The following is a 221228-nucleotide window of genomic DNA, read 5'->3' as shown; positions in this document are numbered from 1 at the left end:
CGCCGGCCGGGCGGCGGGGTCCGGGGCGCGGCACTGGTCGACCAGAGCGCGCAACACGGGCGGCAACCGGTCGAGGCCGGTTCCGCCCTCCATGTGCCCGGCGGCGGCGAAGACGATCACGTCGGCCCACTCGCGCACGTCGGCCGGCGGCAGCTCGCTGCTCCTCGGGCCGGGTGCGAACGACGCCTCGCCGAGCGGTCCGACCAGCACGTTGTGCGGCCCGAGCCGCAGCCCCGCGATCCCGGTCAGATGCAGCCTGGCCATGGTCGCGGCCGTGCCGAGGGCGAGCCGGTGCAGCTCCTCGCCCTCGTACGGCCCCGCCGCCGCGACCACGTCGGCCAGCGGCTCACCCATCCCCAGGTAGTCGCGCGGCCGGAGGGCCAGCCCGCCGCCCCATCCCTGACTGTCCATCGCCGTCCTCTGGCTCGGTTCTCGTCGTCAGGGTGTACGCCGGTCCGCGCGGACAGGGTTCAACGGCTCCCATGCGGAAAACTCATGGGACGACGACCGCCGCCGGGCCGCGCCCCGGATCATCGCCTGCCTCCGCCACCTGGCCGCCTGGCATTTCGGTCGCGAATTTAGATGAGATCAGCTCATGTTCGGTCTTGCCGGGGGCCCTCCGGCGGTGGATGCTTGCGGCGACCCCGGTACCGCAGCCTGGGAGGTGGTCCCGTGTTCCACCGTCTCACCCGCCGGGCGGCCGCAGCCGTCCTTCTCCTGACCGGCGCGCTGGTCGCGCCGTCCGTCCCCACCGCCGCCGCGCACGCCGCCGCCGCTGTAAGCGGCTTCGTGGACGGCCACAGCCACCTGTTCTCGTACGAGGCGTTCGGCGGCAAGCTCATGTGCGGCGAGCCGTTCGACCCCGACGGCATCGAGCAGGCGCTGACCGACTGCTCCGACCACTACCCGAACGGCGAGCTGGCCTGGTACGAGAACTTCACCAGGACCGGCAAGCCCACCGGCACCCACGACCCGGTGGGCTATCCCACCTTCCGCGACTGGCCGGCCAACGACTCGCTGACCCACCAGCAGGCGTACTACACCTGGGTCGAGCGCGCCTGGCGGGGCGGGCTCCGGGTGCTGGTCAACGACCTGGTGGCCAACCGGCAGCTGTGCGCGATCTACCCGCTGAAGAAGTACTCCTGCGACGAGATGTCCTCCATCCGCCTCCAGGCCCAGCGGGCCCGCGAGCTGCAGGACCACATCGACGCCGAGTCGGGCGGCCCCGGACGGGGCTGGTTCCGCATCGTGAACGACCCCGCCGAGGCCAGGACCGTGGCCGCGGCCGGCAAGCTGGCCGTCGTCCTCGGGATCGAGACGTCGGAGCCGTTCGGCTGCCGGCAGATCTTCGGCATCCCCCAGTGCACGAAGGCCCAGATCGACCGGGGCCTGGACGAGATGTACGCGCTCGGCGTGCGCAGCATGTTCGTCTGCCACAAGTACGACAACGCGCTGTGCGGCGTGCGCTTCGACTCCGGCACCCAGGGCGCGATCGTCAACGTCGGCAACCTGCTGGCCACCGGCTCGTTCTGGCAGGCCCGCACCTGCACGGGGCCCGAGCACGACAACACCATCGACCCGGCCGGCGTGCTGCCCGACCAGATCGCGCGGCTGCTGCCGCCGGGCGTCTCGCTGCCGCTGTATCCGCCGGCGCCGCACTGCAACACCCGGGGGCTGACCTCGCTCGGGACGTACATGGTGCAGGGGCTGATCCGGCGCGGCATGCTGGTGGAGATCGACCACATGAGCGTCAAGGCCGCGGCCCAGACGCTCGGCCTGCTGGAGGCGGCCCGCTACCCGGGCGTGATCTCCTCGCACAGTTGGGCCGACCCGAACTTCTTCGCCCGCATCTACGCACTCGGCGGCATGATCACCCAGTACGGCCACAACTCCCAGGACTTCGTCGCGGAGTGGCGGCGTACGGCGCCACTGCGGCAGCAGTACAACGTGCCCGGCTACGGCTACGGCCTGGACGTCAACGGCATGGGCCGGCTGCCCGCCCCGCGCGCGGGCAACGCCGCGAACCCGGTGACCTACCCGTTCGCGTCCTACGACGGGAGCGTGCGGCTCGACCGGCTGCGCACCGGGCAACGGGTCTGGGACGTCAACGTGGACGGCGTGGCCAACTACGGCCTGGTCCCCGACTGGATCGAGGACATGCGTCTGCTCGCCGGTCAGGACATCGTCCGTGACCTGGCGAGCGGCGCGGAATCGTACCTGCGGACGTGGGAGGCGACCGCCGCGCGGCGACTGCCGTGAGGCAGGCGTCCCCGTCCTTCACGCGACCGGCTGGGCGGACCGCGAGGTCCGCCGGCCGGTGGCCAGGTTGAGCAGCAGCGACGCCGCCGTCAGCGCCACGCCGAACCAGACGACGCTGGTGACCCCGAGGTGGTCGGCGAACAGCCCGCCGAAGAGCGCGCCGAGCGCGATGGAGGTGTTGTAGGCCATCGTGTTGAGCGACATGGCGGCCTCGAAGGTCTCCGGCGCGGCGGCGAGCGTCATGTTGACCTGGGCGAGCTGCACGACCCCGAACGACAGCCCCCAGACCACCAGCGCCACGATCGCCCCGGTGGCGCCGTCGCCGAAGGCGAGCAGCAGCAGCATGGCCACCACGAGCCCCGCGGCGCCGGTGACGAAGCTGCCCCGCAGGCTGCGGGTCACGGTGTGCCCGGCGATGAAGTTGCCGATCGCGCCGGCGACGCCGAACACCATCAGCACCCCCATGACGAGCAGCGGGGACGCGCCCGTGCCGGCCTCCAGGAAGGGCCGGACGAAGGTGTAGGCCCCGAAGTGGCCGAGCACGAACAGCACCACCGTGAACAGCACCGTGCGCAGCGGCACGTTCCGCAGCGGGAGCCCGAACACCTCGCGGACGGAGACCGCGTTCGCCGACGGCAGCGACGGGATCAGGGCGGCGACCGTCAGGAACACCAGCGCGCTCAGCCCGCTCCAGATGAGGAACGTGGTGCGCCAGTCGGTGAGGCTCTCCAGGAAGGTGCCGAGCGGGATGCCGACCACGGTGGCGATCGAGATGCCCGACATCACGACCGCGGCGGCCCGGTTGGCCTGCCGTTCCGGGACGAGCCGCATCGCCATGCTCACGCCGATGGCCCAGAACACGCCGCTGGCGAAGCCCAGCAGGAGCCGTGCCGTCAGGATCACCGTGTAGTTCGGCGCGATGCCCGTCACCAGGTTCCCCAGGGCCAGCACCACCAGCAGGACGGACAGCAGCACCCGCCGGTTGACCCGCCTCGACCAGGCCACGATGAACGGCACGCCCAGCCCGGCCGACACGCCCTGCAACGTCACCATCAACCCGGCGACGCCCACGGAGATGCCCAGATCCTCACTGAGCGGGGTCAGCAGGCCCACCGGCATCAACTCGGTCGTGAGAAAGACGAAAAGGCTGGCGGTGATCGCGGCGACCCCCGCCCATGCCCTGAAGGCCGGGCGGGTCGCCTGCGTCGTAAGAGTTTGCGTCATGGCGTCAAGCCTGCCGACAACCGATCGATGAGTCCAACACATAGTTTTGATCGGGATCTATCGCGTGGCACGATTGATGGATGGAGCTTCAACAGCTGAGGTACGTCCTCGCCGTCGCGGAGACCAGCAACTTCACCCGGGCCGCCGAGCGTTGCCGGGTCGTGCAGTCGGCGCTCAGCCACCAGATCGCCGCCCTGGAACGGGAGCTGGGCGCCCGGCTGTTCGAGCGCACCAGCCGCCGCGTACGGCTGACGACGGCCGGAGAGGCGTTCCTGCCCGCGGCCCGCGCCTGCCTGGAGGCCGCCGAGCGGGCGCGGACGGAGGTGGCCGCGGCCAGCGGGGAGATCCGCGGCCGGCTCGCCGTCGGCGCGATCCCCACGGTCACCGCCGTGGACCTGCCGGTCGTGCTGAAGGAGTTCCGCCGCCTGCACCCGCGGGTGCGCATCACGCTCATCTCCGCCGGCAGCGAGGACCTGATCGAACGTGTCCGGCGCGGCGAGACGGACGTCGCCTTCCTGGGCCTGCCGCCCCGCGCGGAGCCGAAGGCCGTCCAGAGCCGCCCGCTGGCCAGGGGCGAGCTGGTCGCGATCGTCGCGCCGGACCACCCGCTGGCCGGTGGCCGGACGGACCTGCGCGGCCTGGCCGACGAGCCGTTCATCGACTTCCGCGCCGGTCACGCCGGGCGCATCCAGTCGGACGTGGCGTTCGCGGCGGCCGGCGTCCACCGCGAGGTCGCCTTCGAGGTCACCTCCGGCGACTTCATGGTCGACCTCGTCCGGCACGGCCTCGGCGTCGGCCTGCTCCCGGCCGCCTACGCCCCCCGCTTCCCGAACCTCGGCCTCGTCCGGCTCGGCGACGCCCCGGCCCGGGTGGAGCACCTGATCTGGGGCGCCCACCCGTCCGCGGCGGCCACGGCCTTCCTCGACCTGATCGGCCCGCCGGCCGGCGCCGGCGAGAACGGGGTCAGCCGCGCAGCAGCGGCTGGCCGGGAAGCTTGACCTTGGTCTTCATCAGGCTGGGCGCGCCGTTGCCGCCGATGTTGACGAAGTAGAGCGCCTTGCCGTCGAAGGCCAGGCTGGCCGGGCTGTCCAGCTTGTCGGCCAGGACCTCCACACCGCCGCCCGTGCGGACGATGCTGAGGGTGTTGCCCGTGTAGCTCGGCACGTAGAGCTGCCCGCGCACGTCGAAGGCCAGGCCGTCGGCGCCGGCCAGCTTGGCGTCCTTGACGTACACGGTCGGCACGCCGGCCTTGCCGCCCTTGCCGTACGGGATGCGGACGATCTGCGCCTCGTCGGACACGGCCACGTAGAACGCGCCCGAACGCCAGGCGATGCCGTTCGCCCCGGTGCCGTCCGAGCCGACGAGCAGGGACGACTTCGCCCAGACCGCGGCCTTGCCGTCGGCCACGCGGTAGACCACGCTGTTCGAGGTGTCGGTGACGTAGAGCGCGTCGTCCGGGCCGAAGGCGAGGCCGTTGGCGAAGCCGATCGGCAGCGCGGCGTAGAGCTCGGCCTCGCCGTACGAGGTGATCCGCCAGATGCCGTTGGTGGCGGCCTGGCCGGAGTTGAGCGCGGCGTAGACGTTGCCGCGCCGGTCGGTGGCCAGGCCGTTCAGCTTGCCTTCGCCGATGGGCAGGGCGGCCAGCAGGCTGTCGGTGCCCGTGCTGTCGACCTTCCTGATCTCGCCCTTGGTCAGCAGCCCGACGTAGATCGTGCCGTCCGGCGCGACGGTGACGCCCTCGGTGAGGTCGGCATAGGGCTGCACGACGATCGGGCGGAGCGCGGCGGCCTGGGCCGGCGTGGCGACCAGCGTCAACAGCGCGACGGTGGACAGAAAGAGGGGGATGCGCTTCATGGTGTGATCCTGTCGCCGCAAGATCGCCATGACGTCACCGCCACTTCCGCGAATCATCATGTGATCGGCACACCACGCGAGCCGACGGCCTCCTCGCTCCACTCGAAGTCGGTGAGGTCGCGCAGGCGCCGGACCGGCGACGCCAGCAGGACCAGCGGCACGCAGACGGCCGCGACGACGAAGATCAACAGGGTGGCCCGGGCGCCGAGCAACCCGGCGACCACTCCGGCGACCAGCCCGCCGACCGGGATCGCGCCCCAGGAGACGAAGCGGACCGTGGCCATCACCCGGGCCAGCAGCTCGGGCGGGCTGGCGAGCTGCCGGTACGTCCGGGTCACCACGCTGAGCACCACGACCCCGGCGGCGAACACCACGTTGCCGACGGCGAACGCGGCGAAGCCCTGCCAGCCGCCGCCCAGAGGGATGACGAGCGCCCCGGCCACCGACACGAAGCCCGCGGCGACCAGCGTGCGGGCGGTGCCGAACCTGGACGTGAACCGGCTCGTCAACGCCGCGCCGATCAGCGTGCCGACGCCCTCCACCGCCAGCAGCAGGCCGACGAGGCCGGGCTCGGCGTGCAGCTCGCGGACCAGGTAGAGCGCGTAGAGCGCGTGCTGCGCCCCGCAGACCGTGTTCACCGCGGTGGCGGCCCACATGCACGGGCCCATGACCGGGTGGCGGACGACGAACCGCCAACCTTCGCGGATCATCTCGCGCATCGGCGGCCGGCGGTCGGCGGTCTCGGGGCGGCGTTCGGGCAGGGTCCGCAGCAGCAGGGCCGAGACGAGGTAGCTGGCCGCGTCCACGAGGAGGGTGGGCACCGCACCGAGCACCTGGACGACGAGACCCCCGACCGACGGCCCGCCGAGCTGCGTGGTGGCGTGCGTGCCGGACGTCAGGCTGTTGCGCGACTGCAGTTGCTCCTTGCTCACGATCGACGGCAGGAAGGTCGAGTTGGCGACGTCGAAGAGCACGTTCGCGAAGCTGGTCACCAGCGCCACGATCACGAGCTGGACGACCGTCAGCCGGTCCAGCCACCAGGCCAGCGGGACGGAGGCGACCGCCGCCGCGCGGGCCAGGTCGGCGGCGACCTGCACCGTTCGCATGGGGAGCCGCTGCACCAGCACCCCGGCGGGCAGGCCGATCACGATCCAGGCGACGTACCCGGCGGCGGCGATCAGGCCCATCTCGAACGCGGAGGCGTCGAGCACCGTCAGGGCCGTCAGCGGCAGCGCCACCGCGCTGACCGCCGAGCCGACCGCGCTGGTCGTGCCGGCCGTCCACCACCGCCAGAAGACGGCCGCGCCACCTCCGCTGTCGATCCCCATCCTGGCGCTCCTCACCGAGTAAGTTCCAAACTGGAACGCACTATACTGGAGCCTGTGAAGCGCGCCGATCTCCACGACTCCGACTGCGGCATCGCGCAGGCCCTCGGCGTCATCGGCGACTGGTGGACTTTCCTGGTCGTCCGTGACATCGCCGGCGGCACCACCCGCTTCGACGGCCTGCAGCGCGAGCTCGGCGTCAGCCGCCGGGCCCTGGCCGAACGCCTGGCCAAGCTCGTCGAACACGGCGTGCTCGAACGGCGGCCCTACTCCACCCGCCCGCCGCGCCACGACTACGTCCTGACGGCGAAGGGCGAGGGTCTGCTGCCCACGCTGATCGCCCTGCAGGATTGGGGCACCCGGCACGTGATGGGCGACGGCGCCCTCACCGCGACCAGCGAGGACGGCTCCGCCGAAAGCCGCCGCGTGCACGACCTGGTCGACCGGAGGCTGCCGGACGTCGTGCTGGAACGCCACGACGGCGAGCCGGTCGCGCCCAACGCGCCGGGCGGCGTCTGGACCGTGCTCTACTTCTTCCCCGGCGCCTTCGCCCCCGACGCCCACGACTACCCGCCCGGCTGGGCCGACATCCCGGGCACGAAGGGCTGCACCCTGGAAGCCCTCACCTACGCGTCACGGTTCGCCGACTTCGAGGCGGCGGGCGCCGCGATCCGGGGCGTGAGCACCCAGCGCCCCGACCAGTTGGCGGCCTTCGTCACGCATGCCCGCTTGCCCTATCCCCTCCTGTCCGACCAGGACGACAGGCTCGCCGCCGGGCTGCTGCTGCCCACCTTCCGCGCGGCCGGCGTCGACCGCTTCAAGCGCCTCACCCTGCTGGTCGACCCCGACGCGGTCATCCGGGCGGTGCAGTTCCCGATCAGCGATCCGGCCGGGTCGGTGGACGAGATGCTCGCCCTCGTCCGCAGCCGCTGACGGCCGTCAGCCGAGGGAGCCGTCTCCCAGGAGGGCGTCCACCCGACGTCGGACGCGTGCGCGCGTGCGGCCGCCCCGTACACCGCCGCCGGGAAGACCGCTTCCTGCCGTCCGAGCAGCATCTACGCCAGGCCCCCCTACTGGATGTTGTACGTCTCCTGAACCGGCCGCGTCACCGGGCCTGGCGGGCGTACAACGTGGTGAGCTGGGCGGCGAGCTTCGCCAGCTCGTCCTGGACGGTCTGCGGGCCCTCCACGACGACGAGGTCGCCCCAGCCCGCGAGCTGGCGGGCGATGTCCAGCGCGGTCGGCGCCGTGAGCGCGACCCGGACCCGCTCGCCCTGGCCCCCGTCGGGGAGCACCTCGCAGTGGCGGCCGAAGCGGTCGCGCAGAACGCGCAGGTAGCGGGCCTCGATGGTGGCGGTGGCGGTGGTCGTCGCGCGCCGCGCCTCCATCGCGGTGACGACGTCGTCCCAGGCCGCCGCGAGGTCGAAGTTCGCCGGACGGTCGGCCGGTTCCTCCGTGACCTCGGCGTCGGTGACCCGGTCGACGCGGAAGGTCCGCCGCCCGTCGGGGGTTCCGGCGATCAGGTACCAGGTGTCGTCCTTGTCGACGAGGCCGTACGGGGCGACGACACGCTCCCGTCCCGAGTAGGTGAGCCGGACCGCCCGGCGCCGGACCACCGCGTCCTCCAGCAGATTGACGAGCGCGGGACGCGTGCGGCGATGCTCGCCCCAGCGGGCCGGATCGACCACGACCGCGTCCGCCGCCGCCTCGGCCTCCTGCCGGAACGTCGACGGCAGCGCGCGCACGAGCTTGCGCAGCGCCGCCTTGGCCTCCGGCGCGATCGCGGCGGCCGGGCCGAGCAGCAGGAACAGCGCCCTGGCCTCGGAGGCCTTGAGCCCGGACAGGTCGGTACGGGCGCCGCCGAGCAGGGCCCAGCCGCCGCCCCGCCCGGCCTGCGGGTAGACGGGGATGCCCGCGGCCGACAGAGCCTCCAGGTCACGGCGGGCCGTCGCGACCGACACCTCCATCTCGGCGGCGATGTCCGCCGCCGTCACCCGCCCGCGCGCCTGCATCAGCAGCAGGACGGCCACCAGTCGATCCGCTCTCATGTTTCCCACGATGCCAGAAAAAGTGCTCATTCGATGAGCACTTTGGCTGGCAGCATGGTTCTCACAAGCCACCGACCGGAAGGCGCAGAGAACATGCTCCGCGGACTCACCACCATCAGCTTCTACGCCCAGAACGTCGCCGCCGCCCGCGACTGGTACGCCGACCTCCTCGGCATGCGGGCCTACTTCCAGCGTCCCGAGCAGGGCGACCCGGTCTACGTGGAGTTCCGCGTCGGCGACTACCAGCACGAGCTCGGCATCATCGACGCCCGGTTCGCTCCGGAGGGCTGGAGCACCGAGGACGGCGGCGCGATCGTCTACTGGGCCGTCGACGACCTTGAGGCGACCTGGGAGCGGCTGCTGGAGATGGGCGCCACCCCGTTCGACAAGCCGACCGAGCGCGGCCCCGGGTTCGTCACCGCCTCGGTGCGCGACCCGTTCGGCAACATCCTCGGCATCATGATCAACCACCACTACATGGACGTCCTCGCGGGCCGGAAGGGCTGACCACGATGACCGACGACGCCCTGCTCCTGGACGACGCCACCGCCTGGAAGGCCTGGCTCGCCGAGCATCACGAGACGGCCCCCGACGTCTGGCTGCTGATCGCCAAGAAGAACAGCGACGCCACCAGCGTCACCCTCGACGAGGCCCTCGACGAGGCGCTGTGCCACGGCTGGATCGACAGCCACCGCAGGGCGTTCGACGGCGACTACTACCTGCAGCGCTACTCGCCCCGCACCCGCCGCAGCCCCTGGTCCCGCATCAACGTCGCCAGGGCCGAGGCGCTCACGGCCGCCGGGCGCATGCGCCCGGCGGGCCACGCCGCGATCGAGGCCGCCAAGACCACCGGCCGCTGGCCCGCGAGCCTGCCCGCCTGAACCATCTTCGGCTCCGACGACTCCCACAACGTATGGAGAAGCGGTTACGAACCCAGACCATGGTGCGGCGGTTGGCCCCATTGGCCGGTGTCCTCTTGCTCGCGGCCTGCGCGACGGTCAGGCCCGCGCCACCGGCGTCCACGGCCACCCCGTCCCCGTCCGCGTCCCCCAAGCTGGACGTGCTGACCGACCGGCTGGGACCGCCGATGACCAACCTCACCGGCACCTGCCCGTCCCCCGGCAGAACGGTCGACCAGCTGAACCCCGCCACCCTCCCCCGCTCGACCTGGCGACTGGCCTCGGCGGGAACGGAAGAGGGCGAACTCGACCAGGCGACGGTCACCCCGGACGGCACGCTCTGGGCTCTTCGAGGGAGGGGCCCCACCCAGAGGCCGGTGCGGTGGACCGGCTCGTCCTGGCAGGACCTCCCCGCGTTCCCGGCCGGAGAGGATCCCCTGGTCAGGCTGGGGGCCGCGGCGGCCGACAGGGCCTGGGTGATCGTCCAGAGCGGGTCCCCCGACGACTCGCCGGCGAACTACGTCGTGTCCACCTGGGACGGCCGGGCGTGGCAAAGCCGGCCGGTGGACCTGGGCGTGCCGCCCGTCAGCGGCGAGGAGCTGGCGGCGCAGGGAGCCTGGGTGCTGCTCGGCGACCGCGCGATGCGCTGGAGCGGCACGGCCTGGCAGACCGCGCCCCTGCACTCCTACAGCGACAAGCTGTCGGGCAGCACCGAGGATCCATGGGTGATCGCCTCCCCCGACCCGGACGAGGAGGTGGAGATCCAGCTGTCGAGATGGACGGACCAGGGCTGGCAGGCCGTCCCCCTTCCCGACGGGATGACCCTGCCTCCGGGCACCGAGGCCATCCACCCGGACAAACCCTCCACGCGGATCGCGGGTGTGGCGCAAACCGGGCCGGAGGAGTTCTGGGTCGTGGGCACGTACAGCTGGGGCGAGCACGAACCCGTGGACCAGGAGGACGTCATGATCTCCAGGAGCGTGCTGATGCGCAACGTCGCCGGCCGGTGGAGCTGCCGGTGGGGGCCGGCGGGCGGCCGGCCGGACCCGTTCGTGGACGCGGTGGCCGACGGCCGGGGCGGGCTGTGGGCGGCCACCGAGCTCGGCCTGTTGTGGCACCTGTCGGACGGACGCTGGACCCGCGAGCGGGCGCCCGTCGACAAGGGGGTGCCGGTGATCAGGGATCTGGCCGGCTCACCGGGCGGCGCCCTCTACGCGCTCGGCGGCATCGGCTCCGGGCCATGGGACGAGGACATCAGACCCGCACTGTGGCGGCTCGAACCGTGAGCGCCTCCTCCGCCACCCCCTTGTGACCTGCGCCTTTCACGGCGCCCGAAGCCGTGTCAGAACGATGTCAGGGCCGTGTCGGGCCGCCCGGCCACGATTGCCGGCATGGACACAGCAACGCGGCCCCCGGCCGGCGCACACCCGACAGGCTTCGTCGCGAAGCTCCTCGCGGACCGTCACTCCGTCCCGCTCTCCATCGCACTGCACCTGGTGCCCGGCGCGGCCATCGTCGCCGTGTACGCGTTCGTCGCCGCCCCGCTGGTGCGGGCGATGGGGGCGCCGATCTTCGCGGCCTGGGCCATGGCCCTCGCGATCGTGCTCTTCCCGATCCAGCTGTTCCTGCTGTGGCTGGGCAAGAAGCAGACCGGCCGCTTCACGATGAAGGGCGTCGTCCGCTACCGCGACAAGCCGCTCTCGCGTGGCAAGGTCATGTGGCTCGGGGGCGCGTGCCTCGTGTGGATGACCGTCGTCTCGCTCTCGCTGACCCCGCTGGACAACCTCGTCTACGACTGGTTCTTCACCTGGGTGGACTACCAGGGCGCCGGCCCCGGCGGCACCACCTACCTCCAGGGCTACCCGCAGGCGGTCGTGCTCACCACGCTGCTCGTCTGCGGGCCGTTCACCGGCTTCACCCTGCCGCTGATCGAGGAGTACTACTTCCGCGGCTTCCTGCTGCCCCGCCTGCCGCAGCTCGGCAAGTGGGCCCCGATCTTCAACACCCTCCTCTTCTCCGTGTACCACTTCTGGGCCCCCTGGACCGTCCTGTCGAAGCTCGTCTTCCTCTACCCGGGCGTCTGGCTCGCCTGGAAGAAGCAGGACATCCGCATCTCGATCACCATGCACCCCGGCACGACGCTCCTGATGACCGTCGTCGGCATCGTCGCCCTCGCCTCCGGCGCCGCCTCGATGTGAGACGCACCCCTCCCTGGAACGACCACGGCCACGACCCCGCCCAACACCGCGGGGCCGTGGCCGGACGATTTCCCCTCGCCGGCCAGCGACGAACGGCCCCAACCACACGTTCCTCGGACCGTTCACCCTCGCGATCCGGAACCCCACCGGCTTGACCTTGACGCGACGGCAGGGGAACAGGGTCTGACATGGTCTGAAGGAGTCGAACGGGGAGCCTTCCACCTGCCCCATCGTCACTGCCCGTCTCGTGATGTCGGTCTTGGTCGGCGGGCGTTGGCTCCCTTCTCTGGCTCCCCGAACCGCTGTCCGTTGCCCGTCCCAGCGCGTCCGAGAATCGACGAGCAGGAGATTCGTCCGCTACCGATCTGCGGGCCCAATCGCTGGGTGAGGCATGCGAAGGGCAGCCATCATGCGAGCACCTCAGAACTTCCTTGCGTGCCGCCCGCGCGTCGGGACCATCCCCCTGCGCGCGGGGAGCACTGACCAGCGGGCAGGCGGCCAACGCCCGCGCTGGGACCATCCCCGCGCGCACGGGGAGCACTCGGCCAGCGCGAACGTGTCCGCCGTGGCGGAGGAACCATCCCCGCGTGCGCGGGGAGCACCAGCAGGAAGGCGTGAACAAGTCCGAGGACCTGGGACCATCCCCGCGTGCGCGGGGGCACCCCTTGGTCACCCAGGCGGTATCGGCGTCGTTGGGACCATCCTCGCGTGCGCGGGGAGCGCACCTGGTGATCTGCCCCATGGGGCCTCCGGCGGGGACCATCCCCGCGTGCGCGGGGAGCACAGCGACACGTTCTTATGTTCTTAGATTCTTACGGGACCATCCCCGCGTGCGCGGGGAGCACGATCTGTCAGGGTGCTGTTACGTTGCTTGATTGGGACCATCCCCGCATGTGCGGGGAGCACCCGCTCCGCGTACGGCTGGAGGCTGGCCAGCAGGGACCATCCCCGCGTGCGCGGGGAGCACATCTCGATGCGGTTGTACGGCGGCCCGTACGCGGGACCATCCCCGCGTGCGCGGGGAGCACCATCCCCAAGTTGGGGTGACAGGTCTGTGGCGGGGACCATCCCCGCGTGCGCGGGGAGCACTCTCGCTCGGTGGCAAGGGCCTGGAGGCGGGTGGGACCCGCGTGCGCGGGGAGCACCGAGCCTTCGGCTCTCTCGGCCGCTCAAGATCGGGACCATCCCCGCGTGCGCGGGGAGCACAGTGATCGTCTAGGGGGCGGGTGTGGCTGTCTCGGGACCATCCCCGCGTGCGCGGGGAGCACCACCGGCCGGCGCCGTCCTTGAAGACGGCCTGGGGACCATCCCCGCGTGCGCAGGGAGCACATGTGGCCGTTGTAGCCGCACACGGACCGCATGGGACCATCCCCGCGTGCGCAGGGAGCACGTCCCTCCGCAGGTTTGAGCGTGGCCGCTGACGGGACCATCCCCGCGTGCGCGGGGAGCACATAGACCGAAGAGACGGCATGGCGTTTGGCTGGGGACCATCCCCGCGTGCGCGGGGAGCACGCCCTGTCCCCGTTCGGGCAGACCGCGTCGTAGGGACCATCCCCGCGTGCGCGGGGAGCACTCGCTCACCCCGCGCTGCCAGTTGGGGTGCTGGGGACCATCCCCGCGTGCGCGGGGAGCACGCCCTGTCCCCGTTCGGGCAGACCGCGTCGTAGGGACCATCCCCGCGTGCGCGGGGAGCACTCGCTCACCCCGCGCTGCCAGTTGGGGTGCTGGGGACCATCCCCGCGTGCGCGGGGAGCACTCTCGCTCGGTGGCAAGGGCCTGGAGGCGGGTGGGACCATCCCCGCGTGCGCGGGGAGCACAGCTTGACCAGCAGCGATCCGGCGTACGGGCTGGGACCATCCCCGCGTGCGCGGGGAGCACCTGACGACCGTTGCCCAGTACCTGGCCATCGCGGGACCATCCCCGCGTGCGCGGGGAGCACGCCAACGCGAGCAAGGTAGGGGACGACGGAAAGGGACCATCCCCGCGTGCGCGGGGAGCACTTGATCTCGCGCGCTTTGGTCTTCACTCGCTCGGGACCATCCCCGCGTGCGCGGGGAGCACCTGCTGTTCCTGCTCAACGGGACAGCGATCTCGGGACCATCCCCGCGTGCGCGGGGAGCACATGATCAGCTCGCGGCCGGCCTCGCGCTTCTTGGGACCATCCCCGCGTGCGCGGGGAGCACGTTGGTCTCTGTCTGCTCGGCCGCCGCCGGCGGGGACCATCCCCGCGTGCGCGGGGAGCACACCGGCGGACGCCTCCTGGCGTTCCCCCGCGTGGGACCATCCCCGCGTGCGCGGGGAGCACTCCAGGCGGTCAGCCAGGTAGATCTCGTCCTGGGGACCATCCCCGCGTGCGCGGGGAGCACCAAGATCAGCCGGATGGAGAACGGGCTCGTCCCGGGACCATCCCCGCGTGCGCGGGGAGCACTGTGTTCCTTTGCTCAGACGGGCGCGCCCTGGGGGACCATCCCCGCGTGCGCGGGGAGCACAGCGTCATTGCCTCGTAGTAGGCCGCCTTGGCGGGACCATCCCCGCGTGCGCGGGGAGCACGTGTCATCGAAGCAGACCGCACCGTGACAGGCGGGACCATCCCCGCGTGCGCGGGGAGCACCAGCACGCCGAAGTCTGCGCGCGCGTGCTTCCGGGACCATCCCCGCGTGCGCGGGGAGCACCCGGAACTCCCGCCCTGGAATTTGAGGCCGATGGGACCATCCCCGCGTGCGCGGGGAGCACGCGGTGGCGGCGCACGCCTACCTCGGCGTGTGGGGACCATCCCCGCGTGCGCGGGGAGCACGGCCCGCCCTTCGGACCGCCAGTGCGCGGGATGGGACCATCCCCGCGTGCGCGGGGAGCACGTGCCCTGTCGGTGCTAGCCCCGCCCAACGGTGGGACCATCCCCGCGTGTGCGGGGAGCACTAACGCTGCCCTGTCGCCACAGGACTCCATTCGGGACCATCCCCGCGTGCGCGGGGAGCACCCTGGTCTTCTGTGATGGCGATCCCCAGGCCGGGGACCATCCCCGCGTGCGCGGGGAGCACGTAGGGCGCGGGGTCATGAGTCCCGCCGGGCGGGGACCATCCCCGCGTGCGCGGGGAGCACAGCTGACGTAGGGTCTCGCCGTCCGCCTTGCCGGGACCATCCCCGCGTGCGCGGGGAGCACCGGCTCCACGTCACCCGAATGGGCCGACGGTTGGGACCATCCCCGCGTGCGCGGGGAGCACCGGTAGAAGCCGCGGTGGTCGAGCACCGTGCCGGGACCATCCCCGCGTGCGCGGGGAGCACAGACCCGTACCGGCAACATGGACGCGAGCATTGGGACCATCCCCGCGTGCGCGGGGAGCACAGCCGCCACCTCGCCGCGTTACCCGCTGCTCCGGGACCATCCCCGCGTGCGCGGGGAGCACAGCCGCCACCTCGCCGCGTTACCCGCTGCTCCGGGACCATCCCCGCGTGCGCGGGGAGCACCCAGACTTCGAGAACAAGGTTCCAAGGATCTCGGGACCATCCCCGCGTGCGCGGGGAGCACACGATTCCGATGGGGTTCGCGCGCATGGCCGCGGGACCATCCCCGCGTGCGCGGGGAGCACTCGGCGGGACGGGAAACTCCTGACCCTGGCCGCGGGACCATCCCCGCGTGCGCGGGGAGCACCCCGGAGGCGTTCGCGGAGGCGTACCCGGACGGGGACCATCCCCGCGTGCGCGGGGAGCACCCCGTGGTCATGGGGATACCATGGCGACGCAGGGGACCATCCCCGCGTGCGCGGGGAGCACACTCGATGACCTGCATCGTTAGCCGTCACTAACACCCAAATTGAGCACTTCCGAGAACTCGGACATTTGAGACACCCGGCGGGCTGGCGTGCGGAGAACAAGAACACTGCTAGGACGCTGCATGAAGCCGCCAGACGGAATGCCGTCGATCAACGCTGCCCATAGCGTCGTCGTTTTGATGCGTTGCTCCATCCGGCCGGAGGTGCAGCTGCTGAGGTGGTGGGACGATCCTTCGGCCGACGTATCAGGACAAGGCCATCGTGATCGATGGGATGCCACTTGTGGTCGTGGGTCTCGAAGGCGAACCCCTGCTCGTTGTTGGTGCTGTAGGCCAGTAGTGCCCGGCCGGTATCCGCGTACTGCTGAACCTCCAGCCACAACGCTTCCCGGATGCGCGCAGTCGGACCGCCGATGAACACCCCAGGCGAGATTTCCATCAGCCAACGCGTCAGGAAGCCGCGCAGCCCAGCGGGACAACGCGTGAGCACGATGACCATCACCAGGGCACCTCGTCGACGAAGTCGTTGGCGAAGTTGTGCCCCGATTCCAATTCGACCCCGTGGTCACTCTGCAAGGTGACGCGATCCTGATCCTCCGGCACGGCATCAGTGACACCATCGCTCAGCAGCAGGTGCTTGATGTCCTCAACGCATCGCTTCAACAGGCCGACTTTGTTGACGTGATCGCGGATTGACCTGCGAGTACGAGACCCGACATCCTCCGGATCTTCGGCGGCCACGTCGAAGGCGATGGGGATGGCGATTTCCGTCTTGTAGAGGTCCGCGATATCGAGCACGAAGGCCAGTTCATGTCCAGAATGAATGAACCCGAGGCCAGGGGCACACCCCAAGGCAGTGACCGTAGTCTGCGCGATGCCGTACATGCACTGAGCAGCCGCAGTGATTGCTTGGTTGAGCGGGTCCGTGGCGCTGAAATCTCCAGGCGCGTAGACCCTGCCGTTCCAGGGGAGATCCACCCTGGCTGCGTGTCTGCGGTAGCACTCCTTGACCCTGTGCCCTTCCCGGCCAAGGAGCTCGTGCCGCGTGAAGCGATCCGGATCTTCACCTGGGAAGCGCATGCGGTACATCTCCCGCGCCACCTCAAGTCGAGCGCGGCGGTTCGCCCACTTGGTCGCCTGCGCCTCGACCATGGAGGAAGAGCGGTTGAGGGACCGACCACCGGAGTAGAAGCGGACGCCCTGCTCCCCCACCCACACCACTCCCGCGCCGCATTCGCCCAGCACGCTCATCGCCTGATGGGTCACGCGTGTGCCGGGGCCTAGCAGCAGCGTGCCGATCGTGGCGGACGGTATGTGTGTGATGCCCTGAGCGTCTTCGGCGGTGATCGCGTTGTCTTCCCGGTGCAGAATGCAGCGCTCCAAGTAGATGAACGAGATCCGGTCCCCCATGCGGGTGAGTTCGCGGGGTGAGGAGGCGCCGCGCTGCCCCACGGTGGCCATGGCTATGCCTCCGCCAGCGTCATGAGGCCACACCCATACGCCTTCGCTCTACCGAGCCCCATGGTGAGGGTCCGTCGTAGCGCGTCCGGATCAGTGACCTCCAGGCGCCCGTCAAAGGTCACGGTGACCAGCGTGACGGGTTTCTGTTGCCCACTCTTCTTGAAGGTGAGTTGCCGGCGATCATGGACGATCACCTCATGCTGATCCTGGCCGGGGACGAGTTGCCGTTCGACGGGCTTTTCCAGCACCTTGAATCCCGCGCTGTCCTGGCGCTTGAGGAGCCAGCCCAATTGGTGCCGAAGCCCGACGTGAGCCGTGACCTTGGTGGGCTCCTCATCATTACGACGGGCAGTGTGGACCGGGTTGGCGGTGAGCCGAAATGCCCACCGATCCCCCGCTGCCAGACGTGCCAGGAAGGGCTCGTAGTCGTAGGTCTGCCACCGTCCGGTCTCTGGCCAACCCGCCTGCTCGACCAGGTGAGTGAGATCAGGTTTGTCGGGCCCGACCATGTAGAGGCAGGTCTCGGCTTTGCTGTTACGGTCGACCCTCCACAGCACCCGAGGTGCGTGCTCCCCCGCCGGAGGCAATTCGGCGAACGAGGACAACACCCCTGCGTGCAACATCTGCGGGGAGGACAACAGGCGACGAGCGCCTAGACGTGCCGTGTTCAGACGAAAACGGGTCAGGTACATCAGGCACCTCCCAGCACGGAGGTTGGGTCATGGTCAGGGCGCGTGGCAGCCGGGTTGGCCACCCTCTCACTGGTACGACGGACTCCGCGTAGTGCATACCTGCGGTGCAGCGGGTCGAAGCTGATCGGTTGGTCGCGCAGGCTGTCGACCGGACCGTCCTCGGGCGTCGCCTCAAGGAAAATCTCCAGCTCGATCTGCTGTTCCTTGCGTCTGCGACGCTGATACCAACCAGCTGCCTGCCATTCCTGCCGCCGAAGGACCTGCTCCAGCGCGTGGTCATGGTCGACGCCTATCGCTATCGAGCGAGCCGGTGGACATGAACGTCGCCCCAGGTAGGGCAGGAAGACAGGGGCGAGCAGCGCGTGGTGCAGTTGGTCGATCAGGTCTCCGTCGCCTTCCACTCCGGCCACGAAGACTGCATCAGCCAGGTAGAACCGCTCCGAGACCGGCATCGCCTCTCCCCCCACGAAGTGATGTGCCGTCTGAAAGTCGCGCAGCACCGTGCCGGGCTGATCTATGCGGACCCCGAAGCGCAACGCACCGAGGTCGGCGAGATCGTCGGTCCGCTCGCGTCCCTGCGCCGCGGCGAGCAGCCCCACCACGGCGCTCTTGGTGGGCGCAGCCTCGGTGGAGCGGCGCGCGAAACGAGAGGAGGCCCCCCAAGACTGCAGAGGGCCGGCCAACTGCATCAGCAGGACGCTCATGCCCCATCCTGCCGGCGCATGATCTCCTCGCCGATCGCCGGAACGAGTTCGGGTAGCGACACCTCGACGCCGAGGGCCGACAGCGCCTCGGTGTTCTTACCGACACGCAGCACCCAGCTCGGGGCGTCGGAGTGGAGGCCGTACGCCTGCTCGACCTCGGGAATGTAGGCAGCCAATGCTTGCGATGCCTGCAACAGGTGCCCGCCGGTCTCCGGCTCGGCCCGGCACGGTTCCTCGAAGGCGCCGACGAAATTGATGGGGCGGGCTGAACGCACCTTGACCACTACTGCGTCGGGGAGGGTGTGGTTACCGAAGGTGTTGATCTTCCCGGTCGGCAGGGAGGTGAGGAAGCTCTGCACGAACGCCTCCACGGCCCGGCGGACGGGCTGTGTGAGAGGTTCGTCATCGCGAAGTCCCTTGCCAAGGTTCCTGCGAAGCAGATCGACATCGACGGCGGCGTAGCGGTAGAGAGTGGCGGAGTTGAACTCCACTGTGCCGATCATTCCGGCGCCCAGGTCGTCGGTCTCTCTGCTCTTGTAGTCGTCGACCGCCGTGTAGTAGTCGGACTCGTTCTCCACCTGATGGACGCTGATGGCGTGCGCGACCTGCGCCGCGGCGTCGACGTTGATGTCTGCGCCATCGGCGACCATGCGGCCGAACAGCGCGATGTCGACCGAGTGTCGACCGTTGGCAATCTGCTTGGCCTGCTCCTTGACCGCCCTGTCCTTGAAGAAGTCCTTGCCCGCACCGCGCGCCTTGACCGCGAGCTCAGCCAGACCGTCCAGCTGGTGGGCGCTGAGGAACATCAAGTACTTCGACTCCGGCGCAGGCTCGGCCTCCGACTTGCTCTTGGCGTTGCGCTTGGGCGTCTCGATCTTGGAGCCGGTCGCGACCTGGATGGTCTCGGCGGCCAGCGTCCACGCCTCTGCCTGCTCGATCGTTCCGTCCAACCGGTTAATCCGCTCCGCGAGCAGCTCGGCCACCTTGCGCGTGCGTACCCCAAGCTCGCTGGGGTCGAGCAGGTCGTGAAAGCTGCGCCGGGTGGCGCGCTTCCACGCCTGGCTCGAGACTCGGGCGCGACGTACGCCGCCGTAGACGGCGGTCTTCGGTGTCCCGGTGTCGTCGCGGTTGAGGCAGCTCGGCGGAACGGTCTGCAGGACATGAAGCTCGAGGACGGTTCGGGTCATCAGCTGTCCTTCTCGGGGGATGCAGGGTGAACTGGGCTGGTGTCGGAGGGCTGGTCGGCGGGACGGTAGGCGTGGAAGCTACGGCCCCATCTCTGACGTACCTGGCGCATTCCATCTGGAAGCTGCGCGCGGTAGAGCTGCTGGGCGAGGAGCGCGTAATCAAGAGGGATCGACTGCCCGCGAAGCAGGGTGATGACCTCGCGCAGCCGATAGGCGAGTGCCTGACGGGTGCCAGCGGTTCCGACTCGAACGAAACGGCGCCTGATCGGCTCGTCCAGAGCACCACCGGGCATGAGCCGGCGCACGGCGGCGCCCAGTTCGACACCGCTGCGGTGCATGCCCTGCTTGGGACGCGACTGCTGGTGCAAGGCGTAAAGGGTGACTGCTAGAAACAGCCCGGCCTCGGCCATCTCGGACTCTCTTGATGACAGCTCCTGCTCGGCATACAGGCGCTCCGTACCAGCCATGCCCCACAGCTCGGGCACTTCCTCCGGCAGCTTGCCCGCACCGCGTCTGAGCTGCGCCAGAGTGGCGACAGCTTGGCTGCGCTCGGCGAGATATCCCCGCTGCAGCTCACTGATGTACTCCTCGGCGATCTCTGCGACAAGATCGGCCACTGCACGCCGGTTGGAGGAAGGAGCTGAAATCATGAGTGCGCCTCCACGTCTTCGAGCTGATCGCCATGGGAGAGATCGGGCACTGGTTCTCGCACTCCGGCCAACGGCAACGCCGAACGCAGCCGACCGCGGAAAACCAGACGAGCTTGGGAATCGGTCAGCCAGAACTCCTGACCTTTCCTCGTTTCGATCACACGCCCTTGCCAGGCCGCATCTCCGGCCTCACGCAGGAGGTCGTCCCCCAGCTGGCTGATGATCTGATGGGCTTGTCGCTGCCACGCTGACCGCTGCCCTTCGGCATCATCACCGTCCCGGAGGCGCCCCAGCCACGTGCGGAACGGTCCGTCGAGGGAGCTGAAGCCGAGATGGCGGGCCTCGGCCTTTGCTGACTCGGTTTCCGCGCCGGAGGCCCGCGTCAGGTCGAACGCCAGATCCCCCAGTGCGGCCACCGCGCCCTCGGCATCACTGGCTGCATCGATCGCACACTGGCCAAGACCATGGTGTCGGTCGTACAACAGGACGACCGGCATGGTCACAGCGTCATCAGTGAGCTCGTCAATGACGGACTGCTGCGTGCCGTAAACCGCGCCGAACAGCCGAGCGCGGATCAGGAAGTCCGGTGGCAACTCGCTTTCCACTGTCAGACGGGCCACCCAGTCGAGAATGCGTGGCCGTACGAACTCCGCCGCCTCCCCCCGCTGATCGGCTCCAGCAGCGCGGCCGGCGATCAATGCACCGAGCCCTCGCCAGGCGCTCCGACTGGGATCGTGTTCCCGAGGCATATATGCCTGGGCCAGGCCGAGCTTCTTCTCTTGTGCAGGGCTACGGCGCCAGCCGGTCATCGGCTCATGCTGGTGCCTGTTGACGGGGGAGAGCGGATCGCCGTAAGTGAGCACCACCCCAAGGACACTGTCGCCGTCGTGGACGAGCCGGGCACGCCGTGATTGCCAGGTGTAGAGGTCGCGTATCCCGGCCGGTCGCGTGCTCAGTTTCAGTGCGTCCATCTGCCCGGGTCCATCCGGCTGCCGCCGCCATGCGGGCACATCCTTCTCAGGGACAGTACGCAAGTTGTGGGTGTCGAAGGCGATCAGGTTGAGCAGTAGGGTCTCTCGCAGGTTGTGCCCCTCCACCAGGACGCCTCCCAGTGTTCCTGCCCATGCCACTCCTTGCGGATATGCCCGGCCCCCCTTGACTCGCGGATCGCCGACCACGCCCGTCTTGATGCCGGAGGTGTCGAAGGCGTGGGCGTGCACCAGCCAACGGGCCGCCTCGGCGAAGCTGAGCCTCTCAGCGCCACGTGCACGCATCGTGAAGTACGGTGCTCCGTTCGGCACATCTGCTACCAGCCGATCCAGGCTGGCGATCTCGCCTGAGGTCGCGCGCAGGCCGGGAGTCTGGAAGAAGGGCTGCTCGGGGTGCAGCAGATCCAACCGTTCACGGTGCTGATTCAGATAGTCGGTGATGCGATCGAGCGGCAGCCCCCCGTCCCACATCTCCTGCCACTCTTCAATGTCCTGTGGTCCGTCGATGGCATCGTGAACGATCGCCAGCAGCAGGCGTATGAGCACGAACTCCTGCGTCGGAACGTCTCCCACCAATCGCCGGAGGTCAGCGGCCTGGGTAAACACTTCGCGCAGGGACAGCTCCTCCTCGCTACCGTCGACATGCTGCACCGGCAGCCACTGCCGGCAGGTCAGATCGAACGACGGAATCGCGGAGTCACTCGGCACGTGCTACCTCCAGGCCATCTTCCGGCGTGTAGTGCAGGTCGTAGCCTGCCAACCGGGTACGACAATTCTCGTCCAGCACCAAGATCAGCTCCCCCGCCAGCCAGTGGCAGTCTTTGTTCTGCCAGGCAGCGACATACTCCTTCTCCAACTCATCGATCGCCCGGTCCAGAACCCTGGGGAAGGAGAAGTGGAAGGGCAGGCGCAAACTGCAGGAAGCGACGATGCGCGCGAGGTTGGGCTCCGGCGTCGAATCTGTCGGCAACTCCAATCCACCGCGCCCATTGCTCAGATGACGCAGTGTCGCCAGGGTGCCGTCTGCGAGTCGCTGAACGACCAGTACCTCCAGCGTCTCGGGACTGTCCCGGACCTGAGCATGACCGCGGCGTGAGTCATCGGCGTCCCCAACCCCGGCGTCGATCCACCCGACCAAGGCGCGCCCCGCCTTCCCGACAGCATTGATCTGGAAGTCGTGTGCCTTGCCATCCTGTGTCGCCTGATACAGGTCGTGTTCCCTTCCGGCTCTCTGCAGTGCCTCCTGCCACTGCGGCGGTCCGACCGGACCGCCCCCGTATGCGGCTTGCACCAACGGGTTGATGTCCTGAGGCAACCGCACCACATGCCCTGTGCCAGCAGTTCCAGATAGGTACGGCTCCAAAACGGCGGCCGATCGCAGCAGGGGATACATCCGGTAGACCCGCTTGGAGCCTTTCACTGGCTCAACTGGAGTGGAGTCCCAGTCGGCGCCCATCAAAAGACATTGAGGTGTCCGCAACCGGGATGGGCGATCCCCCTGTCCTTCGCCTCGCACATGTCGATGCAGGCGCCCCATCCGCTGAAGCAGCAGGTCGATCGGACACAGGTCTGAGACCAGGAGATCGAAATCAATATCAAGCGACTGCTCAGCGACCTGACTTGCCACCACGATGTGCATGTCCCTGGGGCGGTGAGCCGCACTCGTCTCGGGCGGGCCGAAGCGTGCCAGCAGATCAGCGTCCTTATCCGCACGATCGAGGTCGACGAAACGAGCGTGGGCTACGCTGACCTTGCCCTCGCCGAACCGCTGTCGTAAATACGCTGCGGTTTCCATGACGCGATCAACGGTGTTGCGGACGATCAGGGCACATCCACCCTCTACAAGCTTTTCTTCCAGCGTGTCACTGAGTTCGTTCAGGTCATCGTTCAGCCGCTCAAGATGCACTCTGGTCTCACGGCCGGATGGGGCAACCACTTCGGTCAGGACCTGCCGACCAGGTTCGACCGCTGTCAGCAGCGGATACCCCTGAGCGTTCTCGACCGAGGCGAGCTCTTCACTGCTACCCACCGCTCCCGCATACGCCTCGACAAGCTCACGGCGGCGTCCGGCGGGCAGCGTCGCCGACAACACCACAACGGGAACGCGGTAGGCGCCCAGCCACGACAACGCCCTGTCCAGGTAGGAGTTCATGTAGGTGTCATATGCGTGGGCCTCGTCAATGACGACGACCTTTCCTGCCAGAGCGAGATGACGCAACGCCAAGTGGCGGCTCTTCAACCCCATGAATAGCAGCTGATCGATCGTCCCCACAACGAACGACGACAACATGCCTTTTTTGCGCCCACGCAGCCATCGATGGGCGACCAGCTCAGCTGATGCAGCTCTATGGTCGCCTCGATGACAGTATTCGTCCCTGTTGCCGTCCACCTCGATCGCACGCACTCCGTGCCGGCCCGCACGGATCAACTGGGCGTAGTCCTCGTTCAGCGCCGCTTTGGAGTGCGCAAGCAGCACAGAGCGTCGATGCGACCGCTTGCGAGCATCAGGAAGTCGGCCAAGCCATTTCAACAAGCGCGGAAACATAGCGTTGCCTGTCGCCATTGTCGGCAACGCCACGAAGCAGCCGCCCGCCCCAGAAAGAGCAGCGAAAATCTCCGCAACGGCCAAGGCCGCCTCAGTCTTGCCCTCACCCATGGGCGCCTCGATTATCATCAATCCAGCCGATGACATGCGCTGCGCCACCTGAACTGCATACTTCTGCACCGGCCGGATGCGGCTGCCGATCGGCAGCCGGAAACGCGAAGCGAACAGCTCTTGAGGGGGACCGTCGACAGCACACGCTTCCCACGGCTCCGGAAGGTCAAGACCTTGCCAGGCCGCTTCAACCCGCTCGTTGTCGCTCTGACGGGGCGCTTGAGGGAAGTACGGGAACAGGTCGGGATTGCTCGCGATCCAGTCTGCAACGATGACCAATCCCGTGAGTAGGGCCTGTGCGGGCTGCGAAAGCTTGGCCTCTCGCCAACTTTGCAGGGTCACCACGACGTCGCAAGCTTGCGCGCAACGATCCAAGAGTTCCCACTGCACGCTCCGCCACAGCGCTGCACATCCTGGCGTACGCAACAGCCGCCCATGAACAGCCAACGCCTGGATATCAGAATGGGTCGGCGGCACTCCATGATGACCACCCACGATGATGCCAAATTGCACCGTGGCCGATCGCGGCCATCCATACCTATCCGACAGCCACTCCTGCAATAACATCTGCCCCGCTAGTCCGTGAGGGGCGAGTTTGCGGTCGGGGAATTGATTGTATGACGGCATATCCAGCCCAGCTGCTCGCATGAGGTCAGCAAGTGACTCCACCTGGCACGCGAAGGCCGGTGTTGCCTTGCCGACGTCGTGGGCTGCTGCTAACCACACCGCAAGCCGACGTCCGTCATCCAGCCCGCCCGGCAGCGCGTCGGCGATCACCCTCTTCACCTGCAGGGGCAGCCATCTGTCCCACAGCAAGCCAGCCACCGCGCTGCTGTCCGCGAGGTGTCGCCACAACGGCAGCCATCCACCAGTTGCTTGATCATGCTTGGCCCAAACACTGCAAGCAGCAGCAGTCAACCCCGTCCCCCACAGGCTGACGGATGGCTCTTCATCGAGCATGAAGCCATTAAAGAGCATCACCTCGGACAACAGCTCAATAACTGGGGATTTCTTCCGCCTACCTCGAGGTGAACGTCCCTTCGATCATTTGTCCGCTACATCCGCTTTGCCCCATATCCCCGCTTACGCGGGAGCATTTGACCATTGGCGCGGTTGTCCCGCCTCCCGTGGGGCCATCCCCACCTGCGTGGGGAGCACTTGGCGGCGTCGGCGGTGAGTTCAGGCATGGCGGGGACCATCCCCGCGTGCGCGGGGAGCACTCGGCCGCAGCCCTGGACAAGAGCTGGAGTCGGGGACCATCCTCGCGTGCGCGGGGAGCACCTTGTCGGCTGTCGCCTGCGGGACGGAAAGCTGGGACCATCCCGGCGTGCGCGGGGAGCACTCTGCCGGCGGCGAGCCCGCAGGTTGTTCGTCGGGACCATCCCCGCGTGCGCGGGGAGCACCCGAGGTGCGGGTTGTGGTCGGTCTCGACCTCGGGACCATCCCCGCGTGCGCGGGGAGCACATGGCGCTCGAAGACAAGAGTGCGCGGACGTGGGACCATCCCCGCGTGCGCGGGGAGCACCGTCAGACTCATCTCGTACTCGCGTGAAGTCTCGGGACCATCCCCGCGTGCGCGGGGAGCACGTAGCCGAGCGCCCTCGACTTCGGGTCCCGCAGGGACCATCCCCGCGTGCACGGGGAGCACTGACCTGGGGTTTCGTGCCACATCCGAAGATCGGGACCATCCCCGCGTGCGCGGGGAGCACGATCTCGGTGAGCGTCATGTCGGTCTCCCCTGGGGACCATCCCCGCGTGCGCGGCGAGCACACGAGCTCCAGCATCCCGGCCATGAAGAACGCGGGACCATCCCCGCGTGCGCGGGGAGCACCTTCCTTCTTTCTACTTCGAGGGCGTCGGATCGGGACCATCCCCGCGTGCGCGGGGAGCACCCCGTCCATGGCCTGCGCGAACGCGGTATGAAGGGACCATCCCCGCGTGCGCGGGGAGCACTCGTACGCGGCGGTGTTGGGGTTGCGGGTGGCGGGACCATCCCCGCGTGCGCGGGGAGCACGCCAGGACCGGCCCGGCCGTGGTCGTGATGTTGGGACCATCCCCGCGTGCGCGGGGAGCACAGCTCACTGAGCGGGGGCGGGGTTGCCGGGTCGGGACCATCCCCGCGTGCGCGGGGAGCACTTCTGCACCTGCTGGTCGACGAAGGCGGCCTGGGGACCATCCCCGTGTGCGCGGGGAGCACTCGACGGTCTCGGTCAGCCGCTCGACGGTGCGGGGACCATCCCCGCGTGCGCGGGGAGCACTTCACCGCTTCGGGTACCAGCGGCACGGCCGTGGGACCATCCCCGCGTGCGCGGGGAGCACCACATTCGGTTCGTGTTCGACAGCAACCCTTCGGGACCATCCCCGCGTGCGCGGGGAGCACAGGGATCGGTCAACGCGCACGCCGGGATGATCGGGACCATCCCCGCGTGCGCGGGGAGCACGCCAGCCGGACGAGGACCCCACGCTGGAGGGGGGGACCATCCCCGCGTGCGCGGGGAGCACTTGCTGCGACATCGTCCGCGTTGGACAAGCGCGGGACCATCCCCGCGTGCGCGGGGAGCACGACGGGTGCCAGTAGTTGCCGTCGTGGTAGTCGGGACCATCCCCGCGTGCGCGGGGAGCACGGCTTTCGCCTGAGGACGAGCAAGACGCATACGGGACCATCCCCGCGTGCGCGGGGAGCACGCAGTGGTCGTGGACACCGAGTGGGTGACCGAGGGACCATCCCCGCGTGCGCGGGGAGCACGGTCGGGATGGCGGTCGGTGCCCGATCGCTGGGGGACCATCCCCGCGTGCGCGGGGAGCACAGGGCTGGTCGCTGGTTTGGTGGTAACCGCAGGGGACCATCCCCGCGTGCGCGGGGAGCACCAGACGCCTTGGTCGCGGGAGTCGTGGGCTCCGGGACCATCCCCGCGTGCGCGGGGAGCACGCAAACGGCGAGGTCGAGCTGAACGGCACCCTGGGACCATCCCCGCGTGCGCGGGGAGCACACTCGATGACCTGCATCGTTAGCGCCCACGGATGCCAGAATCGAGCACTTTCAAGAATTGAGACATTTGCGACACAGGCAAGGGCCAATACCGGCGCGGCGAACTTAGCTAGAGGCCGGCGGCGTGGACCGTAGGCCGAGTTCGGTTACAAAGCTTCCCATGCCAGGTTCTGTCCTGATGAATCCGTCCTTGCGCAACGCTCTGTGGACCTTCTGGCCAGTCGCCGTGGCGATCCCGTAGAGCTGCTGGAGTCTCAGGACAGACGGCACCTGGTCTCCAGGCGCAAGCTCGCCACTCTCGATCTTGCCTTTGAGGTCGTCGTACACCTGAACCCAGCGGGGAATGCCGGGCTTCCACTCCAACTCGTGATCAGCCACAAGCACACGCTAGGCAGGGCATAGCGTGGCAAGCGAGATACACCATGCCTGGTGAGCTATAGCATGGTGTAGTACAGTGACGGTCATGAACGGTCCGCAGACTCGACCGCACATGCCCTCCATACTCAGCCGAGCGCAAGTCCTGGCCACACGCCTCACCGGCCGTGTCAACCACTGCGCCGCTGGCGGTCACTTCTGGGCGGGACGCCAGCCATGAAGCACATCTCACGAGTGCTGCTGAATGACATTGCCGGCCTGCGCGCCAAGGGACTGAGTCCGGGCCAAATAGCCAGGGAAATTGGCGCAAATATCGACACCATCACCGAAGCCATCAAACGCATCGACCGAAGGGGCTCGCTGAGGCGTGCAAAGCCTACGGCATTGCCGCAGCAACCGCCGGGGCGCGACGTGGCGGATCGCTTGGGAAAGCACGATGCAGCCCAGCCGGCGTTGTCGCGAGTCGAGTTCCTCGACCGCTTCGACCTGAATGTTGATGACATACGTGACGGACACAACGCTACCGCGCTGTGGCACGTCTATTTGGATTCTCGTGCTCGGGCGCGCGGATATTGATCACAGAAGTAGAGGAGATTAGACCAATTGAACGACAAAGACGATTCTTCCAGAGAGCGGCACCCGGAGCTTGTTGCAGTGAGACGTGCCTACGAGAAGGCTGATGCGGCGCTCCAAGATATAGGAGACGCCGAGCAGGCATACCAGATGGCAACGCAACTAGCAGAGTGCCTACGAGAACTGGCCGATGCTGCCGCTTTAGCACGCGCCAAGTCGGCCGCACGACTGCGCCACTCGGGCAATCTGTCGATTGCTGGACTGGCAACCAGGCTTGGCCTATCCAAGTCCCGTGCCGGCCAGCTTCTTCGGGCAGCACGTGAATGCATGGAGGGGAAGACAAATGGGAATCACTGCTAGGCGCGAATACATCACCAGCAACACGTCACCAGTAATCGCGTATCACCTGGGCTGCGATGTCTGGGCTGTCTCCGATATCCCTCATACCACACTCGACGGGATATCAGCTTTGCGATATATGCTGCTCTACGAGTCGCAGAAGAGCCTGTACCGCGAGGACCGCCTACTTGCTGACGCGCACAAAAATATGTTCGAGCTGCGAGCGACTCTCATGCAGGCGGCACAGAAGACCAGCAACCGCGAGCTTGCCACGCACGTCAAACAAGTAGAATTCCTTCTCGCCATGGCACATCTGATATTGAATGACGCACCGCACAAAGACCTTCCCAGCAGCCATACCTGTGCGCAACAAGAAGGCAGCAACTCGGTTTTTACATGTGCGAAGTGTCTACGCTACTTGCTGCAGGGATTGGGAGCGGCAGCCTTCAAGCAGCAAGATGCCCACCAGCAATTTGAGGGGCGTCCCCACGGCCAGCATTCTGCGGACATCATCCTGCCGTGGGCGCTTGATTGCCCGATCTTTGGCGCAGAGAGTACTCTTCGCCCGATCCAGCGTCTTCCTGCTGGTCCGACGTCAGACCTGAGGACCTCACCTGTCTGTCGACAAGCCTTCCCACCTGCCGAGACTCAGATGTCAGCGACAAGGGAAATGTGAAGCTCCAGGTAATTGTCTGTAACTGCTGCACGTACCGTTGTGACACCCTGGCTCGTTGTTTCGGCCGGAAGCGGTGTGGCGTTGAGAGCCTCACTCCACGCCTCGAAGTCCCTGCGCCGCTGGTCGCGGTTTTCAGCGTCACAAGTGCCGGTGAGGGCTTCGCTTGCGGGGTCGCTGTGGATCGCCCAGCTGATCACCGGCAGATCTTCATTCAGTGTTCGCGCCAGCAGCCCTTTCAGAGCTTCTATGGCTCGCTGCTGCAAATGCAGATGATCCTTACGCACTTTCTCGGCTTGCGCCTGCAGGCCAAGATATTCCAGCCTCTCCTCATCTTGCACTCCTCTCACCTCCGTTTCTGCCTAGTTCGTTAGCGAGCGTTTTGCCCTTCGGGGAGCGTTATTGGCTCCTGTCCATGCTCATGGTCATACATCCCGGCGAGTGCCGGCCGGAACGCCGATAGATGGTCCGGCCACCTTCCACACAGCGCCGACCGGGCGGCAGAGTCCGTTTGCAGCAGGAACTGCAAGTGTCGAAGCCCATGCATGAGTACATCGATGTACCGCGGGATAGGCGCTTCCGTCGCCTCAACCGGGATCGGCTTGCCTACTGCGTCCGGCAAGGCCGGACTGATAGGCGCTGCACTCTTCCATCTATCCCGGACGAACGCACTGCACCCGATAACGGCGACATAGGTGAGGACTACTGCGGTATCTTCCGCTCGCCATGAAGTCGAATGCAACAGCTTGACTCCATCTGCAGCGTCGTTCGCGGACAGAAGGTCTGTGACGGCAGTATGCGGATCGCTGTCCTGTCGAACGGCGCCGGAACGCCATGCGTCCTTTCCGCTTACCAGCCACAGCCCGATGTCGTCTGCCGATACCGGCCAGACTTCAACGATTACCTCTGTCCGCTCGCTCACCCTAGTTTCCCTTCGTTGTTCCGTCTTGGGTGTCGGAGTCTTCGGCCTTTTTTGCGGCGAGTCGGGATGCATGCGCCGCTGATATCGCAACCTTTGTTAGACCGAGCGAGACACGTTCATCCCGTTCGTTTCGAGCCCTGGTGTCCTTGGCTGTTTTGATCAGCTGAGCTGCACGTGCTTTCGATACCCCGATGCGGTCGGCAAGTCCAGCCAACGACATCTCCTCTTGCTCGAAGATGCGGGCCGCCGAAAGTGCTCTTTGGTTTCCAGAGGTCTCAAAGAGACGTCTCAGCGTTTCAACCAGCTCCGTTGCGCCGTTGTACGCCCGGTTGTGGTCGGTATCCGCATCAATCGCCATAAGCGCTGCATCGAAAGCGCGTTCGAGGTCAGCCAGCGCGGACAGTACCGCCTCGCTCACGCCTTCCTTAGCCATGCGCGCCAGCGTACGCGGTCCGGACAGGGGGGACTATACCCAACTCGTACAGGCCCCCCTTGACGACCGTGTAGGGGGGCCTGTACGGTACCTCGTGTAGGTCCCCCTACACGGCATCTCCGCCAGGGGGTCAGCAGATGAAGCCCCGATGACGGACAGGAGGTGATCAACAGTGATCGGTCCGGAAGAGGCACGACTCTCCCGCTTGATCACCCTTCTCCGCACCGTGGCGGAACTGCTGGACAACGCCACGGACGGGCTGAACTCCGGTGTTCTCATCGCCACGGTGCTGCTGCTGGTGGTCATCGCGCTTCACGCCATGGCCGACGCGCTGGAGACCTGCCCGGACGCGCTCACCGTCTGCCGCGCACGATTCGAAAGGAGCTGATCTCCGATGATGTACGGCACGTTTCCCGACGGTCACCGGGCTCGCCTCATCGAAGGGCTTCACGCTCTGGCGAGCTATCTGGAAGCTCGACCGGAGCTGCCCGTCCCGCACGCGTCCAAAGTCGCCGTCAGTGTCCTGTTCGGCACCGACGAGGAGAAGAAGGCCGAGATCCAGCGCATCGCGCGCTTGATCGGTTCGGACCTCTACCTCAGCGACCCGGACCAGGGTCACTACAGCGCCGCGACGTGCTTCGGCCCGGTCGAGTACAGCGTCACCGCAATCACGGACGCCGGCATCGCGCGGTGGGACGCCTGGTGGTCCTACCGCAACTCCATCACCCCCGATCCGCCTCCACCGGGGGCCTGAGTGGACATCCCACTCTTGATCGTCACCCTCGCACTGGCATCCGCGCTGGTCGTGCTCATGGTGTTCGTGGTCCTGGCGTGCGGTATCCGCCGCGCCGACCGCCGGCAGGACCCGTTCAGCGATCCCCGTTCGGAAGTCGAGCACGTGACTCGGTCCGTGCTCATCTACGCCCGCCGCAAGGAGGGCCCTCAGAGGGCCACGCCCCTCCCCCACCAGGACAGATCTGGAAGGAGGTGATCACTGCTGCGCACTATCCCGCTGACCCGTGGGTGCCCCTGTGGTGCCGTGCTGGAGTCCGGTAGCAAGCGTTGCGTCAAGTGCCGTGCCCGTTCCCGCTGGCGCCGCCGCAAGGCCCGTCACGACGGCATCTGATCCGGTGTTCGTCCACATCCAACGCCTTGGCCTGGAAGGGGGTGATGACACTTTGACCGTCTCGATTCCCCTGGTGGTGCTGCTCGGTGTGGCCGTGGTGCTGGCCGTGCGTTACCTGAAGCTGCGCCTGTGGATGGCCCTCATCTGCGCCGTGTTCGGCTATCTGCTGGCCGCAACCACGCTGGCACCTGAGATCGACCGCGCCCTACGCGCGTTCCTGGGCTGGATCACATCCGGTTCCTGACCTGTTCATCGACCGAAGAAGGTGATGCCTCAGTGACCTACCGACTTCCCTACCCTGACTCCGATCTTCAGGAGGTCCTGGACCGCAACGACACCGCCCGCGAACTTCTCGCCAACTTCGCCCGTTCCACCTCCACCCTCGCCGACCTCTGGCAGCTCATCACCGCTGCCCTTCAGGACACGCCCGTTCTGGTCGCGGAGATCTCTCGGCTCCGAACCGACATCAGCAGGAGGCGACTGCACCGCGCGAACCTGATCGCAGCCATACGAGCAGCCCTCAGCGCCGCCGCGGACGGCGAGCCCGACCCCCTGTCCTACCTGCGTGACGAGCTTGCCGAGCAGGCCGGCCCTCTCGCGCCAACCAGGAAGGACGGCGGCTCATGACACAGCCGCAGTCCGGCGTCGACCACACGCCCGATCACCTCTTCACTGCCCCGCTCTCGGGGTTCATCTGGTCAGGTCTGCCCGACCAGGACTCAGCTGACAGTGCCGGCGCTCCTCCCAGACGGGACGACGACCAAGGCGCGGAAGAGGACGCCTTCTTCGATCGAGAGTCGGTTCCTGAAGATCGATCAGCAACCGGGCCGCCGGTTGATCCGCCCGACGATGGCACGCCCCCTGACCGGTCACAGACCGGTCAGGGGCGCGCCCCCATCGTCCCGCCATGGATGCGCACGAGCGCCGGTCGACGCGCGATGCTCGCCTGGTGGGCAAGGGATGCCGCCTACGTGCTCGGGTACCACTCGATTCGCCTGCCCAAGTACGCAATCAAGGCTGGGGTGTATGCACCGGCCGGGTTCGTTTCCGGAATTGCCCGCGTACTGCGGTGGGCGAGCGCTGAAGAGGGCAACCACGCGCTGCGGCAGGCCGCCGCAGACCGCAACGACCCTGCGACGTGGCTGAAGCTGGACAAGCAACGAGAGCGGCAATCGCGCTGGCGCTGGTCGATCCTGCTGCTTGTGTGCCTGCTGACGGGGGCATCGGTGGCGACCCTGCTCGCACTGGACGTGACGGTGCCGGACTGGGCATGGCCGGCGGTGCTGGCCACACTGATGCCCATCCTGGCGCGTGCCGGACGTCCGGCCGACAAGCCGATCACTGACCACGTCAGACATGGGCCGCGCTATCGCAAACTCACCGCCGATCTGGTCAGGCGTGGCCTGCTCAGCACCGGCATATCTGCGATCAATCAGGCCGTCGCTAAGGACCAGCACGCGATCAGCTTCCCGGAGGAGATCCACCGGGACGGACCCGGGCATCTGGCCATCGTGGATCTGCCCTTCGGCGTGGAGGCCGCCGACGTCGTGGCCCGCCGAGGCAAGCTGGCGTCTGGGATGCGGCTGGCGCTGGACCAAGTGTGGCCCGAGCCTGCCCAGGGCCATCCTGGACGGCTGGCGCTGTGGGTCGGCTACCAACCCGTCGGCCAGATGCAGACGCCGTCCTGGCCGCTGCTGAGGGGCGGCAACGTGGACGTGTTCAAGTCGTTCCCGCTGTTCATCACGCCGCGTATGGAGATCGTCAACGCCGTACTGATCTTCCGGAACTGGCTGGTCGGCGGGCAGCCCGGTTCGGGAAAGACGAACCTTCTGCGACTGCTGGTGCTGGCCGCCTCTCTCGACCCTCGCGCCGAGCTGCGCGGCTATGAGTTCAAGGGGGTCGGCGACTTCAGCGCCGTCGAACCCGTCTGCGCCGAATACGGGAACGGCCAGGACGACGAGACCATCGGCAGGGCCGCCGCCCTGATCAAGTGGCTGTATCACACCGAGTGCCAGCAGCGAGCAGCGAAGATCGCCCACTACCACGCGCTCGGCATGGCCCCGGAGAACAAGGTCACCCCAGAGCTGGCCACCCGCAAGGACAGCGGCCTGCATCCGCTGGTGGTGTTCCTGAACGAGGCGCAAGAGCTGTTCCAGCACAAGGACCACGGCGCAGAGGCGGGGGAACTGTGCGAAAAGGTGATCAAGCTAGGGCGTGCGCTCGGTGTGATCCTGCTCCTGGACACCCAGATCCCGGACAAGGACAGCTTGCCCACGGGGATCACTCGCAACATCAACACTCGTGTGTGCATGTCGGTACGCGATCAAGTCGCCAACGACATGATCCTCGGCACCGGCATGTACAAGGCGGGATACCGAGCAACTGTGTTCGAGCCGGGAGACGATGCCGATCCGCGCGATGCCGGCTGGGGCGTGGTCGTCGGCGTGGGCAAGCCCGGTGCCCGTCGAAGCTTCGAGGTCAACGGCGACCAGGCCAAACAGGTGATCGCTCGCGCGATCGAGATGCGGGTGAAGGCGGGCACCATGTCCGAACCCGACACCCGGCCCCGGCCCGAACCGCCCGCCTATGACCTGCTGGCAGATCTCGCGCGGGTCTGGCCGGCCGGGGACGACGCTGCGTGGAACGCCATCCTGTCTGAGCGGTTGGCCGAGTTGAGGCCAGAGGTCTACGGCGGGTGGCGCTCCGAACAGCTCACCAGCGCCCTGAAGCCCCACAAGGTCAAGGTCGGCCCCATCGGCCGCCGCATCGACGGCAAGAAGCACACCAGACGCGGCATCTACCGCGCCGACCTCGCTCAAGCCATTGCGGACCGTAACCAAAGCCGCTCCGCCGAGTAGGCCGAATGGTGCTTCCGGAAGCAGGTGCGCCTGCTTCCGGAAGCACCCTCGCTAGCACCCCGAAAGAACATCCGACCAGGCGTGTAGCAGGTAGCAGCCTGCCCACCGGCTATCTCCAAAGCCCCCACAGGAGGTGGTTTCTTGCCCACAGACATGCTGATCGCTTCCGCAGCAATCGCCCTCCCGATCCTGCTCACTCTCCGTTATGCCGTCCTCTGCTACATCCGCCCATTCCGTGAACACCGCCGCTGCCGCGGCACCGGCCGTATCCCTTACCCCTTCGGGCTGTCTGGCTGGCGTTTCTGCCCTCGCTGCAACGGCACCGGCCTACGCCTCAGGCTTGGCCGCCGCCTGTGGAATCACGCTCGCCGACTCCACCGCGACGGCACCCAGTCGCATTGAGATGAACTCCCACCGAAGAAGTCAGAACCGACAAAGGGAGGTGAAGCACCTGAATGCATACAAAGTCGAGGAGGTAGCCGAACTACTAGGTGTAGGCCGAGACAAGATCTATCAGCTCATCAGAACCCGCCAACTTCACAGCATAAAGATCGGGCGGGCTAGAAGGATCACCGATCAGCATCTGGCCGACTTCATCACATCGCTTGAACAGATCGATCAAGACTGATTACGGAAATTGCATTGCACTGCAATGCAGCCCGGCTCACACTCTCGGACAGGATCGAGACGTGGCCCATGTCATCCGTAAGGCCATCGATGAATACTTGGAACACCACAAGAAGAGTCCCGGTCACCACGAAACGGGTGGTACGCCTCGATAGCCGGCCGGGACACGCCCCGCTAAGTAGCCCCTTGAAAGGAGAGCGGATGGCAACAGTCTACATAGGCAAATATCAAGCGAGTATCTATCGAGAAGGGAACGGGTACACGGGAGCCCTGTCGCTCGGATTCGACGCGAAGGGCAAGCGTCAACGGCCCAAGCGGAAGGGCAGGACCAAGGCTGAGGTCAAAGACGAGCTCATCGAACTGGTCCAGGAGCTAGAGGCAGGCATCAAGACAGAGCAGGGCTACACCGTGGAGGACTGCATCAACGACTGGCTGGAGAAGGGCCTGAAGGGAAGAGCCGAGTCCACGGTCAAGAGCTACCGCTCACTGGTTGTGCACCAGATAACTCCCTACATCGGCCGCATCAAGCTCAAGAAGCTCACCGCCGATGAACTTGATGACTGGCTGGACGAAAGAGCGGAAGAGCTCTCGACCCGCACGCTACGTCTCATCCATCAGATCGTTAAATGGGCGATACGTCACGCCCAGAAAAGAGAGAAGGTTCAGCGAAACGTCGCGAGCCTCGTCGATGTTCCGGAAGGGCAACAAGGCCGCCCGTCGAAAGCCTTGAACCTCGCACAGGCACGGGCCGTCATTCACGCAGCACTCACAAGCCCGATCAAGGCTTATGTAATCCTGTGCCTGCTCTGTGGGATACGCACCGAGGAAGCCCGCGCGCTCAGGTGGACGGAGGTAGACATAAAAGCAGGAACCGTTGCGGTTTACCGCGCCGAACGAGTCAACGGAGACACGAAGACACCGAAATCCCGTCGCGTCCTCAAAGTCCCCAAGTGGGGTGTCCAAGTGCTGACCGAGCTGCACAAGGCCAGGTCAGCAGAACGCCTCGCATCGGGAGAGCGGGGAGAAGACACCGCACACGTGTTCCGTCGAGAAGACGGAACGCTGATGAACCGCTACTACATCTGGCGGGAGTTCCGACTCATCGCAGATGCGGCGGGGATCGGCACCAACTGGTGCCCGCGTGAGCTTCGGCACAGTTTCGTGTCCTTGCTCTCCGCTCACGACGTGGCGATCGAGGAGATCGCCCGCATCGTCGGTCACTCGTCAACGCACGTGACCGAGACCGTCTACCGGCAAGAGATCAGGCCGGCCCTGACCAGGGGCGCGGTCGTGATGGACAAGATCTTCAAGCCACAAGCCGGGTAGAGCAGTGGCTCCCCGTCTGGCTCCCAGAGATCAACACAGACCCCCGAAGCCCCTTCCGAGCAGCCAGAGAGCCGGAACCTCACCGGCTTGACCTTGACGCGACGTCAAACTGTTCAATGAGGGCATGCGGATCGGCGAATTGGCCGCGCTGGTCGGGGTTTCGACCCGTACCGTGCGCTACTACCACCACCTGGGAATCCTGCCCGAGCCTGAACGGCTTCCCAACGGCTATCGCGAGTACCGGCTGCGCGACGCCGTACGGCTGGCGCGGGTGCGGCATCTGGCCGGGCTCGGGCTGTCGCTGGAGGAGCTGCGGGACGCGCTGGCCGACGAGCGGGGCGTGGACTTCCGGGAGGCGTTGCAGGAGCTGGACGCCGACCTGGCCAGGCAGCAGGAGGCCATCGCGGCGCGGCGGGCCCGGCTGGCGGCACTGCTGGCCCAGCCCGACCTGAGCCCGGAGTCGATGATGTCCCCCGACGCGGCGGCCGTGCTGCGTGACCTGGGCGGCGACGGGTCGGCCTTCGGGACGTTCGACCACGAGCTGCTGACCCTGGCCACCATGTTGTCCGACGAGCAGGGCCAGACAGGGCTGGCCGAGCTGATGCGCCCGATGACCGAGCCGGGCGCGCTCGCCGCCGGGCGCGAGCTGTACCGGCGGCTCGACGAGCTGGCCGACGCGGAGGCCGGGGACGAGCGGGTCGGGCCGCTCGCCGAGGACATGGCCGCCCACATCCCCGACGAGCTGGCCGCGATGGTGCCGTCCGGGCCCGGGGCCGACCTGTCCTGGATGGAGGCGATGACCGAGGAGCTGTCGCCGGCTCAGGCGGAGGTGCTCCGGCTGCTGTTCACCGAACTGACGGGGATCGGGTCCAAGGAGGGGGCGGGATGATGGGCGTGGTGCGCGCGGTCCTCAGGTTCGAGCTGGTGGGGCTGACGAGCGTGGCCCTGTGGCTGGCCAGGCGGCGGCATGGCGTCCCGGCGGGGGCGACCCCCGTGTCGTACGCCAAGGAGCAGGCGTTCACCCTGGGCCTGTTCATGTTCGCGATGGTCGTCGAGACGGCGGTCGTGGACCTGCTGCTGGTGGTGAACGACGTACCGGCGGCGATCCGCGTGCCGGTGCTGGTCGGCGACCTGTACAGCCTGCTGTTCGTCGTCTTCATGGCCGCCGCCTCCGTCACCAGGCCCCACGTGGTCACCGAGGACGAGCTGCGCGTCCGGTACGCCGCCTACTTCGACCTCCGCGTGCCCCGCGACCTCATCGCCTCCGTCCGGACCGCGCAGAGCTACAACGAGACCGGCCTGATCAGCGTGGACGGCGGGCGGCTGGGCGTCGCGGTCGCGTCCAGGACGAACGTGACAGTGGAGCTGAGCGAGCCGGTCGTCGCGGTGCGGCCGCTGGGGAAGCGGGCCGAGGTCACCTCGATCCGGTTCTTCGCCGACGACCCCGCCGCCCTGCTGGCCGCCCTGCGCTCCCCCACGCACACCACCACGTGAGCGATCCCGGGCGGGCGGCCCAGGCCGCCCGGGATCGCCGGATCAGCTTGCCGACTGCGAGGTGACAGCGGCCTTGCTCTTCGCGGCGGCGGTACGCGGCGGGATGCCGCTCAGGTTGAAGGCGAACCTGGCCGTGGAGTCGGCCACCGCGTCGGCGTCCACGTCGAGCGCGGTCGTGTTGATGTTGGTGAGCGTGTCGCAGGCCTGGTGGTAGCAGGCGTCGTAGGGCTGTCCGGCGACGCCGCCGAACAGCGCGGCCTCCTCCGCCGTCTTGATGCCCTCGGCGCCGGTGAAGATCCCGCCCGCGGGGATGCCGACCGCGATGAACGGCCCGTAGTCGGAGCGTCCGTCGAAGTCGGTGCCCACGGTGGGCAGGTGGCGGGAGGTGTAGAAGTCGGCGAGCTGCCGCTCGATCTGCGCCGATCCGGGCGGGCCGGCCGGCGAGCCCTGGCCGTCGGAGTCGTCGCCGTCGTACAGCTTGTACGCGTAGTTGGGCGAGGCGACCATGTCGAAGTTCAGGTAGACCCTGATCTTGTCGCGCTGGGCCTGGGACAGCGACTCGACGTACTGGTCGGAGCCGAGCAGGCCGATCTCCTCGGCCGCCCAGAACGCGAAGCGCACCTTGTTCTTGACCGGGAACAGCGCCATCTCCTCGGCCACCTCAAGGATGGTCGCGCTGCCCGAGCCGTTGTCGTTGATGCCCGGCCCGACGGTCACACTGTCGAGGTGCCCGCCGATCATGACGACGTTGCGCGGGTCGCCGAACCGGGACTCGGCGATCACGTTGTCGTTGGTGCCCAGGACGAGGTTGGCGTCGACCTTGAGCCGTACGGTCGGCGTGCCGGTGGCCAGCTCGTTGCCGACGGCGAAGTCGGCGAAGACCATGGGCACGTTCGCCCGCCACTCGCCGATGTCCAGCGGGAAGGCGTCGGTCCGGCCCGGCTGGCCCTCGTTGAACACGATGATCCCGGACGCGCCGGCCCGCCCCGCGTTACGGATCTTCTGGGCGAACGCGCAGGTGCCGCGCTGGATGAGCGCGATGCGCCCGGCGACGAACCCGGCGAAGTCCGACTCCTCGCAGCCGCTGGTCGAGGTGGGCGTCGGGGTCGGGGGCAGGATCAGGTCCACGCCCTGCACCTGCGCGGTCACGTCACCGGCGGGTGAGGGCTGGAAGGAGTAGAAGTCCTCGTTGGGCGCGTACGACTTGGCGTCCGGCGCGGTCCGGTTCAGCGTGGGCGGGCTGGTCTCGGTCCAGCTCTGGACGAAGTTGATCGGCTGGAGCGTGACCTTGTATCCGGCCTTGCGCAGCTTGCCCGCCACGTAGTCGCGGGAGGCGTTGTAGCCGGGCGTGCCGGCGGCGCGGGTGCCGCCGTTGGCGTTGGCGATGGATTGGAGCGCTTCCAGGTGTTTCCGCACGTTCTCGCCCTTGACCTGCTTCACCAGCAGTTTGGCGAAGACGTCGTCGAGCGGGCCCGCGCTCGCCGGTACCGCCATGGCGACGGGTAAGGCGAGAGCGGTGACCAACGCGATGATGATTCTGCGCATGCAGGCTCCCCTAGGAGTGAGATGCGGAGAAATCCCCCGAGCCGCAATGATTCGGAAAGTAACCCGCCGACGCACCCCTGAGAAGGTCTATCGGCCTACGCCAATGCGTCAATATCCGGACACTACGGTGACTCTGCTCGCCGGGCGCGGGCGCGACGCTTGCCCTCGTGCATCGCCTGGACGCGGGCCACCGGGATCGTGTGCCCCTCCGCGACCAGGTCGGCGGGCAGCTCACGCGGCTCCGGCATGAGCTCGGCCCACGGATCGCGGTCGCCGAGCAGCCCGGCCGCGTTGTGGATGGTGAAGTCGGCGGGCGCGACCCGGTCGAGCTCGTCCCACGCGACCGGGAACGACACCGGCACGCCCGGCCGCACCCGCGGGCTGTAGGCCGACACGACCGTCGCGCCACCGGCCCTGGTGGAGTCGACGAACACCTTGCCCGCGCGGTCCTCCCTGATGAACGCCGTCGTGGCCAGCGCCGGGTCGAGCCGCTCGGCGCGGGCGGCCAGGGCCCGGGTGGCGGCGGCCAGGTCGTCCACGGCCGTGCCCGGCGGGACGGGGACGAACACGTGCACCCCCTTGGCCCCGCTGGTCTTGACCGCGCCCGCCAGCCCGGCGTCGTCGAGCGCCTGGCGGACCAGGTGGGCGGCCCGTACGGCGAGCGGGAAGGAGTCGCTGCCCTCGGGCGGGTCGAGGTCGAGGATCATGTGGGTGGGACGGCCGTCCAGGAACAGCGCCGGGTGGTACTCGACGGCTCGCTGGTTGGCGAACCAGAGCAGGGTGCGCCGGTCGTCGCAGAGCGCGTAGGAGATCTGCCTGCGGGACGCCTCGGCCCAGACGGTGACCGTCCTGATCCAGGAAGGGGCGTATTTGGGCAGGTTCTTCTGCATGAACGGTTCCTGGCCGGGCCGCACCCGCAGCACCGACAGCGCCCGCCCGCGCAGCGCGGGGACGATGCGGCCGGCGACCGCGTCGAGGTAGTCGACCAGGTCGCGCTTGGTGGCGCCCGATCCGTCGAACAGCGGCTGGTCGAGGTTGGTCAGAGCGACGTCATCGGCGGTCACCCGCCCCACGATGCCCACTGGCCCGCGCCCGAGTCAACCACGGCCGGACCGGGCGAGTTCCCGTGAGGAGCCGATCTCCTTGCGCAGTCGGGCGACCGTGCGGCCGGTCTCCGACTCCGGGTCGGCGGTGTACATGACGATCACCAGGTCGGGCTGGCCGGGCACGGCCAGGGTCTCGTACTCGAAGTCCAGCTCGCCCAGCTCGGGGTGGCGCAGGCGTTTGGTCCCGTACGTCTTCTCGGCGACCCCGTGCGCGGCCCACAGGCGGACGAAGTCGGGGGCGGCCGACAGCTCCGCGACCAGCCCGGCCAGCAGCGGGTCCTCGGGGTGACGGCCGGCGTACAGCCGCAGGTAGGCGACCGTCTCGGCGGCCACCTCGGGCCAGTCGCGGTAGAGGGTGCGCGTGTGCGGCGCCAGGAACACCTGGAGGAGCTGGTTGCGCCGGCCGTCCGGGACGCCGGCGAAGCCGCTGACGCGGTCGGCCAGCGCGTTCCAGGCCAGCACGTCCATCCGGGGCCCGAGGACGAAGGCGGGCATGCCGTCGGCCAGGTCCAGCAGCCTGTTCAGTCCGGGCCGCAGGACCGGCCGGCCGACGTGCCTGGCGGGGCGGAGCAGGTCGCGCAGGTGGGCGCGTTCGGTGTCGTCCATGCGCAGGACGCGGGCGACGGCGTCGAGCACGGAGTCGGAGACGTTCTGGACCCGTTCCTGCTCCAGGCGGATGTAGTAGTCGACGCTCACGCCCGCGAGCAGCGCGACCTCCTCGCGCCGCAGGCCGCTGACCCGCCGCCGACCCGACGCGGGCAGCCCGGCGTCCTCCGGCTGGATCCGGGCCCGACGAGAACGGAGAAACTGCCCCAAATCACCTTCCACCGCTTCAGGGTAGTACTGGCTTTACCAGGAAAAGCCGTGCGCTGGGTAAGTCCGTCCGGCTCGGCCAGGGTGAGAGCCATGACGAACTACGAGAACCTCTCTGGCCGCATCGCCGTCGTGACCGGGGCCGCCAGCGGCATGGGCGAGGCCACGGCCCGCCTCCTGGCCGCCAACGGCGTCAAGGTGGCCCTGCTCGCCCGCCGCGCCGACCGGCTGGCCGAGCTGGCGGCCAAGATCGACGCTGACGGCGGCACCGCGCTGCCCGTCACCGTGGACGTCACCGACGACGCGAGCGTGGCCGCCGCCGTGGAGGTCGTCCACACCGGGCTGGGCCGTCCCGATCTGGTCGTCAACGCCGCCGGCGTGATGCTGCCGAACCCCGTCGAGGACGGCCGCCTCGACGAGTGGACGCGCATGCTGGAGACCAACGTCACCGGCGTGCTCCGCGTCACCGGCGCGTTCACGGCCGACCTGCTGGCCGCCGCCGACGCGGGCCGTACGGCCGACCTGGTGAACATCTCCTCGATCGGCGCGCACGTCACGTTCCCGAACTACGCCGTCTACGGCGCGACCAAGGCCGCGCTGACCCACCTGTCGGCCTCGCTGCGCCCGGAGTTCGGGCCGAGGGGCGTACGCGTGACCAACCTCGAACCCGGCCTGACCGCGACCGAGCTCGGCGACCACATCGACAACGCCGAGCTGGGCGCGCAGCTGGCCGGGATGTTCGAGGCGTTCACCCCGCTGACCGCCGAGGAGATCGCCGACCTGATCGGCTACACGGTCAGCCGGGCCCGGCACGTCAACCTGCGCCAGATGGTCGTGCTGCCGACCGCCCAGGCATAACCGGGAAGCCCGCACGCGCCCGGCGTGTTGACACCGGCATGGACGATCGTTTCGCGGATCAGCGCGTGATCAGGCACCTGCTGCACGATGCGGGGACGTGGGTGTTCGTGGGGCTGAGCGACGCCCCGGGGCGCACGGCCTACGACCAGGCCCAGCGCATCCAGGCGCGCGGCAAGAAGATCATCCCGGTGCACCCCGGGGGCAGGCCGGTCCTGGGCGAGCCGGGCTACACGTCGCTGGCCGAGGTGCCGGTCAAGCCCGACGTGGTGGCGATCTACCGGCGTTCGGAGTTCGCCGGCCAGGTCGTGGACGAGGCCATCGCGGCCGGCGCGGGCGCGGTCTGGCTGCCCCTCGGCGTGATCGACGAGGCGGCCGCGCAGCGCGCCCTCGACGCCGGGCTCGACGTCGTGATGGACCGCTGCCCCGCGGTCGAGTGGGCGTTGCGCCGCAACCCCTGACCGCGAGGTACGGTGCGGTGAAAGGAGGGCGGATTCATGGAAGACGACCACATCACCACGATCGGCACCTGCTTCGCATGCAAGCGCACGTTCCCCTACACCGCGGCGAACGTCACCATGATGACCATCGACCCGGAGACCGGCCTGCCTCCGGACCGGACGGTGCTGGGCACCCGGCGCGAGCCGACGCCGGAGGCGCTGGCCCGGTCGGTGCCCGAGCCCGTCTGCCCCGACTGCCTGACCAGAGCCCGGGAGTTCAAGGACCGCATGAACTCCCCCGCGCCGTTCGAGACCTGGCGCCGGCCCGACCCGAACTGACCTCGCACCGGCCTCATCCGGCCGGCGACCGGATGCTCTCGGCGGACAGCGCCTGGTAGGCCAGGGCCAGCAGCGTGACCATCGCCGTGCCCGCGGCGGGCCCCACGACGAGCGCCGCCGACAGCTCGGCCGCGTGCCATTCCGCCGCCGTGATCGCCGCCGACGTCAGCACCGTGACACCGAACGTGCCCGCCCACAGCGGCAGCAGCCGCAGGTAGGCGAACACCAGCGGGAACGCCGTCCACACGAACGGCACCGCCGCCACCGCCAGGACGGCCCAGCACGCGGTCACCAGCCCCAGCCACACCCGCCCGAGCACCGGCCGCGCCGGGCCGGCGAAGTGCGGCGGGGCGCCTTCGAGCAGCTGGCCGACGCCGTAGAGCACGCCGAGCAGCACGCCGCCGGCGGCCTCGGCCGACCGCCCCTCGCCCAGCACGTCCGTCAGGGCGGTCGCCAGCAGCGCCCAGAAAGTGCCGTGGACGGACCATCTGAGCAACCGCAATACGGAAGACAACCACGGAAAGTCCATAACTGCTCACCAACAGTAATGGAAGCTTCCCTGTCCTGAGAAGGTCAGCGGCGGCGCAGGGTGAGGACGAAGTAGAGCGCCCCCGCCACGACCAGCGCGATCACCACGCCGATGTTGGCCGCCCCGAACGTGCTGCTCCTCAGCTCGTCGCTCATCAGGAACCCGACGACCGCCGCGATGTGCTCGTCCGCGGACGTGATCAGGCCGACGCCCACGACCGAGGCCACCACCAGGGAGACCAGCCCGGCCGGGTTGAGCGCGGGCGCGCCCGGACGCAGCAGCCGTTCGTCGTAGGCCCGGCCGCCGTCCCGCAGCCGCCACATGTCCACCAGGAAGATCGCCACCCAGGCGGCCATCACGACGCCGATGATCGCCAGGAACGCCTGGAAGGTGCCGAAGAAGTTGTCCGAGACGAACAGCAGGTAGTAGCCGCCGAGCACCATGAGGGCGCCGTCGATCAGCACCGCCAGATGCCGCCTGACCGGCACGCCGAGCGCCAGCATCGACAGCCCGGACGAGTAGATGTCCATGATCGCCCCGGCCAGGAAGCCGCCGATGGCGGTCAGCAGGTACGGCAGCAGGAACCAGGTCGGCAGCGCCGCGGCCAGCGCGCCCACCGGGTCGCCGCCCGCCGCTTCTGCCAGCTTCGGGTCGCCGCCGGCCAGCAGCACGCCGAACACCAGCAGCACCATCGGCGGCAGCGCGCCGCCGAGCGTCGTCCACAGGGCCACGGACCTGGGCCGGGAACCGGCGGGCAGGTAGCGGGAGTAGTCGGCGCCGCAGTTGACCCAGCCCAGGCCGAGCAGCGTCATGGCCAGGATGACGCCGCCCAGCCAGCCGCCGGGGCCCGCCGTCGTCTCCAGCGAGGCGCCCAGCTTGGGGGCCATGAGGATCATGTAGACGACGGTCAGTACGACGAACGCGTACGTCAGGTAACGCTGGACGACCATGATCATGGCGTGGCCGTACACGCCGACGGCGATCACGACCAGCGCGGAGACGGCGAAGCAGCCGGCGGTGGCGGTCGTCTCGGGGATGCCGGGCGCCACGCGCCGCAGGATGGCCGCGCCGCTCTGCGCCGAGAGCGTGACGAGCACGATCTCCCAGCCCACGTTCGAGACGTACGACAGCAGCGCGGGCAGCTTGTTGCCCTGGTACCCGAAGGGCGCCCGGCCCAGCGTCATCGTCGGCACGCCGGACCGGCTGCCCGCGACGGCGACCAGGCCGACCAGCAGGAACGATAAGGCGTACCCGATGGCGCCGGTCACGACGGCGGGGATGACGCCGAGGCCCAGCCCGACCACGTACACCCCGAACGCCACCCCGAACAGGGACAGGTTCGCCCCCGCCCAGGGCCAGAAGAGATCGGACGGCTTACCGTGCCGCTCACCGTCGGGGACGGCGTTGATGCCGTTGCGCTCCACGGCCATCGTGTCCATGATCACTTGCTCCTTCACGTGGACCCGGCAAAGAAATCATTGTCCGCCATGGACGATATTTCCCACCCTGGGGGGAATCCTGATCGCGGCCGCTTTCCCGCAGAGAGGTCGCGATGCAGGCATCCGGTTCCGACACGCGCCGGCGGGCGCTGGGCGTGTGCCTGGTGGCGGCGTTCATGTCGGGCCTGGACGTGAGCATCGTCAACGTGGCCCTGCCCTCGATCCGCTCGGGCCTGCACGCCTCCGACGACGGGCTGCAGTGGACGCTGTCGGGCTACGCGCTCACGTTCGGCCTGCTGCTGGTCCCGGCCGGGCGGATGGGCGACGCCAGAAGCCGCAGGGCGCTGTTCATGTGGGGCGTGGTGCTGTTCACGGCGGCCAGCGCGGCCTGCGGGTTCGCCTGGAGCATGCCGGTGCTGATCGCGGCCAGGCTCGTGCAGGGCATGGCCGCCGGGACGCTGAACCCGCAGGTGTCCGGGCTGATCCAGCAGATGTTCCTGGGCCACGAACGCGGACGGGCCTTCGGCGCGCTCGGCGCGACCATCGGCGTGTCCACCGCCGCCGGGCCGCTGATCGGCGGCGCGCTGGTCACCGGGTTCGGGGCCGAGCAGGGCTGGCGGTGGGTGTTCCTGGTCAACCTGCCCATCGGGATCGCGCTGCTGCCGCTGGCCTGGAAGTGGCTGCCCGCGCCCGCCTCCGGGCCGGTGCGGACCGGGCGGCGGGAGAGCATGGACCCGGTCGGCGTGCTGCTGCTCGGCGTGGGCGTGGCGACCCTGCTGCTGCCGTTCATCCAGCAGCATCAGTGGAAGGGCGAGGCCAAGTGGCTGCTCGTGCCGGCCGCGCTGCTGGTGCTGGCCGGGTTCGTGCTCTGGGAACGGCTGTATCCCAGAGAGCCGCTGGTGAACCTGGCGCTGTTCTCCCGGCGCTCCTACAGCCTCGGGTCGGCCATCGCCCTGTTCTACTTCGCCGGGTTCACCGGGATCTTCTTCGCCTTCACCCTGTACCTGCAGAGCGGCGAGGGCTACAGCGCGCTGCTGGCCGGCCTGTCGATCACGCCGTTCGCGCTCGGGTCCGCCGGGTCGTCGGTGGTCGGCGGCAGGCTCGTCGGGCGGGCGGGCAGGAAGCTGGTCGCGGTGGGGCTCGGGACGGTGATCGCGGGCCTGCTGGGGACCATGGTGGCCACCCTGCTGGTGCCGGGGACCGGCGTGGGGGCGGCGACCGCGCTGCCGCTGCTGGTCGCGGGCATCGGCAGCGGCCTGGTGATCTCGCCCAACCAGGCGATCACGCTGTCGGAGGTGCCGCCCGAGGGCGGCGGCAGCGCCGCCGGGGTGCTGCAGACCGGCCAGCGGCTCGGCTCGGCGATCGGCATCGCGGCGGCGGGCTCGGCGTTCTTCGGCTCGCTGCCGCAGGGCTGGCCGACGGCCTTCCGGCACGGCCTGCTGGTGGTGCTGGGGTTCGTGCTCATGGCCCTGGCCGCCGCGCTCTACGACCTCCTCCGTTCCCGCGCCGCCCGCTGACCGGACGGCTACAGGTCGGCGGGGTCGGGTTCGTCCAGGTCGTCGCCGTACTCGGAGGGGGTGAGCGGGCCGCGCGCCCTCGCGGGCTCGCGGTCGGGGACGGCCCGCCGGACGGGCTCTGGCGTCCCCGGCACCCGGACGGTGAGCCCGGTGGCCGGCGACTCGACCTCGACGTTCTCGGGAGCGCGCCGTCGCAGCCAGGACGTCGCCAGGGCCAGGGCGAGCAGCATACCCGCCGCGTCGCCGCCGTGGTGAAGGATCTCCGCCGCGCCCCTGAGCTGGTCCGACGGCACCGGCAGACTCAGCCGGCCGGCGTCCATGATCCGGGACAGGGCCACGGGCACGGCGATCGACATCGCGAGCGCGGCCAGCCGTACGGGCATCGGCGGGCGGCGCGGCGCGGGGTCCGGCCCGGCGACGACCCAGGCGAACAGGCAACCGGCCGGCAGGAAGTACGCGTGCGCCAGCGGGGCGGGGACGAGCCCGTACAGGGGCGTGCAGTACAGGGCCGCCATGCCGCCGGCGCTGAGGGCCAGCGCCGTCCCCGGGTTGGCCAGCAGGTGCGCGGCGGGCCCGCGCAGCGCCCAGGTCACCCGGCGGGCTCGCGCGGCCGTCAGCGAACGCAGCAGCAGCGTCACCGGCGCCCCCATGACCAGGACCGGGGGCGCGAGCAGGCCGATCAGCACGTGTTGCAGCACGCGGCCGCGGAAGTCGGCCGCGGCCAGCGAGGCCACGGGATCGGTGAGCGCCACGGTCACCAGCGCGCAGCCGGTGACGAAGCTCGCGGTACGCCGGCGGCTCCACGTCGTCCGCCCGGCCAGCACCACGTACGTGACCAGCACGACGAGCGCCGGAGCGGCCCAGGCCGCGCTCAGATGGTGGTGGTGCGGCACAGATCGATCACCTTGCCCATGCGTCCACTATTCGATCGGGACGCCGGGCCGGGCCGGCGGGACACCCCTCTTTGCGGGCCGCTTACCGAATCTCGATCCGCCGTTTTCCCCGTCCGGGTCCCTATGGGTAGGTCTAAGGGGATGGCGACAAGGCTCTTTCCCCGCTCGATCCGGGGACGCCTGACCACACTCGCGACATTGGTGGCGGCGGTGGTCCTGGCCGTCATGGGCACGCTCGCCCTCACCCTCGGGCCGGACAACCTGCACGGGCTCGTGGAGACCCGGGTGGAGCTGGCCGTCCGCAGGGTCGCCAGCGAGGCGCGCGCCGGGCAACTCCCCCCGACACTGGAGGCCCCGGCCCGCGTGCAGCTCCTGCAGGTGATCGACGCCAACGGACACGTCCTCGCCACCAGCCCCGGGCTGCACCACGGCCAGCGGCTGTCGGGCATGCGGGTGGAGAAGCCGGAGACCCTCTACAGCGCCGAGAGCACGCTCACCGGCCTCAGGGACGAGAAGGAGGCCCAATACCTGATCATGGCGCTCCAGGTGCGCACCCCCGAAGGCGCACCGGTCACCGTGTACGGCGCCTCCTCGCTCAGCGACGTCAACCGGGCGCTGTCCTGGCTGAACGCCATGGTGTTCCTCGGCACGCCCCTGGCCCTGGTGATCGTCGCCGGCATCACCTGGGTCGTGGTCGCCTCCGCGCTGCGCCCGGTGGAACGCATCCGCGCCGAGCTCGCCGAGATCACCGGGCGCGACCTCAGCAGGCGCGTCCCCGTCCCCGACACCGGCGACGAGATCACCGACCTGGCCGCCACCACCAACCACACCCTCGACCGCCTCGAACGCTCCGCCGAGACCCAGCGCCGCTTCGTCGCCGACGCCTCCCACGAGCTGCGCAGCCCCATCTCCGCCCTGCGCACCCAGCTGGAGGTCGCCAACTCCTACCCCGACGAGACCGACTGGCCCGCCACCGGCGCCCGTGCCCTGGCCGCCGCCGAACGCCTCACCGGGATCATCGACGAGCTGCTCCTGCTGGCCCGCCTGGACGCCGGCGCCATCCCCGACCGCCGCGTCGTCGACATGTGCCGCCTGGCCGAGGAGCAGGTACGCCGCCGCGAGGGCGGCCGGATCCCCATCGTCGTGGACATGTGCGCCCAGGCCCCCGTGCTCGGCTCCCCCGTCCAGCTCGACCGGCTGCTGACCAACCTGCTGGACAACGCCACCCGGCACGCGGCCTCGCGGATCGACCTCAAGGTCTGGGTGGAGGGGGACGACGTCTGCATCTCGGTCACCGACGACGGCGACGGCATCCCGCCGGCCGACCGCGAGCGCGTCTTCGAACGGTTCACCCGGCTTGAGGCCGCCCGCCGGAAGGAGAAGGGCGGCAGCGGGCTGGGCCTGCCGCTGTCGCGCGAGATCTGCGCCTCGCACGGCGGCACCCTCAAGGTCGCCGACCACGGGCCGGGCGCCCGTCTCATCGCCTGCCTGCCGCTGTACCGCGGCTGAGACCACCCCTCGGCGGAGGCGTCCGCCTAGACTCGGCGGATGGATCTGCGGCGGCTGGGCCGTGACGTCGAACGCGTCTCCGACCGCTACGCCGCGCTGCTCGGGATCGTCCGCGACGACGCCTGGTACCTGCTCAAGCTCCAGGAGGAGGTCGGCGAGCTGACCCAGGCGTACCTCATGCGCGCCGGTCAGGCGCGCACCAGGGGGATGACTCCGGAGGAGATCGACGCCGGCTTCCGCGCGGAGCTGGCCGACGTGCTGTGTCACGTGCTGCTCATGGCCCGCCACCACGGCGTGGACCTGGCGGCGGAGGTCGAGCGCAAGTGGCTGGTGCGGTTGGAGCCGGAGGCCCCGCGCGGCGGGACCCCCGGCCCGGGGATCACTTGACGAGCGTGATGCGGTCGGCCGCCGACGGGGAGATCGGCGAGTGCGCGGTCAGGTACGCCGTGAACGCGTCCAGGTCGATCGGCCCGCTCCAGGTGTCCGTGCTCTGCGTGAACACCGAGAAGCCGTCGCCGCCGCCCATCAGGAAGTTGTTCGCGGCGATCTTGATCGACTGGGTGTCGGTGACGGGCGTGCCGTTGAGCTTGACGTCCGACACGCGCGAGCCCACCGGCTTGGTGGTGTCGAAGGTGTAGGTCAGCGACGACGACACCTGCAACATCCGGTGGTTGATCGCGCCCGTCGTCGGGTTGGGCGTCCAGACCTGCTGCTCCAGCAGGGCCTTGAGCTGCGCGCCGGTGTACGTCCGCACCTGCACGAGGTTGCTGAACGGCTGGACGGCGAACGCCTCCCCGTAGGTGACGACGCCGTCGCCCTCCGACCCCGACTGCGCGTACGTCAGCGAGGTGCGGATGCCGCCCGGGTTCATCAGCGCGATCTCGGCGCCGCCCGCCTTGGCCGCCTCCAGCTGGGAGTCGGCGATGAGGTCGCCGAGAGGCGTCTCCGGCCGGGTGGTCGCGGCCGAGCTGTTGTTGACGACGTTGGTGACGTCACCGGTGATCGTGCCGATCTTGCGGTTGGCCACCTCGGCGCTGCGCGTCCGCCATGCCTGGACCTGCGCCTCGACCTGCGGGTCCGGTGTGACCGTACGGGCGACGACCTTGTTGTCCGCGGTGACCGAGGAGCGGATCACGTCCTTGGTGCGCTTGTCGACGCGCAGGTCGATCTGGGTCAGCACGCGGCCGAACGACGAGCCCTGCGTGTAGAAGCGGTCCTGGCCGGCCGGGTCCTTGGTCTTGCAGACGTACGCCTGGTGGGAGTGGCCGCTGATGACCAGGTCGATCTGCGGGTTCAGCTCCCTGGCGATGCGCGAGCCGGCGTTGGCGGTGTTCACCGAGCAGGCGTCCGGGCTCTGGTTCGGGGTGATCGAGTCGCCCTCGTGCATGAGGATGACCTGCGCCTTGACGCCCCTGCTCGCCAGGTAGGCCGAGGCCCGGTTCGCCGCGGCGACCTCCTCGGTGAACCGCAGGCCCTTGATGCCCTCGGCGGTGACGATGGTCGGTGTGGTCGCCGTCACCAGGCCGATGAAGCCCACCTGCACGCCGTTGATCTTCTTGACGTAGAACGGCGGCAGGGCGTACCGGTCGCTGCCCTCCTTGAGGACGTTGGCGGCGAGGAAGTCGAAGTCCGTGCCCTTCCACTGGCCGGCGGGCGAGCAGCCGTCCACCGGGTGGCAGCCGCCGTTCATGAGACGCTGCAGCTCGGCGTACCCCTCGTCGAACTCGTGGTTGCCGGCCGCGGTCGCGCTGAGGCCGAGCGAGCCGAGCACCTCCAGGGTGGGCTCGTCGTGGTAGGCGGCCGAGATCAGCGGGGACGCGCCGATCAGGTCGCCCGCCGCCACGACCAGCGTGTTCTCGGTGCGCGCCTGCTTGACGTACGTCGCCAGGTACGACGCGCCGCCGGCGATCGAGTACTTGCCGCCCGCGAGCCCGGTCAGCGAGCCGTCGGCGTCGACCAGCGGCCCGTCCGGGTCGAGGACGCGGCTGGAGGAGCCGGACGGAGGTTCCAGGTTGCCGTGCAGGTCGTTGATGCTCAGCAGGCGGACCGGGACGGTCGGCCCGCCGTGGCCGTTTCCGGCCGAGCCGCTGGTCGCGGCGACCGCGGGCGCCATGGCCAGGGCGATCCCGGCCGCGGTCGCGACACCGGCCGTGCACAGCCGGAGGAGGGTGCGTGACGTCATGACAGGGACGTTACGACGTCTCCCTATGCAACGAATGTCGCAAAGGTAACGATTGACCGGGACAGCCAATGGCATTGTTCGCCATTGGTACGCCTAGAGTTCCTTGTGTGGGTGCGGACGTGAAGATCTGTGAACGACTCGACGACGAAGAGGTCTCCCAGGTTCTCGGCATCGTCGAGGCGGCGACCGAGGCGGACGGTGTCCGTCCGCTCAACGAGCACGTGATGCTCCATCTCCGCTACGGCGGCGACCCCCGTGCCCGCTCGCTGCTGCTGCACAGCGGCGACGGCACGCCCGTGGCCTACGCGCACGTCGACCCGACCGACGAGGTCGAGGGACCGAGCGCGGAACTGGTCGTCCATCCCGCCCACCGGCGTCAGGGACACGGCACGCGGCTGCTGCGGGCCGTACTGGAGCTGGCCGGCGGCACGGTGCGGCTGTGGGCGCACGGCGACCACGCGGGCGCCGGGGCGCTGGCCGCGTCGTTCGGCTTCGAGCGCGTGCGCTCGCTGTGGCAGATGCGCCGCTCGCTGTTCGCCCCGCTGTCGCCCTACACGCTTCCTGAAGGCGTGGAACTGCGCACGTTCGTCCCTGGACAGGACGAGCAGGCGTGGCTCACGGTGAACGCCGCCGCCTTCGCCCACCACCCCGAGCAGGGCGCCTGGACGCTCGACGACCTGCTCCGGCGCGAGCACGAGCCCTGGTTCGACCCCGAGGGCTTCTTCCTGGCCATGCGCGGCGACCGGCTCGCCGGCTTCCACTGGACCAAGATCCACGGCTCGTCCGAGCACGGGCACGAGCCGCTCGGCGAGGTCTACGTCGTGGGCGTCGACCCCTCCCAGCAGGGCACCGGCCTGGGCCGGGCACTCACCCTGGCCGGCCTGACCCACCTGCGCTCGCGCGGCCTCGCCCAGGCGATGCTCTACGTGGACGAGGCCAACACGGCGGCGATCAGGCTGTACGAGTCCCTGGGCTTCGCCCGCTGGGACGTGGACGTGATGTACGCGGGCGGATAGCCCCGCCCGCGCGGGCGGGCCGCCCCTACTCCACCATCAGGTGGAGCACCGCGTAGGCCAGCGACGCCACGAGGGCCGCCGCCGGGATGGTGAGCACCCAGGCGGTCACGATGTTGCCGGCCACGCCCCACCGCACGGCGCTCAGCCGCTTGGTCGCGCCGACGCCCATGATCGCCGTGGTGATGGTGTGGGTGGTGGAGATCGGCGCGCCGAACCCGATCGCGGCACCGTACAGGACGGTGGCCGCGGCCGACTCGGCGGCGAACCCCTGGGGCGGGTCGAGCGCGATGATCCGCCGGCCGAGCGTGCGCATGATGCGCCAGCCACCGGCGTACGTGCCGAGCGAGATCGCACCGGCGGCGCTCAGGATGACCCACTGCGGGATCCCCTCGCCGGGGCTGGCGTACCCGCCGACCGTCAGCGCGAGGAAGATGACGCCCATCGTCTTCTGCGCGTCCTGCAGGCCGTGCCCGAGCGCCATGGCGGCGGCCGAGACGGTCTGCGCGTAGCGGAAGCCGCGGTTGGTCCTGCCCGGCTGGCTGTTGCGGAAGATCCAATAAATTGCGATCATGATCAACGCGGCGAGGCTGAACCCGATCAGCGGCGACAGGATCATCGGGATGACGACCTTCTCGACGACGCCGTCCCAGTGCACCACACTGGCCGAGGCCAGTGCGGAGCCCACCAGACCGCCGATCAGCGCGTGGCTGGAGGAGGAGGGCAGCCCGAAGTACCAGGTGATCAGGTTCCAGGCGATCGCGCCGATGAGCGCCGCGGCCACGACGACCAGACCGTGCGGACCGTTGGGAGCGTCGATGATCCCTTTTCCGACTGTCTGGGCGACCTGAGTGCCCAGGTGCGCGCCGATGAAGTTCATCGCCGCGGCCATGAACAGTGCGGCCCTGGGAGTGAGCGCCCGGGTCGAGACGGAGGTCGCGATGGCGTTCGCCGCGTCGTGGAACCCGTTGGTGTAGTCGAAGGCCAGGGAGATGACGACCACGCCGATGACGAGGGCGAGCGTGAGGTCCACTGGGCCTAGCTTTCCTTGACCGCGATCGACTCGACGGTGTTGGCCACGTGCTCGAAGGCGTCGGCGGCCTCCTCCAGGGCGTCGACGACCTCCTTCATCTTCATGACGGTGAGGGCGTCGTACTCGCCGCTGAACAGCTTGGCCAGCAGCCTGCGGTAGACCTGGTCACCCTGGTTCTCCAGGCGGTTGACCTCGATCCAGTACTCGTTGAGGTTCTTCATGGAACGCAGCCGGGGCATCGCCTCGGCGGTCAGCTCGGCGGCACGTTCCAGGACCTCGACCTGCCGGACCACGTCTTTGGGGAGGTGGTCGATCTGGTAGAGGACGATGAGGTCGGAGGCGGCCTCCATGGCGTCCATCACGTCGTCGAGGTTGGAGGCGAGGCGGTAGATGTCCTCACGGTCGAACGGAGTGATGAAGCTCTCGTTGAGCCGGTTCATGATCGCATGGGTGCGTTCGTCACCGGCGTGCTCGCAGGCGCGCATCTTCTCGGCCAGGGCTTCCCTGTCCGATCCGTCACTGATGATCTCGACCAGCAGACGGGATGCCGTGACCAGGTTGTTCGCCGAGTCGGCGAACAGGTCGTAGTAGCTGTCCTCACGTGGCGTGAGACGCAGGCGCACGTCGTTCTCCAGATGTGCGGGGATGGTCCGTGGAAGAGGGTACGGGTTACCAGGCGAAATGCGAACTTCATGTTCTCTTCGCCTTCTGGCTACCCTGCGTATGTTGTGCGACACCGGGGTCCGGAGTAGTTTGGCCGCTTTTTGCAGGGAAATCTGGCCGCTGACATGGCCTGTTGGCGGGTGCACGAAGGGCTGATCCCGCCACGGCGTTTCCTAAATGTTCACCTGTTGTTCACTCAAATCTTCGTCCGATGGAAGTTCCGGAACGACCGGGACGGCGTGGGGCCCCGCTGACCCTGATAGCGGGACTCGTACTTGGCCGACCCGTACGGGTGCTCGGCGGGCGAGCTGAGCCGGAACACGCACAACTGCCCGATCTTCATCCCGGGCCACAGCTTGATGGGCAACGTCGCCACGTTGGACAGCTCCAGGGTGACGTGCCCGCTGAACCCCGGATCGATGAAGCCGGCGGTCGAGTGCGTCAGCAGGCCGAGCCGTCCGAGCGAACTCTTCCCCTCCAGCCGTGAGGCCAGATCGTCGGGAAGCGAGATCACTTCGTAGGTGGAGGCCAGGACGAACTCCCCCGGATGCAGGATGAACGGCTCGTCACCGGACGGCTCGACCATCCGCGTGAGATCCGGCTGTTCGATGGAGGGGTCGATATGAGGGTACTTGTGGTTTTCGAAGACACGGAAGTAGCGGTCGAGCCGTACGTCGATGCTGGACGGCTGGATCATGTCCTGCTGGAAGGGGTCCAGGGCGAGCCGGCCGGAGTCGATCTCAGCAAGGATGTCACGGTCAGATAGCAACACGGTGAGCCAACTTACCGTCCCTGCCGGAAAAGGTGGGGCGTTGGGTTTGCTGTTGGGGGGCAAGTTTCCGCTACAGTGGGGGACGCGCACTTCGGTTCGTGCGGGTGTAGTTCAATGGCAGAACATCAGCTTCCCAAGCTGACAGCGCGGGTTCGATTCCCGTCACCCGCTCCACCTCCTCAGCACCCCGCCTCTTCGAGGGCTCCCCCGGCAGACGCCACCCACCCGTTGCCCGGTTACCGGGTGGGCCTGCCGATGCCCACCCCTGACCGGCCTCGCGTTCGAGGACTGGCGCGCGGAGAGCGGCCGCGGGATCGCCCATCTACCGGGCCCACCGACCCCGAAGACCATCATCCAGACCGCCGCCGGTGACATGGGCTTCCCCGTACGAGATCTGGGCGACGGCTGGTGGTGGGTGGAGTAGGTCAGACGCGGCAGCACGCCGCGAAGCGGTGCTTGCGGCTGCGACTTCTACGTACCGGCCTGCGTCCTCGTCGGCCTTGCCCGGGGTTTGGCGATGGCCCGTCACGGTCCATCGCGACGCCTGGCCGATCAATGCTCGAAATCACTTCGCAGGTAGCCGTGGAAGAGCGAGAAGGAGCTGTATTTGATCGTTCTTCCTGGCCGAGGAACAGGTATCCGGCGCGCACGTGGCCGGAGAAGTGGTCGTTTCCAAGGAGGAAGGTCACGCCGTCCGGATCGTCGTCGTTCGTGCGCTCGATGTCCACCACGAGCCCGTCCGGCATCAGCGCGGGCAGGTTGATCTGGCGCACGTCCTGGAACAGCAGCTCGATGTGCGGCGTATTCGGCTCGAACTCCGTCCGTAGAACGAGCCCGCTGTGCGTGGGCACGTAGCTCCAGATCCGGAACCGGCGGTTCGGGAAGCGCAGGGGGAAGGAGAGCCGGCCCGGATAGCGTTCGTGACTCACAACGGAAGCGCACCACGACCGGGAAAGCCGAAGCAAGAGTCACCGCGTGATCGTCGCGATTCCAGGCTGACGGCGCGGGTTCGGTTCCTGTCACTCGCTTCGAGAACGAGAAGCCAGGTCAAGGGGTGGTCCTCGACCTGGCTTCGATCGTTTCCACTGGCTCTCGTGGACGCCGACTCAGGTCAGCTCTTGTTGCCGCTCTTCCAACTCGGGTCATCGATCGCGACGCACGGTCCGACCTGGCCCTTGATCATCGATCCCGTCAGTCGCCACAACGTGTTCTGCTTACGCGTCTCGTTGGTTTCCTTGTCGTTGCCGGCGAACTCCAGCACCAGCGTCTGGTCCTTGCCGATGTTCCGGGGATCGATGTCGAGGCCGCCGTCGCGCATGCGGGCGGCCGCGTCGGCGCCCGGCCCCAGGGCCGTCACCGCGCCCACCGTCTTCCCTCTGCCGGTCTTGCACTCCTTGCCGGGCGGGAGGTAGGTGATGTCGGCCGTGACGCCTGCCGCGCCCAGGTCCTGCTCCAGCTGGTCGGCGTCCTTGAACTCCTTGATCTCCACTCGCACTGTGCCGTCGGCGTTCGTGCTCACGGCGTACGCGGAGGTCTCCGTCCCCGTCAGCATGGGGACGGCGAACGCGGCCGCCGCGGCGAGGATGCCCACCACGCCTCCTGCGTACAGTCGTCGGGTGACGCGGCGGTGTCGCTCGGTGCGGTCCGCGATCTCGGCCTTCAGTTCCATCAGCAGGTGCTCCTCGAATGTCATCCTGATGCTCCACTCATGACGAAGGGCAGGTTCCGCAATGTCCGGCGAGCGCGGTGCAGGCGTACCTTGGCGGCGCTCTGCCGAATACCGAGGGCGAGCGCTGCCTCCGTGACCGTGAGCTGGTCGATCACGACCAGCTCCAGTACCGCGCGCTCCCCCTGCGGCAACTCGGCCATGGCCTCGAACACCTGCCTGGCGTTCCGCTCCGCGTCTATGCGCTCCTCAAGCCTGGTGACGTCGTCGGTGGCCAGCGTGCGCCGCCCGCTCACCCGATCCGTCAGCTGGTACTGCTTGTACGCCCTCCGCCGCTCGGCGGAGATCGTCTTGCGTGCCACGCCATAAAGCCAGGCGATCTCGGAGCCCAGCTCGCCTCGGTAGGTGTGGGCCGAGTCGAGCACTGCCACGAACACCTCGGCCACCAGGTCGGCGACAGTGTGCGGGTCGTCTACGCGGCGGGCGAGGAATCGGGTGACCGCATCGACATTCCGCCGGTAGAAGGCCTCGAAGGCCACAGGATCTGTGGCGATCTTCGCCTGTTTACGACGCACCGGTCATGCTCCCTTCATCGATTCGCCCCTGCTTGGTGAGAACCGACAAAAGGGTTACATCCGCAGGTCAGACGTCCTCATGACCCACCGGCCTTCTCGTGGACAGCCTGAGTGCCACGAGACGACCCTTCACGAGGGGCCTGCCCTCCGGATACTCAGTGAAGGTCCAGCACGCCGACCTTCTCGCCGCCGCTCTCCTCGCCGGTGAGCTGGAATCCGAGCTTCCGGTAGAAGTCTTCGGGGCCGCCTTCTCCCGGCTCCCACGTGACGAACATCTGGCCGCCACCGCGACGCCTGACCTCGGCGGCCACGGCTCTGACGGCGAATCGTCCGACGCCCTGTCCCTGCGCCTCGGCGGACACGTTGAGGCGCCACAGGCCTGACCGGAAGTCGACCCCCTTGCCGTTCCAGTCGATGTCGATGAAGGCCATGAGGAACCCGACGGGACGATCACCGTCCAGGATGAGGCGAGGCCAGGCCACCTGTGGCTGCACGTAGGCCTCTGCGAGGGAGTTCGCCACCGGCGAGACGAAACGCTCCTGGTCGGGCCGGACCTTCACAGCGATGGCCAGCTCAACGTTCGCCGGGGTGATCGGCGCCAGCCGTAGCGACTCGTTCATGGGAGAACCATAGGGGCGAGACCGTCATATCGGACGTCCCGGACACCGAGGGGCTCGGCGCGCGGGGTCAGCCGTGCAGCAGCTCCGTGAGCGGCCCGCGCACCTCGGCGGGGTACAGGTTCAGCTGCTCGAACTCGGCGGCGCTCGCCCATCTGAGCTCGAAGGTGTTGTCCGGCCCGTGTTCCAGCGCCTCCTCGCCGGAGAGCGAGGGAACGCCGTTGACGTCCCGCATGAGGAAGTAGAAGGCGGGCCGGTCGGCGTGGAGGCCGGTGAGGAGCAGCCGGTCGATCTCTCCGGTGAGGGTCGTCTCCTCGTGGAGTTCACGCACGGCCGCGCTCTCCGGCGACTCGCCGTCCTCCACGTGGCCCCCTGGAAGAAGCGCGTAGTGGTGCCCTGGACACTGCGCCTCCCGACGGCCGCGGGCCTCGCAGATGCCACAGGTGACGCCTGGTTCGCGCCGGAAGAACCGCTTGATGACCAGGACTCGTGTGCCGTCGACGACCACGGCGACCGCTCTGGGGATCGGCATGAGACGGATCATACGATTCGGGCCAGCGGAGACGGGCGCGTTCAGGTGGGCAAGGTCGCGGCCAGGGGTGCGCCGATCTGGATGTCGAAGTACCCCACCAGATCGCCTCTGCCGAAGAAGTTCGTTCGCGCGTCGATGATCACGACGGTTCCGGCCACGATGCCGACGAAGCCCATGCCGGACCTCCGGGACTGTTCGATGCGCTCCGTGACCGGACGGCGGACCGCCTCGGCCAGGAAGGTGAGGCCGTGCGGGAACTCCTCGGTGAGGCGGTGTCGTTGCCGCCCGGACTTCAGCCGGCTGCCGATGCCGAACCGCGCCATGACGATCTGGTCGCCACGGAGGTTGACACGGAAGTCCCCGTTCGACTGAGGGCGGTTGCAGCTCGTCTGAGGGGGATAGAAGCAGTCGTAACCACCGGCCAGAAGATCGTCTACGGCCGAGCTCATCGTGGTCGCGTAGTGCTCGGACCCGAACGGCCAGCGGCGCAGTGAGGCGTCCCGGGAGGTGACGACGAGTCCGTCGAGCGGGTCGTAGCTGTAGTCCGCGTACGTGTCCCGCCACCCTGTCCGGGGATGGTCGTCGTCCGGTCGCGGTATGGCTGTGCGGAGATCGCTGTCGAAGTCGTCGATCTCCTCCCGCACCTCGGTGCCGGGCCAGATCGCGGTCAGCGCCAGCGCGGCGGTGACGGCGATCGGGTTCCCCTCGTAGTCCGCCTGGGTGGTCGGGAACCACGCCCAGGCAAGCCGGTCATTGCGGTCGAGCAGGAAGTGCGCCGTCTGCGGGTGGACCGTGCCCTCCTCGTTACGACGCCCGATCCGGCACCACACGGCACGCCCGTCCGCATTGGCCCGGACCTGTGCGCAGAACCAGCCGACCTCCCTCAACGGCCTGGTGAGAGCCCAGGCCGTACCGCTGGCCCGGACCGGCTCGGCCCGCGAGTTCTCACTCGCCGCGTCGTGCTCGTAGACACCGGCGGGCGGCAGCGACGGCGACTCGTCCGATCCGGTGCAGCCCGTCAGCGCGAGCGGTCCGAGGCACGTGATCAGGAGAACGAGGACGAGCGCTCGATGTCGGCCTACGGACGCGGAGAACGGTCGGAACACGGAGTTCATCGAAGCCCCTGATCCCGAAGTACGCAATTCGACCATCACGCACGGCGGTCCTGGTCTCAGGTGAAGTCCGCACAGCGGGCCGGCCCCGGCGCGGGGCTACGCTGGGCGCATGGGTCATGCGAAGACGTCGTTCGTCTGCCTGCCGTGCCGTGCCTCGTACAAGCAGCCTTATCCGCTTCCTGGCGACAAGGGCCGGTCGTGCCCGCGGTGCGGCGAATCGCTGATCCATGTGGGTTCCGCCTTCGCGGCGCCGCGAAGGCGCGACACCGCGGCCTGGCGGGTGCTCTCGCTGTTGCTGCACGCGGGCGTCGGGTTCCACAAGAGTTGTTGCGGCGGGCCCGGCTACCGGCCGCGCACGCTCGGCGAGGCTCGCGCGCGGATGGCACACGCACGGGCCGCCGGGGAGCCGTTCGCCACGGCCCTGGTACGCCGCGAGCTGCCTTGACGACGGCGTCCGGACACCTGCGTGAGAGCGGAGACAGCTGAATGAGCATCGACGTCCGGGCGCTGCTGCCCTTCGCCGAGCGGGCCGCGACGATCGCCGGCGAGATCATCACGACCAGGGCCCCCGGCGTCGTCACCGCCAAGGGCGACCGCGACATGGCCACCGAGGTCGACTTCGCCGTCGAGCACGCCGTACGGGAGTTCCTGTCGCGCGAGACGCCCGAGGTGGGCTTCCTCGGCGAGGAGGAGGGCGCCGGCCGGGCGGGCGAGGGCCTGACGTGGGTGCTGGACCCTGTGGACGGCACGGCGAACTTCCTCCACGGCATCCCCCTGTGCGGCGTCTCCCTGGGCCTGATCGACGGGGACCTTCCCGTGCTTGGCGTCATCGGGCTGCCGTTCCTGAACGTCCGCTACTCGGCCGCCGAAGGCGTCGGGGCGACGGCCGACGGATCGCCCATCCAGGTCAGCGGCGCCCGGAACCTGCGGGACGCCATCGTCGCCATGGGCGACTACGCGGTGGGCGAGGACGCACCGGAACGGAACCGGCCCCGATTCGCGTTCACCGAGGAACTGGCCGCTCGCGTCCAGCGCGTCAGGATGCTCGGCTCAGCCGCGATCGACCTCGCCTGGGTGGCCGACGGCAAGGTCGACGCCAACGTCATGCTCAGCAACAACCCGTGGGACACCGCGGCGGGCGTCGTCATCGCCCGCGAGGCCGGAGCCCTGGTGGTCGACCTGGACGGCAGCCCCCACACCATGAGCTCCCAGGCGACGATCGCGGTGAGCCCCGCCCTCGCCGCCGACCTCCTGAAGCTGCTCAGCACCGCCCTTCCCCACGGCGGGACTTCCGAATAGGTCCAGCTTCAGCCGCCTGCACGGGCCCCGTGTTGCGCGTACAGCGCGCCGAGTCGCCGGCCGATCTCCTCACGCACCGGGTCGTGTCGCGGGCCGAGGGCGAACCGCTGGTCGGTCCAGCTGTCGGGCGGATACAGCCAGACCGGCCGGCCGACCAGGTGGGCCGGTTCCCATGCGTAGCGCGGCCAGACGTGAGCGTGCAGGAAAGGGTCGGTGTTGCCGAGGATCTCCAGGTTCACCCGCCGGAACGCCGGGTCCAGCGCGCCGCAGGCCCGCTCGACCGCCTCGCCGAGCAGCTCCATGTCCGACAGGAACGCCATCCGCCTGGCCCGGGGCAGGTCGGACAGTCGTTGCACGCCGGGCTCGTCCGTCAGGAGAACCGAGTATCCCGGCAGGAACTGGGTGTCGCCGATCACGGCGAAACCGGCGTCCAGCCGCCTGAGCACCGTGGGATTCCCGCCCGCCAAGGCGCTGCCGATCCTGTCCTGCCGCCATTCACCACTCATGCCGCCCGACCCTACAAGTGAACGATCAAGAGCCGCTCGGGCGGAAGCGGGCCCCGGGTCTCCTACGGCACGACGATGGAGCCGCTCCACTGCGTTCCGGCGTCCGAGTAGACCGAGGCCAGTTCGCCGTCGAAGTACGGCGAGAAGCTCCTGTCGTAGCGCAGGTTGCGGTCGGTGTCGGCGACGCTGATGGTGATCGTGTTGAGGAGGCCCGCGCGGCTGCTCTTGTCGTAGCGCAACAGCCAGGAGGAGCCGAGGGAGCCTTCACCCGCGAACGTGGAGTCCACGGTGTTGAGCTCCTCGGCGTTCAGGGCGGGTGCGCGTGCGACGGACATGCGTCCCTTGTAGCTTTCGAGCGTGTCGCCCGTTCGCGGGTGTGTGCCGTCGGGATGGGCGCCGGCCGGGAAGCCGAAGATGTCGACCGAGGAGTCGCGTGGCTGGTTCCAGGCCAGGCCCTGTGCGCCCACCTTGTCGACCAGCCTTCCGGTGTCGACCAGCCCGCCCGAAGAGGAGGGGACGACGCCGTTGTACACGGTGACGAAGGTGTAATCGCGGTCGTAGTCGTTGTACGACGAGAAATCGTAGTGAGTGAAGGCCGTCTTTCCGACGTAGAGGCCCGAGGGGGCCGTGCCGGCGGAGTATCCGGGGATGAAGACCCACTTGTCGAGACCGCCGCCGGGTCCTTGTGTGTCGTACGCGCAGTGCCCGGCGGTGGCCACGAGGTTGCGGTACTGCGACTGTACGGCCGTGCCGGTGCACCAGTGCGGCTGGCCGTCGGCGCCGACGAAGAAGACCTTGCCCGTGCCGGCGGGCCCGTCGCCGGTGCCTCCGCCGTCGTCGGGTGGGAGTACCGGCGGGACGACGCCGGCTTTGCCGTCGGCGCTGTGCGGCCCGCCGAGAATGACCATGTCGATGACGGTCTGGACACTGTAGGGGGTGGCGTTCGTCAGGTTGGCCCCGCTGTCGCCCAGCCAGAACTCCGCCACTTCGACGGCGGACGTCTGCGTGGTGGCCAGGAGATAGAAGTCCGTGCTGGCCGACGCGGCAACCGGCGCGGCCATGAGGCCGGAGGTCAGGAGGCCGACGGCTAACACGCCCAGTGTTGTCTTCATCTTGCCCTCTCCACTACTTAGGGGGCGACTTTTCGAACATACGATCGCCACCGAGGGCTGACGTTACCTGCCGGACCCATGATGATCAACACTTTTAACAGCGGGCTGTCAAAACTCCGCCGGAAGTAAGGACGCTCGTCAGGGTGTGTCCTGGAGGTGGGAGAGCATCGTGCGGGCCGGGTGGCCGAGGATGTGCTCCAGGTCGGGGGTCTGTCGTTCCAGGGAGCCGGCGCGGATCCGGGCGTTCAGCCAGGCCATCGGGCCGGGGGCGGTATCGGGGACCTCGCGGTAGGGCACGCCCAGCGCCTCGGCGACCTCCGGATGGGTCCACAGCGGTCCGGTGAAGTCGTAGGCGCGGCCCTCGTGGCCTTCGCCGGTCAGCACGTTGGCCGCCGCCTCGGCCAGGTCGGACCGGAACGCGGTGTTCAGTCCGCGCCCTCCGGCGCTGCCCGTCAGCTCGCCGTCCGAGACCCTGGGGACGAACGCGTCGCCGTAGAACGGGTGACGCAGGATCGTGTACGGCAGTCCGCTGCGCAGGAGGGCCTGCTCGGTGGCGTGGTGTGCCTCGGTCATGCCGGTGGCGACGGTGTCGGCGTCCAGGAAGCTGGTGTAGACGACGGCGCCGACGCCCACGTCCACGGCGGCGGCGAGGGCGGCCAGGTGGTGGCCGATCCTGCGTCCGGGGTCGAGCTCCGGCGAGGAGATCAGCAGCAGCCGGTCGGCCCCCTCGAACGCCGTACGCAGGCCCGCCGGGTCGTCGTAGTCCCCGCGCCGCGCCGGTACGCCCTCGGGCGCGCGGGCGGGGTCGCGGACGGCGGCGACGACGTCCGCCCTGGTACGCAGCCGGTCGACGACCAGCCGGCCGAGCGCGCCCGATGCGGCCGAGATCACGATCATGGAGCTCCCTCCGAGCAGGACAAGTGATCAAAGTGAACTGCCGGCACGCGACATGACGCCACTGCTTTTCGACGGCTCCGCGGACGACAGGCTCCAGCAAGGCATTCCTGGAGAAGGCTGACGGCCCGGCACGGGTTAGCGTGATCGTGGACCCCTGGAGAGAACATGGACGAGCTCATCACGTACGGCAAATGGGCGTCGGTACGCGGCTCGCTCAAGACGACCGCCGACCGGTTCGCGAAGCTGATCTCCATCGTCGATCCCCAGGCCATGGCGACGAGGGAGTGGACGGTCGCCGAGACCGCGGCCCACGTCACCGCGATCGCCTCGCTCTACACCTCCGTGGTGCGCGGCGACGTGGCCTCCCCGTTCCCGGAGCTGGCGGAGGCGATACTCCAGGCCAACGTCGACACGGTCAGCGCGTTGAACGAGCAGGCGTTCGGGCATTTCGCCGAGCGTGACCCGCTCGTCCTGGCCGAGCGGCTGCGCGCCGACGTCCGGGAGATCCTGAGCGCCGGCGCGGAGGTCGATCCGGCGACGCCGGTCCCGTGGCTGGGCGACGCGCGGGTGCCCGTCGCGGGCGTGCTGGCCCACCTGCTGAACGAGCTGCTGCTGCACGGCTGGGACGTCGCCCGCGCGACCCGTACCCCCTGGTCGGTGCCCGCGCGGGACGCCGGCCTGTTCTTCGACCTGTTCCTCATCGGGATGATCAGGAACGACTACGGACGCCTGATGGACACCGGCTCGCCCGCCCCGCCCCGCCGGATCACCGTCGGGTTCCACTCCGCGCACACCGCGCCGGCGGCGCTGGTGCTCGACCGCGGGCGGGTGTCGGTGGCGGAGGCGGGGGCGCGGGTGGACGCGCACGTGGGGTTCGACCCGGCGGCGCTGAACCTTTTACTGTTCGGCCGGATGTCCAGGACGCGGGCCGCGCTCACGGGCAAAGTGGCGGTCTGGGGGCGGCGTCCGTGGCTGCTGCCGGCCTTTCTGCGGTTCGTACGCCTGCCCACGACGACCGCGCCACGCGCACGTGCCGAGTCCATACAGGTGTGAACGCCACAAAGTATTCACGCAGTGGGCGCATACTGGAAGAGATGAAGCGAGCCAGCGGCGATTCTCGTCGTCACCTGCCCACAAGTCCCTTCAAACCGCCGCCTCCGGCGCCACCCGCCGAGCAGTTCGACATGAACGACCGGGTGAGCCATGACCGATACGGCCTCGGTGTCGTCATCGGGGTGGAGGACGATGTCGCCGTTCTGGTCGACTTCGGATCCCGGCAGGAGAGGATCACTACGCCGTTCAACAAGCTGTACAAACTCTGACAACCGGTCCGGACGCCCGTGTGCCATGACGGCCGCATGGGCGGGACCCGTCGTCGTGACATCCACCACACCAAGCAGGGCCGCGGTCTCGCGGCCGTGCTCGTCATGATGCCCGTCGTCATGAGCACGATCGGGCTCATGGCTCATGGGGTCACGATGGCGAAGTCGCGGCCCGGTGAGTCGAGCACGGCGACCAGCCGCTGCAGCGCCGTGATGTCACCCTCACGCTCCACCCCCTCCACGCCCTTCCCCGCCAGCAGGCCGAGAAGCTGCGCCCGGGTCAGGCGGAGCGTCAGGTCCACGGGCTCCTCGGGCGGGTTCAGCCGCTGGACGAGCACGCCGTTCGACAGGGTGGTGCGGTGCAGCTCCCCCAGGTCCGTCAGGTGCCAGTCGATCGACAGGCTCTCGTGCCAGGCCTTGGGGCCGTCCACGCGGATGGCGAGCGAGTCGAAGATCTGTTCCACGGTCAGGGCCGCGAGCAGGTCGGGCGCGGTGGTGGTGACCGGGGTGGGCACGATGCCGTCGGTCAGTTCCATGGCCCCCGTCAGGTACGAGTTCCGCCAGGTCCCGTTCTCCGCGCCCTGGCCGAGCCGGGTGTAGACCTCGGCCAGCAGGTCCCTGGCCGCCTTGTTGCCCTCGTCGGCGAAGACGGCGTGGTTCAGGAGCTGGACCGCGAAGCGCAGGTCGTTCTCCTCGACGTACCTGCGGGCGAAGGCGACGACGGCCGCGCCGCCGCCCATGCACTCGACGTACCGGATCGCGCTCTCCCTGGGCGGGTGCTCCCAGAGGTGGGCGGGGTTGCCGTCGTACCAGCCGAGGTAGCGCTGGTAGACGGCCTTGACGTTGTGGCTGACCGAGCCGTAGTAGCCGTGGGTGTGCCAGACCTGCTCCAGCGCGGGCGGCACGCGCATCTGCTCGGCGATCTCGGCGCCGGTCAGGCCCTTGTTGAGCAGGCGGAGGGTCTGGTCGTGCAGGTAGGCGTACAGGTCTCGCTGTTCCTGGAGGAACCGGACGATGTTGGCCTTTCCCCAGGTGGGCCAGTGATGGGAGGCGAAGGCGACCTCGGCCCGGTCGGCGAGCAGCGTGAGGGTCTCCGACAGGTAGCGGGCCCATATGCGGGCGTCGCGCACCTGGGCGCCGCGCAGCGTGAGGATGTTGTGCAGGTTGTGGGTGGCGTTCTCGGCCAGGCAGAGGGCACCGCGGTCGGGGAACAGGAAGTTCATCTCGGCGGGGGCCTCGGTGCCGGGGGTGAGCTGGAAGACGAACCGCACGCCGTCGACGATCTCCTCCTGGCCGGTGCGGCTGACGTCCAGGGTGGGCGGGATGAGGGACGTGGTGCCGGTGGAGGAGGTCATGCCGAGGCCGCAGCCGATCTGGCCGTCCGGGGCGTGGGGCAGGGTGAGGCCGAACATGTAGCCGGCGCGGCGGTTCATGGCGGGGCCGGCGTAGACGTTCTCGGAGACCGCGTGGTCCATGAAACCGGCGGGGGCCAGGATCGGCACGTTCCCGTCGGTGACGCCGCGTACGCCGCCGAAGTGGTCGATGTGGCTGTGGGTGTAGACGATCCCGGTGACCGGGCGGTCGCCGCGGTGGCGGCGGTAGAGAGCGAGCGCGACGGCGGCGCACTCGGTGGAGACCAGCGGATCGATCACGATGACGCCGGTGTCGCCCTCGACCAGGGTCATGTTCGACAGGTCCAGGCCGCGTACCTGGTAGATGCCGTCGGCGACCTCGTACAGGCCCTGCTTGGCGCAGAGCTGGCTCTGCCGCCACAGGCTGGGGTGAGCCGTCTCGGGGCATTCGGCGTTGAGGAAGGCATAGGAGTCGTTGTCCCAGACGACCTGGCCGTTCCTCGACTTGACCACGGCGGGGGTCAGCTTCGCGATGAAGCCGCGATCCGCATCCTCGAAGTCGCCCGTGTCATGAAATGGAAGGTCTGCCATGTCTGCTCGCATGCCCCTGAATGGACGCTCGTAGCTCAATAACCAGCCCCAATAGCATGAAACTCGGGCAATAAGGGCAGGAGACGTCGGCGCAGCGGCTCGGGCGGTGTGATTGGGTGGATCCAGTCTGATCTCTTGGGGGTGGCCATGGAAGCGTGCGTGTTCGACCTCGACGGCGTGCTCGTCGACTCCGAGCCCGTCTGGGAGCAGGTGCGGCGCGCCTTCGTCGCCGACCACGGCGGCACCTGGCAGCCCGACACGCAGTCCAGGCTGATGGGCATGAGCACCGGCGAGTGGGCGGCCTACCTGCACGAGCTGGGGGTGCGCCTGACGCCCGACGAGATCGCCGAGGGCGTGGTCGACCAGATGGCCGAGCGCTACCAGGACGGCGTGCCGCTGCTGCCGGGCGCCCGCGAGGCCGTTCGCCGGCTGGCCGCACGGTTCACGCTCGGCCTGGCCAGCTCGTCGCCGCGGCGGCTGATCGACGTGGTGCTGGACGCGTCCGAGCTGCGCGAGTACTTCGTCACCACGGTCTCCACCGAGGAGGTCGCGCGTGGCAAGCCCGCCCCCGACGGCTACCTGGAGGCGGCCAGGCGGCTGGAGATCTACCCGAAGGACTGCGTGGCGGTCGAGGACTCCAGCAACGGGCTGCGTTCGGCGCACGCGGCCGGCATGCGGGTGATCGCCGTGCCGCATCCCGGCTACCCGCCCGACGACGACGCCCTCGCCCTCGCCTGGCAGGTCCTCCCCGACCTCGACGCACTCACGGTGGAGGCGCTGGCGTGACGACCGACGGCATGAGCGTCCGCCTCCGGACGCCGGCCGATCTGGACGCCTGCGCCGCGGCCCTGAGACTGGTCCACAACGCCGACCGCTACCCCGTCGACTGGCCGGCCGACCCCCTCGGCTGGCTGACCCCGCAGGGCCTCCTGAGCGCCTGGGTGGCGGTCACGGAGGACCAGGTGCTCGGCCACGTCGGCCTGGCCGGCACCCCCGAGGGCCCGGAGGTCACCCGGCTCTTCGTCGCGCCCGCCGCCCGGGGCCGCGGGCTGGCCCCCCTCCTGCTGGACACCGTGCGGAAGGCCGCCGACGGGCCCGTGCTGCTGGAGGTCTCCGACGAGGGCCGGGCGGCCGTCGCGCTCTACGAGCGGCTGGGCTGGCGCCGCGTCGGCAGCACCCGCGCGCGATGGCTCAACGCCGCGGGCGAACCCGCCCTGCTCCACCACTACGTCAGCCCGTGAAGCTATCCTTTGGAAATCGTGCGAGACATCACGGTTTTCAGTGGCAGCGCCCACCCCGAGTTGGCCGAGGAGATCTGCTCCCACCTCGGCACCCCGCTCCACCCCGTCAAGGTCGCCCGCTTCGCCAACGACGCGCTTGAGGTGCAGCTCCAGGCCAACTGCCGCGAGCGCGACGTGTTCCTCATCCAGCCGCTCGTGCCGCCGACCCAGGAGAACCTGGTCGAGCTGCTGCTCATGATCGACGCGGCTCGCGGCGCGTCCGCGGCCAGGACGACCGTCGTCCTGCCGCACTACGCCTACGCCCGGTCGGACAAGAAGGACGCGCCACGCATCTCCATCGGCGGCCGGCTGGTCGCCGACCTGATGGTGGCCGCGGGCGCGAACCGGGTGCTGGCCATGACGCTGCACTCGCCGCAGGTCCACGGCTTCTTCAGCGTGCCCGTCGACCACCTGCACGCGCTGCGCGAGCTGGCCGCGCACTTCCGCCGCTACGACCTGTCGAACACCGTCGTCGTCTCCCCCGACCTGGGCAACGCCAAGGAGGCCGCGCACTTCGCCCGGCTGCTCGGCACCGGCGTCGCGATGGGCGCCAAGCAACGTTTCCCCGACGACCGCGTGGTGATCAGCTCGGTCATCGGCGAGGTCGCGGGCAAGGACGTGATCATCCTGGACGACGAGATCGCCAAGGGCAGCACGGTCATCGAGCTGCTGGGACGGCTGCGCGAGCAGGGCGTCAACTCCGTCCGCCTGGCGTGCACGCACGGGCTGTTCGCGGGCGGGGCGATCGAGCGGCTGAGCGCGTTCCCCGAGGTCATGGAGATCGTCTGCACGAACACCGTGCCGCCGCCCAAGCCGAGTGACAAGCTGACCGTGCTGTCGATCGCCCCCGCGCTGGCCGAGGCCATGCGCCGGATCCACGACGGCGAGTCGGTGAGCGCTCTGTTCAGCACGTCCTGACGGCTCGCCCGGTGATCTTCCGGGACGGCCGGGAATGGATCATAGTGGACATCATGCATGCGGCCACAGACGTCCTGATCCGGCGGTTCCGTGACGGCGTGGGGGAGGTCGTGCCCTTGGTGTCGCTGTGGGCGCACGGCTCGCTGGGCGCCGGCGACTACCAGCCGGGGCGCAGCGACCTCGACCTGATCGCGGTCGTCGAGACGCCGGTCACGATGGAGCAGTGGCGCCGGATCAAGGCGCTGCACCGGGGGCTCGACCTGCCGCTCGCCGACCTGCTCCACTGTTCCTACCTGCCGGTGGAGGAGCTGGCGGACCCGCGGGTCGAGCACGTGACGTGGGCCCACGAGCAGATCTTCCGCCGCCCGGTGACGGCGGTGACCCGCCGCGAGCTGCACACGGCTCCCCTGGTGCTGCACGGGCCGCCGCCCGCCGAGCTGCTGCCGTCCGTCTCCGACGCCGTCCTGGCCGACTTCGTCCGTACGGACCTGCGCGAGTTCTGGCTGGACAAGACCAGAGGGCGCCGGCGCTGGCTGCGGGAGGTCTGGGTGGACCTCGGCCTGCTGACCGTCGCCAGGGCGTCGGTCACCCTGCGGGAGGGCCGGTTGATCACCAAGCGGGAGGCCCTCGACGTGCTGGCCGGGATGGGCGCGCCGGAGGTCGTGCTGGCCGACGTGCGCGCGCGCCGCTACGACACCCCGCGTCCCGTGCTGAGCCGCTTCAGAAGGGGCACGCTGACCAGGGCCTTCGTCAGGTCCGCCATCGGGAAGGTGCTGGCGGAAGGCCACGAAGGGACCTGAGCGCACCCCCGTCTCAGTGGGCAGGACGGCGGCCCCCGGCGGATCGGCGAGGGATAGTCTTGGCCGCGAGCTACCACCTGAACCGGGGAAAGGGCGGCATATGGGGGAGATCAGGCAGTCCTATCTGGTGGCCGCGGCATCGGCGATGTCGCTGCTGCGCGACCCGGCCGTACGGGCGGCGTGGGAGAAGCCGAGCGCGCTGACCGAGTTCAGCGTCGCGGGCCTGGCCGGGCACCTGGCCCACCAGATCGTCAGGGTCGTCGACGTGCTCGACACCGGCGAGGAGCCCGGGGAGCCGATCCCGCTCATCGAGCACTACACGAGGTCGCCGTGGGTGCAGGCCGGCCTCGACCACGAGAGCAACGTCAGCATCCGGCGGGGCGGCCAGGCGGCCGCCGCGGACGGGCACGCCACGCTGGTCGACCACACGCAGGCGCTGCTGGACCGCCTCCTCGTCGAGCTGCCCGCCGAGCCGGCGGACCGGGTCGTGCGGCTGCCGTGGGCGGGCTGGTCGCTGCTGCTCGACGACTTCCTGCTCACCAGGGTGATGGAGCTGGTCGTGCACTCCGACGACCTGGCCGCCAGCGTGGGCATCGAGACGCCGGAGCTGCCGCCGGCGATCATCGAGCCCGTCGTGGAGCTGCTGGCCCGCCTGGCGGTGCACCGGCACGGCGCGACGGCGGTCATCCGCACCCTCAGCAGGGCCGAACGCGCGCCTGCCACGATAAGCGCCTTCTGACCTTCCCCCACGGGCCGTCCTACGATCCGCCGCCCACCATGCGCAGCGCCTCGGCCACCTCGCGCCCCGACAACGCGCTGTCCGGGTCGAGCAGCCACTGCGCCAGGAACCCCGTCAGCATGGCCTGGTAGAGCGAGCCCACCAGCCGGGCCCGCTCCGGGTCGGTATCGGCCCGCACGTCCTGGAACAGCTCGGCGAGCCCCACGCGCGCGTCCGTGATCGCCGAGACGAGCTGCTCCCGCACCTCGGGCAGGTGATCGATCTGCCCGAGCAGCTCAAGCTGGGTGATCCAGAGCGGCCGCAGCCGGTCGAACGACTCCACCACCCGGTCCCACGCCGCCGCGAACCGCTCCAGCGGTGACGTGCCCTCCTTGACGTCGGCGGTGAGCGTCAGCGCCAGGTCGTCGCCCCATTCCTTCATCACCTCGAACAGCGCCTCGTTCATCAGCGCGTCCTTGGACCTGAAGTGGTAGCCGATGCCCGCGAGGCTCACGCCCGACGCGTTGGCGATGTCGCGCGCGGTGGTACGCGAGTAGCCCTTCTCGATCAGGCAGCGCTTCGCCCCGGCCATCAGGTCTTCCCTGTTTCCCATGCCCAGACCGTAGCACAGGCGTCTGAAAATTCTGTCCTAGACAAGCGTCTGAGACAGGTGTACCGTTCACGGCATGAAGAACGTCCTCATCTCCGGCGCGAGCATCGCCGGCACCTCGCTGGCCTACTGGCTGCGCCGCCACGGCTTCACCGTCACCGTCGTCGAGCGCGCCTCCGCCATCCGTACGGGCGGCTACAAGGTCGACATCCGCGGCGCCGCCCTCGACGTGATCCGGCGCATGGGCCTGCTGGACGCGGTCACCGCCCGCGCCACCGGCATGCGCGTCGCCACCCACTACGACGGCAAGGGCAGGCCGGTGGCCACCATGGACGCCGGCCTGTTCGGCGGCCGCGAGGGCGAAGACGCCGAGATCATGCGCGGCGACCTCAACGAGCTCCTGTACGACCTCACCCGCGACGACGCCGAATACCTCTTCGGCGACTCCGTCACCGCCGTCGCCGACGACGGCCTGGTCACCTTCGAGCACGCCGAGCCGCGCCGGTTCGACCTGGTCGTGGGCGCGGACGGCATGCGCTCCAACATCCGCAAGATCGCCTTCGGGGCGGACGACCAGTACGTCCGCGACCTGGGCTACTACGTCTCGATCTGCACCGTCCCCAACACGCTCGGCCTGGACCGCGAGGAGGCCGTGCACGCCGCCCCCGGCCGGACCGCCAACGTCTACAGCACCCGCCGGGACGGCGCCGCCAAGGCCCTGTTCATGTGGGCGTCGCAGCCGCTGTCCTACGGCCACCGCGACGTCGGCCGCCAGAAGGACCTGCTGGCCGAGGCCATGACGGGCGTCGAGTGGGAGGTGCCCGCGCTGCTCGGCGCGGTGCGCGAGGCCGACGACTTCTACTTCGACTCGGTGAGCCAGGTGCACATGGACCAGTGGTCGAAGGGCCGGGTCGTGCTGCTCGGGGACGCCGCGTACTGCGCCTCGCCGGCCTCGGGACAGGGCACGAGCCTGGCGATCGTGGGGGCGTACGTGCTGGCCGGCGAGCTGGCCCGGGGTGGCGGCGCGGCGGGCTACGAGCGGGAGATGCGCGAGTTCGTCCGGGTCAACCAGGAGCTCGGTCCGGCGAACGTGCGGGGCATGGTGATCGGCTCACGCCTGGCGCTGTGGTTCCAGCTCAGGATGCTCAAGCTGATGCCGCACCTGCCGGGCAAGGACAAGGTCATCGAGCGCGTCGCCGGGGCGATCCACCGGGCGGCCACGGCGATCCGGCTCAAGAGCTATATGGAATGAAGTGTTCCGTTCTGCTATAGTAAGAGCAGAACGTTCCGTTCCGAAGAAGTGGGGTTCAACATGACCATCCTCGTCACCGGTGCCACCGGAACCGTCGGCCGCCTCGTCGTCGAGGAGCTCCTCCTGGCCGGGCAGCAGGTCCGCGCCCTGACCAGGAACCCCGCCAAGGCCGCCCTCCCCGAGGGCGTCGAGGTCGTCGGCGGGGACCTCGCCGAGCCCGCCTCCCTGGCCGCCGCCTTCGAGGGCGTCACCGCGGCGCATTTCATCAACTTCGCCGGCGACGACTACGCGCCGCTCCCCGACGGCGCCGGGCTCGCCGAGCTGGCCGTCAAGGCGGGCGTGCGCCGGGTCACCGTGCTCGGCGGGCGCGAGGACGGCGAGCTGGAGCAGGCGCTCGCCGCCACCGACCTGGAGTGGACGCTGCTCCACCCGGTCGAGTTCATGTCCAACACGCTCCAGTGGTGGGCGCACACCATCAAGACCGAGGGCGTCATCAAGGAGCCGTTCGGCGACCGGCTGAGCGCGCTGGTGCACGAGCGCGACATCGCCGCGGTGGCCGCCAAGGTCCTGACCGAGGGCGGGCACGGCGGCCGGACGTACGTGCTGACCGGCCCGCGCGCGATCACCCTCAAGGAGAAGGTCGCCGTCCTGGGCGAGGCCATCGGCAAGGACGTCGACTTCGTCGAGCTCACCGTGGACGAGGCGCGGGCCAAGTGGCGCGCCGACGGCATGGGCGAGCAGACCATCGAGTTCCTCGTCGGCGCGCTCGGCAACACGCCGGAGGTCGGCTACACGGTCGTCCCGACCGTCCGGGAGGTCACCGGCCGGGACGCGCGTGACTTCGCCGAGTGGGCGCGCGAGCACGCCGACGCGTTCCGCGGGTGACCTACCCGGAGACCGCCGCGTAGTGGCAGGCGGCCTGGGCGTCCGGCACGGCGGGGAGGATCTTCAGCGCCTCCGACCGGCAGGCCGCGTCCACGCCCGCCTCCGCCGCCCTGCCCGAGGCGAGCACGTGGCAACGGGGGTGGAACCGGCAGCCACCCGGCACCCTGGTCGGGTCCGGCGGCTCACCGGTCAGCACGATCCGCTCGGGCGACTCCGGCAGCACCGACATCAGCGCCTGCGTGTACGGATGCCGCGGCGCCGTCAGCACCTGTTCGACCGGCCCGGACTCGACGATCCGTCCGAGATACATGACCGCGACCCGGTCGGCGATGTTCCAGGCCAGGCCGAGGTCGTGGGTGACGACCAGGGCCGACAGGCCGAGATCGGCCCTGAGCTTGAGCATCAGCGCCAGGATCTCGCCGCGTACGGAGGCGTCGAGCGAGGCCACGGGCTCGTCGGCGATCAGCACCTTGGGGTTCAGGGCGAGCGCGCCGGCGATCACGACCCGCTGCCGCTGCCCGCCGGACAGCTCGTGCGGGTAGCGCAGGAAGAAGCGCTCGGGCGGCCGCAGCCCGGCCCTGGACAGGGCGGAGGCGACCAGCTCCTCCTCGTCGGGCAGGCCGTGGATGCGCGGCCCCTCGGCGACCGCCTCGTAGACGGTCTGGCGGGGGTTGAGCGAGCCCATCGGGTCCTGGAGGACGAGCTGGACCTGACGGCGGTAGGCCTTGAGCGCCTTGGAGCCGTAGTTCAGCGGGGAGCCGTCGAAGCGGACCTCGCCGGACGTGGGGCGTTCGAGGCCGAGCAGCGTGCGGGCCAGGGTGGTCTTGCCGCAGCCCGACTCGCCGACCAGGGCCACGATCTCGCCCTGGCCGATCGCCAGGTTGACGCCGTCGACGGCGCGGGCGCTGCGGCCCCTTGAGGAGAACGCGACGTGCAGGTCACGGGCCTCCAGCAGCGCGCCCTTGCCCGTCGAGACGGTCTCGGTGGCGGTCTGCGTCTCGGTCATGAAGCCTCGACCTCCTCCTTGGAGCGTACGTGCACGCAGGCGGCGGCGTGGCGGGGGCCGGCGGGCCACAGCTCGACGTCGAGAAGCGCGCATTCCTCCAGCGCGACCGGGCAGCGCGGGTGGAACGCGCAGCCGGTCGGGAGCTGCATCGGGTCCGGCGGGTCGCCGCCGAGCCCCTTGGGGGCCAGCCGCGAGACCGGGTCGCCCACGGTCGGGAACGCGGCGGCCAGGGCCCGGCTGTAGGGGTGCCGGGCGTCGTGGAACACCTCGCGGGAGGGGCCGTGCTCGACCACGCGGCCGGCGTACATGACCGCGAGCTGGTCGCAGACGTCGGCCAGGACCGACAGGTCGTGCGAGATCATGATCAGGGAGATGCCGTGCTCGGCGATCAGCTCCTTGATCAACGTGAGGACCTGCGCCTGGACCATCACGTCGAGCGCGGTGGTCGGCTCGTCGGCGATGATCAGGCGCGGCGAGCAGGCCAGCGCCATCGCGATCATCACGCGCTGCCGCTGGCCGCCGGACAGCTCGTGCGGGTAGCTGCGGGCCCGCCAGGCGGGCAGGCCGACCTGTTCGAGCAGCTCGCCGACGCGCTTGCGGGCGCCGTCCGGCTTGGCCAGGCCGTGGACGAGCAGCGGCTCGGCGATCTGCTCGCCGATCCTGCGCACGGGGTTGAGCCCGTGCTGCGCGCCCTGGAACACGATCGAGGCCTCGGCCCAGCGCACGGCCCGCATGCGTCCCCACTTCATGGTGAGGACGTCGTCGCCGTCGAGCAGGATCCGGCCGCCGACACGCGTGCTCTTGGGCAGGAGCCTGAGCAGCGCCATGGCCAGCGTCGACTTGCCGGACCCCGACTCGCCGGCGACTCCGAGCGCCGCTCCGGAGTCGAGGGTCAGCGACACACCGCGCACCGCGGGCACCTCGCCCGACGCGATGCGGTAGGTCACCGACAGGTCGTCCAGTTCGAGGAGACTCATGCCGCCCTCCTGAGCCTTGGGTTCAGCACGGCCTCCAGCGCCCGTCCCACCAGGGTGAACGCCATGACGACCACGAGGATGGCCAGACCGGGGAGGATGATGTACCACCACGCGCCCTCGTTGGCCGCGCCGTAGTCGTAGGAGCCGCGCAGCATGGTGCCCCACGACGTCTTGTTCGCGCTGGCGCCGAGGAAGGCCAGCGTGGACTCGGTGACGATCGCGCTGGCCACCTCCAGGGTGGTGCTGGCCAGCAGCAGCGGCGCCACGTTGGGCAGCACGTGCCGGGTGGTGATGTGCCAGTGGCCGCCGCCGAGCGCCTTGGAACGTTCGATGTAGGGCCTGGCCTCGACGGCGAAGGTCTGCGCCCTGATCAGCCGGGCCGTGGACGGCCAGGTGGTGACGCCGATCGCCATGATGATGGTGAACGTGCTGCCGCCGAGGATGGCCGCCAGCACCAGGGCGGTCACCAGCGAGGGCAGCACCAGGAACCAGTCGGTGACCCGCATCAGCGTGCCGCCGACCCAGCCGCCGAAGTGCCCGGCGGCGATGCCGATGACCATGCCGATCACGATGCTGAGCAGCGCGGCCAGGAAGCCGATGAGCAGCGAGGCACGCGACCCCCACCAGATCATCAGCAGGATCGACCGGCCCGACTCGTCGGTGCCGAAGGGGAAGTCCAGGCCGGGGGCCTGGAACTTCTCGCCCGGCGCGTCGATGACGCTGGTCACGCCCTCGTCGATGAACAGCGGGGCGATCAGCGCGAGCACCACGGCGACCAGCAGGACGACCGTCCCGATCACGCCCGCGCGATGCCGGCGGAAGTCGGTCCAGAAGTTGCCCAGCGCCTGCCGCCTGCGCGTGGCAGCGACACTCGTCATGCCGACCTCACCCTCGGGTCGAGAACGTGGTAGAGCACGTCGGCCAGCGTGTTCATGAGGATGACGGCCACGGTGATGAGCATGAACGTGCCCTGCATGAGCGTGAAGTCCGGCACCCGGACCGCCCGGTAGAACAGCTGCCCGAGTCCCGGCCAGGTGTAGATCGTCTCCACGGTGACCGCGCCGCCGACCACGAAGCCGATGCGCATGAAGACCAGCGTCACCGTGGGCAGCAGGGCGTTGGGCACCGCGTGGCGGCGGCGTACCTCGTCGTCGCGCAGGCCCTTGGCGCGGGCCACGGTGATGTAGTCCTGGCTGACCTCCTCCAGCAGCGACGACCGCATGACCAGGAGGTACTGGGCGTAGATCACGGCCACGAGGGTCAGGCACGGCAGCACCATGTGCGAGGCCACGTCGAGCAGGTACGCGAACCCGTCGGGCGCGTCGACGCTCTCGATGCCCCGGAACGGGAAGATGCCGGGGATCGGGCCGATGCCGACGCCGAACACCATCATCAGCAGCAGGCCGAGCCAGAACGTCGGCACCGACCACAGCACCAGCGACAGACCGGTGGAGAAGCGGTCGAACCGGCTCCCCCGCTGCCAGCCCGCCCTGGTGCCCTGCCAGATGCCGAGGCTGACCGCGATGACCAGACCGGTCCCGGCCAGCAGCAGCGTCGGGCCGATGCGCTCGCCGATGAGGTCGAGCACAGGCCGCTTGTACTCGTACGACGTGCCCAGGTCGAGCCTGAGCGTCTTGCCGACGAAGTCGATGAACTGGTCGAGCACCGGCTTGTCGAGACCGAGCCTGTGACGTTCCATGTCGAGCTGCGCCGGGGTCATGTTGCGGCCCTGCGCCAGGTTCCGCACCGGGTCGCCGGGCAGCAGGCGGAAGACGAAGAACGTCCCGGCGATCACCGCGGCGATGCTGAACAGCGCCCCGCCCGCCTTCGACAACGCGTACTTCAGCGTGCCGCGGCGAGCGGGGCGGTCCTCAGCAGGGCCCGCCGCCTGGACGGCGGCGGGCTCTGCCGCTTCGAGCGGTGTTGTCATTCGCGCTCGTCCGCGACGCTCTTACGCCGCCTGGTCAGGAAGAAGGCCGCCAGACCGATGACGACCACGCCGCCGACCACGCCGACGATGAGACCGGTGTTGGAGCCGGAGTCGCCGCCCGCGCCGGAGCCGCCGGCCGCGGACGCCTTGACGTCGGCCGTGTAGAACGGCCAGTAGCCGCTGCCGCCGTACAGCAGGCCCTTGTCCTCGGGGATCGGGGTGATGCTGGTGATCCGGTCCTTGCGGTAACCCTCAAGGTCGTTGGTGTAGTAGATCGCGATGACGGGGGCGTCGGTGTAGAGCCGCTCCTCCATCTGCTTGATGATCTCGGCGCGCTTGGGCCGGTCGAGCTCCTTGAGCTGCTCCTGGTAGAGCTTCTCGAAGGTCGGGTCGCAGTAGAACGACTCGGTGCCGCCGCCCTCGCCGCCCGGCGCCGGCCGGCGGCTGCACAGGTGGGTGGCCAGGATCTCCTCGGGGTCGGGGTTGACCGACCAGCCGCTGATCGCGATGTCGAACAGCGCCGTGACGCCGGTCTCCTCGGTGAACTTGCTGGAGTCGAGCTTCTGGGTGGTCAGCGTGATGCCGACCTCCTTGAAGAAGCCGGTCAGGTACTCGGCGAGCTTGTCCTCGATCGGCGTGTCGGTGTGGATGCTGAAGCGGAACTCCAGCTTGCGCTTGCCGTCGGGCATCGTGCGGACGCCGTCGGCGCCCTTCTTGTAGCCGGCGTCGTCGAGGATCTTGTTCGCCTTGGCCACGTCATAGGTGACCTTCTCCTCGCCCGTGGCCTCCCAGAAGAAGTCCTTGTACATGGGCGGGATGATCGAGCCGTCAGCGGGCTTGGCCAGGCCGCCCTGCACCTCGTCGACCAGCTTCTGCTTGTCGATGGCGAAGTGCAGCGCCTGGCGCACCTTCGGGTCCTTCAGCGCCGGGTGGCCGTCGCCGATGGGCTTGTTGTCGGTGGTGGTGGCGCCGTGGTTGATCTGCAGGTACGCGGCCCGGCGGCCCTGGGTGTTCCACGCCTCGATGTTCGGGTCGTTCTGGATGGCCTGGAACTCCGGCGGGTTGAGCCGGCCGATCAGGTCGATGTCGCCCTTCTTCAGCCCGGCGACGGCCGCCTGCGGGTTGTCGTAGAAGATGAACTGGAGCTCGTCGACCTTCGGCTTGCCCCGCCAGTAGTTGGGGTTGGCCTCCAGCTTGACGTACTGGTCCTTCTTCTGCTCGACCGCGATGTACGGGCCGCTGCCGACCGTCGGGTACGTCTCCGCGTCGTAGTTGGCCATGTCGGTGACCTTCTCCCACACATGCTTGGGCATGATCGGGATCGGGTTCTCCAGCATGGACGCCTGCGGGGCCTTGGTCTTGATGACCAGGTCCTGGCCGTTGGCGGTGACGCTCTCGAAGTTCTCCACGGCGGGGCCGTTGGCCGTCTTGGCCGCCTCGTCCGTCATGATCTTGTTGAACGTCCAGGCGGCGTCCTCGGCCGTGACCGGCTGGCCGTCGGACCACTTGGTGCTACGGATCTTGAACGTCCACGTGAGCCCGTCGTCGGACGTCGTCCAGGACTCGGCCAGGTCGGGGCTGGGCTGGAGCGTCTTGGAGTCGGGGACCGTGAGGTAGCCGTACATCGTGCGGTGGATCGCGGTGGAGACCAGCCGGACCGCCAGGAACGGGTTCATCGAATCCATCGCCTGGGTGGCGCCGACGCGTAGGACCTTCTTCCCCGCCGCAGGTTCCTGGGCTTGGGCCGCCGTGGCGCCTTGGCCGGCCACCAACATCGCGACGCCTAGCACAGCCAGGCGTGCGAACCATTTCCTCATGATGCCTCACCTTCAGGCGGGGGATTCCTGTGTAGATGAAGGCACACCATAGAGAGACCGCGTGTCAACGCAGCACGGAGAATTGTTTCATTCTCGTTTCATTTTGCGGTGTAAATTTTCAGCAGCCCTGGCGCTACCGTGATCTGGTGCCTCGCCTGCCCGTTCTCCTCGCTGCCGTCGTGACCGTGGTGGCGGGGCTCGGCGTCCGGCTGCTGTGGGACGGGCCCGTGCCCAAGTTCGCAGGCGACGCGCTCTACACCGTGCTGATCTACGCGCTCGTCGTCCTGGCCCTGCCGCGTGTGCGGCCCTGGGTCGCCGCGGCGGGGTCGGGCGGGCTGAGCTGGGCGATCGAGTTCGCCCAGCTCGGTGAGATCCCGGCAGTCCTGCGGCCACTGCTGGGCAGCACCTTCAACCCGCCCGACCTGCTCTGGTACGCCGTCGGCGCGGCCACCGCATGCGCCGCGCACACCCTGTGGAGCTCCCGGCGCCGATCCCCCTGAGGGGTCAGTGGCAGCCGCCCGAGCCGCAGCACGACCCGGCCTGCGGCAGCAGCTCCCGGCCCCCGCCCAGCTCGTAGCCGGCCTCGACCACGGCCGACTCGATGACGGCGGCGTCGATCGGGGCGCTGCTGGTCACGACCATCTCCTTGGCCGCGAGGTCGACCTCGACGGCCTGGACCCCGTCGACCTTGCCGACCTCGGCCCGCACCGAGCTGACGCAGTGGCCACAGGTCATGCCCTCGACCTGGTACGCGGTGATCACCATGTCCGAACTCCTCACTGTCCCGGCTTCCCGGCCACTATATACCCCTGGGGGGTAAGAACGCATACTTCCTGATCGCCCGGATAGAGGGAAGGGAAAACACGAAGGGGACCGTCATGTTGAACGGCAAGACCATCGCGTTCCTGGTCGCTCCGGAAGGGGTCGAGCAGGTGGAGCTCACCGAGCCGTGGAAGGCGGTCAAGCAGGCGGGCGGCACGCCCCGGCTGGTCTCCACGTCCTCGGGGAAGATCCAGGCGTTCAACCATCTGGACAAGGCCGACACCTTCACCGTGGACGCCACGGTGGACGACGCCGCCCCCGGCGACTTCGACGCCCTGCTGCTCCCCGGCGGTGTCGCCAACCCCGACTTCCTGCGTACGGCGCCGCCGGCCGTGGAGTTCGCGCGGGCCTTCTTCGACGCCGGCAAACCGGTGGCCGCCATCTGTCACGCCCCCTGGACGCTGATCGAGGCGGACGTCGTCCGCGGGCGTACGCTCACGTCCTGGCCGAGCCTTCGGACCGACCTGCGCAACGCGGGCGCGACCTGGAAGGACCAGGAGGTCGTCGTCTGCACGGACGGCCCGAACACCCTGGTCACCAGCCGCAAACCGGACGACCTCAAAGCCTTCTGCCAGGCCGCGACGGACGCCTTCTCGGCCTGACCACGCGAGCCCGCGCGAGCCCGCGCCGATCCCGCCCGGGCCGCGCGAGCCCGCCTGAGACCGCCTCAGCCGCGCAGCAGGGCTTCGGCGACGCCGCGCACAGAGGCCCTGAGCCGGTCGGCCCCGCCCTCGGCCATCACGTGCCGGGCGAGGTCGGCGTCGAAGGAGGCCAGGAGGGTGTGGGCGGCGAACGCGGCGTCGAGCCCCGGCGCCGCCGCCGCGACCAGCGCCGTCACGTGGGCGTGCCAGCGCAGGTAGGTGGGATCGCGGTATTTGTCGGCCGCGCAGGCCCGTTCGTGCGCGGCGAACAGCGCCAGGTTGCGTTCGGCCAGCCCGGCCAGCTCGTCCAGGAACGCGAGCAGCCGATCCCGTGGCGGCGCCCCCGGGCCGAGCGGCGAGCCGGGCGACTCGATGGCCTCGGCCAGGGCGGCGGCCCGCTCGGCCAGCAGCTCCTGGAACAGGCCGGTCCTGCTGCCGAAGCGCCGGAACAGCGTGCCCTTGCCCACCCCCGCCGCCGCGGCCACCCGGTCGAGCGAGATGTGCTCGGCGCCGTAGGCGGCCAGGAGCTCTTCGGTGGCCCGCAGGATCGCCTCCCTGTTGCGGGTCGCGTCTGATCGCACCAACGCCCCTCCCTTGCAAACGGACTGTCGGTCCCCATAGTATCCCGGCAACGAAGCGGACCGCCGGTCCGCATGGTTGCAGGAGGACTTCCCATGCACGCATTGGTGGTCGGCCCCGGGGCCGCAGGACGGCTCGCCGACGTTCCCGAACCCGTTCCGGAAGCCGGGCAGGCGCTCGTCGAGGTGCACAGGACGTCGGTCAACTTCAGCGAGCTGCGGCACATGGGCCGACTGCCGGAGGGCACGGTGCTCGGCTACGACGCCGCCGGGGTGGTGCTGCGGCCCGCCGCGGACGGCACGGGCCCGGCCGAGGGCGCGCGGGTGGCGGCGTTCGGGGCGGGAGCGTGGGCGGAGCGGGCGGCGTTCGACACCGGCGCGCTCGCCGTGGTGCCCGACGGGGTGGATTTGTCGACGGCCGCGGCCCTGCCGATGCCCGGCCTGACCGCCCTCCGCTCACTACGCGCCGCCGGCGTCTCCCCCGGGCCACGTGGACTCCCCACCGACGTCCCGCCGGAACCGCACGGACTCACCGTCAGCCCGCCGTCGGGGCCGCGCGGACTCGTGACCGGGGCGTCGGGATCGCGGGTGCTCGTGACCGGGGCATCGGGGGCGGTGGGGAGGCTGGCGGTGCAGCTCGCCGGGCTGGCCGGGGCGCACGTCGTCGCCTCGGTGAGCACGCCGGACCGCGCCCGCGCTCTGGCCCTCGGCACGGACGTGGAGGTCGTGACCGGCCTGGACGGCGTGACCCCCGTGGACGTCGTCATCGAGGTGGTCGGCGGCCCGACCCTGGTGGCGGCGTGGGGCCTGCTCGCACCGGGCGGCAACCTCCAGAGCATCGGCTGGGCCTCCGGGCAGCCGGCCGTCTTCCCGCCCGGCTCGACCTTCTCCCTCGGCCCCGCGCGTTCGATGAACTCGTTCGGCGACGTCGACTCCCCCGGCCCCGACCTGGCCTTCCTGCTCGGCCTCGTGGCGGCGGGCGACCTGTCCGTCGAGATCGGCCGGCGCCTGCCGTGGGAACGCCTGGAGGAGGCCGCCGCGGCCCAGCTCGACCGCACGGTCACCGGCAAGGTCGTGCTGGACGTCGTCCCGGCGGGCCACGTTCTTTCCTGACCACATCGAAACTCATCTGTCACGCCTTGTCCCTCGGGGAGAAATGGTCTAGACCTAGACCAAACAGAGCGTCCTCCGCGCCCCCCAGGGAGACCTCATGTCACTCGAAGAGGATTCCAGGCGACTCGCCGAGCTCGGCTACAAGCAGGAGCTGGCCCGGACCTGGAGCGGCTTCTCCAACTTCGCGATCTCCTTCTCCATCATCTCGATCCTCGCCGGCTGCTTCACGACCTTCGGGCAGGCGTGGAACAACGGCGGCCCCATCGCCATCTCGTGGGGCTGGCCGCTGATCTCCGTGTTCATCCTCATCATCGGTTTCTGCATGTCGGAGCTGGTCTCGGCGTTCCCGACGGCGGGCGGCATCTACTGGTGGGCCGCCACCATGGGCAAGCCGATCCACGGCTGGTTCACCGGCTGGCTCAACCTGATCGGCCTCATCGCGGTCACCGCGTCGGTCGACTACGGCTGCGCCACGTTCCTCAACATCACGATCAGCCGCCTGACCGGCGGCGCGTGGGAGGGCACGCTCCCCCAGGCGTTCCTGCTGTTCGTGATCATCCTCATCCTGCACGCGCTCATCAACATCTTCAGCCACCGGCTCATCTCGCTGCTGCAGAACATCAGCGTGTGGTGGCACGTCGCGGGCGCGGTCGTCATCGTCGCGATCCTGGTCTTCGCGCCGTCCGAGCACCAGTCGCTCGGCTTCGTGTTCGGCGGCACGATCAACAACTCCGGATTCGGCGACGGCGACGGCGGCCTGCCCTTCTGGCTGTACGTGCTCCCGCTCGGCTTCCTGCTCACCCAGTACACGATCACCGGCTTCGACGCCTGTGCCCACGTGTCGGAGGAGACGCAGGGCGCCGCCAGGACGGCCGCCCGCGGCCTGTGGCAGTCGATCTTCTACTCGGCGATCGGCGGCTGGGTCCTGCTGCTGGCCTTCCTGTTCGCCGCGACGAACGTGGACGAGATCAACAAGCAGTCCGGCTTCGTCGGCGCCATCTTCGAGACCGCGCTCTCCTCCCCGCTGGCCACCGCGATCTTCGCGATCTCCACGATCGGCCAGTTCTTCTGCGGGATGAGCTGCGTGACCTCGATGTCGCGCATGACGTACGCGTTCTCGCGCGACGGCGCGGTGCCCGGCTGGCGGCTGTGGTCGAAGGTGGACCGCAACCGCACCCCGGTCAACGCGATCCTCGCCGGCTGCCTCATCGCCGCCCTGATCACCCTCCCCGCCCTGTACGCCCCGGCCGGCTCGACGACCCCGGTCGCCTTCTACGCCGTCGTGTCGATCGCGGTCATCGGCCTCTACCTGGCGTTCCTCATCCCGATCTGGCTGCGCCTGCGCATGGGCGACGCCTTCAGGCCCGGCCCGTGGACGCTGGGCCGCAAGTACCGGGTGCTGGGCTGGATCGCCTGCGTCGAGATCGTCATCGTGTCGATCTACTTCATCATGCCGTTCTCCCCGGCCGGCGTGCCGGGCAACAAGGACTTCGCCTGGACGTCGGTCAACTACGCGCCGATCGCGGTCGGGGTCGTGCTGATCGGCATCTGGTTGTGGTGGAGCCTGTCGGCCAGGCACTGGTTCACCGGCCCGCGCCGCACGATCGACGAGGTCCCGATCTCCTGAACTCCCCCTGTCGGCGGGCACGGCTGATCCAGCCGTGCCCGCCCTTTTTCGACGCTTGACACTCATCGGCTAAAGGCATTAGCTTTGAGGCTATAAGGGTTAGCCGAGAGGGGTTGGACATGACGGAGTTCCTGACGGTCGAGGGCGGGCAGCTCGCTTACGACGTGACCGGCGAAGGGCCTCTGATGGTGCTGGCGCACGGCATGGGCGTCGGGCGGCAGTCGTTCAGGTTCCTGGTGCCCGAGCTGGTGGCGGCGGGCTTCCGGGTGGCGACCACCGATCTGCGCGGCCATGGCGAGTCCAGCCTCGACTGGCCCTCCTACACCCGCGCCGACGTCGCGGACGACCTCCTCTCGCTGGTCCGCCACCTGGGCGGCCCGGCGGTCCTGGTGGGCCACTCGTTCGCGGGCGGGGCCGTCACGATCGCCGCCGCGCAGGCGCCCGAGCTGGTCAGCGCCGTGGTGGAGATCGGCCCGTTCACCCGGGCGCAGAAGATCGACGGCGGTGGCCTGCTGCGCAACGCCCACCATCGCAAGGGCGCCCTGCTGCTGCTCGGCGCGGCGATCCTGCGCAACATCGGGCTGTGGAAGAAGTACCTCGACCACGCCATGCCCGGCGCCAAGCCCGCCGACCACGCGGAGCACATCGCGGCGCTCGAAGCCGACCTGCGCCGGCCCGGCCGGATGGCCGTGGTCTCCAAGATGGGCCAGTCCGCCCCCACCGACGCCGGCGACAGGCTTCCCGACCTGACGCGTGACGTGCTGGTCGTGATGGGCACGCTCGACCCCGACTGGGCCGACCCGCGCGCCGAGGCGGAGGGCGTCGTGGCCGCCATGCCCGCCGGGCGCGGCCGGGTCGCCATGATCGAGGGCGCGGGCCACTACCCGCACACCCAGTTCCCGGCTCAGGTGGCCGCCGAGGTGCTGTCGTTCGTCAAGGGGCGCGTCCATGCCTAGGGCGGCGCTGTCCCCGGACGCGGTGGTCGACCTGGCGGTGTGCATCGTGGACGAGAGCGGCCCCGAGGCCCTGACGCTCTCGGCGCTGGCGGCTCGCGCCGGGGTCGCGACGCCGTCGCTGTACAAGCACGTGCGCAACCTGGCCGAGCTGCGCGAGCTGCTGTCGGTGCGGATCGCCGACGAGATCGCCGGCGAGCTGGGCCAGGCGGTGCTGGGCCGTTCGCGCGACGAGGCCGTCGGCGCGCTCATGGACGCCTGGCGCGCCTACGTCACCCGCCACCCGCACCGCTACGCGATGGTCATCCAGCAGCCGCACCCGGCCATGCGGGCGTCGGGCGAGCGCCTGGTGGACATCATGCTCGCGGCGCTGCGCGGCTACGGGCTGGCCGGCTCCGACGCGATCCACGCGGCCCGCTGCCTGCGCGCGGCGGCGCACGGGTTCGCGGTGCTGGAGGCGTCGGGCGCGTTCGGCCTGCCGGAGCTGCTCGACGAGAGCTACGGCCTGCTCAAGCACATGGTCGTGGCCGGGCTGACCACCCCCCGCTGACGGGTCAGGACGCCTCGAAGGCGGCCGCCACGGCGGCCCGCACGTCGTGCATGGTGATGTCGCCCAGCTCGCGCTTGAGCGAGGTCATGTCCACGTCGGGCATGCCGCAGGCCACCGCCCAGTTCCAGGGCGTGAGGTCGCCGTCGACGTTGAGCGCGAACCCGTGGCTGGTGACGCCCCTGCTCTGGCGCATGCCGATCGAGATGATCTTGCGGCCGGTCGCGGACGTCCAGACGCCGGTCAGCAGCTCCGAGCCCGGCGGGGTGTCGCGCCGCTCGGCGGCCAGGCCGAGCTTGCCCAGCGCCTCCACCAGGCGCAGCTCCACCTCGCGCACGTAGTCGACGATGCCCTGGTCGTCGCCGAGCTTGACGATGAGATAGCCGACGAGCTGGCCGGGGCCGTGGTAGGTGAGCTGCCCGCCGCGCCCGGTCTCCAGCACGGGGATGCCGCGCGAGGGGTCGGGCAGGTGTTCGGCGGGCGTGCGCCGGCCGACGGTGTAGACCGGCGGGTGGCTGAGCAGCCAGAGCGTGTCCGGCCGTTCGTCCTGCTGGCGCTGCCCGACGAGGTCGGTCATGCGCTCCATCGCCGTGTCGTAGTCGACGAGATCGTCCTGGACGAGTGTCAGCGGCCTTGCCCTCATCCTTCGAGGATAAGACGCATCCCGGACACCAGCGCACGCAGCCCGAACTCGAAGTCGCCGTCGGGATCCTCCTCCGGCCGCGCGTCGAGCGGCACGGCGGCGCCGCGCTCGTCGATCGCCGAGCCGAGCGCGAACCTGCCGACCGAGATCAGGGCCCTGATCGCCTGCTCCCCGGTGAAGCCCGCCTCGGTGAGCGGCCTGATGAGCTCCGGGACCTCCGCCAGCCGGCGCGGCGTGGGCCGGGAGCCCGCGTGCACGAGCGCGCCGTCCCGGTACGACAGCAGCGTGCGGCGGATCACCCGCCCGCGGGACATGAGCCAGTTGTCCCATTCCTGGCCCGGCTCGGGCACGTCGAGACGCTCCAGGGTGTCGGCGAGCATCTCCTCGGCCATCTCGTCGAGCAGCTCCTGCTTGTTCTTGAAGTGCCAGTAGAGGGCCGGCTGCTTCACGCCCAGCTCCTCGGCCAGCCTGCGGGTGGTCAGCCCGTCGATGCCCACCTCGTTGAGCAGCCGCAGGGCCGCGCGTACCGCCGTCCGCCGTTCCACGCTTGACAACTTATCAAAGATAAGGCTTTATCAGTGATAAGCATTTATCGTTGATAAGGAGACGTGGATGGACGTCGTCATCGCCGGGGCCGGCCCGGTCGGGCTGATGCTGGCCTGCGAGCTGCGCCTGCACGGTGTGCGCACGCTCGTGCTCGAACGGCTCGCCGCGCCCACGGGGCTGTCCAGGGCGCTCAACCTGCACCCCCGCTCGGTCGACACCTTCGCCATGCGCGGGCTGCTCGACCGGCTCGAAGACGCGCCCCAGCTGGCGTTACAACACTTCGCCGGCATGCGGGTGCTCGACCTCACGGCCACACGGACCCCGCACCCGTACGGGCTGCTGGTCCCGCAGTCGCGGGTGGAGGAGATCCTGGAGGCGCGGGCACTGGAGCTGGGCGCGGAGATCGTCCGGGGCCGGGCGGTGACCGGGCTGGCCCAGGACGGGTCGGGCGTGACGGTCGAGACCGGCGACGGCACGACGTACCGGGCGAGCTGGCTCGTCGGCTGCGACGGCGGCCGGAGCGCGGTGCGCAAGCTGGCCGGGATCGCCTTCCCCGGCACCCCCGCCACCGTGGCCGCCTACGTCGGGGACGTCACGGTCGTCGGCGGCACGCCGACCGGCTGGCTCCGCACCGGCCACGGCCTGTTCCAGTGGCCGTTCGTCCGGCCCGACGGCTCGACCAGGATGCTGACCGTCGACTACGGCCGGGTGCACGAGGACAGGGACGCGCCCGTGACGATCGAGGAGTTCGCGGCAGGCGTACGCCGGCACCTCGGGGACGCCGCACCCGAGATCACCGGCGCGACCTGGTTGTCCCGCTTCTCCGACGCGGCCAGGCAGGCCGAGCGCTACCGGGCCGGCCGGGTGTTCCTGGCCGGGGACGCGGCCCACGTGCACATGCCGTTCGGCGGCCAGGGGATGAACACCGGCCTCCAGGACGCCGTCAACCTGGGCTGGAAACTGGCCCTGGCGGTGCGCGGGACGGCCCCCGCCGGGCTGCTCGACAGCTATCACGCCGAACGCCACCCGGTCGCCGCCGACGTGCTGGCGAACACGCTCCAGCAGGTCGAGCTGGCCGCGCCGGACGCCGGGACGACCCGGCTGCGCGACCTGTTCGCCCAGCTCATGACCGTGCCGGAGGCCAACAGGAAGCTGGCCGAGGACGTGAGCGCGGTGTCGGTCCGGTACGCGCCGGGCCCGAACCCGCTCGTCGGCGCCTTCATGCCCGAGGGGCTGCGGCTGGACGACGGGCGCGGGCTGCTCGTCACCTCCGACCCGGCCCTGCTCGCCGCCGGGGCGCGCTGGGCCGATCGGGTGGACGTCGTACGCGGTGACCGCGGGCTGCTGGTGCGCCCCGACGGTTACGTGGCCTGGGCCGAACCCCGCGCGGAGCCCGCCGAGGCGGCGCTCACGCGGTGGTTCGGCGGCCCGGCCGAGGCGTCAGTGGGCGGAGTAGCCCCTCGGCTCCTCCGGGATGAGGATCCACATGGCGACGTAGACCACCCACAGCGGCCCGGGGATGAGCGACAGCAGCAGCCAGAGGATCCGGACGAGGGTGGGGGGCAGGCCCATCTTGTCGGCGAGCCCGCCGCAGACGCCGGCCAGAATCCTGTGCTCCCTTGAGCGGTACATGCTGTTCCTCCGTGTCGTGATGACCTACCGGTGAAACGGACAGCAGTGCCGCCGATATCCCGCTAGGGACCCTGAGAAAACCCTGTAAGGGTCAGCCACTCATGTGCCATTCCCAGATGTTCCCTGGTCAGTCCATGTCTGGGGTCGACGTGGATCAGGAGGAAATTCTCCAGACCCTGATGCACCCTGAGGTACTCCTCGTCCTGGGCCCACACCTGGTCGTCGAACCACACGAACGGCCGCCGCCCGGCGTACGCGGCGACGTACGGCGTCTTGAACATCTCGCCGTGCTCGGTCCGGGGCTGGTCGGGGTTCATGGTGATGACCGGGAGCGCGGGCAGGCCGATCCTGGGGGCGATCCACTCGTTGGCGTGGTGCTCCCAGGTGGTGGCCCAGACCAGCTCGGCGCCCGTGGTCAGGGCCAGGTCGAGGAGCCTGCGGCCGTGGCGGGGGTTGAGGTGCACGGTGTAGACGTCGGTGCCGATCGTGCAGCGGTAGCGCCGGAAGTCGGGCGTGGGGCGGCCCATCGGGTTGAGCACGCCGTCGACGTCGAGCAGCAGCAGGGGCTTCATCTCGCCGCTCCGGTGCGATGCTCCTGGGGGCTGACGCCGCGTACGCGCTTGAAGGCCGCGCTGAGCGCGAACGGGCTGCCGTAACCGACCTTCCTGGCCACCGAGCCGATCGTGGCGTCGGGCTCGCGCAGCAGGTCGGCGGCCAGCGCCAGACGCCAGTCGGTGAGGAAGGACATCGGCGGCTCCCCCACCAGGTCGGTGAACCGCCTGGCCAGCGCCGCCCTGGAGACCCCCACCTCGGCGGCGAGCGCGGCGACCGTCCAGGGGTGGGCGGGGTTGTTGTGCAACATCCGCATGGCCCTGCCCACGATCGGGTCGCCCATCGCGCGGTACCAGGCGGGCGCCTCGTGCGTGGCGAACCACGACCGCAGCACCGCGATCAGCAGCAGGTCGAGCAGCCGGTCGAGCACCGCCGACTGGCCCGGGTCGTCCTTGACGATCTCGGCGCCGAGCAGCGCGATGATCGGCCCGCCGGGCTGCACGAGCAGCTGGGGCAGCGCGTCGAGCAGCCGCCTGCTGACCTCGCCCTCCATCGTGTACGTGCCGGTGATCAGCACGGTGCCGCCCTCGGCGTCGTTGCCCCAGGTGCGCACGCCGAGGTCCATCGACTGGTACAGCGACTCCCCGTCGACGGTGGCGCAGCGCTGGCCGGGGTGGATGACGATCTGCGGCGCGGTGCCGGGGTCGTCGGCCACCACGTACGGCTCGGACCCCCGCAGGATGGCCACCTGCCCGGGGTCGAGGCGGGTAGGCCTGCCCTTGTCCGGCAGCACCCACGCCTCGCCCGACACCAGCGCCACGAGCGTGAGCGGGGCCTCGTCCTGGATGCGCATCGACCACGGCGGGTCGAGGACCGACCGGAGCAGGAAGGCGCTCCGCGCTCTCGGTCCGTCGAGCAATGCCGCGAGCTGATCCATGGGCTAGACGATCGCATATGGCAACGCGCTTCTCAACCATGGAGAGTCTTATGGGTATGACGGCTTACTAGATGCATGACGATTTTGGTTCTGGGCGGAACCGGCAAGACCGGCCGCCGCATCGCTGACCGGCTCACCTCTCTCGGCCTTCCCGTGCGGATCGGCTCCCGCTCGGCCACCCCGTCCTTCGACTGGGCCGACCGCTCCACCTGGGCCGCCGCGCTCGACGGCGTCGAGGCCGTGTACGTCGCCTACTACCCCGACCTGGCCCTGCCCGGCGCGTACGAGGACGTCCGGGAGCTCACCCGGCTCGCCGCGGAGGCCGGAGTGCGGCGGCTGGTGCTGCTGTCGGGCCGGGGCGAGCCGGGCGCCGAGGCGAGCGAGCAGACCGTGCGGGACTCCGGCCTGGACTGGACGATCGTGCGCTGCGGCTGGTTCATGCAGAACTTCAGCGAGGGCTTCCTCTTCGGCCAGGTCCTCGACGGCGTGCTGGCGATCCCGGTGGCCGACGTGGCCGAGCCGTTCGTGGACGCCGACGACATCGCCGACGTGGCCGTGGCCGCCCTCACCCAGGACGGGCACGCGGGCCGCCTGTACGAGCTGACCGGCCCGAGGCTGCTGACGTTCGCCGACGCGGCGGCCGAGCTGTCGCGGGCCACGGGCCGCACGATCATCTCGATCCAGGTCACGCCGGAGGAGTACGTGGCCGGGGCGGTGGCGGCGGGCGTGCCGAAGGAGGAGGCCGAGGGCCTGACCGGGCTGTTCACCGAGGTGCTCGACGGCCGCAACGCCCACCTGACGGACGGCGTCCGGGAGGCGCTGGGGCGTCCCGCCCGCGACTTCGCCGACTACGCCGGGGCCAACGCCGCGGCGTGGGCCGGACGCTGAGGGCGGGCCGGCTCCGGCCGACCCTGCTCAACGTTCCGGGCGGGCAACTGCGCGGCCTCCGTTTCCGCTAACCTCACCCTGGTCACTCCCGTAACCGGAAGGTGTAGTCGTGATCGGCTGGCTCGAAGCGGTGGTGCTGGGGCTCGTCCAGGGGCTCACGGAGTTCCTGCCGATCTCCTCCAGCGCCCACATCCGTGTGGTCTCGGCCTTCTTCGGCTGGCAGGACCCGGGGGCGGCCTTCACGGCGGTCATCCAGCTCGGCACCGAGGCCGCGGTGCTCATCTACTTCCGCAAGGAGCTGTGGGAGATCGTCTCCACCTGGGTCCGCTCCCTGTGGGACAGAGAGCTGCGCGGCCACTGGGCCGCGCGCATGGGCTGGTACGTCATCGTCGGCACGCTCCCGATCGGCGTGCTCGGCCTGGCGTTCAAGGACCAGATCGAGACCGTCTTCCGCGACCTGCGCGTGGTCGGCACGACGCTGATCGTCTTCGGCTGCATCCTGTGGTTCGCCGACCGCACCGCGCGCAACAAGCTCACCCTGGAGAAGCACCTCAGCTTCACCCACGCCGTCGTCTACGGCTTCGCGCAGGCGCTGGCCCTCATCCCGGGCGTCTCCCGCTCGGGCGGCACGATCACGGCGGGCCTGCTGCTCGACTACCGCCGCGAGGACGCCGCCAAATACTCGTTCCTGCTGGCCGTCCCCGCCGTGCTGGCCTCAGGAGCGTTCGAGCTCAAGGACATCGGCGAGCACCAGGCCCCCGCCTGGGGGCCCACCATCCTGGCGACGCTGATCTCGTTCGCCGTCGGCTACGCGGCGGTGGCGTGGTTCCTGAAGTACATCAGCACCCACCGCTTCACCGCGTTCGTGATCTACCGCATCCTCCTGGGCTTCTTCGTCATCCTGGCGGTCACCCTGAACTGGATCCCGGCCTAGTCGATCTAGGCCGACTGGGCCGGGACCGCCGTCCGGTCGAGGGCGGGCGAAGGGTAGTAGGACGCCCAGGCCTCGTCGCCCATGCGCAGCACCTTCAGGCCGGTCCAGCCGAGGCCGACGACGGGCAGGGCCCAGAACAGCACGGTCAGGGGGCCGTACTCGATGGGGAAGGAGACGACGTACCCGACGAGGACGAGCAGCGGCACCCACCAGCCGACGAACCCGGTCCGCCACACGGCGGCCACCAGCAGCGGCAGGCCGAGCAGCCCGAAGAACATCCACGGGATCTGGAAGCCGAAGATGACGCCGGGCAGGTTCAGCATCTCGTCGAGGATCTTCTGCGCCTGGTCCGGCGGGTTGTGGCGGCCCAGCCACCACTCGACGGGGTCCATCATCAGCAGGGCGGACATCGAGATGTAGCCGACGACCGTGGCCGCGCCCGCGATGTGCCCGAGCACCGTGACCCGGCGCCTGGTGAGGTGCACCAGGCCGAGGGCCGCCAGGGCCATGAGCAGCCAGCTCCAGTGGTAGAGCGCGGACTCGGCCTGGGCGAGGGCGGGGTTGTCGCCGTAGCTGACCGCCTCCCGGGAGTCGCCCCACGTGCCGGGGTCGAGGACGACGGCCACGGTCTGGAGGAGCGGGGCCACGATGAGCAGCGTGCCCGCCGCGACGCGGCGGAAGGTCACCTGATTCCTGAACATGCCGGCGACGGTACGTGCCGCCGCCGCCACCCGTCGTCCGCCTGCTGGGCGACCGGAGGTCAGCTCCGAGGCGGAGAAGATCAGGCCGCCACCGGCGTGCGCGGGACGGCGGGAGCCGCCTGCGCCCGGCGTCCCGGCAGGGCGAGCAGGACCAGGCCGAGCAGCGCCCACAGGGCCAGCACCCCGATCGGCGTCCACAGGGCGGCCCCGCCGAAGAACACCGTGTTGCGCACCGCCTCGGCGGCCGGGCCGACGGGCAGGACGCGGCCGACGGCGGCGTACCACTCGGGGATGTAGCGGGCGCCGAGCGGCCCGCCGCTCGCCGGCAGCCCGATGGGGACGAACAGCAGCGCCGCCACCCCGACGCCCGGCGTGCCGATGACCTTGACCAGCCCGGCGACCACCAGGCCGACCGCGAGCGCGATGCCCGCCGAGACCGCCACCAGCGGGCCGAAGCTGCCCGGCAGCGCGCCGAACACGACGTCGGCCAGCCACGCGTTCGCCGTGCCCGCCACCAGCGAGCCCGCCAGCAGGACGCCGGCCCGTGCCGCCAGGCCCAGCCCTGGCGCGACCCTGGCGAGCAGGACGGACAGCGCGATCCCCGGCAGGATCACGCTGAGCACGTAGAACATGCCGGAGATGCCGCCGGCGTCTCCGGGCGGCAGCGGCACGGCGTCCTCGACCTTCAGGGTGCGGCCCTGCGCCTGCGCGGCCGCCTGGAAGGCCGCGGTGATCACCGTCGCCCCGGTGCGGCCGCCCGCGCTCGCCACCACCAGCCGGCCCTCCGCCGGGACCAGCACGGCGTCGACCTCCCTGTCCAGCAGCGCGGCCCGCGCGGCCGCGGCCGAGCCGTACGCCCTCAATGTGAACGCCCCGGCCCGCCGCCCGTCGATGCCGCCCTGGAGCTGCCCGACCTGCTCGGCGGGCGCGACGACGGCGACGGGGACGCCGTGCGGTTCGGGCGCGTGGAAGGCCCCGAGGAACGACCCGGCGAAGAGCATCCCGAGCAGGGCGACCCCGATGACGAGGCCAATGATCCTGCGCATTTTTCACCACCTGATGAGTTCATCGATGTTGAATTTGAGGGTAGATGAATTCCACGTGGTTGAATAGACCCATGGCCGAGGAACGCGGAAGACGACCGGGAAACCCGCAGACCAGGCACGAGATCCTGGAAGCGGCCATGGAGTCCTTCGCCGCCCACGGCTACGGCGGCACCACGATCAGGGCCGTGGCGCGGGCCGCGGGCGTCGATCCGGCCCTGGTGATGCACTTTTTCGGCAGCAAGGACGGCCTGTTCGAGGCCGCGATCAAGGCCAGCATGCCGGTCGCGCTGATGGTCGGCGCCCTCGACGGCGACGTGCCGGGCATGGGCGAGCGGCTGGTGACCCGCTACCTGGAGCTGTGGGAGCACCCGGAGCACGGCCCCCGGCTCTCGGCCCTGCTGCACGCGGCCGCCGCCACCCCGGCCACGGCCGCGCTGCTGAAGGAGCTGCTGGGCAGGGAACTGCTCGCCCCGATCGCCCGCCGGCTGCCCGGCGGGCAGCCCGAGGTCCGCGCGCTGCTGGCGGCCTCGCAACTGCTCGGCCTGGCCATGATCCGCTACATGCTCAAGCTCGACCCGCTGGCCTCGCTGCCTGCCCGCCAGGTGGCGGCCCTGACCGCGCCCAACGTCCAGCACTACTTGACGGGCACGCTCCCGCTCGACGAGACCGCCGCCACCCGGGGGTAGGTGACCAGGGTGAACAGCAGCGCCACCAGGCCCAGCCCGGTGGCCAGCACGACCACCCCGGTCCTGCCGTAGGCGTCCAGGGCCACGCCGCCCGCGATGCCGGCCGCGAACAGGCCCACGTACTGGGCGGAGGCCAGCAGGCCGAGCCCGATCGAGACGTTGCCCGGCACCGCGGCCACCGTCCTGAACTGCTGGGCCGGCGCGATCAGCCAGCCGAGAGCGCCCCACAGGAGCGCCCAGACCAGGGCGATCGGCAGGGCCAGGTTGGCGACGGGGATCAGGGCCAGGAACACCGTGGAGGCGGCCAGGCCGATCAGCACCATCCTGCGCGGCCCGTACGCGTCGGTGAGACGCCCGCCGAGCTGGTTGCCCACGATGCCGCCGAGCCCCCACGCCCACAGCACGGCCGGCAGCGGCAGGTCGAACAGCGACCCGATGTAGGTGTAGGCGGTGAACCCGGCGCCGAACATCAGCAGCTGCGTGACCAGCACCACCAGCACCCGCCGGTCGGCCAGCGGCGCGAACCGCTCGCCGAGCCGTCCCGACACAGCGATCCGGACGTCGGGCACGAGGGCCGCCACCCCGGCGAACCCGACCACGCCCAGGCCGACGACCAGCCACAACGTCGCCCGCCAGCCCGAGACCGAGCCCAGCCAGGTGCCCAGTGGCACACCGACGGCCGAGGAGACGGACAGCCCGCCCATCACCAGCGCCAGCGCCCGCCCGCGCCGGTCGGGCGAGGTCAGCGCGTTGGCCACGCCGGAGGCGGTCGGCGTGAACATCGCCGCGCCGGCCGCGGCCACCACCCGCGTGGCCATGACCAGCGGGTACGTCGGAGCCAGCGCGGTCAACACGTTGCCCGCGACGAACACGGCCAGCGCCGTCAGCAGCAGCCGCTTGCGCGACAGCCGGGCGGTGAGCGCGGCCAACAAGGGCGACAACACCGCGTACGCCAGGGCGAACACGGTCATGAGCTGCCCGGCGGCGGACGTGGAGATCCCGAGGTCTCGGGAGATGGGGGTGAGCAGCCCAGCGGTGACGAACATGCCAGTACCGATGGCGAAATTTCCGGCAGCAAGGGGATAGAGCCGGGAACTCATGGAACCTCCAGTCAAACAGTTGGACGCCCGTCAAACTGTCATTATTGTTGGATAGTTGTCAAACAATGAGAGGGAGGTAGGGTGCCACCATGCGCCTGCTACCGCACCCCGCGAAGGAGGACATCCAGCTCACCGAGGTCCTGCGTGCGCTCGCCGACCCCGTCCGGCTGGAGATCGTGGTCCGCCTGGCCACCCTGGGCGAGATGACGTGCACCGCCGCGGGCGACCATCTCGGCGTCCACAAGTCGACGGCCTCCCACCACTACCGCGCGCTGCGCGAGGCGGGCGTGATCGTCTCCAAGCAGGAGGGCCGGCTCAAGTACATCAGCCTGCGCCGCGGCGACCTCGACGCACGTTTCCCCGGCCTGCTCGACTCCGTGTTGTCGGCCTCGCATGCCACGACCTGACCGGCTGCCGATCCACGACGCGCTGCCCGAGCTGCTCGCCACGCTGGACCGGCACGGCACGGCGGTGCTCACCGCGCCGCCCGGCACGGGCAAGACCACGGTCGTGCCCCTGGCGCTGGCCGAGACCGGGCTGCGGGTGCTGGTCGCCGAGCCCCGGCGGCTGGCCGTACGCGCGGCGGCCCGACGCATGGGCGTCAGCTACACGATCCGCGGCGAGCGGCACACCGGGGCGAACCCCATGGTCGAGGTCGTCACCACCGGCGTGCTGCTCCAGCGGCTCCAGCGCGACCAGGAGCTCGCCGGGGTCGACGCGGTCGTGCTCGACGAGTGCCACGAACGCCACCTCGACGCCGACACCGCCCTCGCGTTCCTGCTCGACGTGCGCGAGACCCTCCGCCCCGATCTGCGGCTGCTGGCCACGTCGGCCACCGCGGACGCGGCCCCCTGGTCGCTGCTGCTCGGCGGGCCGGTGGTGGCCGCCACGGGGTCGGCCCATCCGGTGGAGACCGTGTGGGCGCCGCCGGAGCGTCCGGTCGCGCCGCCCCACGGCCTGCGCGTCGATCCCGCGCTGCTGGCGCACGTGGCCTCGGTCGTCCGGCGGGCGTACGCCGAGCGCGACGGCGACGTCCTGTGCTTCCTGCCGGGGGTGGGCGAGATCGGCAGGGTCGCGGGCATGCTGGGCGACCTCGACGTGCTCCAGGTGCACGGCCAGGCGCCCGCCCGCGTGCAGGACGCCGTCCTGTCCCCCGGGGCCGGACGCCGGGTCGTGCTGGCCACGTCGGTGGCCGAGTCGAGCCTGACGGTGCCGGGGGTGCGCGTGGTGGTGGACTCGGGGCTGGCCCGCGAGCCCCGTACCGACCACGCCCGGGGGCTCGGGTCGCTCACCACGGTCAGGGTCTCGAAGGCGTCCGCCGACCAGCGGGCCGGCCGCGCCGGGCGGGAGGCCCCGGGCGCCGTGTACCGCTGCTGGTCGGCGGCCGAGCACGAGCGCCTGGCCGACCACGCGCGGCCGGAGATCGCACTCGCCGACCTGACCGGGTTCGCGCTCCAGGCGGCCTGCTGGGGCGACGCCGACGCGGTCGGCCTGGCCCTGCTCGACCGGCCGCCGCCCGCCGCGATGGCGGCCGCCGTCCGCACCCTGGAGGCTCTGGGCGCGCTGGAGGGCGGGCGGGTGACCGGTCGCGGGCGGCGCATGGCGCTGGCGGGCGTGCATCCCCGCCTGGCCAGGGCCCTGATCGACCTCGGCCCTCGGGCCGCCGAGGTGGTGGCGCTGCTGTCGGAGCAACTGCCCAAGGACGCGGGCGACGACCTCGCCGAGGTCTGGCGTACGGCCCGGAGGGGCGGCACGGGCTTCGCCGCCCGCTGGCGCCAGGAAACCGCCCGCCTCACCCGAGCCGCCACGCAGCCCCCGGCCGCCCCGACCCCCTCAGGCCCCCGCTCCTCCGGTGAGGGGGCCGGCGGCCGGGAGGTGAGTGACGACGTGCTGGCCGGGATGGCGGTGGCGTTGGCGTTCCCGGAGCGGGTGGCGCGGCGGCGCGGCGGCGGGTACCTCATGGCGTCGGGCACGCAGGCCCAGCTCGCCGAGGGCTCCAGGCTGTCCACCGCGCCGTGGCTGGCGATCGCCGTCGCCGACAGGCCCACGGGTTCGGCCTCGGCCCGCGTGCGCCAGGCCGTGGTGATCGACGAGGAGATCGCCAGGCTGGCCCTGCCCACGACGGTCGAGGAGGAGGTCACCTGGCGGGTCCCGCCGGGCGAGCGGCGCGGCGACGTGTCGGCCCGCGTGGTCGAACGCCTGGGCGCGATCGAGCTGTCGTCCACCCCGCTCAAGGACGCCGACGTACGCCCCGCCATCCTGCACGGCCTCCGCACCGAAGACCTGCTGACCTGGACGAGACCCGCCAGAGAACTCAAGGACCGCCTGACCTTCGCCCACCGCGCGATCGGCCCCCCGTGGCCCGCCACCGACGACCTGATCGCCCTGGCCGACCAGTGGCTGGAGCCGGAGCTGTCCAGGGCCCGCCGCCGGGCCGACGTCGAGCGCATCGACGTGGCCGCCGCCCTGCGCCGCCTGATCCCGTGGAGCGAACGCCTGGAGAACGTGGCCCCCGAACACGTCGAGGTCCCCAGCGGCTCGCGGATCAGGGTCGACTACTCCGGCGAGCAGCCGGTGCTGGCGGTGAAGTTGCAGGAACTGTTCGGCTGGGAGGAGACGCCGCGGATCGCCGGGGTGCCCCTGCTGGTCCATCTGCTGTCCCCGGCCGGCCGTCCGGTGGCGGTGACCGCCGATCTGGCGTCGTTCTGGCGGGACGCCTACCGGTCCGTACGGGCCGAAATGAGGGGGCGTTACCCTAAGCACCCATGGCCGGAGGATCCACTCACCGCGCCGCCCACCCGCCGCGTCAACCGGAGCCGACCTTGATCGACGAAGCCGTCCGCAACAACGCCGCCTGGTGCGACACGATGTGCCGGGCGCACGGCCGTCCCGGCGTCTTCGGCCCGCTCGCCTGGACCAACCCGGCCAGGACCCCCGTTCTCTTTCCCGACGCCGTCACGCTCTCCCCCGGCGCCGGGGCGGCCGACGTGCTCGACGGCATCGACGCGGGCTCGGGCGCCTCGGTCAAGGACAGCTTCGGCACGCTCGACCTGCCCGGCTTCGACGTGCTGTTCTCCGCCCAGTGGATCGGCCGGCCCGCTCCGGACGCGCCGCGGCGTCCCCTCCGGGCGGCCACCGGCGACCCGGTCGTGTGGGAGGTGGCCGGCGACCCGCGAACGCTGGAGGAGTGGGCGGCGGCCTGCTTCTCCGGCGGCGCGCCCGGCCTGTTCCCGCCCGCGCTGCTCGACGATCCCGACGTGCGGCTGGTGTGCGGCCGGATCGGGGGCGACGTGGTCTGCGGCGCGGCGCTCAACGCGAGCGGCACGGTGACGGGCGTCTCGAACGTCTTCGCGGCCGGCTGCGACGAGTCCGCCGCCTGGGAGGGCACGGTGGCGATGGCGGCCGAGCTGTTCCCCGGCCGCCCGCTGGTCGGCTACGAGAGCGACCCGTCGGCCGCCCTCGCCCACGGCTTCACCACCCTCGGCCCTCTCCGCATCCTGCTCAAGCCCTGAGGGGGTAGGGCCGGGCGCAAGAGGGCCGAGGGCCGAGGGCCGGGGGCCGGGGGCCGAAGGCCGAGGGGCGGCGGGCAGGAGGCGTCAGTCCGTCAGGTCGGCCAGGGTCAAACCCGTGCGGGCCGGGTGGGTCTCCTCGCCCACCCCCAGGTCCTTGAACCCGCTCGACGTGCCCACGCACACCACCGGCCCGTCGAAGTCCCGGCGCAGCTTCCGGCAGGCCGCCAGGCCCGCCGCCCCCGACAGCTCCTGCCACACCCCCTGCCGCGCCAGGTCCCGCTGGGCCGCGCGCATCTCGTCGTCCGTCACGAGCACCGCCTCGCCACCGCTGTCGCGCACCGCCAGCACGCCCCGGTGCCCGCCGACCGACCCCGCGATCCCGTACGCCGCGCTGGCCCCCAGCTCGACGATCGCCGCGGGCGCCCCGTCGGCCAGGGCCCGCGCGTTGGGGCCGCCCGCGGCCGGCTCGCAGGAGAACATCCGCGGCACACCCCCGGCCAGCCCGAGCAGCCGCAGTTCGGTGAAGCCCTTCCACACCCCGAACAGCAACTCGGCGTAGCCCGTGGGCGCGAAGACCGCCGCGGGCACCCGTCCGAGCTGGAGGAACAGCTCGTACGCGATCGTCTTGTACCCCTCGGGCCCGTACGGATGGCCGGTGTGGGTCACGGTCTGGTTGCTGACCGGGTGGTATCCGAGCCGGTCCACGATCTCCCGCAGCAGCGGCCACCGCTCGTCGGCCGGCATGGAGAACACCTTGGCCCCGTACGCCCGCACGAACGCCTGCACAGCGGCCGGCGACTCCGCCGAGGCCAGCACGATGGCGGGCAGCCCGGCGCGGGCGGCGTACGCGGCGGCCGAGGCGCCGTGGTTGCCCGACGAGGCCACCACCACCCCGGCCGCCCCCTCCGCCACGGCCGCGCTGACCGCAACGCGGTTCAGCCGGTCCTTGTGCGACCAGGTCGGGTTCTGGGACTCGTCCTTGAGGTGGATCCCGTCGAACTCCAGCAGCGGGGTGCCGCCCTCGCCCAGCGTGGGCGCCTCCAGGGACGGCAGCAGCGGCGACCAGCGCGCGATGTCCGGCCCCGGCTCCTGGTCGAACAGGCCCTTGTCGACGCGGCCGTAGTCGTAGACGACCTCGACCGGATAGGCGATCTCGTCGGTGCTGGTACGCGGACAGCCCTTCGTGAGCGGCGGGGACAACGGGAACTCGATCGAGGGGTCGCCCAGCGAGCGCTGGCCGACGGCAAGTGAAGATCCGTTCACGCGCATGGAGTTTATATGGCTATCATGGTGATATCACTTCGATAGCAAGGAGTCGCGATGGAACGTCGTGCTTTCCGGATCAACGGATTCCTGGTCCTGCTCGTCCTCCTCCTGCTGGCGGGCGGCGCGGCGCTGGTCTCGTTCGAGACGCTCGGCATAGCCTGGATCGTGCTCTTCGCGCTCACGGCCTCCGGCTTCACCGTGGTCAACCCCAACGAGGCTAAGGTCGTGCAGTTCCTCGGCCGCTACGTCGGCACGGTCGACGTGGCGGGGCTCCAGTGGGTGGCGCCGTTCACCACCAAGCGCCGGATCAGCCGCCGGGTCCGCAACTTCGAGACCGCCAAGCTCAAGGTCAACGACGCCGACGGCAACCCGGTCGAGATCGCCTCGGTGGTGGTCTACAAGGTCACCGACACGGCCAAGGCCGCCTTCTCCGTCGACGACTACGAGCAGTACATCGCGATCCAGTCCGAGGCCGCCGTGCGGCACCTCGCGACCACCCACCCGTACGACTCGCACGAGCCCGAGCGCACCAGCCTGCGCGACGGCGCCGAGGTCGCCGGCGAGCTGACCGCCGAGCTGCGCGAGCGCACCGAGCTGGCCGGGATCGAGATCCTGGAGGCCCGCATCACCCACCTGGCCTACGCGCCGGAGATCGCCCAGGCGATGCTCGTGCGCCAGCAGGCCGGCCAGGTGGTCGCCGCCCGCACCAGGATCGTCGAGGGCGCGGTCGGCATGGTCCAGCTCGCGCTCGACCGGCTGGCCGCGGAGGGGGTTGTGGAGCTCGACGAGGAGCGCAAGGCCCAGATGGTCTCCAACCTCCTGGTCGTCCTGTGCGGCGACCGGGCGACCCAGCCGGTGGTGAACGCCGGCAGTCTGTATGCCTGAGCGCAAGAAGCTCCTGCTCCGCCTCGATCCGGCCGTCTACGACGCCATCGCCAAGTGGGCGGCCGACGACCTGCGCAGCATCAACGCGCAGATCGAGTTCGCGCTGCGGCTGGCGTTGAAGGAGGCCGGGCGGGAGCCGGGCAGGAGCTCTCGCAAGGAAGAGTGAAAACCTGCACACTCTAGACATGTTGTGGGCAGGCAGGACCGCCATCGAGATCGCGACGGCCGTCCGGCGCGGCGAGGTGACGGCCACGACCGTGGTGGCGGAGCACCTTCGCCGCATCTCCGAACGGGATTCCCAGGTGGGCGCGTTCCGGCTGGTCAGGCAGCGGGCGGTGGACGAGGCGCGGGCGCTGGACGACCGCCGCGACCTGGCCGACCTGCCGCTCGCCGGGGTGCCGGTGGCCGTCAAGGACAACCTGGAGGTGGCCGGCGAGCCCACCCGCGGCGGCTCGGCCGCCACCCCCGGCGCGCCCGCCCCGGAGGACCATCCGGCCGTGGCCCGGCTGCGCGCGGCGGGCGCGGTGGTCGTCGGGCTGACGAACCTGCCGGAGCTGGGGCTGGTCGGCTTCGGCGACGGCCCGTACGGCGTCGTCCGCAACCCCTGGAACCTCGGCCGCACCGCCGGCGGCTCCTCCTCGGGCAGCGCGGCGGCGGTGGCGGCCGGGATGGTCCCGATCGCCCTCGGCAACGACGGCATGGGGTCGCTGCGCATCCCGGGCGCCTGCTGCGGCGTGCTGGCCGTCAAGCCGGGGACCGGCCTGGTCCCCCCGCCCGCCGACGACTGGGACGGGCTCACCGAGAACGGCCCCCTGGCCACGACCGCGGCCGACCTGTCGCTCGCGCTGTCCGTGCTGGCCGCCGACCCGGCGCTGGCCGAGGCGTGGCGTACCGGCCACCGGGTCGAGCCGAAGCCGCGCATGCTCCGCTCGGTGTGGGCCGACGACGACGAGGTGTGGGAGCCGCAGCCGCCCCAGGACAGCCCGGAGCCGTTCGACCTGCGGGTGGCCTACGCCCCACAGCCGCTGCCGCCGGGCCTGCCCGTCGACCGGGAGTTCCAGGGGGCGGTGCGAGCGGCGGCCGAGACGTTGCGGCAGGCCGGGCACACCGTGGTCGAGCACCCGCATCGCCTGCCCGCCTGGCTCGGCCCCGCCGCGGTGGCCACCTGGCTGGGCCGGGCCGCCGCCGCGGCGGACGGCCTCGACCCGCGCGGTCTTGAACGCCGCACCCGCGCACTCGCCCGCGCCGGACGCGTGCTCACCAGGATCGGCCTGGACGGCCGGCGCGGCCGCGAGCGCTGGAGCGGCTACGGCGCCGACACCTGGTTCGGCGACGCCGACGTGATGATCACGCCGGCGCTCGCCGCGCTCCCGCCGCGCGCCGACCGCTGGGCCGGGCGCGGCCTCCTGCCCAACCTGCTGGTCAACGTCAGGTACGCGCCCACCACCGGCCCCTGGAACCTGTGCGGCTGGCCGGCGATGACCGTGCCGGTCGCCACGCACTCCAGCGCGTTGCCGATCGGCGTGCAGCTCGTGGCGCCGCCGGGCGGCGAGCCGCACCTGCTGGCCCTGGCAGCCCAGCTCCAGGCGGCCCACCCGCCGCTGCGCCCGCCCGGTTTCTCCTAGACGCCGGCCGGATGCCAGACGGTCTTGGTCTCCAGGAACCGCGTCATGCGCCCGAGCCCCGGATCGGCCGTCCAGTCCTCGCGCACGGGACGCAGCACGCGCTTGAGGTTCTCGGCCGCCTCCTGCTCGCAGCGCAGCGCCAGGTCGGCGTCCTCGACGCCGGTGAGGTCGAGGCCGTTGACGTCCATGTGCGCGGCCAGCCAGGGCGCCAGCTCGGCCTGCCGTCCGGTCAGGATGTTGACCACCCCGCCCGGCAGGTCGGATGTGGCCAGCACCTCGGCCAGCGTGATCGAGGCGAGCGGTGAGGGCTCGGAGGCGACCACGACGCACGTGTTCCCGGTGACGATCACCGGCGCGACCACGGACACCAGCCCGAGCAGCGGATCGGCGGGCGCCACCACGGCCACGACCCCGGTCGGCTCCGGCGAGGACAGGTTGAGGTACGGCCCCGCCACCGGGTTCGCCGACCCGCGCACCGACGTGATCTTGTCCGACCAGCCCGCGTACCAGACCAGCCGGTCGACCGCCGCGTCCACCGACTCAAGGGCGGCCTTCTTGCCCGTGCCCAGCTCCTCGGCGAACTGCCCGCGCCGCCCCTCCAGCATCTCGGCGACGCGGTAGAGGATCTGCCCCCTGTTGTAGGGGGTCGCGCCGGACCAGCCGGGGAACGCCTTGCGCGCGGCCACCACGGCGTCGCGCGCGTCCTTGCGCGAGGCGCGCGAGGCGTTGGCGAGGAAGTCGCCCTTGGGCGAGGTCACGGGATAGGACCTCCCACTCTCCGAGCGCGGGAAGGCCCCGCCGATGTACAGCTTGTAGGTCTTTCTGACGGACAACCTACTCATCGCCCCGACCTCTCCACGTGGACTCCTGCGTCGTCTGAACCGGGGCGAACACCTGGCCGCACCTGCTGACGCCGCAGCGGTGGGCGAACCAGCCGACGCGTACGGGCCGGCCGGCACGGGCGAAGGCGTGGCCGCCGGTGGCCTGGGCACGCCGCCCGGACCGCCGGGCACGGCGATGATCACACGTCAAGGTAGGCCTCCAGCCCCGCGAGACCGCCTTCACGGCCGTACCCCGACTCCTTGTAGCCGCCGAACGGCGAGGTGGGGTCGAACTTGTTGAACGTGTTGGCCCAGACGACCCCGGCCCGCAGCCGGTCGGCCATCCACAGGATGCGCGAGCCCTTCTCCGTCCAGATCCCGGCGGACAGCCCGTACGGGGTGTTGTTGGCCTTCTCCACGGCCTCCGCGGGGGTACGGAAGGTCAGCACGGACAACACCGGCCCGAAGATCTCCTCCCGGGCGATCCGGTGGGACTGGGCGACCCCGGTGAACAGGGTGGGCGGGAACCAGTAGCCCCGGTCGGGCAGCTCGCACGCGGGCGACCAGCGCTCGGCGCCCTCGTCGGCCCCGGCCTCGGACAGCTCGCGGATCTTGGCGAGCTGCTCGGCCGAGTTGATCGCGCCGATGTCGGTGTTCTTGTCGAGCGGGTCGCCGAGCCGCAGCGTGCCGAGCCGCCGCTTCAGCGACTCCAGCAGCTCGTCGTGGACGGACTCCTGCACCAGCAGCCGGGAGCCCGCGCAGCAGACGTGGCCCTGGTTGAAGAAGATGCCGTTGACGATGCCCTCGACCGCCTGGTCGATGGCGGCGTCCTCGAAGACGATGTTCGCGGCCTTGCCGCCGAGCTCCAGCGTGAGCTTCTTGCCGGTGCCCGCGACCGTGCGGGCGATGATCCGGCCGACCTCGGTGGAGCCGGTGAAGGCCACCTTGTTGACGTCGGGATGGGCCACCAGCGCGGCGCCGGTGTCGCCCGCGCCGGTCACGATGTTGACCACGCCCGGCGGCAGCTCGGCCTGCTGGCAGATCTCCGCGAACAGCAGCGCGGTCAGCGGCGTGGTCTCGGCCGGCTTGAGCACGACCGTGTTGCCGCAGGCCAGCGCGGGAGCGATCTTCCAGGCCAGCATGAGCAGCGGGAAGTTCCACGGGATGACCTGACCGGCCACACCGAGCGGCTTGGTGCCGAACCCGGCGTAGGCCAGCTTGTCGGCCCAGCCCGCGTAGTAGAAGAAGTGGGCCGCTACCAGCGGCAGGTCGACGTCGCGCGACTCGCGGATCGGCTTGCCGTTGTCGAGCGACTCCAGGACGGCCAGCTCGCGGGCCCGCTCCTGGATCAGGCGCGCGATGCGGAACAGGTACTTGGCCCGCTCGGCGCCCGGCAGGGCGCTCCACACGCCGAACGCCTTGCGCGCCGCCTGCACGGCCCGGTCGACGTCGTCGGAGGAGGCGGAGGCGACTTCCGCCAGCTTCTCCTCCGTCGCCGGGTTGACCGTCTTGAAGGGAGAGCCGGAGCCGTCCACGAACTCACCGTTGATGAACAACCCGTACGACGGCTTGAGGTCGACAATGTCGCGCGACTCTGGCGCGGGTGCGTAGTCGAACATCGCCGTCAGCCCAGGGTGAGGTATAGGGACATCACCTTGCCAGCGTAGACGGTCGGTCCGAGTGCTCCGAGGGGCCTGGAGCTCCTACGCGAGGAGGGACAGGCGATGCGCCGCCGCGGCGGCCTCTCCGCGCGTGGTGACACCCAGCTTGGCCAGGATGTTCGACACGTGCACGCTGACCGTCTTCGCCGAGATGAACAGTTGGGCGGCGATGTCCCTGTTGGTGCGGCCCTGGGTCACCAGGCGCAGAACCTCCAGCTCACGCGGCGTCAGCAGCTCCGACGCCGTCTCCTGGGCCTGCTGGCCGCCGCCCACGCGGCGCGACAACGCCTCGATCTCCTCGACCAGCGGGGTGGCGCGCAGCTCGACGGCGAGCGGGCGCGCCTGCCGGAGCCGGGTCGCCGCGCCCTCCCTGTCGCCGCTCCTGGCCGCGGCGCCGGCCGCGCGCAGCAGGGCCTTGGCCTGGTTGTGCGGGCGCATCAGCCGCTCCCACGCCGCCGCCGAGGCGTCGAAGTCACCGCTGTAGGACAGCCGGTACGCATCCGCCACCGGCCCGCTGATCGTCAGCTCGGCCGCCAGCTCGGCGGCGTGCGCCCGGACCGCGGCGGTCCGGTCGGGTTCGAGGTCTTCCGCCGCGTCGCAGACCGTGCGCAGCAGGGAGAGCAGCCGCCAGCCCAGCATGGCCTTGCTCGGCAGCCGCGGATGCGACAGCGCCCGCTCGGCCACGTCCAGCGCCGCCCACGGCTCGCCCTTGAGCAGGTGCCAGCCGATGTGCAGGCGCGCGTTGCTGATGACGTCCTGGACGAAGTCCTCAGGGCGGTCCTTGAGCACGCCGATCTCCGACAGGATGCCCTCGACGAGCTGCACCTCGCCCCTGGCCAGCCCGATGTCGGCCCGGACGCGCAGCACGGCGTACCGGGTGCGCAGGACCGGCCCGTAGTTGAGCGTGCTCTCCACGCGGTCGAGCGCCTCGTCCCAGCGGCCGAGGGACTCCAGCGCCTCGGCCCAGTTGTTGAGGATGAACAGCCCGCTGCCGCGCAGCCGGCCGTACTTCTTGGCGTAGCGCCAGGCCTCCTCCGACAGGCGCAGGGCCTCCTCGGCGCGGCCCATGTCGATCAGGGAGTCGATGTTGTTGCCGAGCGCCCTGATGATGATCCGGCCCGAACCCTCGTCCTTGCCGAGGCCGATCGCCTGCTCGTTGACGGCGATGACCCGCTCCAGCTCACCCCGCAGCGAGTGGCCGAGCGCCATGTTCATCAGCAGGTCGGCTTCGAGGCACCGGTCGCCGGACCGCCTGACCAGGTCGAGGCCCTCGACGATCAGCTCGTCGGCCTCGGCGACGTGGCCGCGCAGCATGAGCTGCCTGCTCAGCGTCATGACGACCTCCGCGCGCACCGGGCACGGCTCGGGCACCAGTCGCAGGGCGTGCCGGAGCAGCTCGATGACGCCCATCTGGCCCTTGGACACCTTGAACGACGCCTGGCGCACGATGAGCTGGGCCACCCGGTCCGGTTCCTCGTTCTCGTCCAGCTCGGCGAGGGCGGCCTTGACGAACTTCACGCCCTTGTCCACCTCGCCACCGGCGTTCGCGGCTTCGGAGGCGCGTTCGAGCACGGCGGTGTGGTCCACGCCGATGCGCCGGGCGGCGTCGGGGACCCGGTCCCAGAGCATGAGCACACGTTCCAGCAGCGGCACGGCCTCGGTGTAGGCGTACGCCTTGAACGACTTCTGCGCGGCCTCCCAGGCCGACACCAGGGCCCAGAGGTCGTTGCGGGCCCCGTACCAGTGGTGGGCCAGCTCGACGGCGGCGCGACCGGGCGGGACGAGCGAGCGGTCCTTGGAGATCTCCTCGGCGTACCTGGAGTGCAGGCGCTGGTGCTCGCCCGGCAGCAGCTCCTCGTGCACGGCCTCCCGGATCAGCGCGTGCCGGAAGACGTAGGCGCGGTTGTCGGCGATCTGCAGCACGTTCCCGGCGATGGCGGGGCGCAGGGCCGCCTCCAGCTCGATCTCCGACAGCCCGCTGACGGCGGCCAGCAGCGCGTGACCGACCCGGTTGCCGCCCGCCGCGGCCATGCGCAGGACGCGCTGGGTCTCCTCGGGCAGCCGTTCGACGGCGTTGAGGATGAGGTCCTGCATCGACTCGGGGAACGTGCAGTCCTCGCCGCTGTCGAGCAGGGCCTCCACGAACAGCGGAATGCCCTCGCTGCGTTCGTAGACCTTCTGGACCTTCACGTATTCGGGGGCGGCGCCGAGGATGCCGGCCATCTGGGCGGCCACCTCGTCGCGCGACAGGCGGGGCAGGTCCAGGCGGTGGACGCCGTTGACGCGTCCGAGCTCGGCCAGCACCGGGCGCAGCGGATGCTGCCGGTGCAGGTCGTCGGAGCGGTAGGTCATGACGATGAGCACCTGCGGGGCGTGCAGGTTGCGGCTGAGGAAGGCGATCAGGTCGCGGCTGGACCGGTCGGCCCAGTGGATGTCCTCGATGACGAGGATCGTGGGGCGGCTGTCCGCGAGGCGTTCGAGGAGGGTGAGGAACTGCTCGAAGAGCCGGGCGCGGCCCGTGTCGGTCTCGCCGTCGCCGCTGGGCTCGCCGAACTCCGGCAGCAGCCTGGCCAGATCGCGCTGGCCCCCTTCGGGCAGCAGCGCGGCCACCGCGGCGGGGCCCTGCTCTCTGACGAGCTGCCTGAGCGCGGCGGTGAAAGGCGCGTACGCCAGACCCTCGGCCGACAACTCCACGCAGCCACCGACCAGCACCTGCGCGCCATCGGCCACGCAGGTCTCGGCGAAGCGCTGCACGAGCCGGCTCTTGCCGACCCCAGCCTCTCCGCCCATGAGCACGGACGTCACCGTGCCCTTACGCGCCTCGTCGAAGCTCTCTCCGAGTGCGACGAGCTCCTCCGCCCGCCCGACGAAGACGGGACTCACCGAACGTCCCAGCATGTCGTTCAGCATGCCATGCCCTATCAATCGCATTCGACGGGTTTAGGGGGGTGCAGAGGCCCGGCCGCCACATGCGATGACGCGGCCGGGCACTCTTGGGGCGGTCATGACGAACGGCGCTTGCCGAAGACCGAGCGCCGCTCGGTCTTGTTTCCCTTCATGGCCTCGCGTACTCGGCGGTGCTCGGCGGCGGCCTGCCGGAGCTCGCTGGCGTAGGACTTCATGAGCTCGTACTCGAGTTCGGGGTTCATCTTGTTCTCCTGAACATGTGCTGCTTTTCCCTGACATCTTCAATGTTCGGCCTAAGGCCCGGCCCGGCACATCGGGTGGATGCCCTATCTGCGGGCGCACCCAGGGCGGGACATACCTAGATCGGGGCCCGCCCCGCCTTAGGCGGCGTTCCCGTCCGTCCGGTTTGGAGGTAGTGGCCCTGGTCGGCGATGCTGTGAAGGTGTCAACTGTGACTACCTCGCTCGCGGACGTCGCCTCGTCCCACGCGACGCTGCGCGCCTTCCTGCACGGCCTTCCCGGAGTCGACCGGGTGGGCGCCGACCAGCGGGCGGCCATGCTCGGCACCCGTTCCATCAAGACCACGGCCAAGGCCCAGGCCATCGACCTGGCCATCTCCATGGTCGACCTGACGACGCTCGAAGGCGCCGACACGGCGGGCAAGGTCCGGGCCATGTGCACCAAGGCCGTGCACCCGGGCGGCGGCGCCCCCAGGGTGGCGGCGGTGTGCGTCTATCCCGACATGGTGCCGGTGGCCGTCCAGGCGGTGGCCGGGTCGGGGGTCAAGGTGGCCTCGGTCGCCACCGCGTTCCCCAGCGGGCGCTCCTCGCTGGAGGTCAAGGTGAGCGACACGGCGCTGGCCGTGGGCGCGGGCGCCGACGAGATCGACATGGTGATCGACCGCGGCGCGTTCCTGTCCGGCGACTACATGAAGGTCTACGACGAGATCGTCGCGATCAAGGCCGCCTGCGGTGCCGCGCACCTGAAGGTGATCCTGGAGACGGGCGAGCTGGCGACGTACGACAACGTGCGCCGGGCGTCCTGGCTGGCCATGATCGCGGGCGCCGACTTCATCAAGACCTCGACCGGCAAGGTGTCCCCGGCGGCCACGCTGCCGGTGACGCTGATCATGCTGGAGGCGGTGCGCGACTTCCGCGACGCGACCGGCCGCCAGGTGGGCGTCAAGCCGGCCGGCGGCATCCGCACGACCAAGGACGCCATCAAGAACCTGGTGCTGGTCAACGAGACGGCGGGCGACGACTGGCTCTCCCCCGACTGGTTCAGGCTGGGCGCGTCCTCGCTGCTCAACGACCTGCTCATGCAGCGCGAGAAGCTCGCCACCGGCCGCTACGCGGGCCCCGACTACTTCACCCTCGACTGAGGGTGACGGCCCTCGGGCGGCTCTACGAGGTGTTCGGAGCCGTCGGCCGGCCCGCGAGCGTGTCCGGCTGTCCCCATTGCGTGGAACCGGGCGAGGAGGCGTGCCTGCTGTCCGGGCCGGTCTCGGCGATCGAGGCCGGCTCGCTGGCCCGTTACGCGGCCAAGGCGCTCACCACGTGGGGTGACGTCCCCGGGTTCCGCTACTTCCTCCCGCGCCTGCTCGAATGCGCGGCGGCCGACGCCTTCTCCTATCCCGACCCGGAGATCGTCCTCGGCAAGCTCGCCGTCGCGGGCTGGCACGACTGGCCGGCCGCCGAACGCACGGCCGTCACCGCGTTCCTGCACGAGTGGTGGCACGACACGCTGCACCGCCATCCGTCCCGCCCGCCGGCCGACACCGTGCTGTGCGCCGTCGCCGCCACCGGCGTGGACCTCGCGCCCTTCCTCGACGCCTGGGCCGGGCTGGAGAGCGACGCGGCGATCGCCCACCTGCACGACTTCGTCACCGGCGGCCTGTCCGGGCGACGGCTGACCAACGCCTTCTGGGACCGCGACGCCCCCGCCCACGCCCAGGTCCTCGTCTGGCTCGCCGGCGGGCCCGTGGCGCGCGCGGTGGAGGCCGCCTTCGCCCGGGAGAGCAGGGAGCCCGTGCTCGGCCTGCTCGCCGACGTCCACCAGGCGCTGCCGCCGCACTCCTAGAGGATCGCGTCGACGAGCAGCACGATGCCGAAGACCGCGAACGCGGCGGCGGCGCCGTACCGGATGACCTTCTCGGGGAGGTGCTTGCCGAGCAGGCGGCCCACGAGGATGGCCAGGGCGTCGGCGGCGACCATGCCGACGGTCGAGCCGATCCACGTGCCGAACCAGCCGTGCTGCGTGGCCAGGGTGATCGTGGCGAGCATCGTCTTGTCGCCCAGCTCGCTCAGGAAGAACGCCACGGTCACCGCGACCAGGACGTTCCTGGTCGTACGGCGGGCCTTGTCCTCCTCCTCCTTGGTCAGCTCGTCGCCCCGCAACGTCCACAGGGCGAACCCGAGGAAGGCGATGCCGGCCACGATCGAGATGGCCGTCGTCGGCAGCGCCTTCCCGACCAGCTCGCCCACACCCACGCTCAGCAGGTGCACGACCGTGGTGGCGATGGTGATGCCCGCGAGCACGGGCCAAGGCTTGAAACGGGTGGCGAACGTCATCGCCATGAGCTGGCTCTTGTCACCGAGCTCGGCCACGAAAATGACCGCGAGACTGATCCAGAACGCGTCCAACCGGTCCTCTTCCGCGCGACCAGACCGGAAGCAGGCACCCGGGGGATCTTCGGGCACGACTTTCGGCCCGGCAGCGTCTTTGTGTCATGACTGCCAGGCCGAAGGTCTCGTCCGCCCGTTCAGGCCCGTGTGACCGGGCGCGATCACGCGCCAGTATGTCGATCACACGATTGGGACTACTCCCCTTCGGAATTACCAACACACCATAACAGCCCACGCAGAGCCGTCATTCCCCCAGGTCGTCCGCCAGCGTGCAGCCGACCAGCACCGGCTCGTTGACTAGCGTGACGCCGAACTTCTCCCGCACCCCGTCGCGCACCTCCGCGGCCAGCGCCAGCAGGTCGGCCGTGGTGGCGGCGCCCACCGGGTTGGTGAGGGCCAGCGTGTGCTTGGTGGAGATGCGCACCGGGCCGCGCTCGTAGCCCTTGGGGAAGCCCGCCTGCTCGATCAGCCAGGCGGCCGGCACCTTGACGCGGCCGTCGGGCATGTCCCAGCGCGGGTGGCCGGGCGCGCGTCCGGCCAGCTCGTCGGCGTGCTCTGCGGTCAGGATCGGGTTGGTGAAGAACGAGCCCGCGCTGCGGCTGTCGGGGTCGGACGCCGGGTCGAAGACCATGCCCTTGCCCCGCCGCAGCCCCAGGACGCCCTCACGGGCCAGACCGAGGGGCACGCGGCCGCCGAGCTCCACCCCGAGCCGCCCGGCCAGCTCCTGGTAGGCCACCGGCCCGGACAGGTCCGACACGTCCAGCGCGTACGTCACCGCGAGCACCACGTGCCGCGACAGGTCCCGCTTGAAGGCGCTGTCGCGGTAGGAGAACCCGCACTGGCGCGCCTCCAGGTCGACCACCTGCCGGGTGAGCCGGTCGTAGGCCCGTACGCACCTGATGGTCTGCGCCACCTCCTGGCCGTACGCGCCGACGTTCTGGATCGGGGTCGAGCCCACCAGGCCCGGAATGCCGGACATGCACTCGATGCCGGACCATCCCTCGGCCACGGCCCGCTCGACCAGCACATCCCAGTCCTGGCCCGCCTCGACCGTGAGCAGCACCTGCTCGCCGTCCCTGGAGACCGTCACGCCCTCGGTGGCCACCTTGACGACCAGCCCGTCGAAGCCGTCGTCACCGATCACCACGTTGCTGCCGCCGCCGAGCACCAGGGTCGGCACCCCGTTCATGTCGGCCTCGGCGACGAGGGACACGAGCTGCTCCGCCGTGACTGCCTCGGCGAAGTCGCGGGCGGGGCCGCCCAGGCCCAGGGTGGTGTGCGGCGCGAGCATCTCCATGAGCCCCAAGCTTATGAGCCCCCCAGCCCACCCAGCACCCCCTCCACCGCCCCCTCCACCCGAACAGCACCCCGTCCGGGTGGCACTCCCACCCGAACAGCACCCCGTCCAGGCAGCACTCCCACCCGGGCAGCACCCCGTCCGGGTGGCATTCCCAGCCGGGCAGCACCCGGGTGGCATTCCCAGCCGGGCAGCACCCCACCCGAGCCGCACCCCCATCCGGAAGGCTCCCCTTCCTGTGGGTGCGTCCGCCCGTTCGGGGGGCTTTCGCAGGTTGGGGGGGCTTGGGGTGGGCTCAGCCGTGGAGGGCCTGCTCGCCGTGGTGCTCGGAGTCGAGCCGGAGGACCGGGAGCGGACCTTCGGGCACCACGAGGCTGCCCTCAAGCGCGTGGGAGAACTCCAGGTCGGCGTCCTCGCCGCGCTCCGCGTCCTCGGGGAACGCGCCCAGCGCCGCCGCCCTGCGCACCGCCATCAGGTCGCAGCGCAACGCCTGGACCCTGCCGGGCTCCTCGGCCTCGGCCGCCCGCCAGCCCGCCGCCACCGCCCCTTCCACGATGGCCGCCACCAGCGGCGTCACCGCGTCGCCGGTCAGCGCGAGCGAGGTCTCCATCAGCACGTGCACCTCGGACTCGTCCAGCCGCAACAGCTTGGTACGCCCCTCACCCCACCCCGCCGTGCCCCCGTCCGCCCGCGAGGTCTCGGCGACGTGCCACACCGCGATCCGCTCCGGGTACCGCGCGGCCAGCTCGTCCAGGACGTCTCCCGCGCCGTCGACGTTCCCCAGGTCGAGGGCCAGGATCCGGGTGTGCGTGTGGTCGATCACCGACTGGACGCACGCCAGCACGTCCTCAGGCCGGCCGTCCACGAGCAGCCCGACGGAGACCGTCACGTCCCTGGTCTCGACGCGCTGGCGCTCGGTGTTGACGCCCAGGTCGTCCATGCGGTTCGTGGCGAGGGTGGCGTCCCAGACGCGCTGGGCGTGCAGCATCGTGTCGTCGGGGTCGCCGTGCTGGCCGGGGTCGCCCGAGAAGCCCAGCGCGGCGGCGGGGTTCCCGTGCGCGCCCACGCCTCTGGGCCGGGCCCGTCCGGTGCCGACCCCGGTGGCGGAGCCGCCGGTGGTGTCCCGTCCGCTGCCGCTGCTGCCCCCCACCTGCTCAGGGGACGCGGGACGCAGGTGAGCGGGCGGCTTGGTGTCGGTCACGGACGACACGGGGATGGAACGGACGGTGGGCCAGACCTGTCGCGCAACTTCACTCATAACAACACGGGCTACCCGCGACCTGCCCGACATATCACGGCATCAGGAGAGCTGTATCACCGCGCGCGCCTTCGACAGGACCTCCGCGTCGCCCGCCTTGGCCGTCAGCCCGACGACCACCCGCTTGTCCTCAAGCTTCTCCTCCACGACCCCGCCGACCGAGATCGTCGCCCCGTGGTCGTCGTCCGGCACGATCACCATCGACGAGAACCGCACGCCGAAGTCCACCACGGCGCCCGGATCGCCCGCCCAGTCCGTGACGTACCGGCCCGCCTGCGCCATCGTGAACATGCCGTGCGCGATCACGTCGGGCAGCCCGACCGTCCTGGCGAAGCGCTCGTTCCAGTGGATCTGGTTGAAGTCGCCGGAGGCGCCGGCGTACATGACCAGGTTCAGCCGCCGGACGTTGTAGTCCACGACGGGGAGCTCCTGCCCGACCTCGACCTCGTCGTACCTCACCGTGGCCGCCATCTCAGCCCGCCCCTCCGCGCTCGACGATCGTGTTGTAGGTGGTGCAGACCGGCTCTCCGGCGGCCGTCGTCACGTCGCTCCTGATCGTCAGCAGCTCGTTGCGTCCCGCGCTCCGGATGTCGGTGATCGTCGCGGTGGTGACCAGCTCGTCGCCCGCGCAGATGGGCCTGACGTACTCGAACCGCTGCTCGCCGTGGACCACCATCGCCAGGTTCAGACCCAGCTCGGGATCGACCAGCGCCTCGCCGCCCGCCTGCAGGCTGAACACGATGGGGAACGTGGGCGGCGCGATCACGTCGGGGTATCCGGCGGCCCTGGCGGCCTCCCTGTCGCGGTAGACCGGGTTGTGGTCGCCGATCGCGGCCGCGAACTCCTTGATCTTCCCCCGGCTGACCTCGTACGGGGCGGCGGATGGGTAGGTCCTGCCCACGAAGTCACGGTTCAAGGCCATCAGTGCTCCCTCGTATGTCTTCAACGAGCGCTGCTGAGGCAGACGGTAACAGAACAAGGTTCGGCTGTCGCCGCTCATGGCGTGCTTTTTGCCGGGGCCTGGGTCAGTGCCCAGGATGGGCGCCCATACCAGGGCGAAAGCGCCCAGTCAGGACGCTCAAGGCAGTGAGAACGCGACAAACCGGCGCCCCAGACGGGACGCCGGTTGTGCGATGTGGAGGCAGAAGTACCGCTAGCGGGTCTCGCGGTGCGCGCGGTGGCAGCGGCAGTTCGGGCAGTACTTCTTCAGCTCAAGCCGATCCGGGTCGTTGCGCCGGTTCTTCCGCGTGATGTAGTTGCGGTGCTTGCACTCCTGGCAGGCCAGCGTGATCTTCGGCCTAACGTCGGTGGCAGCCACTTGGGAGTGCCTTTCTACGTTCGGGACATGGACACACCCGTACCCAGGCCGACTGACCTGGGATTGGGTAGTAGCGGAGGCCGGACTTGAACCGGCGACACAACGATTATGAGCCGTTTGCTCTGCCTGACTGAGCTACTCCGCCTTGGCCGGAAACTCCCGGCCCGTAGAGGATACCCGAAGCTGGGAGCACATTAGTAACTCACCTGATCGGGCGGGTGCCACCAGTATGCCCCAGGTACCTCCGACAATCGAAATCCGATCATGCCACCTAGGTCTCGCCTGGGGAATCACCTGCGGAGGCCCTCGCCACAGTAGCAGCCGTCCTTTGCCCACGCGAACGCCTGGACCAGGCACGCAACGAGGGAAAGGCCGCCCGGCCTCGGGCATTCGCGCAGTCGACGGAGGGGTGTCCGCGGCGGACGCCGGCGCAGCGGCAGAGGGGGTCCGTCGCGGACGTCTGCGCACCACCAGAGGGGGCGTCGCGCAGTCGGCGCCAGCGCAGTGACGAAAGGGACAGAGCGGGTAGCTCTGGGGCAGACAAAGGGAGCGCGGCGGACACCCGTCCACCGCACGAGGAGAACGCGGACACCCTTTGCGCCACGCAAGAAACGCGGTGACCCGCGCGCCACGCGAAGGAACGCGGTGACCCGCGAAGGAACGCGGTGCGCACCCGTGCGCGGCGCAAGGGGGAACGCGGTGGACACCCGCGCGCCGCGCAAGGGGGGGCGCTTCGCGCGGATGTCCGCGAGGTGCCGCCCACCTCGACCGCGTCCCGGCTCTTGCACGACGAAACCGATCCCCCGCCCGTCGCGCTTCATCCCGGCCGCGTCAGACCGAGCCGGGCGGGCCTGGCGAAGGGTGCTGGTTCGTCGGGGTTATGCCTGGCGTTCGTCGACGCCGACAGCGCCGACGCCGCTGCCCCAGCTTGCGCATTTGCCCTCGGACCTGCCCGAGCCGCCGGGGCCGAGAGTGACCCACGGGCCGACGACGTCCGGGCTCCAGCCGCAGGTGATCACGGCGCGGTACACCCAGGTCTGTCCGGTGGGGTTGTGGCAGTCGGCCCGGCCGACGTAGCCGTCCTCCGGGGCCCGGCCGCTGTTGCACTGGAGGCTGCCGGCCGAGGCGGGGGCGGACGGGATGACAAGGCCGGAAAGGGCGGCGGCAATACCGGCGACGAGGGCCAGTTTCCTGTTCATGTCGTCTTCCTCTTCTGCTCGTACTGCTCGGGGTTTCGGCGCTGTTCTGCGCTCGAATGCCAGGAAAGCCATCGGGCGCCGGTGTCCAACAGCAGGGCGGACAGGCTCGTCCGGAGTCGTCCACATGCGAGCCTGACTCGGACGCCACTGAAATCCCCCCGGACACGTACGGTCATCGTTCGTACACTGTCGGACAGGACACGGCCGGTCGGGGAGAGGGGCGATGGGCGAGGACCAGGAAGGCGCGGAACCCGGCGTGGAGTCGGTGAACTGTCATGAGGGCCTCGTGAGGCTCCTGGCCGAGCAGTTCGCGCGAGCCGACGTGTCGCTGCGGGAGCTCCAGGCGCGGGCGGACAGGGCGGGCGGGCCCCGGCTTCCCCGGGCGACCTGCGCGGACATGCTGGCCGGGCGACGGTTTCCGAAGAAGGCGGTGATGGTGACGTTCCTGCGGGCTTGCGGGGTGCCCGATCATCGGGTCCCGGAGTGGGAACGGGCCTGGGAACGCGTACGGATCGCCCGCATGCCCCCGACCGGCTTCCAACTCGCCGCAACAACCTTCTCCCCCGAAAACCCCACTCTCCCGGCCCCCGCCGCCTCTCTCACCGCCTCCACCCAGCCGACCCCCGGCCCCCTGGTGGACACGTACCCGCCGCACATGCCGCCTCTTGAGGGGATGGGCCACCCGGGCACCACAACCCTCACGGCACTGGGCCAGCCAGGCACCGCGGGACTGGGCCAGCCAGGCACCCCAGCCCACACGGGGCCGGGCCAACCGGGTGCCGTGCTCGTCGGGAACTTCACCGAGCCTGGCGCGCCTCCCGGGGGGCCCGTCCAAGGCGCCACGTCTCTCGGTGGGCCCAGTGGTAGCACCGCAGCTCTCGGGGGACCGGGCCAAGGCGCCACGCCCCTTGGAGAGCCTGGTCAGGGCCCTGCGCTCCCCGGCAGGCTCGGCGAGGTCGTCGTGCCTTCTGGAGGGACGTCTCTGCCGGATACTGAGCCTCCTGGAGGCTTCGCCCAAGCCGGCTCCCAGCATGTCGGAAGTGCTACACCGCCTGGGGCCGTTGCCCCACCTTTCGGAGCCGCCATTTCGTCAGAAGGAGTTTCACCCCCGCCTGGCGGAGCCGCTGACGCGCCGCTTGGAGGCGCTGCCCTGTCTACTGAGGGGCTCTCCGCCCACCCCGCCGGAGGCTTCACCGAGCCGCATGACGGGACAGGCCGCTCGACAGATGCTCTGGCGTGGAGTGGGCTGCCTCCGGCCGGTGTCCCTTCTGTCGGCGCGCCCGTCAGCGGCGGTCAACCATCAGCCACCCCCCCGACCGGCAGTCTCCCAGTCGAGAGCCTGTCGAGCGGGGGGCTTACGGTGGGCGGCCTCCCCGGCGGTGCACTCCCGGTTGTTTCCGGCGGCGGGTTGGGGGGCGACAGGCGTCCGTGCAGTTTGGCTTTCGGCGGGCTTTCTGGTGGTTCGGCGGTCGGTGGCCTTCCTTGCGCCGCATCCCCGATAGACGCTCTGCCCGTCGGCGGGCAGAGCGCCGCCAAACCTCCTGGTGAGGAAGCTCTTGGTGGCGAGCCATCGGCCGGTGAGCACACGCCGAAGGCGTCCGCGGAGGGTGTTCCCGCCGTCGGCAGGGCCCACGCCGCCGCTCCTCTGCCTCTTGTTCTCCCTGCCAACGCTTCTCTGCCCGATGCTCTCCCCGCCGACGCTTCCCCGGTCGGCGGGGGGCCGGGCGGTCCGGCGGCGGGTGGGGTGGCGACCGCTCCAGGTGGGGTGGGGGCTTCGGCGGGTGGGGCGCGGGGGTCGGGGCGGTGGAGGGTGGTCGGGGTGGCGGCGGTGGTGGTGGCCGGGGCCGTCGGGGTCGGGGTGGCGGTCGGATTGTGGATGGCGCCGCGGCACGTGGAGCCACTCACCCTGGGCCGGCGGGTCTCGGACGACGGGCGCGCGTTCGGCCCCGGAGGTTCGAGCCGGTTCACGGTGACCGTGGACCCCGCCAACACCGGCGTACGCCTGATCCGCCGCCTGGACGCCGGCATCTCCATGCAGCAGGCCGCCATCACCGTGAACGGCGCCCCCGCCGGCATGTGGCACCCGTTGCCCGTCGAGAACACCTACCGCTGGCGGGACCAGGCCGTCGACCTGCCGCTGGCGCTGACCGCGGGCCGTCGTTCGCTCACCGTGGTCAACACCTTCGTCTCCTCCTCCCTCGACTTCAACGAGTTCCTCTACGTCGTCAGGCAGCAGGTGAAGGGCGTCTGGTCGATCGCGGACACCGTGGACGTGGGGCCGTACCACACCACCAGCGAGGCGGCCCACGGCTACCGGCTCACCGGCCCCCAGACGTTCGCCGACACCCGCCACTTCGCCTACCCGCCCCTGGACGAGACCGCCTAGCGACGGAACCCCGGACACGCGAAAGCTCCGGACGCTTCCCCACGTCCGGAGCTTTCGTGGATGGGCAACCAACCCTCACCGGCCTACTGCCCACCAGTCCACCTTCTATGCTTTTGTCCGTTTTGCGCAGAGTTGTGGCGTGACACGCCGGCACGGCCCCCGCGGCCTCCTCGGGGCGAGACAACACCCGGACCGCCAACAGCCGCCCCCTCGGCCACTACGGCACCATCGGCCAGATCGTGCAGCACGTCGACCTGGCAGTGAGTCCCGCTCACCGAAATCCCGGCCACAGAGAGCCAGGACCACCAGTCACGAAGGGTCCGCAGGGTAGCGGTAGCGTAGATTCCACTGATACGTCGGCATCACATAGGTGGTGACCTTGATGGCCCGACCGTTCGCCGTCCACCCGATATGGAAGATCTCGTACACCCACTGATCAGGGATCATCCGCAAAAAGCGCGCCTCATCGGGCGTAGGCGGCCGGACCCGGACGTTCTCCTCAAGCTCGACCTGCGCATGCCCCAATTCGGCCAGGCGGCTGCTGATTCCGCCGACTCCCGGGTCGACTTCGGCGATCGGCGTCCCAACGGCGATGTCCCGCGGGATGTAGCTGATGGCGATCTGAATGGGGACGTCGTCGGCCTTCATGCGTCGCGCGCGGATGATGACGCTGTCGGTGCCGGCATCGACGCCCAGGACATCGGCTACGTCCAGTGGGGGGCGGCCGGGGCCGACCGTGTTGGCAGAGTTCAACTCGTGGCCGAGCTGGGCAAGCTCGCTCGCCAAGGAGCCCCGAACACCTCCACGTTCACGGTGATCACGGCTATGCCGTACAGCGGCGTCACGCAACAGTGGCGGCAGAGCATGAACATAGGTGCCCACGCCCATGTGCACGTAGACCAGCCCCTCCCCCTTCAAGATGCGCAGAGCCTTGTTGACGGTGGCCCGGTTCACGTGGAGTTCTTCGGCAAGCCGATCTTCATTGGGAAGCAGAGAGCCACGCGGATAGACGCCGTCATGGATGGCCCGACGGATTGTGGCCGCCACGTCGCGATAGCCGCCTGATGTGATCACCACCTCACCTTAGCGGAAGTATGTACTACATACTCGTTGACCATGTCTCGGTCGAGATCTATGAAGTATGTAGTACACACTTCGCTGAACAGCAAGAACAGCCAGAGGCCGCAGCCGCACAAAGTGCGGACGGCCGAAAGTGTGTGCTGCCGAAGCCGCCCCGGCCCGGGGCGCATCCCAAATCCCTGTGGGAGGACGACATGACCATCACCATCGAACGCCCCACCCTGGCCGACGCCACGATGCTGGTCACGCCGCAGCTCTTCGACCGGCTCACCGCGCGCATCCGCGCCGACCACCCCGAGCACGCCCACCAGGCCCGAGAACATCATGGCGGAGGCGCTCGCGTACCTCGCCGCCTGCGCCGCCAACCCCGGCGCCGGCCTCGGTCCGTCCGAGCTGGTCGACATCGGCTGGCACACCTTCCTGACGTACACGGAGGAGTACGCTCGGTTCAGCGCCCGGGTCGCGGGCAGGTTCATCCACCACCAGCCGGACGACGTCCCCGGCCAGACCGGTAGCGGGGCCGGCCTCGCCGCCACCGTCAAGGCGATCAAGGCCACGGGTTACCGGGTCAACCCGGCGCTGTGGCCGACGGCCGCTGACTGCAGCGGCGACAAGTGCCATCAGTGTCACGAGGGGTGTTATGACTCGCCGAAGAAGGTGGGCTGATCTGCCGGAGCAGGCTGCCTGGGTCGAGTACCGCACCGAGCTGTAGCCGTACAACAACCCGCCGCTGTACCGCTTACGCGGGTGCCACGGTCTCCCGTGGCGGAGACGGGATCACGCCTGACGCTTACCAGCCAGCATTGCCATGGCAACCCCTCCCATCATCGTCCCCGCCCCGGCCAACTCCAGAAACAAGGGCTTCGCCAACGCATGTAACGCCATCGCCACCTGGAACGGGCCGCCTTCGGAGACGATGTAGCCCTGCACTTGGAAGAGAGCTACATACAGGCCCCAGGCGATAAGCGAAGTTCCTGCGGCCACGAACAGAAAAGTAATCAGTCGCATTCGCCGAATGGTAGGCCGGAAGGGGCGGGTCGCCCATCGGCGACCCCGGCGCCGTACAGCGATGGCTCACGCCGTCTTAGGCACGCTGATCTGCCGCACGAGCACCGCCACGGCGGCGCCCGCCTGCGACATCAAGACCGCGGTTTGCTCAGACGAGGCTTCCCCTGCGAAGGGGACCGCCGCGGACATTGCCGCCTGGACGAAGCCCAGGACGGCCGCCTTGACGCTGTCGCCGCGGTCCGCGCTTCTTGGCAGTGAACGCCACCCGCACGCAAGCCGCAGCGATCACAGCCGCGTTCACGCCCGCCGCCATGGCATCCGTCCCGGCAGCCAGAACGAGTGTCCGGATGCGGACAAGGTCAGGGGCAACCAAACGGAGAGCGGCGACGTCTCATAGGGGCCGATGTCTCAGGAGTCGCCTCATGACCTATCCGCCCCAGCCGCCCCAGGACCCGTACGGGCAGCCCTATGGGCCGTCAGGGCCGCAGGACCCGCAGGTGTACGGGCAGCAGGGGCCACACCACTACCTGCCTCAGCCGTACAGCCAGCCCTACCAGGCGCAGCCCTACGTGCAGCCGTACCAGCAGGCGTGGCAGGCACCCCAGGTCGGGCCGGTGCAGTGGGTCACGGTGCGCGAGCGCGGGTTCAACCCGACCGCGTTCATCGTGCACCTCTGCCTGTGGCTGTTCGTGCACTGGTGGCTGGCAGGGTGCAGCATGGGGATCTGGTTGCTCGCCGCGATCCCGCTCACGTTCATCGGCTGGAATGTCACCAGGACGTATCCGGTCCAGAACGTCTACCAGCCGCCTTATCCGCCGATGTATCCGAGATGACAGTGTTGCCGGCTCCGTTCGTGGCGGAGAGCGGGAGCCGAGCGCCCCGATTGGGGTTCGCGGGGAGGCGAATTCCCGACTTCGCGTGCGGATTAATGGGCTCTCATTGCGAATGGCTCTGGACAACGAGAAACGCCCGGCCCCAAGTCACCTTGGTCCGGGCGTCGCGCCTGCTCATTACAAGAGCCCCCAAACGGAATCGAACCGTTGACCTTCTCCTTACCATGGAGACGCTCTGCCGACTGAGCTATAGGGGCCTGTCCGCTCGCTGCGGACAGGTGTAACCATACACGGCACTCAGCCATGATGCGAACTCGTACGGACCGCCGTCGCGGTGGCGGATCGGCGGCGCGCGGCAAGATCGACGACCTCGCACAGATCGGCCAGGTCGACGTGTCCGGCCACCTCCTCGACCGAACGACAGTCGGCGACCAGCCACCCGTTCCTGAGCACCCGCAGCACCTGCCGGCCCGCTCGCACCGCCGGCACGATCTCGACGCCGTCGAGGCCGACCCATCGCCTGTCCATAGCGGCACACCTTAGCCCGCGGGTCTCTCAATTTCCGTCCGGCCACACGTGTTACAGCCATGCCAAGTCAGCACAAGTCGGCACCAAGAAGTGTCTAAGAGCGGTCGCCCACGCTGGTGCCCACACGACAAGAGGAGCACCGAAATGGCACCCAACATGCTCGGCTTCCGCATCACGCACCGGGCCATGCGCGGGGACACCCGCCGTCTGGCCGAGGTGATGAGCGCGATCGCCGCCGGCGAACAGCGGGCCGGTCAGGAACGGCTGCGGGCGATCGCGACGTTCACCGCGAAGCTCTGCGCGGGCATCCACCACCATCACCAGGCGGAGGACAACGTGCTCTGGCCGGTCATCGTCCGCTCGGCGGGCGCCGAGGTGGACCTGAGCGACCTGACCGACGACCACGCGGCGCTCGACCCGCTGCTGGAGGAGATCACGACGGCCGCGGCGCAGCTCGGCGCAGACGGGCAGGCGGCCCGGCGCATGGCCAAGTCCCTGGCCGCGCTGGCCGACCTCCTGGACGAGCACATCGAGGAGGAGGAACGGCTGATCTTCCCGGTCGTCGCCAAGTACGTCTCGGAGGCCGACTGGCAGAAGGTCGAGACCGAGGTGCGGAAGGGCGGGGACGCCCGGTTCGACCTGCCCAGGATCGCCCAGTACGCCCAGCCGGCGGAGCTGGCCGAACTGCGGCGTCTGGCCGGGCCGGTGCTCGTGGTGCTGCTCGCGCTCATGCGGCGCGGTCACCAGCGCCGCCAGGCACTCATCTTCGGCACACCATGAGCCTTCCCGGCCGGCCAGAAGGCCGCCCGGAGGCAAGCCCTCCAGACCGGTCAGGAGATCGCCCGGCGGAAGCCCGCCAGACCGGTCAGGGGGTCGCCCGGCGGCGGGCCGTCTCCGCCCAGTGGGGTGAGCCGACGCGTTCGGCCACCTTCAGGGCCTGTGCGTAGTGACCGTCGGCGGGCAGCCCGAGCAGCTCGGCCAGGTCACCGAGCACCAGCGCGACCGGCCCGAGCGTGATCGACCCGCTGCTCATCCCGGCCAGCTCGTCCGCCCACGGCAGCAGGACGCGGTAGGAGCGTCCGGCCACCTCGCGGTCCCGCAGGGCGACGGCGGTCTGGCCGCGCAGCGTCTGCCACATCAGCCAGTAGTAGTTGCGCGGCAACCACGACTCGGGCCGCCACACCCGCCGGGCCGCGTCGAGCTCGCCCGCGGCCGCCAGCGCCCCGGCGTAGATCTCGTGCACGGTGTCGCTGTTCACGCGTTCCCGGATGGCGGCCAGCTCGTCGAGCGAGTCGCGGACGTTCCCGCGGGCCATCCGGACGGCGAACCTGCACAGCGCACCCATGGCCCGCGCGTTGACGCCGCCGCGCTCGGCCATCTGCTCGGTGAGCCCGGTGTAGACGGCCTCCGCCTCGTCGAACTCGCCCTCGACGAGCTTCCGCAGCGCGCCGAACAGCGTCAGGATGGCCAGCGACATGCCGAGCTGACCGCTGGTGGACACCGCCACGCCGCTGTCGGCGTGCCGCCTGGCCGCGTCCAGGTCGGTGCGTCCGAGCGCGGCCATGAGCAGCGCGCAGTGGCCCAGCGTGAGGTAGCCGACGAGGCGGTGGGTGCGGCCCAGCTCCAGCAGTTCGGCGCCGACGGCCTCCAGCTCGTCCCGCCGTTCGGGGCTGAGCAGCGCGAAGTAGCGGGCGTTGAGCGCCAGGCAGAGCAGGTCGGGACGGCCGAGGCGGCGGGCCAGGGCCACGGCTTCGGCGCCGGCGGCGTCCACGCGGTCGTCGTCGTGCCCCTCCAGCTCGAACACGAGGGCGGCCAGCAGCCGGCAGCGGGTCTCGTCGTCGGGTCCGGCGGCCAGCTCGCGTTCCACGGCCTCCATGAACTCCCGGTTGTAGCGGGAGTCCACCTGGATCGTCCAGACCACGGGGGCTTCGTAGGAGGTCAGCGCGCGGGCGAGCGCGCCGCGGGCGGCGGCGAGCTCGACGGCCCGCGCCCTGGCGGCCAGCGCGCCCAGGACGTCGCCCGCGTGTCCCAGCGCCGACACCAGTCCGCACAGCAGGTCGAGCCTGGTCCCGTCGTCGGTGGCGAACTCCAGCGCGGCGCGCCACAGCGCCGCCGCCTCGCGGTGCGCGTGCAGGCCCGACGCCTGTACGGCCGCCGCCCTGGCGTACCGCACCGCGCTCGGCGCGGCCGCCTCCAGCGCGTGGTGCGCCAGGGCCGCCACGTCGTTCGGCCGCAGCCGCTCCAGCACCGACACCACGCGCCCGTGCAGCCTGGTACGCCGGATCCGCGCGGTGTCCTCGTACAGGGCCTGCCTGACCAGGACGTGCGTGAACCTGACGCGGCCGGGTCCCGGCTCGGCCAGCAGGCCCGTCATGACGCCCGCCTCCAGGCCGTCGAAGACGGTGTCCTCGTCGCCGTCGTGCAGCGCGATCAGCACGTCCACGTCGGCGTCCCTGCCGACGACGGCGGCGTTGCGCAGCACGGTCTGGGCGGTCGCGGGCAGGCGGGTGATGCGGCGGCGGATGAGGTCGCGCACGCCGGGCGGCAGCGCCTCGGCGGCCTGCGGCCCCTCCGAGGCCAGGAGGCGGGCGATCTCGCAGACGAACAGCGGGTTGCCGAGCGATCGCTCCAGGACCGTGCGGACGGTGGCGGGGTCGAGGCCCGTGTGCTGGGAGTGGCGTTCGAGCAGCGTGGCGACGGCGTCCTCGTCGAGCCCGGCGAGCTCGACGTGCCTGCTGCCGGTGGCGAGCGCGGCCAGGGTGGCGGTCAGGTCCTCGGTGGTCTCAGCCGGGCGGTAGGTGGCGACGACCATGATCCGCGCGGCGGGGTCCAGGTGCCGCAGCAGGTGCAGGGTCTCGCCGTCGGCCCGGTGGACGTCTTCGAGCACCACGAGCAGGGGCGCGCAGCCCGCCAGGTAGCCGGCCACGGCCCTGGCGAGCTGGAACTGGTTCTGGATGGCGACGCCGTCGTTCAGGAGGGGCGCCAGGCGGGCCGCGTCGGCGGCGGACGGCGGCCGGACGGCGGCGAGCTGCCGGACGATCTCGCTCCACGCCCAGGCGGGCGGCGCGTCGCCGTCGATCTCCGGGCAGCGTCCGAACGCGACCCGCCACCCGCGCTCGGTCAGCTCGGCAGCGAACGCCTCGGCCAGCGCGCTCTTGCCCGCGCCCGGCTCGCCGCCCAGCCAGACCGTGCGCCGGGCCGGTCGCGCGGCCTCCTCCCGCAGCACGGCCAGCTCGCGCATCCGGCCCACGATGGAGGGCTCCTGCGTGACCACGTGCCGTTCCTGGACGCTTTCGACGACCTCGGGCGCGTGCAGGGACTCGGATTGGCGGAGGATGTCCTGTTCGAGCGCGCGCAGGGCCGGGCCGGGATCGACGCCGAGCTCCTCGGCCAGGCTCTCGCGGGCCTGGCGCAGCACGGCCAGCGCCTCGGCCTGGCTGCCCGCGCGGTAATGGGCCAGGGCCAGCAGGCGGACGGCGTTCTCGCGCAGCGGATGGGCGTCGGCGTGGACGCGCAGCTCCGGCACGGCCTCGGCGTGGCGGCCCATCAGCAGCGCGGCCTCGGCGCGGTACTCGACGGCGACGAGCCTGAGCTCGGCCAGCCTGGCCGCCTCGGGCGCGGCCCACTCCTCGGCGAACTCGGCGTAGGCGGGGCCCGTCCACAGGTCGAGCGCCTGGTCGAGCAGGTCGTGCGCGACGGCTCCCGCGCCCCGCTTCAGGGCGGCGCCGGCCGCGTCGATGAGTCCGGGCAGCCGCCAGGCGTCCACGGCCTCGTCGGGCAGGCAGAGCCGGTAACCGGGCGGGGCGCTGACGATGACGCGGGCGGGGGCGCGCGGCGGCCGGTCGGGTTCGAGGGCGCGGCGCAGGTTCGAGACGTAGACCTGGAGGGCGGCCAGTGCCTTGGGCGGGGGCTGTCCCTGCCACAGATCTTCGATGAACCGGTCGGTCGAGACGACCTGGCCGTTGGCGGCGACCAGGCGGGCGAGCACGGCGCGCTGTCTGGCGGATCCGAGGTCGAGGCGGCGGCCGTCCAGGGTGGCGTGGAGCGGTCCAAGGAGGTGTAACTGGATCATGGCACCCTTTTTCAGTACCGGTAGAAGCCCGCGAAGTCCGATCTTCGCCCGATATCGTCAATACGCACCAGAGCCCCCGTCTCAGGTGCGTTCATCATCTTCCCACGGCCCAGATAGATGCCCACATGATGCGTCTTGATCTTATTTTTCGTGATTTTTCCGAAGAAGACTAAGTCGCCGGGCAGTGCCCGCTCGACCCGCCGCATCCTGCGCACGTGGTCGTCGGTGTTGCCGGGGCCGAGCACGTCCGTGCCGTTGGCCAGGGCGTACACCCATCGGGCCAGGCCGGAGCAGTCGAGGCCGCGGGTCCGGGCGGCCGGGCAGGGCTTGATCCGGCCGCTGTAACCTTGGCAGGTGCCCTTCGTGGGGCCGGGCCGCTCGCCGTGGCCGCCGCCCCACGAGTACGTGATGTCGTACCGCTCGATCTCGTACGCGATGCGGACGATCCTGGACGGCACGAACGTCGACAACGGCATGGACGCCGTACCGGCCAGCAGGACGACGAGCAGCACGACCAGCGGGACGACCGGGCCGGTCACCAACACGCTCAACCGCCGCCGCGCCACCCGTTTCCCCTTTAAGCCGAGATCCCGGGATTTATCCTACCTATCGCGATTTATCAGCTTTTGAGGTTAAGCGTGACCGTTCCTACCTTGACGACCACCCCGACCTGGCCCGTCGGCTTCGGCTTGGTGGTGAACGTGAAGGCGGCCTTCTGACCGCGTTCCAGCTTCTCGATCGTGCAGCGCACCGCCGTGCCGCTGAACTTGCAGCCCGGGGCCTTGACCACCTTCTGCCCGCCGTACGCGCGCCCGGAGATCACGATGTTCTCGACGGGGTGCGGGCCGGTGTTCGTGACGGTGACCCGGTAGAGCTTCCTGCCCTTGACCAGGCCGGAGACCGACACCCGGGCGGGCGGGTTGGCCAGCGACCTGAGCTGGGACTCCGTGCCGTTGAAGGAGTTCTGGCCGCCGGCCAGCGAGCCCTTCTCCGCCGACTGCCAGAACGTGTGCCTCTTCCAGCCCTTCGGCAGCTCACCGGGGTCGCCGCCCCAGCGGGCGAGCCAGAGGGGGTTGGCCTTGAACGCCGCGGAGTTGCCGGTGCAGGTCTGCCACCAGCTCGTGGTGGTGTAGATGATCGCGTCCCGGCCGGTCTGCTGCCGGTACTTCTTGGTGAAGTCCTTGATCCAGGTGACCATGTCCTCGGCGGACAGGTCGTAACAGTTGTTCTTGCCGTTCTTGTCCTTGTACGGGTTGTCCTCGATATCGAGGACGCCGGGCAGCGTTTGACCGTCGCTGGTCCAGTTTCCGCCGTTCTGCAGGAAATACTCGGCCTGCGCTGTCCCGTCGGATTCATGCGGTTGCGCAAAGTGATAAGCGCCGCGCAGAAGACCGGCCGTCGCGGCTCCGGCGAACTGCGCGTCGAACCGTGGATTGCGGTAGTTCGTGCCCTCGGTGGCCTGCACGAACGCGAACTTGCCGCCGCCGGAGGCCACGCCCGCCCAGTCCACGTCGCCCGTCCAGTTGCTGACGTCGACGCCGGGAACACCGTCGGCCGCCTCCGCGCCCCCTGTCATGCCGACTGCGGCAATTACCGCAATTAACCACAGACTTTTCACGCCGGAGATCATGACGGAGCCACCACATACACCGCAAGACCTGAAATATTGCGTCTCTTCGCGAAAAATCGCAAAACCCCATGTCGCGGCCCGGAAATCAGCCTCCCGCACCCACCTCCCAGGACGGCGTTTCCGCAGGTCAGAGCCGTACATGAACGTCACATTCGCGTTTGCCAAATCGATATCACCCGGCTCAAACTGAACCGATCCCCGAAAGGGCCCCTGACCAGGGGTTTCTTCGCCATGCCCAGGAGGCGACCACCCATGATCCACACCCGGGGTCTCACCCGAGTGTTCACGCTGAAGAAGGAGACCGTCGAAGCCGTACGCGGCATCGACCTCGACGTCGAACCCGGCCGGCTCGTCGCCTTCCTAGGCCCCAACGGCGCCGGTAAGTCCACCACCCTGCGCCTGCTCACGACCCTGCTCCCGCCCACCTCCGGCACCGCCGTCGTCGCCGGCCACGACGTGACCCGCGACCCGGCCGGTGTGCGCTCCCGCATCGGCTACGTCGGCCAGAAGAACAGCGCGGGCGAGAACTTCCGCGTCCGGGACGAGCTCGTCACGCAGGGCCGCTGCTACGGCCTCAACGTCTCCGACGCCGTCGCCCGGGCCGGCGAGCTGATGCGCCTGCTCGACCTCGAAGACCTGGCCGGCCGCAGGCCGGGCACGCTCTCCGGCGGCCAGCGCCGCCGCCTGGACATCGCGCTCGGCCTCATCCACCGCCCCGACCTGCTCTTCCTCGACGAACCCTCGACCGGCCTCGACCCGAAGAGCCGCGCCGACATCTGGCGGCACATCCTGCGCCTGCGCGAGGCGTACGGGACCACGCTCTTCCTCACCACCCACTACCTGGAGGAGGCCGACGACATGGCCGAACGGGTGGTGATCATCGACAACGGCACGATCATCGCCGACGGCACGGCCGAGCAGCTCAAGAACGACCTGGCCGGCGACACCGTCACGGTCACCGCCGAAACCGCCCAGGACGCCGCCAGGGCCGCCGAGCTGACCGGTGGCCACGCCGAGGGCCTCACCATGCGCCTGCGGGTGGCGAACGCGCCCGCCGCGCTCCCCGGCTGCCTGCGGGCGCTGGACGCCGCCGGGATCAAGGTGACCGCCGCCGAGACCGCCCGCCCCACCCTCGACGACGTGTTCCTCACTCTCACCGGGAGAAGCCTGACCGATGACGACCTTCCTGCGTGACACCGCCACCGTCTTCACCCGCGAGTTCCGGCCGGTCCTGCGCGAGCCGGTGGCGCTGCTGTTCGAGATGGGCCAGCCGCTGCTGTTCCTGTTCCTGTTCGGCGCGCTGCTGGACGGCGCGGTGGGCTCGTCGTGGCAGTGGTTCGTGCCGGGCATTTTGGTCATGATGTGCCTGACCGGGCCGATGTCGGCCGGTTACACGCTGCTGGTGGAGCTGATCGGCGGCTCACTGGAGCGCATGCTGGTCACCCCGCTGAACCGGACGGCGATGCTGGTGGGCCGGGCGCTGAAGGCGATGGTCGTCCTGCTGGCGCAGGCCGTGCTGATCATCGTGCTGGCCGTGCCGCTGGGGTTCGAGCTGTATCCGGCGGGCGTGCTGGCGGGGCTGGCGCAGCTCACCGTCTTCGGGGTGGGGCTGGGGGCGTTCTCGTTCGTCCTGGCCATCCGGTCGGCGCCCGGCGGGACGCTGTTCTACATCGTCAGCCAGTCGATCCTGTTCCCCCTGCTCCTGCTGTCGGGCGTGCTGCTCCCGCTGGACACCGCGCCGGGCTGGCTGCGGGCGGTCGGCACGGCGAACCCGGTCACGTACATCGTCGAGGCCCAGCGCGCGCTGTTCTCCGGCGACCTCGCGAACCCCTCCGTCCTGTACGGCACCGCGTCGGCCTGCCTGGTCGCCGCGATCGGGCTGTACCTGGGCAACCGGGCCATGCGCAAAGGCGTGTGAAATAGGGGCATGACACATGTGGTGGCCTCCTGCGTCGTGCCGTGGATCCCCGTCGACCACCGCCTCGACGTGATCCTCTCCTCGGCCCTCCCGCCCGCCGGCAGCACGACCTCGGCGTTCGCGTTCGTCTCCGACAGCACCGGCAGGACGCTGCTGACGTGCGTCGACCGGGTCGGGCGCGGCTGGGACATCCCGGGCGGCCACCTGGAGGCCGGTGAGAGCGCCACCGAGGCCGTGGTCCGTGAGCTCCAGGAGGAGACCGGTCTTCTCCTGGAGCCGTCGGCCCTGTCGGTCTTCGCGTGGCAGCGCGTCGAGCTTCTGGCCCCGGCCCCCGCCGGCTACCGGTACGCGGCGCTGACGCACATGGTGATGTTCCGGGCCCGGCTGGCCACGCCCGGCGCCGCGACCGCGCCGCCGGCGGGGTCGGAGAGCACGGGCGCGGAGTGGCTGCCCCCGGCGCGGATCAAGGAGCTGTGCGCCGGGCGCACCTGGCTGCCGCTGCTGGAGAGCCTCTAGAGGGTGCGTGCCCGTTCGAGGTCGGCGCTGCGGTAGTGCCGCTCCGGGATGCTGGCCAGCGTGGACGGGTGCACCTGCGGGCCCAGCCCGTACAGCTTCTGGAAGCTCATCATGAGCGGACGCCAGGCGTCGGGGTCGATGTGGTCGTCGGTGCCCTTCAGGCGGATGTCCTCGTGCACCCAGACCCGCTGCACCCGCACCTCGAACGTGAGCACCCCGCCGTCGCCCATCGGATGCGTCTCCTCCACCACGACCTCCATGGCGACCGGGCACTCGGCCACCCTGGGCGCGGCCACCGTCTCCGACGGGACGGCGGTCAGCCCGGCCCGGCCGAACTTGTCCGGCACGAACCGGTAACCGCGCTGGTGCTTGCGCTCGGGCACCGGGTCGCTCCCGGTGGTCAGCGCCAGCCGGTCCACCTGCGGGGCGAGGGCGTCGGAAGGCAGGTTGAGCACGCCTTCGCCGGTCCGCAACAGGTTCTGGGACGTCTTCGACCTGGCCCCGAGCCCCAGCATGCCGCGCCAGCCCAGCCAGAAGACCGACGACATGGGGGCGAGGTTCGGGGTGCCGTCCTCGTTCAGGGTGGAGATCAGGACGACGGGGGTGCCGAAGTAGAGAATGTTGGGCTCAATCCGGACGTGCTCATCCACGACAGTGTTCATGCCTTCCACTGTCGCGGCCGGTGGCGGCCGGGCGCTGGCGGCCTTCGGACCTCTCGTTGCCGGGCGGGGTCAGGAGCGCGGCACGAGCCTGATCGTGGCGGCGCGGGCCTGCCCGCTGACCACCGAGTCCACGATGCTCTCCGAGTAGTGGCGGTACTTGTCCCGGTACGCGGCGTCGATCCGGTCGTTGAGCTCCTGGTCGGCGTCGGCGAACGTGACGCCCTTGTCGACGCCCCCGGCCTGGATCCGGCCCCTGCCCCGCTCCTGGGCGCCGCGGAACCAGGTGCCGTCGCGCCCGTTCACGGCCCGGACGTACAGGTCGTCGTCGAGGCGGACGACCCAGATCGTCACCGGGCGGCGCAGCTCGCCGTCGCCGCGCAGGGACGCGATCTGCAGTTCCTCGGCGGCGGCGATCCGGTCGAGTTCGTCGTTCGTCCAAGCAGTCATGGTGGGGGCCTACCCGGAACCGGTCGACGGCGCTGATGGGCATCGTCCGTTGTTGGTAAATCCGCCGGGGGCTCAGGGGAGGTAGCCGGCGCGCCTGGCCGAGACCACGCTCTCCATCCGGGTGTGGGTGCCGAGCTTGCGCATCGCGCTGCGCAGGTAGCTCTTGACCGTCTCCGGCTTCAGGTCGAGCCGCCGGCCGACCTCGGCGTTGCCGCAGCCGACCGCGACGAGGGAGAGCACGTCGAGCTCCCGGGGCGACAGCGGGTTGGCCGGGACGGGCCCGACGTTCGGCGAGCTCAGCCGGTCGCAGACGCCCTGCAACCGCTCGCGCAGGACCGGGTCGGCGACCTCCTGGGCGATCGAGCGCAGCTCGGCGTGCGCCTCGCGCAGTTGCTCCCATTCGGGGCCGGCGGGCCGTTCGCGGGCGGCGCCGGTGATCGCGGCCGTCTCCAGCGCGGCCACCCGCCGCTCCACCTCGGCGCGTACGGCCAGCTCGACGCCGAGCCGGGCGGCGATCTGGTTCATGCCGTCGAGGACGCGGGTGCCGAGCGGAAGCGGCTCACGGACGCCGCCGTAGAGCAGGCCGTAGACCGTCTCCCCCACCACGACGGGGACGGCCGCGATCGCGCGCAGCCCCTCCACCGCCACCGGCTTGTCGTATTCGTGGCTGATGCGGGAGTCGGTGACGTAGTCCTCGACGCTGCCCGGCCGGGCGGTGACCAGCACCCGGCCGCCCAGGCCGGTGCCGGTGTGGATGGCCAGCCCGCGCAGCACGTCCGTGCGGGCGCCCGTCACCTCGGTGAGCCGCACGGACCCGCCCGGGGTCGACACCGCGCCGCCGAACAGGACGGGCAGCCCGACGACGTGCCGCATCCGGGTGAGGGCGGCCCGCAGGAGCACGGCGGCCTGCGGGGCCAGGGCACTCGACGGAAGGTGTGTCACCGCCATGTCACCAGCATGGCACGCGGCCGGCCTCCCGCGGCTACCCCTGAACGGGGGTAGCGTGCCTCACCGCCCTGGCGGATGCTTCCGGCATGGGTGACTCACTGCTCTCCTACGCGTCCGGCGTATCCGCGCTCCCCCTGCTGGGCGAGACGATCGGGGAGAACCTGGAACGCGCCGCGGCCCGGTACGCCGACCGCGAGGCGCTGGTCGAGATGGCGAGCGGGCGGCGCTGGACGTACGCGGAGTTCGACGCCGCCGTGGACGAGGTGGCGCTCGGCCTGCTGGCCAGGGGCATCGCCAAGGGCGACCGGGTCGGCATCTGGGCTCCCAACTGCGCCGAATGGGTGCTGACGCAGTACGCCACCGCCAAGATCGGCGCGATCCTGGTCAACATCAACCCGGCCTACCGCGCCCACGAGCTGGACTACGTGGTCCGCCAGTCGGGCATGCGGCTGCTGGTCAGCGCCGTCGAGCACAAGACGAGCGACTACCGCGCGATGCTCGCCGAGATCGGCTTCACGCAGGTGGTGTTCATCGGCGAGCCCGGCTGGGACGAACTGGTCGAGACCGGTCGCCGCGCCGACCCCGACGCGCTGCGCGTACGGGCGGCCACGCTGTCCTTCGACGACCCGATCAACATCCAGTACACCTCGGGCACGACCGGCTTCCCCAAGGGCGCGACGCTGTCGCACCACAACATCCTCAACAACGGCTACTTCGTCGGCGAGGGCGTCGGCTACACCGAGACCGACCGTGTCTGCCTGCCGGTGCCGCTCTACCACTGCTTCGGCATGGTCATGGGCAACCTGGGCGCGACCTCGCACGGCGCCTGCGTGGTGCTGCCCGCGCCCGGCTTCGACGCCGAGGCCACGCTGCGGGCCGTGGAGGCCGAGCGGTGCACGTCCCTGTACGGCGTGCCGACCATGTTCATCGCCGAGCTGGGCCATCCGCGTTTCGCCGAGTTCGACCTGTCGTCGCTGCGCACCGGCATCATGGCGGGCTCGCCGTGCCCGGTCGAGGTGATGAAGCGGGTGATCGGGGAGATGCACATGAGCGAGGTGGCGATCTGTTATGGCATGACCGAGACGTCGCCCGTGTCCACGATGACCCGCCGCGACGACGGCCTGGTACGGCGCACCGAGACGGTCGGCCAGGTGATGCCGCACCTGGAGGTGAAGATCGTGCACCCGGAGACCGGGCTCGCGGTGCCCCGGGGCGAGCCGGGCGAGCTGTGCACCCGCGGCTACTCGGTGATGCTCGGCTACTGGAACGAGCCGGACAAGACGGCCGAGTCGATCGACGAGGCCCGCTGGATGCACACCGGCGACCTGGCCACCATGGACGCCGAGGGCTATGTCAACATCGTGGGCCGGATCAAGGACATGGTGATCCGCGGCGGCGAGAACGTCTATCCGCGCGAGGTCGAGGAGTACCTGTACACGCATCCCGACATCGCCGACGTCCAGGTGATCGGCGTGCCGGACGAGAAGTACGGCGAGGAGCTGATGGCCTGGATCGTCATGCGCCCGGACACCGAGCCGCTGACCGCCGAGGCGGTCAGGCGCTTCTGCTCCGGCCGCCTGGCCCACTACAAGGTCCCCCGCTACGTCCACCTGGTCAACGGGTTCCCGATGACGGTCACGGGCAAGATCCGCAAGGTCGAGATGCGCGAACAGGCCGTCACCCTCCTGGGCCTGCACGACTGACCCGCGCCCCGGACGGCTGAACCGGGGCCGGTCGGGCTGCGTACCTTCGCTTGTGCGCCGGAACTAGACGATCACCGCGCCTGGCCCGGGCACGGCCCCTGTGGGAGCATGTGGGGACCGCGCCCGCCCCGGCCGGCGCGGCCGGGTTTCTGGCCTCGGACGACGTGGCGGGTGGCCTATGAGAGCTTCCGCACGGACGTACGCCGTGTTCGCGGTCGGCGTGGGCGTCTTGGTGCTGGTCGCGGTGCTGCGCTTCGGCGGCGGCGCCGGCACGGTGGAGGTCTTCGGGCTGCCCACCGCCGGGCCGGTCACCGACTGGGGCCTGCCGCTGGCCCGCCTCGCCCTCGACCTGTGCGCGGTGGCCTGCGTGGGGACGTTGCTGGCGGCGTCCGTGCTGGCCCCTGGCGGCTCGCCGGAGTCGGAGCGGTGCCTGCGCGCGGCGGGCTGGTGGGCGCTGGGATGGGCGGTCGCCGCCCTGGCCGGTTACGTGTTCACCCTGTCCAGCTTCATCCCGATGCCGGTGGCGAACCTGCTCGAAGAGCCCGGCATGCTCGACTTCGGCACGTCACTGCCGCAGACGCAGGCGCTGCTGGTGGTGCTGGTCACGACGTTCGCGGTGGCGCTGACCACGCTCGTACGGCGGCTGCCCGCCTGGGTCCCACTGGCCGTGGCGGCGTTCGGGCTGCTGCCGCCCGCCTACGTGGGCCATGCCGCCTCGGCGGCCGACCACGACATCGCCGTGTCCGCGCTGATGGCCCACCTGCTGGGGGTGTCGGTGTGGGTGGGCGGCCTGGGCGCGGTGCTGCTGCACTTCCGGCGCTCGGCGGACCTGCGGGTCGTCCTTCCCCGGTTCAGCACGATCGCGTTGTGCTGCTTCGCCGCGGTCGCCTTCTCCGGCCTGGTCAGCGCCTGGGTGCGGCTCGACAGCCTCTCCGACCTGTGGCTGAGCCGGTACGGCCTGCTCCTGCTGGCCAAGGTCGCGGCCCTGGCGGTGCTGGCCTGGTTCGGCCGGCGGCATCGTCTGCGTACCGTCGCCGGGGTGGCCGATCGCGGGGTGCGCCGCACGTTCGTCCGCCTGGCCGTGGGCGAGGTGACGGTGATGGTGGCGGCGACCGGGCTGGCCGTCGGCCTGTCCCGTACCCCGCCGCCGCCCGGCGCGGGTGGCGGGCACGACCATCCCGTCCTGGAGTACGCCCTCGCGCCCTTCTCGCCCGGCGCCCTCCTCAGCGAGGTGCGGCTCGACCCGCTCGTCCTGCTGCTGCTGGCGCTGCCCGCCGCCGGCTACCTGGCCGGCCTGCGCCGGGTGCCCGGCTGGCCGGTCCTCCGCACGCTCTCCTGGCACGCCGGGCTGGCCCTGGCCGCGGTCGCGCTGCTCGGCGGGGTGGGTGGCTACGCGCGGGCGATGGCGTCGGCCCAGGCCGTGCAGCACGTCGTCCTCGCCGTCGTCGCGCCGCTGCTGCTGTGCGCGGGCGCGCCGCTCACCCTCGCCGCGCGGGCCACCGGCCCCGGCTCCCAGTACGGCCCGCTCGGCGACCGCGCCTTCGGGCGGCGTCTCACCCGTCCCGCCCTCCTGACGGCCGCCGTCCCGCTGCTGCTCCTGCTGCTGTACGGGACGGCGTGGCTGCCCTGGTCGCTCGCCGGGTACGCGCCCCACCTGGTCACCATGGCCGGGTCCGCCGGGGTCGGCCTGCTGGTCGCCTGGGCGGTGCTCGACCTCGACCCGTTGCCCAGGCCGTTCCCGTGGGCCGCGCGGGTCCGGCTGCTGGCGGTGGCCGCCGTCGCGTACCTGGGGCTCGGGACGTACCTGCTGGTGGGACCGGCGGTCGCGGCGGACTGGTTCTCCCTGGCGGCCCCGCTCGGGGTGCCCGACCCGCTGGCCGACCAGCGCGTGGCCGGGGCGGTGTTCCTGCTGGTGCCGCTGGCCGCCTTCGCGTTCCCGGCCGTGCGCCTGGCCCTGCGGCGGCAGGCCGCCCGCGCGCGGCGCCCCCGGCCCGTCCTAGACTCCTCCCTTATGGGCGATCTCCCGGTCTACGACGTTGTCCTGCTGCCTCCGCACGACGTCAACGCTCAGTCCGTACGCCTGAGCCGGCGCTGCGCGGAGGCCACCGCGACCGAGTTCGTCCTGCGAGAGGACGGCCTCTACCCGCACATCTCGCTCTACATGGCCAACTTCACCCCCGACGGGCTCGACGAGGCCGTCGCGCTGCTGCACGAGCTCAGCCGGCGCACCTCCGCGATGCACCTGGAAGGCGAGTCCTTCGCCGCCAACGAGCACGGCATGGTCGAGCTGTTCTTCCGGAAGACGGACGCGATCACCCGGCTCCAGGAGGACGTCGTCACCGCGCTCGGCCCGTTGCGCACGGGCCTGCGCCACCTCGACCCGGTCGGCCGCGTCCTGGCCGACCACCGGCTCACCGCGCCGCCCACGGCCCGCGCCAACCTCGACCTGCACGGCTACGACGAGATCGGCGACCTGTTCCGCCCGCACATCACCCTCACCCGGCTCCAGCGGCCGGACCACCCGCTCGACCTGGGTCTCCTGGCCGAGCCCGCGGCCTTCACCGCCACCTACCAGACCCTGGCGCTGTGCGTGATGGGCGAGCACGGCACCTGCACCGAGATCGTCGAGACCTTCACCCTGGACACCGCCCCCGTCACCCCGTACTGAACGGTCCGCCTCCTCGGCCTGCGCGCCTGCGTCAGTCCGTGGGGAGCAGGGTACCCAGGGGGCCGAGGTCGAGGTTGAGGTCGGCGGGGGACAGGCCGAAGCGTTCGCAGAGCTCGGCCATGGCCTCCTCCAGCCGCATCAGGGTCAGCCCCACCGCCTCAAGCTGCTCCTCCGACAGGTCGCCGTTGTCCATCCGCCGCACGCACTGACGTTCGACGAGTTGGCGGATCAGCTCGACCAGCGTCAGCACCAGCCGGCTCAGGTCGCGCTCCACCGAGTCGGCGTCCGTCTCCAGCCGCCATTCGCCGCGTCTCGCCGTCCGCCCGTCACTCCTGCCCGTCACGTCGCATCCCTCCTTCGACCGCGTCGCCCTCCCTGACGCTCACCAGCAGGGCCCTCAGGGAGATCCGTACGAGGTCGATGCCGGAGATGGACAGCACGACGTCGCCGATCACCACCGCCCCGCCCGCCAGCAGGCGGTCCAGCAGGTCGACGAGCGCCACCCGCTGCTCGGGAAGGCGGCCCTCGGCGGCGAGCCGGCCTCCTCTCGGCTCAGGAAGCGTCACCGTGGGCCGCCTCACCCTCCTGGTCGAGCGCGGCGAAGGAGTAGGGCGCCCAGGGGCCGACGAGTTCCACGGCGACGCCCTGCCCGACGACGTCCTCGATCACCCGGGTGAACTCGGCGGCGCGTTCCTCGTCCACCAGGTAGGCGCCGTTGAGGACCATCTGCTCCCGGCGTCCGGACAGCTGCGGGTCCTGGGCACGGTGGCGACGGCCGACGACGGCGACGTGCATCAGCGCCTCGTGCACGGCCTGGGCGTGCTCGGCGGCCCGGCGCCAGTCGGCCTCCCGCCCGCGCAGGGCCGCCCGGCGGCGGTTCAGGTACGCCGCCCCCGGCGACGCGCCCCGCGGACCGTCCACCGGCTCGGCCGCCGGCTCGGCGGGGACCGGGACGGCGTACGCCTTGACGCCCCACTCCTGCCGGCCCGTCACCCGCGACAACACCGCGTCGAACTGCTCGTGCCGCTCGTCGAGAAGCTCCCGTACCTGCGCCTCTCCCGTGTAGACGGTGACCAGCCGCACCGGGGCCGTGGACCGCAGGCCGGCGATGGCCTCCACCACCCGGTGATGGGTGCGCGCGGTCTCCTCCAGCCAGGCCAGGTCCTCCATCGAGCGCCGCAGCGCCTCCTCGCCGAACTCCTCCAGCGAGACCGTACTGAGGAAGGCGGCCAGGCCCGCGTGCACGAGACGGCGCACGGGCGCGCCCGCCACGCCGGTCAGGCCGTCGGGCCCCTCGCCCTCCGCACGCGTGACCGCGTACAGGTAGACGCCCTCATCAGTGGCCACGCTCGACCGCCTCAGGCCCGTGACCGGACACGTGCCCGGCGTCGCCGCTCGGCACCACCCGCGCGGACACCATCTCCTCCAGCGCCGCGAGACGGCGGCGCAGCTTGCGGTTCTCCTTCGCCAGCTCCTGGGTGCCGCCGGTGAGCCACGGATCGTGCTCCCACCAGTCGATGCCCATCTCGCGGGCGGTGTCCACCGAGGCGATGAGCAGCCGCAGCTTGATCGTCAGCAGTTCGATGTCGAGCAGGTTCACCTGGATGTCGCCGGCGATCACCACGCCCCGGTCGAGCACGCGCTCCAGGATGTCGCCGAGGTTGGCCGACTCCCTGCCGCCATGGCCGGACTGCATCGAGGACCCGGGAAGGTACGGACTCGGCCGCACGTTGGCGCTCACCGCGCCCCCTCGGCCAGGTCACCGCTGCCCCGCTTGTAGCGGCGCACCCGGCGGTAGGACAGAAGGTCGCCCGCCATGTCGAGCTCGATCTCGTACAGGGCCAGGGTGTCCCCGGACGACGGGATGCGCCGGTCCTCCACGATCTCCACGCCGACCAGCCACCCGTCCTCCGCCGGCTCGACCAGCGTGACGGACTCGGCCTCCTTGCCGGTCAGCTCGGTCATCATGCGCAGCCCCACCCCGGCCACCGCGGCGGCCGGGAGGTCCGCCGAGCGCGTACGAGGCGGCCCCTCGCCGCTGATGTCCGCGCTTCCCGTTCCTGGCGCGTGCTTGCTCCCGGTTCCCTGCCTGGCAGGCACGAAATCACCCCCGTACTCCCCCGATGCGGCGCGGGCGCCTCACCAGCCGACCATCCCCTGCAAGATCTCCTCGACCGCCCGCTCCTCCTCCTCCTCGGAGATCCGGCCGGCGGCCCTGGCCTGCTCCACCTCCTCCAGGCGGCGCCGGACCACGGCCGGATCGTGCAGCTCCCGCTCGACCTGGTCGCGCAGGAGCTCTCCGAGTTTGACGACCGCATAAACCGGCATAAGTGGCCAGCCAAAAAGCAACGTCCCCAGTCCCAAGGATGTTCACTCCTCTCTGACGTCGCTGTCCGCGCCGAACCGTCAGCTTCGTGCCGTCAGCTCGTGCCGACGAAGTCGTACGGCGCCATCGGCCCCAGCAGGCGTACCTCGACCCGGCCCGACCAGCGGCGGGTCAGCTCGTCCACCGCCTGCTCGAACTCGGCCGTCTTGCCCCGCTCCACCAGCGCGGCCACGTGCGCGGCGTCTCGTTCGTGGGCGGGCTCGCGCACGACCAGTTGCTCGCAGACGTCGGAGAGCTCGTCCACGACGGCCGCCGTGTCCACCTCGCGTTTGTCCGCGATCGTGCCTTCGATGATCTCTCCCAGGCGCATGCGCTCGTTGCGCGTCGCGTCCTCGGGCAGGCCGGCGATCTGCTGCCGGAGGTCCGCGGCCTCGCCGTTCTCCCGCAGGATCTCGCGCAGGATCGCCTGCTCGTCGTACCGGCCGTTGACGACGTACTGCGTCCGGCCCTCCACCTCCTGCAGGGCGTCGGCGAACTGGTCGTGGTACGGCTTCAGCAGCTCCTCCACCACGGCGTCGGAGTCGGTCAGCACCGCCCCGAACCGGAACGGCAGCACCGGCACCTCCGCCGCGGTCTGGTCGAGCAGCCGCTGGTGCGCCTGGAGATCCTTCGGCCGGCCCAGCGGGCGGTCCACCTCGACGTCGCTCACCAGAGCGGCGATCTGGCCGAACGGCACCAGCCGCACCTCCCCGGCCGGCTGCCCGACCCCCTCGGTCCCGGGCTCCACCTCGACATCCGTCGGCACGATCCCGTACACGTAGGACGCGCTGCCGTTCACGCTCGCCGGCGAGGTCTCCTCGGCCTCGGCGGCCCTGTCACGTGGCGACATCTCAGCCATCCTCTCTACGACGTGCCCGGCGCGGTTCTTCCTCGCGTTCCACGACGTCACCCGCGATCTCCTGGATCTCGTCCGTCTCCTCGGACGGGGCTTCCAGCGCTCCGCCGGCAGGCTCGTTCGCCTGGCTGACGGCCCTCGCCTGTGTCACTCCCTCGACGACCTCCGGCAGTCCCTTCTCCGTGGCCGACAGGTCGAGCCGGTTGGCCGCCTCCGCGAAGCGCAGGTACGTGTCCACGCTGGCCACGACGATCCGGCTGTCGATCGTCAGCACCTCGATGCCGACGAGCGAGACGCGGACGAAGGCGTCGATGACGAGGCCCTTGTCGAGGATGGTGTCGATGACGTCCGCCAGGCTTGTCCCCGCGGTGCCGCTGCTGGCCGGCGTGCCGCGACCGGCAGGCTGAACGGTCATGTCGTTCCCCCTGTTACTGGCTGGCCGGGCCTTCGGCGACAGGCCCTGACGAGTGGCTACTCGGCTCGGATCCGACGCCGGCGTACCGGCCGGTCCTGCTCGGCGGCCCGGCGGGTGGGCGCTCCGGCCCGACGCCGCGCAACCGGAGCCGCGGGACGCTCCTCCTCGGGCTCCTCTTCCTCTTCCTCTTCCTCTTCGGGCTCCTCCTCCTCGTACTCCTCCTCTTCGGGTTCTTCTTCCTCTTCCTCTTCCTCCGGCTCGCCCTCGCTCAGCTCGTCCTCGTCCTCGAACTCTTCCTCTTCGGCCCTCTCGCCCTCCTCGGGCTCCTCGCCCTCCTCGGGCTCCTCTTCCTCGGCGCCCAGCCGGTCCTGTTCCTCCTGGACGGCGGTCTGGTGATCCTTGACGACCTCGCTGTCGTGGATCTCACCGCGCCAGCCCTCCAGCTCGTCGGGCTTCAGCAGCAGGTGCGCCATCACGTGCCGTCTGAAGTGCTTGAGCTCCAGCCGTACGCGTCGCCCCTGCGCGCGCCACAGGTTGCCGGTCCGCTCGAACAGGCCCTGCGGGTGGTACTCCAGGACGACCAGGACCCGGGTCAGGTCGGGAGTGACCTCGTGGAAGGTCACGGCTCCGTCGACATACCCCTTCTGTCCCTCTGACCGCCAGATGATCCGCTGATCCGGGATCTGCTCGACGATGTGCGCCTTCCAGCTCCTGTGCGACCAGAAGATCTGGGCCTTCCAGGAAAGCTCCTCGTCGCTGTCCTGCTTGACGGTCTCGACCTTCTTCATGAACGTCGGGAAGTCCTGGAACTGGGTCCACTGGTCGTACACCAGACGCCGTGGCGCGCCGACGTCGATCGACTCCACGATGTTGGTGATCTTCTCGTGGCCCGCCTTCCCGCCGCCACCGCCGGTGAGCTTCTGGAAGATGCCCTTCAGACCTCCCTTGAGGCCACCCTTCAGGCCGCCGGTCAGGCCGCCCTTCAGGGCTCCGCTGACGAACCCGCCCGGCTTGTCCGAGCCCGTGACCGCGCTCATCAGGCCCTTCCCGCCGTGTTCCACGTAGTCGGAGAGACGGCCGGTCAGGCCTTCGAGCTTGTCCCCCGCGGAGGACAGCACCCGCGAGCCCGCGGCCTGCAGCAGCCCCTGCGCGGACTGGACGAGCCGGTCCATCGGCAGGCTGTCGGCGATCCCGTGACCGGCCTCCCCTGCCTTCCCCGCGGCCTCACCGGCCTTTCCCACGGCTTCCCCGGCCTGGTCCTCGACCTTGCCCTTCGCGGCCTGGCCGGCGCGACGGGCCGTGCCGGTGGCTTTGCCCAAGGCTCTCCCGCCGGCTCCTGTCGCCTTCTTCGCTGCCTCTGCCTCAGTCACCGCACTCACCTCCGCGACTGGCTGACCCGCCGGACAGGACGCGTTCGCCGCTGTCCTCGATGACCCTCGGGTTGCTGCCCGGCCTGCTCCGGTTCCTCGGTCGCCTCTTCGTCCTCGTCCTCGTCGTAACGATCGCTTTCGTCGTAGTCCTCTTCGTCGTAGTCCGCTTCCTCGCCTCTGGGCGCCTGCCGCTTCGCGGGCTTGGCCTCGTCCTGCTCGGCGTGGGACTTCCCGCCGTGCTCCTGGAGCTTGTGGGTCAGGGAGTCGATCTGCCTGCTGGCCGCCGACACGGCCGCCGCCTTGCCGACCTCCATGAGCTCGCCCCGGAGGCGGCCGGTCATCCGCTGCAGCTCCGGATTGGAGCTGAGGGCCTTGACGCCCTGCGCCAGCAGGCCGCCCTCGCCACAGCTGGCACGTCCGGCCAGCCCCGCCGCCGCCAGTGCCGCCGCCATGCGCAACTTGTGGCGCCGTCCGAGGTAGTACCCGGCGAGTACGGCAAAGGCCACCTGCAACCTGTTCGACATGATCAGCACTCCTTCCCGCTCACTCACCACCTCGGCCCGCCCTGGGCCCGGTACGCGCGTACAGACCCCGGACGTGCCGGCGCCTGCTCGCCGCGGCATGACCTACCCGCAAATCCGACAAAGGACCACATTGGCGGAAAAAAGGGACGCGGAGTTGGCGCGGAGCCGCGAATCCGACCCACCCCATCAGCACCCGTTTAGCCCCAACTGGCCCCGACCGAGACCCCACACCTACCCGCAGCCATCGCAGGACTCCGGGCCTCGGTATGGAAGTCGTTGACGGACAGTAAAAACTTGCCTACTGTGAGTGCTCGACATCACTCAACTCATCGAGAGGTGAAGCTCATGCTCAGACGAGTCGAATCCGACCGGTGGCAGGAAGCGCTCGATGTCAATCCCCTCTACAACGGGCTGGTCCCCGAAGGGGGCGTCCCCCGCTTCAAGATGCCGACCAACCCGATGAACCCCAGCGCGGCCCAGGCGCTCATCCGCGACGAGCTCCTCCTCGACGGCAATGCCCGGCTCAACCTGGCCACGTTCTGCACCACCTGGATGGAGCCCCAGGCCCGCGAGCTCATCGCCGAGACCCTCGACCGCAACATCGTCGACCACGACCAGTACCCGCAGACGGCCGACATCGAGTCGCGCTGCGTCAACATGCTCGACCACCTGTGGAGCGACCCCAACGGCGCCAGCGTCGGCTGCTCCACCGGCGGCTCCAGCGAGGCGGCCATGCTCGGCGCGCTGGCGATGAAGTTCCAGTGGCGCGCGCGGCGCCGGGCGGCCGGGCTCCCCGTCGACAGGCCCAACCTGGTGATGGGCACGGCCGTCCACACCTGCTGGCCCAAGTTCTGCCAGTACTGGGACGTCGAGCCGCGCTGGATCCCGATCGAGGAGCCCGCCTACTCCCTGTCCCCCGCCCGGCTCAGGGAGTTCTGCGACGAGAACACCATCGGCGTCGTCGGTGTGCTCGGCTCCACGCAATGCGGCAAGTACGACCCGATCGAGCAGATGTCGGCCGAGCTCGACCGACTGGAGGCCGAGCGCGGCCTGAAGATCCCGCTGCACGTCGACGCCGCCGTGGGCGGCTTCATCACCCCGTTCCTGGAGCCCGACCGGGTGTGGGACTTCCGGCTCCCCCGGGTGCAGTCGATCAACACCTCGGGCCACAAGTTCGGCCTGGTCTACCCGGGCGTCGGCTGGATCGTCTGGCAGGAGCCGGACGCGCTGCCCGAAGACCTGGTGCTCTCCTGCGACCTGCTCGGCGGCAGCATAGACACCTTCACCCTCAACTTCTCCCGTTCCGGCGCCCCTGTCGTCGCCCAGTACTACAACTTCCTGCGGCTCGGCTTCGAGGGCTACCGGGCCGTCCAGCAGACCTGCCGTGACGTGGCGACCTACCTCGGCGAGGAGATCGCGAAGCTCCCCGAGCTCTCGCTCATCGCCGACGGCTCGGAACTACCGGTGCTCGCCGTACGGACGGCTCCCGGCTTCGACGGTTTCACCGTCTTCGACCTGGCCGACCGGCTGAAGATCCACGGCTGGCAGGCCCCGACGTACTACCTGCCGCCCAACCTGGAACACATCGCCGTCATCCGCTTCGTCATCCGCAACGGCTTCAGCCAGGACATCGCGGGCAAGCTGCTGGCCAACCTGCGTACCGAGGTCGAGTACCTGCGCAACAACCGGGTTCCGCGTCCCCGCACGGCCGCCGACGGCACCGGCGTACCGACCGGGCGATAGGAACGATCCACAGCCTGAGTCGAAGGCGGCCCCCACAGCTGGGGGCCGCCTTCGCCGTGTCCCGGGCGCAGCCGATGAAACGCAGAAGAGGCCCCGAAGGGCCTCTGGTCTGCCTTCAACTACAAGGTACGAACCGCGCAGGCTGGGCCGATCTCCCAGTCCTGCCGACAAGAGCGCCGGGTTCTCCGGATCGGGCGCGACTTCGTGACGACCTCCGCAACTTGGTCCGCCTCCCTTCTGGAGGCCGCAGGTCACAGGCTGCGGGCGGTGATGTCGCCGCTGGAGGTGGTGGCGTGGATGTCGAGCTCGACAGCGCCGTCGTTCTTGAGGGCGTTGGTGATGCGGCCGTGGTCGGTGCCGGCGTCCAGGGCCGCCGAGACCCCGGTGGCGGCGGCGATCGAGATGTCACCGGACTGGGTGCGGAGCACGACCTTGCCGCCCGCGGCCTCGGCGATGCGGATGTCACCCCGTGCGGTGCTGATCTCCGCGGCGCCGCCCAGCCGGCCGATCTCGACGTCGCCGTCGACCGCGGTGAGGCGGAGGCTTGCGGCCTCTTCGATCTTGATCTGGCTGTACGCGCCGTCGAAGGTGACGTCGCCGAGGCGGCCGGCGGTCCGCAGTTCGGCGCTGGCCGCCTTGGCCTCGACGTGGGAGCCGGCGGGCAGCTTGACCGTCACCTCGATGGCCCCGGACGGGCCGAGGTACTGGTTCTTCACCGGGGTCACGACGCGCAGCACGCCGTCGGCGTAGTCGATCGTGGTCTGCTCCGCGGCCTGCGCGTCGCGGCTCTTCGAGGCGTTCGAGGGCACGACCTCGACCGTGGTCTCGGCCTGGTCGGCGGCGACGCAGTGCACGCGTCCCGCGGGGATGTCGAGGATGGCGCGGATGGCGGCGGGGGTGGCGAACGTCTGCATGATGGTCTCCTGCGACTCATGGTTCTCGGGTAGGTGGCCCAGTCCGCGGCCCGGAGGCCGCATCGCTGAACCGTTCATGCATTCAGCATGTCCGTCCGCTCTGATACGGGGCTGTCGCCGCCCTGACACCACGACTGACATGGGGACGCCCTGGTCGCCGCGTGGGCGGGGCAACTTGTCAGTGGTCTTGGCCGCTGCTCCACACAGTCGATCCGGCCTCGGCCGGTTGGTCGCGCGGGGCGGCAAGGTCGTGGGCGGAGCGGGCCAGCCAAATCATGATCAGGACGCTGGAGACCACGCCGAGAGCCTCGACGGCGCTTCCCTCTTCCGCGAACGGCAACGCCGCCAGCATCAGGAGGATCGGCACCACCAGGGCGGCGACACCGTACTTGACGGTCGCCGTCCGCCAGCGGTCGTCGTCCCATTGGGCCCGCAGGATCAGAATCGTCCAGGCCAGGACGGCCAGGCCGCAGACCAGTTCCATACTTTCCGGGACAGGCAGGCCGACGAGGCCGAGCACATCCATGAGGGTCAATCCGCCGTACCCCAGCACCCCCGCGCCCCGCATGTACTGCCGGCCGGGGCCCAGCACCCGCATGAACAGCAGCACCAGCACGTACATCGCCGCAGAGTCGATCACCGCGACATCCACCGGGAGCCACGCGGTGACGTGGAGCAGCCACGTCGTGGCCGTCGCGACGTAGAGCGCCACGCGCAGCCGCAGGATGTCGCGGTCCTGCCGGGGCGGCGGGCCCGCGAGCGGCCCGCGCAGGACCTCCCAGATCCCCCATGTCCAGGACAGCCCGGCCACGATCAGGAGGAGCAGGTTCCCCCCTGTCACCGTGACGTCGTCGGTCACGGCCGAGAACACCGTCAGCCCCCACAACGGGCCGAGGTCGCCGGAGATCAGGGTGACGACGGCGGCTGCCGTCAGCGCGGCACCGTACAGACCGGCGACGAGCAGGGCGGGCAGGGCTGAGCGGTGACGACGTAACACGAGGGGCTTCCTTGGGGGCGGAAGGACGGGGGTGAACGCCTCACCCTACAAGCGATCATGGAGAGTGGCGTCAGGCCGGGACACACTGAACTTTCTTCACGTCCGTCACCTCTAACCCGGATGTGAACAAGCTCCAGAAGTTGGTCGCCCTGTCCGCGCTGCCGATCGTCGCGGCGCTCATGCCGCTCCCGGCCCAGGCGACGGCTCGGCCGTCCTGTCCCGTCCCGTCCAAGGCCGAAGTGAAGCGGTCAGCCGACACCAGGCTCGACAAGCCGCCGCGAGGGGCCGCCGCCATCAAGGGGGTCCGTGTCGGCCATGTCCCGAAGGGGTTCACGTCCGGGCAGGTCCTCGTCAACAAGCACGACGGCATCACCGAGTACGGCTACCAGTGGACCGACGACCGCGACGACGTGGACCGCCGGCATCGGTCGCTGTGGATCAGGGTGGTGTGCTGGCCGAAGGCCAAGTCGCCGGCACAGCTCAAGAACGGCCCGTTCGACCTCGGGACGTTCTCCGGAGACACCAGCACCGTGAAGATCGGCGACCGTCAGGTCCTCACCCAGGAGGGCGACGGCGCACTGGGCCACGGGCGGTACGCGGGCTGGGTCGAGCGCAAGGGGGTCGTGATCACCGTCATGGCCAGTCAACCTCTCGTACCCGAGCTTACGAAGATCATCAGGAGCATCCGACTCTGAGCCCGCACGGGCACCGGCCTTCCACGACGCCTACGGATCCCCCGGCGGAACATCGCGTCAGCAGAACAGCGGCTTGCCGGCGTACTTGGGGACCTCCGGCATCGAGTCGACGACCTTCCGCCGTCATCACCGCCATGCTGGAACGCGGGGTCTCTTTACCTGTCCGCCCTGGGGTTGTCCGAGCCAGCTCCGATAACCGAGGAACCGGTACGTTCCCGGCTCGAAGATGAGCTCCCCGCGTTCCCAGATCGTCGGCCTGAGGAAGCCGGGTGGATCCGCCCATGCGGCACTGTCCCGCGCGTTCGTACTCCACCGTTCCGGGAGACTGGAGGTGCATCGGGTCCCGTCCGTCGGTGACGTGTGTCTGCCCGTACGTGCGTCTCCTCCCGTACCGCGATGAGGGCCGCGTTCCGCAGCAGCTCGGCGGCGCCGGCCGGGGCCGCCCCGAACGGAGCGGAGTCGTGATCGCCCCGGACCACCACGAGTCCCGCGGTCACCGCCGCGTTTCCGCGCCGGGTGGCGCCGCATGGAGGGGAGCTGTCATGCATGTCGGCCTTTCAGGTGGTTACGTCGAACACACCTGGTTCGGCGAACCCCCGATCCTTGTTCACGGTTTCTCGCGATCTCCACGGCCGTCCGAAAAGTATGGATTTACCAAGGTGATCGACTGATGAGAAGATCGGGGGTGCGCAGAACAGCTAGAGCAGTACTCGCGAGGTTGCCGAAACCGCTGCACGCACTCGTGCTGAAGCACCGTGAGCTGCTGAAGTTCGTGGTCGTGGGCGGAGCCGCGTTCCTGGTGGACAACGCGACGTTCTACGGGCTGAAGCTGACCGTCCTGGAACCGAAGCCGGTGACCGCCAAGATCATCGCGGTGCTCGTGGCGACGATCGCGTCCTACGTGCTGAACCGCGAATGGTCGTTCCGGACCAGGGGCGGCCGCGAACGCCGTCACGAGGCGGCGCTGTTCTTCCTGGTCAGCGGCATCGGTCTGGTGCTCAGCACCGCACCGCTCTGGATCTCCCGGTACGTGTTCCATCTGGAGACCCCGGACGTGAGCGTGCTCACCCAGGAGGTGGCCGACTTCATGAGCGCGCAGATCATCGGCACGCTGGTCGCCATGGTCTTCCGCTTCTGGGCGTTCCGGAAGTGGGTCTTCCCCGATGAGAAGGCCGGGTCCGGCAGGATGCGACTGCTTTCCGTTCCCGATTCCACGGACGAGGCGGCCTGACCGCGCCCCTCATGGCTCACGGGGAGGGAAGGTTGAGCGGGTTGGTCACGACCAGGTCGAAGGAGTAGGAGTCGTCGATCCAGGCGATCACCGGCCGGCCGCGGCCGTCCAGGGCCATGGCGAGGCCCGGGCCGGGAGTGTGTTCGCTCTTGGCCACGGGGGTGTGCGTGCAACGGGTGCCCCTGCAGGTGGCGACGACGATCTGGTCGCGGTCGAGGTCCTGGTAGGCCACCACGGTCCGGCCGGTCTCGTCCACCGCCAGCGCCGGGGGCAGGTGGTCGTCCCCCGGGGTGGACAGGACGACGGTGTCGGCCTGCGAGCACGAGGGGTTGCGGCAGTCGAGCAGCCTGACCGATCCGTCGGCCGAGTCCCGGTAGGCGATCAGCGGGCGGCCGTCCTCCCTGAGCACCATGGTCGCGCCGGTGGGGCCGTCGTTCTTGCCCGAAGCCCACGTGAAGCCGCCCTGGACCGGATGTTCGACGTGCACGGGGTCGCAGGTGTCGTCCTCGCAGGTGATCACGGCCAGGGAGCCGGTGTAGTCGTCGAAGCGGAGGACGACGGGACGGTTGAGCGGGCCCGCGGCGACGGCCAGGCCCTGATCCTGGTAGCGCGACGTGCGGGTGGGCAGCTTGGCCAGGTCCTTCGTCCGCGGCTTCGTGCAGGCGGGGTCCTCGCAGGTGGTGACGGAGAGGATCTCGCCGTCCCCATTCCGGCGTACCTGGGCGATCATCAGGCCGCCGTAGTGGCTCGGCGCCAGGGCCACCAGCCTGTTCTCGTCCTTCACCTCGCCCAGGGACCGGCCGCCGGCCGCGGGCAGGCAGCCTTTGGCGTCGCACATCAGCAGTCCGAGCCTGGCCCGCCAGGTCTCGTCCTTGCCCTGTGGGGTCCAGGTGGTCAGCACGATCCGGCCGTCGGGCAGCCGGGTGCCGGCCGACCGGGGATCCTCGTCGGCCTGGGCGGGCTCGGCCCACGCGTACCGGTAGTGGGCGCAGGCGCTGTCGGCGCAGGTCAGCAGCTTCGCCTGGTCGAACCCGTCCATGAGCATGACCATGCTCGACCCCTGGCCGGCGAACACGGCCCGCAGATCCCGCGTGCCGAGCGTCGGGGCGGGGCGCCCGTCCTCCCGTATCGGCGGCTCACGACGTGTCCAGGACGCCGTGACGACCGTCTGGTCCACCTCCAGCCAGCCGAACGGGTTGACCAGCATCGTGCCCCCGTACAGCAGGCCGGGCAGCAGCAACGCCGCGAGCACCGGCACCGGCCTGGCCGGGGACGGCCCGCTCTCGGGCAGGCGCTCGACGAGCCCGTCGAACTCGGCGGCCGTGCCGCGCAGCGCCAGCCGCCGCAGGTACAGGCGGGCGATCACCGTCGCCTGGAACGCGGGGAAGGCCAGCCCCAGGACCGAGGTCGCGACGCCGCCGACGAGGGGATGTCCCGAGGCCGCCCACTCCACCGCCTGCCGCGCCGCGACCGGAAGAGCCAGCACGCCGAGGGCCAGCGTGAACGAGCTGGACCAGAAGCCGCTCTGGGCCGGTCCCGCCGCGCACGCCAGCCGGTACCCGCGGGCGATCGCGCTTCCCGGCGACCGGCCCTCCAGCACCACGGCCGCCATGCCCAGCAGGCACGGCATCGCGATCAGCAGGAGAAGGCCCATCACGAAGAACACCCCCGGCAACGGCCCGTGCCACAGCAGCACGCCGATCCCCGCCGCCGCGATCACCGCGCACACCAGCACGGCCAGCAGCGCCAGCGCCAGCATCGCGGGCAACCTCCGCGCCGCGGCACGCATCGCGTCCGGCACCCGGACGCGCCTGCCGGTCAGCAGCCCGGTGGCGAGCACCACCGTGGCGGGCAGGACCACGGCCTGGGCGGCCAGCACGAGCGCGGTCGCCGCCGCCGTCCACGCCAGCAGCGGCCCGACCGGCGGGTCGAACAGCTCGAACGAGCCGTTGACCAGCGCCGCCGACCCGTCCACGATGGGCGCCAGCCCCAGCAGGGCCAGCAGGCCGAGCGGCACGAACACCAGCGCGGCCGGTGTCGCCAGCCGGATCAGGTGCCGGGCCGTGGCGGCGTAGGCGAACCAGACCACCCAGCCTCGCCGCATGCCCTCGCGCGGGTCCTCCGCGCGGTCGGTGCCGCTGGGGACGTCTGCGCGGGGTGGCGCCTCAAGCTCGGCCATGGGAGCTCCTGAGGGGGGAAGGGTTCCCACGAGCCTAGGTTTCACCCGCCGCCCGGACCGGGCCGCAGACTCCATCGGCATCGGATCGAACCCACGGCGGGACACGTTCCGTACTCCAAGAACGCGACGCCCCCTGGACGGAGGCGTCTCGCGGACGTGACACGTGCGTTCCCGCCTCGATACTCGGTGGCCGTTCGGCCCTGGCCCCGCATACGTTCGGCCGCATGGCTGACGAATGTTTCGGGCATCCACGCCTCGCCGTGCTCTACGACCCGCTCGACCCCGACCGCGGCGATCTCGACGCCTACCTCCGGATGGCGGAGGAGTTCGGGGCTCGCCGGGTGCTGGACATCGGCTGCGGCACAGGCGTGTTCGCACTTCTTCTGGCCGGCCGCGGGATCGAGGTCGTCGGCGTCGATCCCGCTCGGGCCTCCATCGACGTCGCCCAGGCCAAACCGGGCAGCGAGCGAGTGCGCTGGATCTGCGGTGACGCGACGGACCTCCCGCCGCTGCAGGTCGACCTGGCGACGATGACGGCGAACGTCGCCCAGGCCATCGCCGATCCGCCGACCTGGCAGAGGACGCTGCGGGGAGCCCGCGAAGCACTGCGGCCCGGAGGGCGGCTGGTCTTCGAGACCCGCGATCCGGCCAGACGCGCCTGGGAGGAGTGGACCCGCGAGTCCTCCCAGGACGTGACGGAGATCCCGGGCGTCGGCTCCGTCGAGAGCTGGGTCGAGCTGATCGAGGTGAGCCTGCCCCTGGTGACGTTCCGCTGGACCTACGTCTTCGCCGCGGACGGGCAGGTGCTCACGTCGGACTCGACGTTGCGTTTCCGGGAGCGGGAAGAGGTCGAGAGGGATCTGGTCGCCCACGGCTATGTGGTGGAGGACGTTCGCGATGCGCCTGACCGGCCAGGAAGGGAGTTCGTCTTCCTGGCAAGGCGTTCGTGATCGCCCAGCGATGACTTCCGGGTGGCGTCGGTGTCCAACCGCATGGACGACGGGCCGCGACGCCCACACGCACGTCCCTCCATCAGGCAGAGACCCCCGGAGATCCGATCATGCGGAAGCTGACAGCGACAGTCTTCAACTACTCCCTCGACGGCCTTCTCGCCGACGAAGGCACCGAGTTCTCGACGTTCTGCTTCGACCTGCCCGAAAACCGTCAGCCCGACGAGCCCGCGCACCTCGACTTCCTCCGGAGCGCCCACGCGCACATCATGGGCCGAACCGCCTACGAGAGCATCGCCCCGGCCATGACGACCTCCACCGACCACCCGTTCGCCGACATCCTGAACCCCGCGCGCAAGGTCGTCTTCTCCCGGACCCTGAAGACGGCCGACTGGGCCAACACCACCATCGCCGCCGGCGACACGACAGAAGAGATCGACAAGCTCAGGCTGGGCGGCGACGGCCACGTCATCGTCTGGGGCGGCGTCAGCCTCTGGCGGTCGCTCATGCGGCTCGACCTGATCGACGAACTCCGGCTGAGCATGTTCCCCTACGTCGCGGGCGAGGGCACCCGGCTGTTCGACGGCGTCCCCAAGTCCTACCGGCTCGACCTGGTCTCCAGCACCGCCTCCGGCAACGGGATCGTCTATCTGCAGTACCGGCGACACCGCTGACCTGCGACAGGCTTTGGGGCGGGGTTCAGCTGGTGAGCAGGAGGCTGTCGACGAGGCCGGTGGCCGAGGAGATGGGGGCGGTGCCGAGCAGGCAGCCAGGCAGGCTGCCGTAGTAGCTGATACCGCCGGTGACGGTGGTGGTCTGCGCGGTCGTGGTGGCGGGAGGTGAGAAGGTACGGGCGAAGTTGCCGACGCATTCGACGTCGATGCTCGCCGCGTACGCCTGGGGTGAGAGCGTGCAGGCGGCCAGGGCTGCTCGAACGCCGATGACGCTGCCTCGATGGACCGCCGCTCGACCGTGCTCAGGTGCCTGGCATGCTCTGTGGCGTGATGATTCGTACTGCGACGCGCCGGGATCTGCCTGCGATCATTGCCCTCCTGGCTGATGAGGACACTGTGATCGATCCCCGGACCGTTGAAGTCGACGAGGCGTACGAGCGGGCCTTCAAGGCCGTCGACACCGATCAGCGAAACGAAATGCTCGTTCTCGACGAGGGAGGCGGCACGGTCCTTGGCTGCCTCCAACTGACGTACATCCCTGGCCTGGGACGACACGGACAGGAGCGGGCGCTGATCGAGGCAGTCCGAGTGCGTGCCGATCGACGTGGGGCGGGACTCGGACGCGAACTGCTCACCTGGGCGATCGAACGTGCACGCGCCCGCGGATGCACCCTGGTGCAGTTGACCAGCAACAAGCAGCGCACCGAGGCCCATCGCTTCTACGACTCCCTCGGCTTCGTCCGCAGCCACGACGGGTTCAAGCTGTCGTTCTAGCCAGAGCGCGAGCCCGCGCCGGCCCCTTGTCCCGTTCGACCTGTCGATTCCCGCCGAAGTCTTCGGCGACAGAGAGCACTACTCCTTCGAGGTCTGCGCGCAGTCACCCGGTCCGGTGCCATCGACCTCCGGCTTCGACGTGTACGCCGCCCAAGGGCTGGACGCCCTCGCCGCCGCGGACACCGTCATCGTGCCGGGCTACGCCCCGCTCGACGACCCGGCACCCTTCGGTCGACGTGGATCCTGACCTGCTGTACGTCGATCACGGAAGAGTCGCGACCAGCGCCGGATTCGCGGCGGGCATCGACCTCTGCCTCCACCTCGTACGCGCCGACCACGGCGCCGAGACCGCAGTCCGGGTCGCGCGGCGTCTGGTCGTGGCGCCGCACCGCGAGGGAGGCCAGGCGCAGTTCCTGCAGCGTCCCCTGCCGACGGGCGGGGACGGGATGGCCGCCGTGTGCGCCTGGGCCCTGGACCGGCTGGACCAACCCCTCCCCGTCGCGGACCTCGCCCGCCGCCACCACGCCCGCCGCCTATCGCCGCGCCCTTCGCGGCCGGTAGGCAGCGGACACGACACGATCGGCGTGAAGGGGCCGCTGGTCCACGCGGTCAGCTGTCAGCGGCATCGCGCCCGCCCGCTGCGGTCCGTTCCGCATAGCCGTACAGAAAGGTCGATACCCCCGCGGTGACCATCTTCCGGAGCGCGTCCTCGTTGTGGAGGTCCGCCCGGTCGGTGAGGTTGTCGGCGGAGATGAGCAGCATCAGGTGCCCGGCCGCGCGAGCGGGGTCGTCGATCGCGAGGTCGCCGCGCTCGGCCATCCGGCGTAGGCGTTCGGCCAGTTCGTGCCGGGTACGGCCGGGGCCGGTCTCCTGCCAGAGCTTGAGCGCGGCCGGGGGGATGTGCTCGACCTCGGCGTTGACCTGGCGGATCAGCGCGAAGTGCGGGGCCAGGTCGGAGGTCAGCACGCCGAGCCAGGCCAGTCCGAAGTCGATCAGATCGCTTTCGAGATCGATCACCTTGGTCAGGTGGCGGTCGATGATGTCGACCATGGTGTCGGCGACCCGCTGCGTGCTCTCCTGCATCACCGCCTGGAACAACTCGGCCTTGTCGGTGAAGTGGTTGTAGATGGTGCGGTTGGACACCCCCGCCTCGACGGCGATCGCGTCCAGCCCGGCGCGCGTATAGCCGTCGCGGGCGAACAGGGCCAGCGCTCCGGCAATGATCGCCCGGCGCTTGTCCGGCTGGCCGACCGGCTTCTTTCTCTCGGTCACGCTCCCTGACTCTAGTCGATTACACCGCTACTTGCATTCACTACACCGCTCGACGTAATGTTTGCATCGATCGGTGCAACACCTTTCCACTGAGGAGACGTCAATGACCAAGATCGGCATCATTGTCGGCAGCACGCGCCCCGGCCACCGTGGCCGCGCCGTCGCCGAGTGGGTGGCCGAAGTCGCCGCGCGGGAGCAGCCGACGGCCGACTTCGAGATCGTCGACCTCGCCGACTTCGGCCTGCCGCTGCTGGATGAGACGCACCCGCCGGCGTCCGGCCTGTACGGCAAGGCGCACACCGTTCGCTGGGCGGAGGCGATCGCCGGCTATGACGGGTTCGTGTTCGTCACGCCGGAGTACAACCACTCCATCCCAGGCGCGCTGAAGAACGCCCTGGACTTCGTCTACGCCGAGTGGAACGACAAGGCGGCCGGTTTCGTCGGCTACGGCCTGAACGGCGCGACCCGAGCGGTCGAGCACCTCCGGCTGATCCTCGCCGAGCTGAAGGTCGCCACCGTTCGCAGCCAGGTGGCATTGTCCCTGCACCACGACTTCACCTTCTCCGCGCCCGCCGAGCCGGGCGACCTCACGCCCGGCGCACACCAGAACTCCGCCCTCATCGCCCTGCTGAACGACGTCGTCGCCTGGTCGCGGGCGCTCGAACCGATCCGTGAAGGAGTTCCGGCATGACCCTCTTGATGACAGAGACCGTCCTCGACGACCTGGCCGACGCGATCGGCGCCGGCGCGACCGTCGCCGGGCTCGGCGAGTCCACCAGATTCGCTCACGAGACCTTCGAGGTGCGAGACCGGCTCTTCCGCCGCCTCGTCCACAGGCACGGCTTCCGTACGCTGGCCGTACAGGACAACGCCTCCGTCGGGGCGGCCCTCGACGCGTACGTCACCGGAGGCGCGGGCACGGCGCGATCCGCCCTGGCCGGCGCCTGGCGGCCCTGGCGCACCGCCGAGATGGCCGCGGCGCTGGAGTGGATGCGCGCCTTCAACCAGGACCACCCTGACGACCCGGTCCGGATCTTCGGCATCAAACCCGCCCAAGCGCAGCCCGCCGACTACGACGCCGTCATGGAGCACGTTCGCCGGGCCGCCCCGCACCGGCTGGACGAACTGGCCGTCCACCTGGAGCCCATCCGCACCGCCCATGAGACGGACGAGCACGTGCAGCGGGCCAGAGGCCTGCACCCGGGCCGTCCCTTCGCCGAACATGCCCGCGACGCGCTCGCGATCGTCGAGCAACTGCCCGGCGACTCCGTCCTGGAGCGGATGCGCCTCATCGCGGACTTCCACCGGCACAGCGTCGCCGGACGCGACAACTATGCCGGCGACGCCCGGACCTGGGCCGACACGATCGTCTCCCACCAGCACCGGAGCGGCCACCGCGTGGCCTACTGGGACGGCATCGCCCACACGTCGGCGGCTCCGGCGAGCCTGGGCCTGGCGCCTCAACACGGCCCCCAGCCCACGGTCGGCAGCGTGCTACGCGACCACTACGGCACCCGCTACGTCTCTGCGGCGATCGGCTTCCACCACGGCGACCTCGGCGCCGTGACCGTCCCTGAACCGGCCCCCGACTGGCTCGACGCCCGCCTCGGCGCCGTCGACCAGCCCGCCCACTGGCTCGACCTGCGTGACGGCGGATGGGACGGGCCGATGAAAGCCCGCGTCATCAGCGGCGTCTACGACCCTTCCAGGGACGCGGCCGAACACCTCGCTGTCGCCTCCCTGCCCGATGCGTTCGACGTGCTCGTCCACCTGCGTGAAGTGTCGCCGGTGCGCTGGTTGACGGCGTAGAGGTGCGGCGAGGATGCCCGTGGTGCTTCATCCGCAGCACAACTTCGGACATGAGGTGTCCCCGTGCATGTGCTCGAGTTCCGCGTCGAAAGGCCGGTCGCCCCAGCGTCTATCCGCACATGGAGATCCTGGTCGACGGCCCCAATCTCATCGAACTCGCGCGCGTCGTCGAACTACCCGGGGTTCCGTAACGGTCACCGTCCCCACTGGGATTTCAGGGCGCTGAGTCCTTTTGTCTTCGACAGGCAGCAGTACGAGACGGCTCTCCGCAGAACCGGCGTGTTTTCAAGATCCAGTAGATGCCTTGAGCAATTTCACCTGCCGGTCATACCGTCGTGCTCATGCGACATATCGATGACCCGGACGTCCTCAAGGTCCTGACCAGCCGCTTTCGGATGAAGCTCTTCGGCCGCCTCTGCCGGATCGGCCCGATCACGGTGAGCGAGCTGGCCAGACGGATGGAGGCCGACCCCGGCCAGGTCAGCTATCACCTGCGGCAAATGCAGAAACACGGCTTGATCGAGGACGTGCCGGAGCTGGCCCGGGACAGCCGGGAACGCTGGGTGCGGGCATCCATGGGCGGGTGGGCATTGGTGAGAGACTTCGAAGCCCCGGAAACACGAGCCGCGGCGCAGGCGTGGACTTCACAATGGGTGATCGACCAGTTCGAGCGGCTGCGCGATTTCGAGCGTACTCACATGACGCTTCCCGAGGACTGGCGCAACGCGGCCTTCGGCGGCAGCCACCACCTGAGGCTCACCAAGGACGAGCTCGCGCAGCTCGCCGACCAGCTCTATGCCGTGTTGCAGCCGTGGCGTGCGCTGGCCAAATCGCGCGTCGAATCGAGCGAGGCGCCGCCGGACACTCGGCCGATTTTCATTTTCTACCACGCATTCCCCGAAGAACCCTGAGGAGCCTTCCGTGTATGCCATGCATGAGGAGTGGGGCCGCGCCTGCCTCGCCGAGCAGCGAGCAGAGGCCGCGCGGTTACGCATGATTCCGCCGCGTTCGCGCCGGCCTGTTCTTCTGCGCCTTCGCGGCCGGTTCGCAATCACCCTCCGCCGCCTCGCCAACCGCCTCGAACCTGCCTGATGGTCCCTACGGGTATTTGTCGGCGGAGATCTCCAGGGCACCTGGCAGGGGGCCCGGTTCCACCACTCGAAGTAGAGCCAACTTTTCGTCGGACTCACATGCCATTCTCTTCGTGATCTGTCCCACGAGAAGAGGATCCCCGTGAGCGGCTACGACTGGCTTGAGGACGACGCTTTCTGTGCAACCTTCGTCCGCGGCCTCACCCCGCGCGAGGCGCTGGCCCGCCTCGGCATTGACGTGTTCGACGGGGATGACGAGGAAGGCGATTTCGAAGAAGGGCTGATCTGCGCGCGGTCGGCCGAGGGCGGGACCATTCTGAGCGAGTGGAACGGCTTCACCGGCACGCTGCCCGAGGTGCTGCGGCTCTTGTCGGCCGGGACGGTCACCGCGAGTGTCTTCGTCAACGTGAACCGGGACGCGTCCTTCGACCATTACGCCGACGGTCGCGTCATCCTGACCTTCGATCCGCTGTTCGGCGGCAACGAGGACGACCTCCCGGACGACTACCTGGCCGACCGGATCGAACTCGGGCTGACCGGCGACAATGCGGAGGGCGGGCTCGCCGCTGCGCTGCTGCTGGCCGAGCGCATCACCCAGGTGCGGCCGAACGCGTCAAGTGACGTGGTGGCCGCCCATGGCGTTTTCGAGTACTGAGACACCATGCAATATGCGTGCGATGAGCAAGGCCGATCAAGTGGCCCTCGTGCGTCTATCCGCAGGTAAGACGCATGGTCCCGACCTGAAATCACGCGCTGTGAAACCGGGTCCAGTTGCAGGGCGAATTACTCCTGGGAAGGCAGCGCCCAGATGCAGCCACCAGCCTGAAGTGACCGATGCCCTGGCACCAGAAGGGTGCGTTGTCCACGGCGCTCGCTCCCCGTACTCACGGCCGGCTCCAGCTGAGCACCAGTGATCAGGAGCCTGAAACCATCCCGACGCCGAAGTTCGAGCTTCTCCCCGGGACGCCAGTCCCCCGAACGCCAGTGACCGGTGATTCTTACGCCCGAGCCCAGCCCTGCCTCCATGGTCATCGTCCGGAAGTGAAACGGCCCCCCTTCCCCGCGCGAGGCGACACGGTACCGTTCCCCACACCCACCACACACTCGCTCAGCAGCTTGAACTACTGGGTCAACTTCGTGTTGGGGCACGCTTCTTACTGTAGGTCGCTCACTCGCGCAGAATGTGTACCGCCAAGTGGGCCGGAGTGCTCCTGTCGACCAGCCGCGACAAGACGCGACAGCGTTCGGCTCGTCACCTGGCATTTCTCGCGCGACGCGCTCTCTGCCCTCCTGATCACCCCGGAGCCGGAGCCATGATTTGTCTGTCGTTGCCGTTACAGTCGGCGCCGTGGCATACGACCCTGAACCGCTTGAGCAACTCGCTGCCCTTGTTCCCCCGCCATCGTCACCGCTCTTCGGCACTCGTGCCTGGGATGAGCTTTTCGCGGATATCGGGATGCGCCTTCCAGACGACTACGTCGCCTTCATCGAACGTTACGGGAGCTGCGACTTCGCTCGCTGGCTGGCCATCTACGACCAGCGCCTTCTTACTGCAGAGCAGTGTGCTCAAATACCGGAAGGGATGGACTACTACCGGGATCTCCGAGAGGACTCTCCCGAAGATTTCACGCTCGCCATGTGGCCTGAACCCGGCGGGTTCTTCCAGTGGGGTAGCACCATTGACGGTGATGCGATGGGTTGGCTGACGGTAGGCGAACCCGAAGAGTGGCCGATGGTCGTCGTTCCTCACGATTCCGACCAAGAGCCGCCCATCGCAGAGACCATGACCGAGTGGCTGGTGGGGTGGGCGTCTGGCACCCGGTACGACGCCAGTAGGTTTGCGAGAGGCGTCAAGGGCCATCCGCTGATCTGCGAGAGGTGGTAATAGGACTGGCGCATCAGCCCTGTGCCGAGGCCTTGAAAAACCCCCGAGACCAGTTCGGCAACCGGCTGTACGACATCCCCCGACATCGACCTGGGCACGTTCCACTCCGGTGGGTCGACGCTGTTCCTGACCGGCGGCCGTCAAGGGTGGAACGAGGCTCCCTTTCCCCCGCCTGGGCTCATGCGGTGGTGGGTGCGCCCGCGACGTGGCGGTCGCCGCCGTTGCGCTCCTGCCAGAACCGGTACACGTCGACGGCGTCCTCGCGTGCCTCGTAGCGCATCGGCAGCCGGCGTTCCTGCCAGGGCTTGGCGAACTCGTCGTAGAAGGTGCTCAGCTCGAAGTACTTGCGGTCGTCCACGTAGTGGGGCTCGTAGGCGTCGCGGGTGGTGAGGAAGACGACCTCGTCCGGGGAGCAGTAGTACAGCGAGCCCAGGCACATCGGGCAGGGGTGGGCCAGCACGTAGATGGTGGTGCCGGTCAGGTGCTCGGTGCCGAGCTTGGTGCAGGCCTCGCGGATGGCGAGGATCTCGGCGTGGGCGGTGGGGTCGCCGGTCTGTGCGACCTTGTTGGGGCTCTCGGCCAGGATCTCGCCGTCCCTGACGATGACGGTCGCGAACGGACGGCCGCCGTCGGCGACGTTCTGGCGGGCGATGTCGATGGTGCGCTGGGCGAAGTCCACGGAAATCCTCCAGAGGTTTGCTGGGTGGGCAGTCGGCGCGGCCGGGTTCGTCGAACGGGGCGGGGCGGGCCGGCAGGTCGTCTGCGGCCCGCCCCGTTGCCGCCCGTCTGTGACGCCGTGTCAGGTCGTCAGAAGGGCTTGGTCGGCAGGTACTTGCCGTCCAGGGTGATGACGGCGCGCTCGCCGCCCTCGGGGTCGGCGACCTTCTTCACGTCGAGCCTGAAGTTGATCGCGGAGATGATGCCATCGCCGAACTGCTCGTGGACCAGGGCCTTGAGGGTCGTGCCGTAGACCTGGAGCATCTCGTAGAAGCGGTACATGGTCGGGTCGGTCGGGATCCGGTTCGGCATCGAGCCGCGGACCGGGATGGTCTGCAGCAGCATCACCGCGTCCTCGTCCAGGCCCAGCAGCTCGGCGACGGCCCTGGCGGAAGTCTCCGGCAGCGGGTGCTGGCCGAGGACGGCCGCGGTGGTGAAGGCCACCGACAGGCCGGAGGCGTCGGCGATCTGCTGCCAGGTGAGGTTCCTGCGGGTCTTGGCGTCCACAGCGGCGGCGGCCAGGGCCTCGCGAGCGGTGGCGTTGAACTGTGCGTGCACCATGATCGGTACGTCCTTCTCTGTTCGATGGATACGGGGGTTCCGGCGAGCTGTCGCGGGCGAAACCGCGGCGTCAGGCCGCCCGCGCGGGGCCGGCGGCGGTCAGGTCCTCGACACGGCCGGTGGGGATGTCGTAGACCCAGCCGTGCAGGGCGACCTTCCCCTCCGCCAGGGCGCGGGCCACCGACGGGTGGGTGGCCAGGTTCGCCAGCTGGGCGAGCACGTTCTGCCGGACCAGGGCGGGAACGTCGCCGGCGGTGGCGGTGCGGGCCCGGGAGGCGTCCGCGTGCCGCAGCCAGGCGGCGACCGTCGGGGCGCCGCTGAGGTCGTGCCCCTCGGCGAGCGCGGTCATCGCGCCGCACGCGGAGTGGCCGCAGACGACGATGTCCTGCACCCCCAGGGCGGCGACGGCGTACTCGATGCTCGCCGCGACCCCGTCGGCTTCGAGGCCGTAGGCGGGCACCAGGTTGCCGGCGGTGCGGATGACGAACAGGTCACCCGGTTCGGTACCCGTGATCAGCTCGGGGACGACGCGGGCGTCGGAGCAGCTGATGAACAGCGTGTGCGGTGTGTGGTGCGTGGCCAGATGGGCGAAGAGCTCCGCCTTGGCCGGGAAGACGTCCCGCTGGAAACGGGCGACGCCTTCGGTGAGGTCCTGCATGGTGTGGTCACTCCCTTCGCGGGCTGGTGAATCCATCATGCATGACCTGGTCTTATAGAGTCCAAGAGTTGTTCGACATGGAATCTATTGCTCTCATCTATATTTGTTCCATGGCCGTCCTCGAACTGCGTCACCTGCGCTATCTGCTCGCCGTGGCCGAACACGGCAACTTCACCCGCGCCGCCGAGGAGCTGCACATCTCGCAGCCCACGCTCTCCCAGCAGATCAGGCAGTTGGAGCGGACCCTGGGCGTGCAACTGCTGGACCGCACCGGCCGCACGGTACGCCTCACCGACGCCGGCGTCGTCTACACCGACCACGCCCGGCGCGCACTACGCGACCTGGCCGCCGCCGAACGCGCCGTCCACGACGTCCAGGACCTCTCCCGCGGTGACCTGCGCCTGGGCGTCACCCCCACCTTCACCGCCTACCTGATCGGCCCGCTCACCGCCGAGCTCCACACCCGCCACCCCGGCATCCGCCTCACCCTGGCGGAGATGGCCCAGGACCGCATCGAAGCGGCCCTGCTCGCCGACGACCTCGACCTCGGCATCGCCTTCGCCGGCCCCCACCTGCCCGGCGTCACCGCCACCGCGCTGTTCACCGAGACCCTCAGCCTCGTCACCGGCATCCCCCGCGCCCGGCCGCTGCCCGCCCCCCTACCGGTCCGCGCCCTCAAGGACGAGCGACTCGCCCTGCTCAGCGGCGACTTCGCCACCCGGGGCCACATCGACGCCTACTTCGCCCGCCACCGGACCGCCCCCCACATCGCGGTCGAGGCCAACTCCGTCCAGGCCCTCATCGAGATCGTCCAGCGCACCCCGCTGGCCACCGTCCTGCCCGACGCCATCACCCACGACCATCCTCACCTCACCCCCGTCCCCCTCGACCCGCCCCTGCCCACCCGTACCGTCACCCTTCTGCACCGCGAGGGCGCCTACCGCAGCGCCGCCACCCACGCCTTCACCGAGCTCACCCGCGACCTCGTCCGCACCCGCGGCTACACCCCCGCCGGCGAGGCCGGCGTCGGTGCTGGTTGACGGCTTGAACGAAGGGCGCCGGAGAGGTCGCCGCCAAGCCCGAAATGCCGGGAACTTCCGTACCGGGCGACGCGGTTGCCGCCGATCAGCAGGAGTGCCTCACTGAGCGCCCGTGACGGGCGTGCACGGCTTCACGGATGTGCCCGCCTCGGCCAGCCAGGCGCCGAGCCGCCAGGGCATCTGCGGGTTCCTGTTGTCGCGGAACTCCACCACGAGCGTCTCGCCCGGCTTGATGTACTGCGGGAAGATCCGGATCGTCCGAACGGACGTCACCCGGGTGGCCTTGAACGACCGCGACTCTTCCACGAGTGAACGCAGCTCGCTCGCGTTCGAGGCGGGTTCCCCGCCGTAGGCCCGGTCCACGCCGGCGAACCGCGGGCCCGCGCACCGCGTGGCCGGGGCCAGGAAGGTCACGTCGGCCTTGATGCCCACCGCGGCCAGCTTGGCCTCCAGCCCGGCCGGATCGCTCAGCTCGTTGACGGTGACCTCGACCGTGCCGTCCGGGCTTCTGGTCACCGCGTGGGCGGCGGGCTCGGTTCCGATGATCAGCGGTACGACGGTGAGCCCCGCCGCGAGCCCGGCCGCGACCAGCAGCCGGGGGCCGGTGACGACGCGTCGCCGGGGCCGCATCCCGTGGAGCAGCCGCTGCCGCGCTCCGGCCAGTTCGTCCGGGGTGGCGGGGGGGATGGTCTCCCACATGGCCTTGAGTGCGTCCATCAGCGTTCTCCTTGCTTGCTCAGGGCTTGACGGATCCGGAGACGGGCTCGGTTGAGTCGCGAGGCGACGGTTCCCGGCGGGATGGCCAGCGCGTCGGCCACCTCCTGGTAGCTCAGTTCGGCCCATGCGACGAGCAGCAGCACGTCGCGATCGGCCGGTGCGAGCTCCAGCAGGGCCAGCGCAAGCGGGCGGTTGACGGCCAGGGTGTTGACCTCGTCCTCGACCTGCGAGCCGGACAGCTCCGCCGGATGCACGCCGCTGCGAACGTAGGCGCGATAGAGGCTCGTCTCGGTACGCCGCCGCCGGCCGATCAAGTTGGAGGCGATGCCGTACAGCCACGGTCGGGCATCGGCGCGACTTCGGTCGTAGCCGCCGCGGTGCTGGAAGGCGGCCAGAAAGGTGTCGGCCACGACGTCCTCCGCCTCGCTGGGCCCCAGGCGCCTGGTCACGTAACGGTGCAGGAGCGGCGCATGCCGGTCGAACAACGTGGCGAAGATCTCGGGTTCGTTCAGCGATCTCTCGATGAGGAGCGCGTCGTCGACCTCAACTACTTCGCGAGGGATTGTCATGCATACCGACCTTTCCTGGCGTATGCGGTCACCTGTACTTACCGCGCCAGGCCGAAATCCTTCACGAGCCGCCCATCATGGGCGCCGGGGCCGGAGGAACGCCCGGAGAGCGCCACTGGAGGCACTGGCGGCGTGATGCTCAACCACACCCACAGAGCTCCGGACACCGGGACCACGCGAGGCAGGCATCACACCGGACCAGGCTGAGGCGCATTCAGCGGCCGGCGCGAACAGTCAGGCCCAGCCGCAGGGCCGCTCGAACGTCGGGTTGGCCCGCAGGTAGACGGTCGAGATCGGCGACGGTCGGCAGTGGATCAGTGGAGAGAGCCGCCGGTCTCCTTGAGATCTGCGGTCGTGGTGACCGCCACGGACACGATCGCCGTCAGCGCTTCGGCGATCGACTGGACGGACATCGACGGCTGGTCCCCGCTCGGGACCTGTTCGGGAAGGTAGGGCACGTGCACGAAGCCGCCGCGCACCCCCGGCCGGCCGGACTCGATGAGATGCATCAGCCCGTAGAAGACGTGGTTGCAGAGGAACGTCCCCGCCGTGTGCGAGACGGACGCCGGCAGCCCGACCTCGCGGACGGCGGCCACGCACGCCTTCACCGGGAGGGTGGAGAAGTACGCGGCCGGGCCGTCCACGACGACGGGCTCGTCGATGGGCTGGGCGCCCTTGTTGTCGGGGATGCGAGCGTCATCAAGGTTGATGGCGACGCGCTCGACCGTGATACCCGGCCTCCCGCCCGCCTGCCCGACACAGACGACGACCTCAGCACCGGACTCCTCGACGGCCGCGCGCAGCCGTGCGATGGCGTCCTGGAAGACCACCGGCAGCATCACAGTCGTCAGCGACGCCCCTTCCGGTGGCGTGGTCGCGGCCAGTCGCACCGCCTGCCACGACGGATTGACGCCAGAACCGTCGAACGGCTCGAACCCGGTGAGCAGCACGTGGGTCATGGGTCTCCTCTCGTACGCCGGCGCCGATCAGCGGTGCAGGGGTCTGCGGAGACTATCGGCATCCTCGGCCCGCTCCCCTCCCCGGCCCTTGGCGAGGCCGGGGAGGGTCGGGGTGGTACTCAGAAGGCGATCAGGCTCTGCCGCCTTTGATCGTTGGGGAACATACAGAGAACGATCACCCGTGGTCAGCCATGGAGTGCCGGGCATGAAACGAGAGGCCCGTCACCGCGTTTCCACTGGTGACGGCCCTCTTCCCGTTGGTGCGTCAGGTGCAAGGTCGAGCTTGCGTAGGCTGAGCCGACGGTTTTCACAGGGGATCGTGGATCTCGCCTCAACTGGCCGCTTGGCCTGCGTCTCTGGATCGGGCCTCGGCTCTGCGACGTCATCATGTTCGTTGTGCCCGCTCCTCCAGCCGCCGGAGCCGGCGGTTGTACTGGCCAACGTGCGACCGCACTGCCCGGTCGATCAATCGGACTTGCGGATCTGAAGCATGCTCGTAGAGCTCGATCTCGAACGGATCGCCGTCGTACTCGATCAGTTGGGCCAGAGCTTCGCGGTCCCGCTCAACCGAACCACGGTCGCGGACAAGTTTGCGCCACGCACAAGCGCTCGCCATGGCTGTGTCCACCCCATCACCGCAATCGCCCGTATCGCTCGCGTGGAACCACGACAGCCGTTCGACCTGCATCACGTGAGCTCGCGCCTCCTGTCCGATCACCCCGTTCGCCGTCCACGCGCGCACGAGGACGAAGGACTGTCGAATGAGAAGCAGATCGCCTTCATGGCGCATCGTCCTGCCGCTGAGCTGCGGATAGACAGTCTGGCGCGAAGATGATGTCGCTGATCATTCTGGGCATGTTCCGGAACACGCTCCCACGACGATACTGGTCCCGTGGAACTCTCGGCAGAACTGCGCGCGTATCTTGTTGAGCTTCGGGGTGACCTGCTCTGCCGACGACTCGTCGGTCGTGTCGCAGACGCAGGTTGGATGGCCTGCGATCTGATCGGAGCCGGAGTCGACACACCCAGCACCATCGAACTAGCCGGATATGCCCTCTCCATCGGCTCCCTTTCGGAGATCGAACCGCTGCTTCGCCAGGTGCTCTCCGAATGTGGAATGCCCCCCTTGGATACCCGGCAGGAACCGTGGAATGTCGCGTTCGAAGTCTCACTAGCCATGCAGGAAGGCACGCTGCCCATTTCGGCTGGTGCCGATTTCCTGATCATCGAACTCTCACCTCGATGCGGCCACCCTCCCGAGATCACAGAGCTCATGATTCTCATCGATGATTGGGAAGCCTTACGAAGCACGCCGCCAACTGATGATGAGCTCCGATGCCAAGCTGGAGAAATCGCGAAAGCGGCGCGACTACGACGCATGAAATGAAAGAGAGCAGGCTCTGGTCCCCTGACTGTCGCCAATCGTCATGTCAGTTGGAGGGTTTCGGTACACGATCTCTGGACCCGTTGGGCATCACGTTCACGCCCCCATCCGCCATGTCTCGACGTCTACGCGTGGGTTCGGAGCAGAGCCCCGAGGTCTTCGAGCGATTCATCGACGGCTACGTCAACGTGGACAAGCATCGTTCGCCCAGGGTGGCTCCCAAACCAGATCCACTCCGCGGGGGTTCACCCAGAGCCGGCGGCAGTGGTCCGGCGTCTGCTTTGATCACGGTAATGGAACCAGCCGCGGCACCCTATGAGCCGATGACTCCGGCGCACCTGGCAGTAGAGCATGGCGACCTGAGGGAGCTGACCCGGTTGCTCGACGCCGATACCGACCCGAATGAGGTGTGCTCCAACACGACACTGCTCTTGCATGCGATCGACGTGGAGGCGGACGGAGCAGCCCAGACCGGAGAGCCACTCGATGCTGCATGCACCGCCGTGCTCCTGGCATATGGGGCGGATCCTGAACGCCCGGGCCCCGATGGGGACATCCCGCTGCTCTTCGCCCTCCATTACCGTCATGGGCTGGCTGTTCGGCTACTTGAGGCCCACATCACCCGTCGTCACGGTGGCACGGCGCCTGTCCCCTGCCCTGTGCTTCCTCCAGATGAACCGCTGACGCGCCCCCAGTCCTAACGAGTTCTACGCACTGCCCGCCACAACCGCGCTCCGCCATCGGGCTTGCAGTTCCGACGATGCGGGCCGTAACTTGCCCCGAGCCGTCGAAACGATCTGTCAGAGGGGCACCCACCATGGCCTTGGCATGGCATGGCATCGACCTTGCTCTCGTGGACACTGTGATCAACCTGGCGAGAAGCCCATGGAGCCGCGAGGCACTCGATCAAACTTGGCAACCGACCGGATGGCCACTCCCGGAAGGCGGCTCTCTCGCCAAGCACATCCTCGACGATGAAGAGTGGCCCATAGTGCCCGCGGGAGAGTGGAACGTCGGTGTCATCACCAACGGCAAGAGCACTCGGGTAAGAGGATTCTCCGTGGGCTTCGCCCTCTTTTACGAGCCCGACGATATCTGGGATCCCGACCCAGACCCGGACCTGAGCGAGTTTCCCCAGCACGTCCCATCGGATATCTGGCGGATCGATCGCACCGCCGACCGGGCCCGGTTCAAGGGCGTCTGGGAAGACGGGCACAGGACTGTCGCACGACGCTTGGGCGCACCGACTGTGATCGATGACGGCTGGGACGACGAGTCGGAATGGCAACATGCGGTCTGGCGGCTGGGCGCACGTCTTCTCATAGTGGCCCAAGGCGACGACATCACGACGTACAGCCTCTACGACGAGGCTTCGCTCCAGGTGATCGACTATCCGGATGACAGGCCCATTCCAACGGGCTGGGATCTCCACGGCCTTCTCCTGGGCTCCAACCTGGAATGAGGCCAGGCCGCACGCCCGGACGGCGGGCTTACGACGGCGCCGCGCCGCCGTTCGATCTTCATGAGGCCGGTTCGGCAATGGGCCCCGCCGATCAGGCCGTGTCGGCGGCGAGCTGCATCACAGAGGCATCGGCAGTGCCGTCGAAGTCGGCCTCGACCACGCGTAACAGCGACAGGTCCAATGAGCAGCCCTTCGCTTCAGAGCTGTCGACCTGGCCCTGCTCAAGAGCGGGGTGTGGCGCCCGAGCGGCTCGCCTATCCGTGGAACACGGATTTTCCGGCGTAGGAGCCTGCAGCCATCGGCTCAGACCGCCGTGGGTACTGGCTCAGTAGCGATGGTCAGGCCAGTGGGGGTCCTCCCAGCGGGCGGAGCCGGCGAGGCCGAGCAGTCGAATGCGATGGAGCAGCTCTACGGGGGCGTTCTGGCTGCGGAGGCGGGCGGGGGCGGTGCGGATCAGCCAGGCCGTCAACTCGATACGCGTCTCTTCCTCGTGCTCCTGGGTTTCCCAGGGGAGTCGGTCTCCCAGCAAGTCGTATTCCCAGTGCGCCACCGCCTTGGCCAGGTGGTGGTCGGCCACGCTGGACGTCTGCGCTTCCCAGACGTCCAGCCAGGGGCTGAGTGTGGCAGAGGCTTCGTGACACAGTGCGAGAACTTCGTACACGGGCACAACCGGATCCGGGTCGATGAGAGTGCGGGCCCACCAGGCGTTCAGGAATTCCCGGACCGCTGCAACCTGCTCGCCAGGCCACTGCTGCCACTGGCCACGGGCAAGCGAACGTCCGACCTCATCCATACCGAAAAGCGGCTCGACGAGACCGCCGACGAGAGCCCTCGACAACTGAGGCAGAACACGGCGCAACACGGATCCATGGTCGTTCCAATCGATGGGCCGCCAAGCGCGGTGCAGAAGATCAAGCTCTAGCTCCACGTCCGGCACCTTCAACTGCGCGAGCTCTTCCGCACTCCCCCAGTGACACTCGCAGTTGTACTCATCAGGACGTGCGGTCATGCCTTGGAAGGTGACGACCATGCGGTTCAACGCGGCGTCGAGACGGAGACGCGCGGACGCCTGATCAAGGTTCGTCATGGACGTTCGCCTTCAGAGACTCCGGAAGATCGCCACTCTAGCCAACTCCGCGCCGGCGGTGAAGAAGACAGAATCGGCGTCGTCAGCGGGTGGCCACTGTCAGTCGAGCTCGACGGAGCCGCCAGTGGCCGGCGTGTTCAGCTGCGCGCTCGTCCGGCCGGTGAGCTCCTCGAGCGAGACGCTGCGCCGCGACCCGTCCTGGAGGATTGTCGTGACGCCCGTGACGCCGCCCCGGCCTGAGGCGTTCTCGCGCTCCTCCGTCGTCGGCGCGTCCGGCCACCAGGCCGCGAAGTAGCCGCCGGTGACGGTCGCGGTGACGGTGCCTTTCGCCTCCGTGGCGAGCTGGAGGCCCACCACACCGGCACCGACCCTGCCGGTCACCGTACGCACGCTCTCCTCACTCGAACTCGTGGCCGCGCCGAGGGCCGCCCGTGCCGACCCCGCGGGAACCGGCGGAAGCGGCTTCGCGCCGGGGCCCGGCGTGCTGCCGTGCATGCCGACGAGGTCGCCGTCGCGGAGCAGGCAGGTGATCTCGGCGAGGTGGCTGCTGTCATCGTTGACGTAGACGAGCGTCCATGGCCCACGCCCCTCGGTCACCACGGGCCGGAAGTCGAGCTTGCGTCCAGTCGTGCGCTCGGCGGTGTCCTGGGCGTTGTCGAGGCACTTCTCCTGGGCCTCGGCGGCCCGGTCACTGCTCACCGTGTGCGGCGTCGCGGTCCACGCTGCCATCGCCGTGCCACCGCCGAACACGCCGGGCAGCAGCAACGCCGCCGCGATGCCGGCAGCCACCCCTCCGCTCACCATGGCGAGCCGCCCGGCAGTGAGCACGCGAGGGCTGCTGGTCGTCGGTGCGTGCGCACTCATCGGGTCGGCGGCCACCACCCGGGCCAGCAGGGCACGAGCCTGCGGGTCGGTGCCGGTGTCCAGGTCGGCCGGGGTGACAGCGGGGTCGAGGTCGCGCAGGGTGCGGTCGAGGATGTCGTTCATCGCGTGCTCCGAGAGTCGACGGTGGCGGTCGCCACGAGCTGGGTTTCTGTGGTGGGAGCCGCGTCGGCGTGGCGGCGCAGGGCACGCCGGGCCCGGGTGAGCCGAAGCCGGAACGCAACGGGAGAAATACCGAGCACCCGCGCGGCATGCGGGGCTGTGAGTCCATCCCACACGGCCAAGGCGAGCGCCTCCTGGTGGAGCGGACTGAGCCGCCGCCACGCCTGGACGAGGTCGAGCCGGCGCGCCACCAGTTCGGGGTCCAGCCCGGCCACCGCGGCGCCGGTCAGCTGCCCGTCGGCGATGCGGACGGCGAGCGCCTGCCGCCGCCGATCAGCCCGCAACCCGTTGCGGAGAGTGCGGTGCGCGACGCCGAACAGCCAAGCCCGCGCCTCATCCGCCGCCGGCGGCACGTCGTCCAGACGCCGCCAGGCGACGAGGAACACGTCGGCGACCACGTCCTCGGCGTGAGAGGGGTGGACGCGACGCTCGACGAACCGCAGCAATGCGGCATACGTCTGCTCGTAGAGCCGGCCGAAGCGCTGGGTGCGCTCCGGCGGCTCAGTATCAGTGACGTTCATGCCTGGGTCATGTCCGGCAGGCCCGCAGGTGTGTCGCGAACCGTCACGACGAGGCGTCGGACACTGCCTCCCCCGAGCTCTCGCCGGTGAGATCGCGCGCCGCCCCGCCGCCACCCGGGTCGGAACAGCGCCCTACTTGGTCAGGGATTCGGCGACGAGGCGCCAGATGTCCGCGGCCAGGTCCATGTTGCCGCTCTGCTGGGCCTGCTCGGCGAGCTTGCGCAGCCCGGCGAGCGCCGTGTCCTGCTCGCCCTCCAGGAGCAGGACGCGGTTGCGCAGGACGTCGAGCCGCATCCGCTCCTGGTAGGTGAGCAGGTCGTCGAAGCCGGTCAGCCGGTCCAGGACCGTACGGGCCTCGTCGAGGTCGCCGGCGAGGACGGCGATCCGGGCGCGCACGGCCAGCAGTTGCTGCTCGATGGCCGGGGCGCCCGCGAACGGCAACGCGGCCTGGACTTCTGTGACACGCCGCCGGGCGGACTCGATTCTGGGCGGATCGGCCCTGAGGTCGAGCCGGGCCGCGCCGAGGCGCAGGCGCATCCAGATCGTCAGGTCGTCACGGCCGTTGAAGCCGTCGATGGCCTGGTCCATCAGTTCCGCGCCGGTTTCGAGGTCGCCCTGGCGGACCCGGATGTTGGCCACGGTCCACACGGCTTGGGCCCGCAACGCTCCCGAAACCTGGTCCGCCAGCGTGAGCAGTTCGTCGGCATGCCGGGCGGCGTCGGGGAGTCGCCCGGCCTCGGCCAGCGCCGACACCAGGGCCAGCAGCGCGGAGGCCCGCACGCGGGCGGGCAGCGCTTCGCGTTCGGCCAGCTCGTAGGCGTGTGTTGCGGCATCGACGGCGCCGACGATCTCTCCGGTGCTGCGCATGCAGCGCGACAGTGCGGCCAGCACTCTGGACTGCAGCTCGGGTAGCCCGATCTGCGCGCTGAGCGTGGCCAGCTCGTCGAGGCATGTCCGCTGCTCGGCGTACTCCTGACGCCACTGACGCCATTCGGCGACTTGCCAGAGGGCCTGCCAGCGCAGCAGGGGGTCCTCCCCGCCGGAGGTTTTCAGGGCGTCGCTGAGGGTTTGGCCGCCTTCGTCCTGGCTCAGGCCGGTGGCCAGGGTCAGGCTCTGGGCCAGGGAGGTGGCGGTGAACTGGGTGAGTGCGGTGGGGCTGATGCCGAGCTGCGTGGCCAGGTGCTTGATGGCCCGTTCGGTGGGCTGACGCGCCCCTGATTCCAGCCGGGACAGGTATCCGGTGGACATGCCCTCGCCCGCGAGGGCTGCGAGCGTCAGGCCGCGTTCGGTCCTCAGTTGCCTCAGTCGGCGGCCGAAGACTGGTTGTTCGAGCATGTCCGAACTCCCGGGTAGCGGTTGACGTCGTCCGACGTCTTGAGGGTCAAGCCAGAGGCTAACTCACTTGCCTCCCTTCAGACAAGTTCTTGCCACACGCCGATGCCGCTCACCAACAACTCTGGCAATTCATCTTGGCAACTACTTGCCAAGATTGTGGCAACGGCCGTAACGTTCCTGTCGTCGCCAACGGACCTCGTCGCCGACAAGCCGGAAGCCCCGAAGGAGCACCGCCATGTCCCTCGCCCTCACCGACCAGGACCAGCTCACCCTGCGCACCGCCGCCTGGGGCGCCGTCTCGCTGATGTCCGCCGCCGGTGCCGCCGGTTCGGCGCACAAGGCCGCCGCCGAGGGCTCCGTCGCCCTGACGTCCGCGACCGGCCCTGTCGGGCACGTGCTGGCCAAGGCGCCCAAGGGCGTGAAGTACGGCAAGACCGTGGCCGAACTCGCCGACCAGGTGCTGCCTGCTCTGAACGCCTCCATGAGCCTGCTCAGGAAGCAGGCCCCGGCCGAGGCCGACAACTTCCGCCGCACCGTCCTGGTCGCCGTCGAAGCGGCCACCCACGGGAGGCCCAGCCCCACCATGACCGAGATGGCCCGCAAGATCAGCGCAGCCCTCGCAGCGAACACTGCGGCCGGGCAGGATCGCCCGGAACTGCAGAAGCTCATCCAGGAGTTCGTGGACTCCGGCATCACCGGAATGCAGTTGCGGGTGAACGACGAGCGCGGCGAGTGGGTCGGCACCGCGGGGGTGCGCGAGCTGGGCTCGTCGGAGAAGCCGCCGGCGGACGGACGGTTCCGGGTCGGGAGCTCCACCAAGACGTTCATCGCAACTGTGGTGCTGCAGCTCGTGGCCGAGGGCAAGATCGGGCTGGACAGCCCGGTGGACGGCTACCTGCCCGAGTTCGCGCTGGACGAGCGGATCACCGTACGGATGCTGCTGCAGCACACCAGCGGGATCTTCAACCACACCGGCGAGTACTACGAGGACGGGACGTTCGCGCCGGGAATCGCATGGTCGGGCAAGGAATGGGTGGACGGCCGGTTCCGCACCTACCAGCCCGAAGAGCTGGTCCGGCTGGCGCTGTCCAAGCCGGCACGCTTCGAGCCAGGCACCGACTGGAGCTACTCCAACACCAACTACGTGCTGGCCAGGCTGCTGATCGAGCGGGTCACGGGCCGCTCGTTCGCCGAGGAGCTGCAGCGGCTGATCCTCAGCCCGCTGGAGCTGACGGGCACCGAGGCGCCGGGCATCTCGACGGAGATCACCGGCCCGCACGCCCACAGCTACTACCGGTACGAGGACGGCGGCCGGGAGCACACGGTGGACGTCACCAGCCAGAATCCTTCGTGGATCTCCGCCGGCGGCGACATGATCTCGACCACCCAGGACCTGCACACGTTCTTCGCCGCGCTGAACGGCGGCCGGCTGCTGCCCGCCGAGCTACTGACCGAGATGCGCAAGCCGGACCCGAAGATCGGCTACGGCCTCGGGATCTTCGAGCAGGACCTGGGCGGGAACGGCGGCACCGTCTATCACCACAACGGCGGCATGGCGGGCTCCGCGGCGCTGATGTACAGCACGCCCGACGGCGGCAAGACGATGACGGCCTCGGTGACCTACGTGGACGACGCCGACCTGTCCAAGGCGGTGGCGTTCCAGCAGGCGACACAGCGGCTCATCGACGAGGTGTTCCGCGACGGCCGGACCACGAGCTGAGAACAGCGACCAAGAGCCCAGAACCCCAGAAACGAGGAAACCATGAACACGACGATCAGCCGGCGCACGGCCGTCGCGGCGCTCGCAACGGCGGTGCTGGCGGGGGCCGCCACCCCCGCCATGGCCACCTCCACCGGGCCGGATCGCCCGGAGCTGCGCAAGGCGATGAACGCCTTCGTCGACGCCGGCTTCACCGGGATCCAGCTACGCGTGCGCGATCAGCAGGGCGACTGGGCCGCCGGCGCCGGGGCGCGCGAGCTGGGATCGGCCGCCAAGCCCCCGACCAACGGGAGCTTCTGGACGGGCAGCATCATCAAGACCTTCACCGCGACCATGGTGTTGCAACTGGTGGCAGAGGGCAGGATCGAGCTGGACAGGCCCGCCGCCGACTACCTGCCCGGCTACGGGCTGGACGAGCGGATCACGGTACGGATGCTGCTGCGCCACACCAGCGGGATCTTCAACTACACCGGCGAGTACAAGCCCGACGGGACAATGGACGAACCGGGGATCCCCGCCAACGGAGACGGATGGGTGCCCAACCGGTTCAAGAGCTACAAGCCCGAGGAACTGGTACGGCTGGCGCTGTCCAAGAAGCCGCGCTTCGAACCCGGGACGCAGTGGAGCTACTCCAACACCAACTACACGGTGGCGCTGCTGATGATCGAAAAGATCACCGGCCACTCCTACGCCACCGAGCTGAAGCGGCGCATCACCGGCCCGCTCGGACTGCGGGACACCCTCGCGGGAGGCAACCGCACGACGGCACTGCCCGGGCCACACGCCCACGGCTACTACCAGTACAAGGACAAGGTGATCGACCTCTCCCACCAGAACCTGTCCCTGCTGACCGGCGCCGGCGACCTGATCTCCACCACGCAGGACCTGACCACGTTCTTCTCCGCACTGAACGGCGGCCGGCTCCTGCCCGCCGAGCTGCTGGCCGAGATGCGCACGGCGATCCCCACGCCGCTCCCCAAGCAGGACTACGGCCTCGGCATATGGGCGCAGGACCTGGGCCCCGGCTGCGGCACCGTCTACCAGCACAACGGCAGCCCACCGCACGGCTACGGGGCGCTGATGTACAGCTCGCCCGACGGCAGCAAGACCCTGACCGCCTCGGTGACCTGGCTGGATTCGGCCACCAGAGGCCCGGCGAAGGACTTCCTGACGCTTGTGGACGCCCTCGTCAAGCAGGAGTTCTGCGACACGCCGGCCGGATAGGCCTGTTCTGCCGTCTGAGGAGCGAGCGGCCGCAGCGGCGCCGGGGAAGAGGACGGCGGCGGCGAGGTGCCAGAGGAGGCTGGAGACGGCCGGACATGAAGCAAGAGGCCCGTCACCGCGTTTCCGCTGGTGACGGGCCTCTTCCCACTGGTGTGGCAGGTGCTGTTCGGCCCGTACGACGTGGCCGGCGTGCGGCACCCGGCCCAGTGTGACGCCGCCGTACAGCGGCCTGCCGCTTGTCCGCCGCCCGGGCATCCGGCCTGGGAGCCGGCCCCGGACGACAGCAGCACGGGCCGCCACGCCGACGTGTCCAAGCCAACCTGCCACCCCGCGGCGCCACACTGCCGTGCTCCCGCCCCGTCACCGGCCCTGACCGCTACGCGGCGCCTCCGGCGTCCTTCGGGGCAGCGCCGCCCACGTCGCTCTCCGATGACCGGCTGACGGATTTGCGCCACGCCCGGTGCCGCGTCCGACCGGCAGCTACACACAGCAACCCGAACACTTGAAGGCTGACGTAGACGAACAGGAATCTGTAGGCATTCGGCCACACGCGCCCGTCGTTGACAGCGAACACGAAGAAGAAGCCGGCAGCACCCCAGCCCAAGCTGATCAGAACAAGCGCCCGACCGGCGCGGTACCAGGCAGATCGGCGATACGCGTCCACAGCGCGAACTGTCCCACGAACACATCACCCCAACAAGACCGCCTCCGGCGGGTACCTCTCGCTCTGGACGCGGTGCCCCATTCGACACTCCGACCCGGCGAGCCCGTCAGCCTCCGCAAGCAGGGCTGCCACCTCCCACCGCACGGCTGGCGACGACTCACTCTCGACGGCTCGCGCCTGCCCGCCGACGAAACGGCCCTCTACCCCCAGCGCTGCACCGACCCAGCCGAACGCCGCCGTCTGCTGCACGGCGTCAACGGGATACGGCTGGTGCCGTTGTCGAGCCTGCCCTGGCCCCACGGCCTGTTCACATGCGCGCACGCACCCGCCGCCAAACGCCTGGCCCGCGGCTCCCCCGCGACAAGCACAGCGACAGCGCGCGATTGGCGCGAGACCCTCACCCCAGCCGAGGCCGACAGGCTCACTCCGGACGACGAGCGCTGGCTCGACAGCTTCGTATTCGACCCCGTCAACTGGGACGATGGCCACGACGGGATCACCAACGACCAGCACCGCCTGTGCACGCTGCGCGCCGCCGGAGTCCTCACCTGCCCCGTGGACGGCCGGCACGTCCCCGACGCCCCCTACTCCCGGCCCGGTGCCCGCCCACGAGCACGCCCGGCAGACCGTCACCGGATTCTGGCACCGCTACCTGACCAAGCGGCTGCGCCGCCGGGGGCTGGCCGACCTCGCCACCCGCATCATGCTGCCGTGGCCCACCGGCCGCCGCTTCCTCTTGGCTCCCTCATCGATAGCGACCAGAAACCCGACACCCACACTCGGCCCACTCTGCCGCCGCTCGACTCGGGGGAGGCGGACCGACGGACCGTCAGATCCGTCGGCGATCGCGCCTCAACTGCGCGGTTCCGCGTTGCGCAGGCCGGGAAAGCCGCGCACCGGGCTGGCGACGGTGGGCGCCGATCAGTTGGCCATGTCGGCGAACATGCCGGGCTCGTAGGAACCACCAGGCTTGCGCACGATCACGTTGAGCCGGTTGTTGGCGTTGATCATGGCAACCAGGGTGACCAGTGCGACGATCTGGTCGTCGTCGTAATGCCTGCGCACCTCGGCCCAGGTCTCATCCGACACGCCGCGGTGATCGTCGGCGATCCGGGTGCCCTCCTCGGCGAGCGCCAACGCGGCCCGCTCGGCCTCGGTGAACACCGTCGACTCACGCCAGGCGGCGACCAGATGGATGCGGGTCGCACTCTCACCGGCGACCGTGGCGTCCTTGGTGTGATAGTCGACGCAAAAGCCGCAACCGTTGATCTGGCTGGCGCGCAACATCACCAGATCCTGGGTGGCCTTGGGCAGCGGCGACTTCTCCACCAGCACAGCGACGTTGTAGATCCGCTTTGCGATCTTGGCGCCGAGCTCGTTGGCCAACAGGTCGAAACGTTCCATGACTGAGTCCTTGCTCGCGGGGTTGTCTGTCATTCGGATGGGATGCGGATCGTCACTTGGTGGGCTGATAGGAGCCGCCCCGCTGCCGGTTCATGACGGCGAAGCGGTTGGTGGCGTTGATGAGGGCGATGAACGCCACCAGCGCGGCGAGCTGGTCGTCGTCGTAGTACTTGGCGGCGTCGGCCCAGACCTCGTCGGTGATGCCACCGGCGCCGTCGGCGATGCGGGTGCCCTGCTCGGTCAGCTCCAGTGCGGCACGCTCGGCGTCGGTGAACACCGTCGACTCGCGCCAGACGGCGACCAGGTTCAGCCGCGCGATGGTCTCACCAGCGTGTGCGGCGTTCTTGCCGTGAACGTCGGTGGCATAGCCGTCGCCGTTGATCTGACTGGCGCGCAGCATCACCAGGTTCTGCGTCGTGGCCGGCAGCGCCGACTCCTGAATCAGCACCGGGGCCGCCGCGCCGTAGTGCCCCAGGGCCTTGGCGACGACCGGGCTGGCGAAGAGGTTCAGGCGGCTTTCCATGGAATTGCTCCTTGCTGCTGTTGTCGGCTCGGCCATGAGATGCCGGAGGTCCGAGTTCTGTGACACCGCCACTCATGTGACTTACGTCATACAGACCTTGAACCTCCATTGAACTCACATGCGATCACTGCACTACTGAGCAGACGTCAAGATCTGCGGCCACCACCGACCCAAGGAGCGACAGAGCCACGATGAGCAGCGACGATCCAGCCCGCCGTAGCGGCCGCGAAGCGCAGCGCCGCCGTACCCGCAAGGCGATCGTGGACGCGGCGGTCCACCTGAGCGCCGGCGGAACGACACCGTCCATCGACGAGCTCGCGGCCGCCGCCGACGTGCCCCGCCGCACGGTGTACATGTACTTCCCGAGCCTGGACATCCTCAGCCGCGTCTCCGAACGCATCAACGCGGCGTCCGTCCTCACCGATGAGGATCGAGACTTCCTGCTGACACGGCGACACGAGCTGCAATGCGCGTACGACGAGCTGGCCTTCCCTCTCACGCCGTGCGCAGTTCATGGGGACGCGCACAACGAGAATCTCATCCGAACCGTCGACGAAAGGGTTCTGCTCATCGACTTCGAGCGCTTCGCGTTCGGCCCACCGGAGACGGACCTCGCTGTCACGGCCATCGAGCACACCGTCGGCTGGGGAACGCGCACCGAATATGACCGGTTCGCGGAGCGGTACGGATTCGATGTTCTGGCCTGGGAAGGCTACCCCGTGCTCAGAGACATCAATGAGCCGAAAATGACGACCTGGCTCATGCAGAACGTCGACGAAGACGCGGCCATAGCCCGGGAGTTCCGCAATCGCATGAACTCGCTACGGAATCCCGACGTACCTCGCCGCTGGCGTGCTTTCTAAGGTCGATGTCCTGGGCCGGGAGATGACCGCCCTGCAGGAGCACAGTACGGGTGCCACCTGCTCGAAAATTAAGGTCGGTGTCTGCGGCTCACGTGCCGTATCCGACATGTTGTGACGGCTGTCAGTCGCAGGGACGGAATACCCCTCTCCAACAGCCACAGCTCTCATCGCTCAAGATCACCGATAGGGTGTGCCAGAAGCAAAAGGAGCCTCTGACGTGTCACCTTCCGCCCCGTTAGCCTGGCTGGCGGCACTCGCCGCTGCGGCCTACCCTACCTGGGACACCTGGAAGCCCAGGTTCGACTGGTCCTCCCTGTTCACGGCCGCCGGCGTGCCCGAGGAGTACTACGCGAAGGAGCACTTCGGGGGCTTCACCGAGGGCGTAGTGAGCTGCGTACGTCCGTACGACGCGGTAGACCACTCGCCGTTCCTACCGCTGCGCGACGACCTCGCCACCCTCACCGAACTCGCGACGACCTGGGCCGTGCCCCTGCTGGCCGTGCTGGTCGCCCTGATGCGGCGGCATTCGGCGACGGCGGGACCGCGTGCTGCCTGGGTGCTTGCCCTGATCGCGCTCGCCCGGCCGCTCTCGGCCGACTACCAGGGGGACAGCATCTGCTCGGGCTCACTGCACATGTTCACCCCGGACTGGTTCGAAGCCCTGTCCGGCGGCTGGGGACTCTGGGAGTTGTGCCTGCTGGCGGCTGCCCTGCTGGTGCTGCTCGCATCGAACTCCCCGGCGCTGCCGATCTCTGGGCGGCGCGCGTTGACGACCGTCATGGACGCCCTGGTGGTGTACGGGCTGGTGGGCCTCGCCCCGCTCCTCACCGGGGACGAATCCCTGCGCGCCGGCCTGCTGTACCGACTCCAGTTCGACGGCCTCCGCGATGCCCCTGCCCGGCTGCTGGTGCTCGTGCTGCCGCTCGGTTACCTCCTGTGGAGATACGGCCGGCCACCTCGCCACGGGTACGACAGCTAATGCGGTGACCATGAACGTTCACCGGGTGGACAACGCACCGGCTTGACCGCGCCCACGTTGATCCACGCGGTTGCCGATCTCGTTGTTGTATGGTCTGACGTCGGCAAATATCGCGGGGAGGGCAAGGCCGTGGAGCGCGAAACACTGGTCGGTTACCTGGACTCGCAGCGCAAGCACGTCCTGGGCATCCTGGACGGCCTTGGCGAGGAGCAACTACGCCAGGTGGTGCTGCCGTCCGGTTGGTCGCCCCGCGACCTGGTGCACCATTTGACCTGGTCCGAGGCGCTTTGGTTTCGCGGCGCGATGACCGCCGATCGCCAGGTCATCGACACGCTCGTGGTCGGCGAGTTCGGTTGGAAGGTCCCCGAGGAGTTCTCCGGTGCGGACGTGCTCGCGCGGTATCGACGGACGATCGAGCAGTCGAACATGGTCATCGGGGCGACGGCGATCGATGCCGTGCCGGCCTGGTGGCCGACGAAGATGTTCGGTTCGGGGCCATGGCGGCTGGAGTCTTTGCGCGAAGTGCTGATGCACGTGATCGTCGACACTGCGACGCACGCCGGACAGCTCGACGCGGTCCGGGAGCTGATCGACGGACGGCAGTGGCTGGTCAACGACGACTGACCGGCCGCAGGTCACTGAACCCGGTGAACGTTAGCGGTCACCGCACTAATCGCTCTCCGACGAATACTTCCGGGCGACGACGGCGTTGAACTCCGCCACCAAACCATCGCCCGCGTACGCATTCAGGTCCGCTTGCAGGTCTCGGATGTACCGGAGATAGCGCTCCGACTTGAGCGGCCCGGCGAGGTCGATGGCCTCCAGCGCGACGGCCGCGGCCTGCGACGGGTCGCCCATGTGCACGTAGCTCGCCGCCTGGACCAGCCGGTCGAAGGCCAGGGTCCGCACGTACATCGGATCGCAGAGCCCGACCTCCTGACCGACGAACTCCATCGCCCGGAACGGCTTGCGGAGGTCGCGGTAACATGCCCCTGAGCCGCCGCGACCGGCGGAAGTGCCGGGTACCGAGCAACTACGCTTCGACGCCGGAGGATGTCGTCTGGTGCTGCCAGTTCATCGTGACCGCCTCGCTCAGGCTGTCCGCCGCCGAAGCCCAGCTCCATGACCCTTACCAGGGCACACAGACCTGGAAGAGAATCGCCACGCGCCCCTCGCCCGGCGCTGAACTCGTTGGGACGAAGAGTGAGTACGCCGCTGCCCCGCGCCGCCACAGACCTCACGCTGAGCGAGGCGACGCCCGCAGGCACATCCAAGGCCGCGGCCCGCCAGCCATGATCGCTAGGGAATGCATAGGGAACGATCAACCGTAGAGCGCCGGTGTCAGCCGTGGATGGCCGGACACAAAGCGAGAGGCCCGCCACCGCGTTTCCGCTGGTGACGGGCCTCTTCCCGCTGGTGTGGCAGGTGCAAGGTTCGAACTTGCGTAGGCTGAGCCGACGGTTTTACAGACCGCTCCCTTTGGCCACTCGGGCAACCTGCCGTGCCATCCGCTCTCGCGGCGACAGACAGAAGAATAGCGGACTTCCGAGGTGTACGTGACACCAGTTTGTCCCTAGCCGGATCGTGGTCATCGGCTGCGCCGGAACAGCAGGCGTCCCATCCCGCGTGCGTGCTGGTCGAAGCCTGCCGCGTCGTTGGTTCTGGGGAAGGGTTCGTTCGGGACGGGTACGTCCAGGAAGTCGCAGAGCGGCTGCCAGCCCTGGGCCACTTCGAACACCAGCAGCCGGTCCGGGGGGATGGTGGCTTTGACCTCTTCCACGTGTTCTTTGAAGATTTTCAGGGCGAGTTCGGTGTCGGGGATGCCGCCGCCGAAGACGCGTTCGCTCACGACCAGCCGGGTCATCCGGATGAATGCGGCGAAGTCCGTGTCGAGGAGGCGGGAGATCGTGCCCATCGTCCGGCCCGACCAGGTGCGGGCGCGGGCGGACCGTTTGAAGATGGTGGCGTTCATGCTGGCCAGCCAGCGTTCGGGGTCGCGGACGGTGAGGATGACCTTGGCGTCCTTGTAGTGGTGGGCGAGTTCGCGCCAGTACGCGGCGGCCGGCCAGTCGACGCAGGAGTCGTAGCCAGACATGAGGGTGTCCCAGGTGACGGGGCGGCCCTCGGCGAGGTCCAGCCAGCGGCGGATGTGGACGGGATTCTGGAGCACTTCCGTCATGTGATGACATGGGCCGAAGCCCAGACGTTCCAACGCGGTCTTCGTGGACAGCGTTCCTGTACGGCCGAAGCCGGCTCCGATGACTCGCATGATCCCTACCAATACGATCGGAAACTGCGAAATGTGGGCCCACAGGCATGATCCGCCGCCGAGGGCCCGGCAGCAAGCCGTGTCCGGGGAACGTGGACTGCACGGCGCGCCGATGCTGGCTAGGCTCGTTCGCTGGGTCCGCGCATTTGGCGTACGACGGAGCGGTTTCGCGTACGGCGGAGAGGCGGGATCCCGAATAACGCTTTCACAGCCGAGAGGATGGGTGTTTTGGCCGATTCATCTTTCGACATCGTCAGCAAGATCGACCGCCAGGAGGTCGACAACGCGCTGAACCAGACGGTCAAGGAGATCGGACACCGCTTCGACTTCAAGGGCACCGGGGCGAGCATCAGCTGGTCCGGGCAGGACAACATCGAGATCAAGGCGAACAGCGAGGAGCGCGCGAATGCCGCACTCGACGTGTTCAAGGAGAAGGTGGTCAAGCGCGGGCTCTCGCTGAAGATTCTCGAGGCGGGCGAGCCCCGGCTGTCGGGCAAGGAATACCGCATGCTGGTCACCCTCAAGGAGGGCATCGACCAGGAGAATGCCAAGAAGATCTCCAAGCTGATCCGCGACGAGGGTCCCAAGGGGATCAAGGCGCAGATCCAGGGCGAGGAGCTGCGGGTCAGCTCGAAGAAGAAGGACGATCTGCAGGACGTCATTTCTCTACTCAAGGGCAAGGATCTGGACATCGCTCTTCAATTCGTGAACTACCGCTAACGGGCCGGCATCCGGGGCACATGGTGGCGTACGCGCCTTCTTGTGCCTCGGGCCTGCGTTCTCGTGGGACGGGTGGGTCCGGCATCGTAAGCTCGACAACCGTGACGAAGATCCCCCTGCGCCGCTTCACGGCACGCGTCCTGCCCCTCGACGCAGAAGACCGGGTGCTGCTGCTGCACGGCTTTGATCCGCAACGGCCGGACGAGCCGTTCTGGTTCACCATCGGCGGCGCGACCGAGGCCGGGGAGGAGCTTCAGCAGGCCGCCGCGCGCGAACTGTACGAGGAGGTCGGGATGCGGCGGGAGGCGGAGGAGTTCGCCGGTCCGTACGGGACGAGCACGATCGAGTTCTTCTGGTCCGAGTACGCGATCACGCAGGACCAGACCTTCTTCGCGATCCGGGTGCACGACGCCGCCGTCTCCTTCGATCACATGGAGCAGATCGAGAAGGAGACGACGACCGGGCATCGGTGGTGGAGCGCGGAGGAACTGGAGAACACCGGGGAGACCTTCTTCCCCGAGGACCTGCCGGCCATCCTGAGGAAGGTCACGGCGGCCGGCGAGCTCGGGTAACAGCCGAGCGGTGAGGCCCGCCGAGCCGTACGCGAGCCCTCGCTGCCTTCCGAGACAGGGCCGGAAGGCCCTGATCGATTGCGGCACGGCCGGTGGAGAGCGGATGGCGAAGCTCTGACAGGAAGGCCGGATTCGGGGCTCTCGGTCGATTTCAGCAGCCCTGGCGCAGTCGCGACGGATTCGCCTCCTCAGCCTCACCCGACCAGGAACGCCCTCGGTCCATCTGATCGGGAAGGTCAGCGGCGGTAGCCGGCCATGCGCTCCAGCCTTGCCACCCGCTCCGACGTGGGCGGGTGGGTCGAGAAGAGGCGGCCGAAGCCGGATCCGCTGAACGGGTTCGCGATCATCATGTGCGAAGCCGAGGTCAGGCGGCTGTTCTCGGGAAGCGGCAACCTGCGCGCGCCCATCTCGATCTTGCGAAGCGCCGAGGCCAGGGCCAGCGGGTCACCCGTGAGCCTCGCGCCCGATTCGTCAGCCTGGAACTCTCTCGTCCGTGAGATCGCCATCTGGACCATCCCGGCCGCCACCGGCCCGAGGATCATCATCAGCAGGGCGCCCACGAAGCCGGGGCCCTCGTCGTCGTCGGAACCGCCGAAGAAGACGGCGACGTAGCTCAGCCACGTGATCATCGTGGCCAGCGCGCCGGCCACGGACGAGACAAGGATGTCCCGGTTGTACACGTGCGACAGCTCGTGCCCGATCACGCCGCGCAACTCGGACTCGTCGAGCAGCTGGGTCAGGCCGTACGTGACGCACACGGCGGCCTTACGTGGGCTGCGTCCGGTGGCGAACGCGTTGGGCTGGACCGTCGGGGAGATGTACAGGCGCGGCATCGGCTGGCGGGCCTCGGTGGAGAGCTCGCGGACGATCCGGTAGAGCGTGGGGTGCTCGACCTCGCTGACCGGCCTGGCCCGCATGGCCGACAGCGCGATGCGGTCGGAGAAGAAGTAGGCGACGCCGTTGCTCAGCAGGGCCAGTACCAGCGCGATCTGCAGGCCGGTGCCACCGCCGAGCCACGCGCCCACCACGATGATGAACGCCGACAGACCTCCCAGGAGGATGGCGGTACGCAGACCGTTGTGGTGCAAGGTCTCCCCCCTTCGTGGTCCGGGTTTCACCTCGTCCAACGACGATGACCCGGGTTATCGTTCCCCGGCGTGCTCAGCTGCGGGCGGAGCGCGACTTACCCCCTGTTCCGGGGGAAGCAGGGCGGGTTGCGGCCCGGCTGCCCCGCAGTGCGAACAGCCGGTGGACCCGCCCACGGTCAGCTCGTGGCCGATAACGAGGTCAGGTCGAGGACGAGCTGGGGAGCGACCGAGAAGAGGATCGCCACGGCCAGGGCCAGGCCGACGGCGAGCCACGCCGCCGGGGACGGGCTACGGAGGCGCCTCTCTCCTGAAGGGGTGAAGAGGCGGGACGCCCATACGGCGTAGTAGTAGAGGCCGATCACGGTGTTGACGGCCATGACCAGCGCGAGCCAGCCCAGGCCGCCCTCGACGATCGTCCGGAACACGAAGACCTTGGCGAAGAGGCCGGCCAGCCCCGGCGGCAGCCCTGCCAGGCAGACCAGGCAGAACGCGAGCGCGATCCCGGCGGCCGGGCTGCGCAGGACCAGGCCGCGGTAGTCGTCGAGCTCATTGCGTGGGGAAGTTCTGGAGACGAGCAGGACGACGGCGAAGGCGCCGAGGTTCATGGCCGCGTAGATGACCAGGTACGCGACGGACGTGCCGGTCGCGGCCTGGGACGTGGCCGCCGTGGCGGCGATCGCCAGCGGGGCCAGGACGTAGCCGGACTGCGCGACCGAGGACCAGGCCAGCATGCGGACGGCCGAACGCTGGCGCATGGCGAGCAGGTTGCCCACGGTCATGGTCAGCGCCGAGATGACCGCGATCACCGGCCCCCAGGTGGACGACTGCCCGGCCAGGGCGGTGACCAGGATCAGGATGAGCCCCGCGAACCCGGCCGCCTTGGAGATGACCGAGAGCAGGGCCGCCACCGGGATGGGCGCGCCCTGGTAGACGTCCGCCGCCCAGGAGTGGAACGGCACTGCGGCGATCTTGAACGCGAACCCGGCCGCCACGAGGACGACGCCCACCGTGACGACCGCGGGCAGCCCGTGGGCCGTCTCCAACGCCGTGGAGTACGTGCCCGCCGCCGCTCCCGGCGCCGGGGCCCGGCCGCTCAGGACGGCCGCCAGACGGGAGAGGTAGACCGTCCCGGAGATGCCGTAGAGGAGGGAGACGCCGAACAGCATGATGGCCGTGGACACGACCGACACGACGAAGAGCTTGACCGCGGCCTCGGAGGCGCGGCCGTCGTAACGTTTGAGCGCGGTGAGGGCGAACACCGGGAGCGAGACCAGTTCGAGCGCCACCACGAGCATGACCAGGTCGCGGGAGGCGGGCAGGGTCACCGCGCCGACGAGGGTGCCGAGCAGCAGGAAGTACCACTCGCCGGCCGGGATGCCGCCGCCGGCCAGCTCCGCCATCGACATCAGCACGACCACCAGGGCCGCGACGAGCACCAGCCCCGCGAACGCCGTCGTGAACCGGTCGGCGACGAACGAGCACAATGAGCCCGCCTCGCCGGCCGCGAGCTCCGGCGGGACGCAGAACGTGGCCCGGGACGTACCGCTCACGGCCTGCGCGATCACGAACCCGAGGGCCGCGGTCACCCCCGCCAGAGTCACCAGCCCGAGTGCGGTCCGTGTGCGCGCCGACGACGGCAGGAACGCGTCGAGCAGCAGCACGAGCCCGGCCACCACCGCCAGCGCCAGCGGCGGCGCGATCACGAAGTAGTCGATCTGCTGAGTCATGACAGGGCTCCCAGCAGCGTCTGCACGGCCGGCGTGGTGAGTGAGAGCAGGAGGCCGGGCCAGAGCCCGAAGAGCAGGATCAGGACCACCAGCGGGGTCCACGCCGCCAGCTCGTAGGACCGGATGTCATCGATGCCCTGCTGGACGTTCTCGGCTTCGAGCGTCGTGGTCGGCTGCCCCGCGAGCGACTCGTCCGAGCCGAGGGGCGCCACCGGACGTTCGTCGGGCGTCTCGCCGGCCGGCTGCCGCGCATGCCCCGACGGGCGGCCGTGGGTGACGCGGGACAGCATGAGCACGAAGTACGCGGCCGTCAGGACCGCCCCCAAGCCACCGATCACCATGTACGTCAGGAAGAGCGGACGCGGCAGGCCGCTCGCCGGCTGGAACGCCCCGAACAGCGCCAGCATCTCCCCCCAGAACCCGGCCAGACCGGGCAGCCCGAGCGAGGCGATCGCGGCGAAGGTGAGCACCGATCCCAGGCGCGGCATCGTGGCCAGCAGGCCGCCGCCGAGGCTCGGCATGTCGGCCGTGTGGTAGCGGTCCTTGATCGCGCCGGCCAGGAAGAACAGCAGGCCGGTGATCAGGCCGTGGGCGACGTTCGCGAACAGGGCGCCGTTGACGCCGACCGGGGTCAGGGTGGCGAAGCCGAGCAGGACGAAGCCCATGTGCCCCACGGACGAGTAGGCGATCATGCGTTTGAGGTCACGCTGCGCCAGACAGGCCAGAGCGCCGTAGATGACGCCGACCACGGCGAACGCCCCCAGCCAGGGCGCAACCGCGATCGCCCCCTCGGGGAGGACGGGGATGGCGATCCTGGCGAAACCGTACGTGCCCATCTTCAGCAGCACGCCGGCCAGCAGCACCGAGCCGACGGTCGGGGCCTCTGTGTGGGCGTCGGGCAGCCAGGTGTGCAGGGGCCACATCGGCGTCTTGACCGCCAGGCCCACACCGATCGCCACGAACGCCAGGATCTGCACGGACCTGGACATCCCCGCGCCGTGGGACGCGGCCAGTTCGGCCAGGTCGAGCGTGCCGGTCTGGGCCCAGACGAGCAGCAGGCCGAGGAGCATCACGACCGAGCCGAGCAGCGTGTAGAGGATGAACTTGATCGACGCCGCCCGGCGCCCCGCCCCGCCCCAGATGCCGATCAGGAAGTACATCGGGATCAGCACGATCTCGAAGAAGACGAAGAAGAGCAGCAGGTCGAGGGCGAGGAACGTGCCGATCATGCCGACTTCGAGCACCAGCAGCGTGAACACGAGCGCCCGCGGCCTGTTTCCCAGGAAGCGGCTCGGCGTGCGGGCCCGCCCCCAGGAGAGGTAGCCGAAGCAGAGGAACGTCAGCAGCGCGGTCAGGACGATCAGCGGCAGCGAGATGCCGTCGACGCCCAGATGGAAGCGCAGCCCCAGGCCGGGGATCCACGGCTGGTCGACCGTGAACTGCAGGCGCGTCGGACGTCCGTGATCGAACGTGGCGGTCATGACCAGGGCCAGCGCCAGCGTGATGCCCGAGAGGATCAGGCCGTACGTGCGCAGGGCCGGGCGGAGCGCGCCGGGGGCGAGGAGGAGCAGGAGCGCGCCGAGCAGCGGCACGGCGAGCAGTGCGACCGGCAGCCAGCCCGTCATGAGATCACCACCGTCCCGCGCGGGTGCGCACTCGTGCCCGGATGGTCGTGGCTCGTCGTGTGGGCCGCTCTGATGCGGCTGGGGGCCGTCATGTGAGCATCACCGCCCCCACCGCGATCAGGAGCACCCCGGCGAGGACGCCGCTGACATAGAGCTGGACGTTGCCGTTCTGGGCCAGGCGCAGCCATCCGGACAGGCCGCGGGCGGTACGGCCCGATCCGCGGACGGCGCCGTCCACGACCACGTCGTCCGTTCTGACGACCAGCCGGGCCAGGGCCATGATCGGGCGGACGAACAGCGCGGCGTAGAGGCCGTCCACGTAGAACGCGTGCTCGCAGGGGGCCCGCAGTGGGCCCAGCAGGCGTGCCGGATCGGTGAGCGGGTCGCCGCGCCAGACGGCGTAGACGACACCCGCGCCGAGCAGGGCGAGCACGACGCTGATCGCGGCCACCGCCAGGTCCACGTGCGGCTCCACCGCGAAGCCCAGCAGCAGGGCGGGGACGGTGAGGAGCATGACGGGCACGAGCATGGTCCTGGGGGCCTCGGTGACGTCGACGACGTGGGCCGTGCCGGGCTCGGGCTCGGGGAGCGCCACCACTCGCGGCGGCCCGAAGAACGTGCGGAGCCAGGCTCTGGTGGCGTACGCGCCGGTGACGGCGACGGTGGCGAGCGCACAGCCGTACAGGAGCAGTGCGGCGGCGTCCGTCAGGCCTCCGCCGGCCAGCGCGTTGTCCATGGCCGCCAGGACGCCGTCCTTGCTGAAGAAGCCGCTGGCCGGTGGGAGGCCCATCAGAGCGGCGAAACCCACCGTCATCGTCACGAACGTGACCGGCAGCTCGCGGCGCAACCCGCCCATCTGGGTCATCAGGTTGGAGCCGACGTGGTGGATCACCACTCCGGCGCACAGGAACAGCAGCGCCTTGAACGCCCCGTGCGTCACCAGGTGGAAGATGGCCGCCCGGTCGGAGCCCGCGGCCAGGCCGCCGGCCATGTAGGCGAGCTGGCTGACCGTGGAGTAGGCGAGCACGCGTTTCAGGTCGTCCTGGGCGAACGCGGCCAGCGCGGCGCCCAGCATGCCGATCGCCGCGATGACGGCCAGGACGTCGAGCGTGGGTCGGGCGGCGAGGAAGGCGGGAAAGAGCCTGGCCACGATGAAGATGCCGGCGGCGACCATGGTGGCGGCGTGGATCAGCGCGCTGATCGGCGTCGGGCCGGCCATGGCGTCCGGGAGCCAGGTGTGCAGCGGCACCTGGGCGCTCTTGCCCGCGACACCGCACAGCAACAACATGGTGGCCGTCGTCAGGGTGGCCGCGGACATGTCGGGCACCTTCGCCAGCACGTCGGCGACACGGAAGCTGCCCGCCGCCGTGCCCAGGACGAAGATGCCGAACAGGAAGCCGACGTCGCCGAGCCGGGTGACGAGGAACGCCTTGACCGCCGCGCGTGAGTTGCCCCGGTCTTCCCACCAGTGACCGATGAGAAGGTAGGAGCACAGGCCCATGATCTCCCAGCCCACGTAGAGGACCAGGAGGTCGCCCGCGTAGACCACCAGGAGCATGGCGGCGGTGAACAGGCTGATGAACGCGCTGTATGACGGGTAGCGGGGGTCGTCCTTGAGGTAGCCGACCGAGTAGACCTGCACGGCCAGCGCCACGAGTGTCACGAGGACGCCGAGGATGGCCGACAGGTCGTCGGCCTGGAGGACGAGCGAGATCGGGACGCCGCCGGTGACGATCGTGCCGTACGCGCGGCCCACGGGCTCGGAGGGTGTGCCGCCGTCCAGGAACGTGAAGCCCGGCCCCCAGGCCAGCCACAGGGCCAGGACGGCCGAGGCGGCGGTCGGGAGGATGGCGATCCACGCGGCCCGGGTGTTGGCCCGTTCGCCGAGGGTCTTCTCGGCCGCCGCGAGTCGCGCTCTGTCGGTGGGGGTGTGGCGTGGTGGCTGTTCCTGGGCCGGTGTGCGGGGGTGCGGCCGGCGGGAGAGCAACAGGGCGATGGCGGCGGCGATGGCGGGCAGGAGCACGGCCAGCAGCGGGAACGTCGTCACGGCTTGCCTCCTCGCTCGGCGCTCTGGTCGTCTGCGCGGCCGCCGTCGAGGGCCGGGGCGGGTTGGCGGTTGTCGACAGGGGCCTGGGTGGCGCTCGAGAGCAGGGCCGGGCGTTCGTCGGCGGGCTCGGACAGGTCGCGGAGGTGGTCGAGGTCGACGGTACGGCGGTTGCGGTAGAGGGCCAGGACGATCGCCAGCCCCAGGCCGACTTCGGCCGCGGCGATGACGATGACGAACAGGGTGAGCACCTGGCCGCTGTGCAGGCGGTCGCGCAGCCACACGTCGAAGGCGACCAGGTTGAGGTTGACGGCGTTGAGCATCAGCTCGACCGACATCAGCACGAGGATCGTGTTGCGCCTGGCGAGCACACCGTAGACGCCCACGGAGAACAGGAGCGCGGAGACGACCGCCGGGTAGACGATGTGCACTAGTGACCCCCCGTCTCATCGGGCGGCGAGCCGGGAATGTCCGTACGGGACAGCACGATGGCTCCGATCAATGCGGCGAGCAGCAGCACGGACAGCGCCTCGAACGGCAGCACCCACGTGGCGAAGACGCTGGCGCCCAGCTCCTTCGCCGCCCCGTGGCCCGGCGTCAGCGGTGTGTACGCCGTACGGAAACCGTCGATCACGACCGTGACCAGGACCGCCGCCGTCGCCACCGCCACCACGGCCGCCACCGGACGGTTGCCGCTGTCGAGGTCGGCGGAACGGCCGATCGGGGCGCGGGTGAGCATGATGCCGAACAGCATCAGGACCACCACCGCGCCCACGTAGATCAACACCTGGACCCAGGCCACGAACTCGGCGGTCAGCACCAGGTAGCCGCCCGCGAGCGCGCCGAAGGAGACCACGAGCCAGAGGGCGGCGTGGACGAGTTGTCTGGTCGTGACGACGAGCAGCGCCGATCCAACCGCTACCGCTCCCAGCAGCAAGAAGACGATCTCTTGCCCGGTGGGTGACAGGTAGGAGGGCACCGCCTCGGTCACGACTCCTCCTCGGACTCCTCTGGGTCGTCAGGGCCGAGCCGCCCCGGCGGTCGGATGGACCGTGGGTCCGCCATCCTGCGCCTGCGGGGGCTCGCGGATGAAGTCTGCTCCTCCGGCCCGGGTTCCGGTGACGGTTCACCCGTGGCTGTGGAAAACCTGTTCGAGGGCGGCTCGCCTGTGGATGAAGTCGTTCCCGGCGGGGGCTCCTCCGAAGCTTGCGGGCCCTGGTCCTGGGCGGGCGTGCGGTTCGGCTCCTCGCCTGCCGAGATGGCAGCGTCGTCGTCCTCGTTGGCGCGGGGTGCGTCGCCCTGGGGTTCGGTGGGAACCTCGCCGTTCGTCACGTCTGAGGGCTCCGTCGTGTCTGACGGGCTTGTCTCGGATGAGGGCTTCGTCGGCTCGGACGGGTGGGCCGGAGCCTTCGTCTCCTGTCCCTGCTCGGGGGTGGGTTCTGTGGATGACGGTTCGGCCGGCTGCGGGCTGGGAGGGAGAGCGCCTGGCGGGCGGATGCCTCGCACGTTCGACATGGGCCTGCGCGTACGCTCGCGGCGGCCCGCAGTGGGAGGGGTCGCCGCAGGGCCCTCGCCGGGAGCGGCTTCAGGTGCTTCCGTGGAACCGGCCTGCTCGCGCGCCCGCTCCCCCTGGTCGGCGCTGTGCCGAGCCCGCTTTTCGACGCCCCCGGCCGACGGGCCGGCGTCCGTGCGCCCAGGAGCCGGAGTCACGCCGGCCCGCCCGGTGTCGGCCCGCCCGGTGTCGTCACCGCCTTGTTGGGACGGAGCCGCCTCGGCACGTTCGGAAGGTGGCGCTGCTTCTGTGCTGGGGGTTGCGCTTACGGCGGAGTCGGGGCCGAGCGCCGATTCGGCGCCGGCTTCAGGCTCGGCGCCCGCGATCCCACCGGAGGCCGCCGCCCCCGGCTCTACGCCCCCCGGACGGGCGGCGCCCGCTTCCTGAGGGCTCGCCGGCGTTCCGGCGCCGGTTTCGCTCGTGGCGGCCTCGCGCGGTCCGGCGGCGCGCTCTCGCGTGGCGCGCCGGGCCTCGGCGCCGGCGGGGCCGGGCGCGCCGGGGCGGGCGGTCCCGGTACGGGCCGCGGGACGGCGAGGGGCGGCCGTCAGCTCCTTCGGAGGCTCGGCGCCGGGGTCGTGGGCAGGCGGCGGCGGGACGGTCTGGGTCCAGGACGCCAGTTTGTCCTTCTCATGCAGAAGGTTACGGATGTCACCCTCGGCGTACTCGAACTCCGGAGACCAGAAGAGGGCGTCGAAGGGACAGACCTCGATGCAGATGCCGCAGTACATGCACAGGGCGAAGTCGATGGCGAATCGGTCGAGCACGTTGCGCTGGCGGGGACGTCCGCCTTCCGGGGCCGGGATCGTCTCCTTGTGGGAGTCGATGTAAATGCACCAGTCGGGGCACTCTCGGGCACAGAGCATGCAAGAGGTGCAATTTTCCTCAACCAGGGCGATAACGCCACGGCTGCGGGGCGGCAGAGCCGGCTTGACCTCGGGATACTGCTGGGTGACGGATTTGCGCAGCATGTGGCGAAGAGTGATGGACAGCCCTTTTGCCAGTCCGACTCCCGGTATCCGCGCCATGGTTCAACATCATGACGTACTTGGCGGCGGAGGTGAATGAGCCAAGACCGTTGTCCCCAGTTTTTCCACAGCCATCCACAGGTTCAGTGGAAGTTATCCACAGGCTGGGTGACTGTCCGATATGAACGACTGCATGGCGATAGTCTCTCGGCCATGCCGTACAGCCATCCGGTCCGTCCCAGTAGTGGGGCGTGGGCGGCCGCCATCGGGTGGGCCGTCCTGGCCCTCATCTCGTGCGGGCTGGCGACCCCGTTCACGATCGGGTTCGCGGCGTACTGGCTGCGGAGCACCTGGCAGGCCATCGGCGCCTGCGTCTACCTGGTCCTCATCGGCTCGTTCGCCATCGCCATCATCCTTTACGACGACTTCGACAGCATTCCCGAGCCGATGTCCACCCTGATCTCGTTCGGGTTCGTGGTCGGCTGGATCGGCGGGATCGCCCATTCGATCGTCCTGGTGCCGGCGATGGCGCGGGCACGTCACCGGCCGCCCGTGCAGGCGCAGGGGCCCGTGCCGCAATACCGTCCCACCGACGTGCATCAGCGCACCACGGCCCCCACCCGTCAGCAGCATCCCGGGCAGCCGGAGTGGATCGGGCACTACCGGGTGCTGCACCAGCTCGGGCGCGGCGGGCAGGGGGCCGTCTACCTCGCCATGGCGCCCAACGGGGTGCGGGTGGCGGTCAAGGTGCTGCACGACCTGGTAGACGAGACGGCACGTACGAGGTTCGCGCGGGAGGTCGACGCGGCTCGGCGGGTCGCCACGTTTTCCACAGCCCGGGTGCTCGATGTGAACATCAACGGGCAGCACGCGTACATCGTCTCCGAATACGTGGAAGGGCCGTCGCTGGAGCAACTCGTACGGCGCCACGGGCCCCGCGACGAGGACGGCCTGACGCGGCTCGCGTTATCCACAGCCGGGGCATTGGCGGCCATCCACAAGGCCGGGGTGGTGCATCGTGACTTCAAGCCGAGCAACGTGCTGATCGGGCACGACGGGCCGCGGGTGATCGACTTCGGGATCGCCCGCGCGCTCGACAGGATGACCATGACGTCCGGGAAGATGGTGGGGACGCCGCCGTACATGTCGCCTGAGCAACTGACCGGGGAGCCTGTGGGGCCCGCGTCCGACGTGTTCAGCTGGGCGGTGACGATGATGTTCGCGGCCACGGGGCGGCCGGCGTTCGGGGAGGACACCGTGCCTGCGGTCTTCAACCGGGTGCTTACGGTTCATCCGGATCTGTCGCCGTTACCGCCCGCCTTACGGGGAATTGTGGGGGCTTGCCTGAACAAGCGCCCCCAGGAACGGCCGTCGGCGTCGGACGTGATGGTGGCGATCGTCCACTAGACGCCGACGCCTCCGTACGGAACCGGCGCCTCCGACGGACGGTCAGAGGCAGCGGCGGACCTTCCCCGTCCGCAGGCCGGACAGCCGGAGCTCGACCCGGCTCGAAGGGGCGGGCAGAGGGGTCAGGGGATGGCTTGGGGGGAATGGGTGGTGAGGGTCAGGTATTCGTCCCGGGATATGCGGTGCATCGCCAGGCCCAGGCCGTGGCGTTCGGTGAAGCGGTGAAGAGCGGCGGGGGCCCAGCGGCCGGGAAGGTGGATCAAGGGGTTCCCGGCGGGGTCGAGGAGAAAGATGCCGGACAGGTCGTCGAAGCGGTACCGGAGAAGGCTGCTGCCCCGTTCGACCGGAAGCTCGGCGATGACCCCCGACCGGCGATAGACCGACAACCTCCTGGACGACTTCATTCGCAGATACGGCCCTTCCGGCGGCCCCACGATCACGCCGCGCCCCGCCTGCCACCGATGCACCCCGCCCAGCACAGGCCGGACGACCAGCAGGGCAGGGCTGAAGGCGACCAGCAGCCATTTGGCCTCGATCAGTTCCATCAGGACCCGTCCGACGGCCGAGAAGCCGCGCCAGGCCCCCCACATCCCGGTGACCCCCAGGTACACCATCAGCCCGAGCCCGGCGACTCCCGCGCACACGCCCAGCGCCAGGTTCCATCTGGCCGGTCGCGGCACCGGAAGGCCGCGGACGCGTTCCCAGCCGGGCGCGCGGGCGGCGAGGATCCGGCGGGTCCGCTCGGAGCCGTCGTCCTGGCCGTCTCTGAGGGGGATTCCGGCCTTGGCGGCGAAGTCCCGCAGGTGGGGCGGGTGCCAGTCGCCGGGGAGGTCCAGCAGGACCAGTCCGTCGGGGTCGAGGGCGGCGACCCCCGTCAGGACCTGCGACTTCTTTCCGGAACCGTCGATCGAGTAGCCGTAACGGTAGAGCGATGCGGGTGACAGGGTCGTCGAACGGCCCCTGGCTTCGTCGGTGACGGTCAAGGTTCGGCCGTCGGAGGTCAGGCTGACTTTCGGGCAGCGGGCGCCTTTCATCGCACCCGCTACGGGCAGGAGTTGCGCGTTCACAAGTCGTCCCCTTCATCTGGGGCCCCCTATGCCGGGTACGACGGATAAGCACGACATAAAGTTTCCGTCGCCACAACAGAAAGCCCCGCGGACCTCAGACGAGGACCTTCACCACGCCGGTGAGCGCGAGCTGGACGAGGGCCAGCGGCACCAGCCCGGCCCAGGCGAGCTTCTGGAGCTGGTCCTCACGCAGCCGGGGATAGGTGACCCGCAGCCAGATCACCACGAACGCCAGCGCGAAGACCTTGATCAGGGTCCAGATCCAGCCCGGCAGGAACGGCCCGTGCCAGCCGCCCAGGAAGAGCACGGTGGTCAGGAAGGACAGGACGACGATCCCGACGTACTCGGAGAGCATGAACAGGGCGAAACGCATGCCGGTGTACTCGGTCATCGGGCCCATGATGATCTCGGACTCGGCGATCGGCATGTCGAACGGCGGACGCCGCAGCTCGGCCAGCCCCGCCAGGAAGAACACCACGCCGCCGATCGCCTGCCAGGGCAGCCACCACCACTGCCACGCCTCGACGATGCCGGGGATCGACAACGTGCCCGCCGCCATCGCCACGGAAGAGGCCGCCAGCACCAGCGGCAGCTCGTACGACATGAGCTGGGCCGCCGCCCGCATCCCGCCGAGCACCGAGTACTTGTTGGCCGACGACCATCCGGCCATGATCGCGCCGAGCACGCCGACGCCCATGACGGCGAGCACGAAGAACAGCCCGAGATCGAGGTCGACGGCGACCAGGCCGCGGTCGAGCGGGATGACGATCAGCACGATCAGGTACGGGACGAGGGCCACGCCGGGAGCGATCATGAAGATGCGGCGGTCGGCCGCGGCCGGGATGACGTCCTCCTTCTGCATGAACTTCACGCCGTCGGCGATGAGCTGCGCCCAGCCGTGGAAGCCGCCCGCGTACATGGGGCCGAGCCTCGACTGCATGTGGGCCATGACCTTGTGCTCGGTCTGGCCGACGATCAGCGGCAGCACCAGGAACACGACGAGGATGACGACGAAGCTCAGCACCACTTCAAGCATCAGGCGGACCCCAATCGGCCGGTACTCCGGGCGGAAGCGTCTTGCGGCGGCTCGGGGCGCCGTGCCCGGACTCGCCCGGCTCCTTGGCGCCCGGCCACGGCTTGGCCACGCGGGCGGCCAGCACGAAGTCCTTGCGCAGCGGGTGGCCCTCGAAGCCGTCGGGCAGGAGCAGCGGCACCAGGTGGGGGTGCTCCTCGAAGATCACCCCGAACATCTCGTACGTCTCGCGTTCGTACCAGTTCGCCCCCCGGTAGACGCCGACGGCGGACGCCAGGCGCGGGTCGGCGCGCGGCACACGGGTGCGCAGCAGCAGCCGCTCGCGGGTGTCCAGGTTGTAGACGTGGGCGACGACGACGAAGGCGTCGGGGGGCTCGTCCACGCCGGTCAGCCAGTCGAAGAAGGCGTGGCCGAGGTCGTCGCGGGCGTAGGTCAGCAGCTCGATCCAGTCGGCGGGGGCGACGTCGATCGTGGTCTCGCCGTAGGACTCGCTGAGCTCGGCGCGCTCGCCGAACCGGGCGGCGACGGCGGCGGCGTTCACGCCTGGTCCTCGGCGCCGTGGGAGCGGGACCAGACGTAGCGGTCGCTGAGCTTCTCCCCCGCGATCTTCTCCTGGAGCTTCATGATGCCGTAGAGCAGGGCCTCGGGGCGGGGCGGGCAACCGGGCACGTAGACGTCGACGGGGATGATCTGGTCGACGCCGTTGGTCACGCAGTAGGAGTCCCAGTAGGGGCCGCCGGTGTTGGAGCAGGCGCCGAACGAGATCACGTACTTGGGGTCGGGCATCTGCTCGTAGAGGCGCTTCACGGCGGGGGCCATCTTGTCGGTGACCGTGCCGGAGACGATCATCAGGTCGGCCTGACGGGGGCCGTTGGCGAACGGGATCACCCCGAACCGGATGAAGTCGTGCCTGCTCATGGAGGTCGCGATGAACTCGATGGCGCAGCAGGCCAGCCCGAAGTTGAACACCCACAGGGAATAGCGCCGACCCCAGTTGAGGACGAACCGCATGGGTTTGGGCGCGAGCCTGGAGACAGGTCCGACGGTGGGCATCGGGAGATCCGTTGCTGCCATGTCGCCCATTCTTGCGCGAATCGCAGGTCAGGCAAAGGACGCGCCTCCCGCTCAGCGGTACAGGGCCGACTGGGCGTCCTCCTTGAGGCCGCGTGCCACGCGTTCCGCCGGCAGCGCCAGCTCCTCCTCGATCTCCTCCATCGCCTCCGCCCGCACCAGCGTCCGCGTGTACGGCAGCGCCGCCAGGTGGTCGCGCCGCAGGTGCGTGGGCGGATGGGTCCTGTCCACCCGCAGCTCCTCCAGCATGGTCTCCTCGCGCAGCCGTTCGAGCTCGGACTCCGGCGTGGCGGTGACGTACGCCCGCAGCTCCGCCCACAGGTCCTGCCGGCCCACCGCGAGGGTCTGCGTGCTCAGGAACCGGTGGGCCCGCAGGACCCGCGTGCTCAGGGCGTCCATCAGGGAGAGGGCCGCGTCGGTCCCGCCGACGCGGGCCTGGATGGCGTCGGCGCGGTACTCGGCCCGCTGCGACGACCGGTAGAGCAGCAGCTCAAGGACGACGGTGACCCCCCGCACGGGCAGCCCGACGACCGCGAGCAGGCATTCGGCGGCCAGCCGGGACAGGCCGTCGCCCGGCTGCCAGCAGAACCGGGTCACCTCCCGCAGCTCGTACAGCGAATGCAGCGCGCCGCCCACGGCGAGCCCGTGCCTGGCGTCGCCGTTGCGCGAGTGGGCCATCTCGTGGGCGAGCACCGACACGCGTTCGGCCGGGGTCAGGAGCATCCAGAGGGGGTAACCGATCTCCACCAGAGGACGCCGACGCCAGCCGTACGTGGTGAACGCGGCGTTCACGGCGCCGCTGAGCACGACGAGGTCGGTGCGGGGCGCGCCGACCTCCGCGCCTATCCGGTCGATCAGCTCGTACAGGCGGGGTGCGTTCTGCCGGGTCAGGGTCTCGGCTCCGCCCGGGACGCGCACCGGACGGGGACGCGTCAGCCAGGCGAGGTCGATGACGATCAGCCCGATCGGCACGCTGAGTATGGTGAACCTGGTCACCAGATAGACGCCGATGGCCAGGAAGGCGAACGGCAGCAGGTGCACCAGCGCGGCGAGGGCGTAACCGGCCGCACGCGCGAGCCCGGCCGACCCGCCCGCCCGAGCGGTGCCGCCCTCGCGGGCGGCGCGGATCACGTCACGGTGGAGGTTGTGGACGACGGCTGCCTGGCGGCGCGCCGCCCATCCCTTGCCGGTGCTCGACACGGCTGACAAATGTGCCGAAACGCCAAGCGGTCGTCAATAGTGATCTACGTCCAGGACAGGACGCGTTTGCGCCAGGCGTACAGGATGCCGAGGGTGATGAAGCCGAGGAACACGAACATCTCGACCAGGGTCGTCACCCCGTAGCCGGGCGCGTCGAAGATCGTGGCCCACGGGAAGAGGAAGACGGCGTCGACGGCGAAGACGACGTAGAGGTAGGTGAAGACGTAGTAGCGGACCTGGGACTGCGCCCAGCCGTCGCCGACCGGGTCGACGCCGCACTCGTACGTGGTCAGCTTCTCGGGGGTCGGCCTGGTGGGCCGCAGGAGCCGGTTGACCGTGAGGGCCCCGGCGACGATGGCGACGCCGATCGCGAACAGCACGGCGACCAGCACGTAGGACCCGAAGTAGCCCTCCATGACGTGATCGTAACCCAGTCAAACCTCAGACCCCATAACCCCAAGACAGGGCAAAAGGGATAGTCGCCCCCATACCCTGACAGACATGCACCAAACGCGATTCTTTACTGGAATCGCTCTGCTGGCCCTCTCGGCCGGGGGCTGCGGGCTGGCCGCCGCCTCGCCCGAGCGGGACGTGCTGGTCCCGGCAGAGCCGACCGCGATCGACTTCGTCGACCCCGCGACAGTCGTCGGCCTGTCCACGGCGAACATCACCAACAAGGACGACCACAGCAGATATGTGCACATCAGCTACCCCGAACTGACCGACGCGCCGAGCCTGAACCGCGTCCTGCGCGCGGAGGCCGAGCGGCAGTTGCGCGCCTTCCGGGCCGCCAAGAGCGTCAACGGCGGCTACCCGCGTTCGGAGCTGAACATGGACTGGCAGCTCGCCGCCCGCTCCCCCGAGGCCGTCGGGGTACGGCTGCGCACCGGCGAGTTCCTGGGCGCGAGCTGGGGCAACTCCACCCGTACCTTCTGGTTCGACCCGCATACCGGCAAGGCGGCCGGGTCCATGGCGCTGCTCGGCGGGCAGCAGGCGCTCGACCGGCTCACGGTGCTGGTCAAGGAGCAGCTCAAGGGACGCGGGCCGCAGGTCGAGCGGGACGGCGTGCGCGCCGACCCCGACCAGTTCGACTCCATGGCCTTCAACCACGGCGGTGACCTGGTGGTCGAGTTCGACGACTGCCAGGTCGGGCCGTGCTCGCTCGGCCGGGTCGCCGTGGCCGTCCAGGCCGGACGGGTGACGCCGCTGCTGTCCGAGCTGGGACGCCGGGCGCAGGAGAGCGTACGGGAGGCCGCCCGCAGCGCTCCTCCGGCCGGGCCGGAGACGACGCCCACGGCCAGTCCCGAGGCCACCAGCAACCGGGCCGGCAGCGTGAACTGCGCCAGGACCAAGTGCGTGGCGCTGACGTTCGACGACGGGCCGGGGCCGGGGACCGGGCGACTGCTCGACCTGCTGGCCGCCGGCAAGGCGCGGGCCACGTTCTTCACCGTCGGGACGAACGCCGTCACGCAGCCGGGCCTGCTGCGCAGGATGAGCGCGGAGGGCCATCTGGTCGGCAACCACTCCTGGGCCCACCGGGACCTGTCGAAGCAGGGCACCAGCAAGATCGCCGACTCCTTCCGGCGTACCGACGACTCCGTCAGGGCGGCGATCGGGCAGGAGCCCACGCTGGCCCGCCCGCCCTACGGCGCGATCAGCAAGGACGTCCGCGACGTCGCCCGCGACCTGGGACTGTCGCTGGTCGGCTGGGACGTCAACGCCAGGGACGAGCCCGGCGCCAAGGCGTCGGAGATCACCGACCGCGTCGTGCGCAAGGCCCATCCGGGGGCGATCATCCTGCTGCACGACACCAATGCGGAGTCGATCGACGCGATTCCGGGCATCCTGAAAGAACTCAGCGGGAAGGGTTACACCTTCGTGACCGTTCCAGAGCTGTACGGCTCCGCAGCGATGCGCGCCGGACGCCTGTACGAGACGGGGAGCACGCAGTCGCGCAAGCAGCCCCTGACGTAGCACACGTGTTGGGGGGACGTATCATTGGCGCTCGTGACCCGAACCGTCCTCTTCGCACGCCTGCATGTAGACCTCTGCAGGCTCGCGTCAGGGCTGTGTCGTCGTTCTCCCGCCTCACCCTGACTTCCGACCGCGTTACCCGCTTTCGCGGCTGGCAAACGCGTGACCTTCCGAGGATCTAGCATGGAAACAGAGAACGCGCCCAAAGCAACCGCGCCTTGGCGCGTCGAGGAGGACTGAGCTGTGACGAAGCAGGTCCAGCAACTCGACCGCGTGATCATCAGGTTCGCCGGCGACTCCGGCGACGGCATGCAGCTCACCGGCGACCGCTTCACCGCGGGGACGGCGGAGTTCGGCAACGACCTGTCGACGCTCCCCAACTTCCCCGCCGAGATCCGTGCCCCCGCAGGGACCCTGCCCGGCGTGTCGAGCTTCCAGCTCCACTTCGCCGACCACGACATCCTGACGCCCGGCGACGCGCCCAACGTGCTCGTGGCGATGAACCCGGCGGCGCTGAAGGCGAACCTCGGCGACCTGCCGCGCGGCGCCGACATCATCGCCAACATCGACGAGTTCTCCAAGCGCAACCTGCAGAAGGTCGGCTACGCGGCCAACCCGCTGGAGGACGACTCCCTGAACGAGTGGCGCGTGCACGCGGTGCCGCTGACCTCGCTGACGGTCAGGGCGCTCGAAGGCTTCGAGATCTCGAAGAAGGACGCCGAGCGCGCCAAGAACATGTTCGCCCTCGGCCTGCTGTCGTGGCTCTACCACCGGCCGACCGAGCAGACGATCTCGTTCCTCCAGCAGAAGTTCGCCAAGAAGCCCGACATCGCCAAGGCGAACATCGCGGCCTTCCAGGCGGGCTGGAACTACGGCGAGACGACCGAGTCGTTCTCGGTCTCCTACGAGGTCAAGCCCGCCAGGCTGGCTCCCGGCGTCTATCGCAACATCTCGGGGAACCAGGCCCTGGCCTACGGGCTGATCGCGGCCAGCGTGCAGTCGAAGCTGCCGCTGTTCCTGGGCTCGTACCCGATCACGCCGGCCAGCGACATCCTGCACGAGCTGTCCAAGCACAAGCGGTTCGGCATCCGCACCTTCCAGGCGGAGGACGAGATCGCGGGCGTCGGCGCGGCGCTGGGGGCGGCGTTCGGCGGGGCGCTGGGCGTGACCACCACCTCCGGGCCCGGCGTGGCGCTGAAGGCGGAGACGGTCGGCCTCGCGGTCACCACCGAGCTGCCGTTGATCATCGTTGACGTCCAGCGCGCCGGTCCCAGCACGGGCATGCCGACCAAGACCGAGCAGACCGACCTGCTGATGGCCATGTTCGGCCGCAACGGCGAGTCGCCGGTGCCGATCGTCGCGCCGCTCTCGCCGAGCGACTGCTTCGACGCGGCCGTCGAGGCGGCGCGGATCGCGGTCAAGTACCGCACCCCGGTCATGTTGCTCTCGGACGGCTACCTGGCCAACGGCTCGGAGCCGTGGCGCCTGCCCGAAGTCGCCGACCTGCCCGACATCTCGCAGGAGTTCACGACCGAGCCCAACGGCGAGGGCGGCGAGTTCCTGCCGTTCAAGCGGGACACCGAGACGCTGGCCCGCCCGTGGGCCATCCCCGGCACGGCCGGCCTCGAACACCGCATCGGCGGCATCGAGAAGGCCGACGGCACCGGCAACATCTCCTACGACCCGGACAACCACGACCTGATGGTCCGCACCCGGGCCGCCAAGATCGCCGGGATCGACGTGCCCGACCTCGTGGTCGACGACCCCGACGGCGACGCCAAGGTCCTGGTCATCGGCTGGGGCTCGACGTACGGGCCGATCGCGGCGGCCGTACGACGCATCAGGCGCAACGGCGGCAAGGTCGCCCAGACGCACCTGCGCCACCTCAACCCGCTGCCGGCCAACACCGGCGAGGTGCTCAAGAGCTACGACAAGGTGCTGCTGCCCGAGATCAACCTCGGCCAGCTCGCGCTGCTGCTGCGGGCCCGCTACCTCGTCGACGTGATCAGCTACAACCGCGTGCGCGGGCTCCCGTTCAAGGCCGAGGAGCTGGCCGGAGTCATTCAGGACGTGATCGACAGTGGTGATCGACAGTGACTGAGCTGGTGAACGGGAAGGGCCTGAGCCTGGTTCCCAAGACGGACGTCAAGCAGGGGCTGAAGGACTTCAAGTCCGACCAGGAGGTGCGCTGGTGCCCGGGTTGCGGTGACTACGCGATCCTGGCCGCGGTGCAGAGCTTCCTGCCGGAGCTGGGGCTGCGGCGCGAGAACATCGTGTTCGTCTCCGGCATCGGCTGCTCCTCGCGCTTCCCGTACTACCTCGACACCTACGGCTTCCACTCGATCCACGGCCGCGCGCCCGCGATCGCGACCGGCCTGGCCGCCTCCCGGCCCGACCTGTCGGTGTGGGTGATCACGGGTGACGGCGACGCTCTGTCGATCGGCGGCAACCACCTGATCCACGCGCTGCGCCGCAACGTCAACCTGAACATCCTGCTGTTCAACAACAGGATCTACGGTCTGACCAAGGGCCAGTACTCGCCCACCTCCGAGGTCGGCAAGATCACCAAGTCGACGCCGATGGGCTCGCTGGACAAGCCGTTCAACCCGATCTCGCTGGCCATCGGCGCCGAGGCGTCGTTCGTGGCCCGCACGATCGACTCCGACCGCAAGCACCTGCAGTCGGTGCTGCGCGAGGCCACGGCGCACCAGGGCACGTCGCTGGTGGAGATCTACCAGAACTGCAACATCTTCAACGACAACGCCTTCGAGCAGCTCAAGGACCCGGCGGTCCGCGACGACATCACGCTGCGGCTCGAACACGGCCAGCCGATCGTGAGCTCGTCCAAGGCCGTCGTGCGCGGCGCCAACGGCGGCATCGAGGTCGTCGCCAGGGACGGCGTGAGCGAGGAGCAGATCCTCGTGCACGACGCCCACAACCCCGACCCGTCGGTGGCCTTCGCCCTCAGCAGGCTCGACGAGCCGGCCTTCGAGCACGTGCCGATCGGCATCTTCCGCCAGGTCGACCGCCCGGCCTACGACGTGCTCATGGCCAACCAGCTGGAGGAGGCCGTGGCGCAGAAGGGCCCCGGCGACCTGAGCGAGCTGCTCTTGGGTGGAGACACCTGGCGCATCAGCTAGTTCGTGTATTAGATGGAGCCGTCGGCCCGAACGGCTCCATCTTCCACGGAGGTCAATCCACGATGTCGTATTGGCCCGAGGCCGTGGTGCTGGTGACGGGTGCGGCCGGGTTCATCGGATCGCACCTGGTCAGACGCCTACGCTCGCTCGGCGCGCAGGTGCACGCGATCAGCCGGCGGCCGCAGCGGGCCCGCCACGGCGAGATCTGGCACCAGGCCCGGCTCGACGACGCCGGCGACACCTCGCGGCTCTTCCGGTCGGTACGCCCGAACCTGCTGTTCCACCTCGCCGGCGAGGTCACCGGGTCACGCGGCGACGAGGTCGTCCGGGCCACGCTGGAGAGCAACGTCGTGGGCGCGGTCAACGTGTTGTCGGCCGCCCGCGAGCACGGCGTCCGGACCGTGTTCACCGGCTCGATCGAGGAGCCGCGACCGGGCAACGACCACGCGCCGCCGTCGTCGGCGTACGCGATGTCCAAGTGGGCCGCCACCGGCTACGCGCAGCTCTACCACCGGCTCTGGGACCTGCCCGTGACCGTGCTGCGTCCCAGCATGGTCTACGGCCCGGCGCAGCCCGACACCACCAAGCTCGTGCCGTACGTGACGCTCTGTCTCCTGCGCGGCGAGCGTCCCCGGCTCACCAGGGGGGCCAAGCTCGCCGACTGGATCTACGTGGACGACGTCGTCGACGCGTTCGTCCTGGCGGGCACGTCGGATAAAGCGGTCGGTCACACGCTCGATATCGGGACGGGCCTGAAAACCCCGGCCCACGAGATCGTCGAACGGCTTTACCGGATCGCCGGCGCGCCCACGCGACCCGAATTCGGTTCCGCCCCCGATCGTCCGCATGACATCACGCAGGTCGGCGACATTGTACCGGCGGCGGACCGGCTCGGCTGGCGACCTGCCACGGATTTGGACGAAGGGCTGCGCCGGACCGTTAATTGGTATGCGTCGCAAGAATGTCACGAAGAATCGCACTCTTAGCCGATCAGGCGGAATTCTGCGAGCATAGGGGTTACTGATCCGGCCGGAGCCGAGGAGCCCCTGCATGAGCCGTCTGAATGCGCTGCGCAGTCGTTTTGTGGACGCTCCTGACTCCCTGGGAGCCAAGGCACGGGCACGGCGGTGGCGCTGGTTCGCCGACCGGTTCCCGGACCTCGACCAGATGAGCGTCCTCGACCTCGGCGGCACGGCCGGGGCCTGGATGCGGGCGCCGGTCAAGCCGGCGCACGCGCACATCGTCAACCTGGAACAGCCGCCCGCCGACCTGCCGTCGTGGCTGCGGGCAGACGTCGCCGACGCCTGCGACCTCCCGTCCTCGATCCGCTCCAGCCGTTACGACCTGGTCTTCTCCAACGCCGTCATCGAGCACGTCGGCGGCCACCAGCGCCGGCAGCGGTTCGCCGACACCGTGCACGAGATGGCCGAGCGGCACTGGGTGCAGACGCCGTACCGGTACTTCCCGGTCGAACCGCACTTCCTGTTCCCCGGGTTCCAGTTCCTGCCCCTCGCCGCCCGTACGACGATCCTGCGCCGCTGGCCGCTCGTGCACACGCCGACCTCCGACCGGGACGCCGCGCGCATGATCGCCATGGAGGTCGAGCTGCTCAGCGTGACCGAGATGCGGCACTACTTCCCGAAGTCCCGGATCCACTTCGAGCGGCTGGGCGGGCTGGTGAAGTCGGTCATCGCGATCCGGGCCTAGTACGCGCTTCACGGGCGTCCTGAGGGCCTGCGACGTCAGTCGGCCAGCACGCTCGCGCCGCCGCTCTCCCAGGTGTTGCCGCGCCAGACGTTGCCCGGCCCCTCGGGATCCCAGTACGCCACCGCGCCCGAGTAGCCGCCCTTGGGCCACACCTTGCGGCTGAAGACGTTGTCGACGACCTTGATGTTCGAGGACAGGCCCTTGCGACCGGCGCCCGCGTAGAGCGTCCAGCCGCCGCCGGCCAGCAGGTTGCCCTGCACGGTGACGTTGCGGGTCACGCCGAAGTCCTGGAACAGGGCGATCGCGCCGGTCTGGTCGAGCGTGTTGATGACCGTGTTGTGGCGGATGATCAGCTCGGTGCCGGGGAGCGCGGTGCCGGTCGACATGATCATGTCGGTGTGGTCGGTGGAGTAGTACTTGGGGTCGTGCACGTACGAGTCCTCGATCAGACCCTGATCGGTGTGGATGCCGTTGGAGATCGTGTGGATGTCCACCCGGCGGACGGTGATCAGCTTGCCCTGGTTGAGGATGCCGAACTGGGTGCGCACCTTGCCGTTGCCGAAGATCTCGCTGTCCTCGACCTTCAGGCCGGAGAAGCCCTCGCGCTGGAGGATGCCCCAGTAGTCGCTCTGGCCGCGGACGCGGGTGTTGCGGATGGTGACGTTGTCGGCCTCGACGGTGATGTCGCCGGTGACGTCCCAGCCGTCGATGACCTTGCCGTCCTCCTTGATGACGATCGAGCCGGTCTTCTTGACCAGGTTCGTGCCGTCGGGGACGCCGGTGTTGCCCTCTCCCGGCCAGTCCCGGGACGGGGGCGGGGTGGAGGGGGGCGTCTTGGTGGGCGTGCTGGTGGGCGTCGCCGTGGGTGTGCTGGTGGGTGTGGCCGTCGGCGACTTGGTGGGGGTCGCCGTGGGGGTCGCCGTGGGCGTCGTCGTGGGGGTCTGGCTGGGCGTGGGGCTGGGCGTCCGGGTGGCTGTCCGCGTGGGGGTCGGCTTCGGGGTGGGCGTCGGTGTGCTCGTGGTGGTCGGGGTGCGCGTCGGCGTCGGCGTCGGGGTGCCGGGCGGGTCCACTGTGGGCGTCACGGACGGGCTCACCGTGGGCTTCCCGGTCGGCCGGTGTGTCGGCCGGTGAGTGGGCCAATGGGTGGGCCGGTGGGTCGGGCGGCGGGTGGGGCGCGCGGTCGGCTTCCTCGTGGGCCGCCTGGGCCACCACTGCGGCTCCTGGCTCCGGGTCTTCCTGGGCCGGGGCTTCTGGGTGGTGGGACGCGATCTGGGTTTCTGGCCGGCGGCGGCGTGCGGCCCTGCCGCGGCCTGCGCCCCGCCGGCGTCCGTCAGGACCGCCCGGGGCTCCAGTACGTCGGTGGCGATGATGCCGTACCCGCCGGCCAGCAGCGCCACCACGGAAACGCCGGCCAGGGATAACCACCCCGCGCGTCTCTTCCCTCTTCGATGCCTTGACACAGGTGACTCCTTCCGATCTAGGCCAGGTCCGAGTCCCCCAAGGGGAGAGAGTAGCCATGCCGGAAGCAGGAGTGAGGCTTTTTACCGAAAAGGACGCCGCTTTCCTCTTAATTCACAATAATCACAGCTTTTTCATCTGTCATATTAAATCCGACAAATGGTCGTCATCCCGGCGGCACCGTCCCGCCGTTCTCCCAGGTGTTCCCGTCCCATCGATTTCCGGACCCGTTCTTATCCCAATATGAGACCGGGCCCGCGAATCCCCCCTTGGGCCAGACGCGGCGGCTGAAGACGTTGCCGATCACCTTGATGTTGGACGACCTGCCCTTCGCCCCCGCCCCGGCGTACAACGACCAGCCGCCGCCCGCCAGCAGGTTCCCCTGCACGGTGACGTCGCGGCTCACGCCGAAGTCCTGGAACAGGGCGATCGCGCCGGTCTGGTCGAGCGTGTTGATCACGGTGTTGCCCCGGATGACCAGCTCGGTGCCGGGGGCGGGCGGCCCGGTGGACATGATCATGTCGGTGTGGTCGCCCGCGTAGTACTTCGGATCGTGCACGTACGAGTCCTCGACCAGACCCTGCTGCGTCAGGATGCCGTTGGAGATCGTGTGGACGTCCACCCGGCGGACGGTGATCAGCTTGCCCTGGTTGAGGATGCCGAACTGGGTGCGCACCTTGCCGTTGCCGAAGATCTCGCTGTCCTCGACCGTCAGCCCGGTACGCCCCTCACGCTGGAGGATCCCCCACCAGTCCTGCTGCCCGCGCACCCGCGTGTTGCGGATGGTCACGTCGTCGGCCTCGACCGTGATGTAGCCGGTCACGTCCAGACCGTCGATGACCGCGCCCTTCTCGCTCACCACCAGGGAGTCCGACGGGCGCAGGCGTACGCCGTCGGGCACGCCCGTGTTGTCCGGGCCCGGCCAGACCCGCCCGGACGCCCGCGACGGCGTGGCGGAGACGGACGCGGACGGCGTGGCGGGTGAGCGGGAGCCGAGCGGCTCACTCCCGGAACTCTGACACGCGCTCAGCAGCACGACCGCCAGGACCAGGCCAAGGCACAACCCTCCGGCGTACGGCCTCACTCGCCCTTGGACTTCCGGCCGCCGACGAGGTCGGCCAGCGCGGGCGGCGTCCAGCGCTTGGCGACCTGGCGCAGGTTGCTCTTCCACGCCTCGCCGGGCCGCTGCTTGAACAGCGTGGTGTGGTCGTCGGTGACCTCGTCCGCCGGCCTGCCGTTCGAGTAGTAGTAGAGCGCCATCGAGCGCCGCGCGCGGTCGGGCGGGCAGGTGAGCGGGTCGGGGTGGCCGTGGTTGGCGTCATCGGTCGTGGCGAACAGGACGAACCGGTTGAAGACCGGCAGCACCTTCGACTCGCACGCCGTCATGTCCTTGTTCCACAGCTGCAGGTGGCCGCCGTAGCTCTCCTCCCAGTCCTTGTTCAGGTACAGCAGGCCGTTGAGCCGGCGGTCCAGGTTGAGCTTGCGGCTCTTGTTGAAGTCGGCGTGCACCTTGAGGAAGCCGCCCGGCCGGATCTGGTGCAGGCCGCCGCCCTCGAAGTGCGGGTCGGAGACGAGTTGCCCGATGCCGGTCAGCCGCTCCAGGAACTCCATGAACACCCCGGAGTTGAACTCCGCCAGGAGGTGCCGGGTGGCCGGCCCCATGCGCTCGGTGTCGGCCAGCGCCAGCTTCACCTCGCGCGCGCTGTCGAACCGCTCCCAGGTGGCGTCGCGCGGCTCCGGGAACTCGTCGAGCACGGGCTCCAGCACGTCCGGCGGGAGGAAGTCGTCGATGACCACGTGGCGGAAGGGCGAGGCCGTGCGGAACCGCTCGGAGTACTTGTCCGCCAGTGGAAAGAGCTCGTCCCGGCGAAAGGTGAAAGCCTGCAGGTTCTGCATGGAGTCTCTCTCCGTCTCTACGACACCGGCCGCTATCCCCATATCGCCTCACCGGTGCCATCTGTTACCTGTAACGATCCATTCCTGGGGCGCGATGGGCGACATGTGACGTCCGGCCCTCCCCGTCTCGCGATCGTGATCGTGACCTACAACAGCGCGCCGGTCCTCGGCGGATGCCTGGCCTCCCTGCGGGAGGGCGCCGAAGGGGTGCTCCTCACCGACGTCGTCGTGGCGGACAACGCCTCCAAGGACGACTCGCTCCGCCTCGCCGAGCAGGCCGCCGGCCTGCCGGTCAGGCCGTTGCAGGTGGGCAGGAACGCCGGTTACGCGGCGGCGATCAACGCCGGCATCGCGGCGCTCGACCTCGACGAGCTCGACGCGGTCTTCGTGATGAACCCCGACTGCCGCCTTCGTCCTGGTTCGCTGGCCGTGCTCGCGGCCGCGCTCGGCCGTCCGGGCACCGGCATCGCCGTTCCCCGGCTGGTCAGCACCGAGGGCGTGCTGCACCACTCGCTGCGGCGCACGCCCGCCGTCCGCCGCGCACTGGCCGAGTCGTTGCTCGGCGGGCGGCTCGCGGGCCGCATCGGCACGCTGGGCGAGATGGTCGCCGACCCGGACCGCTACGAACGGCCCGGCCCGGCGGACTGGGCCACCGGGGCCGCCATGCTCCTGTCGGTCGCGACGCTCGCCGAGGTCGGCCCCTGGGACGAGTCCTTCCTGCTGTACAGCGAGGAGACCGAGTACGCCCTGCGCGCCGCGGACGCGGGCTGGACCCTCTGGTACGAGCCCGCCGCCCTGGTCGAGCACATCGGCGGCGAGGCGAAGATCAGTCCGATGCTGGCCGCGCTGCTCACGGTCAACCGCGTGCGGCTGTTCAGGCTGCGCCGCGGCCGGATCGCGACCGCGGGCTTCTACCTCGCCGTGCTGCTCGGCGAGGCGATGCGGGCGGCGGCGGGCCGGCGTACGGCGCGGGCCTCCGTCGTGGCCCTGCTCAGACCCTCCCGCCGGATGCGGGCCCTGCCCGGATGAGAGGAACACCATGAGAGTCGAGCGGCTGGACCTCGACGGCGTGCTGCTGTTCGTGCCGACGCCGAGCCACGACGACCGGGGCTTGTTCACCAGGACCTTCGACGCCGCGATCGCCGCCGCGCACGGGCTGGACCACACCGCGTTCGTCCAGGACAGCCAGTCGCGCTCGCGGCTCGGCACGATCAGGGGGATGCACGGCCGGTCCGGCCGCGGGGAGGCCAAGCTGGTGCGGGCCGCCCACGGCGCGGTGCTCGACGTCCTGGTGGACGCGCGTCCTGGGTCGCCGACGTTCGGCTCGCACGTCACCGTCCGGCTCGACGACGTGACGTTCGCGCACCTGTACGTGCCGCCGGGCATCCTGCACGGCTACCAGGCGCTGACCGAGCACGCCGACGTCTGCTACCGCATCGACAGGGAGCACGACCCGGCCGAGGACCTGGCCGTCCGCTACGACGACCCCGACCTCGCGCTGCCCTGGCCCCTGCCGGTCAGCGCGATCAGCGAGCGCGACCGTTCGGCGGGGTCGTGGAAGGAGCTGAGGAGCGTCCTGGCCGCCTGATCGGCGCGTTCCAGGCGCAGCATCGCCCCGGCGGCGCCGATCAGCAGGAACATCAGGCTGGTGATGCCGGGGAAGGACAACATGTCGAACGTGGCCGCGCCGAGCAGCGGGATCACCAGGCAGGCGGCGATGGTCAGCCCGAGGTTGCGCACGTTCGGGTCGGTGCTGAGCCGGCGCGCCCACAAGGCGACGGACATCCCGGCCACGATCACGCCGACGAAGCCGACCACGCCGATCAGCCCGGTCTCGACCAGCGACAGCAGGTACTGGTTGTCGAACACCTGATGCTTGAACGGGTACCAGGTGCCCGGCCCGCGGCCGAAGATCGGGCTCCTGGCGAACTCCCGCATCGCGAACGGGTAGTCGTGCGTGCGGTAGATGATGCTGCTGTCCTCGCCCGCCCCGGCGAACAGGTTGTAGAACGTTCCGAGCAGGCCGGGCACCAGCACCTTCATGAACCCGAGGAACACGACGAACGCGCCGGCGGCGATGAGCCTGCGCCGGTTCGACCAGCCGAGCAGGAGGATGATGCTCGCGCCCGCCAGACCGAGCACGGCCGTCCTGGACACCGAGAACATCAGGCCGGCCCCGATGACGGCGGCGCAGATCCACCAGCGGGTCGCGGCCTGACCGCGGCTGCGCGCCTGGAAGCCGAGGTGCGCGGCGATGGGCAGCACCATCGCCGACACCGCGCCGAACTCGATCGGATGCCCGAGCGTCCCGGCGACCCGGCGCAGGTCCGACCGGGAGATCACGGTCGGCACCTCCTCCGTGGACGAGTGGCGCAGGCCCGGGAACTGCATGTACTGGGTGATGTCGAGGTCGAGCCTGAACTGCAGCAGGGCGACGACCGCCGAGAAGGTGCCGCCGACCACGACGGCCTTGAGCACGAAGTCGAGCCGCTCGCGGCTGCCCAGCCCGTCGCACATCACCAGGACCAGGCTCACGTAGCCGAGGTAGAGCACGAGCGTGTGGTCGGCGAGGTTGAGCTCGTCGGAGGGCAGGTAGACCGAGGTCGTGTACCCGTAGACGGCCAGCAGGAGCGCGCCGTAGACGAAGATCGCGGTACGGGCGGGGTTGGCTCCCTTGGCGGCGCCCGTCGTACTGATCATCTGGGCGCACACCCACACCAGGCCCAGCGTCAGGGCCACGATCTCGGCGGGGGTGAGCGACAGCGGGAGGCCGGCCACCACCAGCCGGGCCGGGAGGACCAGCAGCACCAGGACGAAGATGCCGATCATCGTGGCGCCGTCGGCGCGCCTCGGCATGAGGATCGGGGTCATCCCTCACGTCCGGCCAGCGAGCGGGTGCCGTTGGCCGCGGCGGCCTCGACGCGCGGGGGCGTGGCCGGGCCGGACCGGCGGGCACGGCGGTGCCGGACGAAGCTCTCCGTCATGAAGGCGGCGAACAGGCTCATGAAGAACGCCAGCGCCCCGGCGACCACCGCGCTGCGCATCCGGCTGCCCTTCTTCTCGTCGGCCTGCGTCGGCGGCACCACGACCGTGGCGGTGACGTACGTGGTGGGCGGCGCGTTGACCTTGATCTGCCGGGCCCGCAGCTCCGTCTGGGCCAGCGCCGTCACCTTCGTGACGATGCCGTGGGCCAGCTCGGCGGTCGGCGCCTCGCAGACGACGACGATGAAGGGCGTCGCCGGCATCAGCTCGGGGTTGGTGCCACCACTGGTGATCTTGAGCGTGACGGCGCCGCCGGGCGGCGCGCCGACCGCGGCACCCGTCTCAGGGGTGTTCAGCGCCTGGATGAGGATGGAGGAGGTCATGCTCAGCCCCTGGTCGAAGGAGACCAGGGGGTTGGTGCGCGGGTTGGGGAACGCCGGGTCGCTCGGCACGCTGCCGCCGGTGACCGGCAGGGTGAGGACGAGCGCCGAGGTGGAGATGAACGTCTTGGGCGCCACGGCGTACACGCCGAAGGTGCCCGCGATCGTGAGCAGGAACGCGGGCACGGTCACGTACCAGCGTCTGAACAGGACCGTCACCGTCGCCCAGAAGTCCATGCCGGGCCTCATCCCTCGCCGTCGTCCTGGTTCGCCTTCCTGGGCCCGGGCACACGCGAGAGGGGCTCTCCCCGGTAGACGGGGAACTCCATCGTGGCGGAGCTGTCCTCGTCGAGCGCCGGAGTCGGGGCCGGGGCCAGAGGTGGGGCCAGAGGTGGGGGCGGCGTCGGTGCGGCGAGCGGTTCGCGGGCCGGGGCCTCGGCGTCCGGCCGCCTCTCGGGGGCGGGCGCCCGTTTGGTCAGCACGCCGTAGGCGATGCCGAGGCCCAGGAACAGGCACAGCAGGGCGGCGCCGATCGCGCCCTGCCAGCTGAGGCTGCTGTCGGCCTCGGGCTTGGCGGGCGGCACGATGTCGGTCGAGGTGATGAACGTGTTCGCCGGCGCGCCGAGCGCCTTCTGCCACTTGAACAGCTCGGCCGCCACACGCTCACGGGCCGCCATGAGCACGGCCGTCGCCTTCTCCGCCGAGTCGCTGTTGACCCTGACGTAGATGTAGGGGCCGTTGATGTCCAGGACGTTCGGGTTGGTGCGCCCGTCGTCGATCGTGATCTCGGTCGGGCCGTCCTTGGGGGCGCCGAGCTGCGTCCAGACGTCCTGGGTGTTCATCGCCAGGATGACGATGCTGGCTCCGGTCTTGAGGGCGTCGTTGAAGTTGAGGAAGGGGTTGGTCAGCCCCTGCTTGGCCTTGTCGTTGGAGACCGTGCCGCCGTTGACGGGGGTGGCGAGCACGAGCGAGACGTCGGCCGTGTACTGGGCCGGGATGACGAGATGGACGACGCCGCCCACCAGGACGGAGAGCAGGATGAGCGGTGGACCTATGTGAATTCGCCGGAGAAGACCAAGGATCGCCTTCCAGAACTCCATTTTGGTACGTTCCCCCGCATCGGCGACGCTTGCCCTATAGACGGCCATCGCCGAAAAGCAGGAAGACGTTACATCGTCCCGGACCGGTTACATCCCGCCGCGCCCGACCGATAGACCTACCGACTACGGCGACGGGGGTTCCTTTGGGGCTGACAGTGGAGCGTCCGGCGACGCGGGGCCGGCTGGCCGGGCTCGACGGATTACGCGGCCTGGCGGCCCTGTTCGTGGTGCTGCACCACTGCTGGTTGCTGACGTGGCCGGGGTTTCCCGTCAACGATTCGCCCGGCTGGACGAAATGGCTGCTCTACGGCCATTTCGCGGTCGTGGTGTTCATCGTCCTGTCCGGGTTCTCGCTGGCGGTCTCGCCCGCCAGGTCCGGGTGGCGGCTCGGCAGCGTCCGGACGTTCTTCCAGCGGCGGGCCTGGCGCATTCTGCCGCCGTACTGGGCGGCGCTGCTGTTCAGCCTCGTGATCGCGTGGGCGGTCATCCCGCAGCCGGGGCAGCAGCCGCCCACGGGCCAGTCGGCCCTCATCTACGGGCTGCTGCTCCAGGACGTCTTCGGCTCCCCCAGCCCCAACGGGGCCATGTGGTCGATCGCCGTCGAGGCGCAGCTCTACCTGGTGTTCCCGCTGATGCTGCTGGTCCTGCGCAGGTGGGGCGCGGCGCTGATGCTCGGCGCGGTGACCCTGATCGTCGTGGCGGTGGGGGCGCTGGCGCCCGCGGTGCCCGCCGTGGAGCTGCTGATGCGGCTGACCCCGCAGTTCGCCGCGCTCTTCGCCATCGGCGCGGTCTGCGCGGGAGTCCTGCGCACGCCGGAGGAGTCGGGCCGGGCCGCCTGGCACTGGTACGCCGCCGCGGCCGCCGCGCCGGTGCTGCTGCTGGTGGTGGCCGCCGGGCCGGTGTGGGTGGTCGGCAACTTCTTCTGGGTGGACCTCGCGATCGGCCCGGCCGCCGGACTGCTGCTGGCGGGCGTGGCCTCGGGCCGGCCGGTGTGGCTCGTACGGCTGCTCGACACCCGTCCGGTCCGGCGCCTCGGCTCCTTCTCCTACAGCCTCTACCTGATCCACGCGCCGCTGGTCGTCATGATCAACCGGCTTGTCGTCGCCCCGCGCACGCCGCCCGGCATGCCCACGTTCCTCCTCACGCTCGCCCTGGCCGTGCCGGCAAGCATCGCGGCGGCGTGGTTGTTCGCGTCCGTCTTCGAGCTGCCCTTCCAGCGGCATCGGAGCTGGAAGGGCTTGCGCGAGGCCGTACGCGCGCGGGTCAGGTGAGCTTGGCCAGCGCCTCGGCCTCGTAGGCCGCGGCGAGCTCTTCCGGGATGCGGCTCAGGTCGTCGGCTCGGTGGAAGTCACGCAGGGTGGTGCCCTGGCAGGTCGCGTCCACGTTGGGCGCCGCCGCACGGGAGCGCACGTCGTCGATGTGCACGGTGCGGAAGTCGATGCTGAAGCGGGTCCTGCCGGAGGTGTTGGCGACGGTGGAGTGCAGATGCGCCCCGGAGAACAGCATCATGCCGCCCGGCTCGGGGACCAGCCGCAGCTCGGCCCCCAGATCGAGCTCCTCCTCCGGCTTGGGCTGCTCGCGGGTGTCGCTGTGGATGTGCTGCGCGGCCGCGGGCCGGCTGACGGCGGTCCATTCCGCGTAGTCGTAACGTCCGCTGCCGTTGCGTACGGGGCGGTCGAAGTAGTGCGGGTGCAGGGCGAAGACGTTCTCCGGGACGACCTCGTAGACCGGGATCCACCAGTTGACCTGGCAGAACGGCGCGGAGTACCAGCAGTCGCGATGCGCGTGGTAGGCGTAGGAGATCCCGGAGTCGAGGTAGTGGTCGGCGGTGGAGGTGCGCAGCCTCGGCACGTCGAAGTAGGTCTTGTCGAGCGCCATGCCCTGCTCCTCCAGCAGGGCGGCGAGGATCCTCTTGCTGGTGGGGTGGTGGATGAAGCGCGGCTTGAGCTGCGCGAGCAGTGCGGCGAACTCCTCGACGGGCATCTCGTACTGGGCGGTCTGCGGGTCGCGGCCGTCGAACGCCTCCTCGATCAGCTCACGGGCGAACTCGATCAGTTCGGTCGAGGCGGGCGTCGCGGAGTAGAGAAAGACATCACCCTGGAAGATCATTTTGCGCCGGACATCGTCATTAATCCGGCTGTTGGCTAATAAAACGGGCATAGCGAGATATTCCCCCTCGCGTGGTGCTTTTCCTTTCTCTCGTCCCGGTCCGCTTCTTCGTTACACGGAGACCGCGCGATCACCTTTTCGAGGTGACCGCCCTGGTGGCCATCCCGGCCAGCTTGCGGCCGCGGTGCGCGAGCATCTTCCGCTGCCGCCGCCAGTACGCCCTCATCAGCACGGCACGGGCCCGCCCGCGCTGCTCCGCCGACAGCTCCATCCCGCCCAGGGCCTCGTGGATGGCGCGGAACTGCAGCGTGGTGGCGAACCGCGCGGTCCAGGCCGGCACGCCGAGCATCGAGGCGATCGCCGACAGCCGGCGTTCGCGCAGGTGGCGGTGGGCGAGCGGCTCGGGCACGTGCCCCCACGGCGCGGTCAGCGCCAGCCGCGCGGCGAAGACCTCGTCCTCGCGGATCATCCGGGGGCGCGGCACGGCGGCCACCCGCTCCCGCCGCATCAGGCCGTAGAGGGGGTCGAGCCTGAGGTGCTGGGCGGCCCACACCTCGCACAACTCCTCCAGACGGTCGACGGGGTCGTCGGACAGCAGGCCGGTGCCGAGGTAGCGCGGCTCGTGCACGGTCCCGTCGAGCCAGGTGTAGGTGACCTCGGTGGTGACCAGGATGAGCCGCTCGTCGTCCTGGAACGGCTCAAGGGCACGGGAGACGTAGGTCGGTTCGAGGCGGTCGTCGTCGCCCATCCAGCGGAAGAACCGGCCGCGCGAGCGCCGCAGCACCTCCTCGAAGTTGTCGACGACGTGCAGGTCGCGCTCCTGCCGGTGGTAGACGATCCGGCTGTCCTCCTTGGCCAGCAGGCGGCACAGCTCCTCGGTGTCATCGGTGGAGGCGTTGTCGGAGATCACCACCTCGATCTCGGCGTGTTCCTGGGCGAGCACCGACCGGACGGCCGCCTCCAGGTGGTCCGCGCCGTTGCGGACCGGCATTCCGATGGACACCAGCATCGCTTCTCCTCAAGGTCAGCGCGCGCGGGCGGGAAGCAGCCGCACCACACGATCGCTCAGCAGGTGGAACTGGTCACGGGTCACCACGACCAGCGTGTACGCCAGCAGCCCCGCGCCGCCCGCCACGACGAGCTGGACGAAGGGACTCCCCTCGGTCAGCATCGTCAGGCCCAGCATGACGGCCCCGCAGAGCAGCGCGCCCATGGCGGGCCGGACCAGGTCGGGCAGGACCGGCGCGAGACGTACGCCGGCCCGCTGCACGGCGATCATGGCGAGCGGGAGGGCGACCAGGACCGCCGCGACCGCCTGGCCGATCGCGGCGCCGCGGATGCCGTCGAGGTTCGCGCCGACGATGACCGCGGGGATCATCGCCGCCGCGTGCCCGAGGTTCATCCAGACGGTCGAGCGGGTGGCGCCCTGGCCGTTCAGGATGTCGAGGGCGAAGGCGGTGAGCATGCGGACCAGCATCAGCACCGCGAGGAAGCGCAGCACGCCCGCCGACTGCTCCCACTCCAGGCCGTAGATGAAGATGATCACAGGGTGGGCGAGCACCGCCATGAAGACGGCCAGCGGCAGGATCATCGCGATGAGCAGCGGCAGGCTCTTCTGCACGCCGAGCGAGAGCGACTCCGGGTCCCGCTCGGCCAGCCGCGAGAAGCCGGCGATCGACACCATGCGGATGGCGCTGCCGATGATGCCGGGCACCCAGCTCGACACGTTGAAGGCCATCAGGTAGAAGCCGAGCCAGGCCGCGCCCATGATGTTGCCGACGATGATGTAGCCCACGTTGAGCAGCAGGACCTCCAGGGCGATCCCGGCCGCCGAGGGGATCCCGAACCTCAGCAGCCGCCCCGCGATCCGCCGGTCGAACCCGAACCGGTAGGGCAGCCGCGCGTAGATCAGCATGAAGACGCCGGTGACGACGGCCCCGACGAGCTGGCCCCAGGCGAAGCTGTAGGCCCCGGCCCCGTTGACCGCGAGCACGATGGCCACCGGCGCGTTGACCAGGAAGCCCGCGAGGACCGCCTTGGCGTTCTTGCCGGTGCGGAACCAGCGCAGCAGGGCCGCGCTGCGCACCGCCGTGACCGCCTCGACGAGGATGACCGCGGTGAGGATGCGCACCACGGAGGTGGCCTCCACGCTGCCCGCCAGCGCCGAGAAGTACGGCGCCCCGACCCAGAAGATCCCGTACAGGCCGAGGGCGGAGATCATGGTCAGGGTCGTGGCCGTGGGGGCGATCTCCTCCAGCCGCCCCCGCCACTGCACGACGGCCGACATGACGCCGACGTCCTTGACGACCATGACGAACTGCGTGGCCGCGAGCGCGACGGCGTACGTGCCGAAGTCGTCGGGCGAGAGCAGCCTGGCCAGGATCAGGCCGAGGACGAACGAGCCCGCACGCGTGACCAGCGTGCCGAGCAGGCTCCACACCGCCCCTCGGCCCGCCTTGCGTCCGATGTCACTGATGTCCGGGCTCGGTTGCTCTCCCATGCCCGCCTTTCCTAACTCGGCTCGCCGATCCGCTCCAGCCAGATCTCCCGCCAGAACGGGATGAACGCGCGGGGGCAGTTGGACTTGTACATGCCTTCGCAGATGATGTCGTCGAGCGTGATGCAGGGGCTTTTCATCTCCAGCATCCGGCCGGTCGACTCCTCGATGCAGCGCTCGACGCGGGCCGTCACCCGGGCCACCCGGCCGCACGAGCGCGCCATGTCCTCCTCGAAGCCGAGGCCCCGGTTGAAGCCCTTCGTGGAGAGCGTGGCGATGATCTCGTCCTTCGACTTGATCCGCACCAGCTCGCCCGGCTGGAGGTCGATCGTGCCCGTCGGGGTGGCGCCGGTGTGCGGGCCCGGCTGCACGAAGCCCCAGGCCAGGCCGTTCCTGATGCGGAGGGCGCGGGGGAACCTCCTGGACAGCCGCTGGTAGCGGTTGAACAGGCCGAAGAAGAGCGCGCGCAAGGTGGCCCAGAGCCCGGAGTTCCCCACGCGCATGTCCGTGACGTACTGCCCGAGGTCGCGAAAGGGCAGCAGCTCGGGGGCGGCGCGCAGCAGCTCCGTCGCCTGGCAGCGGAAGCGCTCCTCGCCGTCGGGCGCCGGCTCCCGCCGGGTGTTGACCTCCAGGATCGGCAGCAGCGGCCGCTCGGGGCGGACCCGCTCGCCGGCCGTGGGCGGCCCGTCGACCTTCCTGACCCAGGCGGTCTTCCAGTAGAGCAGGCAGGCCGTCTGGCAGCCGCCGTGGGCCGAGCCGTCGCAGCGGGAGCCGGTCAGGTGGACGGCGTCCTCCATCTTCCGCATCCCGGTCCTGGTCATCGTGTCGCAGAGCTTGTTGGCCACCTTGTGGACGGTGAGCCGTTGCCCGCAGAACCGCAGCATCTCCGGCATGAACGGGAGGCTGTCCAGCTCTCCGCGCTCATCGAGGGTCGCCAGGATCTCTTCAGCACTGAGAACCTCGACCACGTCGCCGACTTTCAGCGCCAGACTCAATCCACCCACTCCTTCAGCAGGCCCGCGTTCTGCAGGGCGTTCGCCGCGTCCGCCAATGCCTGGAACGGCAGGTGCGACCGTTCCGCGATGTCGAGCAGGCTGTGCAGCCCGTCCGAGAGGTTCAGCACCCACAACATCGCCATCTGGGCCTGTTTCGTGTCACTGCGGCCGCCCAGCGAGCCGTACAGGCCGCGCGCTCCGAGCTGGGGCTCGCCGTACGGGCTGAGGTTCTGGTAGCGGCGGTTGCCCTCCAGGACCCGTACGGCGCTCCACAGCGTCTCCAGGGTGTCCTCCATGGCCTCGGGCCGTACGAAGTCGGGATTGTCGGCCGAGGTGTGGTACTCCGGGTAGCTCCCGTAGGGCGTCCTGGTCAGCGAGCCCACGGGCAGGTCGAACCCCGGCGAGCAGTACTGCCGCTCGTCGTAGCCGTAGGGCGAGAAGTCCAGGAGGGTGTGCGGCCGGTCCTTGAGCACGTACGCGAAGACCTGGTCGATCTCGGCGTCGCCGCGCCTGCTGCGCTTGTAGGTGATCGTCCCGGCGTCCCCGGCGCAGGCCAGGGTGAGGCCGTGCCTGATCCGGTCGGTGCGCTCGCGGTTCCGGGCCAGCCAGGTGATCGCGCCGATGGTGCCGGGCGCGAAGACGAACCGGTAGGTGTACCAGGGGTCGGCCAGTCTCCGGGCCAAGGCCACCGCGACCGCCACCCCGGCCAGGTTGTCGTTGGCCAGCGAGGGATGGCAGACGTGGCAGGAGATCAGCACCTCCTCCGAGCTGCGGCCCCGGATCACGTGCTCGCCGTAGGTCAGGTGGCCGTCGGCGAGCGTGGAGTCGATCCTGACCTCGTACGGGCCGTCCGCCAGCCCGTCCAGGGTGTTCTGGCTCAGGCAGAAGCCCCAGGTCTCGGCGTAGTAGCTGGTCCGGTACGGGACCAGGTCCGGCTGGCCGGGCAGCGTGTGCAGGCGCCCGCGCAGCTCCTCCAGCGACATGGTGGCCTCGACCGGCACGCTGTAGCCCACGACGTGCAGGTTGCTCTGCCGGAAGTCGACGACGCGGTTCCCGGCGGCGTCCTTGAGGTAGGCGTCGCGGATGTTCCATTCGCGGGGGATCGTCCAGTCGAGGACCTTCGTGCCCGTCGGCACCTCGGTGACCTCCAGCGGGAGCGACCCGTCGATGACCTCCAGGGTGCGGCGGAGGCCGTCGCCGGTGATGCTGCGGCACAGCGGGTAGAGCCGCCGTACCAGGTCGTGCATCTCGGGGCCGGTCATGGCCGCAGGGTGTCGTCGACGGTGCCGGACTCCCGCCGGTCGGCGAGCCGGGCCAGCCTGGTGAAGCGGCGGTCGAAGTCGTGCCTGGTCAGGCCGTGCTCGCGGTAGGCGTCGATGAGCTCGACGGCGCCCGCCTTGACCGTCCAGCGGGCCTCGTACCCGAGGGCGGACCTGATCCGGGAGAAGTCGACGCGGTAGGAGCGCGGGTCGGCGCCCGTCTCGCCGGTGATGGTCAGCGTCGAGCCGGGCACGGCCGCGACCACCTCGGCCGCGATCTCGGCCACGGTCACGTTGTTGACCTCGGTGCCCACGTTGAAGGCCGTGGCGTGCACGGCCTCGCGCGGCGCGGTCAGGGCGGCGGCGAACGCGTCGGCGATGTCCCTGGCGTGCACCAGCGGACGCCAGGGCGTGCCGTCGGACAGCACCCGGACCTCGCCGGTCAGGTGGGCGTGGCCCACCAGGTTGTTCAGCACGATGTCGGCGCGCAGCCTGGGCGAGAACCCGAAGGCGGTGGCGTTGCGCAGGAACACCGGGGTGAAGTCGTCGTCGGCCAGCGCGGTCAGGTCGTCCTCGACCCGCACCTTCGACTCGGCGTACGGCGTGACCGGGCGCAGCGGGGCGTCCTCGTCCAGCAGGTCCGCGCCGCCGGAGGCGCCGTAGACCGAGCAGGTGGAGGCGTACAGGAAGCGGCGCACGCCCGCCTCCTTGGCCAGCCTGGCCAGCCGTACGGAGGCGTGGTGGTTGATGTCGTAGGTCAGGTCGGGCGCGAGCGCGCCGAGCGGGTCGTTGGACAGCGCGGCCAGGTGGATCACCGCGTCGAACCCGGCGACGTGCTCGGGGCCGGCGTCGCGCAGGTCCACGGCGTGCGCCTCGACCGGCTCCGGCTCGGGCCCGAGCACGCAGTCGGCGAACAGGCCGGAGTCCAGGCCGACGACCTGGTGCCCGGCCTCGGCCAGGACGGGGGCCATCACGCTGCCCAGGTAGCCCTGGTGGCCGGTGAGAAGTACCCGCATCAGTTCTCCAGATCGACGGTCAGCTTGGATGCGTGGAACGCCTCGGCGTACCGCGCGTGGCACTCGATGCCCCGGATGCGGGCCAGCCCCAGGAACGCCTCTCGGTCGTACCAGGGGCGGTGCCGCTGGGAGGCGTAGTGGCGCTGGAGCAGGTCCACCTTGCGCTCGGCCACCTCCGCGGTGAGCGGCTGGTAGAGGGCGGGCGCGGCCAGGTCGCCGTCCCATTTGACGATCTCGTAGCCGAGCGTCAGGTGGTCGCGGAAGGCGGTGGGCACCAGCTCGGCCAGCCCCCGGTGGTCCTGGTGGGCGTCGCCGCGCCAGGGCGCGAGGATCAGGCCGGGCTCGGTACGGGCGCGCAGCTCCTCCACCGCGGCCTTGGCCTCCTCCCAGCGGGCCGGCAGGTAGCCGTCGGGCAGCTTGAGCACGCTCACCCGCAGGTCCGCGCCGGGGCAGAAGTCGGCCAGCGCGGCGCGTTCCTCCTCCTCCCGCTCGGTCCCGCCGCCGGACAGCACCAGCGCGTCCACGCGCAGGCCGGGACGGGCGGCGCAGATCGTCAGCAGGCTGCCGCCGGCTCCGATCGCCAGGTCGTCGCAGTGCGCGGCGAGCGCCACGACGGAGGTCACGCCTCCGGGACGCAGTCCGATCACCGGGACCGTTCCCACAGAGCCCACGGACGCACACCGCGCGAGTACGCCTCGTCCAGCTCCATGCGCTGGTTGACGGTGTCGGTGGGCCGCCAGTAGCCGCGGTGCGGGTAGGCCAGCAGGCGTCCGCGTTTGGCCAGCTCGGCGCAGCCGTCGGCGACCAGGTCGCCGTTCTCCGGGATGTGCTCGAAGACCTCCTGGGTCAGCACGAAGTAGCCGCCGTTGACCCACACCGGCATCTCGCTGACCGGTGAGATGCCGGCGACCAGCCCGTTCTCGCCGACGTCCACGCAGTGGAAGGTCTGGGACGGCGGCACCACCATCATCGAGGCGGCCGCCCCGGAGCCGGTGAACCGGTCGATGATCTCGGGCAGCGGCGCGTCGGTGAGCACGTCGGCGTAGTTGGCGAGGAACATCTCGTCATCGCCCAGATGGCTGCGGACCCGGCGTAACCGTTCGCCGATCGGGGAGTTCGTCCCGGTCTGCACGAACGAGATGGACCAGTCGGAGATGTCGCTCGACAGCAGCTCGACCTTGCCGTCGCGCAGCACGAAGTCGTTGGACGTGGCCTCCTGGTAGCGGAGGAAGAAGTCCTTGATGTGGTGGGCGCCGTACCCCAGGCACAGGATGAACTCCTTGTGTCCGAAGTGGGCGTAGTAGCGCATCACGTGCCAGAGCAGCGGTCGCGGACCGACGAGCGCCATCGGCTTGGGCACCTCGCCCGGCACACCGGTCCGCATCCGGGTGCCGAATCCTCCGCAGAACAGTACAACCTTCACACGACCTCCAGGTGTGGGATCGGGAAGACCAGCCGGCCTCCCCATTCGTGCACATAGGAGAGCTGAGCCGTGAGCTCTTCGCGCAGGTTCCACGGCAGGACCAGCACATAGTCCGGGCGGTCCTGGGCGATGCGCTCCGGCGGAGCGATCGGGATCCTGGTGCCCGGCGTGAACCTGCCGTGTTTGTACGGATTGCGATCCACCGTGTAGGCCAGCAGGTCCGGCCTGACCCCACAGTGGTTGAGCAGCGTGTTGCCCTTGCCCGGTGCGCCGTACCCGGCGACCGTCTTGCCCTCCTCGGCGGCGGTGATCAGGAATCGCAACAGGTCACGGCGGACGCGGGCGACCCGCTCCGCGAACCCCGCGTAACCGGAGAGGTCGTGCAGCCCGGCGGCCTTCTCCCTGGCGAGCACGTCGAGCACCCGGTCCGACGGGCTCCCCGAGGGGCGCGCCCACAACCGGATCGACCCGCCATGGGTGGGCACCAGCTCGACGTCGACCAGGGTCAGCCCGCCGCTCGCCAGCGCCCGCTGCGCGGAGGCCACCGTGTAGTACTGGAAGTGCTCGTGGTAGATCGTGTCGTACTGGTTCAGCTCCACGAGCGTGAGCAGGTGCTGGACCTCGATCGAGACCCAGCCGTCGTCGGCCACCAGGGCACGCAGCCCCTTGGTGAAGCCGATGACGTCGGGGATGTGCGCGTAGACGTTGTTGGCCACCACCAGGTCGGCGGGACCGTTCCCGGCCCGCACCGACGCGCCCGTCTCCGGCGTCAGGAACGCCGTGAGCGTCGGCACGCCCTTGTCCTTGGCCGCCTGGCCCACGTTGGCCGACGGCTCGATGCCGAGGCACCTGATGCCGCGTTCGACCACGTGCTGCAGCAGGTAGCCGTCGTTGCTGGCCACCTCGACCACGAACGACGGCTTCAACCGTTCCACCGCGGAGTCGACGAACCGCCGCGCGTGCTCCACCCAGGAAGCAGAGAATGACGCAAAGTAAGCGTATTCGGTGAATGTCTCTTCCGGCGTGATCAACGGCGGGATCTGGGCCAGCCAGCAGCCCGTGCATACCCGCAGATGAAGAGGATAGGTGAGCTCCGGCTGATCGAGTTGTTCCGCCGTGAGGAAGAGCTCACAGGGCGGTGTCGCCCCGAGATCCACCACGCCGACCAGGTCCGTCGAGCCGCACAACCGGCACGATGTCATCAACAAAGGGCCCCACCCAGAAATGACAAGATTTCCCCCTTTGGAAACCCACAGCCATACTTCGGGTGGGCGGCAATGAGTGTTACAAGTGTCTTCATGAAACGCCTGAGCATCGATGGAGCATTGCTCTACACCCCCCGCATCCACAGCGATCCCCGGGGCGTTTTCCTGGAAAGTTTCCGCGCCGCCGACCTTCGGGAGGCGACGGGGCGCTCGATCGAGCTGGCCCAGGTCAACTGCTCGGTCTCCAGCCGCGGCGTGCTGCGCGGCATCCACTTCGCCGACGTGCCGCCCGGCCAGGCCAAATACGTCATGTGCCTGGCGGGCGAGGCCCTGGACGTCGTCGTGGACGTCCGGGTGGGCTCGCCGACGTACGGGCGGTGGGAGGCGGTGCGGCTGGACGACGTCTCACGCCAGGGCATCTTCCTGACCGAGGGGTTGGGCCATGGCTTCATGGCCCTCAGCGAGTCGGCCACGGTCGTCTACCTCTGCTCCTCCCCGTACGACCCGGCGCACGAGCACGGCATCCACCCGCTCGACCCCGACCTGGCCATCGAGTGGCCGATCGACGTGGAGCCGGTCCTGTCGGCGAAGGACGCCGCCGCCCCCACGCTCAAGCAGGCCCGCGACGCGGGGATCCTCCCGTCGTGGTGAGCGTCGTGATCCCGGCCCACAACGAGGCCAAGGTGCTCGGCCGCCTGCTGGACGGCCTGCTCGGCGAGGCGGCGCCCGGCGAGTTCGACGTGGTGGTCGTGGCCAACGGCTGCACCGACGGCACGGCCGACGTGGCGCGTCCGTACGACGTGCGGGTGCTGACCACGCCCGTCCCGTCCAAGAGCGCGGCGCTGCGCATGGGCGACCAGGCGGCCCGCGGCTACCCCCGCCTGTACGTCGACGCCGACGTCGAGCTCAGCACCGCCTCCGCCCGCGCCCTGGCGGCCGTGCTGAGCGCGCCGGACGGGCCGCTCGCCGCCGGGCCGGAGCGGGACCTGAGGCTGGCCGGCAGCCCGTGGCCGGTGCGCGCCTACTACGCGATCTGGACGCGGCTGCCGCACGTCCGCGCCGGGCTGTTCGCCCGGGGCGTGATCGCGGTGAACGGCGTGGGCAACGAGCGCCTGCGCGCGCTGCCGCCCGTGATGGCCGACGACCTGACCGCGTCGCTGGCGTTCGCACCCGACGAACGCGTGATCGTCGGCACGGCCCGCGCGGTGATCCATCCGCCGCGCACGGTCGCCGACCTGCTGCGCCGCCGGGTCCGGGCGATGACCAGCGTCACCGAGCTGGAACGGACCTCGGCCACCGCCGGCGAGCGCACCGGGCCGCGCGACCTGGCGGCCATCGTGGCGAAGGAGCCGCGCCTGGCGGGCGCGGCCGTGGTCTTCGCCGCGATGGCCGTGCTGGCCAGGCGGCGGGCCGCCCGCGCGATCCGCGCGGGCGACTACACCACCTGGCTGCGCGACGAGAGCAGCCGGGGCTAACTGACCGGCGTGTTCATGTCGGTGGTGATCTGAGCGGCGGTGAGCGCCTTGTTGTAGACCCGCACCTCGTCGATCAGACCGCTGAAGTACTCGCCCGAACCGCTGTTCCCGCCGATCCGCAACGGGCTCGTCCCGGTGCGCAGGTTGCCGACCGTCGGGTTGGCCGCCACCTGCGTGCCGTTGACGAACATCCGCAACGTCGACCCGTCGTACGTCGCCGCCACATGACTCCAGGTGTTCAACGGCAGATTGCCCGCCGCCGGCGCGTTCGCCCCCGAGGACGTGTAGACGAACGCCGCCGGGCCG

Annotated in this window: 227 protein-coding genes, 4 tRNA genes, 2 pseudogenes and 2 CRISPR repeat arrays (1 of these 235 cut by a window edge); of the genes and pseudogenes, 97 read left to right on the top strand and 136 right to left on the bottom strand. The window is 69.9% G+C overall.

Translation table 11 applies throughout. From position 1 onward, the window contains the following. Nucleotides 1–411, bottom strand: the 5' portion of a protein-coding gene (locus ACWCSU_RS15850) for a hypothetical protein (RefSeq protein ID WP_449935652.1). It extends 171 nt beyond the left edge of the window; the window shows 411 of its 582 coding nt (coding positions 1–411); it begins with the start codon at nucleotides 409–411; its stop codon lies off the left edge, out of view. A gap of 261 nt (nucleotides 412–672) precedes the next feature. Between ACWCSU_RS15850 and ACWCSU_RS15845 the strand changes: the two genes are divergently transcribed. Further along, a complete protein-coding gene (locus tag ACWCSU_RS15845) occupies nucleotides 673–2259 on the top strand; it encodes an amidohydrolase family protein (protein WP_364096115.1) in 1587 nt (528 codons plus the stop codon). An 18-nt stretch (nucleotides 2260–2277) separates the two neighbouring features. Here the strand turns inward: ACWCSU_RS15845 and ACWCSU_RS15840 are convergent, their stop codons facing one another. Further along, entirely contained in the window at nucleotides 2278–3483 is a 1206-nt protein-coding gene (locus tag ACWCSU_RS15840) for an MFS transporter (RefSeq protein WP_449935649.1), read from the bottom strand. Nucleotides 3484–3563: 80 nt separating this feature from the next. On the opposite strand from ACWCSU_RS15840, the gene ACWCSU_RS15835 reads away from it, so the two are divergent. Further along, nucleotides 3564–4481 (top strand): LysR family transcriptional regulator, encoded by a 918-nt coding sequence (locus ACWCSU_RS15835; RefSeq protein WP_449935646.1) that lies wholly within the window; start codon nucleotides 3564–3566, stop codon nucleotides 4479–4481. On the opposite strand, the gene ACWCSU_RS15830 is transcribed toward ACWCSU_RS15835, so the two are convergent. Further along, complete coding sequence (locus tag ACWCSU_RS15830) at nucleotides 4447–5337, bottom strand: SMP-30/gluconolactonase/LRE family protein (protein WP_357706182.1); 891 nt, start codon at nucleotides 5335–5337, stop codon at nucleotides 4447–4449. The two genes, ACWCSU_RS15835 and ACWCSU_RS15830, sit on opposite strands and share 35 nt — an antisense overlap. Nucleotides 5338–5393: 56 nt before the next feature. Continuing rightward, nucleotides 5394–6665 (bottom strand): MFS transporter, encoded by a 1272-nt coding sequence (locus ACWCSU_RS15825; protein ID WP_449935644.1) that lies wholly within the window; start codon nucleotides 6663–6665, stop codon nucleotides 5394–5396. Between the two features lie 54 nt (nucleotides 6666–6719). Between ACWCSU_RS15825 and ACWCSU_RS15820 the strand changes: the two genes are divergently transcribed. After that, nucleotides 6720–7595 (top strand): winged helix-turn-helix transcriptional regulator, encoded by an 876-nt coding sequence (locus tag ACWCSU_RS15820; RefSeq protein WP_449935642.1) that lies wholly within the window; start codon nucleotides 6720–6722, stop codon nucleotides 7593–7595. Nucleotides 7596–7767: 172 nt separating this feature from the next. On the opposite strand, the gene ACWCSU_RS15815 is transcribed toward ACWCSU_RS15820, so the two are convergent. Then, a complete protein-coding gene (locus ACWCSU_RS15815; protein WP_449935639.1) occupies nucleotides 7768–8709 on the bottom strand; it encodes a helix-turn-helix transcriptional regulator in 942 nt (313 codons plus the stop codon). 93 nt (nucleotides 8710–8802) lie between these two features. On the opposite strand from ACWCSU_RS15815, the gene ACWCSU_RS15810 reads away from it, so the two are divergent. The 4 genes from ACWCSU_RS15810 to ACWCSU_RS15795 all read left to right on the top strand — a co-directional run bounded on the left by ACWCSU_RS15810 (nucleotide 8803) and on the right by ACWCSU_RS15795 (nucleotide 11806). Beyond that, nucleotides 8803–9216: a VOC family protein gene (locus ACWCSU_RS15810; protein WP_357706177.1), complete on the top strand. Its 414-nt coding sequence runs from the start codon at nucleotides 8803–8805 to the stop codon at nucleotides 9214–9216. Between the two features lie 5 nt (nucleotides 9217–9221). Then, a complete protein-coding gene (locus ACWCSU_RS15805) occupies nucleotides 9222–9590 on the top strand; it encodes a YdeI/OmpD-associated family protein (protein WP_357706176.1) in 369 nt (122 codons plus the stop codon). 80 nt (nucleotides 9591–9670) lie between these two features. Further along, nucleotides 9671–10894 carry a hypothetical protein gene (locus ACWCSU_RS15800; protein WP_449935635.1) on the top strand — a complete coding sequence of 408 codons (1224 nt, stop codon included), beginning with the start codon at nucleotides 9671–9673 and terminating at the stop codon, nucleotides 10892–10894. Between the two features lie 105 nt (nucleotides 10895–10999). Further along, a complete protein-coding gene (locus ACWCSU_RS15795) occupies nucleotides 11000–11806 on the top strand; it encodes a CPBP family intramembrane glutamic endopeptidase (protein ID WP_364096147.1) in 807 nt (268 codons plus the stop codon). Nucleotides 11807–12982: 1176 nt separating this feature from the next. Further along, a CRISPR array of direct repeats spans nucleotides 12983–15577; the repeat unit is 29 nt; unit sequence GGGACCATCCCCGCGTGCGCGGGGAGCAC. A 149-nt stretch (nucleotides 15578–15726) separates the two neighbouring features. Here ACWCSU_RS15795 and cas2e read toward each other — a convergent pair. The 9 genes from cas2e to ACWCSU_RS15750 all read right to left on the bottom strand — a co-directional run bounded on the left by cas2e (nucleotide 15727) and on the right by ACWCSU_RS15750 (nucleotide 27229). Next, a complete protein-coding gene (gene cas2e, locus ACWCSU_RS15790; RefSeq protein ID WP_397219184.1) occupies nucleotides 15727–16077 on the bottom strand; it encodes a type I-E CRISPR-associated endoribonuclease Cas2e in 351 nt (116 codons plus the stop codon). Continuing rightward, on the bottom strand, nucleotides 16074–17036 hold the full coding sequence (gene cas1e, locus ACWCSU_RS15785; RefSeq protein ID WP_449935632.1) for a type I-E CRISPR-associated endonuclease Cas1e: 963 nt from the start codon (nucleotides 17034–17036) through the stop codon (nucleotides 16074–16076). The genes cas2e and cas1e overlap by 4 nt, the downstream gene beginning before the upstream one ends. A 2-nt stretch (nucleotides 17037–17038) precedes the next feature. Next, a complete protein-coding gene (gene cas6e, locus ACWCSU_RS15780; protein ID WP_449935630.1) occupies nucleotides 17039–17728 on the bottom strand; it encodes a type I-E CRISPR-associated protein Cas6/Cse3/CasE in 690 nt (229 codons plus the stop codon). After that, the gene (gene cas5e, locus ACWCSU_RS15775; protein WP_449935628.1) at nucleotides 17728–18432 is read right to left on the bottom strand and encodes a type I-E CRISPR-associated protein Cas5/CasD; all 705 of its coding nucleotides are present in this window, start codon (nucleotides 18430–18432) and stop codon (nucleotides 17728–17730) included. Before cas5e ends, cas6e begins: the two co-directional genes overlap by 1 nt. After that, nucleotides 18429–19619 carry a type I-E CRISPR-associated protein Cas7/Cse4/CasC gene (cas7e, locus tag ACWCSU_RS15770; RefSeq protein ID WP_397265054.1) on the bottom strand — a complete coding sequence of 397 codons (1191 nt, stop codon included), beginning with the start codon at nucleotides 19617–19619 and terminating at the stop codon, nucleotides 18429–18431. Before cas7e ends, cas5e begins: the two co-directional genes overlap by 4 nt. Beyond that, nucleotides 19619–20269 (bottom strand): type I-E CRISPR-associated protein Cse2/CasB, encoded by a 651-nt coding sequence (casB, locus tag ACWCSU_RS15765; protein ID WP_449935626.1) that lies wholly within the window; start codon nucleotides 20267–20269, stop codon nucleotides 19619–19621. The genes cas7e and casB overlap by 1 nt, the downstream gene beginning before the upstream one ends. Further along, nucleotides 20266–21966, bottom strand: a complete 1701-nt coding sequence (gene casA / locus ACWCSU_RS15760; RefSeq protein WP_449935624.1) for a type I-E CRISPR-associated protein Cse1/CasA — start codon at nucleotides 21964–21966, stop codon at nucleotides 20266–20268. Before casA ends, casB begins: the two co-directional genes overlap by 4 nt. Then, nucleotides 21956–24874, bottom strand: a complete 2919-nt coding sequence (gene cas3 / locus ACWCSU_RS15755) for a CRISPR-associated helicase Cas3' (protein ID WP_449935622.1) — start codon at nucleotides 24872–24874, stop codon at nucleotides 21956–21958. The genes casA and cas3 overlap by 11 nt, the downstream gene beginning before the upstream one ends. Nucleotides 24875–25043: 169 nt before the next feature. After that, nucleotides 25044–26903: a CRISPR direct-repeat array (repeat unit 29 nt; unit sequence GGGACCATCCCCGCGTGCGCGGGGAGCAC). Nucleotides 26904–27007: 104 nt separating this feature from the next. Beyond that, nucleotides 27008–27229 (bottom strand): GntR family transcriptional regulator, encoded by a 222-nt coding sequence (locus tag ACWCSU_RS15750; RefSeq protein ID WP_449935787.1) that lies wholly within the window; start codon nucleotides 27227–27229, stop codon nucleotides 27008–27010. Nucleotides 27230–27493: 264 nt separating this feature from the next. Between ACWCSU_RS15750 and ACWCSU_RS15745 the strand changes: the two genes are divergently transcribed. Both ACWCSU_RS15745 and ACWCSU_RS15740 read left to right on the top strand, forming a co-directional pair. Further along, on the top strand, nucleotides 27494–27853 hold the full coding sequence (locus ACWCSU_RS15745; protein ID WP_449935620.1) for a hypothetical protein: 360 nt from the start codon (nucleotides 27494–27496) through the stop codon (nucleotides 27851–27853). A 289-nt stretch (nucleotides 27854–28142) separates the two neighbouring features. Continuing rightward, nucleotides 28143–28865 (top strand): hypothetical protein, encoded by a 723-nt coding sequence (locus ACWCSU_RS15740; protein ID WP_449935618.1) that lies wholly within the window; start codon nucleotides 28143–28145, stop codon nucleotides 28863–28865. Here ACWCSU_RS15740 and ACWCSU_RS15735 read toward each other — a convergent pair. Both ACWCSU_RS15735 and ACWCSU_RS15730 read right to left on the bottom strand, forming a co-directional pair. Beyond that, nucleotides 28838–29203 carry a hypothetical protein gene (locus ACWCSU_RS15735; protein ID WP_449935617.1) on the bottom strand — a complete coding sequence of 122 codons (366 nt, stop codon included), beginning with the start codon at nucleotides 29201–29203 and terminating at the stop codon, nucleotides 28838–28840. The genes ACWCSU_RS15740 and ACWCSU_RS15735 overlap by 28 nt on opposite strands. Nucleotides 29204–29785: 582 nt before the next feature. Beyond that, on the bottom strand, nucleotides 29786–30217 hold the full coding sequence (locus tag ACWCSU_RS15730; RefSeq protein ID WP_397265043.1) for a hypothetical protein: 432 nt from the start codon (nucleotides 30215–30217) through the stop codon (nucleotides 29786–29788). Between the two features lie 172 nt (nucleotides 30218–30389). Here ACWCSU_RS15730 and ACWCSU_RS15725 point away from each other — a divergent pair, with 172 nt between their 5' ends. The 9 genes from ACWCSU_RS15725 (at nucleotide 30390) to ACWCSU_RS15685 (ending at nucleotide 37648) form a co-directional block, all read left to right on the top strand. Beyond that, the gene (locus tag ACWCSU_RS15725; protein WP_449935615.1) at nucleotides 30390–30605 is read left to right on the top strand and encodes a hypothetical protein; all 216 of its coding nucleotides are present in this window, start codon (nucleotides 30390–30392) and stop codon (nucleotides 30603–30605) included. A 6-nt stretch (nucleotides 30606–30611) separates the two neighbouring features. Next, on the top strand, nucleotides 30612–30971 hold the full coding sequence (locus ACWCSU_RS15720; protein ID WP_449935613.1) for a hypothetical protein: 360 nt from the start codon (nucleotides 30612–30614) through the stop codon (nucleotides 30969–30971). Between the two features lie 376 nt (nucleotides 30972–31347). Then, on the top strand, nucleotides 31348–31587 hold the full coding sequence (locus ACWCSU_RS15715) for a hypothetical protein (protein WP_449935611.1): 240 nt from the start codon (nucleotides 31348–31350) through the stop codon (nucleotides 31585–31587). Between the two features lie 32 nt (nucleotides 31588–31619). Beyond that, a complete protein-coding gene (locus ACWCSU_RS15710) occupies nucleotides 31620–31970 on the top strand; it encodes a hypothetical protein (protein WP_449935610.1) in 351 nt (116 codons plus the stop codon). Beyond that, nucleotides 31967–34201, top strand: a complete 2235-nt coding sequence (locus ACWCSU_RS15705) for a cell division protein FtsK (protein WP_449935609.1) — start codon at nucleotides 31967–31969, stop codon at nucleotides 34199–34201. Before ACWCSU_RS15710 ends, ACWCSU_RS15705 begins: the two co-directional genes overlap by 4 nt. Nucleotides 34202–34436: 235 nt before the next feature. Next, on the top strand, nucleotides 34437–34829 hold the full coding sequence (locus tag ACWCSU_RS15700; RefSeq protein WP_449935607.1) for a helix-turn-helix domain-containing protein: 393 nt from the start codon (nucleotides 34437–34439) through the stop codon (nucleotides 34827–34829). Nucleotides 34830–35029: 200 nt separating this feature from the next. Beyond that, a complete protein-coding gene (locus ACWCSU_RS15695) occupies nucleotides 35030–36154 on the top strand; it encodes a tyrosine-type recombinase/integrase (RefSeq protein WP_449935605.1) in 1125 nt (374 codons plus the stop codon). Between the two features lie 124 nt (nucleotides 36155–36278). Next, entirely contained in the window at nucleotides 36279–37043 is a 765-nt protein-coding gene (locus ACWCSU_RS15690; protein ID WP_449935602.1) for a MerR family transcriptional regulator, read from the top strand. Beyond that, nucleotides 37040–37648, top strand: a complete 609-nt coding sequence (locus ACWCSU_RS15685) for a hypothetical protein (protein WP_449935600.1) — start codon at nucleotides 37040–37042, stop codon at nucleotides 37646–37648. Before ACWCSU_RS15690 ends, ACWCSU_RS15685 begins: the two co-directional genes overlap by 4 nt. A gap of 42 nt (nucleotides 37649–37690) precedes the next feature. Here the strand turns inward: ACWCSU_RS15685 and ACWCSU_RS15680 are convergent, their stop codons facing one another. The 3 genes from ACWCSU_RS15680 to ACWCSU_RS15670 all read right to left on the bottom strand — a co-directional run bounded on the left by ACWCSU_RS15680 (nucleotide 37691) and on the right by ACWCSU_RS15670 (nucleotide 41127). Next, entirely contained in the window at nucleotides 37691–39193 is a 1503-nt protein-coding gene (locus tag ACWCSU_RS15680) for a M28 family metallopeptidase (protein WP_449935599.1), read from the bottom strand. Nucleotides 39194–39315: 122 nt separating this feature from the next. Next, nucleotides 39316–40257 carry a DNA polymerase domain-containing protein gene (locus tag ACWCSU_RS15675; RefSeq protein ID WP_357706170.1) on the bottom strand — a complete coding sequence of 314 codons (942 nt, stop codon included), beginning with the start codon at nucleotides 40255–40257 and terminating at the stop codon, nucleotides 39316–39318. 33 nt (nucleotides 40258–40290) lie between these two features. Further along, nucleotides 40291–41127, bottom strand: coding sequence for a helix-turn-helix transcriptional regulator (locus ACWCSU_RS15670; RefSeq protein WP_449935597.1), 837 nt, complete (start codon nucleotides 41125–41127; stop codon nucleotides 40291–40293). A gap of 78 nt (nucleotides 41128–41205) precedes the next feature. On the opposite strand from ACWCSU_RS15670, the gene ACWCSU_RS15665 reads away from it, so the two are divergent. From ACWCSU_RS15665 to ACWCSU_RS15655, 3 genes are all read left to right on the top strand, one after another. Continuing rightward, nucleotides 41206–41970: an SDR family oxidoreductase gene (locus ACWCSU_RS15665; protein ID WP_449935594.1), complete on the top strand. Its 765-nt coding sequence runs from the start codon at nucleotides 41206–41208 to the stop codon at nucleotides 41968–41970. 65 nt (nucleotides 41971–42035) lie between these two features. Next, entirely contained in the window at nucleotides 42036–42428 is a 393-nt protein-coding gene (locus ACWCSU_RS15660; RefSeq protein WP_397042147.1) for a CoA-binding protein, read from the top strand. 36 nt (nucleotides 42429–42464) lie between these two features. Beyond that, nucleotides 42465–42746: a hypothetical protein gene (locus ACWCSU_RS15655; RefSeq protein ID WP_357706166.1), complete on the top strand. Its 282-nt coding sequence runs from the start codon at nucleotides 42465–42467 to the stop codon at nucleotides 42744–42746. 13 nt (nucleotides 42747–42759) lie between these two features. Here the strand turns inward: ACWCSU_RS15655 and ACWCSU_RS15650 are convergent, their stop codons facing one another. Both ACWCSU_RS15650 and ACWCSU_RS15645 read right to left on the bottom strand, forming a co-directional pair. Beyond that, nucleotides 42760–43242 (bottom strand): hypothetical protein, encoded by a 483-nt coding sequence (locus tag ACWCSU_RS15650; RefSeq protein ID WP_449935593.1) that lies wholly within the window; start codon nucleotides 43240–43242, stop codon nucleotides 42760–42762. Between the two features lie 77 nt (nucleotides 43243–43319). After that, a complete protein-coding gene (locus ACWCSU_RS15645) occupies nucleotides 43320–44714 on the bottom strand; it encodes a purine-cytosine permease family protein (RefSeq protein ID WP_357706164.1) in 1395 nt (464 codons plus the stop codon). 113 nt (nucleotides 44715–44827) lie between these two features. On the opposite strand from ACWCSU_RS15645, the gene ACWCSU_RS15640 reads away from it, so the two are divergent. Beyond that, entirely contained in the window at nucleotides 44828–46231 is a 1404-nt protein-coding gene (locus tag ACWCSU_RS15640) for an MFS transporter (protein WP_449935592.1), read from the top strand. Between the two features lie 8 nt (nucleotides 46232–46239). Here ACWCSU_RS15640 and ACWCSU_RS15635 read toward each other — a convergent pair whose 3' ends face one another. Continuing rightward, nucleotides 46240–47124, bottom strand: a complete 885-nt coding sequence (locus tag ACWCSU_RS15635; protein ID WP_449935590.1) for a cytochrome c oxidase assembly protein — start codon at nucleotides 47122–47124, stop codon at nucleotides 46240–46242. Between the two features lie 141 nt (nucleotides 47125–47265). Between ACWCSU_RS15635 and ACWCSU_RS15630 the strand changes: the two genes are divergently transcribed. Together ACWCSU_RS15630 and ACWCSU_RS15625 are read left to right on the top strand one after the other, a co-directional pair. Further along, on the top strand, nucleotides 47266–48633 hold the full coding sequence (locus ACWCSU_RS15630) for an ATP-binding protein (RefSeq protein ID WP_449935588.1): 1368 nt from the start codon (nucleotides 47266–47268) through the stop codon (nucleotides 48631–48633). A gap of 39 nt (nucleotides 48634–48672) precedes the next feature. Beyond that, nucleotides 48673–49020 carry a pyrophosphatase gene (locus tag ACWCSU_RS15625; RefSeq protein ID WP_449935587.1) on the top strand — a complete coding sequence of 116 codons (348 nt, stop codon included), beginning with the start codon at nucleotides 48673–48675 and terminating at the stop codon, nucleotides 49018–49020. Here ACWCSU_RS15625 and ACWCSU_RS15620 read toward each other — a convergent pair. Beyond that, a complete protein-coding gene (locus tag ACWCSU_RS15620) occupies nucleotides 49013–50815 on the bottom strand; it encodes a bifunctional metallophosphatase/5'-nucleotidase (protein ID WP_449935586.1) in 1803 nt (600 codons plus the stop codon). The two genes, ACWCSU_RS15625 and ACWCSU_RS15620, sit on opposite strands and share 8 nt — an antisense overlap. A gap of 107 nt (nucleotides 50816–50922) precedes the next feature. On the opposite strand from ACWCSU_RS15620, the gene mshD reads away from it, so the two are divergent. Further along, entirely contained in the window at nucleotides 50923–51831 is a 909-nt protein-coding gene (gene mshD, locus ACWCSU_RS15615) for a mycothiol synthase (protein ID WP_449935584.1), read from the top strand. Between the two features lie 25 nt (nucleotides 51832–51856). On the opposite strand, the gene ACWCSU_RS15610 is transcribed toward mshD, so the two are convergent. The 3 genes from ACWCSU_RS15610 to dcd all read right to left on the bottom strand — a co-directional run bounded on the left by ACWCSU_RS15610 (nucleotide 51857) and on the right by dcd (nucleotide 54296). Beyond that, nucleotides 51857–52861, bottom strand: coding sequence for an inorganic phosphate transporter (locus ACWCSU_RS15610; RefSeq protein ID WP_357706157.1), 1005 nt, complete (start codon nucleotides 52859–52861; stop codon nucleotides 51857–51859). Between the two features lie 5 nt (nucleotides 52862–52866). Continuing rightward, entirely contained in the window at nucleotides 52867–53484 is a 618-nt protein-coding gene (locus ACWCSU_RS15605) for a DUF47 domain-containing protein (RefSeq protein ID WP_106243913.1), read from the bottom strand. A 236-nt stretch (nucleotides 53485–53720) separates the two neighbouring features. Next, nucleotides 53721–54296 carry a dCTP deaminase gene (dcd, locus tag ACWCSU_RS15600; protein WP_357706156.1) on the bottom strand — a complete coding sequence of 192 codons (576 nt, stop codon included), beginning with the start codon at nucleotides 54294–54296 and terminating at the stop codon, nucleotides 53721–53723. A gap of 100 nt (nucleotides 54297–54396) precedes the next feature. Here dcd and ACWCSU_RS15595 point away from each other — a divergent pair. Further along, nucleotides 54397–54470: transfer RNA gene (locus ACWCSU_RS15595), tRNA-Gly, on the top strand. A gap of 251 nt (nucleotides 54471–54721) precedes the next feature. On the opposite strand, the gene ACWCSU_RS15590 is transcribed toward ACWCSU_RS15595, so the two are convergent. The 6 genes from ACWCSU_RS15590 to ACWCSU_RS15565 form a co-directional block, all read right to left on the bottom strand. After that, nucleotides 54722–55225 (bottom strand): hypothetical protein, encoded by a 504-nt coding sequence (locus ACWCSU_RS15590; RefSeq protein WP_449935583.1) that lies wholly within the window; start codon nucleotides 55223–55225, stop codon nucleotides 54722–54724. Between the two features lie 182 nt (nucleotides 55226–55407). Beyond that, nucleotides 55408–55989 carry a hypothetical protein gene (locus tag ACWCSU_RS15585; protein WP_449935581.1) on the bottom strand — a complete coding sequence of 194 codons (582 nt, stop codon included), beginning with the start codon at nucleotides 55987–55989 and terminating at the stop codon, nucleotides 55408–55410. Continuing rightward, nucleotides 55986–56537: an RNA polymerase sigma factor gene (locus ACWCSU_RS15580; protein WP_357706421.1), complete on the bottom strand. Its 552-nt coding sequence runs from the start codon at nucleotides 56535–56537 to the stop codon at nucleotides 55986–55988. Before ACWCSU_RS15580 ends, ACWCSU_RS15585 begins: the two co-directional genes overlap by 4 nt. Before the next feature lie 155 nt (nucleotides 56538–56692). Beyond that, the gene (locus ACWCSU_RS15575; RefSeq protein WP_357706419.1) at nucleotides 56693–57157 is read right to left on the bottom strand and encodes a GNAT family N-acetyltransferase; all 465 of its coding nucleotides are present in this window, start codon (nucleotides 57155–57157) and stop codon (nucleotides 56693–56695) included. Between the two features lie 67 nt (nucleotides 57158–57224). Continuing rightward, entirely contained in the window at nucleotides 57225–57686 is a 462-nt protein-coding gene (locus ACWCSU_RS15570) for an NUDIX domain-containing protein (RefSeq protein ID WP_449935579.1), read from the bottom strand. Between the two features lie 41 nt (nucleotides 57687–57727). After that, nucleotides 57728–58792: a hypothetical protein gene (locus ACWCSU_RS15565; protein ID WP_449935577.1), complete on the bottom strand. Its 1065-nt coding sequence runs from the start codon at nucleotides 58790–58792 to the stop codon at nucleotides 57728–57730. Between the two features lie 118 nt (nucleotides 58793–58910). Between ACWCSU_RS15565 and ACWCSU_RS15560 the strand changes: the two genes are divergently transcribed. Together ACWCSU_RS15560 and ACWCSU_RS15555 are read left to right on the top strand one after the other, a co-directional pair. Further along, nucleotides 58911–59246 (top strand): hypothetical protein, encoded by a 336-nt coding sequence (locus ACWCSU_RS15560; RefSeq protein WP_357706412.1) that lies wholly within the window; start codon nucleotides 58911–58913, stop codon nucleotides 59244–59246. Nucleotides 59247–59287: 41 nt separating this feature from the next. Beyond that, nucleotides 59288–60100: an inositol monophosphatase family protein gene (locus tag ACWCSU_RS15555; RefSeq protein WP_449935575.1), complete on the top strand. Its 813-nt coding sequence runs from the start codon at nucleotides 59288–59290 to the stop codon at nucleotides 60098–60100. Nucleotides 60101–60108: 8 nt separating this feature from the next. Here the strand turns inward: ACWCSU_RS15555 and ACWCSU_RS15550 are convergent, their stop codons facing one another. The 3 genes from ACWCSU_RS15550 to ACWCSU_RS15540 form a co-directional block, all read right to left on the bottom strand. Beyond that, nucleotides 60109–60606 (bottom strand): HIT family protein, encoded by a 498-nt coding sequence (locus ACWCSU_RS15550; RefSeq protein ID WP_357706408.1) that lies wholly within the window; start codon nucleotides 60604–60606, stop codon nucleotides 60109–60111. A gap of 62 nt (nucleotides 60607–60668) precedes the next feature. After that, nucleotides 60669–61718: a trypsin-like serine peptidase gene (locus ACWCSU_RS15545; RefSeq protein WP_449935573.1), complete on the bottom strand. Its 1050-nt coding sequence runs from the start codon at nucleotides 61716–61718 to the stop codon at nucleotides 60669–60671. Nucleotides 61719–61856: 138 nt separating this feature from the next. Further along, a complete protein-coding gene (locus ACWCSU_RS15540) occupies nucleotides 61857–62615 on the bottom strand; it encodes an NAD(P)H-binding protein (RefSeq protein WP_449935571.1) in 759 nt (252 codons plus the stop codon). A gap of 165 nt (nucleotides 62616–62780) precedes the next feature. Between ACWCSU_RS15540 and ACWCSU_RS15535 the strand changes: the two genes are divergently transcribed. Continuing rightward, on the top strand, nucleotides 62781–63668 hold the full coding sequence (locus ACWCSU_RS15535) for a maleylpyruvate isomerase N-terminal domain-containing protein (protein ID WP_449935569.1): 888 nt from the start codon (nucleotides 62781–62783) through the stop codon (nucleotides 63666–63668). Between the two features lie 14 nt (nucleotides 63669–63682). Here the strand turns inward: ACWCSU_RS15535 and ACWCSU_RS15530 are convergent, their stop codons facing one another. Both ACWCSU_RS15530 and ACWCSU_RS15525 read right to left on the bottom strand, forming a co-directional pair. Next, nucleotides 63683–64084, bottom strand: a complete 402-nt coding sequence (locus ACWCSU_RS15530) for a hypothetical protein (protein WP_449935567.1) — start codon at nucleotides 64082–64084, stop codon at nucleotides 63683–63685. Continuing rightward, on the bottom strand, nucleotides 64081–65880 hold the full coding sequence (locus tag ACWCSU_RS15525; RefSeq protein WP_449935566.1) for an alkyl/aryl-sulfatase: 1800 nt from the start codon (nucleotides 65878–65880) through the stop codon (nucleotides 64081–64083). Before ACWCSU_RS15525 ends, ACWCSU_RS15530 begins: the two co-directional genes overlap by 4 nt. Nucleotides 65881–66039: 159 nt before the next feature. Here ACWCSU_RS15525 and ACWCSU_RS15520 point away from each other — a divergent pair, with 159 nt between their 5' ends. The 5 genes from ACWCSU_RS15520 (at nucleotide 66040) to ACWCSU_RS15500 (ending at nucleotide 69617) form a co-directional block, all read left to right on the top strand. Further along, nucleotides 66040–66666: an HAD family hydrolase gene (locus ACWCSU_RS15520; RefSeq protein WP_357706396.1), complete on the top strand. Its 627-nt coding sequence runs from the start codon at nucleotides 66040–66042 to the stop codon at nucleotides 66664–66666. Next, entirely contained in the window at nucleotides 66663–67121 is a 459-nt protein-coding gene (locus ACWCSU_RS15515) for a GNAT family N-acetyltransferase (RefSeq protein WP_449935563.1), read from the top strand. The genes ACWCSU_RS15520 and ACWCSU_RS15515 overlap by 4 nt, the downstream gene beginning before the upstream one ends. Nucleotides 67122–67139: 18 nt before the next feature. Next, a complete protein-coding gene (locus ACWCSU_RS15510; protein WP_357706392.1) occupies nucleotides 67140–68078 on the top strand; it encodes a ribose-phosphate diphosphokinase in 939 nt (312 codons plus the stop codon). A 53-nt stretch (nucleotides 68079–68131) separates the two neighbouring features. Beyond that, nucleotides 68132–68878: a nucleotidyltransferase domain-containing protein gene (locus tag ACWCSU_RS15505; protein ID WP_449935560.1), complete on the top strand. Its 747-nt coding sequence runs from the start codon at nucleotides 68132–68134 to the stop codon at nucleotides 68876–68878. 100 nt (nucleotides 68879–68978) lie between these two features. Next, nucleotides 68979–69617 carry a maleylpyruvate isomerase N-terminal domain-containing protein gene (locus tag ACWCSU_RS15500; RefSeq protein ID WP_364102345.1) on the top strand — a complete coding sequence of 213 codons (639 nt, stop codon included), beginning with the start codon at nucleotides 68979–68981 and terminating at the stop codon, nucleotides 69615–69617. A 19-nt stretch (nucleotides 69618–69636) separates the two neighbouring features. Here ACWCSU_RS15500 and ACWCSU_RS15495 read toward each other — a convergent pair whose 3' ends face one another. Then, a complete protein-coding gene (locus ACWCSU_RS15495; RefSeq protein WP_449935558.1) occupies nucleotides 69637–70209 on the bottom strand; it encodes a TetR/AcrR family transcriptional regulator in 573 nt (190 codons plus the stop codon). 73 nt (nucleotides 70210–70282) lie between these two features. On the opposite strand from ACWCSU_RS15495, the gene ACWCSU_RS15490 reads away from it, so the two are divergent. After that, on the top strand, nucleotides 70283–71458 hold the full coding sequence (locus tag ACWCSU_RS15490; RefSeq protein WP_449935555.1) for an FAD-dependent monooxygenase: 1176 nt from the start codon (nucleotides 70283–70285) through the stop codon (nucleotides 71456–71458). A 60-nt stretch (nucleotides 71459–71518) separates the two neighbouring features. Continuing rightward, on the top strand, nucleotides 71519–72343 hold the full coding sequence (locus tag ACWCSU_RS15485; RefSeq protein ID WP_449935554.1) for an NmrA family NAD(P)-binding protein: 825 nt from the start codon (nucleotides 71519–71521) through the stop codon (nucleotides 72341–72343). 1 nt (nucleotide 72344) lies between these two features. Here ACWCSU_RS15485 and ACWCSU_RS15480 read toward each other — a convergent pair whose 3' ends face one another. From ACWCSU_RS15480 to ACWCSU_RS15460, 5 genes are read right to left on the bottom strand one after another with little or no spacing between them, the layout of a single operon-like run. Continuing rightward, nucleotides 72345–73349 carry an ABC transporter ATP-binding protein gene (locus ACWCSU_RS15480; protein ID WP_449935552.1) on the bottom strand — a complete coding sequence of 335 codons (1005 nt, stop codon included), beginning with the start codon at nucleotides 73347–73349 and terminating at the stop codon, nucleotides 72345–72347. Then, the gene (locus tag ACWCSU_RS15475; protein WP_357706378.1) at nucleotides 73346–74326 is read right to left on the bottom strand and encodes an ABC transporter ATP-binding protein; all 981 of its coding nucleotides are present in this window, start codon (nucleotides 74324–74326) and stop codon (nucleotides 73346–73348) included. The genes ACWCSU_RS15480 and ACWCSU_RS15475 overlap by 4 nt, the downstream gene beginning before the upstream one ends. Beyond that, entirely contained in the window at nucleotides 74323–75204 is an 882-nt protein-coding gene (locus ACWCSU_RS15470; RefSeq protein WP_449935550.1) for an ABC transporter permease, read from the bottom strand. The genes ACWCSU_RS15475 and ACWCSU_RS15470 overlap by 4 nt, the downstream gene beginning before the upstream one ends. Then, nucleotides 75201–76256: an ABC transporter permease gene (locus ACWCSU_RS15465; protein ID WP_449935549.1), complete on the bottom strand. Its 1056-nt coding sequence runs from the start codon at nucleotides 76254–76256 to the stop codon at nucleotides 75201–75203. Before ACWCSU_RS15465 ends, ACWCSU_RS15470 begins: the two co-directional genes overlap by 4 nt. After that, a complete protein-coding gene (locus ACWCSU_RS15460) occupies nucleotides 76253–78073 on the bottom strand; it encodes an ABC transporter substrate-binding protein (RefSeq protein ID WP_449935547.1) in 1821 nt (606 codons plus the stop codon). Before ACWCSU_RS15460 ends, ACWCSU_RS15465 begins: the two co-directional genes overlap by 4 nt. Nucleotides 78074–78219: 146 nt before the next feature. On the opposite strand from ACWCSU_RS15460, the gene ACWCSU_RS15455 reads away from it, so the two are divergent. Next, a complete protein-coding gene (locus tag ACWCSU_RS15455; RefSeq protein ID WP_449935546.1) occupies nucleotides 78220–78573 on the top strand; it encodes a ribosomal maturation YjgA family protein in 354 nt (117 codons plus the stop codon). Between the two features lie 4 nt (nucleotides 78574–78577). Here the strand turns inward: ACWCSU_RS15455 and ACWCSU_RS15450 are convergent, their stop codons facing one another. Then, nucleotides 78578–78838 (bottom strand): heavy-metal-associated domain-containing protein, encoded by a 261-nt coding sequence (locus tag ACWCSU_RS15450; RefSeq protein WP_357706371.1) that lies wholly within the window; start codon nucleotides 78836–78838, stop codon nucleotides 78578–78580. A 113-nt stretch (nucleotides 78839–78951) separates the two neighbouring features. Between ACWCSU_RS15450 and ACWCSU_RS15445 the strand changes: the two genes are divergently transcribed. Then, nucleotides 78952–79497, top strand: a complete 546-nt coding sequence (locus tag ACWCSU_RS15445; RefSeq protein WP_449935543.1) for a type 1 glutamine amidotransferase domain-containing protein — start codon at nucleotides 78952–78954, stop codon at nucleotides 79495–79497. A 65-nt stretch (nucleotides 79498–79562) separates the two neighbouring features. Here ACWCSU_RS15445 and ACWCSU_RS15440 read toward each other — a convergent pair whose 3' ends face one another. After that, nucleotides 79563–80117 (bottom strand): TetR/AcrR family transcriptional regulator, encoded by a 555-nt coding sequence (locus tag ACWCSU_RS15440; protein ID WP_449935542.1) that lies wholly within the window; start codon nucleotides 80115–80117, stop codon nucleotides 79563–79565. A gap of 93 nt (nucleotides 80118–80210) precedes the next feature. On the opposite strand from ACWCSU_RS15440, the gene ACWCSU_RS15435 reads away from it, so the two are divergent. The 4 genes from ACWCSU_RS15435 to ACWCSU_RS15420 all read left to right on the top strand — a co-directional run bounded on the left by ACWCSU_RS15435 (nucleotide 80211) and on the right by ACWCSU_RS15420 (nucleotide 84357). Next, a complete protein-coding gene (locus ACWCSU_RS15435) occupies nucleotides 80211–81227 on the top strand; it encodes a zinc-binding dehydrogenase (RefSeq protein ID WP_449935540.1) in 1017 nt (338 codons plus the stop codon). Nucleotides 81228–81324: 97 nt separating this feature from the next. Next, a complete protein-coding gene (locus ACWCSU_RS15430; RefSeq protein WP_364102313.1) occupies nucleotides 81325–82854 on the top strand; it encodes an amino acid permease in 1530 nt (509 codons plus the stop codon). A 119-nt stretch (nucleotides 82855–82973) separates the two neighbouring features. Then, nucleotides 82974–83810: an alpha/beta fold hydrolase gene (locus ACWCSU_RS15425; protein ID WP_449935537.1), complete on the top strand. Its 837-nt coding sequence runs from the start codon at nucleotides 82974–82976 to the stop codon at nucleotides 83808–83810. Then, a complete protein-coding gene (locus ACWCSU_RS15420) occupies nucleotides 83803–84357 on the top strand; it encodes a TetR/AcrR family transcriptional regulator (protein ID WP_357706365.1) in 555 nt (184 codons plus the stop codon). The genes ACWCSU_RS15425 and ACWCSU_RS15420 overlap by 8 nt, the downstream gene beginning before the upstream one ends. Nucleotides 84358–84361: 4 nt before the next feature. Here the strand turns inward: ACWCSU_RS15420 and lipB are convergent, their stop codons facing one another. Further along, nucleotides 84362–84997: a lipoyl(octanoyl) transferase LipB gene (lipB, locus tag ACWCSU_RS15415; RefSeq protein WP_357706363.1), complete on the bottom strand. Its 636-nt coding sequence runs from the start codon at nucleotides 84995–84997 to the stop codon at nucleotides 84362–84364. Further along, entirely contained in the window at nucleotides 84994–85542 is a 549-nt protein-coding gene (locus ACWCSU_RS15410; RefSeq protein WP_357706362.1) for a TetR/AcrR family transcriptional regulator C-terminal domain-containing protein, read from the bottom strand. The genes lipB and ACWCSU_RS15410 overlap by 4 nt, the downstream gene beginning before the upstream one ends. A gap of 67 nt (nucleotides 85543–85609) precedes the next feature. Here ACWCSU_RS15410 and ACWCSU_RS15405 point away from each other — a divergent pair. Continuing rightward, nucleotides 85610–86962: pseudogene (locus tag ACWCSU_RS15405) on the top strand (FAD-dependent monooxygenase); the annotation flags it as partial. A gap of 21 nt (nucleotides 86963–86983) precedes the next feature. Here the strand turns inward: ACWCSU_RS15405 and ACWCSU_RS15400 are convergent. From ACWCSU_RS15400 to ACWCSU_RS15390, 3 genes are all read right to left on the bottom strand, one after another. Next, nucleotides 86984–87115: a PspC domain-containing protein gene (locus ACWCSU_RS15400; protein WP_229824750.1), complete on the bottom strand. Its 132-nt coding sequence runs from the start codon at nucleotides 87113–87115 to the stop codon at nucleotides 86984–86986. 122 nt (nucleotides 87116–87237) lie between these two features. Further along, entirely contained in the window at nucleotides 87238–87747 is a 510-nt protein-coding gene (locus ACWCSU_RS15395; RefSeq protein ID WP_357706360.1) for an HAD domain-containing protein, read from the bottom strand. Beyond that, nucleotides 87744–88664, bottom strand: coding sequence for an AraC family transcriptional regulator (locus ACWCSU_RS15390; RefSeq protein ID WP_449935533.1), 921 nt, complete (start codon nucleotides 88662–88664; stop codon nucleotides 87744–87746). The genes ACWCSU_RS15395 and ACWCSU_RS15390 overlap by 4 nt, the downstream gene beginning before the upstream one ends. Nucleotides 88665–88739: 75 nt before the next feature. Here ACWCSU_RS15390 and ACWCSU_RS15385 point away from each other — a divergent pair, with 75 nt between their 5' ends. Both ACWCSU_RS15385 and ACWCSU_RS15380 read left to right on the top strand, forming a co-directional pair. Continuing rightward, complete coding sequence (locus ACWCSU_RS15385) at nucleotides 88740–89552, top strand: NAD(P)H-binding protein (protein WP_449935530.1); 813 nt, start codon at nucleotides 88740–88742, stop codon at nucleotides 89550–89552. Between the two features lie 109 nt (nucleotides 89553–89661). Further along, nucleotides 89662–90486, top strand: a complete 825-nt coding sequence (locus tag ACWCSU_RS15380) for an undecaprenyl-diphosphate phosphatase (RefSeq protein ID WP_357706357.1) — start codon at nucleotides 89662–89664, stop codon at nucleotides 90484–90486. 5 nt (nucleotides 90487–90491) lie between these two features. On the opposite strand, the gene ACWCSU_RS15375 is transcribed toward ACWCSU_RS15380, so the two are convergent. Both ACWCSU_RS15375 and ACWCSU_RS15370 read right to left on the bottom strand, forming a co-directional pair. Next, nucleotides 90492–91187, bottom strand: a complete 696-nt coding sequence (locus tag ACWCSU_RS15375; RefSeq protein ID WP_357706356.1) for a hypothetical protein — start codon at nucleotides 91185–91187, stop codon at nucleotides 90492–90494. Between the two features lie 80 nt (nucleotides 91188–91267). Beyond that, nucleotides 91268–92233, bottom strand: coding sequence for a hypothetical protein (locus tag ACWCSU_RS15370; protein WP_397042115.1), 966 nt, complete (start codon nucleotides 92231–92233; stop codon nucleotides 91268–91270). A gap of 71 nt (nucleotides 92234–92304) precedes the next feature. Here ACWCSU_RS15370 and ACWCSU_RS15365 point away from each other — a divergent pair, with 71 nt between their 5' ends. Then, nucleotides 92305–92919 carry a TetR/AcrR family transcriptional regulator gene (locus tag ACWCSU_RS15365; protein ID WP_364102289.1) on the top strand — a complete coding sequence of 205 codons (615 nt, stop codon included), beginning with the start codon at nucleotides 92305–92307 and terminating at the stop codon, nucleotides 92917–92919. Here ACWCSU_RS15365 and ACWCSU_RS15360 read toward each other — a convergent pair. Beyond that, nucleotides 92868–94019 (bottom strand): MFS transporter, encoded by a 1152-nt coding sequence (locus ACWCSU_RS15360; protein WP_397042114.1) that lies wholly within the window; start codon nucleotides 94017–94019, stop codon nucleotides 92868–92870. The two genes, ACWCSU_RS15365 and ACWCSU_RS15360, sit on opposite strands and share 52 nt — an antisense overlap. A gap of 89 nt (nucleotides 94020–94108) precedes the next feature. On the opposite strand from ACWCSU_RS15360, the gene ACWCSU_RS15355 reads away from it, so the two are divergent. The 3 genes from ACWCSU_RS15355 to ACWCSU_RS15345 are packed head-to-tail and all read left to right on the top strand — an operon-like array spanning nucleotide 94109 to nucleotide 97531. Further along, the gene (locus tag ACWCSU_RS15355; protein WP_357706352.1) at nucleotides 94109–94426 is read left to right on the top strand and encodes an ArsR/SmtB family transcription factor; all 318 of its coding nucleotides are present in this window, start codon (nucleotides 94109–94111) and stop codon (nucleotides 94424–94426) included. Continuing rightward, on the top strand, nucleotides 94413–96845 hold the full coding sequence (gene hrpB / locus ACWCSU_RS15350; RefSeq protein WP_449935525.1) for an ATP-dependent helicase HrpB: 2433 nt from the start codon (nucleotides 94413–94415) through the stop codon (nucleotides 96843–96845). Before ACWCSU_RS15355 ends, hrpB begins: the two co-directional genes overlap by 14 nt. Next, nucleotides 96842–97531: a hypothetical protein gene (locus ACWCSU_RS15345; protein ID WP_449935523.1), complete on the top strand. Its 690-nt coding sequence runs from the start codon at nucleotides 96842–96844 to the stop codon at nucleotides 97529–97531. The genes hrpB and ACWCSU_RS15345 overlap by 4 nt, the downstream gene beginning before the upstream one ends. A gap of 84 nt (nucleotides 97532–97615) precedes the next feature. On the opposite strand, the gene ACWCSU_RS15340 is transcribed toward ACWCSU_RS15345, so the two are convergent. Then, nucleotides 97616–98794, bottom strand: coding sequence for a threonine synthase (locus tag ACWCSU_RS15340; RefSeq protein ID WP_449935520.1), 1179 nt, complete (start codon nucleotides 98792–98794; stop codon nucleotides 97616–97618). 57 nt (nucleotides 98795–98851) lie between these two features. Here ACWCSU_RS15340 and ACWCSU_RS15335 point away from each other — a divergent pair, with 57 nt between their 5' ends. From ACWCSU_RS15335 to ACWCSU_RS15325, 3 genes are read left to right on the top strand one after another with little or no spacing between them, the layout of a single operon-like run. Beyond that, nucleotides 98852–99682, top strand: coding sequence for an SPFH domain-containing protein (locus ACWCSU_RS15335; RefSeq protein ID WP_357706348.1), 831 nt, complete (start codon nucleotides 98852–98854; stop codon nucleotides 99680–99682). Continuing rightward, on the top strand, nucleotides 99675–99848 hold the full coding sequence (locus ACWCSU_RS15330) for a hypothetical protein (RefSeq protein WP_357706347.1): 174 nt from the start codon (nucleotides 99675–99677) through the stop codon (nucleotides 99846–99848). Before ACWCSU_RS15335 ends, ACWCSU_RS15330 begins: the two co-directional genes overlap by 8 nt. Before the next feature lie 19 nt (nucleotides 99849–99867). Continuing rightward, a complete protein-coding gene (locus tag ACWCSU_RS15325; protein WP_449935517.1) occupies nucleotides 99868–101307 on the top strand; it encodes an amidase in 1440 nt (479 codons plus the stop codon). Here the strand turns inward: ACWCSU_RS15325 and ACWCSU_RS15320 are convergent. The 4 genes from ACWCSU_RS15320 to ACWCSU_RS15305 all read right to left on the bottom strand — a co-directional run bounded on the left by ACWCSU_RS15320 (nucleotide 101304) and on the right by ACWCSU_RS15305 (nucleotide 106938). Beyond that, nucleotides 101304–102149, bottom strand: a complete 846-nt coding sequence (locus ACWCSU_RS15320) for an aldehyde dehydrogenase family protein (protein WP_357706345.1) — start codon at nucleotides 102147–102149, stop codon at nucleotides 101304–101306. The two genes, ACWCSU_RS15325 and ACWCSU_RS15320, sit on opposite strands and share 4 nt — an antisense overlap. A 179-nt stretch (nucleotides 102150–102328) precedes the next feature. Continuing rightward, complete coding sequence (locus ACWCSU_RS15315) at nucleotides 102329–103747, bottom strand: aldehyde dehydrogenase family protein (RefSeq protein WP_449935515.1); 1419 nt, start codon at nucleotides 103745–103747, stop codon at nucleotides 102329–102331. 84 nt (nucleotides 103748–103831) lie between these two features. After that, entirely contained in the window at nucleotides 103832–106687 is a 2856-nt protein-coding gene (locus ACWCSU_RS15310; protein WP_357706343.1) for a helix-turn-helix transcriptional regulator, read from the bottom strand. A 104-nt stretch (nucleotides 106688–106791) separates the two neighbouring features. Further along, nucleotides 106792–106938, bottom strand: a complete 147-nt coding sequence (locus tag ACWCSU_RS15305; RefSeq protein ID WP_357706342.1) for a hypothetical protein — start codon at nucleotides 106936–106938, stop codon at nucleotides 106792–106794. A gap of 209 nt (nucleotides 106939–107147) precedes the next feature. Between ACWCSU_RS15305 and deoC the strand changes: the two genes are divergently transcribed. Both deoC and ACWCSU_RS15295 read left to right on the top strand, forming a co-directional pair. Further along, nucleotides 107148–108077, top strand: a complete 930-nt coding sequence (gene deoC / locus ACWCSU_RS15300; RefSeq protein WP_449935512.1) for a deoxyribose-phosphate aldolase — start codon at nucleotides 107148–107150, stop codon at nucleotides 108075–108077. Between the two features lie 2 nt (nucleotides 108078–108079). Next, on the top strand, nucleotides 108080–108775 hold the full coding sequence (locus ACWCSU_RS15295) for a hypothetical protein (RefSeq protein WP_449935509.1): 696 nt from the start codon (nucleotides 108080–108082) through the stop codon (nucleotides 108773–108775). Here ACWCSU_RS15295 and ACWCSU_RS15290 read toward each other — a convergent pair. The 8 genes from ACWCSU_RS15290 to ACWCSU_RS15255 form a co-directional block, all read right to left on the bottom strand. Continuing rightward, complete coding sequence (locus ACWCSU_RS15290; RefSeq protein WP_357706339.1) at nucleotides 108772–109338, bottom strand: TMEM165/GDT1 family protein; 567 nt, start codon at nucleotides 109336–109338, stop codon at nucleotides 108772–108774. The two genes, ACWCSU_RS15295 and ACWCSU_RS15290, sit on opposite strands and share 4 nt — an antisense overlap. Before the next feature lie 226 nt (nucleotides 109339–109564). After that, complete coding sequence (locus ACWCSU_RS15285) at nucleotides 109565–110617, bottom strand: UDP-N-acetylmuramate dehydrogenase (RefSeq protein ID WP_357706338.1); 1053 nt, start codon at nucleotides 110615–110617, stop codon at nucleotides 109565–109567. 295 nt (nucleotides 110618–110912) lie between these two features. Then, a complete protein-coding gene (locus ACWCSU_RS15280) occupies nucleotides 110913–111818 on the bottom strand; it encodes a hypothetical protein (RefSeq protein WP_357706337.1) in 906 nt (301 codons plus the stop codon). A 99-nt stretch (nucleotides 111819–111917) separates the two neighbouring features. After that, nucleotides 111918–112346, bottom strand: coding sequence for a MaoC family dehydratase (locus ACWCSU_RS15275; protein ID WP_357706336.1), 429 nt, complete (start codon nucleotides 112344–112346; stop codon nucleotides 111918–111920). 1 nt (nucleotide 112347) lies between these two features. Continuing rightward, nucleotides 112348–112797, bottom strand: a complete 450-nt coding sequence (locus ACWCSU_RS15270) for a MaoC family dehydratase N-terminal domain-containing protein (RefSeq protein WP_357706335.1) — start codon at nucleotides 112795–112797, stop codon at nucleotides 112348–112350. Nucleotides 112798–113028: 231 nt separating this feature from the next. Then, entirely contained in the window at nucleotides 113029–113193 is a 165-nt protein-coding gene (rpmG, locus tag ACWCSU_RS15265) for a 50S ribosomal protein L33 (protein ID WP_019632658.1), read from the bottom strand. Between the two features lie 71 nt (nucleotides 113194–113264). Further along, nucleotides 113265–113338, bottom strand: a tRNA-Met gene (locus ACWCSU_RS15260). A gap of 733 nt (nucleotides 113339–114071) precedes the next feature. After that, nucleotides 114072–114392 (bottom strand): hypothetical protein, encoded by a 321-nt coding sequence (locus ACWCSU_RS15255; RefSeq protein ID WP_357706334.1) that lies wholly within the window; start codon nucleotides 114390–114392, stop codon nucleotides 114072–114074. A 1819-nt stretch (nucleotides 114393–116211) separates the two neighbouring features. Here ACWCSU_RS15255 and ACWCSU_RS15250 point away from each other — a divergent pair. Continuing rightward, nucleotides 116212–116778, top strand: coding sequence for a hypothetical protein (locus tag ACWCSU_RS15250; RefSeq protein ID WP_449935506.1), 567 nt, complete (start codon nucleotides 116212–116214; stop codon nucleotides 116776–116778). A 309-nt stretch (nucleotides 116779–117087) separates the two neighbouring features. Here ACWCSU_RS15250 and ACWCSU_RS15245 read toward each other — a convergent pair whose 3' ends face one another. Further along, entirely contained in the window at nucleotides 117088–117852 is a 765-nt protein-coding gene (locus ACWCSU_RS15245) for a GntR family transcriptional regulator (RefSeq protein ID WP_449935504.1), read from the bottom strand. Between the two features lie 330 nt (nucleotides 117853–118182). Between ACWCSU_RS15245 and ACWCSU_RS15240 the strand changes: the two genes are divergently transcribed. Further along, a complete protein-coding gene (locus tag ACWCSU_RS15240) occupies nucleotides 118183–118524 on the top strand; it encodes a glycine-rich domain-containing protein (RefSeq protein WP_449935502.1) in 342 nt (113 codons plus the stop codon). 111 nt (nucleotides 118525–118635) lie between these two features. Here ACWCSU_RS15240 and ACWCSU_RS15235 read toward each other — a convergent pair whose 3' ends face one another. Then, on the bottom strand, nucleotides 118636–118866 hold the full coding sequence (locus ACWCSU_RS15235; protein WP_449935501.1) for a hypothetical protein: 231 nt from the start codon (nucleotides 118864–118866) through the stop codon (nucleotides 118636–118638). A 422-nt stretch (nucleotides 118867–119288) separates the two neighbouring features. Between ACWCSU_RS15235 and ACWCSU_RS15230 the strand changes: the two genes are divergently transcribed. Then, nucleotides 119289–119699 (top strand): hypothetical protein, encoded by a 411-nt coding sequence (locus ACWCSU_RS15230; protein ID WP_449935499.1) that lies wholly within the window; start codon nucleotides 119289–119291, stop codon nucleotides 119697–119699. 184 nt (nucleotides 119700–119883) lie between these two features. Here ACWCSU_RS15230 and ACWCSU_RS15225 read toward each other — a convergent pair. Both ACWCSU_RS15225 and ACWCSU_RS15220 read right to left on the bottom strand, forming a co-directional pair. Next, a tRNA-Thr gene (locus tag ACWCSU_RS15225) sits at nucleotides 119884–119956 on the bottom strand. 40 nt (nucleotides 119957–119996) lie between these two features. Then, nucleotides 119997–120227: a transposase gene (locus tag ACWCSU_RS15220; RefSeq protein WP_449935498.1), complete on the bottom strand. Its 231-nt coding sequence runs from the start codon at nucleotides 120225–120227 to the stop codon at nucleotides 119997–119999. A gap of 144 nt (nucleotides 120228–120371) precedes the next feature. Between ACWCSU_RS15220 and ACWCSU_RS15215 the strand changes: the two genes are divergently transcribed. Then, nucleotides 120372–121007: a hemerythrin domain-containing protein gene (locus ACWCSU_RS15215; protein ID WP_357706327.1), complete on the top strand. Its 636-nt coding sequence runs from the start codon at nucleotides 120372–120374 to the stop codon at nucleotides 121005–121007. 85 nt (nucleotides 121008–121092) lie between these two features. Here the strand turns inward: ACWCSU_RS15215 and ACWCSU_RS15210 are convergent, their stop codons facing one another. From ACWCSU_RS15210 to ACWCSU_RS15200, 3 genes are all read right to left on the bottom strand, one after another. After that, the gene (locus ACWCSU_RS15210; protein ID WP_449935496.1) at nucleotides 121093–124299 is read right to left on the bottom strand and encodes a BTAD domain-containing putative transcriptional regulator; all 3207 of its coding nucleotides are present in this window, start codon (nucleotides 124297–124299) and stop codon (nucleotides 121093–121095) included. Nucleotides 124300–124310: 11 nt separating this feature from the next. After that, entirely contained in the window at nucleotides 124311–124844 is a 534-nt protein-coding gene (locus ACWCSU_RS15205; RefSeq protein ID WP_364102640.1) for a C40 family peptidase, read from the bottom strand. Nucleotides 124845–124918: 74 nt separating this feature from the next. Then, on the bottom strand, nucleotides 124919–125929 hold the full coding sequence (locus ACWCSU_RS15200) for a lysozyme (protein WP_449935495.1): 1011 nt from the start codon (nucleotides 125927–125929) through the stop codon (nucleotides 124919–124921). A 252-nt stretch (nucleotides 125930–126181) separates the two neighbouring features. On the opposite strand from ACWCSU_RS15200, the gene ACWCSU_RS15195 reads away from it, so the two are divergent. The 3 genes from ACWCSU_RS15195 to ACWCSU_RS15185 are packed head-to-tail and all read left to right on the top strand — an operon-like array spanning nucleotide 126182 to nucleotide 128363. Further along, nucleotides 126182–127123, top strand: coding sequence for an ATP-binding cassette domain-containing protein (locus tag ACWCSU_RS15195; protein WP_357706323.1), 942 nt, complete (start codon nucleotides 126182–126184; stop codon nucleotides 127121–127123). Next, nucleotides 127104–127847 carry an ABC transporter permease gene (locus ACWCSU_RS15190; protein WP_357706322.1) on the top strand — a complete coding sequence of 248 codons (744 nt, stop codon included), beginning with the start codon at nucleotides 127104–127106 and terminating at the stop codon, nucleotides 127845–127847. The genes ACWCSU_RS15195 and ACWCSU_RS15190 overlap by 20 nt, the downstream gene beginning before the upstream one ends. Before the next feature lie 9 nt (nucleotides 127848–127856). Beyond that, a complete protein-coding gene (locus tag ACWCSU_RS15185; RefSeq protein WP_449935492.1) occupies nucleotides 127857–128363 on the top strand; it encodes an NUDIX hydrolase in 507 nt (168 codons plus the stop codon). Here ACWCSU_RS15185 and ACWCSU_RS15180 read toward each other — a convergent pair. From ACWCSU_RS15180 to ACWCSU_RS15170, 3 genes are all read right to left on the bottom strand, one after another. Further along, nucleotides 128360–129025 carry a flavin reductase family protein gene (locus tag ACWCSU_RS15180; RefSeq protein WP_357706320.1) on the bottom strand — a complete coding sequence of 222 codons (666 nt, stop codon included), beginning with the start codon at nucleotides 129023–129025 and terminating at the stop codon, nucleotides 128360–128362. The two genes, ACWCSU_RS15185 and ACWCSU_RS15180, sit on opposite strands and share 4 nt — an antisense overlap. A gap of 69 nt (nucleotides 129026–129094) precedes the next feature. Further along, the gene (locus tag ACWCSU_RS15175) at nucleotides 129095–129472 is read right to left on the bottom strand and encodes a DUF2255 family protein (protein ID WP_397042094.1); all 378 of its coding nucleotides are present in this window, start codon (nucleotides 129470–129472) and stop codon (nucleotides 129095–129097) included. A 72-nt stretch (nucleotides 129473–129544) separates the two neighbouring features. Further along, nucleotides 129545–130420, bottom strand: a complete 876-nt coding sequence (locus ACWCSU_RS15170) for a LuxR C-terminal-related transcriptional regulator (RefSeq protein ID WP_449935488.1) — start codon at nucleotides 130418–130420, stop codon at nucleotides 129545–129547. An 86-nt stretch (nucleotides 130421–130506) separates the two neighbouring features. Here ACWCSU_RS15170 and ACWCSU_RS15165 point away from each other — a divergent pair, with 86 nt between their 5' ends. Together ACWCSU_RS15165 and ACWCSU_RS15160 are read left to right on the top strand one after the other, a co-directional pair. After that, nucleotides 130507–132123: an AMP-binding protein gene (locus ACWCSU_RS15165; RefSeq protein ID WP_357706317.1), complete on the top strand. Its 1617-nt coding sequence runs from the start codon at nucleotides 130507–130509 to the stop codon at nucleotides 132121–132123. A gap of 178 nt (nucleotides 132124–132301) precedes the next feature. Continuing rightward, nucleotides 132302–134791, top strand: a complete 2490-nt coding sequence (locus ACWCSU_RS15160) for a cytochrome c oxidase assembly protein (protein ID WP_449935486.1) — start codon at nucleotides 132302–132304, stop codon at nucleotides 134789–134791. 31 nt (nucleotides 134792–134822) lie between these two features. Here ACWCSU_RS15160 and ACWCSU_RS15155 read toward each other — a convergent pair whose 3' ends face one another. The 10 genes from ACWCSU_RS15155 to ACWCSU_RS15110 form a co-directional block, all read right to left on the bottom strand. Then, nucleotides 134823–135134 (bottom strand): gas vesicle protein K, encoded by a 312-nt coding sequence (locus ACWCSU_RS15155; RefSeq protein ID WP_364102574.1) that lies wholly within the window; start codon nucleotides 135132–135134, stop codon nucleotides 134823–134825. Then, nucleotides 135118–135357, bottom strand: a complete 240-nt coding sequence (locus ACWCSU_RS15150) for a gas vesicle protein (RefSeq protein ID WP_357706314.1) — start codon at nucleotides 135355–135357, stop codon at nucleotides 135118–135120. Before ACWCSU_RS15150 ends, ACWCSU_RS15155 begins: the two co-directional genes overlap by 17 nt. After that, the gene (locus ACWCSU_RS15145; protein WP_449935484.1) at nucleotides 135344–136138 is read right to left on the bottom strand and encodes a GvpL/GvpF family gas vesicle protein; all 795 of its coding nucleotides are present in this window, start codon (nucleotides 136136–136138) and stop codon (nucleotides 135344–135346) included. Before ACWCSU_RS15145 ends, ACWCSU_RS15150 begins: the two co-directional genes overlap by 14 nt. Beyond that, on the bottom strand, nucleotides 136128–136532 hold the full coding sequence (locus ACWCSU_RS15140) for a gas vesicle protein (protein ID WP_449935482.1): 405 nt from the start codon (nucleotides 136530–136532) through the stop codon (nucleotides 136128–136130). The genes ACWCSU_RS15145 and ACWCSU_RS15140 overlap by 11 nt, the downstream gene beginning before the upstream one ends. Beyond that, nucleotides 136529–136891 (bottom strand): gas vesicle protein GvpO, encoded by a 363-nt coding sequence (locus ACWCSU_RS15135; protein WP_357706312.1) that lies wholly within the window; start codon nucleotides 136889–136891, stop codon nucleotides 136529–136531. Before ACWCSU_RS15135 ends, ACWCSU_RS15140 begins: the two co-directional genes overlap by 4 nt. A 39-nt stretch (nucleotides 136892–136930) precedes the next feature. Next, on the bottom strand, nucleotides 136931–137140 hold the full coding sequence (locus ACWCSU_RS15130; protein ID WP_397042234.1) for a gas vesicle protein GvpG: 210 nt from the start codon (nucleotides 137138–137140) through the stop codon (nucleotides 136931–136933). A gap of 71 nt (nucleotides 137141–137211) precedes the next feature. After that, entirely contained in the window at nucleotides 137212–138006 is a 795-nt protein-coding gene (locus ACWCSU_RS15125) for a GvpL/GvpF family gas vesicle protein (RefSeq protein WP_357706310.1), read from the bottom strand. Between the two features lies 1 nt (nucleotide 138007). Further along, a complete protein-coding gene (gene gvpJ / locus ACWCSU_RS15120) occupies nucleotides 138008–138427 on the bottom strand; it encodes a gas vesicle protein GvpJ (protein WP_449935481.1) in 420 nt (139 codons plus the stop codon). A 56-nt stretch (nucleotides 138428–138483) separates the two neighbouring features. After that, nucleotides 138484–139746 carry an SRPBCC family protein gene (locus ACWCSU_RS15115; RefSeq protein WP_449935479.1) on the bottom strand — a complete coding sequence of 421 codons (1263 nt, stop codon included), beginning with the start codon at nucleotides 139744–139746 and terminating at the stop codon, nucleotides 138484–138486. Between the two features lie 56 nt (nucleotides 139747–139802). Beyond that, nucleotides 139803–140321: a hypothetical protein gene (locus tag ACWCSU_RS15110; RefSeq protein WP_449935478.1), complete on the bottom strand. Its 519-nt coding sequence runs from the start codon at nucleotides 140319–140321 to the stop codon at nucleotides 139803–139805. A gap of 345 nt (nucleotides 140322–140666) precedes the next feature. Here ACWCSU_RS15110 and ACWCSU_RS15105 point away from each other — a divergent pair, with 345 nt between their 5' ends. Continuing rightward, the gene (locus ACWCSU_RS15105) at nucleotides 140667–142064 is read left to right on the top strand and encodes a glutamate decarboxylase (RefSeq protein ID WP_449935476.1); all 1398 of its coding nucleotides are present in this window, start codon (nucleotides 140667–140669) and stop codon (nucleotides 142062–142064) included. 251 nt (nucleotides 142065–142315) lie between these two features. Here the strand turns inward: ACWCSU_RS15105 and ACWCSU_RS15100 are convergent, their stop codons facing one another. Together ACWCSU_RS15100 and ACWCSU_RS15095 are read right to left on the bottom strand one after the other, a co-directional pair. Continuing rightward, on the bottom strand, nucleotides 142316–142978 hold the full coding sequence (locus ACWCSU_RS15100; protein ID WP_449935784.1) for a DUF4097 family beta strand repeat-containing protein: 663 nt from the start codon (nucleotides 142976–142978) through the stop codon (nucleotides 142316–142318). 178 nt (nucleotides 142979–143156) lie between these two features. Continuing rightward, nucleotides 143157–143975 (bottom strand): hypothetical protein, encoded by an 819-nt coding sequence (locus tag ACWCSU_RS15095; RefSeq protein ID WP_449935475.1) that lies wholly within the window; start codon nucleotides 143973–143975, stop codon nucleotides 143157–143159. 122 nt (nucleotides 143976–144097) lie between these two features. On the opposite strand from ACWCSU_RS15095, the gene ACWCSU_RS15090 reads away from it, so the two are divergent. Both ACWCSU_RS15090 and ACWCSU_RS15085 read left to right on the top strand, forming a co-directional pair. Then, entirely contained in the window at nucleotides 144098–144670 is a 573-nt protein-coding gene (locus ACWCSU_RS15090) for a hypothetical protein (protein WP_449935473.1), read from the top strand. Between the two features lie 742 nt (nucleotides 144671–145412). Continuing rightward, nucleotides 145413–145901 (top strand): GtrA family protein, encoded by a 489-nt coding sequence (locus tag ACWCSU_RS15085; protein WP_357706302.1) that lies wholly within the window; start codon nucleotides 145413–145415, stop codon nucleotides 145899–145901. A 16-nt stretch (nucleotides 145902–145917) separates the two neighbouring features. Here the strand turns inward: ACWCSU_RS15085 and ACWCSU_RS15080 are convergent, their stop codons facing one another. Next, nucleotides 145918–148080: a hypothetical protein gene (locus ACWCSU_RS15080; protein ID WP_449935471.1), complete on the bottom strand. Its 2163-nt coding sequence runs from the start codon at nucleotides 148078–148080 to the stop codon at nucleotides 145918–145920. 224 nt (nucleotides 148081–148304) lie between these two features. Between ACWCSU_RS15080 and ACWCSU_RS15075 the strand changes: the two genes are divergently transcribed. The 4 genes from ACWCSU_RS15075 (at nucleotide 148305) to ACWCSU_RS15060 (ending at nucleotide 150725) form a co-directional block, all read left to right on the top strand. Next, nucleotides 148305–149030, top strand: coding sequence for a class I SAM-dependent methyltransferase (locus tag ACWCSU_RS15075; RefSeq protein ID WP_449935469.1), 726 nt, complete (start codon nucleotides 148305–148307; stop codon nucleotides 149028–149030). A 110-nt stretch (nucleotides 149031–149140) separates the two neighbouring features. Further along, entirely contained in the window at nucleotides 149141–149704 is a 564-nt protein-coding gene (locus ACWCSU_RS15070; RefSeq protein WP_449935467.1) for a dihydrofolate reductase family protein, read from the top strand. Between the two features lie 330 nt (nucleotides 149705–150034). Further along, nucleotides 150035–150478, top strand: a complete 444-nt coding sequence (locus tag ACWCSU_RS15065; RefSeq protein ID WP_449935783.1) for an N-acetyltransferase family protein — start codon at nucleotides 150035–150037, stop codon at nucleotides 150476–150478. A 115-nt stretch (nucleotides 150479–150593) separates the two neighbouring features. After that, nucleotides 150594–150725, top strand: coding sequence for a hypothetical protein (locus ACWCSU_RS15060; protein WP_449935466.1), 132 nt, complete (start codon nucleotides 150594–150596; stop codon nucleotides 150723–150725). Nucleotides 150726–151087: 362 nt separating this feature from the next. Here ACWCSU_RS15060 and ACWCSU_RS15055 read toward each other — a convergent pair whose 3' ends face one another. Further along, on the bottom strand, nucleotides 151088–151750 hold the full coding sequence (locus tag ACWCSU_RS15055) for a TetR/AcrR family transcriptional regulator (protein ID WP_449935465.1): 663 nt from the start codon (nucleotides 151748–151750) through the stop codon (nucleotides 151088–151090). A gap of 103 nt (nucleotides 151751–151853) precedes the next feature. On the opposite strand from ACWCSU_RS15055, the gene ACWCSU_RS15050 reads away from it, so the two are divergent. From ACWCSU_RS15050 to ACWCSU_RS15030, 5 genes are all read left to right on the top strand, one after another. After that, on the top strand, nucleotides 151854–152441 hold the full coding sequence (locus ACWCSU_RS15050; RefSeq protein WP_449935462.1) for an NADPH-dependent FMN reductase: 588 nt from the start codon (nucleotides 151854–151856) through the stop codon (nucleotides 152439–152441). Next, nucleotides 152438–153559: an erythromycin esterase family protein gene (locus ACWCSU_RS15045; protein ID WP_449935461.1), complete on the top strand. Its 1122-nt coding sequence runs from the start codon at nucleotides 152438–152440 to the stop codon at nucleotides 153557–153559. The genes ACWCSU_RS15050 and ACWCSU_RS15045 overlap by 4 nt, the downstream gene beginning before the upstream one ends. A gap of 341 nt (nucleotides 153560–153900) precedes the next feature. Further along, entirely contained in the window at nucleotides 153901–154470 is a 570-nt protein-coding gene (locus tag ACWCSU_RS15040) for an ArsR/SmtB family transcription factor (RefSeq protein ID WP_449935458.1), read from the top strand. Between the two features lie 322 nt (nucleotides 154471–154792). After that, on the top strand, nucleotides 154793–155305 hold the full coding sequence (locus ACWCSU_RS15035) for a DUF6461 domain-containing protein (RefSeq protein WP_449935456.1): 513 nt from the start codon (nucleotides 154793–154795) through the stop codon (nucleotides 155303–155305). A 693-nt stretch (nucleotides 155306–155998) separates the two neighbouring features. Continuing rightward, entirely contained in the window at nucleotides 155999–156535 is a 537-nt protein-coding gene (locus tag ACWCSU_RS15030; protein WP_449935453.1) for an SMI1/KNR4 family protein, read from the top strand. Nucleotides 156536–156713: 178 nt separating this feature from the next. Here the strand turns inward: ACWCSU_RS15030 and ACWCSU_RS15025 are convergent, their stop codons facing one another. The 3 genes from ACWCSU_RS15025 to ACWCSU_RS15015 form a co-directional block, all read right to left on the bottom strand. Next, on the bottom strand, nucleotides 156714–157214 hold the full coding sequence (locus ACWCSU_RS15025; protein WP_449935451.1) for a nucleoside deaminase: 501 nt from the start codon (nucleotides 157212–157214) through the stop codon (nucleotides 156714–156716). Nucleotides 157215–157342: 128 nt separating this feature from the next. Next, a complete protein-coding gene (gene cynS / locus ACWCSU_RS15020) occupies nucleotides 157343–157813 on the bottom strand; it encodes a cyanase (protein WP_357706293.1) in 471 nt (156 codons plus the stop codon). Nucleotides 157814–157883: 70 nt separating this feature from the next. Next, nucleotides 157884–158471, bottom strand: coding sequence for a carbonic anhydrase (locus ACWCSU_RS15015; RefSeq protein WP_364099107.1), 588 nt, complete (start codon nucleotides 158469–158471; stop codon nucleotides 157884–157886). Between the two features lie 110 nt (nucleotides 158472–158581). On the opposite strand from ACWCSU_RS15015, the gene cynR reads away from it, so the two are divergent. After that, entirely contained in the window at nucleotides 158582–159511 is a 930-nt protein-coding gene (gene cynR / locus ACWCSU_RS15010) for a transcriptional regulator CynR (protein WP_449935449.1), read from the top strand. A 99-nt stretch (nucleotides 159512–159610) separates the two neighbouring features. Here cynR and ACWCSU_RS15005 read toward each other — a convergent pair whose 3' ends face one another. The 4 genes from ACWCSU_RS15005 to ACWCSU_RS14990 form a co-directional block, all read right to left on the bottom strand. Continuing rightward, nucleotides 159611–160228: a hypothetical protein gene (locus ACWCSU_RS15005; protein ID WP_449935447.1), complete on the bottom strand. Its 618-nt coding sequence runs from the start codon at nucleotides 160226–160228 to the stop codon at nucleotides 159611–159613. Next, nucleotides 160228–160797, bottom strand: a complete 570-nt coding sequence (locus ACWCSU_RS15000; RefSeq protein WP_364099116.1) for an RNA polymerase sigma factor — start codon at nucleotides 160795–160797, stop codon at nucleotides 160228–160230. The genes ACWCSU_RS15005 and ACWCSU_RS15000 overlap by 1 nt, the downstream gene beginning before the upstream one ends. Before the next feature lie 314 nt (nucleotides 160798–161111). Beyond that, entirely contained in the window at nucleotides 161112–161756 is a 645-nt protein-coding gene (gene pcp / locus ACWCSU_RS14995; RefSeq protein ID WP_449935445.1) for a pyroglutamyl-peptidase I, read from the bottom strand. A gap of 385 nt (nucleotides 161757–162141) precedes the next feature. Then, nucleotides 162142–162546, bottom strand: coding sequence for a hypothetical protein (locus ACWCSU_RS14990; protein WP_449935442.1), 405 nt, complete (start codon nucleotides 162544–162546; stop codon nucleotides 162142–162144). A 102-nt stretch (nucleotides 162547–162648) separates the two neighbouring features. Here ACWCSU_RS14990 and ACWCSU_RS14985 point away from each other — a divergent pair, with 102 nt between their 5' ends. Together ACWCSU_RS14985 and ACWCSU_RS14980 are read left to right on the top strand one after the other, a co-directional pair. Beyond that, complete coding sequence (locus tag ACWCSU_RS14985) at nucleotides 162649–163143, top strand: hypothetical protein (protein ID WP_449935441.1); 495 nt, start codon at nucleotides 162649–162651, stop codon at nucleotides 163141–163143. Between the two features lie 850 nt (nucleotides 163144–163993). Further along, a complete protein-coding gene (locus ACWCSU_RS14980; RefSeq protein ID WP_449935438.1) occupies nucleotides 163994–164602 on the top strand; it encodes a hypothetical protein in 609 nt (202 codons plus the stop codon). Nucleotides 164603–164927: 325 nt separating this feature from the next. Here the strand turns inward: ACWCSU_RS14980 and ACWCSU_RS14975 are convergent, their stop codons facing one another. From ACWCSU_RS14975 to ACWCSU_RS14960, 4 genes are all read right to left on the bottom strand, one after another. Then, entirely contained in the window at nucleotides 164928–165689 is a 762-nt protein-coding gene (locus ACWCSU_RS14975) for a hypothetical protein (RefSeq protein WP_449935436.1), read from the bottom strand. Between the two features lie 99 nt (nucleotides 165690–165788). Beyond that, nucleotides 165789–166676 (bottom strand): hypothetical protein, encoded by an 888-nt coding sequence (locus ACWCSU_RS14970; RefSeq protein ID WP_449935434.1) that lies wholly within the window; start codon nucleotides 166674–166676, stop codon nucleotides 165789–165791. Further along, nucleotides 166673–167254 (bottom strand): RNA polymerase sigma factor, encoded by a 582-nt coding sequence (locus ACWCSU_RS14965; protein WP_357706281.1) that lies wholly within the window; start codon nucleotides 167252–167254, stop codon nucleotides 166673–166675. The genes ACWCSU_RS14970 and ACWCSU_RS14965 overlap by 4 nt, the downstream gene beginning before the upstream one ends. A gap of 132 nt (nucleotides 167255–167386) precedes the next feature. Continuing rightward, entirely contained in the window at nucleotides 167387–168589 is a 1203-nt protein-coding gene (locus ACWCSU_RS14960; protein ID WP_449935432.1) for a helix-turn-helix domain-containing protein, read from the bottom strand. 235 nt (nucleotides 168590–168824) lie between these two features. On the opposite strand from ACWCSU_RS14960, the gene ACWCSU_RS14955 reads away from it, so the two are divergent. Both ACWCSU_RS14955 and ACWCSU_RS14950 read left to right on the top strand, forming a co-directional pair. Further along, complete coding sequence (locus ACWCSU_RS14955; protein WP_449935429.1) at nucleotides 168825–170309, top strand: serine hydrolase domain-containing protein; 1485 nt, start codon at nucleotides 168825–168827, stop codon at nucleotides 170307–170309. A 42-nt stretch (nucleotides 170310–170351) separates the two neighbouring features. Then, a complete protein-coding gene (locus tag ACWCSU_RS14950) occupies nucleotides 170352–171533 on the top strand; it encodes a serine hydrolase domain-containing protein (RefSeq protein ID WP_449935426.1) in 1182 nt (393 codons plus the stop codon). Between the two features lie 376 nt (nucleotides 171534–171909). On the opposite strand, the gene ACWCSU_RS14945 is transcribed toward ACWCSU_RS14950, so the two are convergent. The 3 genes from ACWCSU_RS14945 to ACWCSU_RS14935 form a co-directional block, all read right to left on the bottom strand. Beyond that, nucleotides 171910–172197, bottom strand: a complete 288-nt coding sequence (locus tag ACWCSU_RS14945) for a hypothetical protein (protein WP_449935425.1) — start codon at nucleotides 172195–172197, stop codon at nucleotides 171910–171912. Between the two features lie 921 nt (nucleotides 172198–173118). Then, nucleotides 173119–173601, bottom strand: a complete 483-nt coding sequence (locus tag ACWCSU_RS14940; protein ID WP_357710743.1) for a carboxymuconolactone decarboxylase family protein — start codon at nucleotides 173599–173601, stop codon at nucleotides 173119–173121. Between the two features lie 52 nt (nucleotides 173602–173653). Continuing rightward, nucleotides 173654–174124, bottom strand: a complete 471-nt coding sequence (locus tag ACWCSU_RS14935; protein ID WP_449935424.1) for a carboxymuconolactone decarboxylase family protein — start codon at nucleotides 174122–174124, stop codon at nucleotides 173654–173656. A gap of 191 nt (nucleotides 174125–174315) precedes the next feature. Between ACWCSU_RS14935 and ACWCSU_RS14930 the strand changes: the two genes are divergently transcribed. The 3 genes from ACWCSU_RS14930 to ACWCSU_RS14920 all read left to right on the top strand — a co-directional run bounded on the left by ACWCSU_RS14930 (nucleotide 174316) and on the right by ACWCSU_RS14920 (nucleotide 176590). Further along, nucleotides 174316–174987, top strand: a complete 672-nt coding sequence (locus ACWCSU_RS14930) for a phosphotransferase (RefSeq protein WP_449935421.1) — start codon at nucleotides 174316–174318, stop codon at nucleotides 174985–174987. 217 nt (nucleotides 174988–175204) lie between these two features. Further along, a complete protein-coding gene (locus tag ACWCSU_RS14925) occupies nucleotides 175205–175966 on the top strand; it encodes a hypothetical protein (RefSeq protein WP_449935418.1) in 762 nt (253 codons plus the stop codon). Nucleotides 175967–176008: 42 nt separating this feature from the next. Then, nucleotides 176009–176590, top strand: coding sequence for a DinB family protein (locus ACWCSU_RS14920; protein WP_449935416.1), 582 nt, complete (start codon nucleotides 176009–176011; stop codon nucleotides 176588–176590). A 45-nt stretch (nucleotides 176591–176635) separates the two neighbouring features. Here ACWCSU_RS14920 and ACWCSU_RS14915 read toward each other — a convergent pair whose 3' ends face one another. The 3 genes from ACWCSU_RS14915 to ACWCSU_RS14905 all read right to left on the bottom strand — a co-directional run bounded on the left by ACWCSU_RS14915 (nucleotide 176636) and on the right by ACWCSU_RS14905 (nucleotide 178235). Beyond that, complete coding sequence (locus ACWCSU_RS14915; protein ID WP_449935415.1) at nucleotides 176636–176920, bottom strand: hypothetical protein; 285 nt, start codon at nucleotides 176918–176920, stop codon at nucleotides 176636–176638. A 465-nt stretch (nucleotides 176921–177385) separates the two neighbouring features. Beyond that, a tRNA-Tyr gene (locus ACWCSU_RS14910) sits at nucleotides 177386–177467 on the bottom strand. An 87-nt stretch (nucleotides 177468–177554) separates the two neighbouring features. After that, the gene (locus ACWCSU_RS14905) at nucleotides 177555–178235 is read right to left on the bottom strand and encodes a sulfotransferase family protein (RefSeq protein WP_449935413.1); all 681 of its coding nucleotides are present in this window, start codon (nucleotides 178233–178235) and stop codon (nucleotides 177555–177557) included. Nucleotides 178236–178454: 219 nt separating this feature from the next. Between ACWCSU_RS14905 and ACWCSU_RS14900 the strand changes: the two genes are divergently transcribed. Together ACWCSU_RS14900 and ACWCSU_RS14895 are read left to right on the top strand one after the other, a co-directional pair. Next, nucleotides 178455–178955, top strand: a complete 501-nt coding sequence (locus ACWCSU_RS14900; RefSeq protein WP_357692229.1) for a YajQ family cyclic di-GMP-binding protein — start codon at nucleotides 178455–178457, stop codon at nucleotides 178953–178955. Between the two features lie 101 nt (nucleotides 178956–179056). Beyond that, nucleotides 179057–179527, top strand: a complete 471-nt coding sequence (locus ACWCSU_RS14895) for an NUDIX hydrolase (protein ID WP_357692231.1) — start codon at nucleotides 179057–179059, stop codon at nucleotides 179525–179527. A gap of 236 nt (nucleotides 179528–179763) precedes the next feature. On the opposite strand, the gene htpX is transcribed toward ACWCSU_RS14895, so the two are convergent. From htpX to ACWCSU_RS14860, 7 genes and pseudogenes are all read right to left on the bottom strand, one after another. Further along, nucleotides 179764–180615, bottom strand: coding sequence for a zinc metalloprotease HtpX (htpX, locus tag ACWCSU_RS14890; protein WP_357692233.1), 852 nt, complete (start codon nucleotides 180613–180615; stop codon nucleotides 179764–179766). 176 nt (nucleotides 180616–180791) lie between these two features. Beyond that, nucleotides 180792–182342, bottom strand: a complete 1551-nt coding sequence (locus ACWCSU_RS14885) for an NADH-quinone oxidoreductase subunit N (protein WP_357692235.1) — start codon at nucleotides 182340–182342, stop codon at nucleotides 180792–180794. Beyond that, nucleotides 182339–183967, bottom strand: coding sequence for a complex I subunit 4 family protein (locus tag ACWCSU_RS14880; protein WP_449935409.1), 1629 nt, complete (start codon nucleotides 183965–183967; stop codon nucleotides 182339–182341). The genes ACWCSU_RS14885 and ACWCSU_RS14880 overlap by 4 nt, the downstream gene beginning before the upstream one ends. An 88-nt stretch (nucleotides 183968–184055) precedes the next feature. After that, on the bottom strand, nucleotides 184056–186014 hold the full coding sequence (locus ACWCSU_RS14875) for an NADH-quinone oxidoreductase subunit 5 family protein (RefSeq protein ID WP_449935407.1): 1959 nt from the start codon (nucleotides 186012–186014) through the stop codon (nucleotides 184056–184058). 125 nt (nucleotides 186015–186139) lie between these two features. Further along, nucleotides 186140–186442: pseudogene (nuoK, locus tag ACWCSU_RS14870) on the bottom strand (NADH-quinone oxidoreductase subunit NuoK); the annotation flags it as partial. Further along, a complete protein-coding gene (locus tag ACWCSU_RS14865; RefSeq protein WP_357692241.1) occupies nucleotides 186442–187002 on the bottom strand; it encodes an NADH-quinone oxidoreductase subunit J family protein in 561 nt (186 codons plus the stop codon). The gene ACWCSU_RS14865 and the pseudogene nuoK, both read right to left, overlap by 1 nt. After that, nucleotides 186999–188426 carry a 4Fe-4S binding protein gene (locus ACWCSU_RS14860; RefSeq protein ID WP_449935782.1) on the bottom strand — a complete coding sequence of 476 codons (1428 nt, stop codon included), beginning with the start codon at nucleotides 188424–188426 and terminating at the stop codon, nucleotides 186999–187001. Before ACWCSU_RS14860 ends, ACWCSU_RS14865 begins: the two co-directional genes overlap by 4 nt. 315 nt (nucleotides 188427–188741) lie before the next feature. Between ACWCSU_RS14860 and ACWCSU_RS14855 the strand changes: the two genes are divergently transcribed. Beyond that, entirely contained in the window at nucleotides 188742–189935 is a 1194-nt protein-coding gene (locus ACWCSU_RS14855; RefSeq protein WP_357692245.1) for a serine/threonine-protein kinase, read from the top strand. A 122-nt stretch (nucleotides 189936–190057) separates the two neighbouring features. On the opposite strand, the gene ACWCSU_RS14850 is transcribed toward ACWCSU_RS14855, so the two are convergent. The 6 genes from ACWCSU_RS14850 to ACWCSU_RS14825 all read right to left on the bottom strand — a co-directional run bounded on the left by ACWCSU_RS14850 (nucleotide 190058) and on the right by ACWCSU_RS14825 (nucleotide 194722). Beyond that, on the bottom strand, nucleotides 190058–191002 hold the full coding sequence (locus ACWCSU_RS14850) for a hypothetical protein (protein WP_357692247.1): 945 nt from the start codon (nucleotides 191000–191002) through the stop codon (nucleotides 190058–190060). A 94-nt stretch (nucleotides 191003–191096) separates the two neighbouring features. Next, nucleotides 191097–192038, bottom strand: a complete 942-nt coding sequence (gene nuoH / locus ACWCSU_RS14845) for an NADH-quinone oxidoreductase subunit NuoH (RefSeq protein ID WP_449935403.1) — start codon at nucleotides 192036–192038, stop codon at nucleotides 191097–191099. Then, a complete protein-coding gene (locus ACWCSU_RS14840; RefSeq protein WP_357692251.1) occupies nucleotides 192031–192576 on the bottom strand; it encodes an NADH-quinone oxidoreductase subunit C in 546 nt (181 codons plus the stop codon). Before ACWCSU_RS14840 ends, nuoH begins: the two co-directional genes overlap by 8 nt. After that, nucleotides 192573–193109, bottom strand: coding sequence for an NADH-quinone oxidoreductase subunit B (locus ACWCSU_RS14835; protein ID WP_449935401.1), 537 nt, complete (start codon nucleotides 193107–193109; stop codon nucleotides 192573–192575). The genes ACWCSU_RS14840 and ACWCSU_RS14835 overlap by 4 nt, the downstream gene beginning before the upstream one ends. Nucleotides 193110–193160: 51 nt before the next feature. After that, nucleotides 193161–194306: a M48 family metallopeptidase gene (locus tag ACWCSU_RS14830; RefSeq protein WP_449935398.1), complete on the bottom strand. Its 1146-nt coding sequence runs from the start codon at nucleotides 194304–194306 to the stop codon at nucleotides 193161–193163. Nucleotides 194307–194350: 44 nt separating this feature from the next. Then, a complete protein-coding gene (locus tag ACWCSU_RS14825; protein ID WP_357692255.1) occupies nucleotides 194351–194722 on the bottom strand; it encodes an NADH-quinone oxidoreductase subunit A in 372 nt (123 codons plus the stop codon). An 85-nt stretch (nucleotides 194723–194807) separates the two neighbouring features. On the opposite strand from ACWCSU_RS14825, the gene ACWCSU_RS14820 reads away from it, so the two are divergent. The 6 genes from ACWCSU_RS14820 (at nucleotide 194808) to ACWCSU_RS14795 (ending at nucleotide 201127) form a co-directional block, all read left to right on the top strand. Beyond that, nucleotides 194808–196280 carry a polysaccharide deacetylase family protein gene (locus tag ACWCSU_RS14820; RefSeq protein WP_449935395.1) on the top strand — a complete coding sequence of 491 codons (1473 nt, stop codon included), beginning with the start codon at nucleotides 194808–194810 and terminating at the stop codon, nucleotides 196278–196280. Between the two features lie 33 nt (nucleotides 196281–196313). Then, complete coding sequence (locus tag ACWCSU_RS14815) at nucleotides 196314–196403, top strand: putative leader peptide (protein WP_352322479.1); 90 nt, start codon at nucleotides 196314–196316, stop codon at nucleotides 196401–196403. A 120-nt stretch (nucleotides 196404–196523) separates the two neighbouring features. Continuing rightward, the gene (locus ACWCSU_RS14810) at nucleotides 196524–198377 is read left to right on the top strand and encodes a 2-oxoacid:acceptor oxidoreductase subunit alpha (protein WP_449935392.1); all 1854 of its coding nucleotides are present in this window, start codon (nucleotides 196524–196526) and stop codon (nucleotides 198375–198377) included. Next, the gene (locus ACWCSU_RS14805) at nucleotides 198374–199420 is read left to right on the top strand and encodes a 2-oxoacid:ferredoxin oxidoreductase subunit beta (RefSeq protein WP_449935389.1); all 1047 of its coding nucleotides are present in this window, start codon (nucleotides 198374–198376) and stop codon (nucleotides 199418–199420) included. The genes ACWCSU_RS14810 and ACWCSU_RS14805 overlap by 4 nt, the downstream gene beginning before the upstream one ends. Nucleotides 199421–199482: 62 nt before the next feature. After that, nucleotides 199483–200406 carry an NAD-dependent epimerase/dehydratase family protein gene (locus ACWCSU_RS14800; RefSeq protein WP_449935387.1) on the top strand — a complete coding sequence of 308 codons (924 nt, stop codon included), beginning with the start codon at nucleotides 199483–199485 and terminating at the stop codon, nucleotides 200404–200406. A gap of 64 nt (nucleotides 200407–200470) precedes the next feature. Then, nucleotides 200471–201127 (top strand): class I SAM-dependent methyltransferase, encoded by a 657-nt coding sequence (locus tag ACWCSU_RS14795; protein ID WP_357692267.1) that lies wholly within the window; start codon nucleotides 200471–200473, stop codon nucleotides 201125–201127. A 35-nt stretch (nucleotides 201128–201162) separates the two neighbouring features. On the opposite strand, the gene ACWCSU_RS14790 is transcribed toward ACWCSU_RS14795, so the two are convergent. The 3 genes from ACWCSU_RS14790 to ACWCSU_RS14780 form a co-directional block, all read right to left on the bottom strand. After that, the gene (locus tag ACWCSU_RS14790; RefSeq protein WP_449935384.1) at nucleotides 201163–202587 is read right to left on the bottom strand and encodes a hypothetical protein; all 1425 of its coding nucleotides are present in this window, start codon (nucleotides 202585–202587) and stop codon (nucleotides 201163–201165) included. Nucleotides 202588–202751: 164 nt separating this feature from the next. Beyond that, entirely contained in the window at nucleotides 202752–203648 is an 897-nt protein-coding gene (locus tag ACWCSU_RS14785; RefSeq protein WP_357692271.1) for a right-handed parallel beta-helix repeat-containing protein, read from the bottom strand. A 17-nt stretch (nucleotides 203649–203665) separates the two neighbouring features. After that, entirely contained in the window at nucleotides 203666–204481 is an 816-nt protein-coding gene (locus ACWCSU_RS14780) for a 2OG-Fe(II) oxygenase (protein ID WP_357692273.1), read from the bottom strand. 54 nt (nucleotides 204482–204535) lie between these two features. Between ACWCSU_RS14780 and ACWCSU_RS14775 the strand changes: the two genes are divergently transcribed. Together ACWCSU_RS14775 and ACWCSU_RS14770 are read left to right on the top strand one after the other, a co-directional pair. Beyond that, entirely contained in the window at nucleotides 204536–205510 is a 975-nt protein-coding gene (locus ACWCSU_RS14775) for a glycosyltransferase family 2 protein (RefSeq protein ID WP_397036510.1), read from the top strand. 10 nt (nucleotides 205511–205520) lie between these two features. Next, entirely contained in the window at nucleotides 205521–206069 is a 549-nt protein-coding gene (locus ACWCSU_RS14770) for a dTDP-4-dehydrorhamnose 3,5-epimerase family protein (RefSeq protein ID WP_357692277.1), read from the top strand. Here the strand turns inward: ACWCSU_RS14770 and ACWCSU_RS14765 are convergent. Genes ACWCSU_RS14765 through ACWCSU_RS14755 form a run of 3 tightly spaced genes read right to left on the bottom strand, consistent with a single transcriptional unit; the run spans nucleotide 205958 to nucleotide 208943 of the window. Then, nucleotides 205958–207352 (bottom strand): O-antigen ligase family protein, encoded by a 1395-nt coding sequence (locus tag ACWCSU_RS14765; RefSeq protein WP_449935380.1) that lies wholly within the window; start codon nucleotides 207350–207352, stop codon nucleotides 205958–205960. The two genes, ACWCSU_RS14770 and ACWCSU_RS14765, sit on opposite strands and share 112 nt — an antisense overlap. Next, nucleotides 207349–208080: a hypothetical protein gene (locus ACWCSU_RS14760; RefSeq protein ID WP_357692281.1), complete on the bottom strand. Its 732-nt coding sequence runs from the start codon at nucleotides 208078–208080 to the stop codon at nucleotides 207349–207351. The genes ACWCSU_RS14765 and ACWCSU_RS14760 overlap by 4 nt, the downstream gene beginning before the upstream one ends. An 8-nt stretch (nucleotides 208081–208088) precedes the next feature. Continuing rightward, nucleotides 208089–208943 (bottom strand): hypothetical protein, encoded by an 855-nt coding sequence (locus tag ACWCSU_RS14755; RefSeq protein ID WP_449935377.1) that lies wholly within the window; start codon nucleotides 208941–208943, stop codon nucleotides 208089–208091. Between the two features lie 143 nt (nucleotides 208944–209086). Between ACWCSU_RS14755 and ACWCSU_RS14750 the strand changes: the two genes are divergently transcribed. Then, nucleotides 209087–210214 (top strand): acyltransferase family protein, encoded by a 1128-nt coding sequence (locus ACWCSU_RS14750; RefSeq protein ID WP_449935375.1) that lies wholly within the window; start codon nucleotides 209087–209089, stop codon nucleotides 210212–210214. Here the strand turns inward: ACWCSU_RS14750 and ACWCSU_RS14745 are convergent. From ACWCSU_RS14745 to ACWCSU_RS14705, 9 genes are all read right to left on the bottom strand, one after another. Then, complete coding sequence (locus tag ACWCSU_RS14745) at nucleotides 210207–211052, bottom strand: hypothetical protein (protein ID WP_364099321.1); 846 nt, start codon at nucleotides 211050–211052, stop codon at nucleotides 210207–210209. The two genes, ACWCSU_RS14750 and ACWCSU_RS14745, sit on opposite strands and share 8 nt — an antisense overlap. Before the next feature lie 130 nt (nucleotides 211053–211182). Continuing rightward, on the bottom strand, nucleotides 211183–212061 hold the full coding sequence (locus tag ACWCSU_RS14740; protein WP_449935372.1) for a glycosyltransferase family 2 protein: 879 nt from the start codon (nucleotides 212059–212061) through the stop codon (nucleotides 211183–211185). Between the two features lie 15 nt (nucleotides 212062–212076). Then, nucleotides 212077–213552, bottom strand: coding sequence for an oligosaccharide flippase family protein (locus ACWCSU_RS14735; protein WP_449935369.1), 1476 nt, complete (start codon nucleotides 213550–213552; stop codon nucleotides 212077–212079). Between the two features lie 11 nt (nucleotides 213553–213563). Next, on the bottom strand, nucleotides 213564–214553 hold the full coding sequence (locus ACWCSU_RS14730; RefSeq protein ID WP_449935366.1) for a hypothetical protein: 990 nt from the start codon (nucleotides 214551–214553) through the stop codon (nucleotides 213564–213566). After that, a complete protein-coding gene (locus ACWCSU_RS14725; protein WP_449935364.1) occupies nucleotides 214541–215806 on the bottom strand; it encodes a DUF4910 domain-containing protein in 1266 nt (421 codons plus the stop codon). The genes ACWCSU_RS14730 and ACWCSU_RS14725 overlap by 13 nt, the downstream gene beginning before the upstream one ends. Beyond that, a complete protein-coding gene (locus ACWCSU_RS14720) occupies nucleotides 215803–216819 on the bottom strand; it encodes an NAD-dependent epimerase/dehydratase family protein (RefSeq protein WP_357692297.1) in 1017 nt (338 codons plus the stop codon). The genes ACWCSU_RS14725 and ACWCSU_RS14720 overlap by 4 nt, the downstream gene beginning before the upstream one ends. Next, entirely contained in the window at nucleotides 216819–217466 is a 648-nt protein-coding gene (locus ACWCSU_RS14715; RefSeq protein WP_449935362.1) for a PIG-L deacetylase family protein, read from the bottom strand. Before ACWCSU_RS14715 ends, ACWCSU_RS14720 begins: the two co-directional genes overlap by 1 nt. Continuing rightward, a complete protein-coding gene (locus ACWCSU_RS14710; protein WP_357692301.1) occupies nucleotides 217463–218242 on the bottom strand; it encodes a sugar phosphate nucleotidyltransferase in 780 nt (259 codons plus the stop codon). Before ACWCSU_RS14710 ends, ACWCSU_RS14715 begins: the two co-directional genes overlap by 4 nt. Beyond that, the gene (locus ACWCSU_RS14705; protein ID WP_449935780.1) at nucleotides 218239–219444 is read right to left on the bottom strand and encodes a class I SAM-dependent methyltransferase; all 1206 of its coding nucleotides are present in this window, start codon (nucleotides 219442–219444) and stop codon (nucleotides 218239–218241) included. Before ACWCSU_RS14705 ends, ACWCSU_RS14710 begins: the two co-directional genes overlap by 4 nt. Before the next feature lie 96 nt (nucleotides 219445–219540). On the opposite strand from ACWCSU_RS14705, the gene rfbC reads away from it, so the two are divergent. Continuing rightward, nucleotides 219541–220098, top strand: coding sequence for a dTDP-4-dehydrorhamnose 3,5-epimerase (gene rfbC / locus ACWCSU_RS14700; protein WP_357692303.1), 558 nt, complete (start codon nucleotides 219541–219543; stop codon nucleotides 220096–220098). Continuing rightward, entirely contained in the window at nucleotides 220092–220922 is an 831-nt protein-coding gene (locus ACWCSU_RS14695) for a glycosyltransferase (RefSeq protein WP_357692305.1), read from the top strand. Before rfbC ends, ACWCSU_RS14695 begins: the two co-directional genes overlap by 7 nt. Here the strand turns inward: ACWCSU_RS14695 and ACWCSU_RS14690 are convergent. After that, nucleotides 220919–221228, bottom strand: a 310-nt coding sequence (locus tag ACWCSU_RS14690; protein WP_449935359.1) for a LamG domain-containing protein, incomplete at its 5' end; no start/stop codon positions are given. The genes ACWCSU_RS14695 and ACWCSU_RS14690 overlap by 4 nt on opposite strands.

The sequence above is a fragment of the Nonomuraea sp. NPDC001699 genome (genome assembly GCF_053596455.1).
Note: the sequence above shows the minus strand (reverse complement) of the source record. Positions and strands in the feature narration are given on the sequence as shown.

What these genes read in the sequence shown, in the direction of transcription:
- ACWCSU_RS15185 (WP_449935492.1), top strand. Translation starts at nt 127,857, where the DNA reads ATGACACATGTGGTGGCCTCCTGCGTCGTGCCGTGGATCCCCGTCGAC.
- cas7e (WP_397265054.1), bottom strand. Translation starts at nt 19,619, where the DNA reads ATGACCCGAACCGTCCTCGAGCTTCATGTCCTGCAGACCGTTCCGCCG.
- ACWCSU_RS15200 (WP_449935495.1), bottom strand. Translation starts at nt 125,929, where the DNA reads ATGATCTCCGGCGTGAAAAGTCTGTGGTTAATTGCGGTAATTGCCGCA.
- ACWCSU_RS15540 (WP_449935571.1), bottom strand. Translation starts at nt 62,615, where the DNA reads ATGATCGTGATCTCGGCCGCATCGGGCGCGCTCGGCCGGCTGGTCGTC.
- ACWCSU_RS15310 (WP_357706343.1), bottom strand. Translation starts at nt 106,687, where the DNA reads ATGCTGGGACGTTCGGTGAGTCCCGTCTTCGTCGGGCGGGCGGAGGAG.
- ACWCSU_RS15275 (WP_357706336.1), bottom strand. Translation starts at nt 112,346, where the DNA reads ATGGCGGCCACGGTGAGGTACGACGAGGTCGAGGTCGGGCAGGAGCTC.
- ACWCSU_RS15665 (WP_449935594.1), top strand. Translation starts at nt 41,206, where the DNA reads ATGACGAACTACGAGAACCTCTCTGGCCGCATCGCCGTCGTGACCGGG.
- ACWCSU_RS15655 (WP_357706166.1), top strand. Translation starts at nt 42,465, where the DNA reads ATGGAAGACGACCACATCACCACGATCGGCACCTGCTTCGCATGCAAG.
- ACWCSU_RS14800 (WP_449935387.1), top strand. Translation starts at nt 199,483, where the DNA reads ATGTCGTATTGGCCCGAGGCCGTGGTGCTGGTGACGGGTGCGGCCGGG.
- ACWCSU_RS14835 (WP_449935401.1), bottom strand. Translation starts at nt 193,109, where the DNA reads ATGGCAGCAACGGATCTCCCGATGCCCACCGTCGGACCTGTCTCCAGG.
- ACWCSU_RS14780 (WP_357692273.1), bottom strand. Translation starts at nt 204,481, where the DNA reads ATGCAGAACCTGCAGGCTTTCACCTTTCGCCGGGACGAGCTCTTTCCA.
- ACWCSU_RS15620 (WP_449935586.1), bottom strand. Translation starts at nt 50,815, where the DNA reads ATGACGTCACGCACCCTCCTCCGGCTGTGCACGGCCGGTGTCGCGACC.
- ACWCSU_RS15585 (WP_449935581.1), bottom strand. Translation starts at nt 55,989, where the DNA reads ATGACATTCGAGGAGCACCTGCTGATGGAACTGAAGGCCGAGATCGCG.
- ACWCSU_RS15560 (WP_357706412.1), top strand. Translation starts at nt 58,911, where the DNA reads ATGGGTCATGCGAAGACGTCGTTCGTCTGCCTGCCGTGCCGTGCCTCG.
- ACWCSU_RS15475 (WP_357706378.1), bottom strand. Translation starts at nt 74,326, where the DNA reads ATGAGTCTCCTCGAACTGGACGACCTGTCGGTGACCTACCGCATCGCG.
- lipB (WP_357706363.1), bottom strand. Translation starts at nt 84,997, where the DNA reads ATGAGGGCAAGGCCGCTGACACTCGTCCAGGACGATCTCGTCGACTAC.
- casB (WP_449935626.1), bottom strand. Translation starts at nt 20,269, where the DNA reads ATGATTTCAGCTCCTTCCTCCAACCGGCGTGCAGTGGCCGATCTTGTC.
- ACWCSU_RS15360 (WP_397042114.1), bottom strand. Translation starts at nt 94,019, where the DNA reads ATGAGTTCCCGGCTCTATCCCCTTGCTGCCGGAAATTTCGCCATCGGT.
- ACWCSU_RS15830 (WP_357706182.1), bottom strand. Translation starts at nt 5,337, where the DNA reads ATGAAGCGCATCCCCCTCTTTCTGTCCACCGTCGCGCTGTTGACGCTG.
- ACWCSU_RS15335 (WP_357706348.1), top strand. Translation starts at nt 98,852, where the DNA reads ATGGAACGTCGTGCTTTCCGGATCAACGGATTCCTGGTCCTGCTCGTC.
- ACWCSU_RS15215 (WP_357706327.1), top strand. Translation starts at nt 120,372, where the DNA reads ATGGCACCCAACATGCTCGGCTTCCGCATCACGCACCGGGCCATGCGC.
- ACWCSU_RS15805 (WP_357706176.1), top strand. Translation starts at nt 9,222, where the DNA reads ATGACCGACGACGCCCTGCTCCTGGACGACGCCACCGCCTGGAAGGCC.
- ACWCSU_RS14720 (WP_357692297.1), bottom strand. Translation starts at nt 216,819, where the DNA reads ATGCGGGTACTTCTCACCGGCCACCAGGGCTACCTGGGCAGCGTGATG.
- ACWCSU_RS14735 (WP_449935369.1), bottom strand. Translation starts at nt 213,552, where the DNA reads ATGGGAGAGCAACCGAGCCCGGACATCAGTGACATCGGACGCAAGGCG.
- ACWCSU_RS15825 (WP_449935644.1), bottom strand. Translation starts at nt 6,665, where the DNA reads ATGGGGATCGACAGCGGAGGTGGCGCGGCCGTCTTCTGGCGGTGGTGG.
- ACWCSU_RS15690 (WP_449935602.1), top strand. Translation starts at nt 36,279, where the DNA reads ATGCGGATCGGCGAATTGGCCGCGCTGGTCGGGGTTTCGACCCGTACC.
- ACWCSU_RS15525 (WP_449935566.1), bottom strand. Translation starts at nt 65,880, where the DNA reads ATGGCAGACCTTCCATTTCATGACACGGGCGACTTCGAGGATGCGGAT.
- ACWCSU_RS15400 (WP_229824750.1), bottom strand. Translation starts at nt 87,115, where the DNA reads ATGGGCCTGCCCCCCACCCTCGTCCGGATCCTCTGGCTGCTGCTGTCG.
- ACWCSU_RS14880 (WP_449935409.1), bottom strand. Translation starts at nt 183,967, where the DNA reads ATGACGGGCTGGCTGCCGGTCGCACTGCTCGCCGTGCCGCTGCTCGGC.
- ACWCSU_RS14960 (WP_449935432.1), bottom strand. Translation starts at nt 168,589, where the DNA reads ATGCTCGAACAACCAGTCTTCGGCCGCCGACTGAGGCAACTGAGGACC.
- ACWCSU_RS15015 (WP_364099107.1), bottom strand. Translation starts at nt 158,471, where the DNA reads ATGCAGGACCTCACCGAAGGCGTCGCCCGTTTCCAGCGGGACGTCTTC.
- ACWCSU_RS15570 (WP_449935579.1), bottom strand. Translation starts at nt 57,686, where the DNA reads ATGCCGATCCCCAGAGCGGTCGCCGTGGTCGTCGACGGCACACGAGTC.
- ACWCSU_RS15705 (WP_449935609.1), top strand. Translation starts at nt 31,967, where the DNA reads ATGACACAGCCGCAGTCCGGCGTCGACCACACGCCCGATCACCTCTTC.
- ACWCSU_RS15370 (WP_397042115.1), bottom strand. Translation starts at nt 92,233, where the DNA reads ATGCGCAGGATCATTGGCCTCGTCATCGGGGTCGCCCTGCTCGGGATG.
- ACWCSU_RS15535 (WP_449935569.1), top strand. Translation starts at nt 62,781, where the DNA reads ATGGACGAGCTCATCACGTACGGCAAATGGGCGTCGGTACGCGGCTCG.
- ACWCSU_RS15100 (WP_449935784.1), bottom strand. Translation starts at nt 142,978, where the DNA reads ATGCAGACGTTCGCCACCCCCGCCGCCATCCGCGCCATCCTCGACATC.
- ACWCSU_RS15355 (WP_357706352.1), top strand. Translation starts at nt 94,109, where the DNA reads ATGCGCCTGCTACCGCACCCCGCGAAGGAGGACATCCAGCTCACCGAG.
- ACWCSU_RS15255 (WP_357706334.1), bottom strand. Translation starts at nt 114,392, where the DNA reads ATGAACAGGAAACTGGCCCTCGTCGCCGGTATTGCCGCCGCCCTTTCC.
- ACWCSU_RS14885 (WP_357692235.1), bottom strand. Translation starts at nt 182,342, where the DNA reads ATGACTCAGCAGATCGACTACTTCGTGATCGCGCCGCCGCTGGCGCTG.
- ACWCSU_RS15045 (WP_449935461.1), top strand. Translation starts at nt 152,438, where the DNA reads ATGACCCTCTTGATGACAGAGACCGTCCTCGACGACCTGGCCGACGCG.
- ACWCSU_RS15450 (WP_357706371.1), bottom strand. Translation starts at nt 78,838, where the DNA reads ATGGTGATCACCGCGTACCAGGTCGAGGGCATGACCTGTGGCCACTGC.
- ACWCSU_RS15530 (WP_449935567.1), bottom strand. Translation starts at nt 64,084, where the DNA reads ATGAGCCATGAGCCCGATCGTGCTCATGACGACGGGCATCATGACGAG.
- ACWCSU_RS15325 (WP_449935517.1), top strand. Translation starts at nt 99,868, where the DNA reads ATGTTGTGGGCAGGCAGGACCGCCATCGAGATCGCGACGGCCGTCCGG.
- ACWCSU_RS14915 (WP_449935415.1), bottom strand. Translation starts at nt 176,920, where the DNA reads ATGGAGTTCGTCGGTCAGGAGGTCGGGCTCTGCGATCCGATGTACGTG.
- ACWCSU_RS14975 (WP_449935436.1), bottom strand. Translation starts at nt 165,689, where the DNA reads ATGACGAACCTTGATCAGGCGTCCGCGCGTCTCCGTCTCGACGCCGCG.
- ACWCSU_RS15840 (WP_449935649.1), bottom strand. Translation starts at nt 3,483, where the DNA reads ATGACGCAAACTCTTACGACGCAGGCGACCCGCCCGGCCTTCAGGGCA.
- ACWCSU_RS14820 (WP_449935395.1), top strand. Translation starts at nt 194,808, where the DNA reads ATGCACCAAACGCGATTCTTTACTGGAATCGCTCTGCTGGCCCTCTCG.
- ACWCSU_RS15005 (WP_449935447.1), bottom strand. Translation starts at nt 160,228, where the DNA reads ATGGACGCACTCAAGGCCATGTGGGAGACCATCCCCCCCGCCACCCCG.
- ACWCSU_RS15645 (WP_357706164.1), bottom strand. Translation starts at nt 44,714, where the DNA reads ATGGACACGATGGCCGTGGAGCGCAACGGCATCAACGCCGTCCCCGAC.
- ACWCSU_RS15445 (WP_449935543.1), top strand. Translation starts at nt 78,952, where the DNA reads ATGTTGAACGGCAAGACCATCGCGTTCCTGGTCGCTCCGGAAGGGGTC.
- hrpB (WP_449935525.1), top strand. Translation starts at nt 94,413, where the DNA reads ATGCCACGACCTGACCGGCTGCCGATCCACGACGCGCTGCCCGAGCTG.
- ACWCSU_RS15080 (WP_449935471.1), bottom strand. Translation starts at nt 148,080, where the DNA reads ATGGCCGAGCTTGAGGCGCCACCCCGCGCAGACGTCCCCAGCGGCACC.
- ACWCSU_RS15160 (WP_449935486.1), top strand. Translation starts at nt 132,302, where the DNA reads ATGAGAGCTTCCGCACGGACGTACGCCGTGTTCGCGGTCGGCGTGGGC.
- ACWCSU_RS15550 (WP_357706408.1), bottom strand. Translation starts at nt 60,606, where the DNA reads ATGAGTGGTGAATGGCGGCAGGACAGGATCGGCAGCGCCTTGGCGGGC.
- ACWCSU_RS15210 (WP_449935496.1), bottom strand. Translation starts at nt 124,299, where the DNA reads ATGATCCAGTTACACCTCCTTGGACCGCTCCACGCCACCCTGGACGGC.
- ACWCSU_RS15815 (WP_449935639.1), bottom strand. Translation starts at nt 8,709, where the DNA reads ATGAGAGCGGATCGACTGGTGGCCGTCCTGCTGCTGATGCAGGCGCGC.
- ACWCSU_RS15480 (WP_449935552.1), bottom strand. Translation starts at nt 73,349, where the DNA reads ATGACCGAGACGCAGACCGCCACCGAGACCGTCTCGACGGGCAAGGGC.
- cas5e (WP_449935628.1), bottom strand. Translation starts at nt 18,432, where the DNA reads ATGAGCGTCCTGCTGATGCAGTTGGCCGGCCCTCTGCAGTCTTGGGGG.
- ACWCSU_RS15685 (WP_449935600.1), top strand. Translation starts at nt 37,040, where the DNA reads ATGATGGGCGTGGTGCGCGCGGTCCTCAGGTTCGAGCTGGTGGGGCTG.
- pcp (WP_449935445.1), bottom strand. Translation starts at nt 161,756, where the DNA reads ATGACCCACGTGCTGCTCACCGGGTTCGAGCCGTTCGACGGTTCTGGC.
- ACWCSU_RS15235 (WP_449935501.1), bottom strand. Translation starts at nt 118,866, where the DNA reads ATGCGACTGATTACTTTTCTGTTCGTGGCCGCAGGAACTTCGCTTATC.
- ACWCSU_RS15240 (WP_449935502.1), top strand. Translation starts at nt 118,183, where the DNA reads ATGGCGGAGGCGCTCGCGTACCTCGCCGCCTGCGCCGCCAACCCCGGC.
- ACWCSU_RS15110 (WP_449935478.1), bottom strand. Translation starts at nt 140,321, where the DNA reads ATGTCGAACAGGTTGCAGGTGGCCTTTGCCGTACTCGCCGGGTACTAC.
- ACWCSU_RS14905 (WP_449935413.1), bottom strand. Translation starts at nt 178,235, where the DNA reads ATGCGAGTCATCGGAGCCGGCTTCGGCCGTACAGGAACGCTGTCCACG.
- gvpJ (WP_449935481.1), bottom strand. Translation starts at nt 138,427, where the DNA reads ATGACCGTTCAGCCTGCCGGTCGCGGCACGCCGGCCAGCAGCGGCACC.
- ACWCSU_RS15220 (WP_449935498.1), bottom strand. Translation starts at nt 120,227, where the DNA reads ATGGACAGGCGATGGGTCGGCCTCGACGGCGTCGAGATCGTGCCGGCG.
- ACWCSU_RS15050 (WP_449935462.1), top strand. Translation starts at nt 151,854, where the DNA reads ATGACCAAGATCGGCATCATTGTCGGCAGCACGCGCCCCGGCCACCGT.
- ACWCSU_RS14970 (WP_449935434.1), bottom strand. Translation starts at nt 166,676, where the DNA reads ATGAACGACATCCTCGACCGCACCCTGCGCGACCTCGACCCCGCTGTC.
- ACWCSU_RS15495 (WP_449935558.1), bottom strand. Translation starts at nt 70,209, where the DNA reads ATGGGAAACAGGGAAGACCTGATGGCCGGGGCGAAGCGCTGCCTGATC.
- ACWCSU_RS15125 (WP_357706310.1), bottom strand. Translation starts at nt 138,006, where the DNA reads ATGTCGCCACGTGACAGGGCCGCCGAGGCCGAGGAGACCTCGCCGGCG.
- ACWCSU_RS15640 (WP_449935592.1), top strand. Translation starts at nt 44,828, where the DNA reads ATGCAGGCATCCGGTTCCGACACGCGCCGGCGGGCGCTGGGCGTGTGC.
- ACWCSU_RS14955 (WP_449935429.1), top strand. Translation starts at nt 168,825, where the DNA reads ATGTCCCTCGCCCTCACCGACCAGGACCAGCTCACCCTGCGCACCGCC.
- ACWCSU_RS14770 (WP_357692277.1), top strand. Translation starts at nt 205,521, where the DNA reads ATGAGAGTCGAGCGGCTGGACCTCGACGGCGTGCTGCTGTTCGTGCCG.
- ACWCSU_RS15170 (WP_449935488.1), bottom strand. Translation starts at nt 130,420, where the DNA reads ATGGCGGTGACACACCTTCCGTCGAGTGCCCTGGCCCCGCAGGCCGCC.
- ACWCSU_RS15065 (WP_449935783.1), top strand. Translation starts at nt 150,035, where the DNA reads ATGATTCGTACTGCGACGCGCCGGGATCTGCCTGCGATCATTGCCCTC.
- ACWCSU_RS14825 (WP_357692255.1), bottom strand. Translation starts at nt 194,722, where the DNA reads ATGGAGGGCTACTTCGGGTCCTACGTGCTGGTCGCCGTGCTGTTCGCG.
- ACWCSU_RS15465 (WP_449935549.1), bottom strand. Translation starts at nt 76,256, where the DNA reads ATGACAACACCGCTCGAAGCGGCAGAGCCCGCCGCCGTCCAGGCGGCG.
- ACWCSU_RS15430 (WP_364102313.1), top strand. Translation starts at nt 81,325, where the DNA reads ATGTCACTCGAAGAGGATTCCAGGCGACTCGCCGAGCTCGGCTACAAG.
- ACWCSU_RS14965 (WP_357706281.1), bottom strand. Translation starts at nt 167,254, where the DNA reads ATGAACGTCACTGATACTGAGCCGCCGGAGCGCACCCAGCGCTTCGGC.
- ACWCSU_RS15695 (WP_449935605.1), top strand. Translation starts at nt 35,030, where the DNA reads ATGGCAACAGTCTACATAGGCAAATATCAAGCGAGTATCTATCGAGAA.
- ACWCSU_RS14855 (WP_357692245.1), top strand. Translation starts at nt 188,742, where the DNA reads ATGCCGTACAGCCATCCGGTCCGTCCCAGTAGTGGGGCGTGGGCGGCC.
- ACWCSU_RS15435 (WP_449935540.1), top strand. Translation starts at nt 80,211, where the DNA reads ATGCACGCATTGGTGGTCGGCCCCGGGGCCGCAGGACGGCTCGCCGAC.
- ACWCSU_RS15195 (WP_357706323.1), top strand. Translation starts at nt 126,182, where the DNA reads ATGATCCACACCCGGGGTCTCACCCGAGTGTTCACGCTGAAGAAGGAG.
- ACWCSU_RS14900 (WP_357692229.1), top strand. Translation starts at nt 178,455, where the DNA reads ATGGGTGTTTTGGCCGATTCATCTTTCGACATCGTCAGCAAGATCGAC.
- rfbC (WP_357692303.1), top strand. Translation starts at nt 219,541, where the DNA reads ATGAAACGCCTGAGCATCGATGGAGCATTGCTCTACACCCCCCGCATC.
- ACWCSU_RS15040 (WP_449935458.1), top strand. Translation starts at nt 153,901, where the DNA reads ATGCGACATATCGATGACCCGGACGTCCTCAAGGTCCTGACCAGCCGC.
- ACWCSU_RS15470 (WP_449935550.1), bottom strand. Translation starts at nt 75,204, where the DNA reads ATGACGAGTGTCGCTGCCACGCGCAGGCGGCAGGCGCTGGGCAACTTC.
- ACWCSU_RS15625 (WP_449935587.1), top strand. Translation starts at nt 48,673, where the DNA reads ATGGATCTGCGGCGGCTGGGCCGTGACGTCGAACGCGTCTCCGACCGC.
- ACWCSU_RS15545 (WP_449935573.1), bottom strand. Translation starts at nt 61,718, where the DNA reads ATGAAGACAACACTGGGCGTGTTAGCCGTCGGCCTCCTGACCTCCGGC.
- ACWCSU_RS15460 (WP_449935547.1), bottom strand. Translation starts at nt 78,073, where the DNA reads ATGAGGAAATGGTTCGCACGCCTGGCTGTGCTAGGCGTCGCGATGTTG.
- ACWCSU_RS15485 (WP_449935554.1), top strand. Translation starts at nt 71,519, where the DNA reads ATGACCATCCTCGTCACCGGTGCCACCGGAACCGTCGGCCGCCTCGTC.
- ACWCSU_RS14705 (WP_449935780.1), bottom strand. Translation starts at nt 219,444, where the DNA reads ATGACATCGTGCCGGTTGTGCGGCTCGACGGACCTGGTCGGCGTGGTG.
- ACWCSU_RS15390 (WP_449935533.1), bottom strand. Translation starts at nt 88,664, where the DNA reads ATGGATCAGCTCGCGGCATTGCTCGACGGACCGAGAGCGCGGAGCGCC.
- cynR (WP_449935449.1), top strand. Translation starts at nt 158,582, where the DNA reads ATGGCCGTCCTCGAACTGCGTCACCTGCGCTATCTGCTCGCCGTGGCC.
- ACWCSU_RS15180 (WP_357706320.1), bottom strand. Translation starts at nt 129,025, where the DNA reads ATGAACACTGTCGTGGATGAGCACGTCCGGATTGAGCCCAACATTCTC.
- ACWCSU_RS14760 (WP_357692281.1), bottom strand. Translation starts at nt 208,080, where the DNA reads ATGGACTTCTGGGCGACGGTGACGGTCCTGTTCAGACGCTGGTACGTG.
- ACWCSU_RS15720 (WP_449935613.1), top strand. Translation starts at nt 30,612, where the DNA reads ATGATGTACGGCACGTTTCCCGACGGTCACCGGGCTCGCCTCATCGAA.
- ACWCSU_RS14950 (WP_449935426.1), top strand. Translation starts at nt 170,352, where the DNA reads ATGAACACGACGATCAGCCGGCGCACGGCCGTCGCGGCGCTCGCAACG.
- ACWCSU_RS15555 (WP_449935575.1), top strand. Translation starts at nt 59,288, where the DNA reads ATGAGCATCGACGTCCGGGCGCTGCTGCCCTTCGCCGAGCGGGCCGCG.
- ACWCSU_RS15000 (WP_364099116.1), bottom strand. Translation starts at nt 160,797, where the DNA reads ATGACAATCCCTCGCGAAGTAGTTGAGGTCGACGACGCGCTCCTCATC.
- ACWCSU_RS15490 (WP_449935555.1), top strand. Translation starts at nt 70,283, where the DNA reads ATGAAGAACGTCCTCATCTCCGGCGCGAGCATCGCCGGCACCTCGCTG.
- ACWCSU_RS15395 (WP_357706360.1), bottom strand. Translation starts at nt 87,747, where the DNA reads ATGAAGCCCCTGCTGCTGCTCGACGTCGACGGCGTGCTCAACCCGATG.
- ACWCSU_RS14795 (WP_357692267.1), top strand. Translation starts at nt 200,471, where the DNA reads ATGAGCCGTCTGAATGCGCTGCGCAGTCGTTTTGTGGACGCTCCTGAC.
- ACWCSU_RS15630 (WP_449935588.1), top strand. Translation starts at nt 47,266, where the DNA reads ATGGCGACAAGGCTCTTTCCCCGCTCGATCCGGGGACGCCTGACCACA.
- ACWCSU_RS14940 (WP_357710743.1), bottom strand. Translation starts at nt 173,601, where the DNA reads ATGGAACGTTTCGACCTGTTGGCCAACGAGCTCGGCGCCAAGATCGCA.
- ACWCSU_RS15305 (WP_357706342.1), bottom strand. Translation starts at nt 106,938, where the DNA reads ATGAACCCCGAACTCGAGTACGAGCTCATGAAGTCCTACGCCAGCGAG.
- ACWCSU_RS15505 (WP_449935560.1), top strand. Translation starts at nt 68,132, where the DNA reads ATGCATGCGGCCACAGACGTCCTGATCCGGCGGTTCCGTGACGGCGTG.
- ACWCSU_RS15070 (WP_449935467.1), top strand. Translation starts at nt 149,141, where the DNA reads ATGCGGAAGCTGACAGCGACAGTCTTCAACTACTCCCTCGACGGCCTT.
- ACWCSU_RS14860 (WP_449935782.1), bottom strand. Translation starts at nt 188,426, where the DNA reads ATGCTCTGTGCCCGAGAGTGCCCCGACTGGTGCATTTACATCGACTCC.
- ACWCSU_RS15175 (WP_397042094.1), bottom strand. Translation starts at nt 129,472, where the DNA reads ATGACTGCTTGGACGAACGACGAACTCGACCGGATCGCCGCCGCCGAG.
- ACWCSU_RS14740 (WP_449935372.1), bottom strand. Translation starts at nt 212,061, where the DNA reads ATGCTGGTGTCCATCGGAATGCCGGTCCGCAACGGCGCGGACCACCTG.
- nuoH (WP_449935403.1), bottom strand. Translation starts at nt 192,038, where the DNA reads ATGCTTGAAGTGGTGCTGAGCTTCGTCGTCATCCTCGTCGTGTTCCTG.
- ACWCSU_RS15420 (WP_357706365.1), top strand. Translation starts at nt 83,803, where the DNA reads ATGCCTAGGGCGGCGCTGTCCCCGGACGCGGTGGTCGACCTGGCGGTG.
- cas1e (WP_449935632.1), bottom strand. Translation starts at nt 17,036, where the DNA reads ATGGCCACCGTGGGGCAGCGCGGCGCCTCCTCACCCCGCGAACTCACC.
- ACWCSU_RS14990 (WP_449935442.1), bottom strand. Translation starts at nt 162,546, where the DNA reads ATGCGCCATGAAGGCGATCTGCTTCTCATTCGACAGTCCTTCGTCCTC.
- ACWCSU_RS14765 (WP_449935380.1), bottom strand. Translation starts at nt 207,352, where the DNA reads ATGACCCCGATCCTCATGCCGAGGCGCGCCGACGGCGCCACGATGATC.
- ACWCSU_RS15745 (WP_449935620.1), top strand. Translation starts at nt 27,494, where the DNA reads ATGAAGCACATCTCACGAGTGCTGCTGAATGACATTGCCGGCCTGCGC.
- ACWCSU_RS15375 (WP_357706356.1), bottom strand. Translation starts at nt 91,187, where the DNA reads ATGTTCAGGAATCAGGTGACCTTCCGCCGCGTCGCGGCGGGCACGCTG.
- cas3 (WP_449935622.1), bottom strand. Translation starts at nt 24,874, where the DNA reads ATGCTCGATGAAGAGCCATCCGTCAGCCTGTGGGGGACGGGGTTGACT.
- ACWCSU_RS15315 (WP_449935515.1), bottom strand. Translation starts at nt 103,747, where the DNA reads ATGTTCGACTACGCACCCGCGCCAGAGTCGCGCGACATTGTCGACCTC.
- cas6e (WP_449935630.1), bottom strand. Translation starts at nt 17,728, where the DNA reads ATGTACCTGACCCGTTTTCGTCTGAACACGGCACGTCTAGGCGCTCGT.
- ACWCSU_RS15165 (WP_357706317.1), top strand. Translation starts at nt 130,507, where the DNA reads ATGGGTGACTCACTGCTCTCCTACGCGTCCGGCGTATCCGCGCTCCCC.
- ACWCSU_RS15285 (WP_357706338.1), bottom strand. Translation starts at nt 110,617, where the DNA reads ATGGAGATGCTCGCGCCGCACACCACCCTGGGCCTGGGCGGCCCCGCC.
- ACWCSU_RS15230 (WP_449935499.1), top strand. Translation starts at nt 119,289, where the DNA reads ATGACCTATCCGCCCCAGCCGCCCCAGGACCCGTACGGGCAGCCCTAT.
- ACWCSU_RS14755 (WP_449935377.1), bottom strand. Translation starts at nt 208,943, where the DNA reads ATGGAGTTCTGGAAGGCGATCCTTGGTCTTCTCCGGCGAATTCACATA.
- ACWCSU_RS15810 (WP_357706177.1), top strand. Translation starts at nt 8,803, where the DNA reads ATGCTCCGCGGACTCACCACCATCAGCTTCTACGCCCAGAACGTCGCC.
- ACWCSU_RS15190 (WP_357706322.1), top strand. Translation starts at nt 127,104, where the DNA reads ATGACGACCTTCCTGCGTGACACCGCCACCGTCTTCACCCGCGAGTTC.
- ACWCSU_RS15320 (WP_357706345.1), bottom strand. Translation starts at nt 102,149, where the DNA reads ATGAGTAGGTTGTCCGTCAGAAAGACCTACAAGCTGTACATCGGCGGG.
- ACWCSU_RS15425 (WP_449935537.1), top strand. Translation starts at nt 82,974, where the DNA reads ATGACGGAGTTCCTGACGGTCGAGGGCGGGCAGCTCGCTTACGACGTG.
- ACWCSU_RS14930 (WP_449935421.1), top strand. Translation starts at nt 174,316, where the DNA reads ATGAGCAGCGACGATCCAGCCCGCCGTAGCGGCCGCGAAGCGCAGCGC.
- ACWCSU_RS15270 (WP_357706335.1), bottom strand. Translation starts at nt 112,797, where the DNA reads ATGGCCTTGAACCGTGACTTCGTGGGCAGGACCTACCCATCCGCCGCC.
- ACWCSU_RS14745 (WP_364099321.1), bottom strand. Translation starts at nt 211,052, where the DNA reads ATGATCTTCCAGGGTGATGTCTTTCTCTACTCCGCGACGCCCGCCTCG.
- ACWCSU_RS15075 (WP_449935469.1), top strand. Translation starts at nt 148,305, where the DNA reads ATGGCTGACGAATGTTTCGGGCATCCACGCCTCGCCGTGCTCTACGAC.
- ACWCSU_RS14725 (WP_449935364.1), bottom strand. Translation starts at nt 215,806, where the DNA reads ATGACCGGCCCCGAGATGCACGACCTGGTACGGCGGCTCTACCCGCTG.
- ACWCSU_RS15835 (WP_449935646.1), top strand. Translation starts at nt 3,564, where the DNA reads ATGGAGCTTCAACAGCTGAGGTACGTCCTCGCCGTCGCGGAGACCAGC.
- ACWCSU_RS15105 (WP_449935476.1), top strand. Translation starts at nt 140,667, where the DNA reads ATGCTCAGACGAGTCGAATCCGACCGGTGGCAGGAAGCGCTCGATGTC.
- ACWCSU_RS15385 (WP_449935530.1), top strand. Translation starts at nt 88,740, where the DNA reads ATGACGATTTTGGTTCTGGGCGGAACCGGCAAGACCGGCCGCCGCATC.
- ACWCSU_RS14935 (WP_449935424.1), bottom strand. Translation starts at nt 174,124, where the DNA reads ATGGAAAGCCGCCTGAACCTCTTCGCCAGCCCGGTCGTCGCCAAGGCC.
- ACWCSU_RS15575 (WP_357706419.1), bottom strand. Translation starts at nt 57,157, where the DNA reads ATGAACGAGTCGCTACGGCTGGCGCCGATCACCCCGGCGAACGTTGAG.
- ACWCSU_RS15680 (WP_449935599.1), bottom strand. Translation starts at nt 39,193, where the DNA reads ATGCGCAGAATCATCATCGCGTTGGTCACCGCTCTCGCCTTACCCGTC.
- ACWCSU_RS15330 (WP_357706347.1), top strand. Translation starts at nt 99,675, where the DNA reads ATGCCTGAGCGCAAGAAGCTCCTGCTCCGCCTCGATCCGGCCGTCTAC.
- ACWCSU_RS15500 (WP_364102345.1), top strand. Translation starts at nt 68,979, where the DNA reads ATGGGGGAGATCAGGCAGTCCTATCTGGTGGCCGCGGCATCGGCGATG.
- ACWCSU_RS15730 (WP_397265043.1), bottom strand. Translation starts at nt 30,217, where the DNA reads ATGGCTAAGGAAGGCGTGAGCGAGGCGGTACTGTCCGCGCTGGCTGAC.
- ACWCSU_RS15365 (WP_364102289.1), top strand. Translation starts at nt 92,305, where the DNA reads ATGGCCGAGGAACGCGGAAGACGACCGGGAAACCCGCAGACCAGGCAC.
- cynS (WP_357706293.1), bottom strand. Translation starts at nt 157,813, where the DNA reads ATGGTGCACGCACAGTTCAACGCCACCGCTCGCGAGGCCCTGGCCGCC.
- ACWCSU_RS15795 (WP_364096147.1), top strand. Translation starts at nt 11,000, where the DNA reads ATGGACACAGCAACGCGGCCCCCGGCCGGCGCACACCCGACAGGCTTC.